This window comes from Acinetobacter sp. ANC 4654, assembly GCF_002135425.1.
In the GTDB taxonomy this organism is placed as follows: Bacteria; Pseudomonadota; Gammaproteobacteria; order Pseudomonadales; family Moraxellaceae; genus Acinetobacter; species Acinetobacter kyonggiensis.
Genome location: NZ_NEGL01000007.1, coordinates 1 through 230686, shown reverse-complemented (window position 1 = coordinate 230686; position 230686 = coordinate 1). Strand labels below are relative to the sequence as shown.

Below are 230686 nucleotides of genomic sequence, written 5' to 3'. Positions count from 1 at the left end.
TGCAGCAGCGGTGATTCGTGCATTGAATTTAAAACAAGTGGATCTACTCGGTTTTTCATTGGGTGGATTTCAGGCACAGGATTTAGTTCGCCGTCATCCCGAGTTGGTCAGAAAATTAATGCTTTTGGGTACAGGACCACGAGGTGGAAAGCCACGTGGTGATGATCCAGATGTACCTGTTTTAGTCTTGAAGCATGCCACCAGTGCTGTACCTTCTGAAGAGGACTTTCTGTTTTTATTCTTTGGCCGATCTGAAGCTGCTATTCAAGCAGGTCGTGAGTTTTGGCAACGTCGACATCAGCGTAAAGATCAGGATCAAGCGAGTTCAGTCGATGTGATGCAGGCTCAGATTGAAGCCAATATGCATTTTTTATCAAAGCTTGATGAACAAGATCCATTTGCACATTTACGTGAGATTAAACAGCCGACTTTTATTCTCAATGGTGTGGATGATGTGATGATTCCGACCATCAATGCCTATCAGATGGCACAGAATATTCCAAATGCACAGCTGTTTATTTATCCCGATGCTGGACATGGCGCACAGTTCCAATATCCAGAACGTTTCGTTAAGCATGCAATACAGTTTTTAGATGAGTAATCGATCAGAATTTCCTAAGTATCTTTATATATTGATGAACTGAGAGCTAAAATAATGAAATTTAAATTATTACTGTGGATGCTGACGAAGCTATTACAACGAGCTGTGAAAAATAATCCAAAATGTGCTGCTTACGTGAAAGATAAAAATGTCACATTTCAAATTCAAACGGCAAGTGGTGAAGGGCGTTATTTTGAAGTCAAAAACGGCAAGATAAAGTCTCATGCTGGACGAACCCAATCCCCAAGTTTTACCTTTATCTTTAAAACAGGTAGTAAGGGTTTTGCAGTGTTATCAGCTAAAGATAGTGTCAATACGTTTCTAACTGCTCTTAGAACAGAAGATCTTGTGATTACTGGAAACTTTGTTGATGTAATGTGGTTTCAAAGTTTAGTGGACTTTATTCAATCTCATTCTAAATCACCTTCAACTGTGTGAGCGAAGCGCATGACTCATTTGCAATTAAAAATGAATCAGCCTTTGACTTTACCGAACGGTGTGGTGATTCTAAATCGTTTGGCTATGCGACGCAGCGTACTCGAATAAAATCATGCGCCACTCGTTGAACCTATCAGCATAAAAAAGCACTCATATTGAGTGCTTTTTTAGCTTTATTCAGTTTTTTGGTGAATAGTTCGAGTGCCAATTTCGGCTCCCGTCACTTGATCAATCACGATAGGTTTAATTTCAGTCCCTTGCTCAGCATCAAGGAATATAGGCATTTTTTCAGGATTTTCAAACGGTTTATGCTTACGTCCCCAAGCTCCAATCACAAACAGAACTGGTAGAAAATCTTGACCAGCTTGAGTGAGTACATATTCTTCACGTGGAGGATGTTCTGAATATTGTCTTTTTTCAAGTAACCCTTCATCGACTAAAACAGATAAGCGTTTAGTTAGCATTGTGGGAGCAATGCCTAAGCTTTTACGAAATTGATCAAAACGTGTAAAACCAGCATGGGCATCACGCAAAATTAGCATACTCCAAGCATCACCAAGTACGGACAGGCTTCTTGCAATTGGACAGATTTCAAGGCTGGTATTTTTGCTCATAAGAATTAATAAATTTAAAAGTAACTACTAAATTGATAGTATCATATTTTGATATTCTAAACTATTATTTAGAGGTGAATTGAAGCAAGCAATAAAACTATCTGTATTAACCCCCCAATTAAAACGGACAGAAAAGAATGATAATTTAATTACAACTTCTTTGGATAACTTTGGGAGTTGTAGTTAAGTTGTATTTTTTATTTTCTGGAAAAAATAATACTTTAACCATTAAGTAATATTCTTAGACAAAGTTTTTTAAGAGATTGACAAAACTTACAATAATTAATTAGGGGATAATAGTGCGTATCGAAAAAGTTAGAGTAGAAGGATATAGGTTTATTGAAGATATTGAGATTGTATTAGAAAAAATTCGACTTTTAAATCCTATTATTTTTAGGGGGGATTACCATGTAATTGGAAAATTACTCAGTGAATTGTTTAAAACAGTGGCTACACCAACGGCTACAGAGGCTGATCAAGAGTTAGCGGCGAAGTTAAAGGAGCATGCATGACTTTGAACTCTTCAAAAGAAATCTACACTTAATTCCTAAAGATGCCTTTGTCTTGGCAGATAAAGGTTACCAAGGAATCTATGATATTTACGCAAACAGTTTAATTCGGCTTAAGGCAAAAAAGGGTGTAAATTAGATCCAATTTTGAAAAAATATAACCGTGAAATCAATAAAAGAAGAATAGGCGTAGAGCATGTGTTTGGTGTACTCAAGACCTTTAAAATACTTGCAGAACGATACCGAAATAGAGAAAAAAGGCTTGGTTTAAAATTCAATTTGATCGCTGGAATTTACAACATAGAACTGTCTAAAAAATAAAACCAACAAAAATATTTTTTTACATCAAGCTGGTTTGTTATGATCAGTAATTAATAGGTCTTTATTTATTTTAAATATATAACAGCATATGAAAAAGATTTTAATTCATAGTTCAAGTTTAGATCAGCCTACGCTATCTACATATACGCATTTGTCACAGAATGCCGAATCGACTTTGGAGTCCACACTTCAGGTTATGAACGAACTTGTGCGCTGGATGGTAAAATCTGGCATTGGCTATGTGGAGTTTTCTGCTGCTTTGCGTTCATTGTTTTATAATGAAGCAATTAAGGAACTTGAGTATTTAAATCAGAAAAAAACAGATTCATCGGTAAGTTTGCTGTCAGGATTAAACAGACGTGATGTAAGCGCTTTACGTGTAGAAAATGGTGGTGATCATCAGATTATTCCTGCTACTTATATGGATGTTTTATCAAGCAGTGTCCCTGCGCGTGTTGTTGCTTTATGGATACATCAAGATTTAAGCAATATTCTGCCGATTTCGGGAGAAGAAAACAGTTTTGAATATTTAGTTAAACAAATATCCACAGAAAAGCATCCCCGTTCAATTTTACTGGAATTAAAACGTATTGGTGTCATTGTAGAAGATGGTGAAAATGTCATATTACAAACCAACAGTTTTACACCTTCACCTGAAATGGATGAAATTAAACAGTTATTCACTGCGCATATTGTGAGCCATTTAGCAGCGGGAATTCATAATATTATTGAAAAAGATAATAAATTTTTAGAGCAAGCGCTTTTTGCCAATGAGTTAACCTCTGCATCGGTAGAACAATTGAAAAAGACCAGCATGAAATTATGGAATGAAATGTCAAAACAGGTTTTGGCTGAAGCGCTGGAATACTGCAAACAGGACGAAGGTCGTAAAGATGCGGTATTTAATTTTAGATTAGGGGTATTTCAGCATGATATACAGGAAAATAAATAAATACTTTATGAGGGTTGCACGATTATTGGGTCTTGATGAAAAAGATGCTTAACCTAAGAATAATAACAATATTATTTCCCATAAAAAGATTATTTGATAAAATGTCGAAAATGAACATTTCTTAATTTAATCTTATTTCTTTACTTCTACTAGTAAGTATCCCCATTCAGGTGAGATCAATGTTTGATAACCGTGCCTATGCTTTTATTTTTTGCATATTGTTTTTAACTGGATGTGGGGAAAATTTTACAGTTGGTGGCGTCAGTCTAGGGGGGTCTGGTACAGGTCTAGGAATTCCTGATAGTGGTCCGAAGGATGGTGTTGAAGATCCAAATGGTTGGGAATTTTATTTGAGCAATTCAATGATTAAGTTACAAGAATTCCCAACAGATCCAGATTGTGCAGGGGTGAGTCGTACGATTCAGTTTGAAAATACAAATACAGGAAAACTCATTCCTGAAGGTACTGATGTTATTTTTGCTGCAACTTCTACGATAAAACCAAATAATGCGGCTGTAAAAATTATTGTCCGTAATCTAACAGATAAACCAATTTTAGAGCATCTTCCTGCATGTACAGCGCCAATAAAATTGTTAGATCAAGATGGAAATGTGGTGGTTGGTCAAGGTGCAAATTTCAATTGTTCAGATAATGAAAGTGTTCATCTTTATGCCGCTGGGGAATGTAGAATTTTCCGTTATGAATTCAGTTTGCCGCAAAAAATTTCGACTTGGACGTTAAATTACAATACTCGATATACGGGTGTTGATAATGTTGAAATTAATCAATGCCCTTCTTTATCATTTGATATGAATGTTGACGAAAGGAAGAGTAATGGCATGATGGGTGAGGCACCTGTAATTATTTTTCCAGGTATGAGTAATCCTTCACCTTGTGATTCAATATTACCTTAATAAATTTTTAGAAAATTGATTTTGAAGACCTCTTTAAGGGGTCTTTTTTTTTGCCTGAAATTAAAAAAAATATGGCAGGTCACGAAGGAATAAGTTTTTTAAACGGAGTATGAAATATTTTGTTACTCATGTAAATGTGCAAATTGAACATTTATCTAATTTAAATGTTCAATTTGCACATTTATTTAGCCATAATAAAAAACAATAAGTCACGCTCTTTTATTGTTAAAGAGAAATACATCACTAAAAGGTATTGGAATGAATAAAATTTATAAAATTGTTTGGAATGCTTCTCTTGGGGCGTGGGTTGCTGTTTCTGAAATTGCAAAAGGTAAAACAAAAACAAACAGTGGTACTGTTGGTGATGTTGCAAGCAATCAAAAAAATGAAATAACATTAGAAAAAGCATTTAATTACAAAGCGCTGTTTGTAGCTGTATTTACTGTACTTGTGCCAGCTTTTAGCTTTGCTGCTGTAGGAAATAATTCAATAGATACACGTCTTTGTGCAGCAACAGCCGGATATAGTACTGGGGATATTGCAGTTGGATGTGGAAGTGACTCGAGCGGAACGAACTCGATTGCAATTGGTGGAAACGCGACGACTAAAGTGGCTACTGGTAGCACTCAAGGTGGTCAGAGTATTGCAATCGGTTATGATGCTCAAACTAAAGGTGATCAATCTGTTGGTGTAGGTGCGAATGTTAGGGCTTCTGGTAACTCATCTATTGCTATCGGTGGAGATGATTTAAATAAAGTTGCAGGGACAAGTAACAATACGGCTGCAGCTCAGACCTATAAAAGCTTAACTGGCGATAATTTAATTCGTGCTTATGATGGTGGTACAGGTGAGTCTAGTCAATATTTTGGAACTAGCTCGGCAGGGGATGGTTCTGTTGCAATTGGTGTTCAAGCTTCTGCTAAAGGCAGTCTAGCAACATCATTTGGTACACGTACTAAAGCCGATGGTGTGGCTTCAACAGCATTAGGGGTTGGTGCAACGTCAGATAAAGATGGTAGTGTGGCTTTAGGCGCTGGCAGTAAAACGGATGGTTCTGCAACAAAAGTACAAAGTGCCACTGTGAATGGTTTAGGTTTTACTGGATTTGTTGGCACAAGTGGCTTTGCTGGAACAGCATCTGATGCTGGTCGACAAGTTTCTGTTGGTAATATTGGTAATGAGCGCCAAATTAAAAACCTTGCGCCAGGTGCAATTTCGGCAATTTCGACCGATGCAATTAATGGCAGTCAAATTTATGCTGTAACCAATACTTTAATTGGTCAAATACAAACGACTAAATTTGCATCGCCTGTAGTTTATACGGATACTACTGGGAATAAACTCACTAAAGCAAGTGATGGAAAATGGTATCTTTCAACGGCTGTTGATGCTGGTGGTAATAAAATAGGTTCGCCAACAGAAGTTTTGGTAGCAAACGTTGCTACAAGATTACAAGATGCGAATGGTTCAACAACAACACCAATTAAGCTAACAAATGTGGCTGATGGTACAGTTGCTGCTAACTCAAAAGATGCTGTAAACGGTGGGCAATTAAAATCCGTTAGTGATGCACAAACTGCAACAGATGCATCAGCAGTGAAGTACGACAGTGCAGCGACGAAAGACAAAGTGACTTTAGGCGGAGCAACAGGCACAACCATCAGTAATGTTAAAGCAGGTGCAATCAACGCAGGCTCAACAGATGCAGTGAATGGCAGCCAACTCTATGCAACCAACCAAAACATTGCACAAAATACAGCCAATATCAGCACACTCAACACCACAGTGAGCAACCAGGGTACACAAATTACAGCTAATACCACAGACATTAGTACCTTAAAAGGCGGTTTCACCCTACAAACCAATGGTACAAATGCAGGTGCAATCAAAGCAGGTGATACCGTTGATATTGGTGTAGCAGACCCAGTCGATACTAACCTGACAGCAACGAAAATAGGTAAAAATATTGCATTTGCCTTAAATAAAGACCTGAACCTGACCAGTGTTATGACAGGCAATACCGTGATTAACAATGCAGGGCTTACTGCGGATAAAGTGACGGTAGGCAATGTTGTTATCGACAAGTCGACCAATAAAATCACAGGCATCGAAGCAGGTACCAACAGCAAAGATGCGGTGAACAAAGGTCAATTAGATACTTTGGCAGCCCAACAAACGGCAACAGATAGTGCGGCAGTGAAGTACGACAATGCGGCGACGAAAGACAAAGTGAGTTTAGGCGGGGCAACAGGCACAACCATCACTAATGTCAAAGCGGGTTCCTTAAATGCAACCTCAACAGATGCAGTGAATGGCAGCCAACTCTATGCAACCAACCAAAACGTTGCACAAAATACAGCCAATATCAGCACACTCAACACCATAGTGAGCAACCAAGGTACACAGATTACAGCTAATACCACAGACATTAGTACCTTAAAAGGTGGTTTCACCTTACAAACCAATGGTACAAATGCTGGCGCGATTAAAGCAGGCGATACCGTTGATATTGGTGTATCAGATCCTACTGATAGCAATCTTATAGCAACGAAGATAGGTAAAAATATTGCATTTGCCTTAAACAAAGACCTGAACCTGACCAGTGTTACTACAGGTAATACAGTCATTAACAATGCAGGGCTTACTGCGGATAAAGTGACGGTAGGCAATGTTGTTATCGACAAAACGACCAATAAAATCACAGGCATCGAAGCAGGTACCAACAGCAAAGATGCGGTGAACAAAGGTCAATTAGATACTTTGGCAGCCCAACAAACGGCAACAGATAGTGCGGCAGTGAAGTACGATAATGCAGCGACGAAAGACAAAGTGACTTTAGGTGGAGCAACAGGTACCACGATCACTAATGTCAAAGCGGGTTCCTTAAATGCAACCTCAACAGATGCAGTGAATGGCAGCCAACTCTATGCAGTCTCGAACAGTGTTAAGAATGCAATTGGCGGCAATACCAGCATAAATGCAGTAACAGGTGCCATCACCACCACCAACATTGGTGGAACAGGTGCGAACACGATTGATGGTGCAATTAACAATGTCAGCAATACAGCAAAAGCGGCTAAGACTGAAGTTAAAGAAGGCGACAATATTAAAGTCACTTCAGTGGCTGGAGTAGATGGTCAAAGCATTTACACCGTAGCGACAGCGAAAGATGTAAGCTTCGACAAAGTAATGGTGGGCAGTATTGTGCTGAACAAAGCCAATAACGACATTACTGGTTTGAGCAATAAGAGCTTATTGGCAGCGGACTTTGCGACACAAGGTCGCGCAGCGACTGAAGAACAGCTAAAAACCGTCAGTGATGCGCAAGGTAAGACAGACAAGTATGCGGTTAAATACGATGACAAAGCTGGTGTGCCAAACAAAGACAGCGTGACCTTTTCAGGTACAATTTCAAGCAGCGTAAAAGATTCAATCACAGGCAGGATCAACACCACCGGTGGTACGAGTCTAAGCAATGTAGCCAGTGCAGGTGATTACATCGATATTGCTAACGCAAGCAAAGGTGTAAACGCAGGTGACTTAAACAATGCTGTAATTGATGCAAAAACAGCAGTTACAAACACGGGTATCAAGTTCGGTAATGGTACAACTGCCAACCAATACAAGTTGGGTGAGACCATTCATGTTAAAGGTTCAACAGATGGCAGCATCACCAGTACAACTACAGCAGATGGTGTACAACTAAGCTTAGGCAATACAGTTAAAGTCGGCAGTGGTGCAACTCAGATTACCGTTGATGGCAGCACAGGTGAAATTAGTGGCTTAAGCAACAAGACATGGAATGCTTCAAGCATAACCAGTGGTCAAGCAGCGACAGAAGACCAGTTGAAACTTGTGAGTGATGCACAAACGGCAACAGATAGTGCGGCAGTGAAGTACGACAATGCGGCGACGAAAGACAAAGTGAGTTTAGGTGGGGCAACAGGCACAACCATCACTAATGTCAAAGCGGGTTCCTTAAATGCAACCTCAACAGATGCAGTGAATGGCAGCCAACTCTATGCAACCAACCAAAACGTTGCACAAAATACAGCCAATATCAGCACACTCAACACCACAGTGAGCAACCAAGGTACACAGATTACAGCTAATACCACAGACATTAGTACCTTAAAAGGTGGTTTCACCTTACAAACCAATGGTACGAATGCTGGCGCGATCAAAGCAGGTGACACTGTTGATATTGGTGTCGCAGATCCAGTGGATATTAACCTGACAGCCACCAAGACAGGAAATAAAGTTGCATTTGCATTAAACAAAGATTTGAACTTGAACAGTATTACGGCAAACCAGTTAGCTGTAGGTAATATCACAATTGATAAAGCAACCAATACGATTACTGGATTAAGTAATCATGATTTGAAAGCTGCTGATTTTGCAACGAAAGGTAGAGCTGCGACTGAAGAACAATTGAAGCAAGTGATTTCGAGCAACATCACCGAAGTTGTCGATGCTAGTGGAAATAAAGTCAATATTATTGATCAGGTTGTAAACACTAAGCTCGATAATACCAATCAAGATTCATTATTCTTAACGTATAACAAGCAAGGACAAGAAACCACAGATCGTTTGACGATTGGTCAAACTGTTCAGAAGATGAATACAGAAGGTACGAAGTTCTTCCATACCAATGCGGATACATCTAAAGGTGATTTAGGAACAACGAATGATTCAAGTGCAAGTGGTCTGAATTCTACTGCAATAGGTGTCAATGCAATTGTTGCTGCGGGTGCGGATAGCTCAGTCGCTTTAGGTCATAACGCTAAGGTTCAAGGCGCACAGTCAATTGCAATTGGTAATGGTGCTGAAGCATTAGGTACACAATCAATCAGTATTGGTACGGGGAACAAAGTTAAAGGCAATCATTCTGGCGCAATTGGTGATCCAACAATTGTGAATGGTAATAACAGTTATTCTGTCGGTAACAATAACCAAGTGCTTACAGATGACACTTTTGTACTTGGAAATAATGTCACTAAAACAGTTGCTGGTTCTGTTGTGTTAGGTAATGGCTCTGCTGCTACAACTGGTGCAGGCGTTATAGGTTATGCTTTGTCTACTGCAACAAATGCAGATAAGACAGCCATTAATAAAACAACTTCAACGACAGGTGCTGTTGCGGTTGGTGATGCAGCAAGCGGTATTTATCGTCAGATTACGGGTGTTGCAGCAGGTATTCAAGATGCTGATGCCGTAAACGTTGTACAGTTAAAAGCAGTTGGTAATCAAGTTGTTACAACCCAGAATTCACTTGTGAATAGTTTGGGTGGCAATGCTAAGGTCAATGCGAATGGAACCATTACTGGACCTACCTATAATGTTGCGAAAAGCACTCAAATTAATGTTGGTGATGCTTTAGATGCATTAGACAAAGCCATTGAATCTACAGCAGTAACCTCTAAAACAACAGTGACTAAAGGTCAAAATATTGTTGTGAACAAGAGCAAAAATGCTGATGGTTCAGATAATTATGAAATAGCAACTGTGAAAGATTTAACAGTTGATTCTGTTAAAGCTGGCAACACTGTTCTAAATAATGCTGGTATTACGATTGGTAATAATACTGTTGTATTAAATAACACAGGGTTAATTATTGCAGGTGGACCAAGTATCACGACTCAAGGTATTAATGCAGGTAATAAGCAAATTACCAATGTTGCTGCTGGTACAAACGCAACCGATGCTGTTAATAAAGGACAATTAGATTCGGCAATTAATAATGTGGCGAGTGATGTCACTCAGCTTTCTAACAATGCAGTGAAATATGACACTGCATCTAAAGACAAAATCACATTAGGCGGCACGAATGGAACCACAATTACCAATGTTAAAAATGGTGCTGTTGTTAAAGATTCAAAAGATGCAGTGAATGGCGGTCAATTGTGGAATGTTCAACAACAAGTGAACCAAAACACCAATGACATCCAAGGTATCCAAACCAGCATTGCCAATATTAACAATGGTAAGTCTGGTTTAGTGCAGCAACAAACGCCAAATGGTGACATTACTGTTGGTAAAGATGCGGGTGGTACAACACTTAATGTATCTGGTACTCAAGGTGATCGTGTTGTTACAGGCGTGAAAGATGGAGCAATTAATGCAACATCTAAAGATGCTGTAAATGGTTCTCAACTTAATGTAACAAACAATAAAGTGGCTGAATTCTTAGGTGGTGGGGCTGGCTATAACAACATTACCAATAGTTTTACCAACCCAACGTATAAGGTTGATGGCAAAGACTACAATAATGTAGGCGGTGCAGTCGATGCTTTAAATAAAGCAGATCAAGCCTTAGGAAACCGTATTACTAATCTCGGTGATCGTTTAGAACAAGCCTTTACTGAAACCAACCAACGTATTGATGGCATTGAGCAAAAAGCCAATGCAGGTATTGCGGCTGCTATGTCATTAGAAGCAGCCCCATTTGTTGCAGGCAAATATACCTATGCGGTAGGCGCAGCTTACCATGGCGGTGAAAATGCGGTTGGCGTAACTTTACGTAAAACGGCAGATAACGGACGCTGGTCATTAACGGGCGGGGTTGCAGCGGCATCACAAGGCGATCCAAGCGTGCGTATCGGTATCAGTGGCGTAATTGACTAAGGTGTGAGAAGTGGAGAAAAACATACACATTTTTTCTCCATACTGCAAAAATTCAAGAGTAATCAATATGAAAAAAGTTATTACAATCACACTTTCAGCAGTGCTTTTCGGGCTTGCGTTGCCAGTTTATGCAGCAACACCTGTCGCAGTTGAGCAGGAAGATGATGTCTATTTCCCTGCGATAGGAAAAAGCTACCTGAAACAAGTTAATCGCTATGAATACAGCAATGCTGCCCGTTTAGAAAAAGGGTTAAGTAAGGATCAGATTCGTCACTTGCTTGGTAATCCTCAGTTTAGTGAAGGTCTATTTGCGGTTAAAACATGGAATTATGTTTTAGATATTCGCGCTCCCAATAGCCAAGACTACAAGCGCTGTCAATTACGTATCGATTTTGATAAAAATCTTGTTGAGCGCCTGTCTTGGAAAGGTGAAGAATGTGAACACCTGATGCAGCGTGACATTTACGGGCAGCAATCTGCTGAAGCTCAACCAATCACATCAGCGGTGAGCTTGGCAAATATTTTGTTTGCATTTGATCGTTATGATGCAGATGCAATCGAGCAAGGCAAACAAGCTGTGGCACTCATAGCTCAGCAAATTAAAGATTCTGATTCTCATCATGCCGTTATTATTTCAGGTTTTACCGATCGTATTGGTAATTTGAATTATAACCAGAAATTATCAGCACAACGCGCAAATACAGTCGCGGATCTGTTGGTGCAGCAAGGCATTGATGTTAATCGTGTTCAGGTTAATGCCAATGGTTCAACCGAACAATATCAATATTGTGAAGGCAAATATTCTCGTGTGCTGGTGGAGTGTTTGCTACCAAACCGTCGCGTTAATGTAAGTTGGTAATGATTCTTTCTTCTAAACAAACGTTAGTGATGAGATAGATATTCGATAAGAGGGAAAGGATTTTCCCTTTTCCTCTTATTGCCCGATTTAAGGATCAAGAAAATGACTGAGTTTGCACAAGTTTTAATAAATATTGAACGCATTGATTATAAAAATATAAATTTCTTTTATTACTTAAATAGAATCATAGAAAGTGAAGACCGGTATTGTATTCTTAAAATCATGAGTAAGTTTATTGAATATACGAATTCTTATTATAATGATAAACATCATTTTTTTATACGAAACTTTCCCGAAGGAATGATAAACATTGTTTATCAAAAAAAATCGATTGAAAAATTAAAGAAAATTTATAGAGATTATGAGGAGAACCGTATTGAAAAAGATGAATTATGTGAAGAATTAAGTGATTGGATCTTAGCTGTACCAGCTCAAGCCTGAGCTGACAATTACTCAACTTTTTCTATTCAGTAAACTTTCAAATAACGGATGTCTACAGAGTATTTTCCCTTAATGAGGGCATTGAGTATTATACAATTTCAGCCACTTGTCTAAATTAATCGCTTCTTTAGATAAAGGAATGCGGTGCTCTTTTTTAGCTTTTATACGTTATTGGTTTTATTCTTACTTTGACTAAATATGATTAATGTTATGCGAATTCTTAATTTTAATTCACTGGCTTGGGTAAGTGCTTCAGCTAAACATACTTCAATATAAAAATTCAATTGAATGAGTCAAAACGCCGATCTATTAATCGAGATTTTTTATCGTTTGGGCTTTCTTTTTTCTTCACAGTACACGCGCATAGTCAGATTGGTCTCTAAGCGTTATTATAGCGCTCTTCATATTATTGGAATGTGCTATGAAAATCGTCGCAGATGAAAATCTGGCTTTTACTGAATATTTCTTTGCAGATTTTGGAGAAATTCAACAAGCGGCAGGGCGTACTTTAACCCAAGCAGATGTACAGGATGCAGACGCTTTGTTGGTACGTTCTGTGACGAAAGTAAATGCGCAGCTGATAGAAAATAGCTCAATTAAATTTGTCGGCAGTGCCACGATTGGTACAGATCATTTAGATATTGCAAGCTTAGAAAAACACCACATTGCATGGTCAAATGCGGCAGGGTGTAATGCCCAAGCGGTTGCTGAATATGTCATTACCGCACTGCTATATTTACAACCGAATTTAATTGAAAAAAATGAAAACTTTACTTTAGGGATTGTTGGCTTAGGAAATGTGGGTTCACGTTTAGCATTTATGGCTAAATTATTGGGTTGGAATGTGATTGGTTGTGATCCCTTTGTGAATTGTGAAACTATCCAGCAAGTGGAATTGGAAGAACTATTAAAAACGGCAGATGCTATTTCAATTCATGTTCCCTTAACCCAAACTGGGGAACATCCGACGTTTCATTTGATTAATACCGATGCGTTGGCACACATGAAGCCTGAAGCGATACTGATCAATTCAGCACGTGGCCCAGTGGTGGAAGAGTCCGCTTTGATTGCTGATCTTCAAAGCACCAAGCGTCAAGTGGTGTTAGACGTATTTGAACATGAACCTGAAATTTCAGCAGAATTACTCAATTTAATTGGTTTGGTCACCCCGCATATTGCGGGCTATAGCTTGGAAGGTAAGGCGCGTGGTACGCAAATGATTTACGATGCTTTCTGCACAACCTTTAACTTTTGTGCAAATAAGCAATTTGAAACGCAATTGCCTGTATGTGAAAAATATTTCCAAAATCAGGATTTAAAGCAAGCACTCAAACAACATCTGAGTCAAATTTATGATATTGCGCGAGATGACTCAAATTTACGGGCTTGTTTAAAAGAGGGTAAAGTCGATCAACAGGCTTTTGATTATTTACGTAAAACCTATCCATTACGTCGTGAATGGGCAGCACACGGAGGCCCTCAAGCATGAATATGGAAAACACTAAAATGGTAAATACTGAAATGGTCAATTATCAGCCCACCTGTGATATTAAAGCTTTAAAAGCACGTGCCAAAATGTATGCACAAATTCGTCAATTTTTTGCCGAACGTGATGTGCTAGAAGTAGAAACGCCAATCTTGTCTCAAGCGGGTGTAACCGATGTGCATTTAGCGTCGGTTCAGGCACAGCGTCATCTTGGTGGAAAGCAACACACCCATTATTTACAGACTTCACCTGAGTTTGCCATGAAACGCCTATTGGCGAGTGGTTGTGGTCCGATTTACCAAATCTGTAAAGTCTTTCGTGATGATGAACATGGTCGTAAACACAATAGTGAATTCACCATGTTGGAGTGGTATCGCCCAAATTTAAGCTTAAAAGAATTAATGTTTGAAGTTACTGATTTACTTAATGTGACTTTGGCACATCGTTTTGGTGAAGTTCGTCCAACCATTTTAAGTTATAAACATGCATTTATGGATCGTTTGGATCTCAATCCATTACAAGCCAGTTTAAAACAGTTAAAAGACTGCTGTAACCGTGTCGGTTTAAATCTGGATTTGGGTAATGACCGTTTGGGTTATATCGACTTGTTATTTTCACATATGGTTGAACCGAGTTTAGGTTTTGATACACCGGTATTTTTGACCGATTTTCCAGCTGAAATGGCATCTCTTGCCAAAGTCAGAACCGATGAAGATGGCGAGTCTGTTGCAGCACGTTTTGAGCTATATATTGAAGGCTTAGAATTGGCAAATGCCTATGATGAACTAATTGATGCTGCGGTGTTACGTTCTCGCTTTGAAGCGGATAATTTGGAGCGTCAAAAACTTGGTTTACATATCATGCCGATTGATGAATATTTATTGGCGGCATTGCCGAATATGACTGAATGTTCTGGCATCGCTTTAGGAATTGATCGTTTATTGATGATTGCTTCGCAGCAAATGAAGTTGGAAAAAGTGATTACTTTCCCTGCCGATGTTTCTTAAAAATATCGCTAAAAAATCTTATAAATCGATCCCTTGCGAAACAATTTTTCTCACCCTTTAAAAAAGTAGCGGGAAGTTCTTCGTTTTTTAAAGATGAACCGAACTGCTAGGCAAGGGAGGGATTAAAATAAAAAGCTTCTCATAAGAGAAGCTTTTTTTAAATCTAGACAATTAAAACAGTTTGCTGTGCTTTTAACGCTTCAATTGCTTTGATACGACGCTGAATGAGCATTTCACCAATATCGGGGCCTTGAATATCGGGGGGGAGATCCTGTGCTTTAATGCCACGAACAACCTCCATCGCATCGAGTACATATTGTGCTTGTGGATATTCACGGTTCTCTAAACCTAAACGACCCCGTGAATCACACTCACAAGCTTGAACATAGGCTTCAACACGTTCAGGACGACGTAATACATCTAAACGTTGTAATAAGCGCCATAAAGTGCCCGGTTTAAGGGTTAATGCTTGATGGCATTTTAAATGTTCTTTACATACCGCAATTGCAAGCTGCTTGGTATGGGTTGGTACTTTAAGTCGCTCACAAACTTCAGTGACAGGTGCTATGCCTCGTTCTTCATGCATGATATGGCGTGGTAATTCATCTGCTGGAGTAAGTGCTTTACCTAAATCATGCATTAAAACAGCAAAGCGTACTTCCAATGAATAATTGGCTTTACAGGCTTGTTGTAAAGACATCATGGTATGAATACCACAATCAATTTCTGGGTGATATTCAGGACGTTGTGGAACACCATACAGAGCATCTAATTCAGGAAAGAGGACTTTTAAAGCACCACAAGCACGCAAAGTTTCAAAATACTCATCGGCATGATTTTCCATCAAGGCACGGGAGGTTTCTTTCCAGACTCGTTCGGGTGTTAATGCTTCTAATTCGCCCGATTCTGCCAATTTCTGCATCAATGCTAAAGTTTCAGCTGCAATGCTAAATCCAAGTGATTTATAACGTGCTGCAAAACGTGCAATACGCAGTACACGTAAAGGATCTTCTACGAAAGCATCGGATACGTGGCGGAGCACCCGATCTGCTAAATCTTGTTGACCATTATAGGGATCATAAATATTGCCATCGTCATCCATGGCCATGGCATTAATGGTTAGGTCACGACGGATCAGATCTTCTTCAAGGGTTACACTGACATCAGTATGAAATTCAAAACCATGATAACCATGACCAGATTTGCGCTCAGTACGGGCTAATGCATATTCTTCTTTTGTTTTGGGATGTAGGAAAACAGGAAAATCTTTGCCTACAGGTTGATAGCCAAGCGCAATCAGTTGTTCAGGTGTAGCACCGACAACGACATAATCTTTTTCGTGATAGGGGTGACCGAGTAAGTGATCACGTACTGCACCGCCTACTAAATAAACTCGCATGAAAAAACCTCTATTCTTCAAGCAATCATGCTACAGAATAGAGGTTTTCTCAAGTAAAGAACCTTAGCTTTTTGCTAAAGATTCTTTTTTATTCAGCTTGCGCTTGTTGAATTTCAGCAACAGTCAATGCCGTCATATTCACCAAACGGCGCGTTGTCGCTGTTGGTGTAAGAATATGAACTGGTTTTGCTGCACCCAATAAAATAGGACCAATGGTCACATTATTACCTGATGTAGATTTCAATAAATTGAATGAAATATTGGCCGCATCAAGATTTGGCATAATCAGTAAATTTGCTGAACCTTTGAAACGTGAGTTCGGGAATGCAAAGTGACGAATGTTTTCATCGAGTGCTGCATCACCATGCATTTCGCCTTCAACTTCAAGATCAGGTGCAATTTTGCTTAAAATTTCAAAAACTTTACGCATTTTTTGTGCACTAGCATCTTGCTGATCACTACCGAAGCTTGAGTGAGAAAGCAAGGCAACACGTGGAGTCACACCAAAACGACGTACTTCTTCAGCCGCTAAAATGGTCATTTCAGCCAACTGTTCAGCCGTTGGGTTGGTATTGACATAAGTATCCGCAATGAACAAGTTACGATCTTGAAGCATTAACGCATTGAGGGTAAAGAATGTGCTACGACCTTCTTTTAAGCCAATTACATTTTTCACGAAATCTAAGTGAATATCATAGCTTGAATATGTACCACAAAGCATACCGTCTGCATGACCATGTTTCACTAACATTGCAGCAATCAGGGTAGAGCGGCGACGTGCTTCACGATGTGCATATTCAGGCGTTACCCCTTTACGCTGCATGATTTGGTAGTAATCATCTGCAAAAAATTCGTAATCTGGATTTTTCTCTTGATCTACAATTTCAATGTTAACGCCGTGTTCAAGACGCAAGCCCAATTTCTTGATGTTTGCTTCAACAACAGCAGTACGACCAACAAGAATTGGGAATGCTAAACCTTCATCCACCGCAATTTGAACTGCACGAAGCACACGAAGATCTTCACCTTCCGCATAAGCAATACGCTTCGGTGCTGTTTTTGCTTGGGCAAAGATCGGTTTCATCATAAATGCAGAGTTGTATACAAACTCAGATAATTTTTGACGATATACAGAGAAGTCTTCAATCGGACGAGTCGCGACACCAGAATCCATTGCAGCTTGAGCAACAGCAGGTGCAATTTCAAGAATTAAACGTTGATCAAGTGGACGTGGAATAAGGTAGTCACGACCAAAAGATGCAGATTTTTCACCATAAGATGCTGCATCTGCTTCAATGTGTGCCATACGTGCAATCGCATGTACACAGGCAATTTTCATTTCTTCATTAATGGTGGTTGCACCAACGTCTAAAGCACCACGGAAGATATAAGGGAAACAAAGTGCATTATTGACTTGGTTTGGATAATCCGAACGACCCGTTGCCATAATCACGTCATCACGAACTTCATGTGCATGTTCAGGCAGAATTTCAGGGTCTGGATTTGCCAAAGCAAAAATAATTGGATTTTCCGCCATCACTTTAACCATTTCTTTGGTTAAAATGCCTGCCGCAGAAAGTCCGAGGAACATATCTGCACCAGCAATCACATCTGCCAGTTGAGTGCCTTCAATGTCTTGAACATAGCGTTTTTTAGATTCATCAAGATTGTCACGTTTGGTTGTTAACAAACCACGTGAATCGGCAACGGTAATGTTTTCCTTGCTCGCACCTAAAGCACACAGCAAATCTAAACATGACAATGCAGCAGCACCTGCACCTGAAGCGACAATTTTAATCTCTTCAATTTTTTTGCCAGTCAGTTGTAAAGCATTCAGTAATGCTGAACCGACAATAATGGATGTGCCATGCTGATCATCATGGAACACAGGAATATTCATGCGTTCGCGAAGTTTTTTCTCAATATAGAAACACTCTGGTGCCTTGATATCTTCAAGGTTAATACCACCAAAAGTCGGTTCTAATGCGGCAACGATATCGACAATTTTATCTGGATCGTTTTCAGCAATTTCAAGGTCAAATACATCGACACCTGCGAATTTTTTAAACAGTACACCTTTACCTTCCATTACAGGTTTAGATGCTAATGGGCCAATGTTGCCTAGACCTAAAACAGCTGTACCATTTGTAATAACAGCAACTAAGTTCCCACGTGCGGTATAAAGTGCTGCTGTTGATGGGTCGCGTTCAATCTCTAAACATGGCGCTGCGACACCTGGAGAATAAGCAAGCGCTAGGTCATGTTGGTTGACCAGCTGTTTACTTGGTGTAACACTGATTTTCCCTGGTGTTGGGTGTTCGTGGTAGTACAAAGCTTGCTGTTTTAATGATTGATCGTCCATCTGTATCTCTATTGTTGCTTGAGTTGCCCAGCCCGAGCGGGTGGTGGTTTTTTGCTTACTTTAGTCGAATATAACATTTGTTACGACCTTAGCACAGTCGCGAATATACCTTTTTCCAGTAAACTTATACTTAGGTCGGTAGACTTATATTAAGCAGGTATAAGTCTACACTTGAGAAGGTATAAGCCTGTGTTGCTCTAAGAAGATTGTGGCTTCACTTTCGGGTAAAGGCTTTGAAAACAAGAAGCCTTGCGCAATGTCACATTTGAGATCTTGTAAGTACTCAAGTTGTTGCTTGGTTTCAATACCCTCAGCAACCACCATCATGCCCATGGCTTTGCCCATGGCAATCATGGCACTGACAATGGCCTCTTGTTTATTTTCGCCAATTTTAGAGATAAAGCTTCGATCTATTTTTAATATATCAATTGGAAAATCAGCAAGATAGGATAATGATGAGTAGCCAGTTCCAAAATCGTCGAGGGAGATGTTGATTTTACGTTCTTTGATTTCATCGAGTAGATTCTTAACTGTAATTGAGTTCTCAAGCAGCGATGATTCGGTAATTTCAAGCTCTAGACTTGACCCTGATATTTGGTAAGTTTGAATGGCATAATCAAGGTCTTCAAGCAACTGCCCACGTTGTAATTGTTGGGCAACCACATTGACCGATACACAGATATTATTAAAGCCTAAATCATTCCAGTGTCTAATTTGTTTAGCGGTTTGTTGTATAACAATTCGACCAATATCTGAGATTAAACTGGTTCGTTCTGCTAAAGGAATGAACGAATTGGGTGGAATAATCCCTTTGGTTGGATGGTTCCAGCGGACAAGGGCTTCAAAACCATAAATGTTTTGGTCGCTAAAATTAATTTTGGGTTGATAGTAAACAATTAATTCATTGTTGTTAATCGCAAGTCTTAAATCGCGTTCTAAATAAATGCCTTGTTCAAGTAAGGCTGTATTTTTGTTTGAATAATAACGAATGGTATTGCCACCTAAGTTTTTAGCTTCGGTTAATCCCTGTTCGGCACAATTATTCAGATAATCGAGTTGGCGACCATTTTCAGGATAAAAAGCAATGCCCATAGAGAGGGTAATAATATGTTCTTGATCAAAAATAGTGAAGGGGAGTGAAAATGCTTGACTGATCCTTTCACAGTGTTGTTGAATCGATGGTCGAATATGTGAAATTTCATAGACAATAGCAAAGTCATCACCATTTAAATGAGCCACAAATAAGGCTTCTGCATTGGTGAGTCGCAGTCTTTGCGCAACTTGGCGTAACAGCTCATCGCCACCACTATTGGATAAGAATTCATTTAATGGTCTAAAACGATCAATATTGAGACGGATCACAGCAAGCTGTTGAATTGAATCCTTTTGGCTCACCAGATATTGGTGCAATTGATAATTATAATAAAAACGATTCGGTAGGTCGGTGAGCGGGTCGTAATTTTCTAAATAGGAGAGACGCTGTTCTTGTAGTTTGCGTTCAGTTAAATCAGAAACAATACCAATATAGTGTGTTACACGATTTTGCTCATCGGTGATGGCATTAATGTGCATCCAAACGGTGAGTTCTTTACCCGAGAGAAACTTTTCATTCATTTCCCCATCATATTCACCTGTTTTAAGTAGTTGATTAATGATTAAATAATGATCATTTATTTGTTGAGATTTATGGTTTGCAGTAATATCAAATAAATGTTTGCCAATGATTTTTTCTTGTGAAAAATTGGTCAATTTTTCATAGAATGGATTGACGTCGATGTAACACAGTTGTTCATCAAGTATAAAAATCCCTTCCGAAGCTTGTTTTAGTACGCTGGCTGCAAGTTTTAAACGTTCTTGATCGGTGCGCTCTTGCTGAATATCACGACGAATACCGACCATACGTAAAGCTTTTTGATTGATCGGATCACGGCTAATGACTCTGCCAATATCATGAACCCATTTCCATTTTCCAAGACTATTTTGAATTCGATACGTGGCTTCATACAGATCTGATCGACCGCGTAAATGTTGTTTCATCGAAGATTTGAAATGTTCGACATCATCGGAATGAATAATATTTTGTAGCTGGTGCTGATGCTGTTTTAAAGGCTTTAATGTCTTTTGTTGTTTGGAATTGGTGATTAAAATTTCCCGATCTTTAATATTCCAATCCCAAGGTCGAAGTCCTGCAATTTCATGTGCTAACACCAGATTTTGTTGCTGATTTTCTAAATCGGTGTTCATTTTAGCAATATCGAAAGTACGTTCTTTGACTTTTTGTTCAAGCAGCTGATTGTTTAATTGTAATTGTAGTTCAATCTCTTTTGATTTGTTAATTTCAGTTTTTAATTGCTGACATAACTCATCTGTCCATAGGACCTGTTGCTCTGCATTTTTAACCAAACGGTTATTTTTGCAATAAAGCGATGAAATACGTTGGTGAATACGAGAGCTGGTATTTGCACAAAGTAAAATGACAATCAGGGCAAAATTGATCGTTAAATGGAATAAATAATTCGAGGTGTCAGCAGCAATAAATTGTGAAGCTAGATACGGTAAAATTGCTGGAATAAAGGCTAAGCAAAAATAATTGAGTCGTTGGGTTAAAAACGTTAACGCAAATGCTTGGCTCACAATCAGAAGTAAAGCAGATAACATTAATCCATGAACTTGGTTGAAATCATGGTTGTATTGCGGAAGATAGTAATAAATAAGAGCAATGCCAGCCCCGATACAGCTTCCTATCGCTAAAAATTGAAATTGAAGCCAACGATGTGCATGCTTTAATGAGAAATTACGGGGTTTAAAATAGATACTGGTAATCAGTAAACTTAAGCAATAAAACAGTGTCGTACTGATAAACCAAAGGTTTAAATAAAAGGATGGTTTGACAAAATAAAATTGATAAATACAATAAATATACAGGGATACAATCACAATACTGACGAGAAAAAATCGGCTAAGACGAATCGTATTGGTAATTTGTGCAGCACTCACATGCTTGTTGATATATTCGTCCTGAATATTTGACATAAAAGCAAAAACCTTATTTTTGTTTTGCGATAAATTAACCCATCAAAATTTACTAGCGTTTAAAAAAAAGCAAAACTTTTTTTAAATCTATATTTATCATTAGAATCAAGAGTAATAATGTTATTTAAAAAAATCAATCGAATTGCGACTATTTACCTAGAATAAGGTGAACTAAACAGTTAGGTTATAATTTAAAATAGATAAAGCAACAATCGGCGCAGTTTCAGTGCGTAAGACGCGATTGCCAATACACCAATTGATGAATCCTACTTTATTCGACCATTCAATTTCACTTTCACTTAAACCCCCTTCGGGGCCAATCAGCAGTGCAATATTTGGCGTTGCATTTTCAAGTACATTGATTTGCTCTTTATTTGGCGCAAGTACCAGTTTGGTGGTGGGTAATTCAGTTGCAAGCCAGTCGGCCAATGCAAGCGGTGCTAAAATTTCTGGAACGCGATTCATGCCACATTGTTCACATGCTGCAATGGCAATACCTTGCCAGTGGTCGATTTTTTTCTGGTCGCGATCATATTTTAAACGCATTTCGCAGCGTTCAGACGTTAAAAGTTGAATCTTGGAGACCCCTAATTCAACTGCTTTTTGAATGGCATAATCCATACGGTCACCTTTGCTCATCACTTGTCCGAGCAAGGTGCTAAAAGCAGGTGTGCGATCATCAGGGTTAAATGTGTCGACAGAAACACTTGCTGCTTTTTTTGAAATATCAACAAGTGTCACTTCATATTCGCCACCTTGTCCATTAAACAAAGTGGCACTTTCACCAACTTTTGCACGTAATACTTTCACCCAGTGGTGAAAAACGGTTTCCGTTAATTCAACATGCGTATCAACAGCTAAATCAGCTTCAATAAAAAAACGCGGCATGTGGTATTACTCTCAAAAATCGGTGAAAAGAAAAATTATGCTAAACCTAAGTCAAGCACAAGTTGACGATTAGGCTCAGTCTGGTTCATGGTGTAGAAGTGTAGACTGGGTGCACCACCTGCAATCAGGCGTTCACAGAGTTTCACCACGACTTCATGACCAAAGGCTTTAATGCTTGCGCTGTCATCACCATAAGTGGCCAATTGTTTACGAATCCAACGTGGGATTTCAGCACCCGTACCATCTGCGAAGCGAATTAGATTGCTGGCATTGGTAATCGGCATAATGCCGGGCGCTACAGGAAGGTCAATGCCTTCTTTTTGTAAGCGATCGACAAAGTAGAAATACGCATCTGGATTAAAGAAGAATTGAGTCAATGCTGAATTGGCACCTGCACGAGCTTTAGTGATAAAGTTTTGAATGTCTTGATCAAAGCTTTCGGCTTGTGGATGCATTTCAGGATAGGCTGCGACTTCAATATGGAAGTGATCACCAGAATGTTCACGAATGAATGCCACTAAATCGGAGGCATAAGGCAATTCACCTAGACCCACTTGACCTGAAGGTAAGTCGCCACGCAGTGCAACGATACGGTCAATGCCTTGTGATTTATACAAATCGAGCAATTCGGCAATACGTGCTTTGTCATCACCAATACAAGACAGGTGAGGGGCAACGGGTGTGCCTTTGCCATTGAAGTCGTTGATTGCCGCAAGTGTACGTTCACGCGTTGAACCACCAGCACCATAAGTGACCGAAAAGAACTCAGGATTAAGCAGTTGCAATTCTTGATGAACTACACGAAGTTTTTCTGCACCCACATCAGTTTTAGTCGGAAAAAATTCAAACGAAACTGGAATACGTTTGCTCATTTTTCAAATCCTTTTTTTTAATACTATTTTAATTGCTTTGACCTCTCCTAAATCCTCTGCTAAAAGGAGAGGACTAACCCTCCATTTAATACTAAAAGGATTTCCCTCTCCTGAGCGTGCTTTAAGCATTGCTTTAAAGTTCAGCGCAAGTGAGGGCTAGGGAGAGGTATTTATAAAAACTTAGTATTTATAAGAGTCAGATTTGAATGGACCTTCAACTGGAACGCGCAAGTAGTCTGCTTGTACTTGAGTGAGTTGAGTTAATACGCCACCAAAACCAGCAACCATTGCAGCAGCAACTTCTTCATCTAATTTCTTAGGAAGCAGTTCTACACGAATCGCAGCTTGTTTTTGATCTTCAGCAAGATCCGCAAATTTTTCAGCGAATAAGTGCATTTGACCCAATACTTGATTGGCAAAAGAACCGTCCATAATACGTGATGGGTGGCCTGTTGCATTACCAAGGTTGACCAAACGACCTTCTGAAAGAAGGATTAAGTAATCGTTGTCGTTTTCTGTACGATACACTTGGTGTACTTGAGGTTTAACTTCAACCCATTTGTAACCACGTAAATAGTTGGTATCAATTTCAGTATCAAAATGACCGATGTTACAAACCACAGCACCTGCTTTTAAAGTATCAAGCATTGCAGCGTCACACACGTGGTAGTTACCCGTAGTTGTTACGATCAAATCAGTATTTTGAAGAAGATCAGCATTTACGTCTTCTTTTTTACCCGTTTGAACGCCATTTTTGTATGGAGAAACAACTTCGTAACCGTCCATACATGCTTGCATTGCACAGATTGGATCGACTTCAGTAACACGTACAATCATGCCTTCTTGACGAAGTGATTGTGCAGAACCTTTACCTACGTCACCGTAACCAATCACAAGCGCACGACGACCAGACATTAACATGTCAGTACCGCGTTTGATGGCATCATTTAATGAGTGACGGCAACCGTATTTGTTGTCATTTTTAGATTTCGTCACTGAATCGTTTACGTTGATTGCAGGAACTTTTAAAGAGCCGTCTTTCCACATTTCTAAAAGACGTTGAACACCTGTCGTGGTTTCTTCAGTAATACCGTGGATTTTAGCAATCAGTTCAGGGTATTTTTCATGAACAACAGCAGTCAAGTCACCGCCATCATCTAAAATCATGTTGGCATCCCAAGGTTTGCCATTCACATTAATTTGTTGTTCAAGGCACCACATGTATTCTTCTTCTGTTTCGCCTTTCCAAGCAAATACAGGAACGCCAGATGCAGCAATTGCAGCAGCAGCATGGTCTTGAGTCGAGAAAATGTTACATGAAGTCCAACGAACTTCTGCGCCCAATTCAACTAGGGTTTCAATGAGAACCGCAGTTTGAATAGTCATGTGGATACAGCCGAGGATTTTTGCGCCAGCAAGTGGTTTTGCAGCAGCATAACGATGACGTAAACCCATCAATGCTGGCATTTCAGCTTCAGCAAGTTTGATTTCTTTACGGCCGTAATCAGCAAGTGAAATATCAGCAACTTTATAATCTGTAAATGAAGCAGTAACCGCGTTCATCAGGATCTCCTAGTTATTAAATAACAATAAAAATAGATTGGATCGTTATGTTCGCGGATGCCGTTGTTAATCAAAACCAGTGTTTTACAGAAGCTTTGACCGAATTGTCGAGCCTAGCGATTTCACATTACTGTTTTTGAAAATCAGCCTGTGAAAAAGTCGCAGCATCCCTCGACGAGTTGCATATTGTACTTGGAAATTGTTGTAGTTCCAATGTCGTTTTGCTTATTATCAACACAATCATCTTTTTTGAATTGTATTATGGCTTTGAATATCCCTGAATCTCTAATGAACCTTGAAGCCAATGGCGGTATTTATGCTGTATGGATGATGCTGCAACATTTAGGTATAGATGCTGATATTGAGCAACTTATAGATGTATGTGGCTACGAAGCAGAACATGGTACGGCAACCATTGGCTTAGCGGTGGGATTAAAAAAATTTGGTTTCAATGTTCAATTTTATACCGATGAAGACCCCGACCTTCAAGAACAAGAAAAATTGAGCTATGCCGAAGCGGAACAACTGAAACTTCCTGTTTTACCTGCAATTCATTATCAGCAAATCCAACATGAATTTGAGCAAAATAAATTTGTCATTGTCTATTATGATACTTTAGAAGAGGTCGGAAACCACTCTCTGGTTTATTCGATAGGTGAGCAGGAAATCTGCTTCTTTGATTCTTTTGAACCCATGTCTGCATCTGTCTTTGAACAACAGCGTCAAGCAGAGGGCATCTGCCGACAAGTCATTGTGATTGATGATTCAAACGCTCGCATGGATACAGAAAAATAAACATTAAAGAAGAAGTTGAAAATGAAAAAGATAATCGGAATATTGGCATTTATTTCAATGCAAATTGGTGCCAATGACAGTACGGGCTATGTCTCTACGGGTGGGGTGCAGTATCTGAAAAATAACAATATTCAAATGTACAGTGAAGATCTATTCATTAGTAAAAATCAGATTAAAGTGGATTATCAATTTAAAAATTTAACCCATAAAGACATCTCTGAAACGGTACTTTTTCCGCTTCCGCCGATAGAGAATTTTTTTGAATCAGATTTTGCGGATACCGAAAAATTGCTGAACAGCTTTAAGGTGCAGGTGAATGGTAAAAATATTCAGCCAGAAATGCATGTGAGAACATTTATTCAAAAAGATGAGCACTCAAAACCCATTGATGCAACCGAGCTATTTAAGCAATGTGGTTTTACGCAAACTGAAATGCTAAATCCGTGGAATCGAAAAACCTATGAATATGAAATATTTGAGAATAAATTAAGACACTGTTCAAATACACAGTTAAAAAAACTTTTGCCACAAAGTCAAAGTGAAGCCATTGTGTGGTCTTCTCAGGTGATTTACAGTTGGCAGCAAAGCTTTAAAGCCAATTCGCTGACGCGTGTACAACACCAATATGCGCCATTGGTCGGTGGTTCAGTATCTTTATATCCCGCAGAAGATGAAAAAGCGTATTGCATGGATGGTAATTTTAAAGCGGGTTTAAAGAAAGCCAAGTCACAGCATGCGCCTTATTCAGCTTTGGGCTATATTTTAAAAACGGGTGCCAATTGGGCCAAACCGATTGAGTACTTCAAGCTGACTATTGAACGTGATACAGATGAGTTAGTCTCTTTTTGCTGGGCTGGAAAGGTGACCAAAATAAGCCCAACACGCTTTCAAATGCTTGAAAAAAATTTTCTGCCAAAGCAGGATTTAGAGATTATTTTTGTTCATAAATTTTAAGCAATGCAGACCAAGAAGCCCATCATTCGATAGGCTTTTTGATTTAATTTATTCAGCAGCTTTGGCTTTTTCAGACCATTCATCTGCTTTTGCTTCATCAATCTCTACACCTAAACCATGTTCATAAATGCAGACTAAATCCCGCATCGCTTGGACTTCACCCAGTTCGGCTGCTTGTTTGACCAATTCAACCGATTTCGCAACATCTTTTTCAACTACATCACCACGACGGTAAAAATTCGATAACTCTAAAATTGCCGCAGGGTGTTTATGTTTACTGGCTTGTTCTAACCAGCGGTATGCATGTTTAAAATAGGTTTTTGCTTCTTCAGGATCTTCTTCTAACATATCTTTTGCATAGAAAGTATAACCTTCACCTAACCAGTACATAGCTTCAACATGACCTAATTGTGCGGCTTTAAGCGCCCATTCTTCAGCCAGTGCAACATGTTCTTCATTTTCACTTTGCATATAAATTTCAGCAAGTTCAAATTGTGCATCACGATTACCTGCCATGGCACGATTAAACAGTTCGGTAGAAATAGGGAGATCAGACATAACAAATCCAATGGACATAATGTGTATAGCGTAAATGGTCGGCGTAAAAAAACCAATCCATAGATTGGCTTTTTCAAGCTGTTATTTAATTTTGAAGGCTTAGATGATATAGGTTATGCAACTTACAATGGCAATCACAATACACGCCATCACCCATTGTTTCGCTTTATGTGCAAAGTAGCTTAAACATAAACCGACAAATAAAGCAGAGAAGGTTAGTGCGCCAACCCAATAACTGATCATATTGCTTAAGTTGCCATGAGTAATACAGATCACCAGAGCAATAATCAATAATACCCAACCTACAAGCGTTGCAAGTTTAGTTTTTGATGCTGTTAATTCACGACCAAAAATTTGCTTTTGATGTTTTGACATGCAACTTGCTAAAGCAAAGAATGCCACAGTACAGATTGACCAAATCAGGATGAAAAAAATCATACTTCAGGCTCCTGAGTCACTTTGGTTTTTTTAACGGGTAGACCTTTGTGATTTTTCACTTTCTGATAAGAATAGAAGAACAAGATTGCAAGTAGCCACATGGCTAAATCAAATGAAGCGATCATCCATTGCCCATTGGCTATACTGTTCCATAAGGCTTGACCACCTGTCATAAAGTTAATAACAGGTAACAGGGCAAATGCAAGCGTTGCAAAAGCAAGTAATTCTAACCACGCTTGACGGTGTGGACGAATCGCAGCATACATTAAACTGAGTAGCCAGATGATAAAGAAGCTGCGAATTTCCCAGTCTGAACGCATGGCCATTTCCGCAGGAATAACACGGTTGGCATAAAAATATCCAGCACAGGCAATCGGTAAACCAATAATCGCTGTAATATTGGTGACTTCGACAACACGATAACCAAAGGATTTATAGCCTTGTTTTTGTTGCTGCGGTGCACGTTTTACACACCATAATATTAGACCTGTTGCCACCATCAATGTGCCAACGATTCCTGAACAGAACAATAACCAACGTAGGGCTAAATCGACACCACGGGCTTCATGGAGTACGGTCACGACATTATAAATAGCCATCGGTACAGATGGATTTTTTAGACGTGAACTGTCATCTGTGATGTTTTGACCCGTCACAGCATTAAATTCTAAGCTGTCATAAATATTGCGATGGGCAACACTTTCCCCCAATAGGGCACGTAATTCAATTTTGCCTTGATTGGTATTTGGTGCAATGATCGTGATTGAACCTACAGGATTATCTTTCCACTTTTGTTGTGCAGTCGCCAAAATAGGAGCGATGTCTGCCAAAGGCGCGGGTTGAGCTTCAGGTTCCTGACGCTGTTGCCGTTTTTCACTACCTTCACCGTGTTGTTCCGTATTTTTGCCACGCGCTTGCGAATTGTTTTGACGATTAGTATTACGTCCCTCAGCACGTTCGTTCTTATTTTCTTTGTTTTCGACCAGTGCGCGACTTTGTTCTTGTAGGAATTGTCCTCGGTCTTCATAAATTTGGTTAATTCCCCAAGGCATGAGTGTAAATAGCAGCAGTAATAAGCCACTAAAAGTAATCATGATATGAAATGGTAGGGCAAGTACAGCAGTGGCATTGTGTGCATCTAACCAAGAGCGTTGTCCTTTGCCTGCACGGAAGGTAAAGAAGTCTTTAAAGATTTTTTTATGGGTAATCACACCGCTAATAATGGCAACCAGCATAAGTAGGGTTGCAATTCCAACCAGCCAACGTGTCCATAATCGTGGTAAGCCATACAGTTCAAAATGGAAACGATAGAGGAAACTACCACCACGAGTATCGCGTGCTTCAAGTACTTCACCTGTTGCACTATCTAAGGTGATTCGTTCACCGCCACGCCGTGCACGAGGATCTTCCCCAATTTTACGAATATTAAGTATGGTTGTATTTTGCCGTGCATTCGGCAGTTGAATATTCCAACTGCCAGCATTCGGATGGTTTTTTTGTAGATAATTGAGTGCTACTTGCGTTTGTTGAATTTGACTGCTCTGAGGTACAGATTGGTGTAATTCAGGTTTCATCCAAACCGTGATTTCATTTTGGAAAAAGCTTAAAGTACCGGTCAAAAATATTGCATACAACAACCAGCCAAGAATTAAACTGGCCCACGTATGTAACCATGACATGGACTGGCGAGGCCCTTCCTGTTTTGCATCTACGCGCATATTAGTTTCCTAAAAACTTATAAATAACAAATAAGAAGAGACTTGGAAGAACAATACCTAGACTGGCTTTTAGTGTCTTATTGACCATAAAAACCCAGATAAATGCACATGCCCAAAGTGTAAAAGCAACGAGAGTCGCACTCATTGCAGCACTACCACGAGATTCGGCAAAGTATTGTGCAATAACCACAGCACTTAAACTTGCCAGAACATAACCGCCTATCAGCGCTAGCATAAAACGATAGAAAATCATAAAACGGTAAGCGAGTAATAAAGACTTTTGCTGCGTTTTTTTAGCTGCTGAAGTGGCAAGGTGATTTGTTGCCAAAGCATCAAGTTGGGAACTATTCATCATTTTAAATTCAATTATGACTAAGCGTGATTATTTATAATGAAAATGATAACAATTATTATTAATGTTTAAAATGATTGATTTAACAAAATGCACGATTAAATAATATTTCTTTATCGCATTATTTATTTTAGAAGGGATGATGTGGCAAAAAATGGCAAACGAGATTGGTGCTAGATTTTTGCAGTTGTTAAACAAAAACAGCGACCGAAGTCGCTGTTTTTAGTCCAAAAGAGCTTAAGCTTCTTGTTGGATACCTGCAACCAACCAATCTTGGTTAGAACCAGCAGGTTTAGTGAAATGCCAAATTTCTGCAAAAGATTGCGGTAAGCTGTTTAAGTCTTCACTTACAGTACCCGTGAAGCGCACACTCACCACATATTGACCATTTTCATTTGTAGAATCTGTCACCATTGCATTCAGGTTAGAGAATTCCGCAACGTCTTGGTCTTGGTTTGCCATAATGTCGTTATACATCGACTGATACAGATCAGGTGTTAAATAACGTTGAATTTCAGCAATATTGCTTGCTGTGTTCATAGATTGAATATGGTTAAAGCGCTGACGAGCAACACGTAAGAATGCAGCAGGTTCAGTACCATCTGGTAATTGATTGCCATTGCTGGTCGAAGCACTACCAAAAGGCGAATGAGTTGCTGCGCCCGCAGAACCACCTACAGATTGACCAAAAATATTGCTATTGTCATTTGAAGTACGTGGTGCGGCAGTTTGTTGACCAAATGGTGCTGTATTTCCAGCATTGTTTGGTGCGTATGGGTTATTGGCGGCTAGTTTTTTTTTTGCTCCGAATTTACGGAACAAGAAAAATGCGACTGCTGCTGCAAGAAGAATCCAGATCCAGCCTGGAAGGCCACCTTTTTCTTCTTCTTGCTGTGTAGTCGCGTTAGCACTGCTTGCAGCTGGTTTATCATCCGCCATTGCATTGGCTGCAACTGCACCAATTGCAGCACCAGCAACACCAGCAGCAACCATTTTACCTACGCCAGAACCTGATTTTTGTTGGGTAGGTGCTGTTGTTGGTTGTGGGGCAGGAGTAGCTTGACGTGGCTGTTGGTAAGATTGGCTTGGAGCAGCAGAACGACTCATGCCATGGCTTTTACCACCACCTGCACGTTTTGCTTCAGCCATTGGTGTAACCACCAAAGCCGCCATTAAAATACCTGCCATCAAACTACGCTGTCGAACTTCCATCATTTTTTCCTAAATAAAAATAAATTATAGCCACACAGTTATGCAGTCATTTACACTGAATTTCAATATTAAATTGGTGTTTTTTTTACATAATCTTTCATCTGTTTAAGCTTAAGCCAATTCTTCTGCTAAGTTCATGGCTTCGGTTAATGCTTCATGTAAACGCGCCACTGAAATGATTTGTACATTTGCAATGGGTTTTTGAGGAGCATTACCTCTGGGTAAAATAATATATTTGAAACCATGTTTGATGGCTTCCTTTAATCGCTCTTGACCATTTGGCACAGGACGAATTTCACCAGAGAGTCCCACTTCACCAAAGACAGCCAGTTGTTGTGGTAAGGCTTTGCCGCGCAAACTTGAAGCACAGGCCAGTAACACCGCAAGGTCAGAACCGGTCTCGGTAATTTTTAAACCACCGACAACATTGACATAAACGTCTTGCCCTGAAGTTTGTACGCCACCGTGACGGTGCATGACGGCAAGCAGCATATTAAGTCGGTTTTGTTCTAAACCCAGTGCAACACGGCGCGGTTGTCCATGTGCATCATCCACCAAAGCTTGTACTTCAACCAAGAGTGGGCGTGTCCCTTCACGGCTAATCATGACGATAGAACCGGGAATGGCTTCATCATAACGACTTAGGAAAATGGCAGATGGATTAGCAACTTCTCGTAAGCCTTTATCGGTCATACCAAACACGCCTAACTCATTGACTGCACCAAAACGGTTTTTGACGGCACGAATCATTCGATACCGTGAGTCAGATTGACCTTCAAAATACAGCACACAATCGACCATATGTTCTAGAACACGTGGCCCAGCGAGAGCACCCTCTTTGGTCACATGCCCCACCAGAAACAGTGAAGTGCCACTATTTTTAGCAAAACGGGTCAACAGTGCGGCGGATTCACGAATTTGTGAAACGCCACCGGGCGCAGATTGTAGTGTTTCGGTATATAGCGTTTGAATCGAATCAAGAATGGCCACCGCAGGGCGGACTTGCGCTAAAACTTCACAAATTCGTTCTACACAGGTTTCCGCCATGACTTGAAGATGGTCTGTCGGTAACTCTAAACGATGGGCACGTAAAGCCACTTGTGAAAGCGATTCCTCACCAGTGACATACAGCGCTGAACTTTGTGCCGATGCCATGTGTGTGGCAGTTTGTAACAAAATGGTTGATTTACCAATGCCGGGATCACCACCAATCAGCACAACAGAACCTGTCACCAAACCACCGCCTAAAACACGGTCAAATTCAGCAATGCCTGTTGCTAAGCGGGTTTCATGTGAAACGGAAATTTTATTTAAGGTGGTAATGTTGGCGACTTGCCCTGCATAACCACCGCCCATTTTCGGTTGGGCACGATGAGTGACGGCAGGTTCTACACGGACTTCCGTTAAGCTATTCCATTCGCCACATTCCGAACATTGACCTGACCATTTGGGATGATCAGCACCGCATTGCTCACAACGGTAAACACTTTTTGCTTTAGCCATATTTTGTTTTTTAAATGCTGAAAATGAATAATCTGATAACAGCATACAGATGAATTTTACTGAATTGAATGCTTGCTAGAATTTGAGTCCATAAAAAAGCCACCTTGCAGGTGGCTTGCTGAACTTTTAAAATTAATACAATTCGCCTGACTTACGTTTTGCAATGAAATCTTTCGACTCTTTCGCAATCACTGTAGAGAGCAATAACAGTGCAATTAAGTTTGGAACAGCCATTAAGCCATTGAATGTGTCGGCAAAGAGCCAAACCAAGTCGAGCGTGGCGACGGTGCCAATAAATACTGTCGCAATATAAATAAGACGATAGATGAGTACGTACTTTTCTCCGAAAATATAAGTACAACATTTTTCACCGTAATAACACCAACCTAAAATAGTTGAGTAGGCAAAGAAAATAATACCGAGCGTTACCACCCAACCGCCGACACCCGGTAAGAGTTGATCAAAGACACGCGTTGTAAGTACAGCACCTGTTTCATTTCCAAAGGTGTTGCCTGCCATGATGAAACCCATCACCAAGACAATACCCGTAATACTACAAACAATAATGGTGTCAATAAAAGTTCCTGTCATTGAAACCAAACCCTGACGTGCTGGATGATCTGTTTTTGCCGCTGCTGCTGCAATCGGTGCAGAACCCATACCAGCTTCGTTAGAGAAGACACCACGTGCGACCCCGTAACGAATCACAGCACCAATTGCACCACCTGCAACCGCTTCGCCAGTAAATGCATCTTTAAAGATCAATTCCAGTGCAGGTATAACCAAATCAAGGTGGTTGAGAATAATGATTAAACCACCTGCAACATAGCCAACCGCCATGACAGGAACAATTACAGTTGCTGCTTTAGCAATGGATTTAATCCCGCCTAAAATCACCAAGGCAGAAAAAACGGTAATGATGATACCTGTGATCCACGTTTCAATACCCATGCTGTTTTGCACGGCAAGTGCAACAGTATTGGACTGTACTGAGCTGCCAATACCGAAAGAAGCCACGGTGCCAAAAAATGCAAAAATCAACGCCAGCCATTTCCATTTTAAGCCATGTTCGATGTAATACATTGGGCCACCAGACATCAGCCCATTTTCATTTTTAACGCGATATTTGACGGCCAGTACACCTTCACCATATTTGGTTGCCATACCAAATAAAGCGGTCATCCACATCCAAAAGACGGCGCCGGGCCCCCCTAGAACGCATGCTGTCGCAACACCCGCAATATTACCCGTACCAATGGTGGCGGAGAGTGCTGTCATAAGCGAGGCAAAATGTGAAATATCTCCTGGATGTGATTTAGCTTGAGGGTGCTTACCAAAAACCTGTTTGAAGGCCAGTGGCAGCATACGAAATTGCCAGAACATGAGACGGAATGTGAGAAATACACCGGTACCGACAATCAGTACCAACATGTACGGACCCCAGACCCATCCGCTGAGTGTTTCCATTATCGATTGTAAGTTTTGCATCATAGCTTCTTCTTATCGTCTAGAGTTTCGTGAATGGCTTATTTAGATTTATCAATGCTTAAGCAAGTGGTATGCCATATTTGTGACCTTCCTGATCATTTGTTATAACGCGACTAAGACATTTATTCCTTATGGTTGAAAAGCTTTTAATTTTTGTTACTGGGTGCTGGATTTGTTATGAAAGCATTTTGTTTTATTGTTATTTATTTTTTAGCTAAAGTTCAGCACTTTTACAAGCATTTAAAATGAATTATTTATGTTTATTTTTAAATCAATTTTTCATCATTTTTCTATATAAGAAAAATAAATTAACTTTGTTACTTAATTAGAAAATATAGATAGTTCACAGTTTTTTATTGTTTTCTATATTTTTTACGTTAATTTGTTGCGATAGACGTCGAAGATGAATGAAATAATGTCACATCAAAATACAAGTTCGACCACTGAAAATGCTGAACTGCAACGAAGTTTGTCTAATCGACATTTGCAATTGATTGCAATCGGTGGGGCAATTGGTACGGGATTATTCATGGGCTCGGGTAAAACCATCAGCCTAGCGGGTCCTTCAATTTTAATTATTTATATGATTATTGGTTTTATGGTGTTTTTTGTCATGCGTGCGCTTGGCGAATTATTGCTATCTAACTTGCAATACAAATCCTTTATTGATTCCAGTACCGATTTAATTGGACCTTGGGCAGGCTATTTTGTCGGCTGGACCTATTGGTTGTGTTGGATCACGATCGGTATTGCAGATCTTTCTGCGATTATTTATTACTTACAATTTTTTAATAATGGAATGCCTTTTAGCCCATCAGAAGGGGTCATGATCAGTGTTGCCGCGATTGTTTTCATCATGGGTTTAAACCTCGTGACTGTAAAACTGTTCGGTGAACTCGAGTTCTGGTTTGCTTTAATCAAGATTATTGCCATTGTGGTGCTGATAGGTGTCGGTTTATGGATGATCTTCACGGGTTTTACCTCAACAGCAGGTGAGGTTGCATCGTTTACGCATTTATGGTCGCATGGCGGTATATTCCCAACAGGCGTAACGGGCTTCCTTGCGGGTTTCCAAATTGCAATTTTTGCGTTTGTGGGTGTAGAGCTGATAGGTACAACAGCAGCTGAAACCAAAGATCCTGAACGTAATTTGCCAAAAGCGGTCAATTCTATTCCTATTCGTATCATCATTTTCTATGTGTTGGCATTGGTGATTGTTATGTCCGTGACGCCGTGGAATAAAATTGATCCAACGGTTAGTCCTTTTGTAAACTTGTTTAGTCAAGCGGGTATTGCAGCGGCAGCCATCATTATGAATTTGGTGGTGTTATCGTCAGTGATGTCATCCATGAACAGTGGTGTATTTTCAACCAGTCGTATGCTGTTTGGTTTATCTCGTGAAGAACAAGGGCCTAAAGCATTTGGACATTTAAATAAACGTGCTGTTCCAGCCAATGCCTTGTACTTCTCTGCGGTATGTTTGTTGTTAGGTGCTGCACTTCAGTACTTTGTACCGAATACCGTTGAAGCCTTTACTTTGGCAACCACGCTTTCAACAATCTTGTTCATCTGTGTATGGTTGATGATTATCTGGAGTTATATTGTTTATTATAAAACGCGTCCAGAACTCCATGCAAAATCAACCTTTAAATTACCGGGTGGCTTGTTTACCTGTTGGGTGGTCATCGTCTTCTTTATTGGCATGATTTACGTGTTGTCATTAGAAGCCGATACCATGAAAGCACTGATGGTCAGTCCAATTTGGTTCATTATCTTGATTGTTGGTTACTTTGGTTTCTATAAACCGAAACATAAATAAGCCCTTTGTTGGTGAAAAACGTCAGTTTGAAACTGGCGTTTTTTTTTAACACACGATAATCTCTAGCGTTTAGCACTTTGGTCACGGCTGTGATCGAGTTATACTTCTTTGAAAACATAGGATAGGTGGTCAGATGCGTCTTGTCATTTGCTACATCAGTTTATTGGCGACAGGTTTTGCCTTAGTCGGTTGTGGTCAATCTGGAGCTTTACAGTTACCAAATGATCAGAATTACGACAAGCGTTCCAAGTATTTGTTATATCCCAATGTCGATTCCAAAAAGCAGTTTGAACAGAATCAAAAATCTGAACAGAAAGAGCTTGCAACACCGAATACTGAGTCTAATCAGACTGCTACACCTTAACGCTTTCATAGAAAGGATACATTCATGAGTTTTACCCGCATTAATGGGGTTTTGCACGCAGAGCAATGTTCATTGCAACAACTTGCGCAGCAATTTGGCACGCCACTTTATGTTTATTCAAAAGCCACTTTTGAAAAGCATTATCTCGATATGGATCGTGCATTTAGCTTTATCGATCATCAAATTTGTTTTGCGGTAAAGTCGAACTCTAATATTGCGGTATTGAATGTACTGGCGAAGCTGGGTGCAGGTTTTGATATTGTGACTGGTGGTGAGCTTGCTCGTGTGCTAAAAGCAGGCGGTGAAGCCTCTAAAATTGTGTTCTCTGGTTTAGGTAAATCAGAAGCAGACATTAAAAAAGCTTTAGAAGTGGGCATTGCTTGCTTCAATGTTGAATCGTATTCAGAGCTGGATCGCATTCAAAAAGTTGCGGCTGAACTGGGGCAAAAAGCACCTGTTTCTTTACGTGTCAACCCAGATGTTGATGCGAAAACACATCCATACATTTCGACGGGCTTAAAAGAAAATAAATTTGGTATTCCATCGGACAGCGTATTTGAAACCTATCAATATGCAGCTTCATTATCGAATTTAGATGTGATTGGCATTGACTGTCATATTGGTTCGCAACTCACTGAAACTCAGCCTTTTGTCGACGCACTTGATCGTGTGATCATGATGATTGAGAAATTGAAAGAGCTAGGCATTGATCTTAAACACATCGACATCGGTGGTGGTTTAGGCGTGACCTATAAAGATGAAGTACCGCCAACCGTTACTGAATATGCCAATGCATTGAAACCCGCTTTAGAAAAATTGGGCTTAAAAGTGTATATGGAACCGGGACGTAGTATTTCTGCCAATGCAGGTGTATTGCTGACTAAAGTTGATTTACTTAAACCGACCAACCATCGTAATTTTGCCATTATTGATGCAGCCATGAATGATTTGATTCGTCCAGCGTTATATGAAGCATGGATGGATATTCAAGAAGTTACACCACGTACCGATATTGAAGCGAAAGAATGGGATGTGGTGGGTGCAATTTGTGAAACGGGCGATTTTTTGGGTAAAGAACGCCAGTTAGCAATTCAAGAAAATGATGTTCTTGCAGTCTTGGGTGCAGGGGCATACGGTTTTGTGATGAGTTCAAATTACAACAGCCGTGGTCGTGCGGCTGAAGTGATGGTCGATGGTGATCAAGCGCATTTAATTCGTGAACGTGAAACCATAGAATCATTATGGGATAAAGAACGCTTATTGCCTTAAGGAGTCATTCAAGATGTTTTTAGAATTTACTAAAATGCATGGCCTAGGCAATGACTTTATGGTGGTTGATCTGATCAGCCAGCGTGCTTACCTAGATACCATGACCATTCAGCGTTTAGCTGACCGTCATTTCGGGATTGGTTTTGACCAACTGCTGATTGTTGAACCACCTGATTTACCCAATGTCGATTTTAAATATCGTATTTTTAATGCGGATGGTTCTGAAGTTGAACAGTGTGGTAATGGCGTTCGTTGTTTTACACGCTTTGTGCATGAGCGCAAATTGACCACCAAAACCAAAATTAAAGTACAGACCAAAGCGGGGATTGTTGAACCTGAACTGGGTCAAAATGGTTGGGTTCGCGTCAATATGGGCTATCCAAAATTCTTACCGAACCAAATTCCATTCCTTGCGGATGAGCCTGAAAACCTATATAGCTTAGCTTTGGCCAATGATGAAAGTATTATCATTGATGTGGTGAATATGGGTAATCCGCATGCAGTGACGATTGTTCCTGATGTGTTGACTGCTGATGTTGCTGGAATGGGGCCACAAGTTGAATCGCATGAGCGTTTTCCGCAACGTGTTAATGCGGGCTTTATGCAAATTATGGATGAAACACATGCGCGCTTACGTGTATTTGAGCGTGGTGTAGGTGAAACTTTAGCGTGTGGTACAGGTGCTTGCGCAGCTGCAATTTCAGGTATGCGCCGTGGTCTACTAGGCAATGCTGTGGAAATTGAACTGGCTGGTGGTAAGCTACAAATTGAATGGCGTGAAGGCGATGTGGTTTGGATGACGGGTCCAACAGCAAATGTCTATGAAGGCCGTATCGATTTGAGTTATTACCAAGCATAAAAATGCATGGTTTGATTAAAAAGCACTGTCATCATGATGGTGCTTTTTTATTTGAGCATCTGGTTTATAGCATGATGAATGATGTACGTTAGAATGAAGCCAATAGCATGAAAAAGTTGCAACATAAATTTTCTATTTACGATTGAATTTTGAATAAAAACCGATTAAATACAGTGAGAAAAATGTGATTGATCCTGAAATGCAGAACTATTCTCCAGCTGATTTATTGGTGATGTGGCTTAAAGAACGAGAAATTCAAAATCAATCTAAACATACACTACAAGCATATGATCGTGATGTTTCCGATTTTTTAAATTTTTGTGCAGTGAAAAAGCTCAGTTTAATGAATGTGGAATCTACAGATTTACGTGAATTTTTAGCTCAAAAAGTAGAACGGCAACAACTCAGCTCCAGTAGTTTACAACGCTTATTATCTTCAATTCGGCAGTTTATGAAATGGGCAGAGCAGGGGCAATATTTGGCTTTTAATCCAGCCGATGATTTTCAGTTAAAGCGCCAGCCTAGACCTTTGCCAGGTATGGTGGATATTGAAACGATTAACCAAATTTTAGATCAGCCCAAACCTGAAAGTGAAGTACAGCAACAAATGTGGCTGCGTGATAAAGCCATTCTAGAATTGTTGTATTCCAGTGGTTTACGCTTGGCAGAAGTACAAGGTTTGCGTATTAAAGATATTGATTTTAATCGATTTCTTTTACGTATTATCGGTAAAGGCAATAAAACACGTGTGGTACCTTTTGGTTCAAAAGCCAAAGATGCAGTCATGCAATGGTTACAGATTTATCCTCTTTGGAATGGTGATTTTGTGCCTGAGGCCAATGTATTTATTACCCAAAAAGGCAATCCATTGGGTGCACGACAAATTGAAAATCGGGTGAAATTTCAGGCACAACGTGCAGGGGTAAATATCGATTTACATCCACATTTGCTAAGGCATTGTTTTGCCAGTCATATGTTGTCGAATAGTGGTGATTTACGTGCGGTGCAAGAAATGTTAGGGCATAGTAATTTAACCACCACGCAAATTTATACCCATGTCGATTTTGAGCAGTTGGCGAAAGTGTATGATCAGGCACATCCACGGGCACAAAAATCTTAATTTTATCCAAGCATATTTTTGCTATTCGCTTTTATTTTTTTCTTGATATTTCATCTGTATTTTTTGGAAATACTGTTGCAAAGTGTCGATGTTGGCTTGTGGATCTATTAAGGCGATATAGGTATCAGGACGAATGAGATAAACCGCATTTTCGAGTAAACCGACCTTTTTGCAGTTCGTATCCCAAACAAATTCGGATAAAGGCAAATTGTGCTGATGGCACCATGTTTGCAGCTCTGACCGTGCTGTGCCATAGACATGAATCTGCCAAAGCATTTGTTTTAGCGGTTCAAAATTATTGCTTTGTGCTTGTTGAATCCAAGGTAAACGATCACCTGCATGAATTTTGCCAGTTTTTCCTTGGCTGAGTGGACTGTGCCGATAATGGATGCCAAGCTGTGAAATGATGCGGAAAATGAAGTGACTCAGTGGCGCATTGTTGTAAATTTTAGGCAATAGATAGGGAGCAATTTTGGTTCTAATTCCAGCGGCTAAAGCACCTTCTGCGGTGATTATACTAAAAATTCGATCTGTGCTTTTTACCAGCTTTTCAGCAAATGCCCGCCGTTCAATTTGATAGCTCTCTAGCAGTTGTTCCGAGGCTTGATTTTTGATAACTGCGGCTAATTTCCAAGCCAGATTGATGGCATCACCAATACCCGTATTCATTCCTTGAGCACCTGCTGGACTATGCAAATGTGCAGCATCACCCACCAGAAAAACATTGCCGATGCGATAGTCTGAAACAATACGATGATGCACGCGATAGGTTGAGAACCAATTGACCTTTTGGATGGTCAGACCTAGGTCTTGAATAGCGGTATGGGCGACATCATCAAAGCTTAAGTTTTGCCCAGCTTGAATGCGATCCTCACGAATTAGCCCAATCAGGCGTGCTTGTCCAAGTTGCCCATAAGAAAACAATAAAACAAAATCTTCTCGATCTAAAGAAACATGCACACCACCATCGACAGCAGTTCCTTGTACGTTGACATCCGCAACATAGAAAAGTTTTGAATACGTTCCACCAGAAAATTTCAGTCCTAATAGATGTCGTATTGGTGACTTTCCACCATCACAGGCACCCAAAAAACGGGCAGAATAGTGTTCTAAACCCTGTGGACTACGAATTTCTGCACAAATATGGTCTGCATGGTGGGTGAAACTAATCAATTCACTGGAGCGTTCAACATAAACCCCAAATTTTTCTAAATGTCGGATCAGCAGTCGTTCATGTTGATCTTGTGGATAGATCAAAATAAAAGGATAGGGCGTGAGTGTTTCACCTTGTTCGATTAATTTTAAAACACCGCGCTTTTTTCCCAATGCCCATAAGTTGAGCTGTACATTGGGATAACCGGCTTGGATCACTTCCTCTGCCAAATCCATCTGTTGATATAATTCGAGCGTACGTGCATGAATCCCCAGCGCCCGTGAACTTTGACTGGGTTCTGTATTTTTATCAATAATTCGGACAGGAATTCCTTGTTTACTGAGCCAAAGTGCAAGTACTAGACCCGTCGGCCCTGCACCAACAATCAAAACATTATTTTTCATGTTATCTCCTATAAAGTGACTCTTGAAAATGACTCCCGAAAAGTGACTCCTTAAAGTGAGTAGGTGAACATTGTTCAATATTTGATCTGAAAGGGTGCTTTATTTTGTTGTTTATTTTCTTGTGAAGTTTTTGAAGGATTTTTTAGCATAATCCTTTCACATAGGCATATTTACAGCAAAATTGTAGAGTTTTTTGTTTTGATGAAAAAGACGTCAAGACTGTCAATTGTTATAAAACATGTAGGTTAGTTTGTATGTTTTTTATTGCGATTCATAAGATTGGAACAATATCTGCATATTCTTTAAAATGAAAATAGAAAACCGACTTGAGGTTGGGTGCAGTGAAAAAAGTTGCTTTATTATAGGATGGTCGTATTTTATTTTTGTAGAATAAAAATAATATAGCGAATTGAAAATGATGAATGCGTAGATGGAGGGTAACGGAAATGAAAAATATTGAACAAAAATATGCACAATTAACCGAAGCACAAAAAGAAATTTTTGCAGGTTATGGTTTAAGACAGGTCAAACATTTTGTGGAAATTAGTTTGCCAAATATCGAACCCTCTTTACCTGAAAATACGCATGTGCAAGGCATTAATGCCGAAGGTAAGGTTCAAGCGGTTAATTCTGAGAGTAAAGAAACTTATCTTTGGATTTCAGATCTACAATGGCAAAAACGTCCGATTACGATGGTTAATATTGATTTAAAAGAAGACTTTTTAGAAATCTGGAAAATATTTAATCTTCAAGCGTATGAGCTGATTGATTTAAGTCATATTCATCGTGATTTTTTAGAAAACCAGTTGGTTTAAATTGAGCTGCATTTATTTGATAAAGCACATGTTTTTGTAGTGGGCTACGATGATCTAATGCAGGATGATTAAAATAGTGTTGAAATTGCATTCCTAGGCGTTGCATTACGGCTTGGGATTTACTGTTTTGTTGTGCAGTAAATGCAACCACTTCATTTAAATGAAGTGAATCAAAAGCAAAATCTAAGCAAGCAATCGCGGCTTCGGTTGCAAAACCCTTGCCCCAAAATTTTTGCTCAAGTCGCCAGCCAATTTCAGTACAGGGTGAAAATGTAAATTGATCAGGTTGCTGATGTAAACCAATGAAACCGATAAACTTACCCGTTTGTTTTAACTCTACTGCCCAAAAACCCCAACCTTGAATGTCGATTAGGGTTTGAAACTTTTGTGCCAAGGCATCACTTTGTGGTTGCGTTAAGCAATGTGGAAAATAGCGCATTACTTCTGCATTGGAATTTAGCGCATAAAACGGCTTGAAATCAGAATCTTTCCATGACCTTAAAATTAAACGCGATGTCTCAAGCTGTCGATTCAACATAATGTCCTAAAGATCGTCCAGTGGAAGCTGAAAACTTTGTTTAATAATTTGACTGGGTAAATCCGTTTTCACACTGGTAATGCCATTTTTCTTGGTTAAATGTGCAGACTGAAATTTACGATAGCTTTCTAAATCTGGAACCACAACTTTCAGCATGGCATCAGACTCACCTAAAATAATATAACACTCCATCACTTGAGGCAGCTCTTTCATCGCCTCAATAAAGCAATCAATCGTTTCAGCATCTTGCCCAACCAACCAAATACGTGAAAATAAAATCAGTTGTAAACCAATTTTTTGCGGATCGACAATGGTGGTATAGCTTTGAATGACACCTGATTCTTCCAGTAATTTCACCCGTCGTAAACAAGAGGACGGTGATAGTCCAATTTCACGAGCCAAATCATTATTTTGCATACGGCCATTGATTTGCAATTCACGAATGATATTTTTATCTATACGATCAAGTTTTATTGAAATAGATTTAGATAATGGTTTCATAAATTAGAATATAATTCGAAAAATAATTCTAATTATAGAATATTTTGAAACCCTATTTCGTAACATTTATTCGATACTTATTTCCACTTTCAAAATATAGAAAGGGAAAAAGGAAATGTCTGTATTTTTACTTTTCGCCTTAACGGTAATCCCGCTTATTTTTACACCTGGACCAGATATGTTATTTATCTTGTCGCAAGTGATGGGTAAAGATGTGAAAGCCGGCATGATGGCAACCGTTGGGGTATGTTTAGGATATTTAGTCCATTCTGTTTTGGTGGCTTTAGGTATTGCAGCGATTATTGTGTCCTTTCCCATTCTGTTTGAAACTATTCGCTGGTTAGGGATCGCTTATCTTTTATTTTTAGCTTTGAGTTTAATTAAATCTGTCTTTAACACGCAGAAACTAGCCATTGAAAAGAAAAATACAGCCAAGCCGATTCAAAAAGGCTTCTTTACTGCTTTATTAAATCCAAAAGGCATGTTGATTTACTTTGCCATTTTACCGCAATTTATCGACAAAACAGGCAATACAATCAGTCAGGGCTTAATCCTTTCTTTTATCTTTATTGGTTTATGTTTTGTGGTGTACGGTGGTTTAAGTGTGATTTTTGCCAAAATTAGCCAAAATACACAGATTGATGAGCGTAAACAAAAATGGATTGATGGTGGTTCAGGCGGCTTATTAATGCTTGCTGCAACTTGGCTCATTATTCAATAGTCTTACGATGAAAAGCATGTCTAAATGGCATGCTTTTTTTATGCAGCACTTTATGTCACGTTGGATTTATACATTAAACGTCATTTGTTACATGTTTAACTTAAAGAAGTGACCAGTTTTACGACAAATATAGCAAAGTAATGAGATCAATCTGTCTTAAATGACAGGACATAACTTATACATTTGTGCAAGAAGGGTAAGTTGATTAAACTTAAAAATAATCCAAAATAAGGATCAAATCAGAACCTTTGATGAGCTTAATCAAATAAAAAAATAATAAAAATCAATGCTTAAAAATTAACTAAATATTGATGGAATTCAGATGAATAAAAAAAAATTAAAAAAACATGAACGCCTAGTTCAAGGAATTTGACGTATTTTTACGGCTGTTTCGATAATTGTGACTTGACCGAAATGCCATACACATTGCAAGATAGGGCACCTAAAAATTTTAACTGAAGAGTTATTATAACTTTTCTCAATTTTACTTTTGCTAAAACAGCCGAGGATTACATGAAGGCTCTTGTTGCTGTAAAACGTGTGGTTGATGCCAACGTCAAAGTTCGCGTAAAACCAGACAATAGTGGGGTAGACCTTACTAACGTTAAGATGTCGATCAACCCATTCTGTGAAATCGCAGTGGAAGAAGCGGTTCGCTTAAAAGAAAAAGGAACTGTTTCGGAAATCGTTGTGGTTTCTATTGGTCCTAAAGAAGCGCAAGAACAAATTCGTTCTTCTATGGCACTGGGTGCTGACCGCGGTATCTTGGTTGAAACGACGGATGAGATTGGTGCACTTGAAGTGGCTAAAATCTTAAAAGGCATTGTAGAACAAGAAAAACCAGAACTCATCCTTCTGGGTAAGCAAGCGATTGATGACGACTCGAATCAAGTCGGTCAGATGTTGGGTGCTTTACTGGGTGCTGGTCAAGGTACATTTGCTTCTGTTGTGACAGTAAATGGTGACAAAGTTCAAGTGACGCGTGAAGTAGACGGTGGTTTACAAACGGTTGAATTGAATACGCCTGCAATTATTACCACTGATTTACGTTTGAATGAGCCACGTTATGCTGCGCTTCCAAACATCATGAAAGCGCGTAAAAAACCGCTTGATGTGAAGTCACCTGCGGATTATGGCGTTTCAGCGACAACTAAACTTAAAACAGTTAAAGTTGAACCACCAGCAGAGCGTAAAGCTGGCGTACAAGTGAAATCTGTGGATGAGCTTGTAGAAAAATTGAAAAACGAAGCGAAAGTGATCTAATACAGAAGGATAAAATCATGAGTATTTTAGTTATCGCTGAGCACGACAATAAGACACTTAACGGTGCGACTTTAAACGTTGTTGCGGCAGCTCAAAAAATCGGTGGTGATATCACTGTATTGGTTGCGGGTTCAGGCGCTCAGGCTGTTGCTGAGCAAGCGGCTCAAGTTGCGGGTGTAAGCAAAGTACTACTTGCTGACAATGCGGCTTATGCAAACCAATTGGCTGAAAATGTAGCTGCTTTAGTTGCTGAGTTAGGCAAAGGTTATTCACATATCCTTGCGACGTCTACAACAACTGGTAAAAACATCCTTCCACGTGCGGCTGCACTGTTAGACGTGAGCATGATCTCTGACATCATTGCTGTTGAAAGCGCTAAAACTTTCAAACGTCCAATCTATGCAGGTAACGCGATTGCGACAGTTCAATCTGATGAAGCAATTGTGGTTGCAACTGTACGTGGTACGGCATTTGATCCTGTCGCTACAACAGGCGGTTCTGCTGCGGTTGAAGCTGTAAGCGACGTGCAAGATGCAGGCATCTCTAAGTTTGTTTCTGAAGAGATTGTTAAATCTGAACGTCCAGAATTAACAGCTGCACGTATTGTGGTTTCTGGTGGTCGTGGTGTGGGTTCAGGTGAGAACTATCACACTGTACTTGATCCATTGGCGGACAAACTGGGTGCGGCTCAAGGTGCATCACGTGCTGCGGTTGACGCTGGTTTTGTACCAAACGACATGCAAGTGGGTCAAACAGGTAAAATCGTTGCGCCTGACCTCTACATTGCTGTGGGTATTTCAGGTGCGATTCAGCATTTGGCAGGTATGAAAGATTCTAAAGTGATCGTTGCGATCAACAAAGATGAAGAAGCGCCAATTAATGCAGTTGCGGATTACTGGTTAGTGGGTGACTTGAACACTGTAGTTCCAGAATTGGTTTCTAAAATCTAATTTCTGAACTTGTGTTTGAATAAAAACGCTCCGAAAGGGGCGTTTTTTATGTTAAAAAATAAGAACAAATAAACTGGTGGATTGTAGATGAGTTATCGTTTTAAAACCTATTTTCTCATGTTAGCTCATTATAATCAGTGGGCAAACCAGAAGTTATTTTCTATTTTAACCACGCTAACAGAAGAACAATTAAATCAAGATTGCGGCGCCTATTTTAAATCCCTTATGCAAACGGCAAATCATCTACTGGTAGGCGATTTACTCTGGTTTGAACGTATTAAGGGTGCAGTAGCCTCCAATTACGCCTTAGATGAGATCCTTTATCCCCAGATCATGTCGTTGATACCTGCGAGGTTTGGGTATGATCAGCGTTTAATTGGCTTTCTCAATGAATATGATGAAGCTGCATTTAATGGGCTTATCACCTATATTCGTCGTGGGCAGACTTATACTGAACCATTAATCGAGATATTAGCGCATCTATTTAATCATCAAACTCATCATCGAGGACAGATGCATAGCATGGTTTTTCAACTGACAGGTAAATCGTTAGAGTTGGATTTAATTTTTTTCCAAAGAGAAAATGCCCATTTCTATAAATGATGGTTTTGAATTTACGCTGACTTTTTCTATTGGAAATGGCGTTATTTTAGATTAAAAAATAAGCGTTTATTCTGTTCGTCAAAAAGTAGAAAATTAGATTTTTAACTTGTTAATTCTAATAAACTTTTTATTGTGAAAAAATACTATTTTTCAGATTACTAAACTCCCTGTTAGTGAGCCTTTTATGCTATAATTTACGGCTGTATTTAGACTTTAGCTCAGCTTATTTTGGGTTAATTTTTGCAAGATTGATTATATAAAACGAGCGGTTCAATACTGTACTGTTTGTAATAAGGAGTATGCATGAGCGTATCGGAAATTAGACCGATTGCCATTGAGGATGAACTTAAAAGCTCATATCTCGATTATGCCATGAGTGTTATTGTATCTCGTGCATTACCAGACGTGAGAGACGGTTTAAAGCCTGTTCATCGTCGTGTGCTGTTCGCTATGCACGAATTGGGCAATGACTACAACAAAGCTTATAAAAAATCTGCGCGTGTAGTCGGTGACGTGATCGGTAAATATCACCCACATGGTGATTCTGCTGTTTATGAAACCATTGTACGTATGGCTCAAGATTTTAGCTTGCGTTATCAATTGGTCGATGGTCAAGGTAACTTTGGTTCTGTCGATGGTGATAGTGCAGCAGCAATGCGTTATACCGAAGTCCGTATGCGTAAATTGACTCATGAAATGTTGGCTGATTTAGAAAAAGATACAGTCGAATGGGAAGATAACTACGACGGTTCTGAGCGTATACCGCAAGTCATGCCGACCCGTATTCCAAATTTATTGATCAATGGCGTAACGGGTATTGCTGTGGGTATGGCGACCAATATGGCGCCGCACAACATGACCGAAGTCGTCAATGCTTGTTTGGCTTATGCAGATAACCCGAACATCAGCATTGAAGGGTTAATGCAGTATATCTCAGGGCCTGACTTCCCTACAGGCGGTATCATTTACGGTAAATCCGGTATTGTAGATGCCTACCGTACAGGTAAAGGTCGTTTACATATTCGTGGTAAGTACCACTTCGAAGAAGATCCGAAGAATGGTCGTATCACCATCGTCTTCACTGAAATTCCTTATCAAGTCAATAAAGCAAGAACGATCGAACGTATTGCTGAATTGGTGAAAGAGAAAAAACTTGAAGGTATTTCAGAACTGCGTGATGAGTCTGATAAAGACGGTATGCGTATTGCAATTGACTTGAAGCGTGGCGAAAACGCTGAAGTGATTGTTAATAACCTGTTCCAAAATACTCAGCTTGAAAATTCGTTCAGCATCAACATGGTTTGCCTAGACAATGGTCAGCCGAAGTTGATGAATTTAAAAGATATCATCGCGGCATTTATTCGTCACCGTCAAGAAGTCGTGACGCGTCGTACCATGTTTGAACTACGTAAAGCACGTGAACGTGGTCATATCTTGGAAGGTTTAACGGTTGCTTTAGCCAATATTGATGCGATTATTGAAACCATTAAAAGTTCTGCTAACCCAGCTGAAGCGCGTGAGCGTTTACAAGTCGGCGAGTGGGCTGCGGGTGGCGTGGTTGCATTACTGGAAAAAGCAGGTTCAGTTTCTGTACGTCCAGAAATTATTGATGGTGAAGATCTGTCTAAACCTTATGGTTTTGATGGTGGTATTTACCGTCTTTCACCTGCGCAAGTGGGTGCAATTTTAGAATTACGTTTACACCGTTTAACGGGTCTTGAACAAGACAAGTTACACGCAGAATATTCTGAAATTCTGGGTCAAATTGCTGAACTCACTGCTATTTTAAATGACTTTAATTTGTTGATGAATGTGATTCGTGAAGAACTCGCATTGATTTTGCAACAATATGGCGATGCACGTAAAACTGCGATTGTTGAGTCACGCATTGATTTCTCACGTGAAGATTTAATTCCTGAAGAACAAATGGTGCTTACCGTTTCGAAAACAGGTTATGCGAAAACGCAACCATTATCTGACTATGCTGCGCAGCGTCGTGGCGGTCGTGGTAAGTCTGCAACATCCATGAAAGAAGATGATTACATTCAACATCTGATTGTGACATCGAACCATGCAACGGTTCTTTGCTTTACCAACGTGGGTAAAGTGTATCGTTTGAAAGTCTATGACGTGCCACAAGCATCACGCGGTGCAAAAGGTCGCCCAATGGTGAACTTACTGCCTCTAGATGCCAATGAGACCATTACAGCAATTTTACCTGTGATTGATGCACCGAAGAAATTTAAAGATCGTTTGGTTGCTTTCCAAGCATTTGTAAAAGCCAATAAAGCTAAACTACAAGAAAATGAAGTGATTAATGGTCATTTTGTTGAACTTGAAGCGGCTTTAGCTGAACTTGAAGATGGTGCAGATGATTTATCTGATGCATTACGTGTTCAATTGAAACAGTTGGGTGTAGAACTTTCGGGTACTGATCTGGATGATGACATCATTGCTGACTTTGCCCAGCAAGCTGAAAGCGTACGTAAAAACTTCTATGTCTTTATGGCGACTGAGTTCGGTACGATTAAACGCGTTGAGCTTGAACAATTTAGTAATGTTCGTTCAAATGGTTTACGTGCGATTGAGTTAAACGAAGAAGATACCTTAATTGGTGTCGCGATTACCGATGGTGAGCAGCAAATTATGTTGTTCTCTAATGAAGGTAAGGCGATTCGTTTTGCTGAAACGGATGTACGTTCAATGGGCCGTTCTGCCAAAGGTGTACGCGGTATGCGTGTCACGATTGGTGCAGCACAAGTTGAAGATACCGAAGATACTGATGTAGAGTCTGATGATGAAGATGCTTCGGATTCAGTTTTAGTCAGCCGTATTGTATCGTTGGTCGTAGTACCTGAAACAGGTGAAGTACTGTGTGCTTCTGAACATGGTTACGGTAAACGTACTCCAGTCGGCGACTTCCCAACCAAAAAACGTGGTGGTAAGGGTGTTATTGCACTTAAGACTTCAGAACGTAATGGTGAGCTTGTCGGTGCAGTTGCGATTGATGCATCTAAAGAGTTGATGTTGATTTCTGATGGCGGTACTTTAGTGCGTACTCGTGCTTCTGAAGTTGCACAAACTGGTCGTAATGCGCAAGGTGTTCGTTTGATCCGTTTAGGTCAAGATGAAGTGCTTGTGGGTGTTGTTACTGTCGAAGCAGTTGAAGAAGAAGAATTTGTAGCAGCTGTTGAAGGTGAGGAAGTCGTAACTTCTGAAGCTTTGATTGATTCTGAAATTTTAATTGATGATGAAATGATTGCTGATGAATCTGGTAATGAATCAGATTTAAATGAGTCTGAAGAAGAGTAAGTTTTGGCGGTGATAAAAAGGACGCGTAAGCGTCCTTTTTATATTTTAGATAAAAATTAAATCAGAGTATTTTGTTATTCATTATGCATTTAATACTCGTTTAAAATTCTCATCATTACTACAATGTTCTAAACAATCTTTAAGAATTCCAACTGCACGATAAATGTGTTCAGGTTTATCTAAAAATACTTGTCCATTTGTTTGTACTTCGAGTCCTGCACGAAATAATTCAAGTTTTCGTTGATCATCAATTGGAACTGCAAATTGAATCGTTGGGCGTTTACGATTTACATCGTATCTAAATAACCAACGATTATTTTTGTTTTGAAAAAGAATGGAATAATAACTTTCAGTATCTTTAGCTGTTAATTCTGCTTCAGGGAATAATTCACTAACAATACGGTAAAGATCCTGTTCATCTTTCGTCGTCACAATTTTTTCATTGTCTGGGTGAATAATATCAACAGGTTGATGGTCTATTATTGGTTGTTCAATTTTAGTTGGTTGAGGTTCTATGGGTTGTGCAGTAATAATCGTAGGTGAAGATAGTCCTTTAACAACGGTATCGCTAATAGCTTGTTCGACTGCTTGTTTTACAAAAGGTTGTATGGTTTCCAGAAATTTCGTATTTAATTGACGCTGAATATGTGCTTGTTGTGCAACATAACGAACAAAGTCTAAATCAATTTCATTAATACTTTTCTTTATTACTGTTTTAAACTGCTGGATATATTGATTTTCTTCAGCAAAAAAACGTAATTTTTCGACATGGAAATTATCATGTTTAAATTCGGCTAATTGCACCAGTTCTTCAGCTTTATGTTTCATAAAATCCACTGTAAGAAATGGTTTTTCATCCATTACATTGGTATTGATTAAATCAGTAAAGAAACGCCATTCTTTACCATTGGTAATTGCTCCGATTGTAACGCCAAGACTGCTATTAAAATAACGGGATAATTGTGGGGCATGATTGGTCAGATTTGCATTATAAGGTTTTGCTTCAATGAACATAACAGGTTGCCCATTGCAATATAAAGCATAATCAACTCTTTCTGTGGCTTTGACCCCTGGAAAGTCAGCAGCAAATTCTGCTAATACTTTGGTTGGGTCGTAAGGGTTAAAACCTAGAATGTCTAAGAGTGGTAAAATTAAAGCTTGTTTTGTTGTTTCCTCAGTGGTGCAGTGTTCCCCAACACGTTTAACGTGTTCAATATGGCTTTGAAGTTTATTGATAAAATTATTCATATCTTTCCTATTTTGAGTTGTTGTTGATTATGATTTGATCAGTATTCACTTGTTTTCTTTATTTTTCAATTATTAAAATGATAAGTGAGATTGTTTGAAAAATAGACTTATTTTAAACCTCAGTAAAAATTTTACTAAGTTCAGCGCATAAAAAAAGGAAGCGGAAGCTTCCTTTTTTAATTTCATGAATTACGCAGCATCCTGCATTTTAATTTCATGATTTTTTTGCATTACAACAGCATAATTCTTTTGTTTTTCAGTATCGAATTGACCTTCCCATTTACTAATTACAAGAACAGCCAACGAGTTACCAATGACATTCAATGCAGTACGTGCCATATCTAAAATACGGTCAATACCTGCAATAAATGCAAGACCTTCAAGCGGAATACCCACACTACCCAATGTTGCTAACAACACCACAAAAGACACGCCCGGAACACCAGCAATACCTTTAGACGTAATCATTAAAGTTAACACTAAAATAATCTGTTGAGTCAGGCTTAAATCAATACCATAAAGCTGTGCAATAAAAATAGCTGCAATACTTTGATAAAGCGTAGAGCCATCTAAGTTAAATGAATAACCAATTGGAATCACAAAACTGGTAATAGATTTTGGAGCACCATAGGCTTCCATCTTTTCCATAATACGCGGTAAAACGGTTTCTGAACTCGCAGTTGAATACGCCAGAATCAGTTCATCTTTTAAAATTTTAATAAGTGCCCAAATGCTGAAACCACAGAATTTAGCAACTGCACCCAAAATGATAAAGGTGAAGAAGAAAATAGCGCCATACACTAAAAGTGCTAACTTCACTAATGGAAGTAGAGAACTAAAGCCAAAGTTTGCAACTGTTGCCGCAATCAGACCAAATACACCGAAAGGTGCAAAAAGCATGATCATATGCGTAACTTTGAACATGGTTTCAGAAATTGCCTGTAACACATTAATTAGAGGCTGTTTGGTTTCTTTAGCTAACGATCCTAAACCAACACCAAAGATCACTGAGAAGAAGATGATCGGCAACATGTGCCCATCGGTCAGTGCGCCAAAAATATTGGAAGGAATTAAAGATAAAATGGTATTAACCAGACCGTGAGCATGGCTACTCACTTCCTGTGTTGTTGCTTGGTATTTAGAGATATCGGTTTGCGTTAAACTCGACATATCAATGCCAGCACCCGGCTGGAATACATTGGCAGCAACAAGACCAACAATAATGGCAATGGTTGTAATGACTTCAAAATAAACAATGGTTTTGAAACCAAGTTTACCTAAATTTTGACCGTGACTTGTATTGGCAATACCTAAAATCAGCATTGAAACAACAAGTGGAATAACGATCATCTTAATTAAATTAATAAAAATTGCACCCAATGGGCTAAGTAAATTATTAATTAAAACTTCACGGTATTCGGGAGAGTAGTGTAAAAAAGAGCCTACAAGCACACCTAAAATGAGTGCAATTACGATTTGCCATGCAAGGCTAATCTTAATTTTCTTCATGTTAATCCCTTAAAATCAGATATTTAGTGAAAAAAAGCTGCAATAAAACTGTCGACTTCATAACGACACGTTAATGGGAGCATGGGAGTGAATAATAAATATATTCTGGGAGTACCGAAAAAACGCTATTCTGCATTGATAAATGCATAGAATCTAACGTTTTCTATGCAATACTTGTTCAATTGATCAAAAATATTCCAGTTTTCGTTGAATATCCGATCTATTTGTTAAGTTTTATTTATTAATATTATGATGTCTCTCATTAGAACATTATTTTTTATTGTTTTGTGTCAATCGGAAATATCCTAAAACCAATAATATAGCCCCAACAGTTGCCAAATAAATCATTTTTGGAATGACCAGATCCGTTGGTACACCCATTTGGTTGAGTTGAATAAACATTTGAATGCCTTGGGTGGACGGAAGTGCTTTACCTAGGAATTGCATCCATTCGGGCATGGCTGCATGTGACCATGCTGTGCCTGAAAGTAAAAAGAGTGGAATGGAAGTAAACACAATGACGTGTCCTGCGCGTTCTGGCATATCAAAAAATGAAGCAATGACCATTGTTAGCGCAATCACGCAACTGATAAAGATCGGCACCGCCAAAAGCATGCCCCAAAAATTTCCACCATGTGGATAATCATAAAGCCAGAAAGTAAAACCGAATAAATAAAAACAGCCTAAGCAACCAATGGTTGAAATGGCGCAGAATAGTCCGAAAAATTCAGTTTTTTTAGGTTGCCAATTGGATTGCCTATAGCCTGCAATGAGCATACTTAAGCCTAAAACAATGGTTTGATGAATAATTAATGGGGCAATTGCAGGGAAAACATAACTGCCATAACCAGATAGCGTATTAAATAAAGGGACTTGATGAATCGAAAGAGCAGGGCTGAAATGTGAAATATGGCCAAATTTTTCGGCTTGTTCAGCAATTACTTGTTCAATCGAGCTGGCTAAGCCTAAGCCAATTTGTTTGGTCTTGAGAAAATAAGCAGCACTTAAATATAAACCAACACCACCAACCTCACCACGATGGACACTATTGGATAAATTGTCAGGCAACAATAAAATACCGTCAGCTTGCTGGGTTTTAATCATCATTTGTGCTTCAGCAAAATTTCCTGTGACAGCTTTAATTTTTACATTCGGGCTTTTTGAAACTTCAGTAATAATGTTGGAAGTCAGTATGCTTTGTTCTTCATCCACAATCACAATAGGCAAAGATTCTGCATGCTGGGCTTTATAGGCCGTGGGGTAGAAAAAGCTATATAAAAATACTGATAAAACCAAGGTGGTAAAGATTGAGCTATTACGGGCAATATCTTTAAAAGTTTTGAAGTAAAAATGAAGGAATTCTTTCATGCTCGTTTTCATGAGTGAACTCCCTTTACATACTTTTTAAGAAAGAAATACGCTATTGCAAAATAAAATAGACAATAAACTGTCAAAACTGCAAGGGGTAAAAGTGACGCGGAGATTGGACTACCGATTACCCATTGTTCGGTCTGCAATTTTGCATATGGAGTATAAGGAAGAATATTGGCCCAAAATTGCGTAAACAGAGGGGCATTATTTAAAGGTAAAGTGACCCCAGCAAAACTTAAAGAGGAGCCACCATAAACGGCAATAAAACCGTACGATTTAGCTAAGTCGCGAGTTGCCAATACAACAGCGCTGCTAATCAAGGCATAAGCGCTGTAAAAGAAAAATTGTCCAATTAAGATCATCCATACATTGCCTGCAACAAACCAACCACGAATTTCAATGAGCCAGAACATCCAAGCCCAAGTCCAAGCAGTAAAAATAAGCACATAGACTAAAACTTTAGACAATAAGGCACTAACAATACTGTGCTGATTTAACCATTGTCCCGTGGTGTTAAATTTCAGCTCTTGTCCTACTGCAAAAGCCACACAACAACACAATAATAAATGCAGAATTGCAGGAATCATAAAGGGTTCTAAGTAAAACTCATAACTTAAACTTGGATTATATAAAGGCGAGATTTTGACATTGGGCGTTGGAATATCCAAATAAGGAAGGCTATTGGCTAAATAGTTTTGCCGAGTGAAATCAATGGTCGCTTCTAGGGTACTCAATAACATCGCAGATGAAATCGCATTGCCCACACTAAAATAACTTTGGTTAAAAGCAATGCTGATTTCAGCATCTTGAGCTTGAACCAGTCTCTGTTCCGCACCGGCAGGAATAGAAATATAGCCCCAAATTTGAGTTTGATTCAGCAGCTTTTCTACTTCATCGGGGCTTTGTGAAATCAGTGCAATTTTTAAAGTTGAATTATGACTGACATATTTTTCAATATTTCGACTCAGTTCGCTTTGGTCTTGGTCAATAATGGCAATCGGCAAATGCTCAGGCTTGCCCTGATAGAACATGCTGGAAAACAACACAATAATAAATAAAGGGGTAAGTGTGACTAAGCACAAGTCCCATTTATGTGTCAGTAAATAGCGCAGTTCGCGCAGCATGCCCGACCACATTATTGAGTCTCTTTAATTTTAAACAGAACGCTCATACCGACTTTTAAATCTGTGATTGGATGCACAGGTGCCAAATGAATTTTAAAGCTGCGAATGTCATAGCCTCCTGTCTGGCGCGTGGTTTTAATGGTGGCAAATTCACCTTCAGCATCAATCGTTTTAATTTTAAAAGTTGCTGTTTGGTTCAGCGCAGGAATAAAACCATCCATGCTTTTGGCTTTATAAATTTGTGCATATAAGTCTTCACGTACATTTACGCTTACCCATAAATCATCATCTTGAATAATACTGACTACAGGCACCCCCATAGCCACCAGTTCCGAGACTTTGCCGTAGGTTTTGGAGACTGTGCCGTCGATAGGAGAGCGCAGTTTGGTTTCCGCTGCTAAAGCATTGGCTTCGGCTACCGCTGCCTGAGCAATTTGAACTTGCGCATCGGCAGAAGATAGTTGTTGTGGTGTACTACCACGTTTGGCGCGTGCATATTGTTGATACGCTGCTTCCGTGAGTTGACTTGCAGATAATGCTGCGGCCTGCATTTCATCGCGTCGTTGGCGGGAAATTACGCCTTCTTTAAACAAGTTTGCACCACGTTGATAAGTGGTTTGAGCTAAGGCTTGTTGTGCTTTTAAACTTTGCCAATTGGCATAGAGCGTATCAATATTTTCCTGTTGTGAGCCTCGTTCAGCAGTCGATTGCAGTGCTAGGGCAGATTGTAAAGCGGCTAAAGCTTGCTGTTTTTTTGCATCGACCTCAGGGCTAAATAAACGGATCAATTCCTGATCTTTGCTGACTTTTTGTCCATCATGCACATAAATTTCCTCAATACGACTGGGTACTTTCGTACTGACATGAATGGTGTCGGCTTCAACTCGCCCTTGTAATTCAATTTCTTTGGGTTGATAGCTTTTCCATAAACCAAACGCAATTAAGCCTAAAAGTAAAATAAGCAGCATTAAACCAATTGCCTTTATAGCTGCTGATTTTTTCGGTTCGCTGTTTGAATCTGTTGCTGTTTGGGTTTGAGCCTTCTGCTGATTTTTGGCTTCCGTTTCTGCATCTGTTTGTTGTTCAATGGGTATTTCTTGCTTGTCTGTTTTGCTATTTTGCGTTGATGTCGCTGTAGAGTTTCCTTCCGATGAGGTGTTTTCTACATCTTGATCAGACTTGCTTTGATCTTGATTCATTTTATTCCCCATCAAAAATTAACGAAGGTGGTAAGTTTGAGTTTGATTGATATAACTTTGAAATTGGTCAATCGAGCCGTGACTTTGCAATAATGTTGCCAATGACATGACATATTTATAAGCATTCAGTGCCATTTCACTTTTTAAGCCAGTTAAGGCATTTTGTGCATCAATCACTTGTGTAGCTGTACCCATATCTTCTTTAAAAGACAGGGTTTGAATACGCAAATTTTCTTGCGCTGCTTGCATATTTTGTTGTAAAAGTTGATGACTTTGTTGTGCCGTCGTCACTTCACTATAGGAGATGTAAATAATATTCTCAATTTCCTGTTTGGTACGTTCTGTGATTAATTCAGAGGCATAGCGTTGTAATTCAGCGGCTTGAATATTTTTGTTTTTATCGACCCCTGAAAATAAATTATAGCGAGCGACCACACCGACAATCCAGTTTTGCTTGTCATCTAGACTGTACTCGCCAAAGGCAAAAAGATTGGGTTTTTTTGCCGCACTTTGCACTTTTACATTGGCATTGGCCAGTTGTGTATCCATCTGCATTTTACGAATGAGGGAAGATTGATCTTGATAGGTTTTGAGTAAACCATTTAAAGATTGGCTTTGCGTAGAATTGACAAATAACGGGGTGCTCAGCTCAGTAATTTGGCTGCTTTGTAAAAGATTATTCAGTTGAAATAAGCTCGATCTGAGATTGGCTTCAGTATTTTGCTCCAGACGTTGCGCATTATTTTTTGCCACTTCAAATTGCATCCGTTGACCTTTGCTAATAAAGCCCTGATTTTCCAGTTTGAGAGCATTGCTATAGTGTGTTTGCATGGCATTCAAATTGGAATGGCTTGAACCCAATAATTGCTTTTGCAGTTGCACATTAAAATAGGCTTGAATCAGTTCAAAGCGTTGTACATCTTGTTGTTGTTTACTGCTGAGTTGACTACGTTCGGCTTTAATATTCGCTACTTCTTTGGCGCTAGAAGTTAAACCACCAGTATAAAGCGGCATCAGGATCGACACCGTTGGACGCACAACTTGGTCTTCTAAAATCACATTGGCAGAATCTGGAAATAGACCAACACCACTATGAATGGTTTGATTGATACCTTCTTTTAAAGGATCAGAAATATTAGGTGGCAGGTTTTCTTGATTAATTCGGTCAGTAATTCCTTGAGATAAGGTTTGTTCCAAATTGTTTTTAAATGAATCTAAAGGAATATCGACTTCATTATGAAAGGCATAAGCCCTGACATTTAAATCGACACGCGGTAGACCTAAACCTTTGACTGCTTCTGCTTCTAATTTTGCCGCCTGTTGTAAGGCCTGATTGGCTTGTGTGCTATATGAATCGGTTAGTACAGATTGTTCCGCTTGCGCATAACTGATGCTTTGAGCAAGACTGATTGAACTTGACAAGATGGAAGACGAAAAAATTAAAATTTGTACAAGCGGTTTTTTAATCAAGATATCTCGCTTAAAACCTAAAAAGGGCGGTGAACGCTGTAACATCGAATAGACTCTCCACATCGTAATTTTAATTATAAAGCATCATTTAATGATGTGTTTTGATATCAGTGACTGCCTTGTGCGAGATGAATCAAGCGTGAAAAACATAAATTTATTGATTATATTGTAGCTAATCTCATACATTTAAATAAATATAAGATGAATTTACAAGTTAAACAGCCGAATAAATTTCCAGATGAATGTACGCTCAATCAAGCCATCGATCTTTTTTATCAGAAGAATGGTTTTGGGCCAATTGTTGGTGATCGTGAGCCTTTAACCGTAGGCGTGTATACCGGTTGTTTAATTGTCCCTATGCCAAACATCGGTGTACGTCATAAGTATTTAAAATACCATGATATTCATCATATCTTAACAGGTTATACCGTAGGGCGTATTGGTGAAGGGGAAGTCAGTGCATGGGAGCTTGGAACAGGATCAATGTTTAGCCACCCTATATTGGGCATCATGAATTTAATAGCACTGTCTACAGGATTTTTTTTAGAGCCTAAACGCATGTTACAAGCATATAAGTTGGGTTTAAAAAGTTCAAATAACTACGATTTAACAACCCGAATATGGTTAGATTCGCATGCTGACGAGATCACGATACGCGAGCTAGTGCAATTTAAACTTGCACATAAATCGAAGGTTTTTTTGCATTGGCTGCGTTGGATTGAATTTGCGGTGTATTTAAGTGCGGCAATTTTAATTCATGCAATTGTGGTTATTCCTGCTTTAATTTTACGCATAGTGAGTTATTTACTTGCTGGCGAGCCGTTCATTGAAATTATTAAACCTGTTAAGCGGTCAGATCTTTATTGAATTTTTGACTTTAAATGTCCGACAGCATTGAAATATTTTCAGGATAATTTACTGCAAGCACAAGCTATATGTGGTTAAATGCCATCATTTTATTGTGTTTCACTTTGAAAGGAAAAATCATGCGCGCGTACAATTTCTGTGCTGGTCCTGCTGCCTTACCGACTGCCGTTTTAGAAAAAGCTCAAGCTGAAATGCTCGATTGGCATGGCAAAGGTCTTTCGATCATGGAAATGAGTCATCGTAGTGATGACTATGTTGCTGTTGCAGAAAAAGCAGAAGCTGATTTGCGCAAATTGATGAACATTCCAGAGAACTACAAAGTATTGTTCTTACAAGGCGGTGCTTCACTTCAATTCTCTGCAATTCCTTTAAATTTATTGGGTAAAAATAATAAAGCAGATTATATCCATACGGGTATTTGGTCTGAAAAGGCGCTAAAAGAAGCACAACGCTATGGCGATATCAATGTCGTGGAAGCGGGTACCAGCATTAATGGTAAATTAGCAATTACCGATCAAAGCCAGTGGAATCTATCTGATAATGCCGCTTATGTGCATTATGCAGATAATGAAACCATCGGTGGTTTGCAATTTGCAGGTATTCCAGAGGTGAATGCACCTTTAGTGTCAGATTTATCTTCAAGCATTCTTTCAGCACCGCTTGACGTATCTAAATTTGGTTTAATTTATGCGGGTGCTCAAAAAAATATTGGGCCTGCTGGTTTAACTTTAGTCATTATTCGTGAAGACTTACTTGATCAAGCGAAACCAGAAATTCCAAGTATTTTGAAATATTCTGCACAAGCGAAGAATGATTCAATGGTCAATACACCATCGACTTATGCTTGGTACTTATCAGGTCTGGTTTTTGAATGGTTACTAGAAAATGGCGGTGTGGATGCCATGCATAAAGTCAACCTTGCAAAAGCAAACTTACTGTATGGCTATATCGATGCAAGTGATTTCTATGCCAACCCAATTGCTGTTCCAAACCGTTCAATTATGAATGTGCCGTTTACTTTGGCAAATGCTGATTTAGAGAAATTGTTCTTGAAAGAAGCAGAAGCAAACCATTTGCTTAACTTGGCAGGTCATCGTTCAGTTGGTGGTATGCGTGCCAGTATTTATAATGCGGTGCCTTTAGAAGGCGTTCAAGCATTGGTTAACTTTATGGATGACTTTGCAAAACGCAATGGTTAATCCCTGAAACTAAAAAGCCCATCAAATGATGGGCTTTTTGCTATTTATTGAAATGAGTTTGGTGAAAATAAGTCTAGTAAAATAAGGTCAGAGAATAAAGTGATGTAAAAGGTAGGCAGACATAAACATGCCTAATATAAAAAACAGACATGAAATTGAGTCTAACTGGAAACGTGTGCTGAGTTGATGTTCAACGTGTTGTATATTTTCTTCTTGTAAGATTTTCATGGGAAATTCTATTCCGATTTATTTATCGTTAATTCCTATTGCTCGTTTGTATTTTTAGCATAAAAAATTGATTAAATAAAGTACTAGATTAAAACACTTTAAGTGTTATCCAGTCTTGTGAATAAATTGAAACTTTAATGCTCACCCACAATAAGTGAAATGGATATAAAAAGCAGCTAAATATGCGTGTTGATTAGCATAATTGAGCTGCTTTTTATAAATTATTGTTTTTTAGCGTGAATATTGACTTGAATCCATAAGTTGCCACGAATGAATTGACCAATCTGAAAGTCTTTGTACGCTGCATTTTTGCTTGCAATACGAATCAGCGTTGCTTCTTGGTCTTCATCATGAATTAGGGCAACGTCATAAAGCGTATATTCTTGCTCCATAAAGCGCATTGCGGTTTTACCGACAATATTGCCTTGGAACCAAGCTTCATCTTCTTGCCCCATTTTTTCGCCATAAAGATAAGCCACCATTTTTGAAAAATCGACGGTTACTGGTTCTTTATCATCTTCCGATTTAGGTTCCCAAGCGTCAATTTGTTCTTGTAAATTGGCAGGTGCAACACCGTTATTGGCAGCTAAAATATCGTTTAAAGCACGGTGGTGTTTAATCGAAGCAGGATCATCAACCACCAATTGTTCATGGTTTGAAACAGCTTCAAGTTCATAAGCCCAAGCATTGAATTGAGCAAGATAGTTTTGATCTTTTTCATACTGCTCATGATTAACGCTATATAAGCTATCAAAAGCATAAACTACGGTATTTGCACCTAAATTAAGCTGTAAGACGGCCTGTGTATTTGATTTACAGGTGATAATACGCTCAATCGTGGCATTCACTTTATATGGACTTTCAAAACTTGGAAAGGCTGTTTTAACACATTGAGGTTTGTTGTTTTCAACCGCAATCACTTGAGTAATTTTTACAGCGGCTTTGTTGGGTCCTTGAATTAGCCATGTGGCTTCATCCATGTCCGATTCTTCTTTACACAAACCCATCGGCATCACAGGTGCATCTAGTGCTAAGCCAAGCCACTTAGGCACATCTGTACATGGATTATCCGTAAGTAAATTCCAATGTTCGACATGGCTGCCAAAGTTCTGATCTTCAATGGTGATAATTTCTGGTCTATTTTGATTTTTCATATTCACAATTGATGTTGGGTTGTATTTGTATATTAAATCGAGGGTTATTTTAAAATTTCAAGTCATCCAGACTAAATTTAACCATTAAAGTAAGTGAAATAGAGCAAATACCTTGAATTAACCGAACTTAGGCAGCAATCGTTCTACGCTAAAAAATGTTATTCCACTGAATTGAGCTAAAAGAGCCGAATGGATTAAGTGGATTTATCCATCATCTTGTCATATGGAATTTGCTAAACTAAGGGTTCATCTTTTTCTAGTTTTGGATGCTTTGTGCTGCCATTTAAACTTTGGGTCGATGCTGATGCATTGCCTAAAATTCTACGTGAAGTCATTCTTCGTGCTTCAGATCGCTATCAATTAGAAGTTACTTTTGTGGCCAACCAAAATGTCGGGATTACCCCTTCAGTACGGATTAACTCCATTCAAGTGATGAGTGGCGCGGATGCCGCAGATAAAGAAATCATCGAACGCATGAAAGAGCATGATATTGTGATGACACAAGACATTCCTTTAGCGGCACAGGTGATTGAAAAGGGCGGAATTGCGATTCATCCACGCGGTGAGGTTTATACCACAGCCAATGTCAAAGCCCGTTTGCATTTACGTGATTTTATGGATTCTTTACGCGGGGCAGGTGTAAACACGGGGGGGCCACCACCAATTTCTGAACGTGATAAACGTGAATTTTCCAGTTCACTCGATCAAACGATCCAAAAACAGAAACGTAAAACTGCACTTTAAGCCGAGTCCATTATGCCTTCTCAAGCCAATATCGTGTCAACTTATGCTTTGTTGGTGTTTATTTGGGCCACAACGCCATTGGCAATAGTGTGGAGCGTCTCTGATCTGCATTTATTCTGGGCTTTGGTGCTGCGGTTTTTTATCGCTTTACCGCTAGCTATTATGTTGTTGTTGATACTGAAAGTTAAATTTCCAACAGATCAAATATCTTGGCATAGTTATTTGGCGGGTTCATTTAGCTTAATGGGGTCTCAGATCTTTACTTATATTGCGACCAGTTATTTAAGTTCTGGGATGATTGCTTTGATGTTTGGTCTCGCCCCAATAATGGCTGGTCTGATTGGATATTTTGGCTTTAAACAGCGTTTAAGTCGTTTACAATGGTTGGGTATGGTGATTGCGGTGGCTGGATTGGCCATCATTTGCTTTGGCGGTGAAAATCAACATATCCATCCGATTGGGATCGGCTTGATGTTGATGAGCGTATTTACCTATGCGTTATCCATTTTCTGGGTCAAAAAAGTCAATGCAAATATTGAGCCTGTGGCTCAAGCAACAGGTTCGATTCTGGTCTCGACCATTGCAGCTATTTGTATTGTGCCCTTTATTTTGCAATATGCACCGACACATATTCCAGCTACAAAGTCTTTATTGGCGCTGATTTATACCGTGGTCATGGCATCACTGATTGCGATGTTCTGTTATTTTAAATTGGTACAAAATATTCAAGCGACGACTTTATCGTTAACCACCGTCATGACCCCGATGATTGCTTTATTGATTGGTGCTGTGCTCAATCATGAAGCATTGTCTGCAATGGTTTTTGTCGGGGCATTCATTCTGCTATTTGGTTTGTTTATTTATTTCTATCGCGACCTTAAGGCGAGTCGAACACTCGCCCAGAAGATTAAATTTAACCCTTAAAATTTTTAATCTTTATTTTTGCTTAGAGAGATACATTCGGCAAGCTTAACGCGATCCTGTGGATGTAAAGTGATGAAATAGGCTCCTGTACGAGATTTACCATTTTCTTCTGTACGGCTATAGACCACTTGCGCAGTTGCAGCAATATGAAAGAAATTTTCTGGATGGCTTAAGGTTACGTGAATGTAAGTGCCTTCTTGAATAAGACGATCATTAAAGAAGCTGAATCCTGTTTCTGAAAAATTGACATCTTCTGGTATTGGTAACATGGATTGTACAATTGTGTCGTACAACGAACCAGTAATAAGGTTTAATTTTTGGTTGAATAAGGATAAGATTCGAGCAATTTGTTGATCTCTTTCAGTTAATTGTTCTAATTCGTAGTTTAAGGCATGATCAAATTGATCTAATTCTGCGAGTAGTAGAAAATAACGTGGCAGCACAAAGTTAGGATCATAAGGGTCATTTAATGCGACATCATCAGAAATAATCTGATAATTAATTCGCAAGGCAGCATCTATACGTGACATCACACGTCGTTCCATGTTGCCACTTTGATGCTGTAAATTTTCCATAATTATTCCTCGGACTAGATGGTATGTTTAAACCAATCTCGCTGTATATAGGGTTGAGATATACCCGCGCACGGCGTAGTAACCACTTTATTTCTTTTATTGCGTTGGTTTCTATGATCGGTCTCACCTTAGGTGTGGCTGTACTCATTACAGTCTTATCTGTTATGAATGGTTTCGACCGAGAGTTGAAAAACCGTGTCTTAGGAATGATACCTCAAGCTACTGTTTCTTCAACGCAAATTTTAACAAATTGGCCAGAACTTGCAAAAAAAATTGAGCAACACGAGCATGTCAAAGGCGTAGCACCATTTACCCAATTACAAGGCATGCTGACCGCACAAGGGCAAGTGGCTGGAATTATGGTTTCAGGCATTGAACCTGAATATGAAAAGAAAGTTTCAATTATCCAAGATCATATGGTTGAAGGCAGTATAGACCGTTTGAAAAAAGGTGAGTTTGGCATTGTTTTAGGTAAACAAATGACGGATTCGCTTGGTTTGGGACTGAATGACAATATTACTTTAGTACTTCCTGAGGCAACACCGTCACCAGCAGGGGTAGTGCCACGTTTTAAACGCTTTAAAATTGTCGGTATTTTTAGTATTGGTGCAGAAGTGGATTCAATGATGGGCTATATTGCCTTGAATGATGCATCTACATTGTTACGTTTACCTGACGGTGCTCAAGGTGTTCGTTTAAAACTAGATGATATTTTCCTTGCACCACAAGTTGCCGATGACATTGTGAAAGACTTACCTTCGAATTTTTATGCATCGAATTGGACTTTTACCCACGGTAATTTGTTTAGTGCCATTCAGATGGAAAAAGCCATGGTGAGCTTGCTGCTATTTTTAATTGTTTTGGTAGCGGCATTTAATATTGTGTCATCGTTGGTCATGGTGGTGACGGATAAAAAATCAGACATTGCGATTTTGCGTACATTGGGTGCTTCGCCTTCAACCATTACCCGAATTTTTATGGTGCAAGGCACCATCATTGGCGTGATTGGTACAGTCTCAGGTGCTATTTTGGGAATTATTTTTGCCTCAAGCATTAGTGGTTTTATTGGTTGGATCAATACCGCATTTGGTTTGAACTTATTTGATGCCTATTTCATTAACTACTTACCGTCTTATTTACGTTGGCAAGATGTGGTGGTGATTGTTTGTTTATCTTTACTTTTAAGCTTCCTTGCAACGATTTATCCAGCATTCCGTGCTGCCAAAACTCAACCCGCAGAGGCTTTACGTTATGAGTAATATTGTCCTCGAAGCCAAAAACATTTCCAAAAGTTTTACCGATGGTAAAACCACGGTAGAAGTGATTAAGAACTTGTCTTTGCAAGTCAAAGCAGGGGAGTTTGTTTCGATTGTGGGTTCAAGTGGTTCAGGTAAAAGTACCTTGTTGCATGTGTTGGGCGGCTTAGATTGTCCAACAGAAGGACAAGTCTTTTTAAATGACAAGCGCTTTGATATTTTGGGTGAAGCTGAACGTGGTTATTTGCGTAATCAGCATTTGGGTTTTGTCTATCAATTCCACCATCTTTTGCCTGAATTTAGCGCTTTAGAAAATGTGGCGATGCCATTGATGTTGCGTGCAGGCACCAACTACAAACAATCTAAAGAACAAGCTGAATACTTATTGAATCGCGTAGGATTATCGCACCGCATGACGCATAAGCCCGGTGAGTTATCTGGTGGTGAGCGTCAACGTGTGGCTTTAGCACGTGCCTTGGTGACTAAACCTGAACTGATGTTGGCCGATGAACCGACGGGGAATTTAGATCGTAAAACGGCAGTGAAAATTTTTGAATTGCTCAGTGAATTACGTCGTGAGTTCAATATGGCCATGCTGATTGTGACGCATGATGAACAATTGGCTCAAGCGGGCGATTCTATTTTGCATATGCAAGATGGTGTGTGGATTGACAATTAGACACTGATCGATAAATTAAAAAAATGATTGAAGCTCACTGCGGTGGGCTTTAATATTGCGCAAAATTAAAAAACTATAAAAATAATGATGCAATTAATCTGTGTAGGCTGGGTCATTGGAATTGCCACGATGGGGAAAACCTTCCCAATCTTACAGTCGTTGCTTATTCCGAGTATTGTTCTTTTTATTCTCGTATTGTTGTTGAAATGGACAGTGTTAAAACATGTCCATTCATTGTATTTCAAATGTTTACAGCTCTGTATTGGCTTTAGTCTTGGCATGACGCTGGGCTATAGCTATGCCTATCATCAACTGAGTGATCGTTTGCAGTTTCGGGAACAGCAGGCAGAACAGGTTGAAGTGATTGTATATGTCAAAAATTTGAATGAATCGGGCGATCAATCCATACAACAAAAAACTCAGGTGTTGAATCGGCATGCTGAAGTTGTGCAATGGCAAGCATTTTTAAAAAATGAAATAGATTCCAAGCCTCAATTTGTACTTGAGCTAGGTCAATACTATCGCCTACAGGGCAACATACGACCTGCACATAGCTATGCAACGCAAGGTGTTTTTGACCAAGAGCAGTGGTATCTTCAGCAAAATATCATGTCGGGGTTTAAAGTTTCGGCAGTACAAAAACTGTCTGAGCAAGATATTCATGCCTTGGGTTATGGCCGTTATGTAAGGCAACAACATTCAGTTTTGAATCACATACAACTCTGGGTAGAGCAACAACGTCTTGCACTGCGTCATTTTATTGATCAACAACCAGTACGCAATAAAGGGCTAATTTTGGCTTTATTGACAGGTGATCAAAGTCTACTCCAGCCAGAAACTGAACAATTGTTCCAACGCTTTGGGATGAGTCATTTATTGGCAATATCTGGGCCGCATGTTCTTATTTTTGCTTTACTGCTGTGTTGGAGTTTGCATCAACTAATTTGTCGTTATTGTCCGCAAATTTATTTGAAATACCCCAAGCAATATTTGTTGATTTTACCTTTTTGCCTATGTGTGTTGTTGTACTGTGCTTTTGTCGGTTTTGAAATTCCTGCACTCAGAACGTTATTGACCTGTTTACTGATCAGTGCGTTTGTACTTTTAAAGCAAAAGATTCAACCCTTAAGTATTTTGCTGTTTAGTGCTTCAATTTTACTTATTTTTGATCCTTTTAGTATTTTATCGGCTGCTTTTTGGCTGTCTTATGGCGCGTGTTTTGTGTTGCTGCGGATTTACCAAACGGTGCAGCAGCAAAGTCATCTAGAGGAAATAAAGACCCAGACTCAGGCAATCAAAATCCAGCTGAAAATTTTAATCGAATCGCAGTGGAAAATATTTTTGGCTTTGTTGCCACTGATGCTGATGTTTTTTAAACAAATCGCATGGGTGACACCCTTGAGTAATCTGTTTGCCATTCCATGGATTGGTTTATTGATTGTGCCCTTAGATATTATTGCGGCATTGTGCTATTGCATGTTTGAACCTTTGGGCGGGTTAGTTTTTCAAATTAATGATCTGTGTATTTCTGGATTACTCATTTTTATCCAATTTTTAGATTGGATTTTTTCACCGACATTAAGACCGATTGCAATGAATACGTGGACATTACTCAGCTTATGTTTGGGCTTGGTGATTCTATTTTTGCCGCGTGGTGTGGTGCCAAAATTGTGGGCTATTTTGTGCTTTATTCCTTTGGTTGCGGTTGATGTGGATAAAAATGATTTTGAATTGACGGTGTTAGATGTGGGACAAGGGCAAGCGATTTTTATTCGTGATCAAGAACAGACTTTAATGATAGATATGGGTGGAAATTATGATGAAAGTAAGTTTAGTGTAGGTAAGCAAATTATTTTGCCATTTTTATCGGTGAATGGTGTTTCGCAATTGAATCAATTGATTTTGACGCATTTAGACCAAGATCATCGTGGGGGATATGAGTCGATTAAGCATGATTTCTCCATCAAAAAGGTCTATTCGAATGAACAGGTAGAAGTCGAAAAGAAGAGTCAGTTTGATTATTGTCGTCAAGGGCAACAGTGGCATTGGAGCGACCGCGTCAATATTACCGTGTTATCACCGAAACCTGAGCACTTGGCAAAGGCTAAATTTGAAAAAAATGAAATGTCTTGTGTGGTTTATTTACAGGTAAAAAATGTTCAACCTTATCAAAACTTTTTGTTAATGGGCGATGCAGGCTGGGAAACGGAATATCACATTTTACAGGCTTATCCCGATTTAAAAGTCGACGTTTTAGTTTTGGGGCATCATGGTAGTCGACATAGTTCAGCTTATCATTTTTTAAAGCAATTGAAGCCAAAATTAACAGTTGCTTCAGCGGGTTGGAATAACCGCTATGGACATCCAAGTGTGATTGTTGAATCTCGTTTAAAAGACTTAAACATTCCACTACTGACCACTATAGAACACGGCAGTATTCGTTTTTTTAAGCAGCAAAACATCATGTCTATCGCATTTGAACGAGACAGCCAGCGCTGGTTAAAGCACTAAATAATTTTAGTCTGCGCATCTTGGCGACGAATGTCCTCGACCAATTTAAGGGCTTCATCTGTATTTAAATGATAGAGATGATCTAAAGCTGGATTGGCTTTAAAGCGCTTATAACTCCAGTGATAATGTTCTGGATAACGATGAATTAAATTTTCAATGGCTGCTAAAATAACAGCCGTACCTTGATTGGGATTGCCTTGGTAAATGCGATCATCTATCGGTTCAATGTGCATATCAAAACCATGATGATCATTACGCATCGCATATAAAAATAAAGTTTTGGCTTTGGTTTTTTGAATCAGTTTGGCACTTAAATTACTGGTCGCAAGCGGTATGCCAAAATAAGGAACCATTTCCCCACCAAAATTAGGCGTGTGATCTGGCAAAATAACGGTCGTACCCCCTTGTTTTAAAGCTTTAAAAATTTGTCTGACCCCCGATTCATCGGTAGGAACGAGGTTTGCCTGCTCACGACTGCGCGCTTCACGTACGAACTGATTGGCGGATTCATTTTTGACAGGTTTATAGAGAATAGTCATTTGGGTAAATTGAGCCAGATAGGCATTCATAATTTCCCATGTGCCAAAGTGCGGCACAATCAGTACTAAACCTTCAGCTGCTGCAACAGCATCTTTGAGTAGCTGCTCCCCAGTAACGGAATGAATACGAGCAATATTTTTATGGTTATCTGCACCCCAAATGCTAAAAAACTCGAAATATGAGGTTAGCTCATTACGAATCGCTTGCGGAATAATCTTCTCATGTTGTTCAGTTGTTAATTCAGGTAACGCAATTTGAAGATTAAGACGAATCGTATCTGACGTTTTTGATATTTTGAGTAAATTCACTAGACCTGCTAAACTTCGAGCAATAAATCTAGAAATTTGAATGGGTTGTCTACTTATAAATTTAAGTAAATGATACGTCGTATTCGATGAAGTATGGTCAGTCATTGCCTATCGTCAATGTAGAAAAAGGGTCAAAAAGAAAAATATTATAGGTGAAAACAGATTGTTTAGGCAGATTTCTATGATTCAGTGTATATAATGAGTTCAATTTAACTCATCATTGGATTATTTTCCATGTCCGATTGGCCGCCAAAACCAGAAAATGACATTCAGAATACACAACATAATACGCAAAATATAACTGGCAAAGAATGGCATATTTTAGAGAAAGCCGTTTTAGCTTCGGTAGAAGAACAGCGCCGTGCGCGTCGTTGGGGAATCTTTTTTAAATGCCTTACCTTTGCTTATATCCTTTTTGTTTTAGTCGTGCTGGGTAAAAGTTGCAGTACCTCAACTACAGATCCTACAGCAACCACAAGTTCGCATATTGCGGTGGTTGATATTATTGGAACAATTGCTGCGGATAAACAAAGTGTAAATAGTGCCGATACGGTAAAAGCATTAAAGAAAGCTTTTGAAAGTAAACAAAGCCAAGCCGTGGTTTTAAATATTAACTCACCAGGTGGTTCACCAGTACAGTCTGATGAAATCTGGCAAGAAATTCAATATTTGAAAAAGGCTCATACTGGTAAAAAATTGTATGCCGTAATTGGCGATACAGGTGCTTCAGGGGCGTATTACATTGCATCTGCTGCAGATGAAATTATTGTTAATCCATCCAGTCTTGTTGGATCGATTGGTGTGATTATGCCGAACTACGGTGTGACGGGTTTAATGCAAAAACTAGGTGTTGAAGATCGGACGATGACTTCTGGTGAGAACAAGGCATTACTTTCAATGACTCAGCCTGTAGATAGTGCACAAAAAGCACATGTACAAGCTGTACTGGATAATGTGCATGATCATTTTATCAATGCAGTTAAACAAGGTCGCGGTAATAAGTTGAAATCACAAGATCCAGCAATTTTCTCAGGCTTGTTTTGGACAGGTGATCAAGCCGTGAAGTTGGGTATTGCAGATCGTACGGGTAGTTTAAATACGCTGAAACGTGAACTCAAAATTGATAAAGCCGTGAATTACACCATTGAATATAGTCCTTTTGATTCAGTACTTGGACGCATGGGAAGTTCGATTGGTCAGGGCTTTGCTAGCTCACTTTCACAGCAAGTCCAATCTGAACAAACGACAAAATTACAATGAAGCCACTAATTCATTTTGCGCACGCCAATGGCGTGCCATCTCAGGTTTATCAAAAGCTATTTGATTTACTGGGAGATGAATATGAGGTTATTTATGTGCCATTGCTTGGAACAGATAAGCGTTATCCCATTGATAATCATTGGGAGAGCTTAACCAACCAAGTGATTGACAGTATTGTCCGTCAAGCGAAGGGTAGACCTGTCATTGGTTTAGGTCACTCTTTAGGTTCAGTGCTGACCTTTCAAGCAGCATTGAAACGACCTGAATTGTTTGAGCAAGTGATTATGCTTGATCCACCGATGATTATGGGTAAAGACGGTTTTGCATTGCATGTTGCTAAACTGTTGAAGCTCAAAGCGGTGGATCGGATGTCACCTGCGGCATTGTCATTGCGTCGTCGTGATCATTGGGATAGTCGTGAGCAAGCAGCGGAATTGCTGCGCCCAAAAGGTTTTTATAAAGACTTTGATGCCGATTGTTTTCAAGCCTATATCGACTATGCTTTAACCGAAGACAAAGTTCGCGGTGGTGTTGAACTCACTATTCCAAAAATGGATGAAGTGAAAGTTTTTAGAACCAATCCATCACTGTGGTGGTTACCTCGGAAAAAAATTCATCTGCCAATCCACATGCTGGTTGCAGAGCAAAGTCCATTTTTACCGCGCCGTTTTCCACAGATGGTACAAAAGAAATTTGGGGTGCCTTTTAGCATTACCGCAGGTAGTCATATGTTCCCATTGGAGCATCCCGTTGAAGTTGTGAAATTGATTAAGCAGTTGATTCGGCAACAAGCTAAATAATTACGACAACCATAAAAAAACGCATCCTCGGATGCGTTTTTTAAATCTTTAAATCTACTAGAACTTGGCAAATTGCACAGGTTCAAGCATAACTTGACCACGATACAACACAACCTTTTCAGTATGCTGAATTGCACTTGTACAAATCCATTCCACCACTTGCGGGTAAATGACATGTTCAAGCACATGTACTCGGCTTGCCAATGAATCGGCATTATCATGCACATTCACTTTCAGCACACCTTGTGCTAAAGCTTGACCTGCATCCAGTTCTGCCGTTACATAGTGAACGGTACAACCGTGAAACACATCGCCCGTATTCAGTACGCGCTGATGGGTATGCATGCCTTTGTAGCTAGGCAATAGAGAAGGGTGGATATTCACCATTTTCCCTTCCCACGCTTGTACAAATTGAGCACTTAAAATACGCATAAAGCCGGCAAGAACCACTAAATCAACATCCCAAGCAAGCAATTGTTGATGCATTACATCATCAAATGCTTCACGGTTGGGATATTGTTTATGTTCAATTACCGCAGTGGCAATACCTGCTTTTTGAGCACGTTCTAAAGCATAGGCTTCAGGCTTGTTGGAAATGACCCCGACAATTTGCCCTGATAGATTGGCATCAATCAACGCTTGTAAGTTACTTCCACTGCCTGAAACAAGAACCGCAATTTTGATCATGCGAAACACATCATGCAAAGATTACGCGAATCTTTTCATCAGCACCGGCAACAGATTCAGCATTGTCGACAATGTGACCCATATTCCATGCTTTTTCGCCAAGGCTGGTCAATAATTCAACCGTTTTATCAGCATCTGCTGCATCAACTGCAATTACCATACCTACGCCACAGTTAAATGTGCGATACATTTCGTGCTGTTCAACACCGCCTTCACGTTGAAGAAGTTTGAACAGTTCTGGCCATTCCCATGAAGATTCATTAACAATAGCCTGAGCACCATTTGGAAGTACGCGAGGTAAGTTACCCGGTAAACCGCCGCCTGTAATGTGTGCCATTGCATGAACATCAATTTCTTTGCAAAGTTGAAGTAATGATTTAACGTAAATACGTGTCGGTTCCATTGCTACATCTGCAAGTGGGCGACCATCTACAATTTGGTTTAAATCAACATTTTTAACGTCTAAAATTTTACGCAGTAAAGAGTAACCGTTTGAGTGTGCACCGCTTGACGCGACACCAATCAATACATCACCAGATTTTACTTTGCTACCATCAATAATTTTGCTTTGCTCAACTACGCCTACGCAGAAACCTGCAAGGTCATAATCCTCACCTTCATACATACCCGGCATTTCAGCAGTTTCACCGCCAACCAATGCACAGCCTGCAAGTTCACAACCAGCACCAATACCTGTTACTACATTGGCAGCAACATCGACATTTAAGTGACCCGTCGCATAGTAGTCAAGGAAGAATAATGGTTCAGCACCACAGACCAGAAGGTCGTTTACACACATTGCAACCAAGTCTTGACCAATAGTGTCATGACGGTTCAAATTGAGTGCTAAACGTAATTTTGTACCAACACCATCTGTGCCAGATACGAGAACAGGTTCTTCATAACCTTTAGGGATTTTACAAAGAGCGCCGAAGCCGCCTAATCCGCCCATCACTTCAGGACGTGCAGTGCGCTTAGCGACTGATTTGATTCGGTCGACTAGTGCGTCTCCCGCTTCAATGTCGACACCCGCATCTTTATAGCTTAAACCAGTGTTTGGGGAAGTTGAGTTGCTCATATTGAAGTCTCCGCATTCGCGCCGCGATTATACCCGAATATACGAAACTCTTATGTTATTTATGCACCAAAATGCTATCTTTATTCAAATATTTTACTTTCTATAACGAATAAACCTAAAAAAGGCTCGAATCTATGGTTGATCGCACCTTACGTCGTATTTTTATACTCTCAGGGATTGCACTCATCCTCTGGGTTTTGTATTTGCTTAAGCCTGTGGTACTGCCTTTTATAGCCGCATTTTTAGTTGCTTATTTATTTAGTCCATTGGTGGATAAACTTCATAGAATAGGTTTGCCGCGCTGGTTATCTATTGGCATTGTTTTTATCGGTATTGGTGTCATTGTCACTTTGGCAATTTGGTATGTTGTTCCATTGGTTTGGCAACAGCTGATCTATGCGCGAGACAGTATTCCCGCAGGTATTCATTGGTTGAATTACACCTTTTTACCATGGGTATCGCAGACTTTTAATGTTGAAGCAATGGAAATTGATACTGAACAGATCTCCAAAGTTGTTATGGAATATATTCAGACCAATTATAGTGCCGATAGTATTCAGAGTGTGGTATTGCGTGTTGCACAATCAGGCTTAAACTTTATTCAAATTGGCGGTGTTGTTGTTTTAATTCCGATTATTGCCTTTTACTTCTTGCTGGATTGGGATCGTATGCTTGATAGTTTACGTCGCCTGATTCCTCGTCATTATGAAAAAATCACCTTAGGTATTGTGGGCGAATGTCATAATGTACTGGGCGCATTTGTAAAGGGGCAATTCTTAGTGATGTTCCTTTTAGGTGTGGTTTATGCTGTTGGTTTACAACTGATTGGTTTAGAAGTTGGCTTGATTATTGGGATGGTTGCAGGCTTGGCCAGTATTATTCCTTATTTAGGCTTTGGCGTGGGTATTATTGCCGCAGTGATTGCAACGCTTTTTCAGTTCGGAATTGATTGGACACATTTGGCACTGGTGATTATTGTCTTTATGATTGGGCAAGCCATTGAAGGTTACATCCTTCAACCCTTCCTATTGGGCGATAAAATTGGTTTATCACCCGTTGCTGTGGTTTTTGCAGTGTTAGCAGGGGCACAACTTGCAGGTTTCTTGGGGATGTTGATTGCCTTACCTGTTGCAGCTGTGATTGTGGTGTTACTTAGACATGCACGTGAGTCGTATGAAAAAAGCCGATTGTATGACTTATCTGCTGTGGTTATACAGGGTTCTTCATCCGGTACAATCAGTCTGCAAACAGAGCAAATAGAGGTCGATGTTGAAATTCAATCTGAAGCATTAAAAAGTCAGCAAGGTGCTGAAAAATCGAGTAAGATTGAACCATTAGACAATAAAGAACCCTAAGGTCAAAACACATATATGCGTCAACTGCAGCTAGATATAGAACCTCAACTCGATGCTCGAATCAGTGATTTTTCGGGTCCAAGTTGGGGGCATGTTATTGATGCAGTTCGACAGCTACATGCAGGTTTAATGAATCGTTTTTATGTGTATGGTGGCGCAGGTTCGGGTAAGAGCCACTTACTTTCTGCCATTTGTGATTCTTATTTAGATGTCGGTAAGTCTGCCATTCAAGTTTCATTACTTGAGTTGCTTGATGCGCCAACTGAAGCGATCACATCATTAGACCGCTATGACCTTGTTGCATTGGATGACATTGAAGCGATAAGTGGTGTTCCACATTGGCAAAAAGCAGTTTTTCATTTAATTAATTATAATAGTGAGGGTGGAGGGCAGTTGGTTTTCTCTTCCCGTATTGCACCTATAGAATTAAAACTTGAACTTCCAGATTTACAATCACGTTTAACCCAAGCTGTCAGTGTGAAAGTGCCAACGGGTAGTTTATATGCAGATCGCTATGCGCTCGTGACATCGGTATTAACACGTCGTGGCATTCATATTGATCAACAAGTTATAGACTATTTGCTTATGCAAGGACCGCATCAAACCTCTGTTTTACTACAAACCTTAGAGCAATTGATTCAGTTGCTAAAAGGTGAAAAAATTAAAATTAGTCATGCCAATTTAAGACAAATTTATGCCTTAATTGATGAATATCGGTAAACAATAAAAAATCTTGAGAAATTATTAAAGCTGTGACAAAGTACAGCAAAATAGTTCGATGTTGCAGGGAATTTGCAACTAAAGAATAAAAATATATAAAGAACACAAGGAGAAAGATATGCTCAAACGGAGCATAGGCATAGGCATGTTATGCGTTGCAGGACATGCTTATAGCGGCGAAATTAAAGTTACTACAATTGAGGATGTTTCTAAAGATGACACGGAGTGTTCTCTTCGTGAAGCCATTGAATATGTCAATAAAGACTTTGTGGATAGTGGTTATCAGGGCTGTGTGGGACGTATAAAAGACACGGACTCCACCATATTATTAGAGAGTAAATTAACCTATAAATTAAACACACACATTAAAATTTCAGCACAGCTCAATTTAAGGACACTTTATAACGATACAACAGGTTTTGATAAGCCTGCTGCTGGTATTAATAATGCCATGATAAAAATGTTAGGTCAGGACAATATTTTCGTTATCGATGATACAAAAAAAGAAGTCTTCGCAATAAAAATGACTGAATTGACACTTCAAGGATGTAATCAGTCTGTATGTGCCGACCAAGGTGGGTTGATTTATAACAATGAATTTTTGACTTTAGAATATGTAAAATTATCGGGTGGTAGCGCAAGACAAGGTGGTGCGATTTATAACTTTGCTGTGCCTGTGGGGCAAGATGCTAAAGAACGTAGTTTTGTAAATATTAAGTACAGTTTATTTGAAAAGAACACAGCAGCTGAAGGGGCTATTCTTTATAGTCAGGTTCCGCAATTTAGAATATCAAATTCTGTTTTCCGTGAAAATGAGACGACATTGGCGAAGGGTGCAAATATATCTTCTGCAGCATCTTTAGATGATGCTGCAATTGCTGCTTTCCCATTAATGACTTATGGTGTCATCAATAGTACTTTTTATAAAAATAAAGGTTTTATCATTAATGTCCGTGATGGCATTGGTTTAAATAATTTAACGGTTATTGGGAACTCGGCAGGCCTGCAATTTAATGCTCCCTTAAAAAAAGCATATCTTGCTAACAGCATTGTCTTAGGAAATCCATATCCTATGATAGAAGATAACAATTGTGATTTTAAGGCTGGGGATAATAGTTTTCTACAAAATAATCTTGTCACAGATAGCTGTAACTCTGGTGATAGCAACCATCCAAATGATATTTGGCAAGGGACTGAGCTTATTGCTGGTAATGATTTGGAAGGTAAATGTAAGACTTTAAGTGAAGATCCAAATGCGCTGTTGTGTCCTTATGTTCAATCGGATAGTGCTTTTTTAGGATATTTCCGACCCCGAATATTGATGAGTTATAAAACCTTATTTGAAAGCTTAATTGTTAACAAAGGTAAATTACAGCTTGATTCAACAGCAAAAATCGTGACTTGTGCAACATCTGATCAACGTGACAATATCCGAGATGACGATCAGCATACTTGTGATCGTGGGGCAATCGAAATTATTGTACCGAATACGAGTCTTGTTGGTCAGGATTTAATTCTTGGTGGCGTTGCCAAAATAAATATTGCTGACAAACTCGGAGATAGTGATTTAATTCCGAAAGAAGAATGTGAAGCACTAAAAGATAAATTGAATGAAAAAGCATTAGGTGAGTCATGGCAGGCTGGCTGTATGCAAGTGATACAAGTCAAGACCCCATCAAAAGGTAAGCTCACCATTGATGAAGCAGGAAATTTAGTCTATACCCCCCAAGGTTCGTGGGCGGGTGCAGATATTTTTAAAATTCGTTTAGTGACGTCAACCACTCGTTTTCATAAAACTAATCCATACCTTGAGATTAATGTACAAATTGTGCAGCAACCAAAAAATGATATGGAAAGCAGCAAAGTGAGTACATCAGGTGGGTCATTTGGATTCTTCAGTCTATTTACAATATTAGGTCTTGTTGGACTGCGCCGATATAAAAATAAGCAAGGATGATCGATGAAAAACTATAAAAAAGGATTTCTCTGTAGCATGATATTGTCTGCAATGTCATTAATGGCGGCAGAAGAAAAAACAATTTATGTTAATACTTTTGCTGATGAAAATGGTGATAATTTAAATAATTGCTCATTGAGAGAGGCAATACAAACGGCCAAAGATAATAAATCACATGGGGGGTGTAACGCAGGTAATACGGATAATGGTCAAAAAGATATCATTCAGCTTGAAGCGGGTGAATATATTTTAGAAAGTGAGTTAAAGCCAGAAACGGACGTTTTTATTTATGGTAAATTGCCAGCAGACTATTCAACTAAAAATGCTTTGACACATAGTTATCCAGCCCTTAAAGCGTTAAAAACCAGTATTAATGCAAATAATACTTCACGTATTTTTAATACTTCAGATACCAATGCAAATCTTAATCTGACTCATCTGATCTTAAAAAATGGTTATTCTGAAAAATTTGGTGGTGCACTCTTTGTTGGTGCATCATTAAATATGGTGAATAGTGCAATTTTAAATTCTGAATCCACCCAAGAAGGTGGAGCCATTTATTTTGTTGCGCATAATGGAGGCAAGGAAATTAATCTATCTCAAGTGCTTATACAGGGCAATAAAGCCAAAGAAGGTAGTGTTCTGGCTATGGATTGTGAGGCTAATCTGAAAGATACGAAAGCTGTTATTAATATTAGTAACAGCAGTATTGTGAAAAATCGATCAGCAAGCAGTTTAAGTATGATTGAGCTGTGTGGTAATCCAAATTTAAAGCTTATCGCAAATACAATTGCAAAGAACCAAGTCGACAGTACAAAGGGCAGTATTATTCGGGCAGTAGGTGATAATCATCGCTTGAATTCGAATTATGAATTCACTGCAGAAAGCAATACGATTGTGGAAAATGATGCTTATAGTACTTTTTATTATGATGATAATGGTGCAATTAACTTAAGTTTTAATCTTTTAGCATTTAATAAGGGTAAATCTTGTCGCTATGCTTTAAATAATGGCGATTTAACAGACACAAAACGGAAGATTACTGCGAGTCAAAATGCTTTTAGTTCAGAAGGGGTATGTGATTTACCGACGGCTTCAAATGCTGGAACGAATGATTCTAATAGCAATTTAAATTTAGGTGCTACGAATATATTCACTGTATTGTCACCTTATCAAGAAGCATCAGAATATAATCTATTTCTACCTTTGTACTATCCAAAAAACAATCAAAATGAATTTGATTTAGTTAATGTAAATAAGGAGGGGTGTAGTAAAACGGATCAACGAGGCATACAGCGCGTTACTAATGGTACGTTGCTGCTGAATCCAACCATGAAAAATACTTGTGACATTGGTTCGGTTGAACTGATGCGTTTAACTGCGGCAGATATTACCAACTTATTTAATGATTCATATGCAGAACGAATTGCTGACTATAAAAACGTAATTGATAAAATCAAAGCAGATATTAAAGACCCGAATCGTAAGGATCGCTTAATTCAAGATACAGAAGACTTAAAAATATTTGAAGACTTATTGAAATATACCACTGAAAATCAACAATACCGGGCGATTTATGTCGATCCATTTGCATTGGCATTGCCGAATGATGAAGAAGTGCCAAATAGTAATGGTGCGATGCAACCGAAAGCATTAAATATCGAAAATTATAATATTATCGTGCAAGAACGCGGTGAGTTGGTTGAAAAAAATGGTGGAAGTGAATTTGTGGGGAACCCAGATCCAAACTTTAAGTGTGTTTGGAATAGTGATTTGAAGCGAATTATGCTTTATCGCACAGATGGGAAATTGGCAGATTTAACAGGCCCTTCTTATTGTTCCTATACGATTCGCTCTAATCAAGTCACAGGTTTAGAATCGACTGGTGTTTTAAAAGCACAGTTTAAGAATATTGCACCAATTACCAAGTCGGATGAATACTCAATTACTCCAAGTTCAAACTCGGTACTGAGTATTAATCCATTGGAAAATGATAGCGATGATGGTGATGGACCTACGACAAAGTTGAATGCCCCTTATAAAGATGCATTTTATAAAAATGCAGCTGGCGTAGAGTTACCTATCCGACTTGAAAGCATTCCAGCAGGTTTAATTGTGACTGCCGACCATACTGGCCCCTGTCCTGGTAATGACATCCATTTTACGTGTTATGGTGGTCAGCTGCATATGCAAGCAAAGAATAATTTTAGTCCATTTGACTATGAGCTGAATTATAATATTTATGATGCAGAAGGTTTAATTTCAAAACAAGCAACAATTTCCTTGAAGAACACCGCACAAAACACCAGTTCTACTGCTTCTGGTGGAGGTAGTCTTGGTGTTTATAGTATTTTAGGTTTAATGGGGCTTGGCTTATATAGAGCACGAAGAAAAAAACAGTAAAGTTAAAATGCCTCATTCAATGAGGCATTTTTTATAAAAATCAAAAAAGTAACTGATCGCTGATTAGGATTGAAATTCAAGCCAATATTTTTATCAAAGAGTCCTATGCTTGAGCAGAGTTGAATCTAAAGATAATGGCCATCTTTTTGATCGTCATTATCTATGATTTAATGGCTGATAGATTGGGGTTGCAAATATTTATTAATGTATTCATCTCGAATAGCAGGTCTTTCTTCATGCGTTGCTTTTTGCATGCGTCGACCTAAGTCTTTACGTTCTTGGCTACTCATTTTTTGCCAAGTCTCACGCATTTTTTGCTTTTCTTGTTCGGGAAGTTGGGTAAACCAATCCATACGTTGATGCAAAGCTGAACCCTGTGCTTCAGGCAATTCCTTTAATGATTGGTAACGTTGAATAAGTGCCCGTTGTTCAGCGTCTGATAGCGTTTCCCATGTTTCTGTGACTTGAGTGTCCGCATCTTTAGAAAAAATCCAAAAACGTTCAAAACCCGCAAAACTGGTTTGTAAAAATCCGAGTGCACAAAAAGCAAATGCTAATCTTTTAGCTGCCATGTGGAACTTTATCCTCGCCTAAAACCATCAACATTTCCAAATCTTCAACCATTTGTGGTGAAAGTTTTGGAGTAACGACCACTTGATTTTGCGGTTTTTCAGCTATGTCAATAGAGTTTGGAAATATCACGAACCCTGTAATTGCAGCGGCAAGTGCAAAACCTGACATTTTCCAAAGTCCGTAACGAGAGGCTGCTCGGTCTTGAATTGTTTCAATGACCTGATTCATCACAACGGGTTTGTCTTTATGATGTTGTGCCAGTGCATCGAGTTTGGAAGTAACTTGTTTTAAGAAATCATCTTGTTTCATTCGGATGACCCTCCACCATATGGATTTAAATGTGCTAAAGAAGACCTAAGCCCTTGAATAGCACGGTGATAATGCGTTTTTACACTACCTTCACTGCATTCCATAATTTGCGCAGTGGTGTGTGTATCAAAACCTTCCCAAGCACGAAGCATGAAAGCTTGTTGCTGTCGAACAGGAAGCTTGGCAATCGCTTCTTGTATTTCTTCAGCCGTTACGGCTTGATCAAGAAAATCAAATGGACTAGGCATATTTTCATCAACGATATCATTCAGTTCTATATCGTCGTCATCTAAACTCACCTTTTTGAAAAAAGAAAAAGGTTGTGCTCGACGGACTTCTTTTCTGCGCCAGTCTTGTAGTTTATGGTTCAAAATGGTGTAAAACAGGGGATACCATTCATCAGTCGATTTCTCAGCATATGCTTTATGTAAGGAAATAAATGCTTCTTGCACTAAATCCATTGCGATGCCTTGTTGACCTTGAGTAGCACTTTCCATCATCACTAAAGCACGTCCAGTCACATCCTGCATAAAAATTTTCAGGCGTTGTTCAGCCGTACTCTTAAGAGTACTTAATTTTTCCGACTGAGACTGTTTTGGTGCTGAATCCATAGAGATGGAAAATCCTGTCATTGGATACCCACCATTATTTCCACATTCATACATATATAACGTTGGAAATAATGGTTTGGTTGACAAAAAACTTATTATTTTTCTAGCGTAATCTATTTTTAAACATCAATGAACGATGGTTAAAATAAAGTAACGAAAGAACAGGCTTATAAACGTTGACGAACCATTTCAAAGAAACAAATAGAACCTGCAACGGCAACATTCAATGATTCTTGTCCACCGGGCTGTGGAATAGAAACTGCTTCAGCATGCTTAAGTGCATAATTAGATACACCTTGACCTTCGTTGCCTAGAATCCAAACGCACTGTTTTCTCAAATTTTTTGAGTAAAGGCTTTCAGATTGGTGCGAACTGGTGACATATACAGGTATGGTAAATTTTTCTAAAAGGTCTTCTAGTGCAATATTTTCATAGGTTTGTAGGGAAAAATGCGCACCCATACCTGCACGAAGGACGCGTGGTGACCAAATAGATGCCGAACCTTTGGTGCATACAACTTGCTCAATCCCTGCGGCAGCAGCTGAACGTAGCAATGTTCCCACATTACCCGGATCTTGGATGTTGTCTAAAATGAGGGTGTCTTCTTTAAAATTCAAAGCTTCAGGTGAGCTTGGTAAGTCGACAATTGCCAAACACGCTAAAGATGTACCTAAAGTACTTAAATCTTTATATAAAGATTCACTGATAACAAAGACATAACCATCATAGAGTTCATTGATTTTCTCTAAATCAGGATGGCTCATTGCCACTTCAGTGGTGAAAATAGAATGAATTTTACGATTTTTTGCTAACCAAGCAAGGCTTAAATGTGTACCTTCAAGTACAGTTTGACGATTCTTTTTACGGAATGAGCTTTGTTCAATCAATCCACGTAGGTGTTTGATTTTTGGATTGTCTTTTGATTCAAGAAAAAAAGCTGGCATAGGAGAGTTATCCATGGAAGTAAGTGGATACACTCACTTCCATTTTTTAAATTAATGGTGGTAGCTGGTTGCTAATTCAACTTCGTTTTTAGAACCAATGATTACAGGCACACGTTGATGCATTTCAGTGGGTTGAATCTCAAGAATACGAACACGACCCGTCGTAGATGCACCACCGGCTTGTTCCATCAACATACTCATTGGGTTGGCTTCGTACATTAAACGCAGACGACCTGCTTTTTGCGGATCTTTAGTATCGTATGGATATAAGAAAATACCACTGCGGCAAAGAATACGGTGAATGTCACCAACCATACATGCGACCCAACGCATATTGAAATCTTTGCCACGTACTGCTGTTTTGCCATCTTGAAGTTCAGCAATATAGCGTTTTACCGGTTCTTCCCAATGACGTTGATTAGAGGCATTAATCGCATATTCTTGCGTGTTGGCAGCGACTTGCACATGTTCAGAAGTGAGCAGGAATTCTTGAGTTTCTGGATCAAAAGTAAAGAATACAACACCAGCGCCTACCGTTAGTGCCATCATGGTAGATGGACCATACAATACATAGCCAGCAGCCACTTGTTCTGTCCCAGCCTGCATAAAGTCTTCAGCTTGGGTCACTGCATTTTTTGCAGGAAGGATAGAAAAAATTGTGCCTACACACATATTGATGTCGATGTTGCTTGAACCATCCAGTGGATCGAACAATACAAGGAATTTACCATTTTCTTGCGCAGGCGTGAATTCATCCAGCTCTTCAGAAGCCAAGCCACCGACTTGTGGATGAGCTTTTAACGCATCAATTAAATAATCGTTTGAGATGACATCGAGTTTCTTTTGAGTTTCACCTTGTACATTTTCATGTTCTGCACTACCCAATACACCTGCTAAGGCACCTTTTTGCAATGCTTGATCAATTGTTTTACAAGTATTTGCAATTGTTTCAATTACTTGAGAAAGTTCTGGTGTTGCGTTCCCTGTTTTTTGTTCTAAGAATTGGGAAAGGGTGAGGTATGACATGCTAGGAAAGCTCCAACTAGAAAATGATAAAAAACTATCAAAAGAATATGCGGACTCATTTTAGATGAGAACGAGACAAAAGAACAATTAAACTCGACTATTTGTCGTGATTTTACCCTTGTAAGTTTTATGGAAAATGCTATGTTGATGTGAGCAGAGGTTATTTAAAAACAGGGATAGGAGCACGGTTATGACAACACAAAGGTTTGATGCGACTCCAACGCCAAATGAAGCGATGAATTTAGACGATATTTCTGCCGAGAAAGTAAAAGAAGCATGGAAGGATTACGAAGCTAAACCTGAATATAAAAAATTCAACAAGCATGATCTGATCGAATCTATGCAAAGCTCGCATGAAGAACCGGATACATCTGAAAAAGCTTAAATGCTAATCTAAATAATTAAGTAATAAGAAAGCGCTCAATTTGAGCGCTTTCTTATTCAAAGTCATTATTTTAATAAAGGTGGAACGGCTTCGTAGTTAAGTTCTACGCGGCGATTTTCTTTCCAAGCGTTTTCATCATGCCCTGCATTAATCGGCATTTCTTTACCATAGCTTACGGCTTCTAATTGGGTTGCTGCAACACCATTGGTGATTAAGAAGCTTTCTACCGCTTTGGCACGACGTTCACCCAAAGCCATGTTGTATTCACGTGTACCACGTTCATCGGTATGACCCGTTAAAGCCACTTTCGAATTTGCATTCGCTACCAGAAATTGTGCATGTGCTTGCAGTGTTTGGTAATCATCATTGGAAAGGTCACTGCTGTCATAGTCAAAATGCACCACACGTTTCGCTAAGAATGCTTTGTTTGCAGCAGTTACACCTTTTGAAGAAGCACCCGCTAAGTTTTGGGCATTGAGTGCAGCATCTTCACTTAAACCTTCGGTACTTACTGTACCCGCACTGTTCGGGTTTTGACCTGCTTGAATTTCAGCAGCAGGTTTACGGCTTGCACAACCTGTCATCACTAAGGTTGTTGCAAGAACAGGAAGGACCAATAATTTTACTAATTTCATTTTCATCTCCATGATCATCATTGCTTTAAATTAAATTGTTATTTAGGTGCCCAAGCTGGCTCACGAACTTCACCTTGTTCACTGGGTAAATTCATGCGGAAACGACCATCCAATGACATGATAGATAATAATCCACGATTACCTTCACGCGTTGCATACACCACCATTTGCCCATTTGGAGAGAAACTTGGTGATTCATCCAAACTGGTTGGAGTCAGAATGTTGGTAATCCCTGTATTGATGTCTTGAATGGCAACTTTGTAATTACTACCACTTGGACGATGAACCAGAGCGATTTTTTTACCATCGGCGCTTAAAGTACCCCGTGCATTAAATGCGCCACGGAAAGTCAGGCGCTTACTTGAATCATCAGCAAAATTATAGCGATAAATTTGTGCTGAACCACCGCGATCCGAGGTAAAAATAAAGGATTTACCATCTGGGGCATAACGTGCTTCAGTATCAATTGCACTATCGTTGGTCATACGCTGTAGTGTACGTGTCGTTAAGTTCATTTGATAGATTTCAGGATTGCCATGCAGTGATGCGGTAAACAACATGCTTTGACCATCTGGAGAGAAGCTAGGCGCACCATTTAAACCACGGAAGCTCGCGAGTTTTTCACGTTGTCCTGTCGCCAAATCTTGTACATAAATCGCGGGGCGCTTGGTTTCAAATGAAACATAAGCAATTTTTTTTGCGTCTGGTGTCCACGCAGGTGACAGAATTGGATCACGTGAGGTCAGAATAGTTTTGGGTTGTTCGCCATCGGTATCGGCAATTTGTAAAGTATAACGTTGTTCAGGTGTCGCTGGGTTGCGTAATACATAAGCAATACGACCACTAAAGTCACCAGCAATTCCTGTCAGTGCTTGATAAATGGCATCACTAATCATGTGTCCAGCTTGGCGAATACGTGAAGCTGGAACTGTAAGTAACTCATTGAGTAGATACTGTTGTTTTTCTACATCATAGAGTTGATAGTGAACTTCAAAGCTGCCATTTTCAGTTGTTTTGACTGTACCTGTGACTAAATAGGGAACACCTGCCGTTTTCCATGCCTCTGCATTTGGAGCATTCATACTTGCAGTTGCAGGTAAATTTTTTGAAGCACTTGAAAATTTACCAGAGCGGTTGAGGTCACTTTCGACAATCGGATAAATATTTTGGTCATTATTGAAGGGAATAATGGCAATTTTAGGTGCTGCTTCTGGTGCTTTAGCAATTTCTAAATGAAGTTGGGCATAAGATTGGGTGGCTAAAACTGGGCTTAATGCTGTCAAAATGGTGAGGCAAAGTAGATGTTTACGCGTCATTTCCATCATCCGCTACGTACTCTAAAAGATGTGAATTATTGTGAATTCGGTTGTGTCACATAATGGCATGATTTTAAATTATTAAAAGTACATCATTATGTCAAAACTGTTATAAGACTGTGAAAAATGAATGAAATTTTATCATCTTTGCTGAGCTTAAATTCAATGTTAAATAGCCACATCAAATTGAATTGATATGGCTGTTTTTTATTTCGCTGTAAAGCTAGAGGTAAATGTTCTAGCTTCACGTCGGGCATCTGGATCTGACGGCATTGGATAAGGTGCCGCCGCACGTACAGCGGCCTCTACACTGGCTTTCATATCTGGGTCACTTGAGTTCACAATAACAGATTGAACTGCACCACTGTCACTTAAAGTCACACGTGCAGTGGCTTTCTGACCTGATGAACTGTTTGGAATATCCCAAGCGCGTTTAACTTTATTTTCAAAATCACGCTTTGCAGTAGAAGCAATTTTCTTCGCTTCAGCTTTTTTAGTGGCAGCTTCTTCTGCGGCTTGTTTTGCAGCCGATGCTTTAGCTTCTTCAGCAGCATCGGCTTTGGCTTTATTTGCAGCATCGGCTTTTGCTTTATTTGCAGCATCGGCTTTGGCTTTATTCACAGCATCGGCTTTGGCTTTATTCGCAGCATCGGCTTTGGCTTTATTCGCAGCATCCGCTTTGGCTTTATTCGCAGCGTCAGCTTTGGCTTTATTGGCAGCGTCAGTTTTGGCTTTATTGGCAGCGTCAGTTTTGGCTTTATTTGCAGCGTCAGTTTTGGCTTTATTGGCAGCGTCAGTTTTGGCTTTATTCGCAGCGTCAGCTTTGGCTTTATTCGCAGCGTCGGCTCTGGCTTTGTTTGCAGCGTCGGCTTTGGCTTTGTTTGCAGCATCAGCTTTGGCTTTATTCGCAGCGTCAGTTTTGGCTTTATTTGCAGCATCGGCTTTGGCTTTGTTTGCAGCGTCAGCTCTAGCTTTTTCAGCAGCGTCAGTTTTGGCTTTATTTGCAGCATCGGCTTTGGCTTTATTTGCAGCGTCGGCTTGAGCTTTTTCAGCAGCGTCAGCCTTTGCTTTATTCGCAGCGTCAGCTTTGGCTTTGTTTGCTGCCTCGGCTTTGGCTTTGTTTGCAGCGTCAGCTCTGGCTTTATTCGCAGCGTCAGCTTTGGCTTTATTCGCAGCATCAGCCTTTGCTTTGTTTGCAGCATCAGCCTTTGCTTTGTTTGCAGCATCCGCTTTGGCTTTATTCGCAGCATCGGCTTTGGCTTTGTTTGCAGCGTCAGCCTTTGCTTTATTCGCAGCGTCAGCTTTGGCAGCAGCTTGTTGCTCTGCTTGACGTAATGCTTCTGCTTTGGCTTCTTGTACGGCTTTATTTGTATCAGGTTTTGGGGTTATAGGTGAGGGGGGGGCAACTGGAATAACAGGCGCTGGTTCAACACTTGGTTCCGCCGTTTGTTGCACTTGTTCTGCAACTTTTTCATGTGCTGTTTCTGCTGAATCTGTTTGTTCTAAAGGCACAGGTTCAGGTGGGATTAAATCTTCTGGTGTGATTAAAACCATTTTAATTTGTTTAGGGGGGGCTACAGGTTTACTCATGCCTAAAAAAAGTAAGCCAGTGATAGCCACCACATGGACCGCAACGGTAAATCCAAGCGCAATGGTTTTTTCTTTAGATGGTGGCTGTTTGAAATCTTTCATACTTTATTCTAAAGGCTGAGTGAGTAAGCTAACTTGTGTTAAACCCGCATCTTGTAGACTAGACATTAAAGCCATGACATCTCCATATGGGCGAGTGTTATGACCGTTAATGACGACATTTAGTTCTTTATTATCGTTTTTGGCTTGTATTTGAGCCTCAACTAAAATATTGGTCAGTTGAGTCAGATCAATGGGGCCATTTTTTTGGTTTTTATATTCCACATAATAAAGACCATCTTTATCCAAAGTGACGATGGTCGGTGCATCTTTAGATTCAATGGGATTACCATTGGCTTGGGGTAAATCCACTTTAATCCCACTGGTGATCATGGGTGCAGTGACCATAAAGATGACTAAAAGTACCAGCATCACGTCAATATACGGAACGACGTTCATCTCACTTTTTAGGGGTTTTTTGACACGCTCAAAGCGTCCAGAACGTTGAATTGCCATTAGTCATTTTCCTGTGTAGAACTCACAGTTTGACGTTGTAATAGCGCCACCATTTCTTCAGCAAACAATGCACGGTCTGAATAGACAGTTTCACCTTTGGCTGTGTAATGGTTAAATGCCAATACCGCAGGAATAGCAGCAAATAAACCAATGGCGGTTGCAATGAGTGCCTCAGCAATACCCGGAGCAACCGTTGCAAGTGTGACTTGATCAACATCTGCCAGACCAATAAAGGCATTCATGATGCCCCAAACCGTACCGAATAAACCGATATAGGGTGCAACAGAACCAATACTGGCCAATGCGCCTAAGCCTTGTTCAAGTCCACCTTGGTCACGACTTAAACCGACACGTAAAATACGTTCAGTACCGTCGATGGTTTGTTGAGTGGTTGCTTGAAATTTTTTGAGTTTAAAAAATTCACCAATGCCTTGGTAGAAAATATCTTCTAAACCAGTACGTTTAGAATTGAGTTGTGCGTTGTTGTATAGCGTATTGAGTTCAGCCCCAGACCAGAAGATTTTTTGAAAATGTTCATCATCCGTCTGGGCTTTTTTATAACTCATATGTAACTTGGCAATCAGATACCAACTGTATAAGGATGCCAGCAGCAGTACCAACATGACCAGTTGAACCACAGGGCTTGCTTGTAAAATAAGATCTGATATGTGTAAAGAAGATTCTAATTGAGTTGCCATAGTTACAATGTGCCAATAAATTTTTAGTCTTGTCCTAACTCTTTTAGAATTAGTTGACGGATTTCTTCAGGAAGCCGTGTTGGGCGCATGCCGTCTACACTGATACATGCCAATTCGACTTCACCAGATGCCAGCATGATTTCACCACGATAAATATTTTGTTGCAATACAAAAGATGTTGCTTTACATGAAACAACACTCGCTGTAACCGTAATCAGGTCATCCATAAGGATTGGACGTGAATATTTCACATTTATTTTGTGTACCACGAAGTGATAATCTTTTTGGTGCCAGTAATGTTCAACACCTGCTGCACGTAACCATTCAGTACGGGTACGCTCCATAAAGCGAATATGATTTGCATGATAGACAATGCCACCTGCATCAGTATCTTCAATGTATACACGAATTTGAAATTCGAATTTATTCGCCATGATCTTGTTCCATTTTGGGTTCGGTTTTATATTTTAAAGCCGTACTTTTAGGGAGGTTTTCATCTTTTAAAATGATGCTGCTTTCGCTAAGAGTCAAGCTCTGTATAGCGTGGAAGTTTAGCACTCTGAGCTTTTCCTCCAATGGCACAAGGTTTCAAATACAATTTGAAGCTATATAAAATTGTTGATGAACTAAGATACACTCTTGCTGTTCTGGGGGAGAACATGCAATGAATCGATATATAAAGTGGTTGGTCGCACTGGCAATAGGTTATGCGCTTTGGTCGTATTGGGCGGCACCTCATTCTGGCATTCAGGATTCAACTGATTATCAAGTGGTCGATGGTGTGCATCACAGTGATCAGTTTGTGATGACCAATTTGGCACCGTATGCAGGTGAGTTTCGAGTTTTGTCCAAAGAAAACTATAACTTGGGGCGTGAAGCGCAGCTTAGTCCTGTCGATTTTGCTTTAGGCTGGGATCGGATGGCAGATCCTGCGGTCTATAAGCAGCTGTCCATTCGACAGAGTAACCGTTGGTATTATTGGCGGTATGAAAATGCACCGCCTATTCCTGTCAATGAAATATCAAGTCAGAGTGCCAATACGCATTTAATTCCTGCAACTAAAGCGATTGCCAAACAACTGGCGCAAATTGATCAAGATAATTTGATTTATTTAAAAGGGCAGTTGGTTGAAGTGAAGGCTCAAGATGGATGGACATGGCGTAGTTCACTCAGCCGTGAAGATACGGGAAATGGTGCATGTGAGTTGATGCTGGTGGAAGAAGTTAGAGTGATTTCTAAGTTAGAATAAAATTCCCTCGCTATTTATTAAAGAAGAGTGTTAGGGGCAGTATTTTTGAGTCGTTAAATTTCAATCAATAAAATTTTAGAAGAAGATTCAGCTTTGAATTAATTCTTTTAGATAAGCTCGTAAAACGAGCTTATCTAAGTTTATTAATTTTTCGGCTCAGGTGGCGTCATACCAAACTGTAAATACGCCATATTGGTGGCAATACGCCCGCGTGCTGTACGCATCGCATAACCTTGCTGAATCAAATAGGGTTCAATAACATCTTCTAAGGTGCCTGAATCTTCCGCCATAGCCGCAGCTAAAGCTTCCACACCAGCAGGGCCACCGTCAAAACGCTCTAACAACATACTTAAATAACGACGGTCTAAAGTGTCTAAACCATCTTTATCGACATTCAGCATGTCCAATGCCCGTTGCGCCATATCTTGATTGACTTCGCCAGTCCCTTTGACTTGAGCATAGTCACGTACACGACGCAATAAACGATTGGCAATACGGGGCGTACCGCGTGCGCGACGAGCAATTTCTTTAGCGCCATCGGCAGTCATGGGAACATCCATTAAACTGGCTGAACGTGACACAATGTGAGTTAAGTCAGCAACCGAATAAAACTCTAAACGCTGCACAATACCAAAACGGTCACGTAGTGGAGAGGTCAGTAAACCTGCACGAGTGGTTGCCGCAACCAAAGTAAACGGGGGTAAATCCAGTTTAATGGAACGAGCACCGGGGCCTTCACCAATCATAATATCGAGTTGGTAGTCTTCCATTGCAGGGTAGAGAATTTCTTCAATCACAGGGGAAAGACGGTGGATTTCATCAATAAATAAAACATCACCTTCTTCAAGGTTGGTTAGCATGGCGGCCAAGTCACCAGCCCGTTCCAGTACTGGACCTGAAGTTGACTTTAAGTTACCACCCATTTCACGTGCAATAATATTGGCCAGTGTGGTTTTACCTAAACCGGGTGGGCCAAAAATTAAAGTATGGTCAAGTGCTTCACCACGACCACGTGCTGCGCCAATAAAGATTTCCATTTGCTCACGCACCACAGGTTGACCCACATAGTCATCAAGTGAAGTGGGGCGAATGGCACGATCAAAATGATCTTCAGGTTTTTCAGAACCACTGATTAAACGGTCTTGCATAATGATTTAGATTTACCTTTAGGGGCATCAATTGAGTCTGTGATGATTTATACAGCCTCAGATAAATATTTGAGTTTAGATACCATTGTGCTGGCATAACTTTACTTTTGACAGATGAGCAGTATACCGCGCAAGGTAACGAAACCCTTTTGTTAAACAGAGGACACGTCCTGTATCTCCTATTTAACTGGCGACATCCATGTCGCCATTCGTGTATCGAATTTCATGTAGTGTTAGATTTAAATTTTTTTATCTATTCATCGACTTTAACGCAGCACGGATAATATCACTGGCTTCAGTAAAATCTGCTTTTACCGCATTAATCAGTTTTTGCGCTTCGGCAGGTTTATAACCCAGTGATTGTAACGCAGCTTCTGCTTCGGCAACGGGTGAATTTGAGTTGAACTGAATTTGAGTTGTGGTCGAGTTTACAGCGGTTGAACCTGATGCAAGTGTTTTAAAGCGATCACGTAGTTCAATCATCAAACGTTCAGCGGTTTTTCTACCCACACCCGGAACTTTAATGAGTGTATTAATATCTTCATTTTCAACGGTATGAATTAGCAGGTCGATACTTAAAGTAGATAGAATGCCTAAAGCCATTTTAGGACCCACACCGTTTACTTTAAGGAGGGTACGGAAAATGGTTTTTTCTTGTGCATCTAAAAAACCATAAAGTAATTGCGCATCTTCACGTACGGTTAAATGCGTCCATAACGTGACTTTTTGCCCCTTTTGTAATTGGCAAAAGGTCGAAAGCGGGGTGTCCACTTCATAGCCAACGCCATTTACATTTAATAATACCGTTGGTGCTTCCAAAGCAAACACTTCACCAATGAGACATCCAATCATTTTGATTTTTTCACTTATCTATCGTTTGTTGCATAGTAGTGAGCATTTGCCATAAAGGCAAAATGCTCGGTCATTTTTTTGCTGAAATGATCAGCAAAAGTATTCAATGAAGCTGCATTATTTTAAATGCTTAGATTAAACCCGCTTTATTGCCTTGAAGTTCTTGTGACAAGTTATAGGCCTGATGATCGGAAAACTTCGATATAATATCCAGTACCTGCATAATGTTTTCATAATGATTGCTTTCAAAAGTCACACCTGCATGTTGTAGCATCGACATTAAGCGTTGTTCTTTGAAACTCAGGGTTTTGTGTGGTGTGGTTAGGGGAATAAAGGCATCCAAAATATTTTGCAAACTTTGATGGGCAATAATCTCTAACCCTGCTTTTTGTGGATGTTCAAAAATTTTATCGCGGGCTAAGTTCTTTGCCCGTTCAATCCCGCGTTCAATATCTTCAGAACAATATTGTAATAAGCTGCCTTTGAGCTGACCGGATAAAATTTCAAAGTGATGTTTAGCAAAGGCTGTGGTGACTTCATCGACCAGACGTTTCATTACACGACCCCGCAAAGCGGCAATTTTTTGTTGCCATGTTGTGTTAGGTAGCGAAAGTTCTGATGGTTTGCCATAGTCTGCAATCAAATCAAGAAAAATAGGCTCTACTTCTTCATAAGACAGCATATTTAAAATAATGCCATCTTCAAGGTCAATCAGGGCATAACAGATGTCATCTGCGGCTTCCAAAAGGTAAGTTAAAGGATGACGGCAGTAGTGGTATTCGCCCAGTTGAATTAAACCGAGTTGTTCCGCAATCTGTTTTAGAATGTCCTTTTCTGATTGATAACAGCCAAATTTTGCTCGCTGACTGGCAGGGCGATTGCCTTGAGATGCAATGGTTTTAGATAACCAAGGGTACTTTAAGTAAGCCCCTAATGTTGCGTAAGTCAGGCGCATACCGCCATCATTGGGATGATAATCAATTTTAGTCAGTAGACGTAAACCTTGTGCATTGCCTTCAAATTGGCGTACATCGGCTTGTTCTTCTGCTGTGAGTTTTTCTAGAAAGTTACCGTGCGAAGCATCATCGAACCATTCACGAATCGCATATTCACCAGCATGTCCAAAAGGTGGATTACCAATATCATGCGCGAGGCAAGCCGCTTGAATAATCGCGCCAACATCGGCAGGGGAAATCCATACCGGCAGTTGATCTTTGATTTTTTCAGCGGCCAACATGCCCAAAGAGCGACCAATACAGGACACTTCAAGCGAGTGGGTTAAGCGGGTATGAATACCATCGTGTTGTGTCAGCGGGTGAACTTGAGTTTTACGATTCAATTGTCGAAAACTTTGTGAAAAAATAATGCGGTCATAATCTTTATGAAATGGGCTACGTGCCTGTTCTGTACTTTGTTTTTTGCTACCAATACGAACTGTTGAAAGTAGTTCAAGCCAACGCATTTGAGTCATTTATCATTATTCAGTTATCGCTTATCAGCATCATGCCAAAAAACTAAAAAAAGCACTAGAGCAGGGCGACATGATTTGTCTTATATCTTGTCGTGTTTTTTGAAGATGCTTTTAATTCGCATTTATTTAGATTTTTATGTGGTTAGCAAAGCTAAAATTAAAAATAAATTTTAGCAGGTGTTGGATTCATGGATGTGGCATGGATGCCACACGTTTCCCATCACGACAAGGATGTCGTGTATGGGAAACAAAAGGTTTTTGTCTACTTTTGACCTCTCAAAAGTAGAGATACTGCCTACGAAAAGGCATAAAAACTGAATCAATCAAATGAGGCAGTGTTGATTTTTAAAAATCGAATATTGAACATTTTTTGATTTATACACGTTGTCTATTTACTAGAAATATGCGCTTCACAATGGCCCGAAGTATGTTAAATAATATTTAGAAACAAGATATTTGTGGATCGGATATAAGGAAAATTCAAAATTTTTAGCTGAAAATTAAAGTATTCTTAATAGATCTTGCTTGAATAGACGGCACATTCGTGAATTTCTATCTAGCTGATTTGGTCAATACGAAGTAGAATATGCGCTCTCTCTAAGTCACATTGGCGGTATGGTCCAAAAGACCTGCCCGTGGAGCCAAAATCAGCATGTTTATCGTGGCCGGTGCGCAAGCACACTCTTCTTTTAAGAAAACTCAACTCTTAAATCGTTTAACGTCAATGAGTTCTGTTCAATCAATTGAAAGTCAATGGATTTATCTGTTTGATCAAGCGCTCAACGAGCAGCAGCATCAATCTGCATTACAACTATTAAATGACGGTGCTTCTTTTGAAGTTCGCCAAGCCGAAAGTGATGAAATTCAAATTCTTGTCACACCGCGTTTAGGTACGATCTCTCCGTGGTCGTCTAAGGCAACGGATATTTTTGCCAACTGTAATACACCTGTACACCGCCTTGAACGCGGTGTTTTGTTTACTTTAAAAGGTGTTTCTGAAATATCTGCTGAAGTGAAACTTGCGTTACATGACCGCATGACCGAAAGCGTGTTCAATCAAATTGATGATGCTGCTGCATTATTTTCTGAAACTGAGCCAAAACCGCTCAATTCAATCGATATTTTAGGTCAAGGCAAAGAAGCATTGGTTAAAGCCAATTCTGAATTTGGTTTTGCACTTTCTGATGAAGAAGTTGATTATTTAACCGCAGCATTTACCAAAATGGGTCGTAACCCCCATGACATCGAACTCATGATGTTTGCACAAGCGAACTCAGAGCATTGTCGTCATAAAATTTTTGGTTCTGAATGGACCATTGATGGTGAAAAACAACCTTTATCATTGTTCCAAATGATTAAGAACACCTATAAAGAATCTCCTACAGATGTTTTGTCAGCATATAAAGACAACGCTTCTGTTATCGTGGGTTATGACACACAACGTTTTTATCCAAAACCAGATGAAAATGGTCACTACGTTTATAAATATAAGAGCCAAGCTGCTCACATTTTAATGAAAGTGGAAACCCATAACCATCCTACAGCAATTGCGCCATTTGCAGGTGCAGCGACGGGTTCGGGCGGTGAAATTCGTGACGAAGGTGCAACAGGTCGTGGTGGTAAACCTAAAGCAGGTTTAACGGCATTTACTACGTCTAACCTAAATATTCCGGGCTTTGAACAACCGTGGGAAGACAACTACGGTAAACCATCTCGTATGGCATCTCCGTTGCAAATTATGATTGAAGGTCCACTGGGTGGCGCTGCATTCAATAATGAATTTGGTCGTCCTGCGTTAAATGGTTACTTCCGTACTTTTGAACAAAATGTAAATGGTGACGTTAAAGGTTTCCACAAGCCGATTATGATCGCTGGTGGTTACGGTAACATTCGTCCTGACCATGTTGAAAAAGATGCAATCCAACCGGGTGACTTGCTCATCGTGTTGGGTGGCCCTGCAATGCTGATTGGTTTAGGTGGTGGTGCAGCATCTTCTGTAGACAGTGGTAAATTGGGTGAAAACCTAGATTTTGCTTCAGTACAACGTGAAAACCCAGAAATGGAACGCCGTTGCCAAGAAGTGATTGATACCTGCTGGCGCTTTGAAGATGCCAACCCAATCGTTTCTGTACATGACGTGGGTGCAGGTGGTGTTTCCAATGCAATGCCTGAGCTTGTGAATGATCACGAACTCGGTGCAGTGTTAAATCTTCGTAAGATTCCTTCATTAGAGTCGGGTATGTCTCCAATGGAGATCTGGTCAAACGAAGCGCAAGAACGTTATGTATTGGCAATTCGTCCAAGTTCTTTGGCATTATTTGAATCGATCTGTGCACGTGAACGTTGTCCGTTTGCTGTGTTGGGTGAAGCGACTGAAGCGCGTCACTTAACTGTTGAAGATCCATTGTTTGATAACAAAGCTGTGGATATGCCAATGCAAGTCATGCTGGGTGGTACACCTCGCATGAGCCGTTCTTTTGAATCAATTGAACGTCAAGGTGATGACTTTGATGCATCAAAAGTTGATTTGAAAGAAGCGATCTATCGTGTTCTTAAAAATCCAACGGTTGCGTCTAAATCGTTCCTGATTACCATTGGTGACCGTTCAATTACTGGTATGGTTGCACGTGACCAAATGGTGGGTCGTTGGCAAGTTCCTGTAGCAGATGCTGCGGTAACAACCACAAGTTTAGTGGGCTTCACGGGTGAAGCCATGGCAATGGGTGAACGTCCTCCTGTTGCATTGTTAAATCCTGCTGCGTCTGCACGTTTGGCTGTGGCTGAAGCAATATCTAACATTATGTGTGCCAACATCGAACAGATCAGCGACATTAAATTGTCTGCGAACTGGATGGCTGCTGCTGGTCAAACAGGTGAAGATCAAGCCTTGTTTGAAGGTGTTAAAGCCATTGGTATGGAAATGTGTCCTGCACTTGGAATTGCAATTCCAGTCGGTAAAGACTCATTGTCTATGCGTACCACGTGGAACGATGAAGGCATCGACAAATCAGTGACTTCACCAATGACCGGTGTGATCACCGCATTTGCACCAGTCGGTGATGTGCGTAAAACATTGACACCTGAATTGAAAAATGAAGATTCAGTATTGGTTCGTATCGACTTGTCTAAAGGTCAATTCCGCCTTGGTGGTTCGATCCTTGCGCAAGTGTATAAAGCGATTGGTTCAATCACACCAGATGTTGATAGCTTCGATGAGTTCAAAGCATTCTTTGCATTGGTTCAAGACTGGAACAACCGTGGTTTAATCAAGGCTTACCATGACATCGGTGATGGTGGTTTACTCGCAACTGTTGCAGAAATGATGTTTGCATCACGTTTGGGTGTAGCACTACAAGATCAATCTACAGACAGTTTATTTGCTGAAGAAATTGGTGCAGTACTTCAAATCAGCGCGTCTGATTGGGCATCACTTGAAGCAGAAGTTGCAGCATCGACATTGAAAGATGCAATTGCAGTAGTGGGTACAGTCAATACAACGGATACTTTAACGGTTAATGGTTTGAACTTAGACCGTGCTGATTTACAACAAGCATGGACTGAAGTATCGCATCAAATCCAACGCTTACGTGACAATGTTGAAACAGCAGATCAAGAATATAGCTTGATTGCCAACAAAAAACACAAAGGCATTATCGCATTACCAACATTTGACTTAAATGAACCTGTTGAAGCGCCGTATATCAATTCACGTCGTCCAAGTATGGCCATTTTACGTGAACAAGGTGTCAATGGTCATATCGAAATGGCAGCGGCATTCGACAAAGTGGGCTTCAATACTGTTGACGTTCACATGAGTGATTTGATTGCGGGTCGTGTTGATCTGGATGATTTTGAAGGTTTGGCAACGTGCGGTGGTTTCTCTTACGGTGACGTTATGGGTGCAGGGGGCGGTTGGGCGAAGTCTGTTCTATTTAACCCTAAACTTCGTGACCAATTTGAGAAATTCTTTAATCGCGATGGAACCTTCTCTTTAGGTGTGTGTAATGGTTGTCAAATGCTATCGCAATTGGCTCCACTTATTCCGGGTGCTGATAATTGGCCACGTTTCCACCGTAATACTTCAGAAATGTTTGAAGCGCGTGTGGCAAATATCCGTATTGAAAAATCAAACTCTGTTTTGTTAGAGGGTATGGAAGGTTCGATTTTACCAATCGCAATTGCGCATGGTGAAGGTCGTGTCGTTGCAAGTAGCGAGAACATTGCTGCTTTAAATGCAGGCAACCAAGTCAGCCTACGTTATGTAGATAGCTTCGGTAATGCAACACAGCACTATCCATTGAACCCGAATGGTTCACCAGAAGCGATTACAGGCGTAACGTCTACTGATGGTCGTGCAACAATTATGATGCCGCACCCTGAACGTAACTTCCGTGCAGTTCAGCATTCTTGGAAACCTGAAGAATGGACTGAAGATGGTGCATGGTTACGTATGTTCCGTAATGCACGTAAGTTTATTGGTTAATCTGAAGTAAATTCTTAAAGCCACCTTCGGGTGGCTTTTTTATTTTGTTGTATTTTTTTTCAAATTTTAAATTTTCCTGCTGGACTTGGTTTGGATTTTGCTTTTATATTGGAGTGGAATACGTTTTGTATGTTTTATGCGCAATGATGATGCAATATAAATCAAAAATGGTGAACCCAATATAAGTTCAGGATTGAATCTCGAAGTGAGGTGACACAATGCTAAAAACGATGACATATACGAGCGTTGATAAAACAGCGTTGCGTAAGAAAGGCTGGAAGCTATTTGTGGTGGTTGTGAGTTTGCAATTGATATTTCTGATTTTAGGTTATGCCTTACAGATGTAAAAGAAAAGCCACCGAAAGGTGGTTTTCTTTTGTGGTTTAATATTTGATTTAGCCTTATTTTTGATGCATCAAGAATATATTCTGCAAGGGAATAAAAATGCTTTGTTAGACTGATGGAGCATCCTTGCCCCACAGTCTAATGTTGCAGGGCATGTGATTTAATTTAGTCTTTGAAGATATTTTCGTAAAAATAGAAATAGTCATCATGAATTTTATAGTCATAAGGAGTAGCATTTTGAGCCTCCTCAAACCATGATCCTTCTGCTAATTTGTGAATAAATCCAAAGCTAATTAGATCCATATTGGGTAGAGGGATGCTTATGATGGACTGGGGAGAATTTATAGAATATTCAGCATATAACTTGCTGATAAGAGTTATTAAATGATTATTTAACTTAGTAATAATATATGTATATTTATCAAAATCTTGCTTAGGTATTTTTCCATCTTTGAATAGTAATGTGACACGACCAATCATTTTTGCTTGTTGTTTTAAATATGTCTGATCTAGAACTCCTAAAATTTCAAAGCCTAACTGAGTATTGTTTTTATCTTTAAAGAATTTCTCAATGAATCCTTGATTTATATTTTCAGCTTCTTGTATGAAGGCTAAAAGTTGTCTTTGCTCTTTTAATGTTCGGAATCTGGAGTAGGTTTCAATTGAACCCGTAATAAGGGAGGCAAAAGGAATAGACTTAATGGCATCTTCTAAAAATGTGTTTGCTGTTTTAAATAGAAATTCATCTGCTAAATTTTCAGTAGCCGTTAATACCAATTCACTTGCAAGTTTATTATTAGACATTGTTATGACCGATAATTATGATTGATTTGATATTAATCAAATGCTCAAAAAATAGAAATGCTTAAACTGATCTACTACGTTCCCGAATCCCATCTTGAATCCACTAAACTTGCCATTTTTGAAGCAGGGGCAGGTGGTATAGGTAATTATGAGCATTGTGCTTGGCAAGTTTTAGGTACAGGGCAATTTAAACCTGTAAAGGGCGCGAATCCGTTTATTGGTAAGTTAGATGTTTTAGAACAAGTTCCTGAATGGCGTGTCGAAACGATTGTTTCTGAAGATAAAGCACCTGCTGTCGCAAAAGCTTTGAAAGTAAGTCATCCGTATGAAGAGCCAGCTTTTGAGTTTATTCAAATGGTTGATGTTAAATACTAAAAAGTTCATGGCGGAGTCTTCTCGTTATGAATTTAAAGTAGGTTTTAACCTTCGGTTCGACCTACCTTGCGAAATATATTTCTCATTTCGGGAAAAGTAGGCAAAACCATTGTCATCAGCAAAACTCGGCAGAGTCCAACTTTTGATTAAATTGATCACAGAAACTTTACTTTTCCAATCTTGCGGTGTATACACCTCATGCCTCGAACAGTTGCTGATGACTTTACCGCGTATCGAATGGCTGTTATCGGCTTATTTTTATGAAATTTAAACCTTCTGAATAAACAGCTCACGGTTAAAACGGTATTGCGGAAAAAACACACCATCAACTGCACGTTCACCCGCAGCAATCACCATGACTGGGTATTGTTGGTTATTCAAGTTTAAAATTTTGCATACTAAAGGTTCATCAAAACCTTCCATCATACAACTGTCAAAACCATAAGCACGTAAAGCCAGTACAAGGTTTTCACAGGCTAAAGCTGTGGTTTTACTGGCCCAAAGTTTGGCATCTGCTGGATTGAATGCCGTTACAGGCAGTTGCTTGTCAAACTGACGTGCGACTTTGAAAGCCACTTTCTTAAAGTTACCAAGCGCATTGAAGTAACCCGTTTTATAGTTATAGGGAATAAAACGATAATACTTTTGTACCGTTGCAGGCGCTTCTGGGAAAGGAAACTCAGTAATGTTCATTTTTGCCATTTCATCCACACGGTCGGTACGTGCCACACAAACAATTAATTCCGAAGCCGTTTTTGCAGCCAATTGATTCAAACAGGCTTTGACCAATTGTTTTTTCTTCGCTGCCGATTGCACCACATAAAATGTCCACGGCTGTAAGTTGGAGGAATTTGGTGCAAGTAAAGCCAAGTCTAAGCAGTCATCTAACACTTCCGCAGGAATGGCTTTGTCGGTAAATTTACGTACCGAACGACGACTTGTAATGACCTTTTTAAAGTTTTCGACATCAATATCCTGCGGTGCAGGTTCGTAATAGCGTTTTTTTTCAGCGTTATTCTGAGACATAATGTTCGCCTAATATGAATGTATTGAAGAAAATGGAATGATTGAAAGTATAAAACCACTTAGCAATCTAAATCACTAAGTGGTTTTTAATTTTTAAGTGCTTAAATTTAGTTAAATTGAGCAAAGTCAGGTTTACGCTTTTGCATAAATGCAGCCACGGCTTCAGCCATTTCAGGTGAAGAAACGCGCTGCATAAAGATGACAGCTTCATCATCTACACAGTCTAAAATTTCTTGTAAATTATGTTTCATTAAAGCTTTGGTTTGCTTAATAGAAGCCAATGGTAGTGCTGCTAAAGTTTGTGCTTGTTTCAATGCATGCGCATAAACATCATCTTCAATGCTATTCACCAAACCTGCATTTAAGGCTTTTTCACTGTTAAATTTTTGTGCAGTGAACAGAAGCTCAGCAGCTTTGTGGTAGCCGGCTTGTTGAATGAGTAATTTGCTTGAAGCACCTTCAGGAGACAGACCCAGACTTACAAATGGGATTTGGAATAGGGCAGTGTTGTCGCTATAGACCAAATCGGCATGTAATAGAATCGTGACGCCAATACCAATCGCAACACCACGAACGGCACAAATTAAAGGTTTAGAGAATTTCGCAGCAGATTTTAATACGACAAAAGGCGGTGCATCACCTGCTTTACCTGCCAGTGGCGTTTGAATAAACTGCATGAAGTCCTGCATGTCATTACCGGCACTGAAATCGGCATCAGCACCACGTAAAATCACCACGCGAACTTCTTTATCTTGATCGGCTTCATCTAAGGCTTTGGCAATCCATAAATAAAGTTCGCCATATAAGGCATTTTTTGCTTTTGGTCGATTAATGGCTAAAGTCAGTACGCCATTTTCTAAATTCGCATCCAAATGTTCATGAGGTTGTTGAATACAACTAAGTGTCATCGTACTATCCTTGCTTTAAAACTTAATTTAATTTTATGGCGTTTATTATGTCGTAAATTGATTTGAGTGGCACAACTCATGAGTCATAAAAAATTTGATCCCTTATGAATTATACCTTTGATTATCTCGTTTTTATTGGTCGTTTTCAGCCTTTTCATTTGGCACATATGCAAACCATTAAAATTGCCTTGCAGCAAAGTCAGTGTGTACTTTTGGCACTGGGTTCAGCGCAAAATGAACGCAATATTAAAAATCCGTTCAGTGCAAATGAACGTGAACAAATGATTTTATCTAACTTTTCAGCAGCAGATCAACAGCGAATTAAGTTTGTGTATGTTATTGATGTTTATGATGATAAAAAATGGCAGAAATTGGTGACATCGCTTGTCGAAGATGCTGTTAATCTTGAAGATAAAGTCGGTTTAATTGGTCATTTTAAGGATGAATCTTCCTATTATCTTCAACTTTTTCCAGAATGGGAGATGGTTGAACTGGATAGTCTAAAAGATGCCATTTCAGCGACTCCACTGCGTGAAGCCTATTATCGTGGGGAAATAGTCGAATCTGCTTTCCCACTCGGAACCAGTGAGTTTTTACACAAATTTCAGCAGACAGCGACTTACCAACAATTGCAGCACAAATACCTGACACAAGATAAAAGCAATCTTGAATAAGCTAAGTTCTCGTTATCTCGAAAGTTGAAAATATGGCTTCGATCTAAAATTTGCATAACTCAATTAAAAATTGGGTTATTGATCAAATTGTTGGTTCATATAGTTGGGTGCTTTTTCTAAAATATCGTGAGTGAGTTGTTGTAAAGGCTTGGATTGTTGTTTCCAATGATGCCAATACAACTGAATATCCGTTTGTGCCTCTGGTAAAATTTCAACCCATTCGCCTGTAAGTAAGCGTTGCCCAATTTGATAATCAGGCACCATTCCAAAACCTAATCCATAAGCAATGGCTTCAACAAAGGCAGTTGAAGAGGGAATGTAGTGGTGCGGATAGTTGTCGATGTTCAAACCATAACGCGCCAAGATAATGTCGGTATGAATATGATCTTTATCATTATAAATGACGGCAGGTGCTATTTTTAAGGCATTACGATGTAAGCCTTGAGGGAACCACTGTCTTGTAAACTCAGGGGTTGCAACCATTCTATAGCGCATTGAGCCTAATCGGATGGCTAAGCAGCCTTTCATGGCATGTTGTTCAGTCGAAATACAAGCACTGACCAGACCCGCTTCTAACAAATGATGGGTATGCGCCTGATCATCTACTTTCAAATGCACCACAATTTTTTCGCGTAATAGTGTTTCTTGAACAGCACTGAACAGCCAAGTCGCCAAAGAATCATCATTTGTTGCAATATTGAGTTGATAAAAAGGGGACTCGTTGCTTTGTCCAGTTAAGTCTTGCAGCAGGTTTTGTTCGAGTCGTCGTGTATGTTGCAAGTAATGTAATAAAGACTGACCCGCTTGCGTCACGCGGCATGGACGTTCACGTACAATCAGCAAATGTCCTAAGGTTTTTTCAAGACTTTGCACGCGTAAAGTCACCGCAGATGCTGTAATACATAAGCGTTCCGCTGCTAAATCAAAGCTCCCCATTTCTGCGACGGCCAGAAAAGCATCACATTGTTTATTGTTCAGCATAACTTTTACTTCATTCTTTTCATTTGTAGTCATGACTATAAACTAAAAATAATTTAGTTAAATTGATATTTTCTTAATTATATTTAGTTTTATGTAAAAGCATCGATAATGCATTTCAGTCAAATGAGCATGGAAAAAGTGGATGCTACATACTTATCTACAAGGTTTTGCAATAGGTTTAAGTCTTATTGTCGCTATTGGCGCGCAAAATGCATTTGTACTAAAACAAGGTTTAAAGAAACAAGCCGTGTTCTGGGTTTGCTTTGTCTGTGCACTTTCCGATTCTATTCTAGTTGTGCTGGGGATCACGGGTTTTGCGACCATGATACAGGTTTATCCGGAGCTTGTTGGTTTTGCTAAATGGGCTGGAGCTGTATTTTTATTGTGGTATGGATTACAACATGCTAGGCAAGCCTTTAACTCGAATCAATCATTGCATGCTGGTTCGCAGAATGACATGCAATTGAGTAAAATTATTATGGTGTGTCTGGCTTTAACTTGGTTAAACCCACATGTCTATTTAGATACGGTGGTTTTAATTGGCTCTATTTCGACTCAATTTGAGCAAACCAAACTATATTTTGCTTTGGGAGTAATCACCGCTTCTTGGTTATTCTTTTTTAGTTTGGGTTATGGTGCTCGAGTGTTAATTCCGATCTTTGCAAATCCTCAAGCATGGAAAGTGTTAGATGTTGTTATTGCACTGACTATGTGGAGCATCGCAATTTCTTTAATGATGACTACCTAAATTTCTTTAATAATGACTACCTAAATGATGGCTACCTAAAGGCAAAAAAGCCCAAAACGAGTTTAGGCTTTTAGCTGCGATATTTAAATGGCTTGTAAAACTTTTAAATCTTGCAAGACTTGTTCTGCATGACCCGCTGCTTTGACTTTGCGGTATGCTTTGACCAGTTTGCCATTATGGAAAATGAAGGTTGAGCGCTCAATGCCCATCACTTTTTTACCATACATATTTTTTTCTTTAATGACATCAAAGTGTTTACAGAGAACTTCTTCTTTATCACTAATCAAATTAATGCTCAGCGATTGCTTTTCAGTGAAGTTTTGATGTGCTTTTACCGAATCACGTGAAATACCTATAATTGTGGTATTTAACGCTTCAAATTGATCTTTCAGAGCAGAAAAATCGACTGCTTGCGTCGTACAACCCGGCGTTGAATCTTTTGGATAAAAATACACAATCAGCCATTCTGATGGAAGGGTCGATAAGTTAACTTCGCCAGTGGTTGTCGGGAAGTCTTGGTTTGGCAATTGAATATTTTCAGTCATGCTTTAATCCTTGATTAAAATGAATTGCTTTCTAATTCGAGTGCTAAAAAGGCATAATTTTCATGATATAGAATATCACCTTTGCGTACGGCAATTGGTGCTGTAAATAAAGGCCCATCAATTACGGTGCTGTGAAATTCACCGCCTTCACCACAAGGATCAATGCCTCGATTTTCTAATTCTTGAATATAATCCAGAGTTAAAATTTTGCCTAAATCATCAACTTTCATGCCCAAGTTAAGATTAACAGTCACAATCATGGTCTTAAAACCAAGCTGAATGAATTCTTCAATCACTTCCCGATGTGGACGTTGCCAAAGTGGCATACAGAGTTTAAGCTCGGCTTGTTGAGTAATACGATCATGCCAACAACCATGTTCAGGCATATCTAAATCACCTGTGACTAAAACCTCTGCACCTTGCTGTTTGGCATTTGCTAACAATTTTAGAAATTCAGTCTCATAGTCATTCCAACTTGAAGATGCAGTAATGATGGGTAAATCTAAGGCATTGGCTTGTGCTTGAATGATATCCATGTTCATGGCATGCGAACGTGAACGTAGTCCTTGTTCTTCAAGCATCACAATTAAGCCAATAGCTTTACCGACCTGCATCGCGTGATACAAGGCGAGGGTGCTATCTTTGCCACCGCTATAAGATACGATGAATTTTTGTTGGGTGGCGTTGGTTTTCCATTGCTGTTGCATACATTATCCATAGCTAAAAAAGCCTGCAATAGCAGGCTTTTCGTGGTATTTAAATCAACTTATTTTTTAGCTTGAGCAGCCTGTGCAGCTTTCATTGCTTCTTCAGTTAAGCTTTTAAGCTTGCTGGTCAATTGTGGGCCAAAACACGTCTGTAGATCTTTATTTTGCTTTTGGACAAAAGCTAAAGTGGCAGGGCTTTTCTTTTGGTTAATGGTACTTTGGATTTCCCATTTTTGCGCATTGGTTAATTTACCGTCAGCTTCAACCGCACAAGTACAGTATTTACTGACTTCTGCCGCTGATAATTTTTTACTTTTACCGGTTTCATCTTTACAAACATTAATTAAAGCCGATTTTACATTGGTGCTTTTATATGCTTCTTGAAGTTTGTTTGCTTCAGCAGCATGAGAAGCAGTTGCCATCATTGCAACAGCAGAAACGAATGTAGAAAGAATAATGTTTGATTTCAAATTTTTCATAAACTGTACCTTGTTAAGACGGTATATAACGTGTTGGATCTGTGATACCTGCATCAACAAAACCTTGCTTACGTAAGCGGCAGCTATCACACTTGCCACAAGCACGCCCTAGGTCGTCTGCTTGGTAGCATGACACTGTTTGGCTATAGTCTACGCCATGTTCTATACCTAAGCGAATGATATTTGCTTTGGATAAATGTAACAAAGGTGTTTCAAATTTAAGAGGTTTTCCTTCCACGCCAACTTTAGTGGCAAGGCGTGCCATGGTTGCAAAAGCATCAATAAATTCAGGGCGACAGTCTGGATAGCCTGAATAATCAACGGCATTGATGCCAATGATAATTGCTTCTGCACCAAAAACTTCCGCGGCAGCGAGTGCGTAGGAAAGAAAAATGGTGTTACGTGCTGGAACATAAGTTACAGGAATACCCACTTGTTCCTGTTCAGGGATATCAATGCTTAAGTCTGTTAAAGCAGAGCCACCTAAGTTACCTAAATCAATATTAATGACACGATGCTCTACACCAGCGCGTTGGGTTAATGCACGAGCAGCATCAAGTTCAGTGGTCGAACGTTGACCATACATAAAGCTGATGGCAATACATTCATAACGTGCTTGCGCCCAAGCCAAACAAGTCGTTGAGTCTAAGCCGCCAGATAACAAAACTATGGCACGAGGGCGCATATTAAAATCTCCAAATAGATGTATTTAAGAACAGAACTAAATTAACGACCAGTTTCATCATTCCAAAGCAATTTGTGTAATTGCAATTGGAAGCGAACAGGGAGATGGTCTTCTAAAATCCATTGTGCTAAATCACGCGCAAGTTGCGGTAAACGAACATTACCTTTCTCAACGGCAAAGGCAGGAGAGAACCAAACAGTGCTCACTTTATCCACCAATTGATACTGCTCAACTTGCTGTTTTGACCATTCATAATCTTCGCGATTACAAATCACAAATTTGATTTGATCATGCTGAGTTAAATGATCCAAATTACTGAGTAAATTTCTTTTTTCTTCACCCGAGGTGGGTGTTTTTAAATCAAGCACTTTAGAAACACGCGGATCAACTTTAGAGACATCTAAAGCACCACTGGTTTCAAGAGACACTTCGCAGCCCAAATCGGTAAGGCGTGTCATTAAAGGAAGAGCATTGGGTTGAGCAAGCGGTTCACCGCCAGTCACACAGATATAAGGGGTTTTAAAATTGAGCGTTGTTTGAATAATCTGCTCTAAAGATTGACGCTCACCACCTTCAAAAGAATAGGTAGTATCACAATAAGTACAACGTAAAGGACAACCAGTTAAACGAATAAAAACTGTCGGTAAGCCCGCAGCATTCGCTTCACCTTGTAATGAATAGAAAATCTCCGTGATACGTAAACCCGCAGACGGATCAGAAACAGGAATAGTAGAAGATCGAAGAGTATTCATAACAAGAAATTACCACACCAAACAAATGAGAGAGTACAAAAAACAAAAATCTCTACGCTCATGTCTGACCGTAGAGATGAGGAGCGATCGCTCCGCACGACAATAAATAAAAAAATTATTCGTCGCGTAATAAATCGTTCAAGCTTGTTTTAGAACGTGTTTGCGCATCTACTTTTTTCACGATGATTGCAGCATATAAGCTGTAAGTACCGCATTTAGAAGGTAGGCTACCCGCAACAACAACCGAACCCGCAGGTACGCGACCATAATGAACTTCGCCAGTTGCGCGGTCATAAATTTTGGTTGATTGACCAATGAATACACCCATTGAAATCACTGAACCTTCTTCAACGATCACGCCTTCAACGATTTCAGAGCGTGCACCGATGAAACAGTTGTCTTCAATAATCGTTGGGTTTGCTTGTAATGGCTCAAGAACACCACCAATACCTACGCCACCCGATAAATGTACATTTTTACCAATTTGTGCACACGAACCGACAGTTGCCCATGTATCAACCATTGTACCTTCGTCAACGTAGGCACCAATGTTTACATAAGATGGCATCAATACCACATTTTTAGCTTGGAAGCTGCCTTTACGAGCAACAGCAGGCGGTACTACACGTACGCCAGCGGCTTGAAATTGTGCTTCAGTCCAGCCTTTAAATTTAGTGTCTACTTTGTCATAGAAACGAAGATCACCAGACTCGATTGGTTTGTTGTCGTTCAATTTGAAAGATAACAAAACTGCTTTTTTAAGCCATTGATGAACAATCCATTCACCATCGATTTTTTCAGCTACACGAAGTGTGCCGTTATCTAGGCCAGCAATAGCTTCTTCTACAGCGTTACGAATTTCTACAGCGCAATTTGCTGCTGTGAAATTTGCACGATCTTCAAAAGCTTGTTCAATGATTGTTGAAAGCTGAGACATGATCTTCCATTTCCAAAAAAATTTTCAAGATTTTACACTATATTGAGACAAGAATAGATGAAAAAGTCGCTTTAGATCGGAATTAATTATTAAAGGTGAATGGAGTGATATAAAAAAGGAAACACAGATTATTTAATGAACAATAAAAAATTAATAATCAAAAATGAATTGTATCAAAAAATAACAAAAAATCAGCAAAATTAGAATAAAAGTTAAGCGATTTTTATTTTATAGTCCAGATATAGAAAACATGATTAATGATGAAAATAACTTTTTAAGGAGATATAAAATGAAGACTTTACGCACCCTTCTTGCGGCAACTGTATTAACAGCTATTACAGGAACAGCGATGGCTGATGAGACAGTCGTAAAAGATGGTTATGCATTTGATCGAAATCAACTCGTGCCAACAGGTGTTCGTGCTGAAGTGGGCACAACGGGTTATGGTGGTGCTTTACTTTGGACTGCAAACCCCTATGTCGGTTTAGCATTGGGTTATAACGGTGGTGATATTTCTTGGTCTGATGATTTATCAATCAACGGTACGAAATATGATATGGAAATGGACAATAAGGTTGGCTATTTAAATGCTGAAGTTCGTCCTTGGGGTGCAAGTGGAAATCGTTGGGCACAAGGCGTATATATGGCTGCAGGTGTAGGTTATATTGATAATGACTATGATTTAACTAAACGTTCAAGTGATGGTACTATCAAAATCAATGGTACAAACTATTCATACAATGGTTCTGTAAATGGTAAGATGGAATATAAAAATGATATTGCTCCATATCTAGGTTTAGGTTTTGCTCCAAAAATCAATAAAAATTGGGGCGTATTTGGTGAAGTGGGGGCTTACTACACTGGTAACCCTACAGTTAATTTAGATAAAGATGGTACTTTTGTGAATGCCGCAGGTGGAAATGCTGATGCAGATTTACGTGCTGAAGAGCAAAAAATTGCCAATGATGACAAATATGCATGGATGCCAGTGGGTAAAGTGGGTGTAAGCTTCCACTGGTAATTTAAAATTTCATTCGATAAAAAAACGAGCTTCGGCTCGTTTTTTTATTTTAAAAAATCAGATATTTTACGTTAAAAACGATAACCCATTTTTATGCCATAAGCTAAGGCATGGTTATTGTTTACGGAAGATAGCGGTTTAAATAAACTGCCCGAACCATTTGGGTCTTGTTGAACTTTGGCTTTGTTTAATTTGAAGTATTTAACGCCACCTGCAATAAATAAATTAGAGTGAATCTGATAAAAACTGCCGATACCCAAACTATAAAAACCATTTGAAGGGTTCAGGGTTGAAGCTGGATTACCAATACCGCTATCACGTCCTATATCTATTGTGGATGTCCATTTATCGCTTAATACATGGGCAAGACCTAGCGTTGTTGCCCACTGGTTTTTTTGATAATCCACCAACATGACAGGGTTACTACCACTTGAACTGATTAAGGGTGAAGCAATGTTAAAATTTTGCCAATTGACCCAACGTAGCGAGCCATAAATTAAATTATGCGCTGTTACACCGGATTGAAACTCAAAGTTGACGGATTGAGGTGTCTCAATCATGGTGTTTTGATCTGAGCTTAAATTAAGCAGAGGTATTGTTGGTGTGGTGGTTGTTTGTTCATTAAATGGTTGTTTGTGTTGAATTTTAGCACGATACGTGAAGGAGGTTTTGAGTGCATATTCTGGAATCTGATAACTCATTCCTACGAGCCAACCATGAGCAGAATTTTTTTGAATGTCTCCATTATAGTCGATCAATAAACCCGATGATTGTCCCGAAATTTTTACCTGTGTGGTTAAGGTTTGATAGCTTAAACCTGCATAAAAATTCAAAAAAGGATTGGGTTGATAACCTAAAAGAGAGGTAAGATTTTTTGTGTCTAATTTAAATTGAGTCGCATTGATTAAATTGGAGGGACTGTTTGGAACAGGGTCTAAAGTGTAACTGACATTTGTACCAAAGGGCTGGTCGTAAATGAAACCAAAAGACCAATTGGGATGGAGTTGTAATTTTAAGCCCGCGTTAAAAAGCACATATTGTTGGACAAAACTTGGGGTAGAAATTTCTGTCAATATAGTGGGATCATTAGCTTCTGGTCGATAAATGTTGCCTGAAACATTGGCATCTACAATTGCGCTTGAAACCTCCAAGTAATTGTTGGGTTCTAAAAATGAAGCAATACTTTGGTTAGACGTTTCAAGGGCTGCGGAAAACACTTGTGTTGGCAAAAAAATGCACACACTTATACAAAGTGCCGTAGCTTTCATAGAGAGCCCCAAATGAAAGAATAAGTTTGCTTAGATCGTGGGTGTATCAAACTGAATGAAACACGTTGTCATTGAATATTTTTTATTCAGTGTTGATACTTTATGCTGTTTTGTTTGGTTCGAGCAAGTAGAGTTTTAACATTGTTCATACTAGTGGCTATTGATATTTGATCATATTAACTTCCTAAGCCCCCTAACCCAATAATAATATAAGCTAGAGTATAGCATTTTCATAATTCTACTTTAGCTTGTCATATCGAGTGGCTATAGCGAGAAGTAGATGGGGTTGGTGCTTGAATCTACTTACTCGCTATTTTTTGCACAGCCAATCTCAACAGGCCCTAATTTCAACAGGCTTTATTTATAGCCAATTTTAAATGCTGCTAAGAAGCGATTAGGTTGATTAGCATCAAAAGCCACGTGGTCGAGAGGGCTGGTTTGTGGGGCTTTTATAAAGGCATTATTTTTTAGTGTTGGGAATTGTGTTACTTGCATTTTCCCCTCATCAATTAAGGCTTGGGCTGCTTGTGTATAGATGTCTGGACGATAAGCTTGCTTAGCCGTTTCTAGATACCATTGATCGGTTTGGCTTGAGCTGATTTGACCCCAACGACGCATTTGGGTTAACCACCATACTGCATCTGAATAATAAGGGATGCCATACTGTCCAGCAAAGAAGGTGTGAAATGATTTTGCTGGACGAACATCGCCTGGTTCATACTCAAATACACCTGTCATACTATTGGCAATAATGTCTTTATCAACACGGATATAATTATCTTGAGCAATAATTCCTGTGGCTTCCTTACGGTTTGCATAGTTGTTTTCATCTAACCAATGCGAAGCTCGGATTAAAGCTTTAACTAATTTAAGGGTCGTGGTTGGGTTTTGTTGTGCAAATGTTTTGGTTAAACCAAATACTTTATCAGCACCATTTTCCCAAATGGCATCTGAAGTAATTACCGATACACCAAAGCCTTTTTTAACTGCTTTTTGATTCCATGGTTCACCTACGCTATAGCCTGAAGTTACACCTTCGACCATCGTTGATACCATCTCTGGTGGAGGAATAACGGTTAAATCTACATCAGAGCCAATGTGACCACTTGTATCATTGTGTGCAGGATCATATGTTCCTGGGTGAATTCCCCCCGCAGCAAGCCAATAGCGCAGCATATAATTATGTGTGCCTGTAGGAAAAGTCATGCCTAATTTAAACAATTTTTGTTGCTGTTTATATTGAGCAATAACAGGTCTTAAACTGCTGGCACTGATCGGATGTTTGGGTAAATTATGTTCCATCGGAACGTTTTTTTTCATTTCATTCCAAACATTGTTTGAAACAGTAATTGCAGCACCATTATAGGACAGCGTGAAAGGAGTAATGATTGGGGTTTTATTTGCTGATGGATCAATGAATGATGCTAAAGGCATTGCAGCGAGCATATGGGCTGCATCTAGTTCACCTTTTTCTACACGCTGGTAAAGCACGCCCCAACTAGATTGTGCTTCGAGTTTGACATTCAGACCTTCATCTTTAAAAAAGCCTTTTTCGACAGCGATGGCTAAAGGTGCCATGTCGGTCAATTTCACAAAGCCAATTGTGAGGGTCGTTTTTTCAATCGCTAAAGGGCTTGCGGCAGTTTCTGGATCAGATTCTTTTTGACAACTGGCCAGTAAAAAACTGAGTCCCACTAAATAGAGTATAAGAAAAACTTTGTTTAATAATATTTTTTTCATTAATTTACCGAATTCTATAGTGGATTGAACGTCCTCGAACAGCAAGATAGATGCCAAATGTGAGCTAAGGGTAGAAAAATTGAATGTCGAGTTCTTTATAGAATAGAAATAGAAAATGTTACTGGGAAAAGTGTATTTAATTGGCCCGTGCTTATTTGTAGGCTAAAAAAATTTAAATTTAGGATTATTTGATGATCTAAGTCTGTCAGGTTATGGAATAGACCTCGAACTTAATTTGGGCATTTTCAAATAATATGCACATTTTACGTTCGCTGAATATTTTTATGCGCGAAAGTTGAGCGCTAAGTTGTTTATAAATAAGGTGCTTTTACCTATAGAGGGCAAGAAAAAGTATAGCTTCAATCAATAATCTTAATTTATCTTTGAGATAGAGATCAAAATTACAGCTAAGAAGCATTGCTTCATAAAGCTTTCAACTTTGACCTAGATTGATCTGTCAGCAGGGGATGAGGCATAGCGAGAAATAGATTTGGTTTGGCGCTTAAATTTTACTTACGCGCTATTTTTTGCACAGTAAATGTCAATGACATTATGTTTGATAGAATTAATGCTGTACATGTTATTGATAAATAAAATTTTAAATGGAAGCGGTGAATTGAAGTTAAAAAAGGGATATTTTTATATCCCTTATGTTAAACAATAATCTGACTTTTAATCTTCTGGGTAAGCCACTCTTTTTAGGGCTTTAATATCCGCTTCTGGTGAGCAAAGTGAAATAAACTCATAACCATAACCGCGGAGTAAATGACCTTTACGGACTGCAATCCAAGTGGTATTGACTCCAAAAATATCCGTTGGGATTTGTTTTAAACGGTAATCACGTTCGGTATCGTAAGCCACATTGTTGACAATACCGACCCCCATGTTCAGTTCGACATAGGTTTTTATGACATCGGCATCCAATGCTGACATAACGATATCGACATCAATGCCCGCATCCTCAAAGGCTTTATCAATTTTTGAACGACCCGTAAAACCACCGTGGTAAGTAATAATCGGATAGTGAGCTAAATCTTCTAAAGTAATATCTGTTTTATTGGCGAGTGCATGGTTTTGTGGAACGATAATGCTGTGTTGCCACTGATAGTAAGGCACACTGGCAAGGTTATCTTCCGTGGTTAACGATTCAGTTGCAATGCCAATGTCAGCTTCGCCTTGAAGCAACATTTCAGTAATTTCAACTGGGCTGGCTTGTTGTAAAATGAGATGAACTTTTGGAAATTCTTTTTTAAATTGGTTCACAATGGGCGGTAACACATAGCGTGCTTGAGTATGTGTGGTGGCAATGGTCAGGGTGCCTTCATCGACACGGTTGAAGTCATCTGCAAGGCGTTTAATATTGTCTGCGTCCACCAACATCCGTTCAACAATCCCCAGTAAAGACTGACCCGGTTCAGTTAAACCCAATAGACGTTTACCTTTACGAATAAATAGCTGTACACCCAGCTCATCTTCTAAATCTTTAATATGTTTACTCACACCCGACTGTGATGTGTAAAGTGCTGCTGAAGCTTCCGTTAAATTAAAATTTTGTCTAACAGTTTCTCGAATAATTCTTAATTGTTGGAAATTCATAATGCTGTATACCTTAAAAATAGAATGGGGCTTTTTGCCCCATCAATGTGCAATTAAGCAACGTCATTGGCAAATAAATGTAACGCTGTTGGGCTTAACCACACCGTTTGATTCGGTTTAAATTGATGTAATTTTACTTCATCTGAATGAAGCGAAATTTCAATTAAATTACCTTGGCGATCTTGTAATTCGGCAAGCACTTTACCCGCAATCCAGATTTCACGTAAAAAAGTGGCTTGGATCGCATTTTCTTGCGGAGTCGCATGAATGTGCAGTTCGTTTGGACGGGCAAAGGCAATAATTTCACCTTGTGGCGCATCTTTTACTTGTGGCAACTGAAGACGATCTTCACCAATGTGAATAATGCCTTCTTGGTTTTGACCTTCAAAACGATTGGCTTGACCCAGAAAGTCGAAGACGAAAGGTGTTGCCGGTTTTTCATAGACTTCACGTGGTGAGCCAATTTGCTCCACATTGCCTTTGTTCATCACGATAATTTGATCCGCAACTTCTAAGGCTTCTTCTTGATCGTGTGTAACAAAAATTGAAGTAATATGTAATTCGTCATGCAAAGTACGTAACCAGCGACGCAGCTCTTTACGGACTTTAGCATCTAATGCACCAAAAGGTTCATCCAGCAATAGCACACGTGGTTCGACCGCGAGTGCTCGCGCCAAAGCAATACGTTGACGTTGCCCGCCAGATAACTGTGCAGGGAAACGGTCAGCCAAAAACCCCAATTGAACTAGATCCAGTAAACGTGTGACACGTTTTTTAATTTCGGCCTCAGAAGGACGAGTCGCGCGTGGACGGACACGTAAACCAAAAGCAATGTTTTCAAAAACAGTCATGTGACGGAAAAGTGCGTAATGTTGGAAGACAAAACCGACTTGACGTTCACGTACATGCACATCAGTAGCATCTTCGCCTTCAAGGATCACTTGACCGCCATCTGCTGATTCTAAACCGGCAATAATGCGCAGTAGCGTGGTTTTACCACAACCTGAAGGGCCCAGTAATGCAACCAATTGACCTTCTGGGAAATCCAGTGAAATGTTATTTAGTGCATGGAATGCACCAAAGTGTTTTTCAATATTTTTAACTTGAATACTCATGATGTCATTCCTTAAGAAACTGTTGCATCTTCATTACGTTTACTTTGATTTTCTTGGCGAATCTCAACCCATGCTTTTAAAATGAGCGTCACAATCGCGAGCAGAGCCAAGAGCGATGACACGGCAAATGCAGCACTAAAGGTATATTCGTTATAAAGGATTTCAACGTGTAAAGGTAGCGTATTGGTTTCGCCACGAATATGTCCAGAAACCACAGATACCGCACCGAACTCACCCATTGCACGTGCATTACACAGAATCACGCCGTAGATTAAACCCCATTTAATATTTGGTAGGGTCACTTTCCAGAACGTTTGCCAACCTGAAGCACCCAGTACAATCGCAGCTTCTTCTTCCTCTGTGCCTTGTGCTTCCATTAAAGGAATCAGTTCACGTGCAACAAAGGGCACAGTAATGAAAATGGTGGCGAGCACAATAGCAGGTGTTGCATACAGGACTTTAATATCATGATCCATCAGCCAGCCGCCAATCCAACCTTGAGAACCGAAAATTAATACGACCATCAAACCTGCTACAACTGGCGACACAGAGAACGGCATATCAATAATGGTGGTTAAAATAGATTTGCCACGGAAATTGAATTTAGCCACCGACCAAGCCGCTGCAACACCAAAGATCACATTGATGGGCACAGCAATTGCTGCCGTAATTAAGGTCAGTTTTACCGCAGACAAGGTATCTGGATGCACCAACGCTTGGAAGTAAACGCCAACACCTTGTTTAAAGGCTTCAACGAACACCAAAATCAAAGGTAAGATCAGGCAGCTCATAAAGAAAATCAGTGCAATGGTGATGAGCGTATAACGTACCCAAGTGGGTTCACGGGTCGCATCACGAGATTGCAGTTTTTCTGCTAAGGCATTGCTATTGGTCATTAAGCTCATGGTGCAGTTCTCCCTGTACGACGGCTTGCCCATGCTTGTAGCAAGTTAATTAGGAATAAAATAGCAAATGAAAGAACCAACATGACCACGGCAATGGTGGTTGCGCCTGCGTAATCATATTCTTCTAAACGAGAAATAATCATCAAGGGGGCAATTTCAGTTTCAAACGGTTGGTTACCCGCAATAAAAATAACCGAACCATATTCACCCACACCGCGCGCAAAGGCCAAAGCAAAACCGGTGAGTAATGCAGGAAATAAAATTGGCATAATGATTTTGGTCACAATTTGCAAACGGTTAGCACCCAATGCTGACGCAGCTTCTTCAAGTTCAGTTTCTAAATCGCTCAAAACAGGTTGTACAGTACGCACCACAAAGGGTAGACCAATAAAAATCAATGCCAATGTAATACCAATAGGCGTATATGCCACTTGAATGCCTAATGGTTCTAAGTACTGACCAATCCAACCTGTCGGTGCATATAAAGATGTGAGCGCAATACCTGCTACTGCTGTAGGTAGGGCAAAAGGTAAATCGACCAATGCATCAACAATACGTTTACCGGGGAAGGTATAACGTACCAAGCACCATGCCAGTAATAAGCCAAACACCACATTGATTAAGGCTGCAATAAGTGCAGCACTAAAACTTAACTGCAAAGATTTTAGGATACGTTCTGAACTGAGAATTTCCCATAGACCATCCCATCCAATGCCCAATGATTTAATAAACACGGCGGACAATGGAATAAGAACAATTAATGATAAATACGCTAGGGTAAAGCCTAAGGAAAGACCAAATCCTGGCAGCACTCGGGATCGCTGCGACATGACTACTCCTTAAAAGAGCGAACGCTGACCAATAAAGTCAGCGAAAATAAAAGTTTAATTGGCACAAGCATAATTTGCAGACTTTAAATTGCAAATTTAAAAAAGCACTTGCTCTCATCAGTAAAATTGATGTGCTGTAATACATTTTCTGAAATTAAGTAATCATAAATTTCAGGAAATGCACCAAAGCCAGAAGCAACATTAATATGTCCGACTTGACCTAAATTGATCGGATTGAGTTTCCATGCTTTGGCTAAGCATTTTGCATCTGCAAAATTTAACCAAGGATCATTTTCACTAATGATTAATGTGGTTGGGACGGCAAGTTTGAGTTGATGAAAATAGCGTTGATAATCTTGCTGGCTATCACGTGAAAAACCAGCTTCACCAAAACGTGCAGGATTAGCAGGCGCCACCAAAATCAAATTTTTAATTTTTTGATTTAATTCTGGATGCTGAGCCAGTGCTGCAACTGTGGTGAGACAGCCAAAACTATGTGCAACAATTTGAATATCATTTGGGATTGGGCGCACTGTATTTACAAATTCGCTAATCCAGTCTTGCAAGATGGGTTGATTCCAATCTTGCTGTTGTACACGTGAGCAAGACATGAGTTGTCGTTGTAACCAAGATTGCCAGTGGGCAGGTTCACTGCCTCCAACGCCTGGCACAATAACGGTATGAATCATGTCTTTGCTCCAATGAATAATGAATACTGTTGAATCAATAATGGCTTATTGCGTATTGTTTGCTTTTACAATTTGATCGAAAACGCCGCCAGTTTCGAAGTGTTTTTTCTGCACTTTGCTCCATCCACCAAATTCTTTATCAATCGTCACCAGTTTTAATGGCTTGAATGTGGTGCTGTATTTTTTCAACACCGCTGCATTACGTGGACGGTAATAATTTTTGGCTGCAATGTCTTGCCCCAGCGGTGAATACAAGAAATTTAAATAGGCTTTTGCCACATTGGCATTACCATCTTTCTGAACATTTTTTTCAACAATCGCCACTGGTGGCTCAGCTAAAATAGATAAAGAAGGCGTAATAATTTGGAATTTACCCGGTTGTTCGCGAACAGCTAAGTAAGCTTCGTTTTCCCAAGCCAGTAATACATCGCCAATACCACGTTCAGCAAAGGTTGTGGTTGAACCACGAGCACCTGAGTCCAAAACTTTAGTTTGTTTATAAATTTGACGCACAAAGTCATGTGCCTTTGCATCATTACCGCCCGGTTGGTGTTTAGCCCAAGCCCAAGCTGCTAAATAGTTCCAACGTGCACCGCCAGAAGTTTTTGGGTTTGGGGTCACAATTTCGACACCCGGTTTAACTAAATCGCCCCAATCTTTAATCTTTTTAGGGTTGTCTTTACGAACCAAAAAGACAATGGTTGATGTATATGGGGTTGAGTTTTGTGGGAATTTCTTTTGCCAATCTTTAGGCAGTAAATTGGTTTTTTCTGCAATCGCATCAATGTCTGCTGCTAAAGCCAGTGTGACAACGTCTGCATCTAAACCATCAATTACCGCACGCGCTTGTTTACCTGAACCACCATGAGACTGTTTGAAATTAAGCTCTTGTCCGGTCGATTTTTTCCAATATGCACCGAACTCTTTATTGAAGTTTTCATAAAGTTCACGGGTTGGATCATAGGACACGTTTAAGAAATCTTTGGCTACAACATTCAATGATGAAACAGAAAGAAGTGCAGCCACAATCCCAAGTTTTAATTTTGAAAAGTGCATGTGTTTTCCTCAGTAATTTTTAGATGTTTAGAATATGGGCTGAGAATAGCGTTATCTTTTATGCGTAAAAAATAATAAAAAACGAATTTTATATGAATAAAAGAGATATTAAACAGATTAAGCTGTTCTTAAACTAGGTCATCATTCATAGGATGTTTTGAAATGCTCAGTTTTAAGAATGCGCAGGAAATAAGCGAGGTCACATTATTGGATCGTGCTTTTCATTATGGTGATGGTTGTTTTAGTACAGCACGCATTAAGCATGGCAAAATTGAACTTGAACATTTGCATATGGCACGGTTAGGTTTAAGTTGTGAACGTCTGCTGTTACAAGCCGATTTAAAGTTGATTCAAAAAAGTTTAGTTTTACTGCAACAGCAATATTTAACAGTGAATGGCACGCTTAAAATTGTGATTAGTCGCGGTGATGGTCAGCGTGGTTATAGCTTGCCTGATCATCCTGCTGATGTATGGGTGTTTTTTTATCCCAAAGCCGTGGATGATTTTCAAGTTGAAAAAATTAAATCAGGTCTATTACAACAAGTTTTAGGTTTAACCATGCCAAGTTTGGTCGGTTTAAAAAGCCTGAATCGGTTGGAACAAGTTTTGTTAAAACATGAAGCGGATCAGAAAGGCTGGACTGAAGCACTGGTCACCGATGTACAAGGTTCGGTGGTTGAAGGCGTTAGCAGTAATTGCTTCATTCGTTTAAACAATACATGGATTACCCCAGAACTTCGTTATAATGGTGTGCATGGTGTGATGCGTGCCGAGATTTTATCTCGTATGCAGCAACAGGGAATTGCCTGCGAACAGCGCTTTATTGATCTGGAAGAAATTTCAAAATTTGAAAGTCTGTTTTTCTGTAATGCCTTAAGCCCAATGAAAGTCGTGACTGAATTTCAGCAGCGACCTTTGAATGTTCAAGCCTGTATTGAACTCTTTAATATCCTTCAATTGAATCAGATTCGTTAATATGTCCACCACAAAGCAAAAATCAAAAAAGAAAGCAGCAAAAGTATTTCCTTTGAAAGGCTTGGTTATTTTCATTGTCGGTCTTATTGCGCTGGCTTCAATCATCCTATGGTCAAGTTTATTTAAATCCTATCCCATTGAAGGCAAAAAACAGATGCTCGCGATTGGAGCAGGTGACACTTATTCAGGTTTTATTGATCGTTTAGCCAAAGAAGATAAAATCAGTTTTCCAATTATTCTCAAGCTTTATCAAAAAATTATGATCCATGACACCTTAAAAGCAGGTGTTTATGAAGTTCATGAAGGCATGTCAGTCCGTCAAGTCATGGACATGCTGTCGAATTCTGAAAATGCACAAATGAATCGTATTTTGGTGATTGAAGGCACGACGTTTAAACAGTTGCTTGAAAGCTTAAAAAAAGATGATTTAGTCACGAAAGAAGTTTTGAATCTTCCTCAAGATCAAATGCTGAAAGCCTTAAATATTCCGTTTAGCCATCCTGAAGGGTTGTTTGCGCCAGATACCTATTTCTTTGCCAAAGGTGAAACAGATAAAAAGATTTTGACTGATTTATATAACCGTCAAATGAAAGCATTGGATGCGGCATGGGCAAATCGTGCAACGGATTTGCCCTACAAAGATAAATATGAAGCCCTAATTATGGCTTCAATTATTGAAAAAGAAACCAGTCTTGATCGTGAGCTAGAACAAGTTTCTGGCGTGTTTGTGCGCCGTTTAAAAATGGGCATGCGTCTACAAACTGACCCTACCGTAATTTATGGTATGGGCGATGCCTATAACGGAAATATCACCCGTACAGATTTACGTACACCTACAGCCTATAATACCTATACCAATAATGGTTTACCGCCAACCCCAATTGCCTTGCCAAGTCAAAAAGCAATTGAAGCAGCCATGCATCCAGATGGTTCAAATAATATTTATTTTGTCGCAACGGGCAATGGCGGACATACATTTACGGCAAGTTTAGATGAGCATAATCGTGCAGTGCAGGATTACTTATCCGTTTTAAAATCGAAGAAGGAGTGATGGATGTTTATTAGTTTTGAAGGCACTGAAGGTGTCGGGAAAACCACACTCATTCGTAAAATTTATGAATATTTAGTGCAGCAAGGGCAAGCGGTGGTGTTGACGCGTGAGCCGGGCGGTACACCGATGGCAGAACAAATTCGTTCGCTGTTGTTGTCCGTCAATCATGATGAAAATATGTCCAATGATACTGAGCTGCTTTTAATGTATGCCGCCCGTGCACAGCATTTGCAACAAGTGATTGTGCCGGCTTTGCTGGCAGGGAAAACCGTGCTATGTGACCGTTTTACCGATGCTAGTTTTGCCTATCAATGTGCAGGTCGGGGCTTAAGCCGAGAAAAATTGAATGTGTTGAATCAAAACTTTGTTTCACATATGCCCAACGTTACTTTCTGGCTCGATGCACCGATTGAACTGGGTATGTCCCGTGCGCGGGAACGTGGTGCGTTAGATCGTTTTGAACAAGAAAAAGTCACTTTTTTTGAAAAAGTCAGAGCAGGTTATCAGGAATTATTTGAACAATCTCCTGAGCGTATGAAACGCCTAGATGCAACGCAAAGCCCTGAACAAGTCTTTGAACAGGCTGTGGCTTATCTGAAGTAGCTTGTTTTAGATTAAAAAAAGATCAAAAAATCAGTGCTTAAGGTAAATTATTCTTTTATATTCAGAGTCATCATGGATGAAGATGAACGTAAATGAAAAGTACCAAGGCAGAAATTATTTCTTTTTTACAAGCCGAATTTCCACAAAGTCTTGAAAAATGTGAAATAGAAACCGTGACTGAAAAAGGAGCATCCATTATTTATTATGTGGGTGCTGCCGATTTACGACCAGGCGGAACAGTGTCAGGACCGACGATGATGACTGCTGCCGATTATGCGCTTTATATTGCGATATTGGGTGAAATTGGCATTGTCGCTTTGGCGGTAACCACCAATTTATCCACTAATTTTTTAAAAAAACCATCAGCAGACCAAGATATTCGTGCGGTTTGTAAATTAATGAAAGTTGGTAAGGCACTGATAGTTGGTGATGTTTGGTTGTATTCTATCGATTCAGATGAGCCGATTGCGCATGTGGTGGGAACCTATTCTATACCGCCGCAGCGATAAATATCTTCTATATCGACTGAAAAAAGCCGAACAAAAATGTTCGGCTTTTTTATGGGTTTTACCAGCACTTAAATTTAAGTTTCTGCATTGACCAAGGGGGTTTCTGTTTGAAAGTTTGGTGGCAGTAATATGGTTTTACGTAGCTCAGAGGCAAGTTCAGGATAGTCTAAGGTAAAATGTAAACCACGTGACTCTTTGCGTTCCATGGCGCAGCGTACAATCATCTCAGACACCAAAACTAAATTACGTAGTTCAATCAAGTTTTTACTCACTTGATAGTCATGATAATACTCATTAATTTCTTGTTTAAGCATTTCAATACGGTGCAAAGCACGTTCTAAGCGCTTGGTGGTACGAACAATGCCGACATAGTTCCACATGGTCTGACGTAGTTCATCCCAGTTTTGCAAAATGACCACATCTTCATCGGGATTGGTGACTTGAGAATCATCCCAAGCAGGCACATTGGGTGAGACATAGTCAGTATTAAACTGGCTTTCAATATGTTTAGCCGCACTCATCCCATAGACAAAACACTCTAAAAGTGAGTTGCTTGCCATTCGGTTGGCGCCGTGTAAACCTGTATAAGAGGTTTCACCAATGGCATATAGTCCTTCAATGTCGGTCTGACTGTTCTTGTCGACCACCACGCCACCACAGGTATAGTGAGCGGCAGGAACGACAGGAATCATCTCTTTGGTGATATCAATGCCTAATTCTAATAAACGAGCATAAAGAGTCGGGAAGTGTTCTGTGACAAATTCAGCAGATTTATGCGTAATGTCGAGCCAGACATGACGAATCCCTAAACGTTTAATTTCATAGTCAATCGCGCGTGCCACAATATCGCGTGGAGCAAGTTCAGCGCGTTCGTCAAAACGCAGCATGAAGCGTTCACCATCTGGAAGGCGTAAATAGGCACCTTCACCGCGCATAGCTTCAGTAATCAGAAATGAACGTGCTTGAGGATGATAAAGGCACGTTGGATGAAACTGGTTAAATTCCATATTGGCAACACGGCACCCAGCTCGATATGCCATAGCAATACCGTCACCTGTGGCAATATCAGGATTTGAGGTATAGAGATAGGCTTTCATCGCCCCACCACAGGCCAAAGCAATTGAAGGCGCTAAGAAGGTGTGTATTTTTTCAGTTTTCTCATCTAGAACATATAAACCCAGTGCTCGATTCTTTACATCTTCTAAGCCCAGTTTTTGTGAGGTAATCAGATCAATCGCAATGTAGTTTTCAAAAATGGTAATATTTTTCTTTTCTTCAGCGCGTTGTACTAATGTGGTTGAAATAGCACGACCAGTTGCATCTGCTGCATGAATAATGCGGCGCTGTGAATGCCCACCTTCACGGGTTAAATGCAATTGTTCTTGTTCATCTAAGGTGAATTGCACGCCATGCTTTAACAGGAAATCAACCGAGGGTTTTCCGCCTTCTACCGTTTGTTTGACGGCTTCTAGTTCACATAGCTGTGCACCTGCGATCATGGTGTCATCAATGTGCTGTTCAATGGAGTCGGTTTCATCTAGAACCGCTGCCACACCGCCTTGCGCGTAAAATGTACTTGCATCTGTTAAAGCCGATTTTGCCAAAACTGCAATATTGAAATGATCCGGAAGTGACAAAGCCAGACTTAAACCTGCGCCGCCACTTCCCACAATGATCACATCAAAATGATGCGTTAAGTTTAAATTAGACATGTCCATCAGCTAATTTGAAAAAAAGTTTGCTAATGACAACGCTTTTTTGATCAAAAAACAAGAGCTAATATGCTAATGTATGATGAGAAAAAGCAATAAGCCAACACAATTTTAAGCAATCTTTAAGCTGTTGTTTATACAAATATAATCAAACATATTATTACTTAAGATAGACAATTTTTATGCTAAAAACTGTTTACAGATATTTATAACGCAATGGAGCGAATGCTTTACATGAAAAATCGCTATGTACAAAAAGGAATATATGCTGCTGTTTTTACAATGGTAGCAGTGCAAACACAAGCAGCATCTTCAGTCGACTTTTCTAATTTAGTTGAGCAAGTGAGTCCTGCTGTGGTCAGCGTAAATGTCGTTAAAAAAATGACACAGGAAGAATTATTACAGCAGCAAGTTCCTGAAATTCTGCGTCGTTTCTTTGGTAATCAAGTGGTTATTCCACAACCCAAAGCACCACAAGAAAAAACAGCGTATGGCAGTGCCTTCTTTATTAGCAAGGATGGTTATTTATTAACCAATCATCATGTGGTGGAAGATGCATCAAAAGTCACCATTATGTTGAGTGATCGTCGTGAAATTGATGCGACAGTGGTTGGTAGTGATGAACGTACAGATGTTGCGCTGCTTAAAGTAAAGGGTTCAAATTTTCCTGAATTACGGACTGGCAGTGTTGATCGACTTCGAGTCGGAGAACCTGTACTTGCCATTGGTTCGCCATTTGGTTTTGATTATTCTGCTTCTGCTGGCATTGTCAGTGCCAAAATGCGTAACATGATGGGTGAAACTTCCGTACCGTTTATTCAAACTGACGTTGCTTTGAATCCGGGGAATTCAGGTGGCCCATTGTTTAATCAAAATGGTGAAGTGGTTGGGGTCAATTCACGAATCTTTAGTGGGACTGGCGGATATATGGGCTTGTCTTTTTCCATTCCGATTGATGTGGCGATGGATGTCGCAGACCAATTGAAAAAGAATGGTAAGGTAACGCGTTCATACTTAGGTGTGATGCTGCAAGATATTGATCGGACTCTCGCTGAATCTTATAATTTACCAAAACCAGAAGGTTCATTGGTTACACAAGTAACGCCCAATTCACCCGCAGCTAAAGCTGGCTTTAAGTCAGGTGATGTGATCTTAAAATATAATGGTTCAGCAATTTCCAGAACATCTGATTTATTGAATTATTTAAATCGAACTTTGCCAAATCAAGTCATTCAGTTACACGTTCTACGTGATGATAAAATACGTAATATTTCAGCGACATTAACCACAGCTCCAGATGATACCCCTGCAAAAGCAGAACAAACAGCGCAACAAAAAGGGCCTGTTTTAGGGGTTACGATTCGTAATTTAACAGCCAATGAGCAATCACAGCTGGATGTTAAGGGCGGGATTTTGGTACAGGAAGTAAAGTTAGGGGGAATTGCTGCACAATCACGTATGGTTGCAGGTGATATCATCACGCAAATTAATAACAACACCATTCTCAATAGTGACGATTTTATTAAATCTGTTTCTGAATTGAAGAAAGGATCGATTGCACGTGTTTCGATTATTCGTCAAGATCAACGCGCAATGTTGGGCATGCGTATTGAATAACATCAATTTTCATAAATATCTCAATATTCTAAAAATCTCCTCTCTTGCGAAGCAATGCTTCTCATCTTTATTAAAGAGGGGGAGTATCATGGATCAGATAAGTATTTGAATTTTTGTAATTCCTCCCTTTTTCAAAGGGAGGTTGGGAGAGATTTTAGCTGATAAAAGATGATAATTTAATTTTAAAAATTGGTATAGCATCAATTGATGCAGCTTAAAAGCACTCTGAAAATGAGTGGTTTTTTTATATTTTGCAATTTTACTCTCTCTAAAAATTACGTAGACTGTTTTACCTTGAACGAAATTTTCCAAAGAGTAAGGATCGTAAAAATAGATGAGTACAGTTTTTGATTTAGAAATGACCGTTCAAGCAGAGCATATTGACCGTTTGGGGCATGTCAATAATGTCGTATATATGCAATGGATGCAGGAGGTTGCCACGGCACATATTGATTCATTGGGTTTGGGGCTTAAAGAATATCTTGAATTGAAGCATGCAATGGTGGCTGTGGAGCATCATGTACAATATCGTAAAGCAGCGTTTCAAGGCGAAACAATTATTTTAAGAACATGGTTGAATGAGATTAATGCACTGTATTCGTTCCGCCAATATGTTTTTTATCGCCCTCAAGATCAGGCTGTTTTATTTTCAGGACATACCAAATGGGCTTGCGTCGAAATTGCAACAGGTCGACCAAAAAGAATGTCACCGACTTTCACCCAAGCTTATCAAGCTTTGGCTGCGGATATTAACCCATTAGATTTCAGTCATATTGATTTGAAGAATGAGTAAGCAGTTCTATTTGAGTTCACTGGAAAAGCTTGGATTCAATAGATGTTATACGCTTCATCTATGCATACTTTGATGACGATAATTCGTGATAAACTTTTGTAGAAGAATCGGACTATTTTTAAAAGCTCTATGTATTTTTGACTATCTACTGCTTATACTGTGCGACATCTTCGGAATATCCTTTTTTGCACGTCATAAATACTGTGTTCATTTATAAGTATGTGATTGTGTGTTTTGATTTAGAGTAGTTTATGGCAGTTGCTAAAAAGTCAGTTAATATCAATAATATACGAAATTTTTCGATTATTGCGCATATCGATCATGGTAAATCGACGCTTGCCGATCGATTTATTCAAACCTGTGGTGGTCTGCAAGCTCGCGAAATGCAAGCTCAAGTCCTTGATTCTATGGATATTGAGCGTGAGCGTGGTATTACCATTAAAGCCGCTTCAGTTACGCTTTATTATACCCATCCCAATGGTGAAGAGTATCAACTGAACTTTATTGATACTCCAGGACACGTTGACTTCTCTTATGAAGTTTCGCGTTCATTGGCTGCGTGTGAAGGTGCATTACTTGTTGTTGATGCTGCACAGGGTGTAGAAGCGCAATCGGTTGCTAACTGCTATACTGCACTTGAACAAGGGCTGGAAGTTCTTCCTGTCTTGAACAAAATTGACTTACCTCAAGCTGAACCTGAACGTGTTATTCAAGAAATTGAAGATATTATCGGGATTGAAGCGACAGAAGCACCAACCTGTTCGGCAAAGACTGGTTTAGGTGTTGAAGGTGTTCTAGAAACACTCGTAAATGTCATTCCTGCACCAGTTGGCGATCGTGATGCACCTTTGCAAGCTTTGATTGTTGACTCTTGGTTCGATAACTATTTGGGCGTTGTCTCTTTGGTTCGTATCAAACATGGTCGTATCCGTAAGGGCGACAAAATGTTGGTTAAATCGACGGGTCAAACTCATATCGTCACTTCTGTGGGTATTTTTAATCCGAAACATACTGAAACAGGTGAGTTAGAAGCGGGTGAAGTTGGCTTCGTGATTGCGGGGATTAAAGATATTTTTGGTGCGCCAGTCGGTGATACCATGACATTGTCTACCACGCCAGATGTTGCCATTTTACCGGGTTTTAAAAAGGTTAAACCACAGGTTTATGCAGGTCTTTTCCCCATTGATGCTAGTGATTTCGAACCATTCCGTGAAGCATTACATAAACTACAAATTAATGACTCAGCTTTGTTCTTTGAACCAGAAAGCTCTGATGCTTTAGGTTTTGGTTTCCGTTGTGGCTTCTTAGGCATGCTACACATGGAAATCGTACAAGAGCGTTTAGAGCGTGAGTATGATTTAGACCTAATTTCATCTGCACCGACGGTGATTTATGAAGCTGTGATGAAAAATGGTAATACCATTTACATTGATAGCCCATCTAAAATGCCAGATGGTTCGACGGTTGAAGATTTACGTGAGCCAATTGCAGAATGTCATATTTTAGTGCCTCAAGAATACCTGGGTAACGTCATGACCTTATGTGTTGAGCGCCGTGGCATTCAAAAAGAAATGAAGTTCTTGGGTAAACAAGTGTCTTTGACTTTTGAAATTCCAATGGCCGAAGTGGTAATGGATTTCTTTGACCGTTTGAAATCATGTTCGCGTGGTTTTGCGTCACTAGATTATAGTTTTATACGTTTTGAAAGTTCGTCATTGGTCAAAGTCGATGTTCTGATCAATGGTGAAAAAGTAGATGCTTTGGCTATGATTTGTCATCGTAATGATGCACGTCACCGTGGTATTGCACTGGTGGAAAAGATGAAAGAGTTGATTCCACGTCAAATGTTTGATGTTGCTATTCAGGCTGCAATTGGCGCACAAATTATCGCGCGTTCTACAGTGAAAGCTATGCGTAAAAACGTATTGGCAAAATGTTATGGTGGTGACGTTTCACGTAAGAAGAAACTGTTGTCTAAACAAAAAGAAGGTAAGAAACGCATGAAGCAAGTGGGTAGTGTTGAAATCCCACAAGAAGCGTTCTTGGCTGTATTGAAAGTCGAAAGATAATAAGGTTGAGGATATAAACCCATGGATTTTGATTTTAATTTAATCCTTGTACCAGCGACATTAATTTTCTTTTTGGTGTGGTTGTTGGATAAGTTTGTTTTTAAGCAAAGACAAACTCTAGGCAAGGGTAATGAAAACTTCATTATCACATGGGCGTATGACTTTTGGCCGGTGTTGGCTGTTGTCCTGATCTTACGTTCATTTTTATATGAACCGTTTAACATCCCATCCGACTCTATGGTACCGACCTTAGAAACGGGTGATTTTATTTTGGTCAATAAATACCAATATGGTGTGCGTTTACCAATCGTGAATAAGAAAGTGATTGATGTCAGCGAGCCAGAGCGCGGGGATGTCATTGTATTTCGTTATCCACCGCAACCGACTATTAGCTACATTAAGCGTGTAGTGGGTTTACCAGGGGATCATATTGTTTATGATCACGGTCAGCTCACCATTAATGGTCAGAAAGTTGCTAAAGTTCCTGTTGAGTTTAGCCGCGAAAAAGATATTTTAGATACACCAACATCGATTTATCATAAAGAAACACTGGGTAAGCATACCTTTACAATGCGTGAGCTTGAGGGTGTGAATGTTGCACGCCAAGCGCCATTTATCAATTATCTTGAAAATGGTAAATACTCGGCTGAAAATGGTTTATATTGGGAAGTCAAAGTTCCAAAAGGTCATTACTTTGCGATGGGGGATAATCGTGATCAAAGTGCTGACAGTCGTTTTTGGGGCTTTGTACCAGAGGAAAACTTAACAGGTCGTGCATTCTATATTTGGATGCATAAAGAGCCTGGGTTTAAATTGCCGTCATTTGGTCGTAACGGTAAAATTGATTGAGCATGATTGGAAAAACAACAAATGCATAAAAATCAACAAGGTGCATCATATATTGGAGTTTTAATAGCAATTATTGGTTTTGCTTTTTTAGCAAAAATTGTGATTGCTGTTTGGGCACCCTATTGGGATGATCGAGTTATAGATGGTCAGATTACAGAGTTGCTGCAAAGTAGTCCAAAAGATATTTCACCTTCTGAATTTGAATCCAAGATAGCGCAGCGTTTAGATATGAATGGGATACGTGATATCAAGTTTAAAGATATTGCACAAGTCATGAATACTGATGGGCTACAAGTGAAAAAAGATTATGAGATAAGAAAGCCTTTCTTACTCAATATAGATTTAGTGTTAAAGTTCGAGAAAAGTTTTGATCAAAGGTCAGTCCAAACTAAGTGATATGCACTTAGTCAGCCGTATCGGTTATCAGTTCAAACAACCTGAATTATTGCAGCTTGCACTGACACATCGATCGGTTAGTCATAAATCTAACTATGAACGTCTAGAGTTTTTAGGTGATTCATTGTTGGGAATGATCATTGCCCATTATTTGTATCAAGCCTACCCTCATGAAAATGAAGGACGTTTAACGCGTATGCGTGCCACATTGGTTCGCCAAGAAGCATTAGGTAAAATTGCAAACGATTTGAAACTTGGCCCATGTTTGATCTTAAGCACAGGTGAGTTGAAATCGGGTGGACATCATCGAGAATCTATTCTTGCTGATACTGTAGAAGCGATTATTGGTGCAATTTATGTCGATTGTAATGATTTAAAAGTCCTGCAAGCGATTGTACTAAAATGGTATGTACCATATTTAGACCATATTGAGCCTACAGATCAACTCAAAGATCCTAAATCACGCTTACAAGAATATTTGCAAGCACGTAAAAAGCCACTTCCTGTTTACGATGTTGTTGATATTCAAGGTGATGCTCCCAATCAGCATTTCAAAGTGGAATGTATTATTGATGGCTTACCTGTATTGTATGGTGAAGGATCAAGTCGTCGCTTTGCTGAACAAGCAGTAGCGGCAGATATTTTAAAACAATTGGAGCAGTAGCTTAAATGACTACACATTCTGATCACAACGATGCTGATCACGAGCCGCAAAGCAACGGCAATGACCTAATTAATGATTTTTTTAGTTCACAAGGCACAACGATTCCGACAGATTTTAAAAGTGGATTTGTTGCCATTGTTGGACGACCAAACGTTGGTAAATCAACGTTGATGAATCATATTTTGGGTCAGAAACTTTCGATTACTTCACGTAAACCACAAACCACACGTCATAAAATTGTGGGGATTGATACACGTGAAAAATCTCAGGCTGTATTTGTTGATACACCAGGGATGCATAAAAAAGAAGTCCGTGCTATCAATAAAATGATGAACCGTGCAGCAAGTTCGGCATTGCGTGATGTCAACTTGGTATTGTTTGTTCTGGATGCTGATAAATGGACTCAAAATGATGAACTCGTTTTGGAAAAACTGAAGAATGCTGAAATGCCAGTAATTCTGGTCATCAATAAAATTGATACACTTGAAAATAAAAACCATGCATTACCGTTGATTCAAGAGCGCGCAAAATTAATGAATTTTGCCGAAATTGTTCCTGTTTCTGCACTTCGTGGTGCAAATTTAGATCATTTACGTGACACAATTGAGCGTTACTTGCCGTTCCAGCCACCTTTATATGCGCTAGATCAAATTACTGACCGTTCAGAGCGTTTCCTTGCTTCTGAAGTGATTCGTGAAAAAATCATGCGTCAATTGGGTGAGGAATTGCCGTATGATTTAACCGTGCAAATTGAGTCATTCAAGACTGAAGAAGCCACGATTAATGAAAAAACAGGTCGTCCAAAAGCAGCATGTACTTATATCGATGCGACTATTTTTGTGGATCGCCAAGGTCAAAAGGCCATTGTGATTGGTGAAAAAGGCGCGAAGCTGAAAAAAATCGGTATGGATGCGCGTGCTGATATGGAAAAAATGTTTGAACAAAAGATCATGCTGACACTTTGGGTAAAAGTGAAAGGCGGTTGGTCTGATGACGAACGTGCATTGAAAAGTTTAGGTTATAGCGATATCTAAATTTTATTCGGTAATTTTTTATAGGAAGAGTAATGATGAAAGTATTGGCAGTTATAGCATGTGTTTTATTTCTGCAAGGCTGTATTCATAAACTTGTTACTGTTCCTGTAAAAATTGCTTATAAAACCACGAAGGGGGTGGTGAAAGGCACTGCTGCTGTTGTGGGTGCTGTCATTCCAGATGGTGATGACGAAGATACCGATACAGACTCTAAAAAGAAAAAAGATTAGATTTTATTATTGATGCGCAATGAAATATTGCATGGCTATTTAATCCATCATCGTAAATATCGAGAACGAAGCCATATTGTGCATTTGTTTACCCAAGAGCATGGGCGTGTCGATGGTATTTTAAGACAAACCCCACCGCCACAATATCAACCGATTTGTTTGCAGGCATCGGGTAAGTCGGATCTTAAAAATTTTACCAAACTTGAAATTGTCAATCAGCCCGTTTTTTTCTTTGGTGATGCGTTTTTTTCTGGATTTTATTTGAATGAAGTCGTTCTTCGTTTATGTCCAGCCGAAGTAGAAATGCCGCAGACCTTTGTGCTTTATCATCAAACTTTACAACAATTACAATTGCTGGCACAGCATGAAAATCCCAATCTTTTTCTCAGACAAATTTTACGTCAGTTTGAACATGCGCTTTTAGAAGAGCTGGGTTATGCGCTCGACTTTACGACTGATGCTCAGCAACATGATATTCAAGCAGCACAACATTATTTATTTCAGCTCAATGATGGTTTTATTCCGACAACGCAGCAATCACGTGCAACCTTAACGGGGGAGCAAATTCTCTCAATGCGTGATTATGAAAAGGGTAGGGATTTTAACCGAGAGCAGTTACAATTGTTGGCTCAACTGTATCGGCAGATGATCACCTCTCTTTTGGGTGATCGACCGCTTAAAAGCCGGCAATTGTGGATTCAAAATACTCAATCCCAATCTTAATCTCAATTTTAATCATCGTTAGGTAACTGTTATGGCTGCATTGCTTGGTGTAAATATTGACCATGTGGCGACATTGCGACAAGCGCGCGGAACCACTTATCCAGACCCAGTGAATGCTGCGTTGATGTGTGAACAAGCAGGCGCAGAAGGAATTACCTTACATTTACGTGAAGACCGTCGTCATATTCAAGATGATGATGTCCGTCGTATGCGTCCATTATTGAAAACACATATGAATCTGGAAATGGCTGTGACCGCTGAAATGGTGGAATTTGCCAAAGAAATTAAACCGCAACATGTTTGCTTGGTTCCAGAAAAACGCCAAGAAGTCACCACAGAAGGCGGTTTGGATGTGTTGGGGCACTTTGAAGAAGTCAAAGCAGCGACACAAGCCTTAACGGCAATTGGTTGTGATGTATCTTTGTTTATTGATGCGGATATTGCGCAAATTGATGCGGCGATTGCTTGCGGTGCACCAACCATTGAATTGCATACAGGTGCTTATGCCGATGCAACAACAGCTGAAGCACAGCAACATGAACTTGAGCGTATTGTTCAAGGTGCAGAATATGCAGCAGCCAAAGGTTTGGTGGTGAATGCAGGTCATGGTTTAAACCTTGAAAATGTCACGCCTATTGCACAAATTCCGCAAATTCATGAACTCAATATTGGTCATTCTATTATTGCCGACGCTGTATTTGTGGGTTTAGCACAAGCAGTTCAACAAATGAAAGCTGTCATTAAAGCAGCAAGATAAGTTTTTAGAATTATGTCGTTAATAAATTATGATGATCTCATGAAGCCAGTTTTGGGCTTTTTGGGGTGTGAAACACCCAAAGTATGGCTCGATGAGGCGCTGAATAACTTAGAGTTACTCATGCAAGATCATGCCAATTGTGAAAAGAAAGCAGCAGGTACTGCCATGAACCTGATGTTTCGCTACACGTTTTTTACAGATTTACAGGTTAAATTGGCACAGCTCGTGCGTGAAGAAATGTTGCATTATGAGCAAGTGCTTGAATTGATGACCAAGCGTGGGCAGGAATGGCAATCGATTAGTGCAGGTCGTTATGCGGGTGGGCTACGTAAAGAAGTCCGTACTTATGAGCCTGAAGCTTTAATTGACATTATGATTATTGGCGCTTTTGTGGAAGCACGCTCATGCGAGCGTTTCTATGCGCTCGCACCGCTGGTAGATCAAGACTTAGGTAAATATTACCGCTATCTTCTCAAGTCTGAATCTCGTCACTTTGAGGATTATTTGGCATTGGCATTGGATGTTGCTCAAACGTCAAAGTTAAAAAATCCTAAAGAGGATATTCAGCAGCGTATTGCACACTTTCGTGAAGTTGAAAAAAATCTGATTTTAAGTCCAGATGATTTATTCCGCTTCCATAGTGGTGTGCCGAGTCAAGCGGCTTAATCTATGGTTGTTCAAAAAATCCTCTATTTGCATAGGGGATTTTTTTATGACCTGTATTTTGAATATTTAAGAATAAAAATGCCAACCTAAATGGATTAGATTGGCATTGGTAGATCCGCTTATTTTTTAATTTGTTATGAATTAAGCTTCGATGGTTTGTACGGCAATTTTTTTCGCAGGATCAGCTTTACGACGTACCGCTGGAACGGGTTCGCCATAATATTGACGATCAGCAAAGTAACTTGAACGAACCATAGGTGCAGCCCAAATATTTTTGAAACCGAGTTTTTGACCGTGTGCGGTATAGCGTTCAAATTCTTCAGGGGTTACAAAACGGTCAAGCGGTGCATGCTGTTTAGACGGTTGTAAATACTGACCGATGGTGATGTAGTCGACATCATGTGCGCGAAGGTCATCGAGCAGTGCCAGAACTTCTTCTTCAGTTTCACCTAGACCAACCATCAAACCACATTTTGTTGGAACATCAGGGCAGTATTCTTTAAACATTTTCAGTAAGGTCAGGGAATGTTGGTAATCCGAACCTGGACGCATTGCTTTATACAAACGTGGCACAGTTTCAATATTGTGGTTGAATACGTCTGGCGGACATTCAGTCATAATACGCAGTGCAATATCCATACGACCACGGAAATCTGGCACTAAAATTTCTAATAAGGTTGTTGGGCTGAGAGCACGTGCTTCTTGAATACAATCGACAAAATGTTGTGCACCGCCATCGAGTAAATCATCACGGTCTACCGAGGTAATGACTGCATATTTTAATTTAAGATTGGCAATGGTTTCAGCCATATGACGCGGTTCATCAGGGTCTAACTTGTTTGGACGACCATGTGCAACGTCACAGAATGGGCAACGACGGGTACAGATATCACCCATTATCATGAAGGTTGCTGTACCACCACCGAAACACTCAGGTAAGTTCGGACAAGCCGCTTCTTCACAAACGGTATGTAATTTTTGTGCGCGTAAAGTGGTTTTAATACGTTGAACTTCATCTGGAGCCGCCATTTTGACGCGAATCCAATCCGGTTTACGTGGCGTTTCAACCGTAGGTATAACTTTTACAGGTATACGAGCGACCTTTTCTGCGCCACGAAGCTTAACACCCTGTTCAGGTTTACGGTTTTCAGACATAGTCAACTTTTCCACTGTTTTAGACGGGGGAGATACTAAAAAAAGCACTTTTATTATAGCGAATTTGAGTCTAAATAGGGTGAAAACGGTATTCATTTAATAAATGTGGTTATCATGCAATATATGCTAGGTAAATACACCAAATGAGCTGTGTTTAAGTCATAATATACAGAAGATTGGCGACAGAATTGATTAAAGGAGCGTTGAATGCCACGTAAAAAAGAGGTCGTTAGCGGAACTTTCGTTAAATACGATGCGGTAGTTCTCGGTTCAGGCCCTGCTGGTGAAGGCGCGGCAATGAAACTTGCTAAATCAGGCAAGCGTGTTGCAATTATTGATATGCGTGAGCAGTTAGGTGGTAACTGTACGCATGTGGGTACTATTCCAAGTAAAGCATTGCGTCAAACAGTATCGAGCATTATCCGTTACCAACGTGATCCAATGTTCCAAAAAGTGGGCGACTGGAAACAGTTCACCATGAAGCAAGTATTACGCAATGCACATAAAGTGATTCAACAACAGGTTGATACACACTCACGTTTTTATGACCGAAATAAAATTAATATTTATCATGGCCGTGCATACATCCAAGATAAAAACACAGTACTAATTTTTAGTGATGATGGGATTAAAGAAACCATTATTTTTAAACAGTTGGTGATTGCGACAGGTTCGCGTCCATATCGTCCATCTGTACTTGATTTTAATCATCCACGTGTATTTGATTCGGACAAAATTTTGGACTTGGATTTTCCAATTCAAAAAATCATCATTTATGGTGCAGGTGTTATTGGTTGTGAATATGCATCGATCTTTATCGGACTGGATCATAAAGTCGATTTGATCAACACTCAACCTAAATTGTTAAGTTATCTTGATGATGAAATTTCAGATGCCTTGTCTTACCGTTTACGTGAACAAGGGGTGTTGATTCGTCACAACGAACAAATTGATCACCTTGAAACATTTGATGATCATGTGGTCATGTATTTACAAAGTGGTAAAAAAATTAAAGCCGATGCCATTTTATGGTGTAACGGTCGTTCGGGTAATACCGATGGTTTGGGGCTGGAAAATGTTGGTATTACGCCAAACAGCCGTGGTCAAATTACGGTGAATGATCAATACCAAACTGAAGTGGAAAATATTTACGCTGCGGGTGACGTAATTGGTTGGCCATCGCTTGCTTCTGCTGCTTATGACCAAGGTCGTTGCGCTGGTGCAAATATGAGTGGTGAAGAAGGCGTTAAACCTGTAACAGATATTCCGACGGGTATCTATACCATTCCAGAAATTTCTTCTATTGGTAAAACTGAACAACAATTGACTGAAGAAAAAATTCCTTATGAAGTCGGTCAAGCATCTTTTCGTCATTTGGCACGTGCACAAATTACGGGTGATACTGTCGGTGAATTGAAAATTTTATTCAACCGTGACACTTTGGAAATTCTAGGCGTGCATTGCTTTGGGAACAATGCTTCAGAGATTATTCACATTGGTCAAGCAGTGATGAATAGTGGTAACAACACAATTAAATATTTTGTTGAAACCACGTTCAATTATCCAACGATGGCAGAAGCGTACCGTGTCGCAACTTTAAATGGTATGAACCGTTTGTTCTAAGTCTGATTTAAGTCTTAAATTGAAAACCCGTAAGTGAATGCTTGCGGGTTTTTTATTGTCAGCCTGTATAAAAGATCAAGTTCGACATAGCCATTCAATAAACATTACTGCTTCGTCAGACAAATTTTTTCGAGGATCGATAATTGCATAATATTGAAAATGGGGTTTGGCGGTAATGTCAAACAGTTGAACCAGCGTCCCTTGATTAATTTGCTTTTTTACCAAAGATTCTCGTGCTAATGCGACCCCCCAGCTGTTTTGAGCGGCATGATAAAGTAATGATAAATCTTCAAAACGATGGCCTTGAGTTGGCTCTTTCCAGTCCAGATGGGCTTGAGTAAACCAAGATGACCAAGGTTCCAAATAACTCCTCAGAAAATCACAGTTTTCCAGATCTCGAGGCTGGCGAATATTTTTGCTTTTGACATAGTAGGGCGAAGCCACTGGAAAGATGGTATCTCTGCTGATCTGGCGGCTTTGCATACCCAGATATACACCGCTGCCATATCGAATATCGAAATCAACTTTGCTGATTTCATAGTCGAGCTGTGATTTTGCGATTTCAATCGCAATCTCAATATCCGGATGTTGATCCAGAAAATCTTTTAATCGTGGTAGCAAATAGATGTTGGCAAAGGTGGGTGGTGAAGAAATGGTAATGGTTTTTTTGTATCGGTTATGAGAATTAATTTTGTTCAGATTGTCTAAAGAAAGCAGGGCTTCTTTAACTGCCAAATAATAGGAAGCACCTGTAGCACTTAAATTCAGCTTACGTGTGGTGCGTTCGAATAAAATAGTATTGAGGAGTTTTTCTAGCGTTTTAATTCTGTGTGAAATAGTACTTCTGGTGACATTGAGTTCATCGGCAGCTTTGGAAAAAGAGGAATGCCTGACTACAGCTTCAAAAGCATAAATAAGATGCAGAGGAGGTATTCTTGCAGACATAGATTGTCCAATCTGATTCAACAATGTGTGTAGTAAATATCACAGATTGTCAAAAATAAAAAGACTATGATGAAAATCAATCAGGCATTTGATGTTTGATCACGCCAGCGAAAGGCATGGAATTTATGTCAAACAGTCAGCATTCAGAAAGGAAGCACACAATGACGAATCTATCTCATATTCTTCAATTACATCCCAATGATAATATTGCAATTGCAAAAATCCATTTAGCTCCACAGTCTATCGTTTCCGAACAGACGGTCACATTGGAAGAAATTCCAGCCGCGCATAAAGTTGCATTAGAAAATATTTTTCAGGGCGATGCCATTTTGCGTTATGGACAGATTATTGGCTTTGCGACTCAGGATATTAAAGCGGGAGAGCATGTGCATGTACACAATCTGGCGATGGCCGATTTTGACCGTGATTATGCCTTTGGTGAAAATGTAATTCCGGTGATTGCAGCACCTCAGTCGCGTACTTTTTTAGGCATAAAACGTGCGGATGGCCGTGTGGCGACACGAAATTATGTCGGCGTCATTAGTACGGTGAACTGTTCAGCCACAGTGGTTAAAAAAGTTGCTCAATATTTTGATCGTCCTGAAATGATGGACAAATATCCAAATGTAGATGGGGTCGTGGCACTTTCTCATAGTTTTGGCTGCTGTATTGACCATCATGGCGAAGGGCTTAAGCAGTTACGTCGCACCATTGCAGGCTATATGGAGCATCCTAATTTTGCTGCAGTTATTATTGTCGGTCTAGGGTGTGAAGCGAATCAATTGAAACCATTACTTCAATCTAAAAACGCTGAATATGCCAGCAAGATTCAATCACTGGTGATGCAGGAAGAAGGTGGTACGCAAAAAACAATTGATAAAGCCATTGCACTGGTAGACGAAATTTTGCCTGAAGCAAACCAGATCAGTCGTGAGCCACTGCCTTTGTCGCATTTGTGTGTAGCTTTACAGTGTGGTGGTTCTGACGGTTATTCAGGTATTACTGCCAACCCTGCGTTGGGTGTGGCAGTAGATCATTTGGTCGCTCATGGGGGGACTGCAATTTTATCTGAAACACCCGAAATTTACGGAGCAGAACATTTATTGACCCGTCGCGCGGTCAGTACTGAAATTGGACATAAACTGGTCGATTTGATTCATTCTTGGGAAGCCTATGCCGACCGTGAAAAGGGCAGTATTGATAATAATCCTACACCGGGTAACAAGGCAGGTGGATTAACCACGATTCTGGAAAAATCTCTGGGTGCTGTAGCCAAAAGCGGTTCAACGCCATTAAAAGGCGTATACCGTTATGCAGAAACGATTGATACCCACGGTCTAGTGTTTATGGATGCACCGGGTTATGACCCGATGGGTGCGACGGGTCAAATTGCAGGGGGAGCAAATCTGGTGGCTTTTACCACAGGGCGTGGTTCATGTTTTGGGGCTAAACCATCACCTTCGATCAAAATTGCGACCAATACGGCCATGTATGACCGCATGCTAGATGATATGGATATTAACTGTGGAAATATCATGGAAGGCACGTCCAGCGTAGCGGAAAAAGGGCAAGAAATCTTTGAAATGTTGATCCGTGTTGCATCGGGTGAACAAAGTAAGAGCGAAGCACTGGGGATTGGCGGTGAAGAATTTGTACCATGGATGATTGGTGCGCAAATGTAAAACGAAAATTGATCAATAAGAATTATGGTTTTGATCTGCACTACAGTCATATTTATCGATCTGCTTAAAAGTGAACAGAGATAGATTAGATTGTCTGAAATATATTCGGATTATTATTTCTAGATGAAAGCCATAACTATTCAGAATGGAAATTTGAGGGAGTTTTAAGAAATGGAAATAAAAAAATTTATAGATAAAGTTCCCGGTGGAATGATGTTGATTCCACTTTTATTAGGCGCAACAATTCATACCTTTGCTCCAGATACTGCGGAGTATTTCGGCTCATTTACCAAGGGTATTATTACAGGTGCAGTACCAATTTTAGGCGTTTGGACGTTTTGTCTGGGTGCCTCTATCAATGTCCGTGCAACTGGTACTGTCGTTAGAAAAGCAGGTGCAGTGATTGGTGCGAAATTACTGGTCGCATGGATTTTGGCACTCATTTTAGGTTCCTTGATGCAACCCAATGAAATGTTGAGCATGCCTCTGTTTGCTGGCTTTTCAATTCTTGCCATTGTTGTTGCATTTGATATGACCAATGCTGGTCTTTATTCTTCACTGACTTCTCAGTACGGAACAAAAGAAGAAGCCGCTGCGGGCGCATTAATCGGAATTGAATCCGGGCCTTTATTTACCATGTTAATTCTAGGTTCCGCTGGAGTGGCTTCTTTTCATCCTGCTGCACTGGTCGGCGTGGTATTACCATTTCTATTCGGCTTCCTTTTAGGAAATCTAGATGAAAAAATGAGGGATTTCTTTGCCCCAGCCGCTAAAGTTATGATTCCATTTTTTGGTTTTGCCTTAGGGAACAGTATTAATTTCAGTTTAATTTTAGAAACAGGATTACCGGGCATTATTCTTGGGGTAACTGTGGTATTGGTTTCGGCTATTTTCCTTATTCCAGCAGATATATTTCTGGCCAAAGGTAATGGAACTGCGGGAATAGCTGCCTCAAGTACCGCAGGCTCTGCAGCGGCAACTCCTATGTTGATTGCTCAGGTGGCTCCACAATTTGAAGCAGTAGCACCTGCAGCAACAATATTAATTGCGACCTGCGTCGTTATTTCAGCCATTATGGTGCCTATTTTAACGTCTATATGGGCGAAAAAATTTGCTCATAAAGTTGATCATTTTAGGGCTAAAAAAGTCCTTCAGGTGGACTGTCCTGAAGTTAGCGAAACATAGTCTTCTTATTGATTGATAAGACGATCTAGAAGATATTTCTGAAGCGTTAATTTCAGTTGGTTGCTTAGATAAAAGTTTATCGTACTACGGTATTAAATGCGATGAACCGTTTATTCTAAGTTTAATTTAAGTCTTAAATTGAAAACCCGTAAGTAAATGCTTGCGGGGTTTTTTATGAATTATAAAAATTAACTTATCCTGAGGTGAGTTATAACATTGGCTTTGTTTATCATCAGATCAGGGCATCTTGAGGTTAAGTTCTTTTTATTTTTCCCAAGATACCCATTCTGTAATGAAAGGAAAAGGCTTAGAAAGGTCGTCCACCAGCCAAACTAATGCGTTTTAATAAACGACGCTGATCTGAAGGGAATGGTCGTCGTGAATGAAGGGTGACTTGGTTATCCCAAAACACGATATCACCTTCCTCCCATTGATGTTCATAACGAAACTCAGGTTTGAGTAAGTGTTCACGTAGCTTTTGAATTAAAGCATTGCCAGCCTGATCTTCATAATTGACTAATTCTACTTCTGAGCGCGTATTGAGCCAAAGTGCTTTACGCCCAGATTCAGGGTGAGTGCGCACTAAGGGATGTGGATAAGCATGTCCAATAATCGGTTGATTTTTAAAACGATAATAAGGTGTGTCGCCATAACCACCCGTACCTTTATTGTTTTGTGAGCGGGTAAAAGGGTTGTAAGTAATCAGTTGTAATTGATCAATCTGGTTTTGAGTATTCTTGTCTAAAGCGTCATAAGCTTTAATGGTATTGAACCATGCGGTTTGTCCACCATCTTCGGGAAGTTCTATCGCGTAGAGTAACGAGCCGAAAGAGGGTTGCGGTGTCCATTGGTGATCTGCATGCGGTGAAAGTTCACCATGTCCCGTGTAATCGCCTTGGCCAACCGCATTCGATACAGGAATTACATCGGGTGGGGTGCCTGTATCAGACTGTGTTGCCAGTACAGGATTATCTGCACTTGGGCGAAAAATAGAGCCAAAATAACTGGCAAAGGCTAAGTATTGAAAATCATCTAAGCTTTGCTTTTTAAAAATTAAGATTAAATGCTCAGCAAGAGCTTGTTTTAGTCGATGAATCGTTTCACCTGCTTGAGCTTTACGCGCATCTAAGCCGAAAACCACTGCACCTAATGCTTTATCGTGGAGAGGGATAATCGTGATTTCTTCTGGATTTTGAAGTTGTTCTGCCTGATGCCAGCGAGGAGCATCATGAATGGCTTGTGATAGTTGGGTCAGGCTGGTCATTTTTTTCTCAAGTTATTTTACTGTGAAAAAAATTTAATCAAAAATGACGCAAACATAAAATCAAAAAAATTGCTAAGCTTATGAAATAATAAATAAAATATCTAAATAAATGATTTTAAGACTTTTAATATAAACAGCAAAATAAAGTCATTTTTTTGCTGTTTTAGCTGCTGATTTTGACGCATTAATGTGGGCAAAAAGCTTGATTGAAATAGACAAAGAGTTGCGGCGTTTTGAACCACAACAGAATGGCAAGGCTAAGTAATCCAATAACTGCTAGCGCAATGATGCTTTTTAAACCAAATAGAGAATCAGTCATGAATCACGGCCTCTTCATTGACAAAGAAATGTACCAGTACACCCAGTAAACTCAACGCGATTGAAAACATCCAAACCGCATTATAGTTGCCAGTCATATCATGATTGATACCACCTAGCCAACCACCAAAAAATGAACCGATTTGATGAGTAAAAAAGATTAGACCACTGAGCATGGAGAGGTATTTAACCCCAAACATATTGGCCACAATGCCATTGGTCAGCGGTACTGTAGACAACCATAATAAGCCCATGATGATACCAAAAGCATAAACTGTCCAAGCGCTCAAAGGCAACAGTAGAAACGTAATAATGGTAATGCCACGGAGACCATATAACCACATGAGTAGATGTGGCTTGGAGTATTTTCCACCGAGCCAACCCGCACTATATGTCCCGACAATATTAAACAAACCGACCAAGGCCAAAAAAATAGTACCTGTGGTTGCATTAAAACCATGATCAATTAAATAACCGGGTAAATGTATGCCAATGAAAACCACTTGGAAACCACAAACAAAAAAGCCTAATGCCAAGAACCAAAATGGCTGATGGTTTTTGACAATAACCAAGATCTGTTTAAAGCTTAAACTGGCTTTATTAATTTGAGCCGAGGTATGCGGAGCAACATACATTGGTGCTTTTAACATCCATGCCAATGGGATAATCAAGGCAATTAAAATTGAACTGACCACTAAGGCTGCTGACCAACCAATATTTTGTAACAGCAGTAAGGTAGAAGGCAGCATAATAAATTGCCCAAAAGAGCCTGCCGCACTGGCAATACCCATGGCAAGGCTACGTTTATCTGGGTGGGCTGCACGTCCAACGGCTGAAAGTAAAACAGGAAATGAGGTTGCAGATAACGCTAACCCTAGAATTAAACCGACACTTAAATTTAACAGTAAGCCTGTGGAGCTGAAGGCCATCAGCAATAAGCCTAAACTATATAAAGCACCGCCCACAGCAACGACAATTTTACTGCCATATTTGTCAGCAAATGCCCCTGTGATGGGTTGTACAGCGCCCCAAACTAAGTTCTGCATGGCAATGGCAAGACTAAAGACATTATGCCCCCAACCAAATTCATGACTCATTGGAACCAAATATAGACCAAAGGCATGACGTACACCCAGTGATAACGCCAGAATGAGCGCGCTTCCAATTAACATGTAAATGAGAGGTTTGGAAAAACGGGTATCTGACATAATTCATCCATGATGTAAATCTAGTGTCGCTATGTTATTAGATTATGAATAGGGAAGCGATTAAATAAAATTTAAACAAACGATAAAATTAAGTTATAAAAAGTTTGAGCCAGATAAGAAAGACGACTTGAAATCGTCTTTTAATCAATAAAAACTTAGAAGCGAATACCAACGCCTGCATAAACCAATAATGGGTTAATTTCAATATCGGCTTGAGATCGAATTAACTCACCATGGGTTGCATCTGTGACCGTAATTGTAGTTTCATTTTTCATGTGTGCATACGACACTGAACCAACTGCAAACCATTTATCATTAAAGTCATAAGTAAAACCAACAGTGGCGATAGGGGCGATCACATCGGTTGTTTCTAGGTCAACTTGAGGATTGGCTGTGCTCTTTTTCCCTTCTAAGGACGCTCCAGCATTGCCTTCTTTAATATTGGCAATCATGTGACCCGCCGCAATTAAGTCTTGTTCTATTTGTGGGTTAATTTCCAGCGCATTGAAGTATGCATATATGACGCCTAAGCCCACATAAGGACGGAATTTATTTACACCCGTTTTACCAAAGTGATATTGGAGTTCAAAGGCAGGTGTCCAAGCGCGTGCGGAAGCAGCAGGGCCATGTGCTTCTAAATCGGTAATAAAAATATTATTTTTAAGATCAATATTCAGAAACTCTAGAGGAAGCTTGCCAATTTGTGGCGTGGCAACTGCTGAAAAAGGAGCATAAATTTTTCCTTTCCCTTGTAAGTCAACTTTTGGTGGAATGCCTGCTTTAATTTCAAATGAAACATGATCGCTAAAGAAGTAATTGGTCATCATGCCCAATGTCGTAACCTCATCTGCTTCAAGTCCTGTTCCTTGAGCTTCCCAACTTGCTAAACCACTAATTTTAGAAGAGCCACTCAGTTCTGCGGTTAAATTGCCACCCGTAAAAAATCCCAAAAATTTTAAGGCGGCTGCAAGTCCTGCTTGGTCAACATTTGGATTTAGATTGTTTAATACGGTATCAACTTGAATGTCCCCATTTTGGGACACTTCACCATTCTTAACGGCGGTATTCACTTGGAAGGCTTGAGCTTTACCTTGCGGCATAACATGTAGCGCACCTACAGAAACTGAAAAGCGTTTAAAGCCATCACCATCTTTTAAGCTAAAATAAGGGGAATCGGCATGACTAATTACAGGTAAGGATGCAAGAGACGACATAATATAAAGTAACGATTTTTTCATTCAGGGACTCCATGTCCATTTTGTGTTTATAAGTTTTTTCTTTGATTTTTACGATTATATGAACGGAAAAAAAGTGAACAGTTATTGAAGAATATAAATATAGTTGTGTTCATGTAAAAAAATAGATTATTTGTTTCAATAGCATAGAAAATAATAATTTTATGTAACTGCATATTTTTAATTTTTGGTTAAATTGCCATAGGTTTAATGTTGAAATAATGATTGTTTTATTTATATATTTTTAACGTATTTTGAGGGCTGATATAGGTTGTTATCACAAGGTCAGAAAATCCGATTAAACCAATAATTCAGCCATGTTGGACTTTAGAGTAAAGCTAGGTCTAAACAATTTGACAATCCGATCTCGCACTTGAAGGCATTTTTCCGTACAATACGGCTCATAAATTATTGAGTGAATCACATGAGCACCCAAAATACTCCCAAGAAAAAACCATTGGTCAATTTGCCTTTTCCTGTTAAAAAAGAAAATGAGCAAAATCTTGATGAAGTGTTAGATGAAGTACGTCCCCGTCCGAAACGTTATGCGGATCGTACATGGATGCCACCTCGCGGTACACGCCGTTCGATGGGAAAGCGTTAAGCTTTCAAAGAAAAAGCCATGGTGTGACCATGGCTTTTTCTTTGAGTGTTTCGATGTGACCTGAATTTTAAAATATTATGAATGGTTTGTGCTTTGGTCGTTGTTGAGATAATAATTTCTTTTTTCTTGATACATGATCATATCAGCACGTTTTAGCATGTCTTCAACGCGTTCCCCATTTTTGTTGGTCGCATAGCCCGTAGATAAGCTAAGTGGTTGATGGGAGTAAAATTGATTATCGACAAATAACAGTTCTTGCAGACTTTGCAAACAATTTTGGAGTGCAGCTTCATCGGCACCAGGCAAAAGAACCACAAACTCATCTCCACCAATACGACATGCAGAATAAAGTGTTTGCTGAACCAGTTGGTTTAAGATATTGCCCATACGTTGTAATAAACTATCCCCAACATCATGTCCTAAACTGTCATTAAGTTCCTTTAGTCCATTCATATCCATGAAAATGCAGGACACAGGGCGGAGCATATTGCGCTCTAAGCGGTTTATTTCCGTTGTGTAAAAAGAGCGGTTATAGAGCTTGGTCAGCACATCGTGCTTACCTAAATATTCAAGATAGTTTTCAGCTTTTTTTCGAGAAGTAATATCGGTAAGTGCAACTTGAACCATTCCCCAGTCATCCAGATAATCTGGAAATACAGTAAATTGCAGCAACACATGACGGATACTGCCATCAAGTGCGTAATTGATGGCTTCCCGATGATGATGAATGTTACCATTCCAAAGCTCAATTAATTGTTCTCGAAAGGTTTTAATCATTTCTTGAGCAAAAACTTTGTGTATGTTTTTATATAAAGTATCTTTATTTGGCGCGCCAAATAGATCGAGTGTCGCTTGATTGACATCAATAATGACAATATCTTTAATACATTCATTGATAAAATCATTATGTACATCTAAAAAAGTCTTAAAGTCTTCAATTCCTAAAGCGCGCAGTTCATCTAATTTTGTTTTGATACGACTAAAATCTTCTACCCAGAGCGAGGTCGGTGAATACATGAAGCGTGCTTCTGCCAAATGGCGGCTTTTTTCTTCAAGACGACAGGCTTCAGTGTAGGGCGTGATATCTTCAGTGGTAATCAATAATAACGATAAATCATGTTCATGCCCTGGGAGTACGATCCCTTTGAGCTGAATATCAAGACGTTCACCCGTTAGGGTATAGTTCACCGCAGAATTGGAAAAATGCGTTTCACCATTCCACAAAGCCATCAGTTCTTTGATATGGCTTTTGGTCATGTCACCTTTAAACACCAAACTAAGATTTTGGGATAAATGTTCAAAGTCTTTGGCTTGATAGAGTTCAAGTGTCTTGGAGTTTACTTTTAATAATTTAATTTTTCTTGCACAGTCAAGAATACGAGATTCATCTTCTTGTAAAAAACTGAAAAGATCTTGGACACCCTGTTCACGCCAAATATTAAATTGTTTTTTTATGTCGCTATAGTCTTCAAGCCACATTGCAATTGGTGATAGTTCAAAAAAAGGCGAATCCAATATTTCCATTGAAGGAGCTCATCATTTTTAGATCAATTTAGGCGTTGAGTATAAAACGAAAAAAATATTTTTTTAAAAGAATGTGATAATTAAAATGTAATTTTTAACAATTGATGTGTTGGTCATTGAATCTTAAAAATCAATAAAAAAAGCCAATGTAAACATTGGCTCATATCGCTTGATGTTATGCCGCGATTATTTAGCGACTTTGTTTCCGTGCTTTATTTTCAGCTTTGGGTGCTGGGATTTCTCGTTCACCTTGCCAAACATCAATAAAATCTTTTTCGTTGATGTTGTAAAGTTCCAATAAAGCTAAAATCACCCCACCAAATAACATTGCACCTTCAGATTTACTTTGCCATTCGAAAATTTGACCGTTTAAGGTGTGCAAAATATCTGAAATTTCAAAAATGCGATCACGTCCATTACTGTCCGTTGGATACATTTGAGTATGTAAAATAATTCTTGCTGCACTTTTTTCGCTTTCTGATAAATCGAGTTGATTGATCACATCTTCATCAGCCGTTGAAAAAATCACAGCATCGGTAAATACCGTTCTTAAAAAATGGCGTGTCAGTTTTGGCAGTGCTCTTTCTACAAAAGGACGGAAGGAGCTTGGGAAAATGACATTATGTGAAATGCCTTTAAACATTGGTGCAATTTCTTCAGTTTTATAACCCGCAATGCCACAACCAATCGAGGTAATGAAATAGGTCATTTTGGGATGATTTTTAGTGTAAATCTTAAAATCATCAACATAGTGCTGAATCTGTGACAGTGGCATTTGCTGTAAATGTTCATTCATGGTCGGAATAGCATAGCTTTGACCTGACCAACCTCGACCCACGCCTTGCATGGCACCAAAGTGCACCAGAGCCGTATGTGCTGCACCATCTGCATGGTTTCCTGCCATATTGCTGCCGAAAACAAACACAGTGTCCTCAGGTAAGCTTTTTATAATATTTTCATCGTGATAGAGATATGACATAGGCGGATGCAATCGTGATGGTCTTTCTTCATGTTGCAATTGAAATGACAGATGGTCAAGCGAAAGATCAGCATTTTTAACATTAGCATAAACGATAGCGTATTTAGGGCGATACACGTCTGATTTTGCACTAAAAATAGAGCTAATATTTCAATTGAATTTATCTGGGTTGCATACAAATGGTTAACTGCAATATCAACTTGAATCCGTTCTCATGGCTTTGTTGAATGGGTTAAGTCGAGAAATATAAGGCGACTGATGTTGCATGTAGATTTTTAGCCCTCATACTATCAACGTTATGTCGTTGAAGATGGATACTATGCAGGATAGTCAGCAACCTTTTGAATTAGTGACCAGCTATCAACCCGCTGGGGATCAGCCACAAGCCATTGAAAAGTTAGTCAGTGGCATTGAAAAAGGCTATCACGATCAGTTGTTATTAGGGGTAACGGGGTCGGGGAAAACCTATACCATGGCCAATGTGATTTCCCAATTACAACGCCCAACGATTGTGATGGCGCATAATAAAACCTTGGCTGCGCAGCTTTATGGCGAATTTAAGTCCTTTTTCCCCAATAATGCGGTTGAATATTTTGTTAGTTATTATGACTACTATCAGCCTGAAGCCTATGTCCCATCGTCCGATACCTTTATTGAAAAAGATTCTGCAATTAATGATCACATCGATCAAATGCGCCTTTCAGCAACGCGGACTTTATTAGAACGTCGTGATGCCATTATTGTGGCATCCGTTTCTGCTATTTATGGTTTGGGTGATCCCAATGCCTATATGAGTATGTTGTTGCATATCGTACAGGGTGATCGAATTAGCCGTGACGACATTATTCGTCGTTTGGTCGAGATGCAATATACTCGCAATGAACTGGAATTCTTACGCGGTACGTATCGTATTCGTGGCGAAATTATTGATATTTTTCCTGCCGAATCAGATCAAAATGCCATTCGTATCGAACTGTTTGATGATGAAGTGGAGTCGATTCGTTGGTTTGATCCGTTGACTGGAAAACTGGTGCGTAAAGCGCCACGGGTGACAATTTATCCAAAAAGTCACTATGTCACACCGAAAGATAATTTACACCGTGCGATTGGCACCATTCGTGAGGAACTGAAAGAGCGATTGGCATTTTTTAAACAACACGACAAATTGCTTGAAGCGCAACGTATCGAACAACGTACCCGTTATGATTTAGAAATGATGCAGCAGTTAGGCTATACCAATGGGATTGAAAACTATTCCCGTCATTTATCGGGTCGTCCATCGGGTGAAGCACCGCCGACTTTATTTGATTATCTTCCTGACGATGCTTTACTGATTATTGATGAATCACATGTTACGGTTCCGCAAATTGGTGCCATGTATAAAGGTGACCGTTCGCGTAAAGAAAATTTGGTCAATTATGGTTTTCGTCTGCCCAGTGCCTTGGATAACCGTCCAATGCAATTTGAAGAGTGGGAGCGCATTATTCCAACGACCATTTATGTTAGTGCAACACCTGCAAAATATGAGTTGGAAAAATCAGAGCAAATTGCAGAGCAAGTGGTTCGTCCTACAGGTTTGATTGATCCTGAAATTGAAGTTCGTCCAGTACTGACGCAAGTCGATGATGTACTTTCAGAAATCAACCTGCGTAAAGATTTAGATGAACGTGTTTTAGTCACGACCTTGACCAAACGTATGGCAGAAGATTTAACCTCTTATTTAAAAGAATATGGGGTAAAAGTCGCTTATTTGCACTCAGATATTGATACGGTTGAGCGTGTGAAGATTATTCATGAATTACGCTCTGGTGTGCATGATGTTTTGGTGGGGATTAACTTATTGCGAGAAGGTCTAGATATGCCAGAAGTATCGTTAGTGGCTATTTTAGATGCAGATAAAGAAGGCTTTTTGCGTTCGGAGCGTTCACTCATTCAAACCATTGGTCGTGCTGCGCGTAATGTGAAAGGGAAGGCGATTTTGTATGGTGATCGAATAACTGACTCCATGCAAAAAGCGATTGATGAAACAGATCGTCGTCGTGCTAAACAAATTGAATTTAATCGAATTCATGGTATTACCCCACGCAGTACTAAACGTCAAAATAAAAAAGACATTGATACGGGTGAGGTACTAACAGATGATCAAATTGATGGCAAAGTTTCTGATCAAGCCCGTGCTTTAAGTGCCGATGAACGGCATATTTTGGCCGATCCTAAATTGCTGGCAAAACACATGTCTAAACTGGAAAAAGAGATGTTAAAAGCATCGAAAGAATTACAGTTTGAGCAAGCAGCACGATTGCGTGATGAAATTGTGCGTTTGAAAGCCCAAATGCTGACCTAGGTTGAAATCAAGATTTTATCTTCAAGAATCATTACATAACGCTACAGTGTGGCTGAAAAATACTCGTTATTTTAATGGATATTCATCATTAATAAGGGGCTGTTGATATTTCACAGATGCTTGCGACAGAGGACATTTTTAGACGATGCAAGGCTTGTTTTGCGAAGTTTAGTCATTCTAAATGAGAAAAATATAGCGCAGTAGCGGCAAAAATGTCCCTGTCCCGTAGGGTTATCACTAAAACTGCTCCAAACTTCGTTATGAAATTTGACAAGGGATTACCATTGTCTGCATTTCATGCCTTGTTTGCGTTGTTTTAGCGAATAACGCAATACATGGTTGAAATGTCAACAGACCCTAATATGATTTTCTTAATCAGGTATTTTTTATGGTTGCTAAAAATCTTCCAAAGGCAGGTTTTACACTTGCCAAAATTGCAGTGGGTGGGGTTGTGTTGATTGGTCTGGGTGCTGCAACACTGGCATATGCACAGACCAAACCATTGCAAACTGTAGACAAAGTTCAGTTAGACCGATATCTAGGGGTTTGGTATGAAATTGCACGTAAGCCGATGTACTTTGAAAATAAGTGCAATCGTGATGTTACAGCGACCTATACCTTAAATGAAAATGGTAATGTCATCGTAAACAACCGTTGTTTGAGTAAAGATGGGCAGTTACAGCAGTCGATTGGCGAAGCCTTCGTGCAAAATGCGCCTTTTAATACCAAGTTAAAAGTTAGTTTTTTACCTGAAGCAATTCGCTGGTTATCTGTAGCGCGCGGTGATTATTGGATTTTGAAAATAGATGATGATTATCAAACGGTACTGGTTGGTGAACCACGGCGTAAATATATGTGGGTATTGTCACGTTCAGCACAGCCAGATCAAGCGGTGGTCAATGAATATTTAGAATATGCAAAATCAGTCGGCTATAACTTGACTGATCTTATTCATACCAAGCAAACGCACAATACTCTTAAAATATTAAATTAAGAGGCTTTTGCATCAGTTGTTTGTGAATCAGTAGATGTAATTTGTAAAGCCTAAATAAAACCACGCTTATTTTAAAAAAGAAACCATGTACAGGTTTTTTTGAGTGCTGCAAGTGATCTTATAAAAAACCATGTTTCGGCATGGTTTTTTATTGAATAGTCAAATTGAAAGGTGAATGATCAAGTTTTATCAGAGTGAAATGTTTATAATATACATGACATAAATTTAGAGGTGAAGGATGTATAAAGGCGTAGCATTGTCTGTATTGGCATCTATCACTTTTGGTGTTCTGTATTTTTATACCCAGTTTTTAAAACCACTCGATAGTGAACAAACTTTTGCTTGGCGTATGTTAGCGACACTGCCATTCCTAACGTTATTTATGTGGTGGATCGGCGATTTAAAATATATCGCCGAAATTTTTAAACGTATTTTTAAGCAACCTGCTTTGTTTATTTGGTTGATCATCAGTTCAGTAATGTGTACCTCACAGCTTTGGCTGTTTTTATGGGGGCCAATGAATGGACGCGGTTTAGAAGTCTCATTAGGCTACTTTTTACTGCCCTTGGTGATGGTGCTGATAGGCTGTGTGATTTACAAAGAAAAGCTGTCCAAATGGCAATTTGCCGCAGTGCTATTTGCCTGCATGGGCGTTGGACATGAATTATGGCGTATCGGCAGTGTTGCATGGGAAACTGCTTATGTTGCTGTGGCTTATCCTATTTATTTCTTCTTAAGACGCGCTTTTAAAACGGATCATTTGGGTGGTTTCTGGTGGGATTTGTTTTTAATTCTACCTATTGCGATTTACCTAGCAACGGTTTACAGCGATTCATTTAACCTCATTGCACAGTTTCCACACTTAATTTTGGCGATCTTGGGTCTGGGCTTTTTAAGTGCATTTGGGCTTGGAAGTTACATGCTGGCGAGTCGTTATTTACCTTTTGTTATCTTTGGATTATTAAGCTATTTAGAGCCTATATTGCTTGCTTTTTCTTCCATTATTTTAGGTGAAAGAATTAAAGCAGCTGAATGGTTTACTTATATTCCAATCTGGTTTGCGGTGTTACTGCTGATTGTTGAAGGTTCGATTCATCTAGTCAAACAGCAGCAAAAGCAAAAAGCCTTGTCTAAAAATCTTAAAAATTACCAAGAGCGCTTAAAGTGATGGGTTTTATCTTTTGGGTGTTGCTTGATAAAACAACATCTGAGCTTAATTGAGCCTTTTTATCAGAAATAATTTTTTTTAGTGCTTTTGATATGAGAATCATGAAAATAATTACAACTATTTTTTCAATTTATAATGAATATGTAGGAAAATAGCCAAGTCTGGATCAGCTTTTGATTCAAACTTCTCGATAATTCCTTTACAATTGTCGGGTTTTGAAATTTATGCCTAGATATACAATTAATTAGAGGACGTATCTGTGAGCAAAGACACTATCATCGCCCTACATGCAGAGCACCAAGGTCGCTGGAAAAACCGTGAAGAAATCGCGGAGCATATGATTGCCTTAATTGGTCAGTTGTATCGTGAAAAAAATATCGTGACTTCTGTATTCGGTCGTTCTTTAGTTAACCGTTCAGTAATCCAAATTTTAAAAGCGCATCGCCGTACACGTGTTATGGACGTTGAGCTTTCAGTTGTTCATACTTTTCCAATTTTAGAAGCATTGGCTAAAGTTGAAAATATCGGTTCTGCTGAAATCGATTTAGGTAAACTAGCTGTTGAATTTAAAGAAAAAGGCGGCGATATCGACGCTTTTGTTGCGCAAGCAGTAGAATCGTTAAAAGGCAATGCTGAAACTGTTGAACCTAAAGATGTTGTTCTTTATGGTTTTGGTCGTATCGGTCGTATCCTTGCACGTTTAATCATTGGTCAATCAGGTCTTGGTCGTGGTTTAAACCTTAAAGCCATTGTGGTTCGTAAATCTTCAGATGGTGATTTAGAAAAACGTGCGTCTTTACTGCGTCGTGATTCAATTCATGGTCCATTTTCAGGAACGATTTCTGTAGATGAAGAAAATGAAGCGATCATTGCCAATGGTAACTTCATCAAAGTTATTTATGCATCTAGCCCAGCTGAAGTGGATTACACGGCTTATGGTATTAACAATGCGTTAGTCATTGATAATACGGGTAAATGGCGTGATGCTGAAGGTCTTGCTCAACACTTGAAATGCCCAGGCGTTGCTCGTGTGGTATTGACTGCGCCAAGTAAAGGCGAAATGAAAAATGTCGTTTATGGCGTAAACCATACTGATATTTTAGATGAAGACAAAATCATCTCTGCTGCAAGCTGCACTACCAATGCAATTACACCAGTATTAAAAGTGTTAGATGACAAATACAAAGTGATTAATGGTCACGTTGAAACTGTTCACTCTTTCACGAATGACCAAAATTTAATCGACAACTATCACAGTGCAGATCGCCGTGGTCGTGCTGCGACTTTGAACATGGTCATTACTGAAACTGGTGCTGCTAAAGCGGTTGCAAAAGCACTTCCTGCACTTAAAGGTAAGTTAACAGGTAACTCTGTACGTGTTCCTACGCCAAACGTATCACTGGCTATTCTTAACTTAACACTTGAGAAAGAAGTTGATCGTGAAGAAGTGAATGAATACATTCGTCAAATTTCAATCAATTCTAGCCTTCAAGGTCAAATTGGTTATACAAATTCGACTGAAGTTGTATCTTCTGACTTTATTGGTTCACGTACTGCGGGTGTATTTGATGCGCAAGCAACCATCACTTCAGGTACGCGCTTAACGGCTTATGTTTGGTATGACAATGAAGTTGGTTATAGCTGCCAAGTATTACGTATTGCTGAACAAATGTGTGGCGTGAACTACCGCAAAATTCCTGCTGAAAAAAATGCATAATTTGTAAAGCAGTCAAAAAGAGCCTCACATGAGGCTCTTTTTTTATATCTGATATTTAAGGATGGTTTTCTTTCTTGAAAAAGAAGAAGGGGAATTATGAATGTAAAAACTATGCTTTTAAAATCGCTGCAATTTGTTCTTTAATCGCTGTGGTTGGATGCCCAATCAGTTGTTCTAAGTCTTTACTGTCACTAAACATGGCACCTTTTTCAGTTTGTATATCTGCATCGACAATAATATCGACCAAGCCAACAGGTAAGCCAGCTTGTGTTAAAGCTTGAGTATAATCTTCAGCACTGAGGTTCTGATAAGTGATTTCTTTTCCTGAAACATCAGCAATATCAGCTGCTAAATCTGCCAATGTGAAGCTGGTTGAACCTGCAAGTTCATAGGTTTTATTTTCATGTCCAGATGTGGTTAGCACTTTTGCTGCGGCTTCGGCATAGTCGGCACGTGCCGCGGAACTAATTTTTCCTTCGCCTGCTGCACCATACAGCGTACCGACTTCAACGGTGTGAGTGACACCCGCTAAATAGTTTTCACTATACCAATTGTTACGTAAGAACGTGTACTGCAAGCCGCTGGCTTGAATGAGGCTTTCAGTTTCACAGTGCTCTTGTGCTAAACCAAGTGGTGAATGATCGGCATTGAGCAAACTAGTATAGACAATATAGGGAACACCTGCATGTTGAGCCGCATCAATGACCGCTTTATGCTGCGCTGTACGACGACCCACTTCATTGGCTGAAATAAGCAATAGTTTATCAATTCCAGATAATGCCGAAGCTAAAGTTACAGGTGTGTCATAATCAAAGAGACGCAGTTCAATTCCTTTTGCTTTTAAATTGGTAGCTTTGGATTTATTTCGAACCAATGCCACAATATTGGCAGCAGCGGTATTTTTTAACAGTGATTGAATAACCAATTGACCGAGCTGACCAGTTGCACCTGTGATTGCAATTTTCATTTGACTCACCTTTGATTTGTTTGTTTTGCATACTTTATGTTTTTATCTTAGTATACTAACTTACCTAATGTAAGTACGTACCTAAAAGTAAGTTTATTTCGGTTTGGAGAGAAATGATGAGTAACTATGCAACAAGTAATTTACTTGGACAAGTTTTATCCAATGAGTGTCCTTCACGTGAAATATTAGAACACTTAACCACCAAGTGGTCGGTATTGGTTTTGCGCTGTTTAAGCGATGGTATTCATCGTTTTAGTGAGTTAAGACAGCGTATAAATGGGGTCAGTGAAAAAATGTTGGCTCAAACTTTGAAGGTTTTAGAGAAAGATGGCTTTCTTATTCGTACTGTTTATCCTGTTGTGCCTCCAAAAGTGGAATATCAGTTGACTCTTTTAGGCTCACAAGCCGCAGAGAAGCTGAATCATTTGATTGGCTGGATTGAACGTAATTTGCCTGAAATTATGGAAAATAAACAGTGTGCTACGCCATCATTGTAAATATTTCTTGAGATAATCATGCCTGAGTTTTACGAAGATTTTTAAGATCCAAAGATCTTCTTGAATCCGATAAAAGTTAAAATGCGCATGACAAGAAGAACAAAAAAAACTTTATTTTATGAGCAGATTTGGAAAAAGGTTAAGTCGGATTGATCGCACAGCTAAAATCTATCATTGTGTTTCGGGTCTATAGCGTAAATTTAACCTGATTTTTAATTTTTACCTCGTCTTAAAATGATGGTGTAATTGAAGTATAGCCCAATAGAAAAATCAAAATTGGCGCGATCCATGTTGGGTCAGTGTGTATAGCAATACGCTGATGGTGTACTTTAAATTGGTCGCGATTTATTGAAATGAAGTCCGAAATATGGGCCAAGCCGTAGGGGATGGTCTGGGCATGACTAAAAATCATGTAATGCTGAATAATACTATTCGAGAAATTCTTTAAAATATGGCAGAATATGCGGTTTTAAAGTATTTAGAGGATTGGCAGTATGCGCTTTGTTGATGAAGCAGTCATTACCGTAGAGGCTGGCGACGGTGGCAATGGCGTAGCCAGTTTTCGCCGTGAAAAATTCGTACCATTTGGTGGTCCAGATGGTGGTGATGGTGGGCGTGGTGGCTGCATTTATGTTGAAGCAGACAATGACACCAGTACACTCGTAGATTATCGTTATACACGTAGATTCCGTGCGGAACGTGCTAAAAATGGTCGTGGTGCGAACTGTGCAGGCCGTGGCGGTGAAGACACTATATTAAAAGTTCCAGTAGGAACAACCATTGTCGATGTAGAGTCTGGTGATATCATCGGCGATTTAGTCGCTGATGGTCAACGCGTTATGGTTGCTGCGGGTGGTCAAGGTGGTTTGGGGAATACTCACTTTAAATCATCGACCAACCGTTCACCGCGTAAATGTACCCATGGTATTAAAGGTGAGTTCCGTGAAATTCGTTTAGAGCTTAAAGTTCTTGCTGATGTTGGCCTACTGGGTATGCCAAATGCAGGTAAATCGACCTTTATTCGTGCTGTATCGGCTGCGAAACCAAAAGTTGCAGATTATCCATTTACTACAATGGTGCCGAACTTAGGTGTGGTGGATGCCGATAGTCACCGTTCATTTGTAATGGCCGATATTCCAGGTCTGATTGAAGGTGCTTCTGAAGGCGCGGGTCTTGGTATTCGTTTCCTTAAGCATTTGGCACGTACCCGTATCTTGTTGCACATTATTGATGTTCAACCAATTGATGGTTCAGACCCAGCATATAACGCGAAAGCAATTGTGGAAGAATTGAAAAAATTCTCTCCAACTTTAGCGAAATTGCCAGTGGTCTTGGTGTTGAATAAAGTCGATCAACTTGATGAAGCAACTCGTGAAGAATGGTGTCAGCACATTCTTGATGAAATTCAATGGGAAGGTCCTGTATTCCAAACTTCTGGCTTGATGTCGGAAGGCACCAAAGATGTTGTGTATTACTTAATGGATGAAATCGAGCAACAACGCGAACGCGAAGTTGAAGATCCTGAATACGCTGCGGCAATGAAAGCATTCCGTGATCAGCTTGAAGCTGAAACACGTGAACAAACGATTGCTGCGAAAGAAGCTTATCGTGAAATGCGTCGTCAACAACGTCTTGAAGGTCTGTTGGGAGACGACGATGAAGATGATGAAGATGGCGATGATGGCGATATGGAAGTGTTTTACGTACGTTAAGCTCTGAAATACGAGTAACTGAGGACAAGATGATAGAAGTGGTGGATGGGCAACGTCAGCTCAAGGATTGCAAACGAATCGTTGTTAAAATCGGATCATCTTTACTCACAGCAAATGGGCAAGGTTTAGATATTGCAGCAATTTCGCATTGGGCGAAACAAATTGCAGATCTACACAATGCAGGACATGAGATTATTCTCGTGTCTTCAGGTGCTGTGGCTGAAGGTATGGTTCGAATGAAATTGACCAACCGACCCACTGATTTACCGAGTCTTCAGGCATGTGCTGCTATTGGGCAAATGGGCTTAATTCAAACATGGTCGAGCGTATTGGAAAACCATGCTATTCAAACGGCACAGGTTTTATTGACCCATGATGACTTAGCAGACCGTCGTCGTTATTTAAACTCTTGCGATGCTTTACAGCATTTAATTGATTGGCATGTGATTCCTGTCATTAATGAAAATGATACGGTGTCGACTGATGAAATTCGCTTTGGTGATAACGATACTTTAGCGGCGATGGTTGCAGGTCAAGTCCATGCCGATTTGCTTATTATCTTAACCGATCAGCAAGGCATGTTTGACTCCGACCCGCGTTCTAATCCGAATGCGAAGCTGTTCCATACGGTTCGCGCATTGGATGAAAGCTTATTTGATATGGCTGGCGGTGGTGGGAAATTTGGTCGTGGTGGTATGTTGACCAAAGTTCGTGCAGCACGTTTAGCCGCTAAATCAGGCTGTCCAACACTGATTGCGAGTGGTGAAAGTGCTCAAGTGCTTGCTCGCTTAATGTCTGGTGAATTGCTCGGAACATTGTTTATTACAGACAATGATCGTATGACTGCACATCAACAGTGGTTAGCAGCACATCTACAAACAGCCGGTCGTTTAGTCTTGGACGATGGTGCCGTAAAAGCGATTAAAGATAATCACCGTAGCTTATTACCAGTCGGAGTAAAAGCGGTGGAAGGACATTTTGATCGCGGTGATGTGGTTGAGTGCGTTGATAGTCAAGGTGGTCGTGTCGCAGTGGGTCGAGTCAACTTTAGTTCTCGTTCTGCTGAAATTGTGAAGGGTTTATCTTCAGATAAAGTTTATCAAGTTTTAGGTGAAGCCCGTTCTTTGGAAATGATTCATCGTAACCATATGGCGATTTACTAAAAATTTCGTTATAAAAAATCCCGCTTTCGAGCGGGATTTTTTATAGGAGCTGAAAATTATTTTATATAACCTTTTTCAATCAGTGGCTTAAACAGAAAATGATGTACTCTTAATACAAGCTGCATAATCAGTACTTTGTATCGATTCCATAAAGCTAAACCGAAATAATTTAATATAAATGCTAGGAAAAAAGCCCCAAGCATATCTAAAGGGAAGTGCACGCCCAAATAAACCCGAGACCATGCAACCAGCCATGCTATTACAATCAGGATTACACCAATCGAGCGTTTTGCAGAGAAAAAATATGCAAAGGCAATGCTACTGAAAATCAGCATATGGTCACTGGGAAAAGAGCCATTAGGTGAATGGTAAATGAGGGTACGCCCAACATCCATCATAAAAGGACGTGGATGATAAAAACTATGAGAAATAATTTGGCTGATCAGAAGTGCCGTACAGGTAAAAATAAAGGCTTTAATGATTTGTTTTTTAACTTGAAAATTCCCTCTTAGCCAGAAAAATGCAAAAAACATGACCATGATATAGAACAAATCATTGGCGATGAAAATTGCAAAATTAATCATCCAATCGCTAGCATGATTCGATGCATTAATCCATTCAAAAAGGCTAAGATTTAATTCGGTGAGAGACATAATAAAAATTGATGCAAAGAGAAAAATAACGGGTTAATTTAGCAGAATCACTTAATTAGGACATAAAAAAAGACCACAGATTTGTAGTCTTTTTGGGAGAACTGGCCTAAATGCTTATTTAAACTGAATTGTACCGTTTGCATTTACAGTTATTTTAGATTCGCCCGCAGCAACATCTTGCGCATCTGCTGCTTCAGCACCCGAAAATTTTGCCATACTCGCACGCATCATGATCGGTTGTGGGTAAGAGTTATTGGTATTTAAATTTAGATTAACGAGGTTATATCCTGATTTATTCCATGCTTGACTTAAGGTTAGGGCGCGTTGTTGGAAGTTTTTAGATGCCTCGACCATTAACTCATTTTCAACTTTTTTGCGTTGGGCATCAGAAACACTGAAATTAATGGATTGCGTTTGAAAATTTTGTTGCAGTTCACTGACCAATTGGCTCGCCGCTTTAAAGTCGGTACTTTCAATTTGAATTTCGGCACGACCACGCCATTCTTTGAGTTTACGGCTGTCGTTGTCATAAATTGGATAGGTGGTTTGAGAACCAGTTTCAACCTTCACTTGCGGATATTTCTTGGCTGAAGCCATGGCTTGATTCATTAATTGTGTAATTTGCACAGCAAGTTCAGCGGGCTGTTTATTGCTTTTTTCAATGTATAAAACAGCATGCATTTCATCATTCGAAATTTTACGTGCAGCTTCTGCTTGTATATTGACTAGATTATAATTGAGTTGCTCGTTTTGTTGAGCAAAAGCAGGTGTCGTTAAAGCAGATGCTAAAATTAAAGATGAGAGAGTTAAGTAACGCATTTTTTGACCTATTTTTTGTAAGTAGAATTGGAATCTAGATTGATGATCTTAAAGTGTGTTTATGTTGGATTTGAGCAGATTTTGTGGTGGCTTTGTAAAAACAGATAAAATTAACTAAATCGTATTGCTCAACATAACTAAAACAAAATTATATACTTACGATTTAATTTACATGAAATTTCACTGCATTATAATTTTTTTTCAATAAAAGCATAAAAAAATGAGGTTTTCTTTATCCTGTCACAATGTAAGATGAGAATTCAACTTATAGATTAGCTTGATTTTTTTTAATGAAATAGGACGGATAAAGTGCCGAAAGTTGTTTATTTTTCAGAAAAATTCGGTATCATCCGCCCTCTAGTTATGACAAACAAATTTAAGTCTAACTAGATTCTATAAAGCACCGAGTCAAAGGACCACAAGTCACCCGACTTATTTCTTTCAACCCATATCAGAGATGGTAATTCGATATGAGCGTTTCTTCTGTAAATCCTGCCCCTAATTCTACTAACGAATACTATTTGACTCGCCAAAGCCAAATGGAATCCAATGTTCGTAGCTATCCACGTAAATTACCGTTAGCGATAGCAAAAGCTTTAGGCTGCTGGGTTACTGATGTTGAAGGTACAGAGTACCTCGATTGTTTGGCTGGGGCAGGGACTTTGGCTTTAGGCCATAACCATCCTGCGGTTATTCAAAGTATTCAAGATACTTTAACGAGTGGTCTCCCATTACATACTTTAGATTTAACAACGCCTTTAAAAGATGCATTTACTGAAGCATTACTTGAACAATTACCTGGTGGTAAAAAAGAGTATTGTTTACAGTTCTGTGGTCCATCTGGTGCAGATGGTACAGAAGCAGCAATTAAATTAGCGAAGACGTATACTGGTCGTAGTTCAGTGATTAGCTTCTCAGGCGGCTATCATGGAATGACGCATGGCGCTTTAGCCATGACAGGTAACTTATCTGCGAAAAATTCGGTAAATGGCTTAATGCCAGGCGTACAGTTTATGCCATATCCGCATGAATACCGTTGCCCACTGGGTCTTGGCGGTGAAGCAGGTGTAGATGCCTTAACTTACTTCTTTGAAAACTTTATTGAAGACGTAGAAAGTGGTGTAACTAAACCTGCTGCCGTGATTCTTGAAGCAATTCAAGGTGAAGGTGGTGTGGTTACAGCACCAACCAAATGGTTGAAAAAAATCCGTGAAGTCACTGAAAAACACAACATTGTGTTGATTCTTGATGAAGTTCAAGCAGGTTTTGCCCGTTCAGGTAAAATGTTTGCCTTTGAACACGCAGGCATTGAACCTGATGTTGTGGTGATGTCAAAAGCAGTAGGTGGTAGCTTACCGCTTGCAGTTCTTGGTATTAAGCGCAAATTTGACGCTTGGCAACCTGCGGGTCACACAGGAACTTTCCGTGGTAACCAATTGGCGATGGGTACTGGTCTTGCAACAATTAACACCATTAAAGAGCAAAATCTTGCGCAAAATGCACAAGAACGTGGTGATTTTTTACAAGCTGAATTTAAAAAATTAGCCGTAGAATTCCCATGTATCGGTAACGTACGTGGCCGTGGCTTGATGTTGGGTGTTGAGATTGTAGACGAACGTCAAACAGCAGATCACATGGGTTCATTACCAGGTGATTCTCAATTGGCAGCTGCTATCCAGACAGCGTGTTTCGATAACAAATTGTTGTTAGAGAAAGGCGGTCGTAACGGTACTGTAATTCGTTTACTTTGCCCACTCATCATCACTCAAGCTGAATGTGAAGAAGTACTTGTTCGCTTTAAGAAAGCAATTGCTGAAGCACTAGTTGCAGTACGAGGCGCATAATGGTTGATTTTGCAGAACATCGTAAAGCATTACTTTGCAATGATGCTCAATCCATTGCTGACTACGAGTCAGCAATGGGTGAGGCGACTAAAGCAGTCGCAGCATGGTTGCACAATGATAAAATGTACACAGGCGGTAGCATTAAAGAGCTACGCAGTGCAATTGCGTTTAACCCTTCAAAAGAAGGTTTAGGTGTACATAAGTCGCTTGAACGCATGGTGGAGCTTTTCCTCAATAAAAGCTTGAAAGTACATCATCCGCATTCACTTGCACATTTGCATTGCCCAACGATGGTCACTAGCCAAATTGCGGAAGTGCTCATCAATGCAACCAACCAATCGATGGATTCATGGGATCAAAGCCCAGCGGGTTCATTGATGGAAGTTCAATTGATTGATTGGCTTCGTCAAAAGGTTGGTTATGGTGCAGGTCAAGCAGGTGTGTTTACTTCTGGTGGTACACAGTCTAATTTGATGGGTGTATTGTTGGCACGTGACTGGTGTATTGCGAAAAACTGGAAAGACGAAAACGGCAAGCCGTGGTCTGTTCAGCGTGATGGTATACCTGCGGATGCAATGCGTAACGTCAAAGTTATTTGTTCTGAAAATGCACATTTCTCTGTGCAAAAGAACATGGCAATGATGGGTATGGGTTTTCAATCGGTTGTGACTGTCCCTGTGAATGAAAATGCACAGATGGATATGGATGCCTTGGAAAAAACCATGGCTGATCTTCAAGCAGCGGGTAAAATCGTGGCCTGTGTGGTTGCGACGGCAGGTACAACTGATGCTGGCGCAATTGATCCATTGAAGAAAGTACGTGAAATCACCAACAAATATGGCGCGTGGATGCATATCGACGCAGCATGGGGTGGGGCACTCATTCTTTCGAATGACTACCGTGACATGTTAGATGGTATCGAATTGTCCGATTCTGTGACGCTCGATTTCCATAAGCATTATTTCCAAACCATTTCTTGTGGCGCGTTTTTGTTGAAAGACGAAGCGAACTACCGTTTCATGCATTATGAAGCTGAGTACTTAAATTCGGCTTATGATGAAGAACATGGTGTGCCAAATCTAGTGTCGAAATCACTACAAACGACGCGTCGTTTCGATGCGTTGAAATTGTGGATGACTGTTGAATCATTAGGCGAAGAGCTTTATGGTTCAATGATTGACCATGGTGTGGTTCTCACACGTCAAGTTGCTGATTATATCAATACAACTGATGGTTTAGAGATGTTGATTGATCCACAATTTGCTTCTGTATTGTTCCGTGTGATTCCTGAAGGTTATCCAACAGAATTGCTTGATACATTGAATCAAAACGTCGCAGATGAATTGTTTGCGCGCGGAGAAGCGAATATAGGTGTCACTAAAGTCGGTCAAGTTCAATCCTTGAAAATGACCACTTTAAGTCCAGTAGCGACTTTAGATAACGTGAAGAATTTGCTTAACCTTGTGTTAGCAGAAGCAGATCGTATCAAAGGGCCAATTCAAGCTGGTACTTATGTGACAGCAATTGATTAAGCACATGTAAGTTTCTTAAGTTAAAGAAAAAGCCAGTTTTATAACTGGCTTTTTTTATACACGTTAGGAGGTGTGATAAAAGCATAAAAATATTTTTTTCTGCACTTTGATCATTTCAATAGCATTCTCTAAAGTAAGCTGTTCATCATAAAATCTGCGTATAAAGACTTTCATTCACATGATTATTCATTAATTTTAAAAGTGTTAAATCAATCAATTTCACATGACCAGTGGATGGTAATATTGCTTTTTTTAATTGCTTTGATGGATGAGTTTTGTACTTAAGTCATTACTTTTATTCTGTATTAACTTGATTAAAAACAAGGTTAGTCACACTGCTAAAAATTTTAATGAGTAAAAATGAGGTCATAAATATTGCAGCATACATATTTATGGGTGTTGCATGCATTTATAAATATGTATTTTAAAATTAAGCTGCCAAGATTGGGTTGAATCCAATTTTGCGAAGTCATTTTCGATACATATTCGGGTGGTGATCTGTCAGAAAACATGCTTTTATAGCTTAATTTATAGTCAAATGTTCGGTGTGGTTTACAGTAAATAGGTGCAAACTATCATGTTCGCCAAGTCATCATAGCTAATATTGCATTGATCATGAGCTGTATAAAACATTGTAGGATGATCTTTTGTCATAAACATCCTCCTTGAGTCTGTCTCTCAATTTTTAAGTCAAAACAAAGTTTTATGTATTTTTATAAAGTGCGTGAATATGCTGAATAGCTGTATAAATTTACTTAAAATATACAGATCATTAAAGTGTCATAAAGCTGTAACTTCATTGTCATATTTTAAACTCAAAATGCAGAGATCGAAAAAGTACAAAACTTTATAAAAAAGTAGCGTGCTTCAAAATTGCATCTAATGAAGAGAGAAAAGAATGCGCTTAAATCACCTCGCACTTGCTTTAGCAGTTTCAGGAGCAGTTGTAGCAACAACAGCAAATGCAGCTCGTGACACAATCCAAATCGCTGGTTCTTCAACTGTTTTGCCATACTCAAGTATTGTTGCAGAAGAGTTTGGTAATACTTTCCCACAATTTAAGACACCTGTTGTTGGTTCTGGTGGTACATCTGGTGGTTTAAAGCAATTCTGTCAAGGCGTAGGTGATAACACGATCGACATCGCTAATGCATCTCGTAAAATTAAAGATACTGAATTAGCTGCATGTAAAAAAGCTGGTGTGAATCAAATTATTGAAGTAAAAGTCGGTTATGACGGTATTGTGTTTGCATCTAACTCAAAAAAAGCCGCGTATAAACTTCGTCCACAACATGTATTTGCAGCACTTGCAGCACAATTACCATCAAATGGTAAGTTAGTTGCAAACCCATACACGCATTGGAATCAAATTGACAAATCACTTCCGAATGAACCAATTACATTGGTCATTCCAGCTTCTAACCATGGTACGCGTGAAGTGTTCCAAGAAAAAATGGTTGAAGCGGGTTGTGAATCTTATGCATATTTCAAGAATTTAGACAAAGATGCTCAGAAAAAAGCATGTGCTACTTTCCGTAAAGATGGCAAAGTGATTGAAATTTCTGGTGACTATACTGAAACACTGGCACGTTTAAAAACTTCACCAAGTGCAGTGGGTGTATTTGGCTTAGGTTTTTATGATCAAAACCGTGACAAATTACGTGTAGCAACCGTAAACAATGTGGTGCCATCAGAAAAAACAATTCTAAATGGTTCTTACCCTGTATCACGTCCATTGTTCTTTTATGTGAAAGGTGAACACCTTAAATCAATCAAAGGTTTACAGCAGTATTCTGAATACTTCTTAAACAAAAAAGTTTCAGGTAAGGGTTCTAAATTAGAAAAAGCAGGTCTGATTTCAATGTCTGATAAAGAACGTGCAAAAGTTCTTGCAGATTTTAAAGCAGGCAAAGCGGTTAAGTAATTAGGATGAATAAGCTGATGTTAGGAGAATTCTTAGCATCGGCTTTTTTGCAAAATAAGGTTTTTTCAAAGCATGAAAATTGAAAAAATGCCGGAGAATACATGAATCTGCTACTCATAGGTGTGTTATTGGCATTGATTGCCGTAGCCTATCAAATCGGGTTATCTAAAAGCCGTAACCTAGCAGGTAAGGGAAATAATTCTGCGAAGTTGCACTCTCGTCCCGGATATTACGGTGCATTGGTTGCTTTATGGTGTGGTATCCCTGCTTTTTTAATTTTACTTGTTTGGAATTTGGTTGAAGCCAACGTTTTGCAATATTTAATTTTACAAAATGTTCCAACGAATATTACCGCAAATTTAGATGTCGCGGGTATAGATGTACTGATTGATCGGGTCAAAGCCATTGCTTCAGGTTTTGGTGTGAGTGACACACCCGCAGCTTATGAAGTTGCAGCAGCAGAGCATTTGGCTAAGTTCGAAAGAGTAAGTGAATTGGCAAAGTTTGCTGTCGTCATTTGTGCTGCAATGCTAGGTTTGGTTTGGGCGAAGAAACGGGTCAGTCAAAATTATCGCGCGCGTAATCAAGTTGAACGTACCATCAATGTTATTTTGATTTTATGTTCAGGGGTTGCAATTCTGACAACGATTGGCATTGTGATGTCAATGTTTAAGGAAGCGGTTCATTTTTTCAATTTTGTTTCTCCAGTTGATTTTTTCTTCGGAACAGAATGGAATCCTGGTTTTAGTACATCGGGTAATGCTGAAGGAAGTTATGGTTTATTGCCACTCATCTGGGGCACACTGATGGTCAGTGGTATAGCCTTACTGGTTGCCGTACCATTGGGTTTAATGATTGCGATTTACTTGGCAGAATATGCATCGCCAAAATTTAGATCTTGGGCAAAACCCGCCATTGAAGTGTTAGCGGGTATTCCAACCATCGTTTATGGTGTATTTGCACTGATGGTGATTGGACCCGCTTTAAAATTAATAGGTGAAGTGATTGGTATTGAAATTAATGTAACCAGTGCTTTAACAGCAGGTTTTGCAATGGGGATTATGATTATCCCATTTGTATCTTCACTTTCAGATGACATTATTACTCAAGTCCCACGTTCACTACGTGATGGTTCTTTAGGTTTAGGCGCGACAAAATCTGAAACGATTCGTCAAGTGGTACTGCCTGCTGCATTACCTGGGATTACAGGTGCATTTTTATTGGCTGTATCCCGTGCTGTCGGTGAAACCATGATTGTGGTGCTTGCGGCAGGAAATAGCCCATTACTGCATGTTAATCCTTTTGAGGCCGTATCGACCGTCACCGTAACGATTGTGAAGCAATTAACGGGTGATACAGATTTCGCAAGTCCTCAAGCCTTGGTGGCATTTGCACTCGGTTTGACCCTGTTTGTAATTACGCTGTGTCTTAATATTGTAGCACTCTATATTGTGCGTAAATATCGTGAGCAATACGAATGAGTACATCAAATACATCTCCAGCGGATCAAAATGTATTTGATCCTCGTGCAGCTGCGGCATTACGCGAAAAACGTAAAGCTAAAATTGCAAGTTCATTGTCAAAGCGTCATCGTAAAGAAAAAACATTTCGCTTTGTCGGTTTCTCTTCCGTGGTCATCGGACTGGCTTTTGTCGCTTTATTGTTTGGTAGTATTTTGTATAAAGGCCTTCCTGCATTTTGGCAAGCCAGTATGACGGTTCCTGTTTATTTTGATCCTACATTGATTGACACTGGCCCTAGACCAACTCAGAAAGTTGGCGAGTCTCCAGCACTCTACCAAGAGCGTTATGTAGAATGGCAAACTAAAATGGGGATGGTTGATTGGGATGCTTTGATTGCCAATGGTTTAATCACCAAAGATCCATCACTCGCCAATTATCGTGATGAATTAAGTAGTTTATATACCAGTTCAGAAGCTTATCGAATTCGAGATATGGTCTTTAAAGATCCGTCTTTAATTGGTGAAAAAGTTGAATTGAATTTATTAGCAGATGCCAATATTGATGTCTGGTTAGCGGGGAATATTGATCGCTCATTACCAGATGATCAGCAACAATTAAGCCCAGAAATCCGTCAGCTTTCTGATGATCTTGCTGCAAAAGGAATTATTCAGCGTACATTCAATACGCAACTCTTTACCAATCCAGACTCGCGTAGTTCACCTGCAACAGCGGGTTTGGCGGGTGCATTCGTGGGCTCATTGTTCATGATGCTGATCGTGATTTTTATCTCGATTCCATTGGGGGTGGCAAGTGCGATTTATCTAGAAGAATTTGCACCTAAAAATTTCATTACCGATATTATTGAAGTGAATATCAATAACCTTGCGGCTGTACCATCCATCGTCTTTGGTTTACTGGGTGCTGCAATCTTTATTGGTTGGATGCATTTACCTATTTCTGCACCGTTGGTGGGTGGCTTGGTTTTAAGCCTAATGACACTACCAACTGTGATTATTACGACTCGAGCTTCGTTAAAAGCAGTACCGCCATCTATTCGCCAAGCAGCTTTGGGAATTGGTGCATCACGAATCCAAACAGTTTTTCACCATGTTTTACCTTTGGCTTTGCCTGGAATCATGACGGGTTCTATTATTGGTGTCGCACATGCTTTAGGTGAAACCGCACCATTGTTATTGATTGGGATGAGTGCATTTGTTGCCAATATTCCCGTATCACCTTTAGATCAATCAACGGCTTTACCCGTCCAAGTTTATTTATGGCAGGGCAATGAATTACGTAACTTCTTTGAAGGACGTACTGCTGCTGCGATTATTGTCTTACTGGCGTTAATGGTAAGTTTAAATAGCCTTGCGATTTGGTTACGTAAGAAATTTGAAGTGCGCTGGTAGAGAGGGCAATATATGAATACTGTAACTGCATCAAAAACAAATTCCTTAGAACAGGACGAATCCGTGAATCAAGAACAGAAACAATTTATCTCTCCCGAAGTGGATAAAAAACGTCAAGGGACTTCATTTGTTTCTCAATTTGATACCCAAACTTCGGCAAAAAAAGACGCAAAAACGGCTAATGTGAAAATTAGTACTTCAGATGTACATGTATATTATGGTGAAGCAGAAGCAATCAAAGGGATTGATCTGAATATTTATGAAAATGAAGTGATTGCTTTTATTGGTCCATCAGGTTGTGGTAAATCGACTTTCTTGCGTACTTTAAACCGTATGAATGACACGATTGATTCGTGTCGTATAACCGGTAAAGTGATGTTAGATAATCAAAATATTTATGACCCAAACCTTGATGTGGTCTTACTGCGCGCACAAGTGGGGATGGTGTTCCAAAAACCAAACCCATTTCCGAAGTCCATTTTTGACAATGTCGCTTACGGTCCAAAGCTTCACGGTCTAGCGCGTGATAAATATGACCTTGAAGAAATTGTTGAAAACAGTTTGCATAAAGCGGGTCTTTGGAATGAAGTGAAAGATCGTTTAAATCAGCCGGGTACAGGTTTGTCTGGTGGTCAACAGCAGCGTTTATGTATTGCACGTACCATTGCGGTGAGTCCAGAAGTGATTCTAATGGATGAGCCGTGTTCTGCGCTTGATCCAATTGCAACGGCAAAAATTGAAGAGCTGATTTCAGAGCTTTCAACTCAGTACACTATTGCCATTGTGACTCACTCAATGCAACAAGCGGCACGTGTTTCTGACCGTACTGCTTACTTCCATTTAGGTGATTTAATTGAAGTGAATGCGACTGAAAAAGTCTTCACCCAGCCAGATCATCAATTAACAGAAGCCTATATTACAGGTCGTTTTGGTTAATCCAATGACTGCATAAAAAAGAGCCAAAAGGCTCTTTTTTATTTTTAATCAAAGATATATCGAGCTAAATTTATGGCTTTTAGAATTGCTTATTTATTTTATTTGGTTAAAATTCGCGCCATAAAAGAGGTTTTACAACGACTGAAACGCTTATAAGATTAGCAGGATAAAAAATCAGACGATTTGGATCAAAAATCATATTGAATTTTCAATGTTTTGGCCTCATGTTAAAGCTAACCGTAAATACAATTAGAGAAATTATTTTATATGTTATTCCATACCCCGAAATTACCTGCTGAAATTCGAATCAGTCATTTAAATGCACGTGTAAATGAACAACGTAAAAAAATTGCACAAACCACAGCATCTAAATTTGAGTTCTTGCAACTTACTCAACAGCTTTCAAAAGAAGCACGTTTACGTAAAAAGAATAATCAAAAAGTTTATGTCCTTGATTTTAAGGGGGATACAGCGGCATCTGCTGTAGAAAGTTTACGTGAAGAAATTACTTTAATTTTAGCAACTGCAAAAGTCGGACGTGATCGAGTGGTACTCCGCTTAGAAAGTCCGGGTGGTATGGTGCATGGCTATGGTCTAGCGGCTGCACAACTGGTACGTTTACGTGATGCTGGGTTTAACTTAACCATTTGTGTGGATAAAGTTGCAGCCAGCGGTGGTTATATGATGGCATGTATTGCGAACGAAATTGTTTCTGCGCCATTTGCAGTGGTCGGTTCAATTGGTGTGGTTGCACAAGTGCCGAACTTTAATCGTTTATTGAAAGAACATCATGTCGATTTTGAACTATATACCGCAGGTCAATTTAAACGTACAGTAACGATGTTTGGTGAAAATACGGCTGAAGGTAAAGCAAAATTTGAAGAAGAATTACAGCAAACGCATGAACTATTTAAGCACTTTGTTGAAAAGTACCGCCCGCAATTGAATGTTGAAAAAGTGGCTACAGGCGAGCATTGGTATGGTAAAGATGCACTTGAGTTAAACTTGGTGGATAAGCTACAAACCTCAGATGAATATTTGCTGAGTCTACTGGCACAACACGATGTTTATGTGATTGATACACGTCGTAAGCCAACTTTAGGTGAGAAGTTAGGCTTACAAGCAGCACAAATTGCAGATGGTTTAGTGCCTGCGGTTATGAATAAAATCATGGAAACTTTAGCAAATAGCAATTCAAGCTTAGTCCAAATGCGTGATCCGAAACTTTAATTCATTTAAGCTTTAGATTGCATTAAGCCAGTGGTAAAACCCTCCACTGGCTTTTTTATTTTATGCTGTATCTTGTTGATTTTTTATTAGAATAACCGCGCCAGAAATAATCGCGCCAATGGTTGCCAGCAACATATCTTGATGAGCATCCCAGATATCTCCTTGTTGTCCATTATAGTTCTCCGCATCTTCAGGAGATAAACCCATCGCAATCCACCATTCAATCCATTCATAGATGAGGCTGCTTGCCATGACAAATTGAATAATCAGTAGAAATAAAACCCGTGGTTTTAGGCTGGGAAGCCAGACTTGAAATAAGCGGTAGAAAAAAGGATACAGCAATACGCCATAAGCAATATGAACTAAACGGTCGTACATATTACGCGTCCAACCCATGTAGTGGTCTAAATCAAAATTGAATACTTCTTTGATCCATTCGTTGTAAGGCACATAAGAATATAAATAGTGTGCACCCACAATGTGAATCAGTAAAAAGCCAAGGTATAAAGTAAAGCTGTAAAAGCTTAGTCCAATTTTTTTAAAACAAATGAACAGGGCAATGAGCATCAATACTGTACCAATCTGATGCAGTATGTAAGAGGATAATTCGAGGGGTTGAATACTTGCAATAATAATCGCAATGGCTAAAAAACCTAAAAGAAGCCAGTGTTTTAAGCTGAATTGGTATTCAATCATCTTGTTATTTTCGACTATAAAGTATTGGAATTATAATGAAAAAGCGAAGCCGAAGCTTCGCTTTTTGCTACTAAAACTGAATTAGATTTTAGCAATTAAATCTTTAATTTGTTTGGCTTGTTCAGCAGCATTACCTGTATAAGTGGCAGGCGTCATTTCCGCTAAACGTGCACGATCCGCAGCAGGAACAACTGCAAGCTCATGACCATTCACGAAGTCCACCATCATTTCACGCGTCATGGCTTGACCACGAGTAAGGGCTTTTAATTTTTCGTATGGTTTTTCTACATTGTAACGACGCATAACCGTTTGAATTGGTTCAGCCAAGACTTCTTGAGCATGGTCTAAATCTTCAGCAATACGCGCAGCATTCAGCTCTAATTTACCAATACCTTTTAAGCACGCATCAAATGCAATTAAGCTTTGTGCAAAACCAACACCCATGTTACGAAGTACGGTCGAGTCAGTTAAGTCGCGCTGCCAGCGAGAAATAGGCAGTTTTTCACCCAAGTGAGCCAATACTGCATTGGCTAAACCTAAGTTACCTTCAGAGTTTTCAAAATCAATTGGGTTGACTTTATGCGGCATCGTTGAAGAACCAACTTCACCTTCTTTCAAACGTTGTTTGAAGAAACCTAAAGAGATATAGCCCCAAACGTCACGGTTAAAGTCGATCAAAATGGTGTTGAAGCGACGTAACGCATCAAAAAGTTCCGCCATGTAATCATGTGGTTCAATTTGCGTGGTGTACGGGTTAAATGCTAAACCTAAAGATTCAACAAATGCTTGTGAATGCGCAGGCCAGTTAATGTCTGGATAAGCTGAATAATGCGCATTGTAGTTACCTACAGCACCATTGATTTTACCTAGTAATTCAACATTGTTAAATTGCTTGATTTGGCGAGCAAGGCGGTAAGCCACGTTTGCCATTTCTTTACCCAATGTGGTTGGGCTTGCTGTTTGACCATGTGTACGAGACAACATCGCTTGTTCAGCATGTGTTTCAGCCAAAGTCGCAATTGCGTCGATAATGCTTTGCATAGAAGCAACAAGAACGTCACGACCATTTTTTAACATAAGGGCGTGAGACAAGTTGTTGATGTCTTCAGAAGTACATGCAAAGTGAATAAATTCACCAGCATCTTTCAATTCATCAATATGCGCAATTTTTTCTTTTAGGAAATATTCAACCGCTTTTACATCGTGGTTGGTGGTACGTTCAATCTCTTTAATGCGGTTTGCATCGTCTTCAGAGAAATTAGTCACGATTGCATCTAAAGCAGCATTGGTTGCTGCTGAGAAAGCTGGAACTTCAGTGATTTCAGGACGGTTTGCAAGCGCTTGTAACCAGCGCACTTCAACAGTCACACGAGCATGGATTAAACCAAACTCAGAGAGGAAAGGACGGAGAGCATCACATTTGCTCGCGTAGCGTCCATCTAATGGAGAAAGTGCGGTTAAAGCGTTCATATAGATTCCTTGAATTTTGGAATTAAACCGAAACGAAAGCACGTCACAGATCAGATTTAAACCACCTGATACTGTAAACGAGCAAGATCTTGAATATCTTGGAGCAGCTTACGCTTACTGAAAATCATGCCCCATGAACTGCCACCCAACTGACGCCATAAATGTGCCATTTGTAAGCCAGTAAAGAGGGAAGCGCGAATACGATTGGTGTGAGAAGCATCTTTGAAGGCTTCTGCATTGCCTTTCACCATAATGCGTGGATTAATTTGTCCCGCAGTTTCAATATAGGTCTGGGCAAGGTTAGCAATAATGCTGGGATGCAGATAATTATTGTCAAAGAAAGACAGTTGTTTCAGAATTTTCTGTTGAGATTGTTCAATAATCTCGACAAATTTAGGATTGCCATAGACTTTTTTTTCTAACTGCAATAGTGCCATGGCATAGCCCATCGGCAATTTGGTGTTAGAAAGTTTAGGTAAACGAGACTTAGGAGACGTATTAAATGGCTGTGTAATACTATTTTCTAGCGTTTTTAAGCCTAAAGAAAGATCGGCAAGTTGATTAAAAAAATACAGTGTTTGACAGGACTCATTGGCACTTGGGCGGATATTGAGGCTGGCTTTGATGAGTTTTTCAAAGTAGAAACCACCACTTTCACCCATACTTTGCTGCCCCGACATGGCAGTCATATGCGTCAGCTGTGTCGCTTGAAACACAGCTGCTAATGCCAAAGCTCTATTTTGGCGAACATTCAAAGTTTGAGGCTGTTGAAAGGGTAACTCAGCCATGCCTATCGCTTCCTTTTAAATAAAATCAGGTTTTGGCGCATTGGTATGATGAATCACACCGCCACCTAAACAAACTTCATCTGCGTAGAACACTACACTTTGTCCTGGAGTCACCGCACGTTGCGGTTCATCAAATTCAACTCGTACACCGTTGGGTGAATTCGGATCTTTAAATAAGACACAGGCTTGATCTGGTTGGCGATAACGCGTTTTAGCCGTACAACGGAAACCCGTTTCAGGAATCTCTTGTTCGCCAGCCACCCAGTCAATTGCTTCACTCCAAAGTATTGTACTTTGCATGAGTGGATGTTCATGACCTTGACCAATCACGAGGCGGTTGTTTTCAATATCTTTATAAAGCACAAACCATGCACCTTCAGATTCGCCTTTTAAGCCACCTAAACCGATGCCACCACGTTGACCGAGCGTATAGTACATTAAGCCGTGATGTTCACCAACCTCTTTACCCGTATCTAGTAGAATTTTTCCAGATTGTGCAGGTAAGTATTGTTTTAAAAAGTCATTAAAGCGACGTTCACCAATAAAACAAATGCCTGTTGAGTCTTTTTTCTTCGCTGTGGCTAAACCCAGTTCTTCAGCAATACGACGAACTTCAGGTTTTTCAATTTCACCGACAGGGAACAAGGTCTTATTAATTTCACGCCCATGTACCGCATGTAAGAAATAGGTTTGGTCTTTATTGTTGTCTACACCACGTAATAAAGGCGCATATTCATCACCTTTAGAATTGGTTTGGGTTTCACCGCGACGGCAATAATGACCTGTAGCAATAAAGTCTGCACCCAGATTCACTGCATGATCTAAAAATGCACGAAATTTAATTTCTTTATTACATAAAATGTCAGGGTTTGGGGTACGACCCGCAGCATATTCAGCCAAGAAGTGCTCAAATACACGATCCCAATATTCCATTGCAAAGTTAGCCGTATGCAGTTTGATGCCAATCTTGTCACAAACAGCTTGTGCATCGGCTAGGTCTTCCATTGCTGTACAATATTCCGTGCCATCATCTTCTTCCCAGTTTTTCATGAAAAGTCCTTCAACTTGATATCCTTGTTGAAGAAGAAGTGCTGCAGAAACAGAAGAATCTACACCACCAGACATACCGACGATGACACGTTGTTGCATAGGATTAGGCATCCAAATTTGAAATTAAAGGAGAGTTTTGGTGCTCATAAACGAGCGATAAAGGATATTTCTGACCAGATAAAGCATCTTTTACGGCTTTAGTCACCAAGGGACTACGTGCTCGTGCAGACTCAATAAGCTCATCTAAAGTCATCCATACCGCACCAACAATATCGGTATCGAGTTTTGCATCAGGATGATATTGAATATCATGTGCTAAAAAGCAAAAACGATAGTAAGTACGATCGGGGAACATTGGCGGTGTATAGGTGTATATACCGAGCAATGATTCAATTTCGACATCATAGCCCGTTTCTTCCATGGTCTCGCGAATAGCGGCTTGAATAAGCGTTTCACCACATTCAACATGACCCGCAGGCTGATTGAATACAGTATGTGTAACACCTTCAGTATGTTCTTCAACAAACAGGAATTTTCCGTCTTTTTCAACAACTGTGGCTACGGTAACGTGAGCTGTCCAAGAGGTCATAAAAAAGAACCATGGGAGTAAAGGGGTATTCTACAAAATTTAGGGCGTGGTGGCTATGTTGATTGTTTTTTTCTTTGAGCGTTTGAAATAGACGATAACTCATTATAAATGTTAGCTTATCAACTTTATGAATAATGGTTAAATAATAAGCGTGGAACGCGACTATTCACATAAAAAGCCCAATCGTTGAGGACAAGGCTTTTTACTGCATCACAATCGATTGATTTAAAAGAAAATAAAGGAGTAGTTTCGTATAAGGTGTATTATGTTAGTTTTAGAAAAACTGATTAATGGAGCTACTGTAGATTAGCTTCCATCATGCACTAAGATACCCTCACTACCTACCAGATAGTTACCAGTATCCTGAATAATTAATTGATATACAGACAATCGTAATATTTCTGATTCAAATATATTCCAATCAACACTACTTTGTAGAAATTTTTCTGTTTCAGGTGAGAAATTAAAATCTTCATCATCTACTTTGTGATGTATTAGTCCTTCAGATGATATATCAATATATTCATCATTCCCTGATAAGTGATAATCATCAGTAAAGGTGTTTGTTGATATGGCGAAAGTTTGACCAGACTTATTTTTTGATTGATAGATCATTTTATTCCACCAAAGACATAAATTTTTATCTGTCAGTGTGTATACATCAATCATAGAGTCGTCTATTTCATTTACAGCAAACCATTCACCGCTAGCAGATCTGACCCTTTGATTTTGAGAAGAAAAAAAATAATGAATTGTATGTTGTTGATTTCCTTTCGGATAAAGCATAGTACAACGGAAAATATCTTGTATGCTATTAAAGGTTTTTTCTACCCGTTTATAAACTCTTTCATTACCTTGCGATACATCAACACTTAAAACCTCATCACCTATTCTAATATCTTGGATCGGAACTAATCCTCGTTTTGTATGTACTAATGTACCCTCTGTAAACCCTGAACTATTGTTCATAACTTCCTCTTATTTATACTTTGAATAGATTTTTATTAGGTAGGGCATTTCTACTTGGGAATAACATAAAATGTTAGAACCCATTTAAGTATTATGTTTCATCATTCAATAGAAGTTCAACTTATGTACTTAAATGAATATTCATAACGATCAGTTAGTGGAATGACTATAATTCCCAGCTACCTTTACATAGTTTTGCGCCGAATAAGGTAAAAATTCCAGTTCTTTTTCTGTTAGTGGACGAACTTGTTGTACTGGGCTTCCAACATACAAATAACCACTTTTTAAGACTTTACGGGGTGGTACTAAACTGCCTGCGCCAATCATGACATCATCTTCAATAATCACATCATCTAAAACAATGGTATTGATGCCAATTAAAACGCGATTACCCACAGTACAACCATGTAAAGTCACATGATGACCAATGGTGACATCTTCGCCAATAATGAGCGGTGAACCATTGGGCTTAGCTGTATTTTTGTGGCTGACATGCAACATGGCATGGTCTTGTACATTAGAGTTTTTGCCGATTTTGATATAATTGACATCACCGCGAATGACGGCAAAAGGCCAAACTGAAACATTTTCAGCCAAACAGACTTCACCAATGATGACGGAAAGTTCATCGATACAACAAGTAGCATCAATTTTAGGATGATGATCTAAATAAGGGCGAATATTCTTTTTCATGATGAGCAGTCAATAATTGAAGGGCTACAGGAATTATAAAATAAAAAAGCACTCATACCGAAGTAGAAGTGCTTTAACTTTAGTTTAAGGCTGAATAAAATTATCAGGACTTAATTAAAATAAATTACTAAAGAATTGTTTGATATGGTCAAGCATTTTTGCAAAGAAACCTGCTTCTTCAACATCTTGAAGTGCAACAAGGGGTTTTTCTGAAATCACTTTACCATCTAGGCTAGCAACATATTTGCCAACCACTTGACCTTTTTTTAGCGGAGCCGTGAGTTTAGGTTGCACAACCAATTGCGTTTTGATGGCATTGGCTTGACCTTTCGGCAAGGTAACATTGAAGTTTTCAGCTAAGCCAATTTTTACTTCATTTTCTTTACCGTACCAAACTTTGGCTTTGGCTAAAACTTGATTGGCAGGTTGTACTTTTACAGTTTCAAAGTTTGCATAACCCCACGCTAAAATTTCACGGGTTTGTGATGCACGCTCATTCATGCTTGGCGCACCAAAAATCACTGAAATTAAACGCAGTGGGCCGCGTTTAGCTGAAGTGGTTAAACAGTAACCCGCTTCATCGGTGTGACCAGTTTTTAAACCATCTACACTTGGGTCGGTATAAAGCAAGGCATTACGATTACCTTGTTTAATGCCATTAAAAGAAAATTCTTTTTCAGAGTAAATTGGATAATATTTTGAACTGTCATGAATGATATGTTGCGCAAGGGTTGCCATATCTTTTGCAGTCGAGTAGTGACCTTCAGCCGGCATACCTGTTGAATTGATGAAGCTAGTATTTGTCATACCAATACGTTTTGCTTCTTCATTCATCATGTGAGCAAAAGTACCTTCATTACCCGCAATATGTTCTGCCATGGCTTTAGAAGCATCATTACCTGATTGGATGATAATCCCACGCAGCATTTCTAATGCTGTTGCAGTACCGTTAAGGGGTACGTACATACATGATTCCGTGCTACTACCACGACACCATGCAGATTCGTTCATACGAACTTTTTCATCTTCCGTGAGGTCGCCACTCAACAACTTTTGTTCGATGATATAACTGGTCATCATCTTGGTCATTGAAGCAGGTGCTAATTTTTCATTTTCATTTTTCGATGCGAGGATTTGCCCCGTCTCATAGTCCATCAAAACATAAGATTTATTATTGAGTTCTGGAGGTGCAGATAAGACAGTTGCTGCGTAAGTAAAACTTGGTAATAGTAATAATGCAGCAAGGGCGCTTTTGTGGGTCATTCGAGGTGATTCCAGTATCTTGATATAAGCACAAAGAGCTTAGCATTTTAGGATAAAGCCACACCGACTTCTACGGGGAAATCGGCTTATTTCAAAAGTATTGTAACCAATTTGTATCAATTACTGTATGTGGTCAATTCTTGGCAAATTTCTTTATTTTTAACATCACCTGCTTTTTTCGCATCCGACTTTGCTTCAGCTAAAATGCTTTTAAAGTTTTTCTGTTTGCTTAGCTTTTGCAGTGCATTTACGGGGTCTTGTTCTTGCGGTAAGTATTCTTGTGCAAGTTTTGCATAACCTTTTTTGAATTGATCATTTTCTTTGACTAAACTTGGGCAAACTTCGGATAAAACATAAATAGCAGCAAGTTCTTGTTGGGTGATTTTTTGAGTTGGGGTAACTTCAATATTTTCATCTTGTTGCGTAGCTGCATGGGTAACAGAAAAGGTCATGAGCGTAGTGGTCAAAAGACCTAAAGAAAGAGATTTGAACATAGATAATTTCATTGAAGCAGACCTAAATTATTTAAAAACAGAACAATATAAATAAGCTTAACTGTATTTTTATGAATTGTAAGTACACAAATGTATCGAAGCTGTTGAAAATTGCAGCCACAATGAAGGGGATTTTGCATCTAGTTTATGGATGAAAAATAGGGCATGAAAATGAATATTTCCGTGCCCTGATCACATACTTAAATATGGCAGATCGATTATTTAGAAATGCCTTATGTATTATGCTTCGTAATTTACTACATCATCACAAACTGATTTTTGTTCATCTTTACTGGTTTCTTTTGCTGCTTGACGCGCTTCATTTAGAATTGATTTATATTCAGTATCAGATTGAATTTTATCAAAATTCATAGACTTATCTGAATAATCTTGCAGATAAGATTGAATCAGTTGATGTGTGTTGTGATCAAATTTTGCATTTTTACCAATGATTGCAGGGCATACTTCAATCATGACTTGAGCTGAAGCAATATCTTCTTTAGCCATGGTATCTGCTTCAGCTGGTGTTAAACCCTCATTAGCTAAAACGGCTTGTGATAGTAGTGCTGCAATGCCTAAGCTCAGTAAGCTACGAAATGAAATCAATTTAATCATTTTTTAGTCACATATTTTGAATGGATGTCGGGCGTTAAATATATATAATTCTTTATATAATTCAATCAAATGTTCTTACCAGTCATTTTTAACCATTACGAGATTTTTTAAGTGAATATATTAATTGCCAACGATGATGGTGTTTTTGCTCCTGGTATTCAAGCGCTTGCGCATGCTTTAGCCCCACTGGGTCGTGTGGTTATTGTTGCACCTGAAAGTGAGCGTAGCGGTTTTTCCAGTGCTTTAACTTTAGATCGCCCATTACGTCCCATTCAAATTTCATCTGATGTTTGGGCTGTAAATGGAACGCCAGCAGATTGTGTGTACTTATCCATGAATGGTTTATTCGATTTTGAATTCGATCTGGTGGTCAGTGGAATTAATAGTGGTGCCAATTTAGGTGATGATGTTCTTTACTCTGGAACAGTGGGTGCTGCTTTTGAAGGTCGGTTAATGAAACAACCAGCCATTGCAGTCTCGATGGCAGGGCAAAATGTTCGTTCCTACGAGCATCCCAAAGATTATGCTACTGCTGCCCAATGGGTACATGATTTTATTGCCGCAGGTTTACCTGTGTTACCGCCACGTCATATTTTTAATGTGAATATTCCAGATGTAGCTGTATTACAAGGTGCAAAAATTACCTACCAAGGTCGACGTAGACAGTCAAAACCGATTACCAGCCATGTAGACCCACGTGGTCGTCAAGTCTATTGGATCGGTTTATCTGGTGAGGCCGTAGCTGATCCGCAAAAAGGCTTAACTGAAATAGAATCCGATTTTTTTGCAGTGGCAAATGGTTTTGTAAGTATCACGCCGATTCAAATGGATGCGACAAATTATGAGATTCTAAATACATTACAAGCACAGTTTTCCAAATAGGGCCAAGTAGTGTTATAACTTTGTGAAAATACAGGACTGAAATTATTTTTCACATACTTTTTTGCTAATCTTAGCGTAAATCAATAAATACATTTGTATGTAGAGAGGAAGATTAATGCACTTGGTGTCACAATATCGCTTATTTGCTGTGCCTTCAGCCTTGTTGAAAACCATAGTGTTGTCTACGGCTGTTATTTCCACTGTCATTTTGAGTGGTTGCGCTTCAAAACCACAAATTAATAATGTAACGCGTTATGCAACAGCACCAGACTATTATACCGTTCGATCTGGAGACACTTTAAGTGGGATTGCTGCACGTTATGGTTTGGGTTATGTCAGTGTTGCTGAAATGAATGATATCGCGTCACCGTATCGTATTTATGTGGGGCAATCTTTACGTTTAAAAGATTCGGGTTCACGCCGTAGCACAACGACACAGGCAGTGACACAAGCTGCACCGATTCAACGTCAAACTGTACAACTACCAACCACCTCAACTAAACCTGCTGCACCTGTGGCAGCGAATATCCCAACAGCGCCAGTATCATCCTCTAAAGTATCGGCTTTACGTTGGGTGAAACCAAGCAATGGCTCAGTCATCCAAAACTTTAATTTAGCCAATAATGTTAAAGGCATTCGTTATGCAGGGAATGTCGGTGATGCTATTTATGCAGCAGCCGATGGGCAAGTGGTTTATGCAGCAGATGGCTTGAAAGAATATGGTAATTTGATTTTGATTAAACATGTGAATGGTTATATTTCAGCCTATGCACATAACAGTAAAATGAATGTGAAAAGTGGTGATAATGTAACCGCAGGTCAAAAAATTGCAGAAATGGGAGCATCTGGTACAAGCCGTACAATGCTGGAATTTCAAGTGCGTTTAGATGGTAAGCCAATTGATCCAACTAGTGTTTTACCTATTAATTAAATAAATTAATACAATGCATGAATTTCACCGTATAATACAATGAGTTGCTTTTATCGTAAGGTAAAGCATCTCATAAGTTCAGAGGGAAATTTATGTTAGATCAACTTCGAGCAATGGGTGTATTTGCTTGTGTTGTAGAAAAAAATTCGTTCAGTGGTGCAGCCCGTGATTTAGGCATCACCACAAGCGCTGTTAGTCAGCAAATTCGTTCTTTAGAACAAGAGATGGAAGTTACACTTTTGCATCGTTCTACCAGAAAGTTGAGTTTGACTGAAGCGGGACAAGCTTTTTTCCACAGCTGCCAAGAAATGCTCGCTGCTGCAGAGCGCGGAAAAATACGAATCAATGAGCTGCGTGATGACCTGATTGGTGATTTACGTATTGCAACGACACCAGAACTGGCTGCAAATCATGTTATTCCAGCGTTGTCACATTGGATGTCGGCTCACCGTGGTTTAGCAGTTCATATAGAAGCAGATAATCAATATATTGACCTCATTGATGGTCGTATAGATATTGCATTGCGAATGAGTTCAAAAATTGAAGATAGTAATTTGCATATTGTGCCGCTTGCTCGTGTTGAGCAGGTTTTGGTTGCATCACCAAGTTATTTGAATCAATCAGCACCCATTTCACGTCCTGAAGATTTAAAAAATCATGACTTAATTCCAATTAATGTGATGAAAAATTATCAAAGTTTTTCATTTAAACATGGCATAACCAATGAAATTATTAGTTTAGACATGCGATCTCGGTTGACTTCAAATAATGTTTTGGTGGCCAAAGCATTGTGTCAACAGGGGCATGGTATTGCTCGAATTTTATATTTAGATGTGCAAAAAGATTTAATCAGTGGCGCTTTAGTTGAAGTGTTACCAGAGTGGAATTTACCCAGTTTTACTTTGTATGCCATTATTGCAAAATGTGAACAACAGCCAATGAAAATCCATCGTTGTCTAGAAGCATTAAAACAATATTTCTGCCAATTACCTGGTGGTAGAATCTATCAAGACGCTTCATAAAAGCAAATAAGTATTAAAAAAAGCCGCTATTAGCGGCTTTTCATATTTTTAGATTGCATATTTAACGATGTGAAAACTTAAGCTAAAAATGCTTTAATCATTTTCACAAGTCGTACAATGAGTTGATCTGCTTGTTCTTGAGTGATGTTTAAAGTTGGGAGCAGGCGAACAACGGAACCCGCAGTAACATTAATAATCAGATGATATTCATCGCGTGCAATATTCACCAACTCAGCACAGGCTTTTGGTAATTCAATACCAATCATTAAACCAAAACCACGTACTGTCACAGCTTGATCGACTAACTGTTGCTTAAGTTGGTCAACAATATAAGCACCCATTTTTGCAGCATTTTCAACCAGATTTTCTTTTTGAATCAGATCAATAACCGTATAAACAACACGTGAACCCAATGCAGTTCCGCTGTAGGTTGAACCATGATTACCCGCAGTGAGTACACCAACACCACGCCCTTGCGTCATCACTGCACCAATCGGAAAGCCGTTGCCTAGACCTTTGGCTGTGGTTAAAACATCTGGAACGATGTTGGTGTGTTGGTAAGCAAAGTATTTACCAGTACGACCATTACCTGTTTGAACTTCATCAAGCATCATTAACCAGTTGTGTTGGTTACACATTTGACGAATTTCATCTAGGTAGCTAAAGCCTTGAGGTGCTGTATTTACACCGCCTTCACCTTGAATAGGTTCAACAAAAATAGCCACAATATCTGGGTGATGAATGGCTGCTTCTTGAATGGCTTCCATATCACCAAACGGTACGCGAATAAAACCTTCAACTAATGGGCCAAAACCTTCTTGAACTTTTTTATTGCCCGTTGCAGAAAGGGTTGCCATAGTACGACCATGGAAAGAATGATCCGCAACAATAATTTTAGGATGAGCAATACCTTGCATAAAACCAAATTTACGTGCAATTTTAATTGCACCTTCATTGGATTCAGCACCACTGTTGGAGAAGAAAATTTCTTCCATTCCTGAGACTTCAGCAAGCTTTTGCGCCGCTGCAGTTTGCCATGGCACTTCAAATAAATTACTGGTGTGAATAAGTGTTGCAGCTTGATCAGCAATCGCTTCTGCAATAACAGGATGGGCATGACCGAGACCACACACAGCAATACCTGTGAGTGCATCAAAATATTCAGTGCCATCTTCTGTATAGAGATAAGAACCTCGACCGCGAACAAAGCTGATCGGTTGACGACCAAATACTGGCATCAAATGTGAAGGTTGATCAGGTTGCACGGGCGCAAGGGTAATGTTATTCATGACTAACTCTTATCTGTTAGGTGGAAAAATAAAAGTTTATATAAGCAAAATCTACCCAAGAATAAAAGCCTTATTAGAAATAAAAATGGAAATATTACTTTAGTCATACTGTTTTGCTAAGTTTTCGGTATAATGCGAGGCAGATGAGTTGAGGATTTATCAATGACTGAACAAGCACGCGATACTGAAGCGTTAATTCGTGACCAAATTGCTAAACATGCAGTACTTCTTTATATGAAAGGTACGCCGCAATTCCCACAATGTGGTTTTTCTGCACGTGCGGTAGAAGCACTCAGTCAAATTGGTCGTCCATTTGCTTATGTAAACATTTTGGAAAACCAAGACATTCGCGCAATGTTACCGCAAATCGCAAATTGGCCGACTTTTCCACAATTGTGGATCAATGGCGAATTAATCGGTGGTAGTGATATCATGCTGGATATGTTCCAAAAAGGTGAATTAAAATCTTTAGTAGAACAATATAGCCCAGCAGCTGAAGCTTAATTTCAGTTGTTGTAAAGCATAAAAAAAGCGCCTAGTGGCGCTTTTTTTATGGCTATTTTTTAAGAAGCAGATGACTTTACTTCTAGTGCAGCATCAACTGTGTTTTCAGATTCGACAGTTTCAGCAGGGGGCGGCTGTTTTTTAGCTTTTTCTTTGTTCTTTTTTTTGTTCTTTTTCTTTTTTTTGGCTTTTTTCGACTCTTCTTCAAACTCTGTACCATCTTCAATGGCTTGCCAATATTCAAGTTGTTCCATCACCGCAGCATAAATTGAATTTTTGCTATAACGACCTTTTTTATTTAAGGTGCCGACAGGGCGAGCCATTAAAATTTCTAAGGCTTGGTCAATTGTTTGAATGGCATGAATATGGAACTGACCTTTGTCCACTGCTTCAATTACATCATGGCGTAACATGAGATGTTGCATATTTTGGCGTGGAATAATGACCCCTTGTTTACCTGTTAAACCCTGAAGTTTACAAGCATCAAAAAAGCCTTCAATTTTCGCATTGACGCCACCAATTGGTTGAACTTGACCAAGTTGATTCATTGAGCCTGTAATGGCCCAAGATTGGTCGATGGGTAGTTGGCTAATCGCAGACAATAATGCAGAAAGTTCAGCCACCGTCGCACTGTCACCATCCACTTGACCATAGCTTTGTTCGAAGGCGAGGGCCGCAGAGAAATGTAAGGTTTGTTCACGACCAAAGTGTGCCTTTAAAAAGCTGGACATCAGTAACACGCCTTTGGCATGTAATGAGCCACCCAGCTCTACACTACGTTCAATATCAAGAATATCGCCACCACCTTGATAAACCGATGCTGTTAAACGTGAGGGTAAACCAAACTCAACATCTGCATAGTGAATCACTGAAAGCGCATTAATTTGACCAAGACGGTGTCCTCTGGTCTCAATCAACTGCGTACCACGAGACAAATCTTCCCAATATAATTCACGTAAATATCCTAAGCGGTATTTACGGTGATCGAGGGCGGTATTGATATGCTTATCTGAAACGGTTTTATCATCCGCTTTGAGTGCATGATGGTGTGCTTCACGAATCAAATCACCTAAAGTTAAAGCATGTAATGACAATGAACTTTGATCTTCAGCTTGACGACTAGAGTCGGTGAGCAATGCAGCTAAAGCAGAACGGTCGAAAGGCAAGAGTTTGTCTGATTGCACATAGTCGGCAATCAATTGCATATAAGCCTGCTCATTGGTGTCATTACGTTGTAATGTATCTGTAAAGTCAGCACGAATTTTAAATACGCTGCCGAGTTCGGGTTCAACTTCTAAAATTTCATAATAAACTTCAGGTTCTGCAAGTAAAACCACTTTTAAATTCAATGGAATAGATTGTGGTTCAATTGAAATGCTACCGGTTAAAGTTAGCATGTGTTCCAGTGAAGATAATTTGAGCTGCCCAGATTTTAAAGCACGTTTTAAACCTTGCCATGCATACGGCTGTTCAAGCAGTTGCTCAGCTTCGAGCATTAAAAAGCCACCATTGGCTTTATGTAATGTCCCCGGGCGAATGAGGGTGAAATCTGTGGTGATCGTACCATTTTGAGTTAATTGTTCCACATGACCCAGTAAATTGTAGTGGGTTGGGAAGTCTTCAAAAATAACTGGTGCGCCAGAGTTGGGTTTGTGCGAAACAATAATATTGGCTTGATAACGTGCAGGAACACGACTGAATACCCCTGGGGTAAAGTCATCTTCTTCTTGTTCAAGTACGATTTCGACATTATTAATAATGTCTTCAGCATAATATTTTAAATAGTCTTTTAAGCCTTCGACTTCACCGAATTTATTTAAAATTTGTTCAATACGTGGCATCACCACTTGTTTTGCAATATCACGATTTAAAATTTGTACTTTATCGCGTGCATCATCTTCTAAATCACCTAAATGTAAACCTAAGCGTTCCAGTTTTTTGTCCATGTAACGCATGTTGGTTGAAATTTCAGCACGTTCTTTGCTATTTAATGCGTTAATTTCCTCAGTGGTCATTTCTTCAGGTGAATCATTAACGAAATGTACTGGAACAAAACAATGTTCTTCATTACGCGTAATTAATTTTAAATCAAGCGCTTCACCTTCTTTGGTCAGTTCAATGAGCGCGATTTGTTGCTCATCCCCAGTGTGTTGGCGAATAAGTTCGATTCGATTGTGATAAATTTCAGCAGTAAAACGACGTTCTAATTGTTTTAAGATGGTTTTCCATGCTTGGTGCAGCATGGTTTGAAATTTTGCTGCTTGTCCTGAAGGAAGCTCGAGAGCAATTGGCTGACGGGGAAGTTTAAAGTTATAAACATAGACCCAATCATTTGGCGTAGGCATGGTTTTGGCGTGTTGTTGTAATAAACGCTTAACCATGGTGCGTTTACCTAAACCAGCAGTCCCTACAGCAAAAATATTATAGCCTGAATAAGGTAATGCAATCCCTGCTTCTACAGAGGCGCGTGCACGATCTTGCCCCAGAAAGTTATTGAGTGGCTTTAGGCGGCGCGTTGACGCAGGAATTTTTTCAAAATTAGGAATATGCGTCAGTTGTTCAGATTTTAGTTGGGTTTTTTCTAAGGTGCTTTGTATTTCGGCTTGTTCAAATGCTGAGATTAAAATGCTTTGGCTTGGTTGTTCATTGTTGCTAATAATATTGGTAGATAAAGAAGCGTTCATTTGCTCGAGTCTTTGGGTCACTGTGAAATCCAAAACGAAATATTGCGATAGAGGTTTAAAGGTATACAGGTTTGTTTGAAAAATTCAAGCAGACATGGTGCTTTAATCGATAAAATAAAATAATGATTTCGTAAATGTTATTGAAACCTAGCGCATTACGCGTTTGAATAGCGACATTGAGTTTTTCAGAACATAATAAATCAATGACAACACACTCTACTGGATGGAAATCAGCCTTTACTGCATTTCTAGATCGCCGTGCGCTTATTATGCTGTTTTTGGGTTTTTCAGCAGGTATTCCAATATTACTGATTTTTTCGAGTTTATCTTTATGGCTTGGAGAAGCAGGAATTGATAAAAGTGCCGTCACATTTTTTAGCTGGGCTGCACTAGGTTATTCCTTTAAATTTGTCTGGGCACCGTTAATCGATGAATTGCCTGTACCTATACTGACCAAAATCTTAGGGCGACGTCGCGCATGGTTGCTCATTGCTCAAGTGCTGATTATCTGTGCCATTTGTATCATGGCATTTTCCAATCCTGCATTAGGTCAAAGTTATTTGTATCAAATGGCAGTAGGTGCGGTGTTGCTCGGTTTTTCTGCTGCGACACAAGATATCGTCATTGATGCTTACCGTATTGAACTGGCTGAAACACAAATGCAGACGGTACTTGCCTCGACTTATAATGCAGGCTACCGCATTGGGATGATTGTGGCGGGTGCAGGGGCGTTATTTCTGGCCGCGTCTTTAGGGACTGCGAAAGGTAACTATATCTATAGTGCATGGAAAATTACCTATTTAGCCATGGCTGCGGTCATGTTGGTGGGTATTATCACTACATTGGTGATTCGTGAGCCACAAGTTAATCGTATCTATAAAGACTATAAACGTACCGATTATTATCGTTTGGTTGCAGTCTTTTTTGTGGCTGTAATTAGTTTTGTACTGAGCTATATTTTCTCTGGTACTTTAACTGAAGCACTGAAATCACAATTTGAAATTTCAGATTCTTTGTTACTTTTTTGCTTTGAAGCATTACGTTTTATTGGTTCTGCTGTTGTTGCATTATTGATGGGTTCATTGCTGGTAAAAATGGGCGCTGTAAATAAGCAAATGGCATTTGAAACTTGGGTTAACCCGATTGCAGATTTCTTTAAGCGTTATGGCGTTAAACTGGCATTGGTGTTGTTGTTATTGATTGGTTTTTACCGCATTTCTGACATTATTGCGGGAGTGATTTCAAATGTGTTCTATCAAGACCTGAACTTTACCAAAGAGCAAATTGCCGAAGCCGTTAAAATTTATGGGGTGATTTTTAGTTTGGTGGGTGGCTTTTTAGGTGGCTTACTTGCACAGCGCATGAACATTATGAAGTTGATGTTTGTCGGTGCTGTATTGGCCAGCTCAACCAATCTTATTTTTATTGGGTTGGTAAAATCAGGGCAGCAACTCAATGATGTGAATGTCACAATTGGTCAACATCGTTATCATGTACAGTCTGATGAAGTTGGATATTGGAAATTAAAAGTACCAAGTCAGGTGTTGGCGCAAGCAAATGAAGTACAGGTCACTGCACAATATCAGGGTGCTTCGCAAAATCCAGCAGTCACCACTTTGCCTTATTTAAAGCTTGCTGATCAACAATCCAGTATGCAAATTTTGCCTGTGACCAGCGACAACACCATTACCTTGCATGAACGAAATAATAGTTTAGTGGTTCGTGGTCAATATTTTGGACCGACATTATCTGAATCGCAAAAAATTATCTTAAAATTAGATGATCAAAATTTTGATGCCAATCTAGATAAAACAGGTGTATTTAGTGCGGCAATTCCAGCCGATACTTTGGTGAATTCTGCTTCAAAGCAACTCGTCGCAAAAGTTGTTGAAAATAATAAAAGCCTTGTCAGCACTCAGCACAACTATACTGCCAACATGCACTTAACCACCGCTAAAGATTTAGATCTTAATATTGATCCTTTGGCTGCGGTGAACCCTCAGTCTGCCGATGACGTTGAAATTACAGGCAAGGTGATTAAACCTTATAGTTCTTTGTGGTTATATTTCGCTATCATTGTTGATAATTTGGCTTCAGGACTGGCAGGTGCGGCATTTATTGCCTTTTTATCCAGTTTAACCAGTGTGTCATTTACAGCCGTGCAATATGCCATTTTTAGCTCACTCATGACCTTAACCCCTAAGATTTTAGGCGGGTATTCGGGTACTATAGTGAGCAATATTGGTTATCCGAATTTCTTCCTCATGACTGCCTTAATTGGTATTCCAATTTTAGTTTTAGTGGTGTGGGTAGCGAAGTTATTAGGTGAACATCAAAATGCAAATATTAAATAAGGATGAATAAGATGCGTATGCTGCATACCATGTTACGTGTAGGCAATTTAGAACAATCTTTAGCGTTCTATACTGAAGTACTCGGTATGACTTTGCTTCGTAAGCGTGATTATGAAGAAGGTCGTTTCACTTTGGCTTTTGTTGGTTATGGTGATGAAGAAAATCATACGGTACTAGAGCTTACGCATAACTGGGATACGACAAGCTATGAGTTAGGCAATGCCTATGGTCATATTGCCATTGCGGTGGATGATGCTTATCAAGCTTGCGAAGAAATTAAAGCACGCGGTGGTAAAGTGGTACGTGAAGCAGGGCCAATGAAAGGTGGTATCACGGTTATTGCTTTTGTTGAAGATCCAGACGGCTACAAGATTGAGTTAATTCAGCAAGATGTAAATGCTCGAAATAACTAATGAAAAAAGTGATATAGATAAACTAAATATTCAACATTGAATTGAAAAACTAGCTTTATTTATCCAGCCCAGTAAGATGAAACTTTACCACTAGGTAAACTCACTTATTGGGCTTTTTTATCTTTAAATAATTACAGGAAGTAGCAATGTTAAAACTATTGGCATTGGATCGCTTTACCATTTTACTTATTGTGATGGTGATCTTGGCAACGATTGTTCCAGTATCTGGTTTGGCTGCAAATATCTTTAGCGTCATCACTTCGGGTGCAATTGCGATTTTATTTTTTTTACATGGTGCAAAAATTTCCAGAGAGGCGCTTGTCGATGGTGTGATGCATTGGAAGTTTCATCTTGTAGTTTTTGCTTTTACCTTTGCATTATTTCCAGTTTTAGGTCTGATGGCTAAGCCAGTTTTATTGCCGATTTTGGGGCAGGAATTATACTGGGGCTTTTTATTTATGTGCTTTTTGCCATCGACCGTACAATCTTCTATCGCTTTTACTTCTGTTGCGAAAGGCAATGTTGCCAGTGCAGTATGCAGTGCGTCATTTTCTAATCTGATCGGAATGTTTATAACGCCAATATTGGTGAGTTTCTTTATTTTAGGTCAGTCTCAACAAGGCTTTGACCCAACCTCATCCATTATTAAAATTACTTTATTGTTATTGGTACCTTTTGTCTTAGGGCAGCTATTGCGTCCTTATGTTTATCCGCATATGTTGAAAACACCCAGCTTGGTCAAATTTTTCGATCAAAGCACCATTTTGATGGTGGTCTATGGTGCTTTTAGTGGGGCAGTGGTTGCTGGACTATGGACAATTGTCAGTTGGCAAACCCTATTGATTTTGACTTTGGTTTGTTCAATATTCTTAACTCTGATTATGTTGTTGGCGTTTTATATTCCCAAATGGTTGGGCTTTAATAAAGCAGATCAAATTGCGATCTTCTTTTGTAGTTCTAAAAAAACGCTAGCCAGTGGTGTACCGATGGCACAGATTTTATTTATCGGGCAGCCTTTAGGGATGATTGTTTTACCGATTATGATCTTTCATCAAATTCAGTTAATGGTTTGTGGTGTGATCGCGAATTATTGGTCGAAACAAAATACAGATGAATAATTGAATAATGAAAAACTCAAGTTCTTAAGCTTGGGTTTTGTATGAATCTAGATTTAGTCGATCAATTTGCGTATATTTTATTAAATTAAATACTTAAAAGAATATTTCTATGAGATTAATAAAATTTATTTTCATTTCTTTACTTTGTTATTGCAATGTTAGCTTTGCTGAGGAGAATTTAACAATTGAAACAAATCGAGATATTTTTGAAAAAATGCCATTAATTTCTCTACAACCAATGTTAAATTTTTGTAGGGAAAAACAACCGCAACTGAATGTTGAATTGGACAAAGCGTATTTAGTTGCGAAACTCAAGTTGGTCAATGCTGCAAAGAATGTAAAATATAATGGGATTAGCCCTTTACAACAAAAAGAGATTGATCAACCTGTTGATGCCACTTTCAAACACGAATTGCAAAAAATGCTTGAGATCATGTCGATATCGATCAAAAAAATTGATGCTGAAAAATATTGTCCTTCTCTTATTGATCGATTAAATAATTTTGATCAAGCTGAATTTCAACGTACTGTAGAAATGCAATATAGTCATTATATAGAAAGAGCAATGTAGAAGAAGAAAGCTTTAAGCCAAGAATGATCTATTTATTAATAAATCTATTTCAGTTATAATCACGCCCACTTGTTGTGCTTAGCTCTGACGGTATCCGTCTCGGTGGGCCAAAAGAATGGTCTGTTGTGGTGTTGATCTCGCTTTTCTTTGGATAAGCTTTTTCCTCTAATAATGAGAGTGATCAATTGCGATGACAGCATAAGCCTTTCTTAACTTAGGAGTAGTCGACCATGCGCGCCGATATCCACCCAAAATATGAAAAATTAGTTGCTACCTGTTCATGTGGTAACGTAATCGAAACTCGTTCAGCGATTGGTAAAGAAACTCTTTATCTAGACGTATGTTCTGCATGCCACCCATTCTATACTGGTAAACAGAAGAATGTTGATCAAGGTGGTCGTATCGACAAGTTCAAACAACGTTTTTCTGGTATGTCACGTTCTATCAAACGTCCTGACTAATACTGTTAGATGTAAAAAAAACGGGCATTTTGCCCGTTTTTTTTACATCTAAAATTTATATTCTAGAAAAAATGTACAAGACCTATTGGTCTTGTACATCAATAAGATGATCTAATTTTTTCTGGAAATAGTCGCCTTGAATAAAGCGAGCATCGACATTCCACGCATTTGCAAAAAGTGTCATGTCATTTAAATTACGCAGCATAATTTCAACGGGTTTAATTTCATGGAACGTTTTGATTTTTTCTTGTAATTCTTGTGTGGATTGTTCGGAATGTAGCATTTTGGTTAGACTGTGATGTAATGTTAAGCCGTTGATATCGAGTTGACGTGCAGCAGATTCACTATAAATACTGTTACCAAAGTCTCTTAATGATATTTCAGCACCAAATTGGCGTAATTGCGCGATATGTTTTTGTGCATCAGGTATGTTCTGAGTCAGGTCTTCTTCTGAAAATTGTAAAATAAGCGGGTGAGTTAATTTACTGCGAACAATTGTAATTAATTTGGAGATAAATTCAGGGAAAGTACGATCAAGTAATAAAACTGCTTTATTTAAATTTACAATCAGTTTTGCTTCAGGATATTGAGTAATGAAATTATGCAGTTGTTTACATGATTCAACTAAAATCCAGCGATCCAATTTAATTGATAATTCAGCATCTTCTGCCAATTCTCTTAAACTGGATAGATCTTTCCATGTATTCTCAAAAATGAAGCCACTCGTTACTTCATAGGTGTATAAATTACTGTCTTGTTTATCATACAACTGTTGATATTTAAGATGAATTTCGCCTCGGTCTAAACTGTGTTGTAAAGCGCGAATGAGTGCAGATTCAGGTACGGCATCTACGGACTTGATTTCCTGATGCTGTAGTTCAATTGTCGGGGTGTCTATACGTGTTTCTAATTCGAGCTGTGGTGTAGGCTCATTTTTAGGTAAAACAGTGCTGTAAGCTAAATTAATAAATTGTTCGAAGTGATTTTCATCACGTATTTCACTATCTAAAACTGAATAACCAATTCTAAGATTGAGTGGATAAGTGGATTGATTGATGGTTAATAATTGTGGCTTAGTGAGTGAGTTTAAGCCAATGAGTTTAGATTCTAATTTTGCTTTGGATTCTGCTTGGAATAAACCAATAAAAACACCAGTAGCAATTTGAAATAATGGAGCATGAGTTTGATCTTTTAAAAACTCATTGATCTGACTGAAATAATTTTTTGAAGTGATCCAATCACCTTGAAAAATAATTTCAGGGCATGATGCTAAAGAGAAGAGCACCAAGGCATTAATATTAGAGGGTTGTTTGGTGATTGCCCGATTGATCAACTGATATGTATTTGGCTTTTGTGTATTTTTCTCAGTTGTACGGTTAGTTACATTGGTTGATTCTGAATTTTCAATATCAATGGTAATTTGTAATGCATCTTCATCCGTAGAAGGTAAAAATTCGATTTTAAGCGGATTTGGAATAGCAACGTGATTATTTAAGGTAGTGATATCAAAACGACCGAAATCGAATTGACCTTGGGTAATTTTTTTAAACCGCAACTTAAAGTCATTTAATTCTTTCGGTTGTAAAAGGTCAAGTAAGGGAAGACCAACAATATCCTCCTCATTTTTTATTCTAAATAGAGCTAAATATTCAGCATTGGCTTGAATATGAATGCCTTCTTGAATCAGTGCAATGGCTTTATTGCTATCTTGCGCTAAAGATTGAGCTTGGGTTTGTGCTGACTCTAACTCACTCATTAAATGTTGTTGCGTTAGAAGGAGGCGGCTCAATGAAAGGGCGCGGAGTAAACCAATGTAGAAACGATCTAGATAATCTAGATTTAAAATGTCGTAAACACCTTTACGAATATAACTCGCATATTGATCTGCCTGATAATTATCGGGTTTTAGCAGAATAATCGGTAAGTTAGGTTGTTTTGATAATTGGATTAAGCTTAAGGCTTGTTCATATTTTAAGTCATATGCGCGACCAAAAATGACCAGATCCCAATTTTGATGTAATTGTTTCTCAAAATTTTGTAAATCATCAAGCAATGTTGCCTGTACGATATGTTCGTTCGATATTAAAAGATCACGAATCTGATTAAAACGTATTTGATTATCATCGATAATGAGTAAACGCGTCTCGGTACGTTTTAACTTTTTAGACAATAATGGATTTCTCACTTCAATGCTTCCCATAAATCGTGATTCTTGATTTCATTCATTTGTTTATTGATAAAGTTTTTAACTAGAATTTCTTGTTGATCATTGAGTAACTCAAACTCAAATCGGATAAAACTTTGTGTAATTAGCTGTGCTTTGGTGAGATAAATTTTGAGTTCTTCTTTTCCTAATCGTAAGTGAATGGTTTGTTTTTCTCTAAATAGGTGTGAGCCTGAGACAATTAAGCTGGTCGAAATATTATCCAGTTGAGCTGTTTGAACAATCAATGCAGGTTGATAATTGTTGTTATGACGCTCAGTTTTGACCATGACTGAACAGGGGAATAAATCTTGCGCTAATACTTCAAGACCAAGCTCTAAACTTTTTTCTGTCGACTGTTTAATCCAACGAATTACACCACCGCGCCAAGGGCTATTGGTGCTTTCCTGAATAAGAATAAATTCACCTGTTTTTAAATTCGTAGGTGTAATACCTGTCCATTTAATTCTGTAACCATTTACACTAATATCAAGAACGTCAGCAGAATAAATTTGTTTAGCTTCTCGATCGAGGGTTTTAGCGGTTGTGATTTCAGCAGGAATATTAGAATTCATTGAATTAATAAATGTGCTTTCATTTTGGAATTGATAATTATTTTCTAAATCCAAAGTTTCGTGAAAATTTTTGCCTTTCGAGAGATAAAAGTGTGCAACGGCAAGACTAAAACATATTTGTAATTGCGCAGAATATTCGTAACGTTCATAGCGACGTTCGGTATTGGTTGTCAGTAAATTGTGAATATGAAAATGTAGTGCAGGGGTTAAGAAGAGCTTTTCATTACGCGATAAATATCCCGTTTTTTTCGATTGAGTTTCAGATAAATGATCAAGTAAACTCTGGGTCGAAATATAGATGGTCGGTTTATATAAACTGGATTGATCCGTATTGAAAACAGGCGGATGATCTTTGTTGATGTCGATAATATAACGTGAAAGCGTCGTTTCTTTAGATAAGATGTGAACCAGTTTTGCCCAATCAAAGCTACACAAGTATAGACCTTGCATTTCAGAAGGGCGAATTTGATGCGTGTTGAAGATATCGAGCAAAATAAGCTGTGAGTAAGCCTGAGTAATGGTTTGTAATTGGTGTTGAGTATCTAAAATCTGATTGATGTTCGTTTGATAAAAATTGTTTTTAATCGCACATTCAAGCAGTTGGTGCGCGACTAACCATTGCCCAAATAAAGGTGTGCTATAGAGCAAATGTTGCTGATAAAGTAACAATGACAGTTGTTGCAATGCGTAATAGGTCGAAACCATTCTTGCAGTTTGTAAACTTTTCTTTTGATTAAAGGCAAACAATGAAAATTTTTGCAAACTTAATTGTGTATTACATCTCTTTGAAATATCAATATAAATTTTTGCGAAATGGCTGCGTAATAACATCGCCAATTCAATAATTTGATCATTACGATCAGAGGTGATAAGACTTTGATTGAAAAAATGTTTTTCCAAGCTAATCAATACATTATCAATGGTTGGATGGAGAATTTGAATTAAATCAAAACGAAGCATTTCTGGGCATTTAAGTTCTGAAATTTCGAGTAACGCGTTGAAAAGTTCTTTGGAAGAATTCCCGAGTTGTAGAATGGATAAATTAGCTACCCATTCTTGCAGACCTTTTGCATTAGATGGACAAAAGCTCAGTTTTTCCAACTTTAACTCTGTTGGAGTTTGGAAGATATCTGAAGTACTCATAAGCATCGTTATTATTTAACTCAAAAAGTTGAAACCCCAAAAAGCGGTGTTTTGTTTTTTTCGCCCGCTATTTCCCTAACGAGTTTAGGAACCAAATATCCTGGAAGGTTCTCTAAAACATCTTTATATATAAGATTAATCTCTTTAGGACTTAAGTCAAAATGATGCGCGCCTTTTACTTTATCTAATACATGTAAATAATATGGCATTACACCTGCATCAAACAAACGATAACTTAAATCGACTAAAACTTGTGCAGAATTATTGATTCCCTTTAATAAAACTGCTTGGTTGAGCACGGTAATTTGCTGTTGAACTAATAGCGAAAGCCTAGCGCAAGTCAAATCATCAAGCTCAGCTGCGTGATTTGAGTGTACCACTAGAATAATCCGTAGCCTACTGTTTTTTAATAGAGAAACAAGCTCTTCATCGACACGGTTGGGGATTACGATAGGAACTCGTGAATGAATTCTCAAAAATTTAATTTGCGGTAAAGACTCTAAACGATCAATCCACAGTTTTAGTTTTCGATTTGAGAGCGTAAGTGGATCTCCACCACTAAAAATGACTTCATTGATATCGGGTTGGCTTTCAATATAATTTTTAATGTTTAGCCAATCTTCATTTTTAGGTAGATTTTCTTGATAAGGAAAATGACGACGAAAACAATAGCGACAGTGAACTGCACAAGCACCCGTTAAGGTGAGTAAAAAGCGAGATTTATATTTGTGTAATACACCTGGCTGTTGATTGGCTTGTTCTTCACCTAATGGGTCTGTCACAAAGTCAGGGTGGTCTTCGAGTTCTAAATGATGAGGCAATACTTGCAGTAAAAGGGGGTCGAGTGGATCACCAACGGTCATTTTTCCGACAAATGCACGGGGAACACGTAATTTAAACTGTTCAGAAGCAAGGATTGCCCCTGATAATAATTGCTCAGGACAGAGCTTAAGCACCTCAAGTAACTCTAAAGGGTCTGTAATAAGGTCACTGAGTTGAGATTGCCAGTTTTGCTCTTGATACAAATAGTTTATCATGCCGCATGTAAAAAATGATGCTAGTCTAGCATTAATAGATTTAAGTTAGTAAGTTTGGAGTGAGCCTTTCATGGCCAATTATTCGACAAATGATTTTAAAGCTGGCCTAAAGGTCATGCTTGATGGTAACCCATGTTCAATCATGGAAAATGAATATGTGAAACCTGGTAAAGGTCAAGCATTCAACCGTGTGAAATTGCGTAATCTTAAAACGGGTAAAGTTTTAGAAAAAACATTCAAATCCAATGAAACACTGGAAGGTGCAGACATTGTAGAAGTTGAAATGGATTACCTTTATAACGATGGTGAACTCTGGAACTTTATGGATCCAGTAAGCTTCGAACAAATCACAGCTGACAAAACTGCGATGGGCGATGCTGCTAAATGGTTGAAAGACGATTCAAACGAAAAATGTACCATTATGTTGTTCAATGGTATTCCATTGACAGTAAGTGCACCGAATTTTGTGGTCTTGAAAATTGTTGAAACTGATCCAGGTGTACGTGGTGATACTTCTGGCGGTGGCGGTAAGCCTGCTAAACTCGAAACTGGTGCAGTTGTTCGTGTACCATTATTCGTACAGCAAGAAGAAAGCGTTCGTGTAGATACTCGTACAGGCGATTATTTAGAGCGTGCATAATGGTTTAAAAATAGACTATTATCGAAAGGGATGATGAAAATCGTCCCTTTTTTTATGCCAGAACTATAAATGAAAAATAAAATATAAGGAGTGCCATCACAAAAGAACAAACAGCAGTAAGCCAGACAATAAAAATGAACGCTGATTTATGCAGAATAGATGAGGGATTGACATGGAAACGACTCAACAGAAGTTATCAATAACTTCAAAAATAGTATGGATTTTAGTCGCAGTTTTAGGTGCAGTATCATTTGGAACGCTTGCACTGAGCAGAGGTGAGCATGTAAATGCTGTTTGGCTGGTTTTAGCAGCCATCTGTATATATAGCATTGCTTATCGTTTCTATAGTTTATTTATTGCGAATAAAGTTTTTGAACTCAATGCTCGACGTTTAACACCAGCACATCGTTTAGCTGATGGTCTGGATTATGTGCCTACCAATAAATATGTCTTGTTTGGACATCACTTCGCAGCGATTGCTGGTGCAGGGCCTTTAGTCGGTCCTATTCTGGCTGCACAGATGGGTTATTTGCCAGGAACGATTTGGTTGTTGGTTGGTGTCGTTCTTGCGGGTGCTGTGCAAGACTTTTTGGTGTTGTTTATTTCGACCCGTCGTGATGGGCGTTCATTAGGTGAAATGGCGAAGCAAGAACTTGGTTCCTTTGCTGGAATTATCGTTATGCTTGGTGCATTAGGCGTGATGATTATTATTCTTGCTGTATTAGCACTGGTGGTTGTAAAAGCACTCGCACATAGTCCTTGGGGCGTGTTTAGTATTGCGGCAACCATTCCCATTGCATTGTTCATGGGCGTATACATGCGTTATATCCGTCCAGGAAAAATTGCCGAGGTTTCGCTCATTGGCTTTGTGTTGATGATGGCGGGGATTGTTTATGGTGGGAATATTGCAGCCGATCCTTATTGGGGGCCTTTGTTTACGCTCACTGGGACGCAATTGACATGGTGTTTGATTGGTTACGGTTTTATTGCTTCAGTCTTACCTGTGTGGTTATTGCTTGCGCCACGTGATTACTTATCTACATTCTTGAAAATTGGTGTGATTGCAGGTCTAGCGGTGGGCATTATGGTGGCATTACCAGAAATGAAAATGCCTGCTGTAACGCATTTTATTGATGGTACTGGCCCTGTCTTTGCCGGATCTATGTTCCCATTCTTATTCATTACGATTGCGTGTGGTGCAATTTCTGGTTTCCATGCGTTGGTTTCGTCAGGAACTACACCTAAACTGGTCAATAACGAAGTGGATATTCGTATGATTGGTTATGGGGGGATGTTGGTGGAATCTTTTGTTGCTGTCATGGCGATGATTTGTGCCACTATTTTAGAACCAGGTGTTTATTTTGCAATTAATGCCCCTGCGGCAGTCTTGGGTACAACGGTTGAAAGTGCTGCTGAAGCTGTCCGTACTTTAGGTTTTGTGGTAACTCCTGAAGCCTTGACCCTACTTGCTCAAGAAGTGGGTGAAAGTACAATTTTATCACGTACAGGTGGTGCACCAACATTTGCGATTGGGATGGCACATATTATTACGGAAATTTTTAATAACCGTTCAATGATGGCATTCTGGTATCACTTTGCGATTTTATTCGAAGCATTATTTATTTTAACTGCAGTCGATGCAGGTACACGTGCTTGCCGTTTCATGGTTCAAGATACGGTGGGTATTGTAATTCCGTCACTTAAAAACTCACATAATTTTTGGGGTAATATGATTGGTACGGCTGTTGCTGTCGCGGGATGGGGCTTCTTTGTTTATCAAGGTGTGATTGACCCACTTGGTGGTATTAACAGTTTGTGGCCTCTCTTTGGTATTGGTAACCAAATGCTTGCTGCAATGGCACTTATTTTGGGTACGGTTATCCTATTTAAAATGAAGAAAGAAAAATATGTTTGGATCACGATTATTCCCACCATTTTCTTATTTATTACCTGTATGACGGCAGGCTGGCAAAAAATCTTCCATGAGAATCCAAAAATTGGTTTCTTGGCTCAAGCGAACCGATTCTCTGATGCGATTGCGCGTAATGAAATTTTAAAACCAGCCAAAGACATCACCGAAATGCAAACCATTGTCTTTTCTAATCAAATCAATGCGGTACTTTGCGGTTTCTTTATGATCGTGGCAATTGTAATGTTGTTTGCTGCAATTGGTGTGATTCGTCGTGCATTGGCAGATCCTAATCCAAGTGTGCGTGAGTCAGAAGCCATTTACAGTGATGAAATTCCAGTAGGAGAGGTGAAATGAGTCTAAAAGATCAAATTCGCCAAAAACTGGCTTTGGGCAAAATGATTAAATTTACTGTGCTTGCGCAGCCCAAGAAATTATTAATGTTAAATGGTATTAAAACCATTCAAATTATTTGGCAGCGTCTACAGCAAAGTTTTCGCTTGATGGTGGGCGTGCCTGATTATCAGACTTATTTAGAGCATATGAAAAAGAATCATGCTGATTTAGTGCCCATGGATGCCAAAACATTTTATCGTTACTGTGTGGATGCACGGTATCCAAGTGCGAATGGTGGATTAAAGAAATGTCCTTGTTAGTTTCGAACAAGTGTTTGTCAGAAATCTTTTGATTTCTTTGGAAAAATAAAAAAACGGTGTATGTTACTCATGCACCGTTTTTTTATTGGGGATAAGAGTGTGATTTGGGGGACGAATAAAGTTCAAAAACAAGAGCTCACGCATGAACAGCGAGAACTGAATCATAAAGTTGCATCTTATGCTTTAAAGGTTGAAACATTTTTAACTCAAATTAATCGCATTATTTTAGATAAAGAAAACCAAACTAAATTGGCTTTGAGTTGTTTGTTGGCAGGCGGACACGTGTTGTTTGAAGATTTGCCTGGGCTGGGGAAAACGACATTGTCGAGTGCCTTATCACATCTTGCAGGGCTGAAATTTCAGCGTATTCAGTTTACCAATGACATGCTGGCAAGCGATGTGATTGGTGTAAACATGTTTAATCAAAAAGAACATCAGTTTGCGTTTAAACAAGGTCCCATTTTTACCCAAATATTATTGGCCGATGAAATTAACCGTTGTAGTCCAAAAACGCAAAGTGCTTTACTTGAAGCGATGGAAGAGGGCTTAGTGACTGTGGATGGCGTGCGTTATCCATTACCCCAACCTTTTTGGGTCATTGCCACGCAAAACCCATTGTTTCAAAGTGGGACTTATACGTTGCCAGAGTCGCAGCTCGATCGCTTTTTAATGCGCTTGTCACTTGGCTATCCCTCACGTTCAGCAGAAAAACTACTCTTACAACAAAATTCACGCTATGCCTTAATTGCAACGCTAAAGCATGTGTTTAACGAGCAAGAAATTTTAGCGATGCAACAATTGGTTAATCAGGTACATATTGCCGATGCTGTGTTGGAATATATGCTCAATCTTGCTGAAGAAACCCGTAAAAAACAGCATGGATTATCGACCCGAGGTTTATTGGCTTTGAAAAAAGCCGCACAAGCCTTTGCTTTTATTCAGCAACGTAGTTTTGTGACGCCAGATGATGTGCAAGCGGTGTTTGTTGCTGTGGTTGCTCATCGTATTGGCTTGAGTGAAGCTGAAACAGTGCAGTTGATGCAGCAAGTAAATATTAGCTAAAGGAAGATCAATTTGAGCAATCCTTGGCAAAAATGGTTAGCGGCACGTTTTCAATTTGAAAAAGTAAAACATCTCTCGCAAAAAGACATTCTGATTTTTATCTATCAACAAGGTTATCTGTATTTGGTATTGATTTTAATTACTTTTATTGCAGGAGTGAATTATGCCAACAACTTGATTTTGGGCTTTTGCTTTTTGATTAGTGCCATTTTATGTATTAGCTTTTATTTAACGTTTAAACAATTACATGATTTAGGCGTTGAAGTCTCTATTGCTGAAATAGGACAGGTTGGCAAGAGTGTTGAATTGCAATTACATTTTCAACAAGCGCAAAAGCACTCCCGTTATTTATGGATTAAAACCGATCAGCATTTAGAAAAAGTTCTGATTTCAGAACTCCAGCATAAAATCACGCTTTCTTTTTTGCCTGAAAAAAGAGGGAAATTTCACTATCCAACTTTACAAATTTATTCAGTTTATCCCTTTGGATTGGTTCGGGCATGGACTTATTTTTATTTAAAAGAGTCTGCATGGATTGCACCCAAAGCTGCATTTTATAGTGCTGAAAATAAACAGCAGAAGCATAATTTTGAACCAGATATGGATGAGTTTCGTGAATTACGTAATTTCCAGTTGGGGGATGCGTTACAAGCGGTGTCATGGAAGCAAGCTGCACGTGGGCAAGGTTTATATATCAAAGTGTTTGAACAGCATAGTGATCAAAGCAATATTGAAATTCATTATGCCAATATGCCCAGCACAGAACATGAAGAAAAGCTAAATTTAATGATGGGATTGATTGAACAATGTGAGCAGATGCAATGTGATTATGCCGTGTATTTACCACAAGCTGAATTACCTGTAGGCATTGGCGAAAATCAGTTAAGACAAGCAAAAAAACTTTTGGCACAGGCTTAAATTATGATCCATGCTGATATTAGAATTTCAATTTTAATCACAATGGTCTTGGTCTTTATTGCACAGGTATTTTTTAATCCTGTTTTATTAAGTGCTATTTTTGCGCTGATTTTGCTTTGTTTATTTTTTAGTTTAAAAGATCAGAACAAAGCGGTCGCTAAGATGTGGACATTTGTATTGACCATTTTAGCTTTAGTCACGATTTATTTTAGTTATAAAAGTTTTATTGGTATTGAAGCGGGGGTTGCTGTTTTATCAACCTTTTTGTTTGCAAAGGCTTTAGAAACCAAGAATAAGCGTGATGTTATTGTTTTATTTAATTTTGCTTTGTTTGTTAGTGCAAGTTCCTTTTTATATAGCCAATCTATCTGGATGGCGCTGATAATTGTGCTGTGTTTATTAAGTTGCTTAATTGGACTTTATCGCCTACAAACCACTGAATTTAAGTCATTACAACATCAATCGGCAGCATTAAAAACTGATGCAAAACATGTGGCTAGATTCTTAGTTTTGGCTTTGCCTTTTTTTATTTTACTGTTTGTATTTTTTCCACGCTTACCGCCACTTTGGCATATTCCAATTCCAGAACAAAATAGTGTCACGGGGATGAGTGATACCATGTCATCCGGTGATATTGCTAAGCTGTCACAATCAACGAGTTTGGCTTTTCGAATTATTGGGAATATGGATAAACTTCCATCACGCAATGAACTGTATTGGCGTGCGATGGTTCTAGATCAATATGATGGAAAAACATGGACCAGCAGTTTTATCAATCAACAACCTGTTTTAGAAAATAAGTTCTCTGGGAAATCGAAACGTGGTTTTGATTATCAATACTTGGCTGCTGATGCACGAGTGATGTGGGTGATGGGATTGGAAAAGTCAATTCCACTTGAAACAGAGTACCAATTAAAACAGGATTGGAGTATTACGCCGGTTCGTCAAATTTTGCGTAATCAACCTGTTAAATTGCATTGGTTGGGTAATACTGAGTTACCAGAGTCAGCATTATTTAAATCGAATATATTGAAAAAAATGAATACCCAAATGCCAGAAGCATTGGATGAAAAATCACGTCAATTTGCATTAGAAATGTTTAAACAAAGTGGTCAGCAACCCGATCAATATGTGCGCAATATTTTGCAATGGTATAAGGAAAAAGGCTTTGTATATACATTGTCACCCGGTTTATTAGGGGGCAATCGCATTGACGAATTTTTATTTCAATCTCGACAAGGCTTTTGTGAGCATTATGCTTCGAGTTTTACCATGTTGATGCGTTATGTTGGAATTCCTGCACGAGTTGTCATTGGTTATCAAGGTGGGCAGCTTGCACCTGATCAAGCGAGTTGGGAAGTTCGTCAGCTTGATGCACATGCATGGACAGAAGTACAATTGAATGGAAAATGGCAACGAATTGATCCCACAGCGATGATTGCTCCGCAACGGATTGATGGGGGCATGCAAAATTATATTGAAAATGATCGTAGTGTTTTAGGAAATAAAGAACAAAAATGGAAATATCAACGATTTACTATGCTGAAAAATTTACATATTTTGAGTGACTATGCAAGTTATCAATGGCAAAGTAAAGTCGTAGGATATACTGCTGAAAAGCAGCAAAGCTGGTTGTCAAAATTAGGTTTGAATTCTGCTTATGCCAGTGCACTGGTCTTGCTATCAAGTATTGTGGCAGTAATTATTCTTTATTTTATTTGGATTTATTATCGTAACAGACAGTATGTTTCTGCATATGAGCAAGCGATTCAACAATTTTCTAAGCAATTGCAGCAAAATTTACGTAAGCAACCCGCTGAAACTTTTTATATGTGGATGCATCGTTTGGCAGAATGGGTTGAAAAAGATCAACAACCGATCTTTATACAAACAGCGCAATATTATCAACAGCAACGGTTTTCATGTGAATTTAATGATCAACAAGCGATCAAATTTAAAGAAATGCTTAAAACTTGTGCATATGTTTTAAAAAATAATAGAAAGCCCTTGTCTTAAAAAATAAAAATGAATATGATTCACAGCACTTAGGTGTATAGCTCAGTTGGTTAGAGCGCTACGTTGACATCGTAGAGGTCAGCAGTTCGAGTCTGCTTATACCTACCAAAATTCGTTGATTAATCAACACAATAAAGCCCACTCATTGTAGTGGGCTTTTTGTTAGGGGTATTTTAGGGCTATTTTCGGGGAATTAAATAGTTTTCTAATGTGGATAAGCATTAATTTAAATTAAAAAGGCTACTCTTTTTGGGTCCATATTCTTTTCAATTTTTAATAAACTGTTATTTAATTGAATAGAATAATTTTGAGTCATTTGAAATGAGCAGAAGTATATTTTTAAAAAAAACGTATCATTCTAATTATCGAGGTAAAGTATCTGTTGAGGATGCTCTTAAACATCAAACATATCTTGATGATATGAAAAAAGATGCTGTTTTTTATTGTGTAGATCACATAGAAAGTTCAATGATTCCGCATAGTATGCTTCATAAAATAATTCAAAAGTTAAAAACGAAGCAGAACGATAGTTTAACTTTGCTAGAAAGAGCTTATTTAGTTCGCCAAAATCTTAATGCTTTATATAATTTGGTTGAAGGTAAAATTTCTTTTAATCAATATAAGAAAGAAGTTGTTAATGACAGAATAAAGCATAAAGAACACTTAGAAGCAGAAAGATTACGTCTGGAAAAAGTCAGAGAGTTAGAACTTATTGAGTTAAAGAAACAACAAGAAAAACTAGCTCAGGAAAGAAAAATCAGAGAACAGGCTGAACTTGAACGTAGAAAAAAATTGGAGTCTGACCCTAAATATATTGAAAGGCAAAAAGAAAAAAATCTAATAAAAAAATATGATATTTATTCATATGATATTTTAAGTAAGCATAGATCAAAATTAGTTAATATATTGAAATTATTAGATAATAATCAGAGACTATCGGAACAAGATGCTATTTGGTTAAATTCAGAAGGACGAGGGTTTTTTATAGATGAAGTTAAGATTAAATATCATCGTGTAGAAGCTGATTTTTACATCAATGAATATAAGACAACAAAATTACATTGGCATGCTATTAATGCCTCTAGTCAATTAAGAAAAGCTAAAGCAAGTAAAGAGGCTGAAAATTTTTTAGAAAATACTGAAATTTCATTAAATAAAAATAAAAAGTTATTGTCAGCATATTTCACTACATTAGGGGGAGCTAAAAGAGATATTAGAAAAGTCGATACGGCAATAGAATGTGGTGTAAAAGCTCATGCAAATAACTCGCAAGACTATAGACCATGTACTCTATTGGGGGCTATATACATGGAAAACCATAAATATACTCTTGGGCATGATTGGTATAGCAAAGCACGTGATCGAGGTGCACCAGAAAAATCTATAAATGCTGATCTTAAAAGCATTCTTTCAAAGTTAGATAAATCAAAACGCATTGAAATGATTGCGAGCCTATTGAAAAAAGATCCATATCTTTATGGTTGGTTAAAAAGTGAGGCTAAGTAGTCTCAACCTCATTTTGAAAATAGCCTTTAAAAGTAATATTTTATCTGTAGCTGATTTTCTCAGGTTTAGGTGCTTCATGACCTTCAATATAATGATCAGTCATTTTCACAGTTGCATGACCTGCTAATGCTTGTGCATATTTTTTCCCATATTGTTGGGTAATGTTATATAAACCAAGTGCACGTAAATCGTGAAGAGATGGTCGCTGCTTTGGTTCAAGATCATCATATACACCAGCCAAGTCTCGATACTTTTTAAACTGTTTTGTTAGGTGATCTTCAGTCACGGCAAATGGATGTAATTTAGCTGCACGAGTTTGTTCATTAATTCTATCTGGTCGAGTGGATATTAAATATGGACAGCGAAGTTGCATAGAATGCTCAACACACTTCAAAACAGTTTCTCTTAACTCTGGATGCATATCGACTTCAATGAAAATCGGCTTGTCATAGTTTAAAGATTTGTGCTGTAAAACAGTCATAGTATTGTCTTTGATATTAATTGCCGATCTTTCCATAACAACTAGATCGGCACGCCGTTGCACAGAATGAAGTGCTAAATCTATTGCAAGGCACAGCCAAGCAGGTGAAACGGATTTAATCTTTTCAATAGCTTCGTTTGAATGACGTAATTTAACTTTTTCAGGGCGAATAGGCTTTAATGTCTTTTCAACAATATTTTCATTTGCCCATTCATGCGCCGTAAAATATTTCCAAATATCTATTAGCAATGAACGATGTTTTTCAGCTTGATAATCAGTCTGATTATTTAAATAAACCGCTATCATATTAAGCGTGATTTCATTGCACGCGGTATTGGCCCACATTTCCCTATATTTATCTAAATTCGCATTAATGATTTCCATGGTGGAATTCGCATATTTCTTTTTAGATAGTCGGTTCTTAATAAACTCATTAAGACCTTGTTCAAAATTTGGAATTTGAGTATCTGGTCTTTTAGCATTATTAAGAATTCTCGAAACAATGTCAGGGTTTCTATCGAGTGCAGAATTTAAGGCTTGTGCAGCCTTAACTGCCTCTGATTTATCTTTGCCTAGAGATTTCCTTTGCCCATTTGGTAGCACATAACGGTAATAAACCTGACCATTAGATTTTTTATCCGTTTCTACATGTGGTGGTAAATCCAAGTTACCTACTTTGCGTGCTCGAGGCGACATATTAGATCTCCGACAAAATCTTATCTGCAATCGCATTGCCAGTTAAAGGGGGAGATGGCAAATCAATTTTTGGTGTTTCACTAGAATAGAAAAGCGGAGCACCCCAATTTGTGCACTCAACATACCAATGCGTACCAATCTTTTTACCGCTTAGCCAGCCACGTTTTATATGGCTAATTAAAGTTTCACGGCATGGTCGAGATTCTTCATCCTCCCAATAGCGCTTTGAAAAGACAGTGAGCTTGATACGTTGAATATTATTTTTCACTTTAAGGCGCCTCCCGCAAACTTTGAATCACATCAAATGGCAATTTCACATCAACACTTGCTTCATCATTTCGAGCAATGTAGTCATTAACAATGTGATAAAGCTGCTCGGTTTCTTCACTGTTAAATTGAGAGCCAGTTTTTCCAATTACACGGGCAGATAATGACTCACGAATATCTTTTACTAATTCAAGATTGATCATTGGCTGGCTCCTGAATTTCATATTCACCATTCGCCCAACCATCTTCGTAATCAACATCTGGCATGCCTATTTGCTTGGCAACATGCTTAACATCACTGAAATTCAAATTGTTTGCGGCCCAATCATAAATTTCGTAGTCATTTTCATCAAAAAGAGGAACGGTATCTTCTTCAAGGCTTTCTTCTAGAAGAACCCCGTCTTTTTCCGCAAAATATTTAGCACGGTGTTCGGCAATAAATCGAACAGGAACAGCCCATTTGCTGTTGTCTTCCATTTCTATAACATAGTTTTTATCAAGAATGCTCATGACTTTGCTCCTGTGCTTCTTCACGTTGCTCTGCGATACATTCTTCTAAATGCTTAATGCATTCGGATTTAGAGTTAAAAGGCCCTTGCCAACAATCATTGAAATGAATATCCCATTCAATCAAACCATGACGTTCTTCAATACGGTCAATCTGGACGCGACCATAAAAAGGAACATCATGAGCAAACCAATGTTCGTTATCGTCTGTACCAAATTCAATTTTAGAGTTTTGGGCGACAGTTTCAGTTTTATAGACATCTTCAGCATGTTTGATTAGTGCTGAAACTGGCGTATTCTTCATGAACCATGTTTGACCAATCATGCAGTCATTTTTTAGCACCGCTTGAGCTTTGACACTCATTCGAGCTTCACGTTCTGCAACCTCAATACCTGCTTGAAAAAACCCTAACTGATCAGCTATAGATGAATCTTCATAATCATTGTTTTCATCTTTTGATAAAAGTGCTTCATCGAAATCAGGATTTGCTAAAAGGATTTCTTCAAATAACTCAATTTCTTTCTGAATTTCCATCACGCCACCTAAACCTTTAATTCGCCACGTTGCTGTTTTAGAACTTCAATCAATTTATCCGCAGTAAAATTAATTGATTTTTTAGCGCCAGCAGTAGGAAAAAACTGAGCATATTGGCTCATCCCAAGCCACATGATTGAAAAGGCAAATAACTTCGCTGATTCAGCGTCTTGTACTTTCATTTGTTGCAGCATTGGCAAGATAACTATTTTGAAAACTTGTTCAGCAATTTGGTCAGAAGTGCCTTCAAATTCATTCATGCTGATTTCAATTTTTTGCTCTTTAGTTCCCATCACGCCACCTTTAGCATTTTTAGAGATTGGCCTTTCAATGACGCAATCATTGATTTACCAAGTCGAAGATATTGTTTTAGAAAAATTGAATAGCGTTTCTGTGCCGCTTCGTTCATTTTTCCAGTGCTATAAATTTCAATAGTTGGCTTATTTGTTTTACTAAACCGAATCAAAGCCGAGTGCTTAATTAGTTTTGGGTGGTAACCATCATTTAACAGCCAGTTTTCAAATGCGATGGCTAGTTTGAAATGAATGAATTTGGTCCCTTTGGGTTCAATGTCTAAGAGCTTCATTGGCGATCCACTGCTTTGTATTCAGCCTGACGAGCAAGCGATTGTTCTTCTTGCAGTTGTATTTCTTTTTCAGAGCTGCGCTGATAAATGTAAGACAAAGCCAAAACAGTTATAACGACCAGAAGGAATGCGCAAAAGTTAGCGAAGATGTTTGCAGTCTTGCCGTACATTTCTTCGTATGTTGGCTCTTGTTGAAGAATTGGAGTCGTTTGACTCTGTGGGTGGGTTTGATTCATACTTAATCCGTAAGCTTGCAAGTGTTTACAAATAGCCCTGATATCCGTCTAAAGTAATCAGGGCTTTTTTAATGTCTAAGCGAAATTACCGCCTGATAGGTCGGCAACGAATTGGGGTGCATCGGTTTGTTTTGACATGATCTCTTCCCGTATCTGGTTATGATGTGTACGAGAATAATAGTAAACACAGTGTTTACTATAGTCAACACAATTATTAAACATTATGTTGATTATTTTTATTTATTTTTACAAATTAAAAGCAAAAAAAAGACCACACAGTGTGTAGTCAATTCATTTTGTTTACTTTTAAGTATTATGGAAGTGGATTTTGTACGTTAAACGCATATGCCACCACACAAAATTCTTGGTCAATCATTTCTTGGGCTGTTAATACTTCTTCAGGATATTCTTCTTTGTTTTCACTTACGATTCGAACGCCACCCATGGGCATTTTATATAAATATTTGAACTTAAATAAGCCGCCATGATTAATCGCATAAATTTTACCGTCAACAATATTCGTTTGACCTAAATCGACATATACCGTAGCACCATTATTAATTACAGACTTCATAGAGTCGCCATGTGCTGTTAATGCATAAGCATTTTCTGGTGAAACACCGTAACTTCTAAGAGTGGCCTTTCCTAATCTAAGCTTTCTAGCTGGCTGTCCAACGATTTGCGGCAAAGTTCCAACCCCACAAGAAACTAAAAAGTCTTTATAGAACGGAACTTCTATTTCGTCATCATCTACGTTAGTCGAAGAATCCCACTCAATAACTTTCGATGCATTAAGTGAATCTGGTTGCTCCTTACCGTTCAATATCCAGTTGGTGGATATACCAAAAGCTGCTGAAGCTTTAATAGCCCCAGCTTTGGAGACTCCACGTTTTTTCCAATTGGTTATTGTTTGTGGTGACTCATCTAAAGCTCTAGCTAATTCCTCTTGGGAAATATTACCAGCAGCCTCCAGTAGACGTTCTAAAGATTCAGCTTTATTCATTTTTTTAAATACCCATTGTTTTTCTGATTATCAACAAAAGTAAACACTTTGTGTTAAACAATAAATTTGACATAAATACACATTGTGTTTACTATTCAATAAACATAGTGTTTAGTTGGTTTTAGTCATGTCCGTATCCAAAGACAAAGAAATCATCTTAAAACTAGGTGGTTCCACCAAAGTTGCGGAGCTTCTTGGCTTTAAGAACAAACAGCGTGTTCAGAATTGGATGGTCCGAGGAATTCCAGCTTCAATCAAACTTGAATATCCGCATTTATTTCTGAATCCAAATATCCACAAAAACAATGAAAGTGCAGCATAGGTGAATTTATGAGTCTCGAAAAGAAATCTACACATGTTCGTTTGTCTCCGGAAATCCATGAACGAGCTAAAACACTTGCTTCATTAAAAGGGAAAGATGTTGCCTCTTACTTGGCGTTTCTGATTGAAAAGGAAATCGTTGGTGAGTGGCATGTTCTTAATTTACAAGCAAAATCGTTTGAGCGCTTGGGATTAACTGGGTTAATACGGGATCTTAGTACTGAGGTCTGGGATTCAGAGGGATCGGAAGGGATTCACATTAATTCAGATAAAGAAAAAGCCTGATTTCTGAGATCAGGCTTTTTAATTCAATTTCGATCGGAAAAAAGAAATGAACATAGCAGTTAGTTTATCAAATTTTCAAGGTTTATCAAAGCCTTTGGGTACAGATTCAGAGGTTTTTATGGGTGGGTATACAAAAAAACCAAACTTCATTATTGACTCAGGGCTTATGGCTGAACTTAACGGTAATGAATACAAAGTTTTAGATTTCTTAATGCGTATGGCTTATGGGTTCGGTAGTAATACGTGTTGTGTAAGTGGCAGCCTCATCCGTAAAAAAACTGGTATCAGCAAGGAAGAAACCTTTTCTCGCGCCGTGCGTAAATTAGAGCAGCTTAAATTGATCAGTGTGGCTCGTGGTACAGGTACAACAAATGTTTATACATTGACGTTAAACCACCACCGCCAAATGGTAGTACCACCTATAAACGGTAGTACCCCCGATCATGGAGGGTATACCACCCCCGATAATGGGGATAAAACTACCCCCGATCATGGGGGGACTGTTAAAGATATATTTAAAGAAAACTTTAAAGAAAAGATATTTGTGCAAAACGCACAAGTCCAAGCAAAACAGGATCAAGTTCTTGTTGAGCAAAAATTAGAATCTGATCGTCTTGAAAAACAAAAAGCGGAACAGGAAGCGAAAGCCAACTTTAAAGCCAAGGCAAAAGCAAAAGCGGAATCAGAATCTCAACTTCTGAAAAACTTTGAATTGTTCTGGTCTGTATATCCAAAAAAGAAATCAAAAAAAACCGCATTTGAAAAATTCAAACGCATCGATTTCAAAAAGACTTCGTTTGAATCAATCATGTCTTCACTTGAAAAACAAAAGCAGTCAGATGATTGGACCAAGAACGGCGGTCAATACGTACCAATGCCACAGGCTTGGATTTTCAATGAGCGTTGGACAGATGAGATTCAAGCACCTGTTCAACAGCAGCACCACACTGACGTAAACGCATACTGGACTGACCAACTGCAAGCGCAAGAGCCAGTAACTGATTTTGTACCAACACTGGTACTTGGTGAGGAGTTCAACTGAGATGACTGCAATGTTTAAATTAGAGAATTCAACAGCGATTTGCCCGACTCATCAAGTGAATATGGTTGTGATCGTTGGTAATACGATTTGTCCACAATGTGCTACTGAAGATGTGCATAACGCAAAATTAGATGAAGCGAATGCACAGTCTGAAAAATGGATCAGCACTCGCACAAAACAGGCTTTTTTCCCGCGCCGTCATGCTGAATGCACTTTGAAAAGTTATGTGGTGAAAACACCGGGTCAGCAAATTGCACTTGAAGCATGTGTGACGTTTTCAAAAGATTTGGAATTAGGTCTGAATAAAAATTTGATGCTGGTGGGAAGTACCGGAACAGGCAAAACGCATTTGGTTTGTGGTATTGGCCGATATTTATTGAAATCTAAAAAAAGTGTTCGCTATATCACCAGTGCTGAAATCGCTGAAAAGATAATGGGCAGCTGGAGTCGCAAAGACCAAACAGAACAATCAGTAATTGATGAATTTGCTTCCTATGATTTGCTGATCGTTGATGAGGTGGGTTTACATGATTCAAGCGTTAGTGCTGATGGCAAAGCTAAAAGCATGAATGATATGAAGCGCGAAGCTGTACATAAATTGCTTTACAAGCGTTATGACGATATGAAAAGCACAATTTTGGTGTCTAACTTTGATGCATCGTCACTGAAAAAATGGATGGGGGATCGTCTTTGGTCTCGTTTTCACGATAACGGATCACGATTGGTTGAATGTATTTGGGCTGATGCTCGTACAGGTGGTGCAGCATGAATGAAATTCTTCAGCAGCGTATATCAGCAGTGCAAGTGGGTAAGAACATCACTCATGCACAAATCATGGCTAAGCAAAATTTACGTGAGCAATTGGAACGTGATTTGGAAGAGTTCTTAGCAAGTGGATCTGAAGTCGAAGTACTACCTAGGGGATTCTCTAATTTTCGTGATGGGCTTATACCGCAAAGCAAGGGCAGACCAGCAACGAGTGAAGAAGATCGAATTGCACGTGAAAAGGCAATTGAGGTTAAAAACCAAGAAATCAGAGAGTACAAGGCTGCGGCTATTGCACAACGCAAAGTTAAGGCAAAGCAAAAGCATGATGCTCAGATTAAAGAGCAAATTACTGTGCTAGGTCGGTTTGAATCTAAGTGCGTAAACAAGGATGATTTTAAGCGTCTTGCTGAAATGGCAGGTTATCGCGTACGCCATTTTCGTGATGCTGCAAAAGGGCATTCTAAATTGGGTGATGATAAATGGGCGTTGGTTAAAAAGTTGATTAGTAATTTTAAGTTTGAGGCGGCAGCGTGAAATTAACCAAAGCTCAACGTGAGCAACTCAAGAATAAATTTGGTGGCCACTGTGCTTACTGTGGTTGTGAGTTGGGTGATAAGTGGCATGCAGATCATATCGAATCTGTTGATCGTGTGATGGTGGATTGTGAGAAGCGTGGAATCAAAACCACAAACCAAATGCACAAACCGCATTTAGATACCATCGAAAACATGAACCCGGCATGTGTGCCATGCAACCTAAATAAATCTTCAATGTCTATTGAGGGTTGGCGAGGTGTTTTGGGTGGTTATCGCAAGGCTCTGATTCGTGATTCACATACGTTTCGTCATTCATTGCGTTTTGGTTTGGTTGCATTCACTGACAAACCAGTGATGTTTTTCTTTGAAATGTACCAGCAAGGAACACCTGAAGCTATTTTGGAGGCGCAAGCCCTGCGAGGTGAGCATGCCAATAGCTAACAAACCAAAATACGATTGGGCGAATGTGCCGGCTCATATTAATTGGATTGCTACATATGAATATGGGGATGTGGCTTGGGGTTATGTAAACAAGCCGTGCAGAAAACCAAATACGGGTATTTGGCATGAATCTGGTGGTGAGTGGCGGCATCGTATCTGGTTAGCTCCATACAAAGGACATTGGACACAATCTTTGGAAAAACGTCCGTTGCGAGGTGAATCTTAGTGAAAATCCTCATCGGTATCGATACTGGTGTTAATACTGGCTTCGCCGTGGCATTCGATCATGGCGAAGGTGGTGTTCTTCAAGAAGTGGAAAGTCTCAGTATTACTCAAGCCATGCAAGGCGTTCTTAAATATGAAGATGAATATGATATTAAGGACGTAACGCTTTATATCGAAGATGCACGTAAACGTACTTGGTTTACTGGTGGTCGTGAAAAGTCCCAAGGGGTTGGGTCGGTTAAACGTGATGCACAAATTTGGGAAGACTGGTGTAAGGAGCAGGACATTCATTTTAAGTTGATTCACCCAGCAGCAAATGCAACAAAAAAGAAAGCAGCAGATTTTAAGCGTATGACTGGCTGGACTGGTCGCACGAATGAGCATGCACGTGATGCAGCTATGTTGGTATTTAAAAGATATTGGAAGACTTAAGGGGATTATTGATGGGTGTAATTGTAGAAGTAAAACCAACAGTTCGTATGATGCAAAATGAATTGGCGCAGTGGGGTAAGTGGGCGCGGCATGCTTCCTATAATCCAAGTGAATTGACTTATACATCGCATACATATGGATTGATGCGTTTAAAAGAAGGGGTGAAGTCATCAGGTGTTCAAGTGGTGCTTGATGATGATGCTTTGATTGCTATTGATCATTTGGTGACGCAATTGAAGTTTTCACGGCCTGATTTGTTTCAGTGGATTGAGTTTCACTATTTGAAAGGTATTCCTATTGCTGTATTAGCAAATCAAACCAAGATTGCACGATATAAAATTGATGGGTATTTATTGGCAGCAGAAAGTTGGTTAGATTGCCGCTTAGAAGAAATAATAAAAATTAACAATTGTTAATATAGGTGGAGTGAAGTTTTTAGCAGGATAAATTTTCATCTCCTAAGTGTATTTATAATTTTATGATCTTTGATATATATTTAATTTATTAAAGTGCGACAATATCTAGCGCATGATTTTGGTAAAGAAGTAGCCTTTTAATATTAGGTGTGTTAAGGAAAATTATTGACGATGGATTGATTAATGAGTATAGTTTGACCACAAGCCCTTGAATTTATGCGATTCTTGTAAATCGCAGTATGTCAAGGTTTTTTGTCAGAATTATTTGTTTGCATACCATTAGGTATTGCATTATTCATTGATAGATTCACTTCTATTAGACCTCATCTCTTAGAGAATAAAGGTAGTGCATAATATGAGCACAAAAGAAATTACATTTATAAATCTTATTGAGTCATGTCAGAGCCTTAGTAATGGTAATGTTGTGTCTTACACCCCTACAACTCAATCTAGCCGTGCATTTTCTGCTTCAAATGCACGTGGTGAAGCTGCATTTCGTACGCGCACACAGGTGAGAAAAGGTGCGATCTCTATCGCAAGATTAATGTGTGCTAGCACTAACTAATACAAAATTTTAGTTTGATGAGGGAGGCTTATAGCCTCCCTTCTATTTAATGGGGTGTGGTTTGCTTTACAATCAAACTTTTGAACAAGATATTTTGAATATCTTGGAACATATTGATGGTTTTAGTAGTGAAATAGGGGTTAGTAAGACACCTGTAGATACGCAAAAGCTTGTGCAGGCTTGTAAAAGCATAAGGGAGAATTTTCCCTGTATTGATGGGATAGAAAATGCAAGTGTCTTTAAAAAGGCAGCAGTTTTTGTAGCATGTTTCGTTGAGATTGCTCCAATTGATTTAGATGCATTTTCAAGCTCAAAACTAGCAGATAAAATCAAAAGTAAAAATCCAAATGCAATCATTGCTTTAGGTATTGCTTTTAGATATTTAAGCTTGGCTAGGGTTTATAGACCTCAAGAAACGACATTAGTAATCAAGAATGGTATAAAATTGTCTATGCATTCTTATTGCGACTTTTTAGATATGCTTTCACAAGATATTAATTTAAAAAGCCACTTTATGGTTTTATCGTTGCTTTTTGAGCAAGTTATTTATAAAACACATAAGAATATGCAATATGAATTATTAGATTTTGCTGAAGAATCAGAAGAAGATGTTGAGGGTGCTTTATATTCCAGTACGCAAGATGATATTCCTCCTGAGTGGGATGACTATACTGAAATGTGGAAACATCCTTCAAAAAAAGAACATATGGTATAGTCCATGTACCATTAAGTGATAACTCATAGTTTATGTGAGCCATTAATAAGTATTTGCATTGTATACAGTAACATGGCATATTTGTGTTATTGTCGCTGTAGTTGCATTAAATCGACTACATAAAAATTAAAGCTCATCGAAAGGTGGGCTTTTTTGTTGTCTGTAAAAAGGCAACCTATTCCTATTGGAGTGCCGACCAGTAGAACATGCCTTCGAGTAAAAAACATAGACTAGGGATTGGCACCCTGACCTTAAAGAGAATGAAAGCAAGTAAAGCAGACCGTGCATGTTAGGTTTGTGTGATTGTGAGTAGCGGTAGATCAGTTGCCGAGCTGATTAATATCGAATCTATAGGCAGGGTGTGGCAGATCACCACATCCTTTTTTTAAGCGCCATTAGCTCAGCTGGATAGAGCATCCGCCTTCTAAGCGGATGGTCACAGGTTCAAGTCCTGTATGGCGCACCAAATTTTAATTAGGTCGAATTCGCCATAATTAAAAAGTAACAATCATTAGTTATTCTATATAAGAAATAGTATTGGATATGCTAATGGAACGATTACCAAAGCTTCATGAGTTATCAAGAGAGGCGCTAGAAGAGCATTGTGCTGTGCTTCAAGTTGCGTGCGATATACTTACAGATGAAAATGAACAATTGGGCAAAGCATCTCAAGAATTATTACTGATAGCAAAACAAAACGGTGATATGGCTGAAAATTATCAGCGAATGTTTAATGAATTATTTGAAGTTATAAAAACCCAATATGACGCTAACTTTACAGTTGAGGATATTCCAAAGCTGCCAAGTTAGTTTTATGTAGCAACGAAAGCTCGGTTATTGATCGGGCTTTTTATTTGTTCTAAACAATAGGTTAAGCACAACTAATAATTTGATTTATTTAGCATTATTTTAATGTTTGGTACATTTTGCCAGTGTAAGTCTATTGCTATATAAATGATAATGATAATCAGAAACTAGCTGTGGTTTCTGACCCTCCAAGGTCTTTAGTTATAGTCCACACCCAACTACTACTGGATGTGGGCTTTTTTTTACATAAATTTTAAAAGGCTCGAATTCGAACCCTTTAAAATTGCGTATTTGCACCATATAAAATTATTGATTGAATCATCCAGAAATACGGGATAGTTCATCTAATGATAATCCCTTTCATATCCCGTGATTGAGATTAAGGAGAAAGCCATGCTCTATTTTTTACGTAAATTATTTTGCATCCATGCTTATGAGTTTGATTACGACCATGAACATGGCTATACACAAGAATGCCGTAAATGCGGTAAAGATGATTAAAATTTGCCGAACGTATTACGGCATATAAAAGCCCCTCGCATTCTAGATGTTGAGGGGTTTTCTTTTCTTATTGGTGGTGTTTATGGATGTGATAGAGGCACGGCGCAATCTTAAGCGCTATCAAACAAACGTATCAGCATTACAGCAGATATATCCTCAAGACTTATCTGTTGATGAGCTAAATACAATCACGGTCATCATTAAGAAACAGAACCGACTAATCAACAATATTGAAGAGTCACTTCAAGAATGTAAGCGCCGTTGAGTAATTGTTATGGCATGTACAAGTTGTGAGGCAAGACGTGAGTGGATCAAACAACAAGCAGAACGAGCAAAGCAACGCATGCAACTGTGTATGCAGCGGCTTACTGGTAAAGCTGATCGAACAGAACAATCAGCTAATAAATCAAAACAATCAACTGATTCAGATCAATAACGAACAGAATGCACAGCTCAATGAGTTGTTGATTCAATTGACTGAAGATGATGATGAGCTTGAGTCTGGTTATTTGGTTGGGTAAATATGTTCCATAGTTCAAATGATGGTAAAGGCCTTCGATATATATATGTGAATGGAAATCGCATTGAGTGCGTCAAGTGGGCTAATAAAGAGCAGGGTCTAGTTTGCTTTATGCCGCATCGTCGTTTAACCAAGAAAGACAGACGTAAAGGCAAGATATACACCCGCTTACTTCGTGGCAATGTGACAGTGGAGTTTATTAAAAATGAAGCTTCAACGACTTCAACCAAGGCTACAAGTTGTTAAGCCAGCACAATTAGAACCTAAAAAGAATTGGGGTTCGGGTCGTGGTGGTAGACCATGGCGACGATTGAAAGACAAGATACATCTACGTGATCAATACACATGTCAGTGCTGTGGATTGGTCACAATACAATTAGAACTTGATCATATTGTTAATGTTGCTCAAGGTGGAACGGATGATGAATCCAATCTTCAATCGTTATGTGTTGAGTGCCATAAGAAGAAGACACAGAAGGAATCAAAAGGAATGGTTCTATAAGATTACAAGAGGTCTCTTCTTAAATCTAAATAAGAATTTCCATTGACGCAACAGAGGACATTCAACTGGAGTGTAATCTTTCATGATGTTTAAAAACTCATCATCAAATCCAGCTTCTTTAAATAGCTTCAGTTTATTGTTAAATGAGTTTTGACCAAAATGATTTCTAGTGGCTTCAGATCCATATGCTGGTAACCATTCATAGAACTCTAAAAGAGTCTTAACCCTTTGATTTTTCTTCATTCCATCTTTTAGAGTACTTTCGAACTCTTGATAGTGATTAAGGAGAATAGCTTGAATCCAATCGCCGTTAAAAAAATTATGGCCTTCAAATTTCCCAGTCTCGAAACTGCCTTCTATTGTTTGGTTGTTGTGTGAGCCCTTAAAGCTTGTGGCTGGAAGCATAATTGTAAAGCTAGTATCCATCTGAGTTTTATAAAGTATTAATAGTGATGAAATATTAGCATTAAGTTTGTTTTCGGCAAGGGAGGGGGAGGTAAAAAGTTCAAAATCATTTGGCCTCGGACACCACCCGCTATCTCATTTATAAAAAAATTTCCCTTTTCAGCAAAAGTTAACTTTTCGCCATAAAAGTTAACTTTTAAGTGACTTTGAAATCACTGTGATGCTTTCTCTTAAAGGGTTTGATCTTATTTTTAAACATTCTAAAAAGTTAACTTTCTCAGATAAAAGTTAACTTTTCATATTGGGGAGCAGTAATGGCTTTAACAGCAAAAGGTAAAGCATTTGCTCAAGCTGTTGCTGATGGCATGAGTAACAAAGATGCAGCAATATCAGCAGGATATAGTGAAAAAACAGCAGCCCAACAAGGTTCGAAACTTTCTAAAAACCCTGAAATTATCGCTTATATCGAAAAGTTAACTTCTGCTAAAAAGTTAACTCCAAAAAGTAAAAAGTTAACTCCGCAGGATGAGCAGTTAAATTCTGAAAAACCACGACAAAGCAATCTGGTACAGGTTGTGAAAGTTGAAAAAATAGAATCGGGTCCTGAACAGGCACATGGTCAATTTGTTGGCCGTGATGAAATTGCTATAGGTTCACACGAAGACCCACTTGAATACTTAAAGTCTGTCTGGATGGACAAAGAGAAAGATGAAGAATTAAGGGTTGCATGTGCAAAAGCCGCCTTGCCTTATGTGCATGGCAAAGTTGCAGATAAGGGGAAAAAACAAACTAAGGCTGAAGAAGCTCAAGCAGCTGCTAAAGGTGGTGGTAAGTTTGGTACGCTAGGCTCTCAATTAAGAAGTTAAAAATTATGTCAGTAATGCAATCAAAGGTTGAGATATTTATTCAAAAGGCCACAAGTGTTCATGCAGATACATATGATTATTCTCAAGTTTCTCTAAATACAGTAAACGACACTATATCGATTATCTGTCAAAAGCATGGGGTTTTCCTGCAAAGAGCAACTAATCACTTGCAAGGCCGTGGTTGTAGAAAGTGCAGTGTTGAAAAAGTAAGTGCAGCCAACCGAACAACCTTTGATGATTTTGTTGAAAAAGCAAATTTAGTACATAGTGGTTTTTATTCTTATCCAAAACAATATATAAAGAGGTTGGATGATAGAGTTAGAATTCTATGCCCTAAACATGGTGAATTTTTTCAGATTGGAAATGGACATTTACAGGGCAGACAATGCATAAAGTGTGCTAACAGAGAGACATTAACAACGGAGATATTCACCCAAAAAGCGAAAATAGTACATGGTGAGGCTTACGGCTATGATCTTGTTGAGTACAAAAATAATTTGAGCAATGTGGATATAAAATGCCCTATTCATGGTGTGTTTAAACAGGCTGCAAATCATCATCTTGAAGGGCATGGGTGTAAACAGTGTTCACTTCAAAACACCCAAAGACGATCTATTTATAAGCAAGTATGCAAGGGTAAATCTAGTTTATACATAATCAAATGTAATGATTTAGAAGAAAGTTTCTACAAAATTGGCATTACCAAGCATAAGCTAAAAAAACGATTTAACCCTTCAAATATGCCATACAAATTTGACGTTATTGGTATCGTTAAAGAAGAAGCTGGCTTGATTTGGGATTTAGAGAAAAGGCTGCACCATATATGTAGGGATTTTAAATACTCTCCTAAAAAGAGATTTAGTGGTTCAAGGCATGAATGTTTTAAAAGCCTGCCAAAAGAAGTGTTTAAGTTGGTCGAAAATCTAACAAAACCTCCACAACCACAATTAATCATTTAGCACCTTCGGGTGCTTTTTTTATGGTTGTTACTATGAGCAACATTAATTGGTCTACAGCTCGCCCAGACTGGGAGGAGTGTATCGTTGCAAAACAATCGCTCATGCCATGTGATCCACTATTCCCAGAAGTGGCACGAATCGCATTAAGAATTTTTAATGAATTGATTTTGGTTGATGTGATGGATAGCCCAAAAATGGGTGAAGTCACATTGCCGTGGGTGCTGGATTTTGTTGCAGCTATTTTTGGTGCTTACGATCCAGTAGAAAAGAAGCGCTTAATCCGTGAATTCTTCTTACTTATTTCCAAGAAAAATACTAAATCTACGATTGCTGCGGGAATAATGATGGTAGCTCTGATCTTAAATGATCGACTATCAGCTGAATTAATTATTCTTGCACCAACCAAAGAAGTTGCTGACAACTCATTTAATCCAATTCGTGACTTCATTGCAGCAGATCCTGAGCTTCAGGAAATGTTTAACGTATCTGAGCATACAAAAACAGTTACCAATTTAGGCACTAATGCCACATTGAAAGTCATTGCTGCGGAAAGCAATGCGGCAGCAGGTAAAAAGGCATCAATTATTTTGATTGATGAGGTTTGGCTTTTTGGTAAACGCGCCAATGCTGAATCAATGTTTCGAGAAGCAAAAGGTGGTTTGGCATCACGACCTGAAGGTTGTGTAATTTATCTGTCTACCATGTCTGATGAAGTGCCATGCGGTGTATTTAAGCAACTTTTGGATTATGCGCGTGATGTTCGTGATGGAATAAAAATAGATAAAGGATTTCTGCCTTTAATTTATGAATTTCCAAAATGGATGATTGAGGCAGGTGAACATCTAAAGACTGAAAATTTTTACATTACAAACCCAAATTTGGGTGCCTCAGTTGATGTTGATTATCTGATTTCTGAGTTCAATAAAGTTCGGGATGCTGGTGAAGAATCATTAAGAGACTTCTTGGCCAAGCATTTAAATGTCGAAATCGGCATGAACCTTCGGGCAAACCGTTGGGCAGGTGCTGAATATTGGCTACAGCAGTCTAAAAGTTTCACTTTATCCAAGTTGATTGAGCAATCTGATGTGATTACTGCGGGTATTGATGGTGGTGGTCTTGATGATTTACTCGGATTTGCTGTACTAGGTCGGCATGCAAAGAGCCGCAAATGGTGGCTTTGGAATCATGCATGGTGTTTAAGAATTGCGTTAGAACGCCGTAAAGAGAATGCACCCAAGTATTTAGACTTTGAAAAAGAAGAAAGCCTAACCATTGTGGACACAGTAGGGCCTGATATTACTCAGCTTGCCCAATTTGCTAAGCAAGTTTATGACTCTGGCAAGCTCGATAAGATTGGTCTAGATCCTTTGGGGCTTGGCGGTCTTTTAGATGGCTTGCTTGCTGTTGGTATTCCACAAGAACAAATGATTGCTGTTGCTCAGGGCTACAAGTTAGCAGGGTACATTCAAACGACTGAGCGAAAGTTAGCAGAAGGTAATTTATACCATGCAGGTCAAGACCTAATGACTTGGTGTGCTGGTAATGCTCGGGTTGTTATGAAAGGCAACGGCATGATGATTTCTAAACAGGAATCAGGCACAGCCAAGATTGATCCTCTGATTGCGGCATTTAACGCCGTGGCATTAATGAGTATGAATCCTGAGCCTAAAAACTATGACATTGACGGATACTTAGAGGACATCGTGATAGCATGAGCGACTTACAAGAACAGGGTGTATGGTCCCGATTCTGGTCACGATTGACCGGAAAAACCCAATTACATAAAGGTGATGAATCTATTCCATTCGATTCTTATGCATCACCAGGTGGCTCGGTGGTAACGCCAGAAACTTCATTGAAATTATCGGCAGTGTGGGCTTGTGTACGTCTAAGATCTGAAACAATCTCAACGTTACCTTTACACTTGTATGATTCCAATAAAAAGATTGCGAAAGATCATGGTCTTTATCGAATTTTGCACGATTCCCCTAATGCTGATATGTGTGCAAGTGAGTTTTGGCAAGTGCAGTCTGCATGCTTGGATTTATGGGGCAATGCGTACAATCTAATTACTCGTTTCAGCAATGGTGAGGTTATTTCTCTAGAGCCTTTATTCCCGAACTTAATGACGAAAAAACGGAATAAAGAGGGTGATATTGAATACCATTACACTGAGAACAATAAAACCATAATTTATAGTGATGAGGAGATTCTTCACTTTAAGGGTTTCACTTTAGATGGACTTATTGGTTTGTCTCCAATCCAGTTTTTTGCACAAACTATTGGTATGCAGTTTGATGCTAATGGTCAGGCACAAGATTGGTTTAAAAATGGTTTGAAAGTTGGTGGTTTTCTAGAAACAGGCGAAAAAACGCTTACTGATGATCAGCGAAAAAAATTAAGAAGTGGCTTGGCTGAATTTAGTAAGACCGAAAATGCTGGTAAGTTTATGACCCTTGAGGCGGGAATGAAAGTTTCCTCAGCAAGTAATATTCGCATTAATCCTATTGATGCACAGCTTCTTGAAAGCCGATATTTCGGAATTGAAGAAATCTGCCGCGCTTATGGTGTTCCACCTCAATTGATTGGGCATACAAGCAAGGCAAGCTCTTGGGCATCAAGTCTTGAACAAACCAATCAAGGTTTCTTAACTTACTCACTTAACCCTCAGTTAGTACGATATGAGCAAACTATCGCTCGAAAGTTGCTATTAACCCAAGACAAATACAAATTTCGTCCGAAATTTTCGGTTGATGGATTGCTTCGCGCTGATGTAGCAAAACGATCAGAGTATTACGTCAAGATGACTCAAAACGGAATTATGACTAGAAACGAGGCGCGTGATCTTGAGGATTGGGCCGCATCGGATGATCCTGCTGCAGATCAATTAACGGTTCAGATGCAAATGGTCCCAATAGGAAACCAAGGAAAACCAGATGAATAGAAAAAGTTTCAATTTAGAAATTAAAGCCGTCAATGAAGACGGTTTTTTTTCGGGCTACGGTGCTGTTTTTGGGAATATTGACTGGTACAACGATGTAATTTTACCAGGTGCATTTCAGAACACTTTAATGAAATGGAGTGGCAAGGGAAAGCTTCCACCTGTCCTTTGGAATCACAGCATAAATGAGCCAATCGGTGTTTATACAAAAATTGTTGAAGATGAAAAAGGTTTGTATGTCGAAGGCAAATTATTGGTCAACGATGTTCCAAAAGCCAAATCAACACATGCACTTCTTAAAGCCGGCGCAATTGATGGTTTAAGTATTGGCTATAGAACCATAAAGTCCAGCTACAACGAAAATACAGATATTCGGGAACTTATTGAGCTTGATCTCACAGAAGTCTCCATCGTTACAGAACCTGCAAATGAGCTGAGTTTAGTTACATCTGTTAAATCCAAATTAGAAGGTGGTGAGTTGCCATCCTTACCTGAATTCGAAAAGTTCCTGAGAGAGTCAGGCTTTTCAAAATCGCAATCAGTTGCTATCGCTGGCAAAGGTTTGCGACATCTTTTGAGCGAGTCAGAGGATGAAAAAGTTAAAGCGAAATCAATTTCAAATGCTCTTAATATTTTAAAAGGAAATCAGAATGACTGATCAAAACCTAGAACAACTCGCTCAAGAGTTTAAAAAGCAAGTTGATGATGTGAAAGCCATTGCTACTGAATACAAAGGTAAAATGGAACACAACGACAAAATTACAGCCGAAGCAAAAGCCCAAGCGGATGATGCTTTAACCAAGCTGAATGAAACCAAAGCTCAGTTGCAAGAATTAGCGCAAAAAATGGCACGTCGTCCTAATGATGATGAGCCAAAGGCTCAATCAATGGGTACTGAATTTGTTGGAACTGCTGAATATAAATCTGCACTTGAAGCAGAATTTAAAGGGGTTTCACGTGTTGAGCTTAAAAACACCATTGGCACTGATACTGTTGCTGGCAACATTCAAGCAACTAATTTAGGTTTAATTCTGCCTAATCAGCAGCGTTTAACCATTCGTGATTTATTGGCTGGCGGTAAAATGTCAGGCAATACCCTTGAATACGTTCAAGAGCTAGGCTTTACAAATAATGCTGCACCAGTTGCAGAGGGTGCCGCAAAACCTGAGTCTGATATCACTTTTGAAGATAAAGATGCAAAAGCAATTGTAATTGCGCATTTTACGAAAGTTACTACTCAGATGCTTAGTGATGCTCCAGCACTTGAAGCATATATCAACAATCGCCTGCGTCACGGCTTAGACATAAAAGTTGAACAGCAAATTCTTAAAGGTGATGGCACATCAGGCAATATGCTTGGTTTATTACCACAAGCAACTGCATATGCTGCGCCCGCAGCTGCACCGGCTAATTTGAATATGTTTGATGTGCTGCGCTTTGCAATGCTTCAGGTTGTTTTGGCAGATGACTATGCGAATGGTCACGTACTTAACCCGATTGACTGGGCGTTAATGGAAACCACTAAAGATGAAAATGGTCGCTACTTAATTGGTGATCCACAATCTAAAGCCATTCCGACTCTATGGGGCTTACCAGTTGTTCAGACCCAAGCAATTGATATGGGCAAATTCTTAACTGGCGCCTTCAACTCTGCGGCTCAATATTTCGAGCGCTGGGGTGCAATGGTGCAATTAGGGCAGGTGAATGATGACTTCACCAAAAACAAACGTACCATTCTTGCTGAAACTCGTGGTGCTTTGGCGGTATATCGTCCTGAATCACTAATTTATGGTTCTTATCCTGTAGTAGGACCTTAATTCGATTTGAATAGGCAGGAAATTACCCTGCCTATTCGGAGGTATTTAGCATGAAAAAATACAAAGTTTTAAGAACGCGCTATGGTGACAAAAATTACAAAGCAGGTAATGTCTACAATCAGAAAGGCTAAATAAGAATGATTGATCTCCCGAAAGCTAAGCTGCACTGTCGTATAGATCACGATGAAGAAGATACTTTGATACAAGGATATATTGATGCTGCTGATTTACAAGTCGAAGCAAATCTGGACCGCAAAGTTATCGCAACCGAGGCTGAGCGGGCAAGTGAAAATGATTTGGTTGATAACAAAGCTCTTGATGTAGCGCGTCTTCTTTTTGTTGGTCACCTCTATGCAAATAGAGAGGCCACAACCCAAGCAACAATTGAATTGCCATTAGGTTATTGGGCTTTAATCCAGCCATACCGAAATATGGGGGTATAAATGCAATCAGGAAAATTACCCCACCGCATCACCATTGAACACCAGATAGAAGGCGATCAAGACCAAAACACTGGTTATGTTCCTATTGTTTGGACTGAGTTCACCAAAATTTGGGGAAAACTCGAAGCCTTATCCACAAAAGATCAACTTCAAGCTCAAGCCATCAATTCAAATATGGCAGGTCGTTGTCGGATTCGATATAGCAGTAAAGCAGCTCAAATTGATTCAACGATGCGAGTTCTGTTTCGTGGCAAGTATTGGAAAATTGATGGTGATCCAATTCCAGATAATCAAAGTGGGCTTGAATGGCTCACTCTGAATTTAAGTGAAGGTGAATCTTCATGGCAGTCGAATTAAATATTGAAGGTATGGATCAGTTAAAACGCAAACTTGATCAGCTTTCAAATCCTAAAAAAGCCAAGCAAATAGCACGTAAAGCAGGTCGGCAAGCAATGAATCTTGTACGTGATGCTGCACGTACAAATGCCAAAGCAATTGATGACCCAGAAACACGCGAAAAGATTCATAAAAACATTGTGGTTCAAGGTGGTAAAAGCCGAAATTCCAATGACATTGTTATTCGTGTCGGCATCAAAGGTGGTGCGGGTCAAAATCAGCACTCTGTTAGTACTGCTGGTTTAAGTGGTGGTGACACGAGGTACTGGAGGCATATCGAATTTGGGCAATCAAATGTTCCCGCTGTGCCATTTATGCGCCCATCCTTGTCTCAAAATATTAATAGCGTCACTACCAAGTTTGTTCAGGTTTTTGATGCTGAAATTACACAAGCATTGAGTGGGGTAACATGACAGCACCTATTTTTCAATTACTGAATGCCAGTGATGAGGTTAAATCTTTTTTGCAAACAGGCAAAAACTTGCGAGCGTATGAATTTGGCTTGGCGCCTGATCAGCCAGTACTACCATATTTGGTTTGGCAGGATATTTCAGGAGATCCGCAGAATAATTTGGATAGTCCTGCAAATACTGATCATGTAACGATTCAAATTGATATTTATACATTAAATCCAGTTGATTTGACCAGTATTCGAAATAAGGTCCGAACAGCTTTGGAGGTTGGGTATGCATGCACAATTACTAATTTACGAGGTAATAGCCGCGAACCAATCACAAAGCTCTATAGAACAGGTTTTGATTCCAACTGGTTTGTAGATCGACCTTAGACTTTTAGCTTGGGGTCTGTTGAAGAGATTCCTCATAAGTTACTATTAAAGTTCATTTCAAAAGCTAAATTATAAACTATGAACAATATTGAAGAAATTTATCAAGAATTGGGAAGTCTCTATCAAACCTACATAAGTGATAATAATGGAGAATATCCGACTGCACTTTATATCAAGCATGATATCTTAACTGCACTTTTAAAGAGCAACCAAAATCCTGTTGAAGTAAATAAGCCTACGCTTGGTCGTCCTTGGTATAAAGGTGTCCTCATATATGTAGTTCGCCGTGAAGATACAACCTTTAAATATGGTTTTTATGATCAAGAGTATGTTGAGATTAAAAGAGGTAACCCGAATTTTAGAGTAACCAAACTAGACATCTCAACAGTTGAATTTGATTATGAATATCCAAGTCCTGTAGCAAAAGTTTTAGATATTCCAGATGCTGTTCTTAATCCAAGCCCTATTCTTGAGTACAATTAACAAAATATTATTTCAAAAAAGCGCCATATAGGCGCTTTTTTGTTGCCTAGAATTATTAACCGCCACCTTTGGGTGGTTTTTTTATGCCTAAAAATTGAGGAGTAGCTACTCATGGCGAAAAAAGGCGTTTTATCAAATGGTACGGCAGTATGGATTGTCCATGGCACAGTACCCACACTTACAAAGATGGGATGTATTAAAGCCTTGGTTCTTGGTGATGATAGTGCCGCTGAGGTGGATACAACATGTCTTGAAGAGACTGATACGAAAACCTCGGATTATGGCCTAACAACACCAGGTGAGGGATCTATCTCAATTGATACAGATCCTAAAAATCTATCACATATGACTTTGCTGCAATTGGCATCCACAAAAGAAAAAGTTCATGTGTATGTCGGCTGGTCAGATGGTGTTTCAGAGCCAGTTTTAACAGGCAGTGATGTCGAACTTCCTGAAACCCGCACATGGTCGCATTTTGAAGCGATTGTACGCAAAGGGTCGCCAGTGTTTGCAACGGATGCTTTGGTGAATCACACAATCCCTATGAAGCGTCAAACCGAAGTAACTGAAGAATTTAAGGTGGCTCCATAATGAAGAAATTAAATACTTCTGCATTGCTTGCATTATCCAGCACAGCTTTATCAAGTTTGGTTCTAAAGTCTCCAAAATTCATTATCAATGATGAACCAATGGAAGCAGATGTGCTAATCAAGCCTCTCAGTTACGATGAAGTTACACGGATGTTTGAAGGCGATGATGCCCAGAAAATCACAGTTGCTGATGTGGTTAAAAAGCGCGTGCTATTAACACTATTCAACGCTGACACTAAGGAGCCTTTGTTTTCAGATATTGAAGCAGTTGGTCAAACCCATCCAGCTATTCTTAATGCACTTCATGATTCATCTGATGAAGTGAATGATTTTTTGGGAAAGAACAAGTTGAAGTTGAAGGACATGAACTCTGGTGCGAACTTGTCCTCAACGGAATCGGTGGAAGAACCATCGCCCAAGCGAAAAAGAAAATAACCTCAAGTGAACTTCGGGTGTGGAATGCGTACCGTAAAAAATATGGATCTTTAAATATTGGGCGCCGTATAGAGCAGAGTGTCGGGAATCTATATTCTCTCTATTTTAATGGGAAGGTTGATGAGGATAAAAGAGTTGATGCACGAATCTTTATGCCTCATGAAGAAGTTCCAGAAACAACTTTTGAAGAAGAAAGAATGAAAGCTATCAAGAAGAAATCAGGTTAGCTTGGTTTCTTTTTATCCAGTAAATTAGTATCTTGTCTTGAATAACAAATATTTGGGGTAGGTTGTGGCGATTAAGCCTTGTGAAGAATGTGGTGGACCAGTAAGCGATAAAGCGGAAAGTTGCCCAATGTGTGAAGTAAAAAAAACCAATAAGAATTCAATAATTTCATGGGTATTTGTCGTTATTTTAATATTTGGAGGTGGGTGGTGGTTTATAAATATACTAAGCTCTGGAGCGATTTCAGGTAAAGCAGAACCAGCCCCACAGATAATGAATCAAGGTAAGGTCGAAGAAAGTTGGATTTATAAGAATGCTAAAGATGAAATGAGAGGTCAGGAAGCAAAATTTGCAACCACCGTTAGTACTAACAGTGTGGACTTTGATTTTCCTTACAATGGTGGTTCAAAATTAATTTTAACATTGCGTAAAAGTGGAAATGAGACAGATGTAATGGTTACGGTGTCTAAGGGGCAAATTCTTTGTGGAATCAGAGGTTGTGAAACTGCTTTTAAATTTGATACTGGTGCAGTACAAACAATCACAATGACTGAGCCTGATAATCATGCTTCAGACGTTTTATTTGTTATGCACGATAAAACTGAAGACAAAATTATAAACCATTTAAAAACGAGTAAAAAATTAATAATTGAAGTGCCATTTTATCAAGAGGGTAAAAAGAAATTTACATTTGATGTGAGTAGCTTGAAATGGGATTAGTTATTTAGAATTTAAAAAGCGAAGCGTCCGAAAGGGCGCTTTTTTATTGCCTGAGGTTTTGTATGAGCACCAAACTTGGAACATTAACATTAGACTTGATTGCTAAGATTGGCAATTTTACAGGCCCAATACGTGATGCTGAAAGACAAACAGAGTCTAGTTTTGCAAATATGCGAAATCACGTGAATAATTACGGTGCAGTAGCGATTGCGAGTGCGGCAGCTGTTGGTGCAGGCATTTTTGCAATGGCTAGTGAATATGCAAATGCTGCTAATGAATTAGAAACTTTCGCTTTTATTTCAAAAACAACAACTCAAGAATTTCAAGGTTATGCTGTTGGTGCTCAAACTATGGGTATCGAGATGGAAACACTCGCAGCCCAATTCAAAGATTTTAATGAAAAACTTGGTGAATTTGTAACTTTAGGGTCAGGTGGTGCGGTTGATTTCTTTGAGAAGATTGCAATTAAAACTGAAGGATCAGCAGAAGGTGCAAGAAAATTAGCGCTTGAAATGCAAAATTTGTCAGGACCAAAAGCACTTCAACTTTATGTTGATAAGATGGAAGAGGCAGGTGTTACACAACAGCAAATGTCTTTTTATCTTGAAAGCATGGCATCCGATACAACCAACCTTATTCCACTTTTAAAAGATGGTGGTAAAGGGTTTGAATATTGGGCTGATGCAGCAGAGCGCGCAGGTGTAATTATAGATGAATCAGGTATTCAAAAAGCAGCAGAGCTTAAAGTTCAAATAAAATTACTTGAATTGCAAGTTGAGGGAGCAAAAAATCAGTTTATTCAAGGCTTAATGCCTGCGCTTGTTTCTGTTGGTGATGGTATGTCTAGTGCATCACACGAAACAAACTTAATGTCTGAAGCAGGTCAAACCCTTGGCGAGGTATTTAAAGGGGTGGCTGCAACTGGTATGGGGGTGTATGCGGTAGTTAAAATGCTTTCTAATGCGATTGCGGGCTTGTCATTTGATGCAATAGCAGCGCATAAAAATGTAAATTTAGCTGCTGATAGTGGCAGTTTTGCTGATAAATTGCCTGGAATAAAGCTAGCTAAAACATTAATTTATGGTGCAACTATTTCAAAAGCACCTAATAGTGGTGTGTCTATGGCGGCACAAGATAATGCTAAAGTCGCTGATGATGTTGCAAATTCGATTAATAGAATTTACAACGATTCTGTCAATAAATCTATTTCAGCAATGGCTAAGATTCAAAGCAGTCAAGCAGGGGTAATTAGTGGCTCAGATGAATGGGTCAAGAAACAAAATGAAGCTGCTAAAGCCACTAAAGCAAACACAAAGGCTAATTCTGATTTAAATAAAATTTTAGAAGATCGCAAGCGTATTCTTTATGAATATTCACCTGCGCAAGATCAATTGAAGATGGATCTTGATGAGGAAATTAAGCGACTTAATAAATCTGGAATGCAAGACTACGTTCCGATTGCTAAGGCACGTTATGTAGAAGAAAAAAAGCTTGCAGAAATGCAATTCGGTTGGGAAATTTCAGAGCATCGATACACTGAAATGCAGAAGCTCAACTTATCGTTTGGTATAAAGCGTCAAGAAATATTTGCTGATACAAAACTCACCAAAGATCAACAAATAGCAAAATTGCAATCACTACGTGAGCAATTTACTCAAGAGCAATCAGCTCTTAAAACAGCCAAGGCTAAGGAGCTTCTTCAGACAAAACAGCTTTGGATGACTGCGGCTGATTATGCACAAGAATATTACGCTTTAATCCGTGAAGAGATCCTAAACACTGCTTCTTATTCACCTGAAATGAAAGATGCCCGAATTAAAGAAGCAAATTTTAATCAAGGATTAGATCAAAACGCTGAACGTGAAAATGTATGGGGTGATTACAAATCCATGATGGGTTTGGATGATTCGCCGTATCAGCAAGATATAGATTTGCTTGCTGAAGCACGTGCGCAAATGCTGATTACTGAGGAACAATATCAGCAGCAGCGTTTAGGATTGCAAATGTCTTATGGCTCGCAGTATGGAGCTGACTTTGCTGGCATGATGATGGGTTTGGTTGATTCTTCAAGTACAGCGTACGCCGTACTAGGTGGAATCCAGAAAGGTGCTGCCTTATTCTCAACCGCTATGAATAGTTATGCTGCTATTTCTGCGGCATGGGCATCAGCGCCGTTTCCATACAATCTACCAGCTGTTGGTATGGCAACTATGGAAACTGGATTATTGCAAGCTGCGGTATCAGCACTTAGTCCTGTTGGTTTTGCTGATGGTGGTTTCACTGGTTACGGTGGTAAATATGAAGTGGGTGGTATTGTTCATAAAGGTGAGGGTGTCTTAACGCAAGAAGAAATTGCCGCGCTTGGTGGACCAGCTGGATTCTATGCTTTACGTGAATCTATTAAAAATGGTTTTGCGGATGGTGGTTTGGTTTTGGATGCGCCTAAGGTTTTAAACCCAAGCCAAAACAAAGACCTTACTAACTATTTGAGCCAAGCACAGTCAAATAACAATCAAGCTGCTAACGTCAACCTTAACCCCAACTTCGTGATTGTAGATGAACGTCAGAGCCTAGGTGATTACCTATATGGATCAGATGGAAAGAAAGCATTTGTGAAATTTTTTAAGCAGAATCGTAGAGAGTTAGGATTTGCATAAGCCCACTTCGGTGGGTTTTTCTTTTATCAATTTTAGGAATTTAAAAGTGAAAATATTGATTGCTTTAGGTGTCGGCATTGCGCTTGGGTTTGCTTTTAAAAAGTCCGAGAAAATCAAAGGGCCTAATTTTGTAATTGTCGATGATCGTGAAAATTTAAGTGAGTACTTCTGCGATCCCGAGAGTCAAAAGGCTTTTAAGAAGTTCTTTGAACAGAATGGTGCAAACTTAGGCGTATAACCAAAATTTGAGGACAAAATGAAAATACAAACATCACAGTTTGGCGAGGTCCATGTATTAACAAATTGCCCTCTATTGAATTCAACTGAGCGTTTGGAATGGATGACTGAAGTTCATGAATCGCACGACGGCAGTGAGGAGCGCTACCCGCTTCGCGATACACCTCGCCAGATCCTAAGTTTTAACTATGTGCAAATGCGTAAAGAAATGGGCGATATGTTTCACATGCTGTCTGCCAATTTGCGTAAGCAATGGGGCATTCCACTGCGGCAAGTGAAACGAGTCATTCCAGATATTGTCGATGACGATTACATCATTCTCAATACAGCAGACACCATAGCCGACCTTCGAGTCGGTTTTGCTTTTCTTGCGAGTCGTGAAGGTAGTCAGGTTGTTGAGATTACGGAAATCGGGCGTTACATCATTGTACAAGAAGAAATTCGAGATCCTGATACTGACGAGGTGATTCAAGAACTTGAAACTGAATATCAAGATGGCTTTCGACTGGCTGCAAATATCATTGCAACCAATGCCGTGATCTATCCTTTGCGGATCTGCATTATTGATGGTGATGCTTCAACCAATGCGGGCGGCTTCTGGTCAAACGCATCGATGGTTTTTCGTGTACTTGCCGAGGATTTACCAGAGCATGCCGGTGATATTCCAGCGCAGTATAAAAGCAATGATATTTATTTCAAACCTTTGTTGCTCGATGGTGACTCTATCGAAATCACGATGAGTCAGCATCAAAACATTGTTGATAATAGCGTGGGTGGCTTTCAATCCTATACCCATCATGCCAGAGCAAAGCAGTCCAAGCCGTTTAAATCATTGATTAGAGGTTGGGATGAATTTCAAGAATTTAGACGATTCTTGTTTCGTTGTGGTGGTCGTTACCGTCCATTTTGGTTGCCGTTATATGAGCGGCATCTCAATATTTTAAACACTGGATACATCACCACCAGCTTAAGCACAAATACCAAATATCTGGTTGAAGCAAACAGAAATTACCTTGCAGTCAAACGCAAAAATGGCACATGGACAGCGCATGAAATTACCGCAAAAACAGGTGGTTCATTGACGGTTTCACCCGCAATTAACGTCCAGCGCAATGACATTCAAACCATCTGCTACATGGGTCTTTACCGTTTTGATGCAGATCAGATCGAATTTCAATTTTTGGGTGCCGGTATTTCACAAGTCACGATCCCAATTTTGGAGTTAGAAAGCTAATGGATATACGTGTAGAGCTTTATCAGTTCAAACATGGTGATAAGGCTTGGTATTTCACCAATCACCGGAAAGATGTCATGCACGACGGCATTACATATAAATCAGTGCGCGGCTTAGATCGTGATTCAATTGAAGATGCAGATATTGATAAGTGTGAAATTGAAGTGATTTTCCCTCAGTCGTATGCACTTAAAAATGATGCTGGTGATGACTTCACAAGTATATTTCTAAACAGAATTTATTTTGAGTCAGTTTATTTGACTGTGCTTGAGCTTGAAAAAAATGAAACACTGGTTTTGTTTATTGGTCGTGTGACTCAGCCCAAGTTTGATGATAGTGCAAACACGATGACTTTGGTTTGCTCAACCGGTGAATCATATTTAAACCGAACGATTTTGGTTCGTAAGTTTCAAAAGACTTGTCCAAATTCGATCTATGACCGTTGGTGTGGATTGAAATTTGAAGACTGGGCTTTTAATGTCACGGTAACTGCAATCAATGGTTTAACGATTACATTCACAGTCAATCCCACGCAAGTGAAAGATGAAGAAGGCAATCTTGTATTTGAGCAAGTACCTGTTCTTGATGAGCTTGGACAGCCGACGTATACAGATGGTGATCCTGTGATGGAAACCAAGACATATGCACCCGGTTATCTTAATCGTGGTTTGTTTAAAAAACTCGGTGTTTTCACATTCATTGTTGGAAATACAGCAAATTCAGTCAGTCTGTATCGAGAGCATTCAGGTCTAAAAGTGGGTGATGTGATTCAGCTCGCACCAGGTTGTGACCAATCGTTAAAAACTTGCCATGAAAAATTTAAAAATTCTGCTCGATATGGTGGGCATCCATACATGCCGGGAGAAAATCCAGTCATGAGCCAATTGATTAAATAAGGAGTGCTATATGGTTATTGCACCGTGGTTAATATGGGCAATGCTGGCGCTTACGGCCGCAACAGCAATTTATACCTATGTTTCAATGCGTAAAATGCAGAAGAAAAACAGGCAGTCAGCCAATCAGTTGGACGGAACAATTGCAGATGAAGGTAC

The 230686-nt window shown here is 39.2% G+C and carries 226 protein-coding genes and 2 tRNA genes (1 of these 228 cut by a window edge); 131 read left to right on the top strand and 97 right to left on the bottom strand.

The genetic code is table 11. The annotated features are described in order from the left end of the window. Both B9T24_RS12675 and B9T24_RS12670 read left to right on the top strand, forming a co-directional pair. On the top strand, positions 1-601 hold the 3' portion of the coding sequence (locus B9T24_RS12675; protein ID WP_086166101.1) for an alpha/beta fold hydrolase. 263 nt of this gene lie to the left of the window's left edge; 601 of the gene's 864 nt are visible here — the last part of the coding sequence; the start codon falls outside the window, past its left edge; it ends in the stop codon at positions 599-601. A 51-nt stretch (positions 602-652) separates the two neighbouring features. Beyond that, positions 653-1039, top strand: coding sequence for a helicase (locus tag B9T24_RS12670; protein ID WP_086166100.1), 387 nt, complete (start codon positions 653-655; stop codon positions 1037-1039). A 173-nt stretch (positions 1040-1212) separates the two neighbouring features. On the opposite strand, the gene B9T24_RS12665 is transcribed toward B9T24_RS12670, so the two are convergent. Then, positions 1213-1653, bottom strand: coding sequence for a winged helix-turn-helix transcriptional regulator (locus B9T24_RS12665; RefSeq protein WP_086166099.1), 441 nt, complete (start codon positions 1651-1653; stop codon positions 1213-1215). Positions 1654-1952: 299 nt separating this feature from the next. On the opposite strand from B9T24_RS12665, the gene B9T24_RS16930 reads away from it, so the two are divergent. The 9 genes from B9T24_RS16930 (at position 1953) to epmA (ending at position 14766) form a co-directional block, all read left to right on the top strand. Further along, the gene (locus B9T24_RS16930) at positions 1953-2165 is read left to right on the top strand and encodes a hypothetical protein (protein ID WP_171264896.1); all 213 of its coding nucleotides are present in this window, start codon (positions 1953-1955) and stop codon (positions 2163-2165) included. A 144-nt stretch (positions 2166-2309) separates the two neighbouring features. Beyond that, a complete protein-coding gene (locus B9T24_RS17140) occupies positions 2310-2483 on the top strand; it encodes a transposase (RefSeq protein WP_228145717.1) in 174 nt (57 codons plus the stop codon). An 88-nt stretch (positions 2484-2571) separates the two neighbouring features. Continuing rightward, on the top strand, positions 2572-3435 hold the full coding sequence (locus B9T24_RS12655; protein ID WP_086166098.1) for a DUF6502 family protein: 864 nt from the start codon (positions 2572-2574) through the stop codon (positions 3433-3435). Positions 3436-3614: 179 nt separating this feature from the next. Next, on the top strand, positions 3615-4349 hold the full coding sequence (locus B9T24_RS12650) for a hypothetical protein (RefSeq protein ID WP_086166097.1): 735 nt from the start codon (positions 3615-3617) through the stop codon (positions 4347-4349). 258 nt (positions 4350-4607) lie between these two features. Further along, positions 4608-10973 (top strand): ESPR-type extended signal peptide-containing protein, encoded by a 6366-nt coding sequence (locus tag B9T24_RS17135; protein ID WP_228145716.1) that lies wholly within the window; start codon positions 4608-4610, stop codon positions 10971-10973. Positions 10974-11040: 67 nt separating this feature from the next. Next, positions 11041-11832, top strand: a complete 792-nt coding sequence (gene tpgA, locus B9T24_RS12635; RefSeq protein ID WP_086166096.1) for a trimeric autotransporter adhesin/peptidogylcan-associated protein TpgA — start codon at positions 11041-11043, stop codon at positions 11830-11832. A 102-nt stretch (positions 11833-11934) separates the two neighbouring features. After that, positions 11935-12273 (top strand): hypothetical protein, encoded by a 339-nt coding sequence (locus B9T24_RS12630; RefSeq protein WP_086166095.1) that lies wholly within the window; start codon positions 11935-11937, stop codon positions 12271-12273. A 421-nt stretch (positions 12274-12694) separates the two neighbouring features. Next, entirely contained in the window at positions 12695-13762 is a 1068-nt protein-coding gene (locus tag B9T24_RS12625) for a 4-phosphoerythronate dehydrogenase (RefSeq protein ID WP_086166094.1), read from the top strand. A 32-nt stretch (positions 13763-13794) separates the two neighbouring features. Beyond that, positions 13795-14766, top strand: coding sequence for an EF-P lysine aminoacylase EpmA (gene epmA, locus B9T24_RS12620; RefSeq protein WP_171264906.1), 972 nt, complete (start codon positions 13795-13797; stop codon positions 14764-14766). Positions 14767-14929: 163 nt separating this feature from the next. Here epmA and B9T24_RS12615 read toward each other — a convergent pair whose 3' ends face one another. The 6 genes from B9T24_RS12615 to ahcY all read right to left on the bottom strand — a co-directional run bounded on the left by B9T24_RS12615 (position 14930) and on the right by ahcY (position 24883). Further along, complete coding sequence (locus B9T24_RS12615) at positions 14930-16165, bottom strand: multifunctional CCA addition/repair protein (protein ID WP_086166093.1); 1236 nt, start codon at positions 16163-16165, stop codon at positions 14930-14932. A gap of 88 nt (positions 16166-16253) precedes the next feature. Further along, a complete protein-coding gene (locus tag B9T24_RS12610; protein WP_086166092.1) occupies positions 16254-18527 on the bottom strand; it encodes an NADP-dependent malic enzyme in 2274 nt (757 codons plus the stop codon). A 165-nt stretch (positions 18528-18692) separates the two neighbouring features. Beyond that, a complete protein-coding gene (locus tag B9T24_RS12605) occupies positions 18693-21560 on the bottom strand; it encodes an EAL domain-containing protein (RefSeq protein ID WP_086166091.1) in 2868 nt (955 codons plus the stop codon). A gap of 171 nt (positions 21561-21731) precedes the next feature. Continuing rightward, positions 21732-22448 carry a 16S rRNA (uracil(1498)-N(3))-methyltransferase gene (locus tag B9T24_RS12600; protein WP_086166090.1) on the bottom strand — a complete coding sequence of 239 codons (717 nt, stop codon included), beginning with the start codon at positions 22446-22448 and terminating at the stop codon, positions 21732-21734. A 35-nt stretch (positions 22449-22483) separates the two neighbouring features. Further along, positions 22484-23320: a methylenetetrahydrofolate reductase [NAD(P)H] gene (gene metF, locus B9T24_RS12595; protein WP_086166089.1), complete on the bottom strand. Its 837-nt coding sequence runs from the start codon at positions 23318-23320 to the stop codon at positions 22484-22486. A gap of 180 nt (positions 23321-23500) precedes the next feature. After that, on the bottom strand, positions 23501-24883 hold the full coding sequence (ahcY, locus tag B9T24_RS12590; RefSeq protein ID WP_086166088.1) for an adenosylhomocysteinase: 1383 nt from the start codon (positions 24881-24883) through the stop codon (positions 23501-23503). A gap of 261 nt (positions 24884-25144) precedes the next feature. Here ahcY and B9T24_RS12585 point away from each other — a divergent pair, with 261 nt between their 5' ends. Continuing rightward, entirely contained in the window at positions 25145-25678 is a 534-nt protein-coding gene (locus B9T24_RS12585; RefSeq protein WP_086166087.1) for a cysteine peptidase family C39 domain-containing protein, read from the top strand. A gap of 21 nt (positions 25679-25699) precedes the next feature. Beyond that, on the top strand, positions 25700-26632 hold the full coding sequence (locus B9T24_RS12580) for a DUF4424 family protein (RefSeq protein WP_086166086.1): 933 nt from the start codon (positions 25700-25702) through the stop codon (positions 26630-26632). Between the two features lie 48 nt (positions 26633-26680). Here the strand turns inward: B9T24_RS12580 and B9T24_RS12575 are convergent, their stop codons facing one another. From B9T24_RS12575 to B9T24_RS12545, 7 genes are all read right to left on the bottom strand, one after another. After that, positions 26681-27190 carry a tetratricopeptide repeat protein gene (locus tag B9T24_RS12575; protein WP_086166085.1) on the bottom strand — a complete coding sequence of 170 codons (510 nt, stop codon included), beginning with the start codon at positions 27188-27190 and terminating at the stop codon, positions 26681-26683. Positions 27191-27289: 99 nt separating this feature from the next. Further along, positions 27290-27628 (bottom strand): DUF3325 domain-containing protein, encoded by a 339-nt coding sequence (locus tag B9T24_RS12570; protein ID WP_086166084.1) that lies wholly within the window; start codon positions 27626-27628, stop codon positions 27290-27292. Further along, positions 27625-29346: a PepSY-associated TM helix domain-containing protein gene (locus B9T24_RS12565; protein ID WP_086166083.1), complete on the bottom strand. Its 1722-nt coding sequence runs from the start codon at positions 29344-29346 to the stop codon at positions 27625-27627. The genes B9T24_RS12570 and B9T24_RS12565 overlap by 4 nt, the downstream gene beginning before the upstream one ends. Position 29347: 1 nt before the next feature. Continuing rightward, on the bottom strand, positions 29348-29701 hold the full coding sequence (locus B9T24_RS12560; RefSeq protein WP_086166082.1) for a hypothetical protein: 354 nt from the start codon (positions 29699-29701) through the stop codon (positions 29348-29350). 234 nt (positions 29702-29935) lie between these two features. Next, on the bottom strand, positions 29936-30910 hold the full coding sequence (locus B9T24_RS12555) for a Tim44 domain-containing protein (protein WP_086166081.1): 975 nt from the start codon (positions 30908-30910) through the stop codon (positions 29936-29938). Positions 30911-31021: 111 nt separating this feature from the next. Further along, complete coding sequence (gene radA / locus B9T24_RS12550; protein ID WP_086166119.1) at positions 31022-32413, bottom strand: DNA repair protein RadA; 1392 nt, start codon at positions 32411-32413, stop codon at positions 31022-31024. Positions 32414-32545: 132 nt separating this feature from the next. Further along, positions 32546-33901 (bottom strand): alanine/glycine:cation symporter family protein, encoded by a 1356-nt coding sequence (locus tag B9T24_RS12545; RefSeq protein ID WP_086166118.1) that lies wholly within the window; start codon positions 33899-33901, stop codon positions 32546-32548. A 415-nt stretch (positions 33902-34316) separates the two neighbouring features. On the opposite strand from B9T24_RS12545, the gene B9T24_RS12540 reads away from it, so the two are divergent. The 5 genes from B9T24_RS12540 to B9T24_RS12520 all read left to right on the top strand — a co-directional run bounded on the left by B9T24_RS12540 (position 34317) and on the right by B9T24_RS12520 (position 39332). Then, entirely contained in the window at positions 34317-35720 is a 1404-nt protein-coding gene (locus tag B9T24_RS12540) for an amino acid permease (RefSeq protein WP_086166080.1), read from the top strand. Positions 35721-35853: 133 nt separating this feature from the next. Then, positions 35854-36084 carry an LPS translocon maturation chaperone LptM gene (gene lptM / locus B9T24_RS12535; protein WP_086166079.1) on the top strand — a complete coding sequence of 77 codons (231 nt, stop codon included), beginning with the start codon at positions 35854-35856 and terminating at the stop codon, positions 36082-36084. 24 nt (positions 36085-36108) lie between these two features. After that, complete coding sequence (gene lysA / locus B9T24_RS12530) at positions 36109-37353, top strand: diaminopimelate decarboxylase (protein ID WP_086166078.1); 1245 nt, start codon at positions 36109-36111, stop codon at positions 37351-37353. Positions 37354-37366: 13 nt separating this feature from the next. Then, the gene (dapF, locus tag B9T24_RS12525; protein ID WP_086166077.1) at positions 37367-38212 is read left to right on the top strand and encodes a diaminopimelate epimerase; all 846 of its coding nucleotides are present in this window, start codon (positions 37367-37369) and stop codon (positions 38210-38212) included. A gap of 199 nt (positions 38213-38411) precedes the next feature. Then, positions 38412-39332: a tyrosine recombinase XerC gene (locus tag B9T24_RS12520; protein ID WP_086166076.1), complete on the top strand. Its 921-nt coding sequence runs from the start codon at positions 38412-38414 to the stop codon at positions 39330-39332. A 21-nt stretch (positions 39333-39353) separates the two neighbouring features. Here the strand turns inward: B9T24_RS12520 and B9T24_RS12515 are convergent, their stop codons facing one another. Continuing rightward, entirely contained in the window at positions 39354-40889 is a 1536-nt protein-coding gene (locus B9T24_RS12515) for an FAD-dependent oxidoreductase (RefSeq protein ID WP_086166075.1), read from the bottom strand. Between the two features lie 446 nt (positions 40890-41335). Between B9T24_RS12515 and B9T24_RS12510 the strand changes: the two genes are divergently transcribed. Next, positions 41336-41704: a hypothetical protein gene (locus B9T24_RS12510; protein WP_416224362.1), complete on the top strand. Its 369-nt coding sequence runs from the start codon at positions 41336-41338 to the stop codon at positions 41702-41704. Here the strand turns inward: B9T24_RS12510 and B9T24_RS12505 are convergent. Further along, on the bottom strand, positions 41631-42242 hold the full coding sequence (locus B9T24_RS12505) for a GNAT family N-acetyltransferase (protein WP_086166073.1): 612 nt from the start codon (positions 42240-42242) through the stop codon (positions 41631-41633). The genes B9T24_RS12510 and B9T24_RS12505 overlap by 74 nt on opposite strands. A gap of 6 nt (positions 42243-42248) precedes the next feature. Next, positions 42249-42743 (bottom strand): Lrp/AsnC family transcriptional regulator, encoded by a 495-nt coding sequence (locus B9T24_RS12500; RefSeq protein ID WP_074947442.1) that lies wholly within the window; start codon positions 42741-42743, stop codon positions 42249-42251. A 115-nt stretch (positions 42744-42858) separates the two neighbouring features. Here B9T24_RS12500 and B9T24_RS12495 point away from each other — a divergent pair, with 115 nt between their 5' ends. The 5 genes from B9T24_RS12495 (at position 42859) to gyrA (ending at position 49592) form a co-directional block, all read left to right on the top strand. Then, the gene (locus B9T24_RS12495; protein WP_086166072.1) at positions 42859-43464 is read left to right on the top strand and encodes a LysE family translocator; all 606 of its coding nucleotides are present in this window, start codon (positions 42859-42861) and stop codon (positions 43462-43464) included. A 513-nt stretch (positions 43465-43977) separates the two neighbouring features. Further along, complete coding sequence (locus B9T24_RS12490; RefSeq protein ID WP_086166071.1) at positions 43978-44727, top strand: electron transfer flavoprotein subunit beta/FixA family protein; 750 nt, start codon at positions 43978-43980, stop codon at positions 44725-44727. Positions 44728-44744: 17 nt separating this feature from the next. Next, entirely contained in the window at positions 44745-45677 is a 933-nt protein-coding gene (locus B9T24_RS12485) for an FAD-binding protein (protein WP_086166070.1), read from the top strand. A gap of 87 nt (positions 45678-45764) precedes the next feature. Next, positions 45765-46280: a DinB family protein gene (locus B9T24_RS12480; protein WP_086166069.1), complete on the top strand. Its 516-nt coding sequence runs from the start codon at positions 45765-45767 to the stop codon at positions 46278-46280. A 303-nt stretch (positions 46281-46583) separates the two neighbouring features. Then, positions 46584-49592, top strand: coding sequence for a DNA gyrase subunit A (gyrA, locus tag B9T24_RS12475; protein WP_086166068.1), 3009 nt, complete (start codon positions 46584-46586; stop codon positions 49590-49592). An 81-nt stretch (positions 49593-49673) separates the two neighbouring features. On the opposite strand, the gene B9T24_RS12470 is transcribed toward gyrA, so the two are convergent. From B9T24_RS12470 to B9T24_RS12445, 6 genes are all read right to left on the bottom strand, one after another. Continuing rightward, the gene (locus B9T24_RS12470; protein ID WP_086166067.1) at positions 49674-50840 is read right to left on the bottom strand and encodes a type I restriction endonuclease; all 1167 of its coding nucleotides are present in this window, start codon (positions 50838-50840) and stop codon (positions 49674-49676) included. Between the two features lie 189 nt (positions 50841-51029). Then, a complete protein-coding gene (gene gltP / locus B9T24_RS12465) occupies positions 51030-52349 on the bottom strand; it encodes a glutamate/aspartate:proton symporter GltP (protein ID WP_086166066.1) in 1320 nt (439 codons plus the stop codon). Positions 52350-52619: 270 nt separating this feature from the next. After that, on the bottom strand, positions 52620-53717 hold the full coding sequence (locus tag B9T24_RS12460; protein ID WP_086166117.1) for an ABC transporter permease: 1098 nt from the start codon (positions 53715-53717) through the stop codon (positions 52620-52622). 8 nt (positions 53718-53725) lie between these two features. After that, complete coding sequence (locus B9T24_RS12455) at positions 53726-54856, bottom strand: ABC transporter permease (protein WP_086166065.1); 1131 nt, start codon at positions 54854-54856, stop codon at positions 53726-53728. Then, positions 54856-56043: an HlyD family secretion protein gene (locus B9T24_RS12450; protein WP_143223749.1), complete on the bottom strand. Its 1188-nt coding sequence runs from the start codon at positions 56041-56043 to the stop codon at positions 54856-54858. Before B9T24_RS12450 ends, B9T24_RS12455 begins: the two co-directional genes overlap by 1 nt. 18 nt (positions 56044-56061) lie before the next feature. After that, the gene (locus tag B9T24_RS12445) at positions 56062-57558 is read right to left on the bottom strand and encodes a TolC family protein (protein ID WP_228145715.1); all 1497 of its coding nucleotides are present in this window, start codon (positions 57556-57558) and stop codon (positions 56062-56064) included. Positions 57559-57714: 156 nt separating this feature from the next. Here B9T24_RS12445 and B9T24_RS12440 point away from each other — a divergent pair, with 156 nt between their 5' ends. After that, complete coding sequence (locus tag B9T24_RS12440; protein WP_086166064.1) at positions 57715-58380, top strand: hypothetical protein; 666 nt, start codon at positions 57715-57717, stop codon at positions 58378-58380. 119 nt (positions 58381-58499) lie between these two features. Further along, entirely contained in the window at positions 58500-59579 is a 1080-nt protein-coding gene (serC, locus tag B9T24_RS12435) for a 3-phosphoserine/phosphohydroxythreonine transaminase (RefSeq protein WP_086166114.1), read from the top strand. 449 nt (positions 59580-60028) lie between these two features. Here the strand turns inward: serC and B9T24_RS12430 are convergent, their stop codons facing one another. Beyond that, the gene (locus B9T24_RS12430) at positions 60029-60961 is read right to left on the bottom strand and encodes a hypothetical protein (protein ID WP_086166063.1); all 933 of its coding nucleotides are present in this window, start codon (positions 60959-60961) and stop codon (positions 60029-60031) included. Positions 60962-61234: 273 nt separating this feature from the next. Between B9T24_RS12430 and B9T24_RS12425 the strand changes: the two genes are divergently transcribed. Beyond that, a complete protein-coding gene (locus B9T24_RS12425; RefSeq protein ID WP_004648315.1) occupies positions 61235-61705 on the top strand; it encodes a YaiI/YqxD family protein in 471 nt (156 codons plus the stop codon). A 12-nt stretch (positions 61706-61717) separates the two neighbouring features. Next, the gene (locus tag B9T24_RS12420) at positions 61718-62629 is read left to right on the top strand and encodes a DMT family transporter (protein WP_086166062.1); all 912 of its coding nucleotides are present in this window, start codon (positions 61718-61720) and stop codon (positions 62627-62629) included. 5 nt (positions 62630-62634) lie between these two features. Here the strand turns inward: B9T24_RS12420 and B9T24_RS12415 are convergent, their stop codons facing one another. Then, complete coding sequence (locus B9T24_RS12415) at positions 62635-63204, bottom strand: PilZ domain-containing protein (protein ID WP_086166061.1); 570 nt, start codon at positions 63202-63204, stop codon at positions 62635-62637. 23 nt (positions 63205-63227) lie between these two features. Here B9T24_RS12415 and B9T24_RS12410 point away from each other — a divergent pair, with 23 nt between their 5' ends. From B9T24_RS12410 to B9T24_RS12400, 3 genes are all read left to right on the top strand, one after another. Continuing rightward, positions 63228-64463 (top strand): lipoprotein-releasing ABC transporter permease subunit, encoded by a 1236-nt coding sequence (locus B9T24_RS12410; RefSeq protein WP_004648319.1) that lies wholly within the window; start codon positions 63228-63230, stop codon positions 64461-64463. Continuing rightward, positions 64456-65139: a lipoprotein-releasing ABC transporter ATP-binding protein LolD gene (lolD, locus tag B9T24_RS12405; protein ID WP_086166060.1), complete on the top strand. Its 684-nt coding sequence runs from the start codon at positions 64456-64458 to the stop codon at positions 65137-65139. The genes B9T24_RS12410 and lolD overlap by 8 nt, the downstream gene beginning before the upstream one ends. Positions 65140-65223: 84 nt before the next feature. Further along, on the top strand, positions 65224-67650 hold the full coding sequence (locus tag B9T24_RS12400) for a DNA internalization-related competence protein ComEC/Rec2 (RefSeq protein ID WP_086166059.1): 2427 nt from the start codon (positions 65224-65226) through the stop codon (positions 67648-67650). On the opposite strand, the gene B9T24_RS12395 is transcribed toward B9T24_RS12400, so the two are convergent. Next, complete coding sequence (locus B9T24_RS12395) at positions 67647-68603, bottom strand: lysophospholipid acyltransferase family protein (RefSeq protein ID WP_086166058.1); 957 nt, start codon at positions 68601-68603, stop codon at positions 67647-67649. The genes B9T24_RS12400 and B9T24_RS12395 overlap by 4 nt on opposite strands. Positions 68604-68732: 129 nt before the next feature. On the opposite strand from B9T24_RS12395, the gene sppA reads away from it, so the two are divergent. After that, positions 68733-69758: a signal peptide peptidase SppA gene (gene sppA / locus B9T24_RS12390; protein ID WP_086166057.1), complete on the top strand. Its 1026-nt coding sequence runs from the start codon at positions 68733-68735 to the stop codon at positions 69756-69758. Next, positions 69755-70558 (top strand): alpha/beta fold hydrolase, encoded by an 804-nt coding sequence (locus tag B9T24_RS12385; RefSeq protein WP_086166056.1) that lies wholly within the window; start codon positions 69755-69757, stop codon positions 70556-70558. Before sppA ends, B9T24_RS12385 begins: the two co-directional genes overlap by 4 nt. A gap of 57 nt (positions 70559-70615) precedes the next feature. Here B9T24_RS12385 and purN read toward each other — a convergent pair whose 3' ends face one another. Continuing rightward, on the bottom strand, positions 70616-71245 hold the full coding sequence (gene purN, locus B9T24_RS12380; protein ID WP_086166055.1) for a phosphoribosylglycinamide formyltransferase: 630 nt from the start codon (positions 71243-71245) through the stop codon (positions 70616-70618). Between the two features lie 10 nt (positions 71246-71255). Continuing rightward, on the bottom strand, positions 71256-72323 hold the full coding sequence (purM, locus tag B9T24_RS12375) for a phosphoribosylformylglycinamidine cyclo-ligase (protein ID WP_086166054.1): 1068 nt from the start codon (positions 72321-72323) through the stop codon (positions 71256-71258). Positions 72324-72457: 134 nt separating this feature from the next. On the opposite strand from purM, the gene cxpE reads away from it, so the two are divergent. The 4 genes from cxpE (at position 72458) to B9T24_RS12355 (ending at position 78758) form a co-directional block, all read left to right on the top strand. Then, a complete protein-coding gene (gene cxpE / locus B9T24_RS12370) occupies positions 72458-73678 on the top strand; it encodes a chloramphenicol efflux transporter CxpE (RefSeq protein ID WP_086166053.1) in 1221 nt (406 codons plus the stop codon). Between the two features lie 15 nt (positions 73679-73693). Beyond that, positions 73694-74398 carry a DnaA regulatory inactivator Hda gene (gene hda, locus B9T24_RS12365; RefSeq protein WP_086166052.1) on the top strand — a complete coding sequence of 235 codons (705 nt, stop codon included), beginning with the start codon at positions 73694-73696 and terminating at the stop codon, positions 74396-74398. 118 nt (positions 74399-74516) lie between these two features. Next, complete coding sequence (rbtA, locus tag B9T24_RS12360; protein WP_086166051.1) at positions 74517-76355, top strand: rhombotarget A; 1839 nt, start codon at positions 74517-74519, stop codon at positions 76353-76355. A 3-nt stretch (positions 76356-76358) separates the two neighbouring features. Then, the gene (locus B9T24_RS12355; RefSeq protein ID WP_086166050.1) at positions 76359-78758 is read left to right on the top strand and encodes a CSLREA domain-containing protein; all 2400 of its coding nucleotides are present in this window, start codon (positions 76359-76361) and stop codon (positions 78756-78758) included. Between the two features lie 167 nt (positions 78759-78925). On the opposite strand, the gene B9T24_RS12350 is transcribed toward B9T24_RS12355, so the two are convergent. From B9T24_RS12350 to B9T24_RS12330, 5 genes are all read right to left on the bottom strand, one after another. Beyond that, positions 78926-79330, bottom strand: a complete 405-nt coding sequence (locus B9T24_RS12350; protein ID WP_004648331.1) for a DUF3106 domain-containing protein — start codon at positions 79328-79330, stop codon at positions 78926-78928. After that, positions 79320-79640 (bottom strand): hypothetical protein, encoded by a 321-nt coding sequence (locus B9T24_RS12345; protein WP_086166049.1) that lies wholly within the window; start codon positions 79638-79640, stop codon positions 79320-79322. Before B9T24_RS12345 ends, B9T24_RS12350 begins: the two co-directional genes overlap by 11 nt. Continuing rightward, positions 79637-80251: an RNA polymerase sigma factor gene (locus tag B9T24_RS12340; RefSeq protein ID WP_086166048.1), complete on the bottom strand. Its 615-nt coding sequence runs from the start codon at positions 80249-80251 to the stop codon at positions 79637-79639. The genes B9T24_RS12345 and B9T24_RS12340 overlap by 4 nt, the downstream gene beginning before the upstream one ends. A 167-nt stretch (positions 80252-80418) precedes the next feature. Continuing rightward, a complete protein-coding gene (locus B9T24_RS12335) occupies positions 80419-81195 on the bottom strand; it encodes a TrmH family RNA methyltransferase (RefSeq protein ID WP_086166047.1) in 777 nt (258 codons plus the stop codon). 51 nt (positions 81196-81246) lie between these two features. Further along, positions 81247-82221 carry a class 1 fructose-bisphosphatase gene (locus B9T24_RS12330; protein ID WP_086166046.1) on the bottom strand — a complete coding sequence of 325 codons (975 nt, stop codon included), beginning with the start codon at positions 82219-82221 and terminating at the stop codon, positions 81247-81249. Between the two features lie 190 nt (positions 82222-82411). Here B9T24_RS12330 and B9T24_RS12325 point away from each other — a divergent pair, with 190 nt between their 5' ends. Continuing rightward, positions 82412-82606, top strand: coding sequence for an NF038105 family protein (locus tag B9T24_RS12325; RefSeq protein WP_086166045.1), 195 nt, complete (start codon positions 82412-82414; stop codon positions 82604-82606). Between the two features lie 65 nt (positions 82607-82671). Here B9T24_RS12325 and pal read toward each other — a convergent pair whose 3' ends face one another. The 6 genes from pal to ybgC all read right to left on the bottom strand — a co-directional run bounded on the left by pal (position 82672) and on the right by ybgC (position 87834). Next, positions 82672-83241: a peptidoglycan-associated lipoprotein Pal gene (gene pal / locus B9T24_RS12320; RefSeq protein WP_004648339.1), complete on the bottom strand. Its 570-nt coding sequence runs from the start codon at positions 83239-83241 to the stop codon at positions 82672-82674. Positions 83242-83279: 38 nt separating this feature from the next. Next, complete coding sequence (gene tolB / locus B9T24_RS12315; RefSeq protein ID WP_171264904.1) at positions 83280-84563, bottom strand: Tol-Pal system beta propeller repeat protein TolB; 1284 nt, start codon at positions 84561-84563, stop codon at positions 83280-83282. 201 nt (positions 84564-84764) lie between these two features. Next, positions 84765-86249, bottom strand: a complete 1485-nt coding sequence (tolA, locus tag B9T24_RS12310; protein WP_086166043.1) for a cell envelope integrity protein TolA — start codon at positions 86247-86249, stop codon at positions 84765-84767. 3 nt (positions 86250-86252) lie between these two features. Further along, on the bottom strand, positions 86253-86702 hold the full coding sequence (gene tolR, locus B9T24_RS12305; protein WP_086166042.1) for a protein TolR: 450 nt from the start codon (positions 86700-86702) through the stop codon (positions 86253-86255). After that, the gene (gene tolQ, locus B9T24_RS12300; RefSeq protein ID WP_086166041.1) at positions 86702-87400 is read right to left on the bottom strand and encodes a protein TolQ; all 699 of its coding nucleotides are present in this window, start codon (positions 87398-87400) and stop codon (positions 86702-86704) included. Before tolQ ends, tolR begins: the two co-directional genes overlap by 1 nt. A gap of 23 nt (positions 87401-87423) precedes the next feature. Then, a complete protein-coding gene (ybgC, locus tag B9T24_RS12295; protein ID WP_004648345.1) occupies positions 87424-87834 on the bottom strand; it encodes a tol-pal system-associated acyl-CoA thioesterase in 411 nt (136 codons plus the stop codon). Positions 87835-88064: 230 nt separating this feature from the next. On the opposite strand from ybgC, the gene B9T24_RS12290 reads away from it, so the two are divergent. Next, a complete protein-coding gene (locus B9T24_RS12290) occupies positions 88065-88649 on the top strand; it encodes a hypothetical protein (protein ID WP_086166040.1) in 585 nt (194 codons plus the stop codon). A 143-nt stretch (positions 88650-88792) separates the two neighbouring features. On the opposite strand, the gene ruvB is transcribed toward B9T24_RS12290, so the two are convergent. The 3 genes from ruvB to B9T24_RS12275 all read right to left on the bottom strand — a co-directional run bounded on the left by ruvB (position 88793) and on the right by B9T24_RS12275 (position 92120). Then, positions 88793-89797 carry a Holliday junction branch migration DNA helicase RuvB gene (ruvB, locus tag B9T24_RS12285; protein ID WP_086166039.1) on the bottom strand — a complete coding sequence of 335 codons (1005 nt, stop codon included), beginning with the start codon at positions 89795-89797 and terminating at the stop codon, positions 88793-88795. A 249-nt stretch (positions 89798-90046) separates the two neighbouring features. After that, positions 90047-90649 (bottom strand): Holliday junction branch migration protein RuvA, encoded by a 603-nt coding sequence (gene ruvA, locus B9T24_RS12280; protein WP_004648348.1) that lies wholly within the window; start codon positions 90647-90649, stop codon positions 90047-90049. Between the two features lie 130 nt (positions 90650-90779). After that, positions 90780-92120, bottom strand: a complete 1341-nt coding sequence (locus tag B9T24_RS12275; protein WP_086166038.1) for a deoxyguanosinetriphosphate triphosphohydrolase — start codon at positions 92118-92120, stop codon at positions 90780-90782. 652 nt (positions 92121-92772) lie between these two features. On the opposite strand from B9T24_RS12275, the gene purL reads away from it, so the two are divergent. Beyond that, positions 92773-96603: a phosphoribosylformylglycinamidine synthase gene (purL, locus tag B9T24_RS12270; protein ID WP_086166037.1), complete on the top strand. Its 3831-nt coding sequence runs from the start codon at positions 92773-92775 to the stop codon at positions 96601-96603. A 230-nt stretch (positions 96604-96833) separates the two neighbouring features. Beyond that, positions 96834-96950, top strand: a complete 117-nt coding sequence (locus tag B9T24_RS17315; protein WP_265103317.1) for a KGW motif small protein — start codon at positions 96834-96836, stop codon at positions 96948-96950. A 163-nt stretch (positions 96951-97113) separates the two neighbouring features. Here the strand turns inward: B9T24_RS17315 and B9T24_RS12265 are convergent, their stop codons facing one another. Further along, on the bottom strand, positions 97114-97752 hold the full coding sequence (locus tag B9T24_RS12265) for a hypothetical protein (protein ID WP_086166036.1): 639 nt from the start codon (positions 97750-97752) through the stop codon (positions 97114-97116). Positions 97753-97809: 57 nt separating this feature from the next. Between B9T24_RS12265 and B9T24_RS12260 the strand changes: the two genes are divergently transcribed. Continuing rightward, the gene (locus tag B9T24_RS12260) at positions 97810-98127 is read left to right on the top strand and encodes an NGG1p interacting factor NIF3 (RefSeq protein ID WP_086166035.1); all 318 of its coding nucleotides are present in this window, start codon (positions 97810-97812) and stop codon (positions 98125-98127) included. Between the two features lie 267 nt (positions 98128-98394). On the opposite strand, the gene B9T24_RS12255 is transcribed toward B9T24_RS12260, so the two are convergent. Both B9T24_RS12255 and B9T24_RS12250 read right to left on the bottom strand, forming a co-directional pair. After that, positions 98395-99153 carry a nitroreductase family protein gene (locus tag B9T24_RS12255; RefSeq protein ID WP_086166034.1) on the bottom strand — a complete coding sequence of 253 codons (759 nt, stop codon included), beginning with the start codon at positions 99151-99153 and terminating at the stop codon, positions 98395-98397. A gap of 107 nt (positions 99154-99260) precedes the next feature. Continuing rightward, on the bottom strand, positions 99261-100061 hold the full coding sequence (locus B9T24_RS12250; protein WP_086166033.1) for an enoyl-CoA hydratase: 801 nt from the start codon (positions 100059-100061) through the stop codon (positions 99261-99263). Between the two features lie 104 nt (positions 100062-100165). Between B9T24_RS12250 and B9T24_RS12245 the strand changes: the two genes are divergently transcribed. Continuing rightward, positions 100166-100735 (top strand): nicotinate-nicotinamide nucleotide adenylyltransferase, encoded by a 570-nt coding sequence (locus B9T24_RS12245; RefSeq protein WP_086166032.1) that lies wholly within the window; start codon positions 100166-100168, stop codon positions 100733-100735. Positions 100736-100810: 75 nt separating this feature from the next. Here the strand turns inward: B9T24_RS12245 and B9T24_RS12240 are convergent, their stop codons facing one another. Further along, complete coding sequence (locus tag B9T24_RS12240) at positions 100811-101716, bottom strand: LysR family transcriptional regulator ArgP (RefSeq protein ID WP_086166031.1); 906 nt, start codon at positions 101714-101716, stop codon at positions 100811-100813. A 142-nt stretch (positions 101717-101858) separates the two neighbouring features. Here B9T24_RS12240 and B9T24_RS12235 point away from each other — a divergent pair, with 142 nt between their 5' ends. Then, on the top strand, positions 101859-102464 hold the full coding sequence (locus B9T24_RS12235) for a LysE/ArgO family amino acid transporter (protein WP_086166030.1): 606 nt from the start codon (positions 101859-101861) through the stop codon (positions 102462-102464). Between the two features lie 83 nt (positions 102465-102547). Here the strand turns inward: B9T24_RS12235 and B9T24_RS12230 are convergent, their stop codons facing one another. The 6 genes from B9T24_RS12230 to dapD all read right to left on the bottom strand — a co-directional run bounded on the left by B9T24_RS12230 (position 102548) and on the right by dapD (position 106569). Further along, the gene (locus tag B9T24_RS12230) at positions 102548-103009 is read right to left on the bottom strand and encodes a peroxiredoxin (protein WP_086166029.1); all 462 of its coding nucleotides are present in this window, start codon (positions 103007-103009) and stop codon (positions 102548-102550) included. Positions 103010-103023: 14 nt separating this feature from the next. After that, positions 103024-103716, bottom strand: a complete 693-nt coding sequence (locus tag B9T24_RS12225; RefSeq protein WP_086166028.1) for a diphthine--ammonia ligase — start codon at positions 103714-103716, stop codon at positions 103024-103026. Positions 103717-103775: 59 nt separating this feature from the next. Further along, a complete protein-coding gene (locus B9T24_RS12220; RefSeq protein ID WP_004648362.1) occupies positions 103776-104195 on the bottom strand; it encodes a hypothetical protein in 420 nt (139 codons plus the stop codon). 13 nt (positions 104196-104208) lie between these two features. Then, positions 104209-104880, bottom strand: coding sequence for a 7-cyano-7-deazaguanine synthase QueC (queC, locus tag B9T24_RS12215; RefSeq protein ID WP_086166027.1), 672 nt, complete (start codon positions 104878-104880; stop codon positions 104209-104211). 41 nt (positions 104881-104921) lie between these two features. Further along, positions 104922-105632, bottom strand: a complete 711-nt coding sequence (gene queE, locus B9T24_RS12210; RefSeq protein WP_086166026.1) for a 7-carboxy-7-deazaguanine synthase QueE — start codon at positions 105630-105632, stop codon at positions 104922-104924. Positions 105633-105747: 115 nt separating this feature from the next. Next, a complete protein-coding gene (dapD, locus tag B9T24_RS12205; protein ID WP_086166025.1) occupies positions 105748-106569 on the bottom strand; it encodes a 2,3,4,5-tetrahydropyridine-2,6-dicarboxylate N-succinyltransferase in 822 nt (273 codons plus the stop codon). A 289-nt stretch (positions 106570-106858) separates the two neighbouring features. Between dapD and carO the strand changes: the two genes are divergently transcribed. Continuing rightward, complete coding sequence (carO, locus tag B9T24_RS12200) at positions 106859-107590, top strand: ornithine uptake porin CarO (protein ID WP_086166024.1); 732 nt, start codon at positions 106859-106861, stop codon at positions 107588-107590. Between the two features lie 71 nt (positions 107591-107661). Here carO and B9T24_RS12195 read toward each other — a convergent pair whose 3' ends face one another. The 8 genes from B9T24_RS12195 to B9T24_RS12160 form a co-directional block, all read right to left on the bottom strand. After that, positions 107662-108819: an outer membrane protein transport protein gene (locus B9T24_RS12195; RefSeq protein WP_171264901.1), complete on the bottom strand. Its 1158-nt coding sequence runs from the start codon at positions 108817-108819 to the stop codon at positions 107662-107664. Between the two features lie 396 nt (positions 108820-109215). Beyond that, on the bottom strand, positions 109216-110598 hold the full coding sequence (locus B9T24_RS12190; protein WP_086166022.1) for a CmpA/NrtA family ABC transporter substrate-binding protein: 1383 nt from the start codon (positions 110596-110598) through the stop codon (positions 109216-109218). Between the two features lie 672 nt (positions 110599-111270). Beyond that, entirely contained in the window at positions 111271-112194 is a 924-nt protein-coding gene (locus tag B9T24_RS12185) for a CysB family HTH-type transcriptional regulator (RefSeq protein ID WP_086166021.1), read from the bottom strand. 53 nt (positions 112195-112247) lie between these two features. Further along, complete coding sequence (locus tag B9T24_RS12180) at positions 112248-113309, bottom strand: sulfate/molybdate ABC transporter ATP-binding protein (protein WP_086166020.1); 1062 nt, start codon at positions 113307-113309, stop codon at positions 112248-112250. 11 nt (positions 113310-113320) lie between these two features. Then, the gene (gene cysW, locus B9T24_RS12175; protein ID WP_086166019.1) at positions 113321-114214 is read right to left on the bottom strand and encodes a sulfate ABC transporter permease subunit CysW; all 894 of its coding nucleotides are present in this window, start codon (positions 114212-114214) and stop codon (positions 113321-113323) included. After that, positions 114211-115044 (bottom strand): sulfate ABC transporter permease subunit CysT, encoded by an 834-nt coding sequence (gene cysT / locus B9T24_RS12170; RefSeq protein ID WP_086166018.1) that lies wholly within the window; start codon positions 115042-115044, stop codon positions 114211-114213. Before cysT ends, cysW begins: the two co-directional genes overlap by 4 nt. Positions 115045-115127: 83 nt before the next feature. Next, the gene (locus B9T24_RS12165; protein ID WP_086166017.1) at positions 115128-115733 is read right to left on the bottom strand and encodes an alpha/beta hydrolase; all 606 of its coding nucleotides are present in this window, start codon (positions 115731-115733) and stop codon (positions 115128-115130) included. A gap of 45 nt (positions 115734-115778) precedes the next feature. Continuing rightward, a complete protein-coding gene (locus B9T24_RS12160; protein ID WP_086166016.1) occupies positions 115779-116789 on the bottom strand; it encodes a sulfate ABC transporter substrate-binding protein in 1011 nt (336 codons plus the stop codon). Positions 116790-116951: 162 nt separating this feature from the next. Between B9T24_RS12160 and pabC the strand changes: the two genes are divergently transcribed. The 4 genes from pabC (at position 116952) to B9T24_RS12140 (ending at position 119927) form a co-directional block, all read left to right on the top strand. After that, positions 116952-117764: an aminodeoxychorismate lyase gene (gene pabC, locus B9T24_RS12155; protein ID WP_086166015.1), complete on the top strand. Its 813-nt coding sequence runs from the start codon at positions 116952-116954 to the stop codon at positions 117762-117764. 1 nt (position 117765) lies between these two features. After that, a complete protein-coding gene (gene mltG / locus B9T24_RS12150) occupies positions 117766-118815 on the top strand; it encodes an endolytic transglycosylase MltG (protein ID WP_086166014.1) in 1050 nt (349 codons plus the stop codon). A gap of 3 nt (positions 118816-118818) precedes the next feature. Further along, positions 118819-119418, top strand: a complete 600-nt coding sequence (tmk, locus tag B9T24_RS12145; protein ID WP_086166013.1) for a dTMP kinase — start codon at positions 118819-118821, stop codon at positions 119416-119418. Positions 119419-119510: 92 nt separating this feature from the next. Further along, positions 119511-119927 carry a PaaI family thioesterase gene (locus B9T24_RS12140; protein WP_086166012.1) on the top strand — a complete coding sequence of 139 codons (417 nt, stop codon included), beginning with the start codon at positions 119511-119513 and terminating at the stop codon, positions 119925-119927. Positions 119928-120001: 74 nt separating this feature from the next. Here the strand turns inward: B9T24_RS12140 and nadB are convergent, their stop codons facing one another. Continuing rightward, positions 120002-121645, bottom strand: a complete 1644-nt coding sequence (gene nadB / locus B9T24_RS12135; RefSeq protein ID WP_171264900.1) for an L-aspartate oxidase — start codon at positions 121643-121645, stop codon at positions 120002-120004. Between the two features lie 228 nt (positions 121646-121873). On the opposite strand from nadB, the gene B9T24_RS12130 reads away from it, so the two are divergent. From B9T24_RS12130 to B9T24_RS12080, 11 genes are all read left to right on the top strand, one after another. Then, complete coding sequence (locus tag B9T24_RS12130) at positions 121874-123256, top strand: Do family serine endopeptidase (protein ID WP_086166010.1); 1383 nt, start codon at positions 121874-121876, stop codon at positions 123254-123256. A 334-nt stretch (positions 123257-123590) separates the two neighbouring features. After that, on the top strand, positions 123591-124049 hold the full coding sequence (locus B9T24_RS12125; RefSeq protein WP_086166009.1) for an acyl-CoA thioesterase: 459 nt from the start codon (positions 123591-123593) through the stop codon (positions 124047-124049). A 251-nt stretch (positions 124050-124300) separates the two neighbouring features. Next, positions 124301-126118, top strand: a complete 1818-nt coding sequence (lepA, locus tag B9T24_RS12120) for a translation elongation factor 4 (RefSeq protein WP_086166008.1) — start codon at positions 124301-124303, stop codon at positions 126116-126118. A gap of 21 nt (positions 126119-126139) precedes the next feature. Further along, positions 126140-126967, top strand: a complete 828-nt coding sequence (gene lepB, locus B9T24_RS12115) for a signal peptidase I (RefSeq protein ID WP_086166007.1) — start codon at positions 126140-126142, stop codon at positions 126965-126967. A 21-nt stretch (positions 126968-126988) separates the two neighbouring features. Then, positions 126989-127363, top strand: coding sequence for a DUF4845 domain-containing protein (locus B9T24_RS12110; RefSeq protein WP_086166006.1), 375 nt, complete (start codon positions 126989-126991; stop codon positions 127361-127363). Beyond that, complete coding sequence (rnc, locus tag B9T24_RS12105) at positions 127335-128027, top strand: ribonuclease III (RefSeq protein ID WP_004648388.1); 693 nt, start codon at positions 127335-127337, stop codon at positions 128025-128027. Before B9T24_RS12110 ends, rnc begins: the two co-directional genes overlap by 29 nt. Positions 128028-128032: 5 nt before the next feature. Then, positions 128033-129061 (top strand): GTPase Era, encoded by a 1029-nt coding sequence (era, locus tag B9T24_RS12100; protein ID WP_004648389.1) that lies wholly within the window; start codon positions 128033-128035, stop codon positions 129059-129061. Positions 129062-129093: 32 nt separating this feature from the next. Next, positions 129094-129291 (top strand): NF038104 family lipoprotein, encoded by a 198-nt coding sequence (locus B9T24_RS12095; RefSeq protein ID WP_074946321.1) that lies wholly within the window; start codon positions 129094-129096, stop codon positions 129289-129291. A gap of 9 nt (positions 129292-129300) precedes the next feature. Beyond that, a complete protein-coding gene (gene recO / locus B9T24_RS12090) occupies positions 129301-130014 on the top strand; it encodes a DNA repair protein RecO (protein ID WP_213032952.1) in 714 nt (237 codons plus the stop codon). 31 nt (positions 130015-130045) lie between these two features. Continuing rightward, positions 130046-130771, top strand: a complete 726-nt coding sequence (gene pdxJ / locus B9T24_RS12085; protein ID WP_086166004.1) for a pyridoxine 5'-phosphate synthase — start codon at positions 130046-130048, stop codon at positions 130769-130771. 12 nt (positions 130772-130783) lie between these two features. After that, on the top strand, positions 130784-131437 hold the full coding sequence (locus B9T24_RS12080; RefSeq protein WP_086166003.1) for a tRNA-(ms[2]io[6]A)-hydroxylase: 654 nt from the start codon (positions 130784-130786) through the stop codon (positions 131435-131437). Positions 131438-131578: 141 nt separating this feature from the next. On the opposite strand, the gene lipA is transcribed toward B9T24_RS12080, so the two are convergent. Next, positions 131579-132592, bottom strand: a complete 1014-nt coding sequence (gene lipA, locus B9T24_RS12075) for a lipoyl synthase (RefSeq protein ID WP_086166002.1) — start codon at positions 132590-132592, stop codon at positions 131579-131581. A 207-nt stretch (positions 132593-132799) separates the two neighbouring features. On the opposite strand from lipA, the gene sthA reads away from it, so the two are divergent. Beyond that, positions 132800-134215 carry a Si-specific NAD(P)(+) transhydrogenase gene (sthA, locus tag B9T24_RS12070; protein ID WP_074946312.1) on the top strand — a complete coding sequence of 472 codons (1416 nt, stop codon included), beginning with the start codon at positions 132800-132802 and terminating at the stop codon, positions 134213-134215. 75 nt (positions 134216-134290) lie between these two features. Here sthA and B9T24_RS12065 read toward each other — a convergent pair whose 3' ends face one another. Beyond that, a complete protein-coding gene (locus B9T24_RS12065) occupies positions 134291-135160 on the bottom strand; it encodes a LysR substrate-binding domain-containing protein (protein WP_086166001.1) in 870 nt (289 codons plus the stop codon). A gap of 161 nt (positions 135161-135321) precedes the next feature. On the opposite strand from B9T24_RS12065, the gene B9T24_RS12060 reads away from it, so the two are divergent. Continuing rightward, on the top strand, positions 135322-136842 hold the full coding sequence (locus tag B9T24_RS12060) for a UxaA family hydrolase (RefSeq protein WP_086166000.1): 1521 nt from the start codon (positions 135322-135324) through the stop codon (positions 136840-136842). A 171-nt stretch (positions 136843-137013) separates the two neighbouring features. Beyond that, entirely contained in the window at positions 137014-138027 is a 1014-nt protein-coding gene (locus B9T24_RS12055; protein WP_086165999.1) for a 2-keto-3-deoxygluconate permease, read from the top strand. A gap of 307 nt (positions 138028-138334) precedes the next feature. Here the strand turns inward: B9T24_RS12055 and B9T24_RS12050 are convergent, their stop codons facing one another. The 4 genes from B9T24_RS12050 to B9T24_RS12040 form a co-directional block, all read right to left on the bottom strand. Then, on the bottom strand, positions 138335-139291 hold the full coding sequence (locus tag B9T24_RS12050) for a TauD/TfdA dioxygenase family protein (RefSeq protein WP_086165998.1): 957 nt from the start codon (positions 139289-139291) through the stop codon (positions 138335-138337). A 184-nt stretch (positions 139292-139475) separates the two neighbouring features. Continuing rightward, the gene (locus B9T24_RS17310) at positions 139476-139610 is read right to left on the bottom strand and encodes a hypothetical protein (protein WP_265733463.1); all 135 of its coding nucleotides are present in this window, start codon (positions 139608-139610) and stop codon (positions 139476-139478) included. Further along, a complete protein-coding gene (locus tag B9T24_RS12045) occupies positions 139603-140817 on the bottom strand; it encodes an MFS transporter (RefSeq protein ID WP_086165997.1) in 1215 nt (404 codons plus the stop codon). Before B9T24_RS12045 ends, B9T24_RS17310 begins: the two co-directional genes overlap by 8 nt. A gap of 155 nt (positions 140818-140972) precedes the next feature. Then, complete coding sequence (locus B9T24_RS12040; protein ID WP_086165996.1) at positions 140973-142055, bottom strand: OmpW/AlkL family protein; 1083 nt, start codon at positions 142053-142055, stop codon at positions 140973-140975. A gap of 421 nt (positions 142056-142476) precedes the next feature. Between B9T24_RS12040 and B9T24_RS12035 the strand changes: the two genes are divergently transcribed. After that, on the top strand, positions 142477-142656 hold the full coding sequence (locus B9T24_RS12035) for a hypothetical protein (protein WP_086165995.1): 180 nt from the start codon (positions 142477-142479) through the stop codon (positions 142654-142656). Positions 142657-142731: 75 nt separating this feature from the next. Here the strand turns inward: B9T24_RS12035 and B9T24_RS12030 are convergent, their stop codons facing one another. Together B9T24_RS12030 and B9T24_RS12025 are read right to left on the bottom strand one after the other, a co-directional pair. After that, positions 142732-144180: a sensor domain-containing diguanylate cyclase gene (locus B9T24_RS12030; protein WP_086165994.1), complete on the bottom strand. Its 1449-nt coding sequence runs from the start codon at positions 144178-144180 to the stop codon at positions 142732-142734. Positions 144181-144370: 190 nt separating this feature from the next. Beyond that, on the bottom strand, positions 144371-145159 hold the full coding sequence (locus B9T24_RS12025) for a hypothetical protein (protein ID WP_086165993.1): 789 nt from the start codon (positions 145157-145159) through the stop codon (positions 144371-144373). A 319-nt stretch (positions 145160-145478) separates the two neighbouring features. Between B9T24_RS12025 and uvrB the strand changes: the two genes are divergently transcribed. From uvrB to B9T24_RS12005, 4 genes are all read left to right on the top strand, one after another. Further along, positions 145479-147503, top strand: coding sequence for an excinuclease ABC subunit UvrB (gene uvrB / locus B9T24_RS12020; RefSeq protein ID WP_086165992.1), 2025 nt, complete (start codon positions 145479-145481; stop codon positions 147501-147503). Positions 147504-147891: 388 nt separating this feature from the next. After that, the gene (locus tag B9T24_RS12015; protein ID WP_086165991.1) at positions 147892-148497 is read left to right on the top strand and encodes a lipocalin family protein; all 606 of its coding nucleotides are present in this window, start codon (positions 147892-147894) and stop codon (positions 148495-148497) included. A 238-nt stretch (positions 148498-148735) separates the two neighbouring features. Continuing rightward, positions 148736-149665: an EamA family transporter RarD gene (rarD, locus tag B9T24_RS12010; protein WP_086165990.1), complete on the top strand. Its 930-nt coding sequence runs from the start codon at positions 148736-148738 to the stop codon at positions 149663-149665. 259 nt (positions 149666-149924) lie between these two features. Beyond that, positions 149925-151382: a glyceraldehyde-3-phosphate dehydrogenase gene (locus B9T24_RS12005; protein ID WP_086165989.1), complete on the top strand. Its 1458-nt coding sequence runs from the start codon at positions 149925-149927 to the stop codon at positions 151380-151382. 109 nt (positions 151383-151491) lie between these two features. On the opposite strand, the gene B9T24_RS12000 is transcribed toward B9T24_RS12005, so the two are convergent. Continuing rightward, a complete protein-coding gene (locus B9T24_RS12000; protein WP_086165988.1) occupies positions 151492-152349 on the bottom strand; it encodes an SDR family oxidoreductase in 858 nt (285 codons plus the stop codon). A gap of 116 nt (positions 152350-152465) precedes the next feature. Here B9T24_RS12000 and B9T24_RS11995 point away from each other — a divergent pair, with 116 nt between their 5' ends. The 3 genes from B9T24_RS11995 (at position 152466) to proB (ending at position 155721) form a co-directional block, all read left to right on the top strand. Further along, a complete protein-coding gene (locus tag B9T24_RS11995) occupies positions 152466-152846 on the top strand; it encodes a winged helix-turn-helix transcriptional regulator (RefSeq protein WP_086165987.1) in 381 nt (126 codons plus the stop codon). Positions 152847-153340: 494 nt separating this feature from the next. Then, positions 153341-154558 (top strand): Obg family GTPase CgtA, encoded by a 1218-nt coding sequence (gene cgtA, locus B9T24_RS11990; protein WP_086165986.1) that lies wholly within the window; start codon positions 153341-153343, stop codon positions 154556-154558. A gap of 29 nt (positions 154559-154587) precedes the next feature. Next, positions 154588-155721, top strand: coding sequence for a glutamate 5-kinase (proB, locus tag B9T24_RS11985; RefSeq protein ID WP_086165985.1), 1134 nt, complete (start codon positions 154588-154590; stop codon positions 155719-155721). Between the two features lie 56 nt (positions 155722-155777). Here the strand turns inward: proB and B9T24_RS11980 are convergent, their stop codons facing one another. Further along, positions 155778-156374, bottom strand: a complete 597-nt coding sequence (locus B9T24_RS11980) for a phosphatase PAP2 family protein (RefSeq protein WP_086165984.1) — start codon at positions 156372-156374, stop codon at positions 155778-155780. A gap of 114 nt (positions 156375-156488) precedes the next feature. Beyond that, positions 156489-157193, bottom strand: coding sequence for an SIMPL domain-containing protein (locus B9T24_RS11975; RefSeq protein ID WP_086165983.1), 705 nt, complete (start codon positions 157191-157193; stop codon positions 156489-156491). Positions 157194-157663: 470 nt separating this feature from the next. On the opposite strand from B9T24_RS11975, the gene B9T24_RS11970 reads away from it, so the two are divergent. From B9T24_RS11970 to sohB, 7 genes are all read left to right on the top strand, one after another. Continuing rightward, positions 157664-159037, top strand: a complete 1374-nt coding sequence (locus tag B9T24_RS11970) for a diaminobutyrate--2-oxoglutarate transaminase (RefSeq protein WP_004648420.1) — start codon at positions 157664-157666, stop codon at positions 159035-159037. Then, positions 159037-160569, top strand: a complete 1533-nt coding sequence (locus B9T24_RS11965; RefSeq protein ID WP_086165982.1) for a pyridoxal phosphate-dependent decarboxylase family protein — start codon at positions 159037-159039, stop codon at positions 160567-160569. Before B9T24_RS11970 ends, B9T24_RS11965 begins: the two co-directional genes overlap by 1 nt. A gap of 898 nt (positions 160570-161467) precedes the next feature. Next, entirely contained in the window at positions 161468-162493 is a 1026-nt protein-coding gene (locus B9T24_RS11960; RefSeq protein WP_086165981.1) for a substrate-binding domain-containing protein, read from the top strand. A gap of 101 nt (positions 162494-162594) precedes the next feature. Then, positions 162595-163974: a phosphate ABC transporter permease subunit PstC gene (gene pstC / locus B9T24_RS11955; RefSeq protein WP_086165980.1), complete on the top strand. Its 1380-nt coding sequence runs from the start codon at positions 162595-162597 to the stop codon at positions 163972-163974. Then, on the top strand, positions 163971-165365 hold the full coding sequence (gene pstA / locus B9T24_RS11950; protein WP_086165979.1) for a phosphate ABC transporter permease PstA: 1395 nt from the start codon (positions 163971-163973) through the stop codon (positions 165363-165365). Before pstC ends, pstA begins: the two co-directional genes overlap by 4 nt. A gap of 12 nt (positions 165366-165377) precedes the next feature. Next, on the top strand, positions 165378-166301 hold the full coding sequence (gene pstB, locus B9T24_RS11945; protein WP_086165978.1) for a phosphate ABC transporter ATP-binding protein PstB: 924 nt from the start codon (positions 165378-165380) through the stop codon (positions 166299-166301). Positions 166302-166568: 267 nt separating this feature from the next. Then, complete coding sequence (sohB, locus tag B9T24_RS11940; RefSeq protein ID WP_086165977.1) at positions 166569-167531, top strand: protease SohB; 963 nt, start codon at positions 166569-166571, stop codon at positions 167529-167531. A 60-nt stretch (positions 167532-167591) separates the two neighbouring features. Here sohB and B9T24_RS11935 read toward each other — a convergent pair whose 3' ends face one another. From B9T24_RS11935 to B9T24_RS11890, 10 genes are all read right to left on the bottom strand, one after another. Further along, positions 167592-168227: a DUF2238 domain-containing protein gene (locus B9T24_RS11935; protein WP_086165976.1), complete on the bottom strand. Its 636-nt coding sequence runs from the start codon at positions 168225-168227 to the stop codon at positions 167592-167594. An 81-nt stretch (positions 168228-168308) separates the two neighbouring features. Further along, positions 168309-169697, bottom strand: a complete 1389-nt coding sequence (gene purB, locus B9T24_RS11930; RefSeq protein ID WP_086165975.1) for an adenylosuccinate lyase — start codon at positions 169695-169697, stop codon at positions 168309-168311. Between the two features lie 56 nt (positions 169698-169753). Next, on the bottom strand, positions 169754-170485 hold the full coding sequence (gene hflD / locus B9T24_RS11925; RefSeq protein ID WP_086165974.1) for a high frequency lysogenization protein HflD: 732 nt from the start codon (positions 170483-170485) through the stop codon (positions 169754-169756). A gap of 15 nt (positions 170486-170500) precedes the next feature. After that, positions 170501-171634, bottom strand: coding sequence for a tRNA 2-thiouridine(34) synthase MnmA (gene mnmA / locus B9T24_RS11920; protein ID WP_086166113.1), 1134 nt, complete (start codon positions 171632-171634; stop codon positions 170501-170503). A 4-nt stretch (positions 171635-171638) separates the two neighbouring features. Then, entirely contained in the window at positions 171639-172124 is a 486-nt protein-coding gene (locus B9T24_RS11915) for an NUDIX hydrolase (protein ID WP_086165973.1), read from the bottom strand. A gap of 306 nt (positions 172125-172430) precedes the next feature. Beyond that, positions 172431-173093, bottom strand: a complete 663-nt coding sequence (locus tag B9T24_RS11910; protein WP_086165972.1) for a hypothetical protein — start codon at positions 173091-173093, stop codon at positions 172431-172433. Between the two features lie 150 nt (positions 173094-173243). Further along, positions 173244-173786 carry a gamma carbonic anhydrase family protein gene (locus B9T24_RS11905; RefSeq protein WP_086165971.1) on the bottom strand — a complete coding sequence of 181 codons (543 nt, stop codon included), beginning with the start codon at positions 173784-173786 and terminating at the stop codon, positions 173244-173246. 114 nt (positions 173787-173900) lie between these two features. After that, entirely contained in the window at positions 173901-175049 is a 1149-nt protein-coding gene (gene dacC / locus B9T24_RS11900; RefSeq protein WP_086165970.1) for a D-alanyl-D-alanine carboxypeptidase PBP5/6, read from the bottom strand. 116 nt (positions 175050-175165) lie between these two features. Then, complete coding sequence (locus B9T24_RS11895; RefSeq protein WP_086165969.1) at positions 175166-175555, bottom strand: MCR_0457 family protein; 390 nt, start codon at positions 175553-175555, stop codon at positions 175166-175168. A gap of 228 nt (positions 175556-175783) precedes the next feature. Beyond that, entirely contained in the window at positions 175784-176158 is a 375-nt protein-coding gene (locus B9T24_RS11890) for an MCR_0457 family protein (protein WP_086165968.1), read from the bottom strand. A gap of 111 nt (positions 176159-176269) precedes the next feature. Between B9T24_RS11890 and surE the strand changes: the two genes are divergently transcribed. The 3 genes from surE to B9T24_RS11875 all read left to right on the top strand — a co-directional run bounded on the left by surE (position 176270) and on the right by B9T24_RS11875 (position 178993). Beyond that, positions 176270-177040: a 5'/3'-nucleotidase SurE gene (gene surE, locus B9T24_RS11885; RefSeq protein ID WP_086165967.1), complete on the top strand. Its 771-nt coding sequence runs from the start codon at positions 176270-176272 to the stop codon at positions 177038-177040. Between the two features lie 115 nt (positions 177041-177155). Next, a complete protein-coding gene (locus B9T24_RS11880) occupies positions 177156-177971 on the top strand; it encodes a peptidoglycan DD-metalloendopeptidase family protein (protein ID WP_086165966.1) in 816 nt (271 codons plus the stop codon). Positions 177972-178063: 92 nt separating this feature from the next. Continuing rightward, on the top strand, positions 178064-178993 hold the full coding sequence (locus tag B9T24_RS11875; RefSeq protein WP_086165965.1) for a LysR family transcriptional regulator: 930 nt from the start codon (positions 178064-178066) through the stop codon (positions 178991-178993). Positions 178994-179070: 77 nt separating this feature from the next. On the opposite strand, the gene B9T24_RS11870 is transcribed toward B9T24_RS11875, so the two are convergent. Then, positions 179071-180282 carry an aspartate aminotransferase family protein gene (locus B9T24_RS11870; RefSeq protein ID WP_086165964.1) on the bottom strand — a complete coding sequence of 404 codons (1212 nt, stop codon included), beginning with the start codon at positions 180280-180282 and terminating at the stop codon, positions 179071-179073. Positions 180283-180444: 162 nt separating this feature from the next. Between B9T24_RS11870 and grxD the strand changes: the two genes are divergently transcribed. Beyond that, a complete protein-coding gene (gene grxD / locus B9T24_RS11865) occupies positions 180445-180786 on the top strand; it encodes a Grx4 family monothiol glutaredoxin (protein ID WP_004648446.1) in 342 nt (113 codons plus the stop codon). Between the two features lie 59 nt (positions 180787-180845). Here the strand turns inward: grxD and B9T24_RS11860 are convergent, their stop codons facing one another. Continuing rightward, positions 180846-183491: a Lon protease family protein gene (locus tag B9T24_RS11860; RefSeq protein WP_086165963.1), complete on the bottom strand. Its 2646-nt coding sequence runs from the start codon at positions 183489-183491 to the stop codon at positions 180846-180848. A gap of 182 nt (positions 183492-183673) precedes the next feature. Here B9T24_RS11860 and B9T24_RS11855 point away from each other — a divergent pair, with 182 nt between their 5' ends. From B9T24_RS11855 to rpmE, 5 genes are all read left to right on the top strand, one after another. Further along, entirely contained in the window at positions 183674-185824 is a 2151-nt protein-coding gene (locus tag B9T24_RS11855) for an AmpG family muropeptide MFS transporter (protein ID WP_086165962.1), read from the top strand. An 11-nt stretch (positions 185825-185835) separates the two neighbouring features. Beyond that, positions 185836-186237 (top strand): lactoylglutathione lyase, encoded by a 402-nt coding sequence (gene gloA / locus B9T24_RS11850; protein WP_074947186.1) that lies wholly within the window; start codon positions 185836-185838, stop codon positions 186235-186237. A 146-nt stretch (positions 186238-186383) separates the two neighbouring features. Beyond that, positions 186384-187355 carry a bile acid:sodium symporter family protein gene (locus B9T24_RS11845; protein ID WP_086165961.1) on the top strand — a complete coding sequence of 324 codons (972 nt, stop codon included), beginning with the start codon at positions 186384-186386 and terminating at the stop codon, positions 187353-187355. 109 nt (positions 187356-187464) lie between these two features. Then, positions 187465-187926 carry a hypothetical protein gene (locus B9T24_RS11840; RefSeq protein ID WP_086165960.1) on the top strand — a complete coding sequence of 154 codons (462 nt, stop codon included), beginning with the start codon at positions 187465-187467 and terminating at the stop codon, positions 187924-187926. A gap of 230 nt (positions 187927-188156) precedes the next feature. Next, positions 188157-188387 (top strand): 50S ribosomal protein L31, encoded by a 231-nt coding sequence (gene rpmE, locus B9T24_RS11835; RefSeq protein WP_086165959.1) that lies wholly within the window; start codon positions 188157-188159, stop codon positions 188385-188387. 82 nt (positions 188388-188469) lie between these two features. Here rpmE and B9T24_RS11830 read toward each other — a convergent pair whose 3' ends face one another. Genes B9T24_RS11830 through epmB form a run of 3 tightly spaced genes read right to left on the bottom strand, consistent with a single transcriptional unit; the run spans position 188470 to position 193345 of the window. After that, positions 188470-190587: an EAL domain-containing protein gene (locus tag B9T24_RS11830; protein WP_086165958.1), complete on the bottom strand. Its 2118-nt coding sequence runs from the start codon at positions 190585-190587 to the stop codon at positions 188470-188472. Continuing rightward, positions 190569-192314 carry a GTPase gene (locus tag B9T24_RS11825; RefSeq protein WP_086165957.1) on the bottom strand — a complete coding sequence of 582 codons (1746 nt, stop codon included), beginning with the start codon at positions 192312-192314 and terminating at the stop codon, positions 190569-190571. Before B9T24_RS11825 ends, B9T24_RS11830 begins: the two co-directional genes overlap by 19 nt. Before the next feature lie 14 nt (positions 192315-192328). Beyond that, positions 192329-193345 (bottom strand): EF-P beta-lysylation protein EpmB, encoded by a 1017-nt coding sequence (gene epmB / locus B9T24_RS11820; protein WP_086165956.1) that lies wholly within the window; start codon positions 193343-193345, stop codon positions 192329-192331. 70 nt (positions 193346-193415) lie between these two features. Between epmB and efp the strand changes: the two genes are divergently transcribed. The 8 genes from efp to B9T24_RS11780 all read left to right on the top strand — a co-directional run bounded on the left by efp (position 193416) and on the right by B9T24_RS11780 (position 202052). Continuing rightward, positions 193416-193985 carry an elongation factor P gene (efp, locus tag B9T24_RS11815; RefSeq protein ID WP_004648456.1) on the top strand — a complete coding sequence of 190 codons (570 nt, stop codon included), beginning with the start codon at positions 193416-193418 and terminating at the stop codon, positions 193983-193985. A gap of 172 nt (positions 193986-194157) precedes the next feature. Next, the gene (locus B9T24_RS11810) at positions 194158-196251 is read left to right on the top strand and encodes a carbon starvation CstA family protein (RefSeq protein ID WP_086165955.1); all 2094 of its coding nucleotides are present in this window, start codon (positions 194158-194160) and stop codon (positions 196249-196251) included. Continuing rightward, the gene (locus tag B9T24_RS11805) at positions 196248-196550 is read left to right on the top strand and encodes a YbdD/YjiX family protein (protein WP_143223748.1); all 303 of its coding nucleotides are present in this window, start codon (positions 196248-196250) and stop codon (positions 196548-196550) included. Before B9T24_RS11810 ends, B9T24_RS11805 begins: the two co-directional genes overlap by 4 nt. Positions 196551-196619: 69 nt before the next feature. Further along, positions 196620-197612, top strand: coding sequence for an AAA family ATPase (locus B9T24_RS11800; protein WP_416224361.1), 993 nt, complete (start codon positions 196620-196622; stop codon positions 197610-197612). Between the two features lie 12 nt (positions 197613-197624). Next, positions 197625-198530, top strand: a complete 906-nt coding sequence (locus B9T24_RS11795; RefSeq protein ID WP_086165954.1) for a DUF58 domain-containing protein — start codon at positions 197625-197627, stop codon at positions 198528-198530. A 3-nt stretch (positions 198531-198533) separates the two neighbouring features. Continuing rightward, complete coding sequence (locus tag B9T24_RS11790; protein ID WP_086165953.1) at positions 198534-200546, top strand: transglutaminaseTgpA domain-containing protein; 2013 nt, start codon at positions 198534-198536, stop codon at positions 200544-200546. A gap of 31 nt (positions 200547-200577) precedes the next feature. Next, positions 200578-200654, top strand: a tRNA-Val gene (locus B9T24_RS11785). Positions 200655-200867: 213 nt separating this feature from the next. After that, the gene (locus B9T24_RS11780; RefSeq protein ID WP_086165952.1) at positions 200868-202052 is read left to right on the top strand and encodes a hypothetical protein; all 1185 of its coding nucleotides are present in this window, start codon (positions 200868-200870) and stop codon (positions 202050-202052) included. Positions 202053-202092: 40 nt separating this feature from the next. On the opposite strand, the gene B9T24_RS11775 is transcribed toward B9T24_RS11780, so the two are convergent. The 9 genes from B9T24_RS11775 to B9T24_RS11735 form a co-directional block, all read right to left on the bottom strand. Next, a complete protein-coding gene (locus B9T24_RS11775) occupies positions 202093-203229 on the bottom strand; it encodes a phage integrase Arm DNA-binding domain-containing protein (RefSeq protein WP_086165951.1) in 1137 nt (378 codons plus the stop codon). A gap of 1 nt (position 203230) precedes the next feature. Continuing rightward, positions 203231-203497: a hypothetical protein gene (locus tag B9T24_RS11770; RefSeq protein WP_086165950.1), complete on the bottom strand. Its 267-nt coding sequence runs from the start codon at positions 203495-203497 to the stop codon at positions 203231-203233. Position 203498: 1 nt separating this feature from the next. Beyond that, positions 203499-203699, bottom strand: coding sequence for a hypothetical protein (locus B9T24_RS11765; RefSeq protein ID WP_086165949.1), 201 nt, complete (start codon positions 203697-203699; stop codon positions 203499-203501). Next, complete coding sequence (locus B9T24_RS11760) at positions 203686-204006, bottom strand: hypothetical protein (protein WP_086165948.1); 321 nt, start codon at positions 204004-204006, stop codon at positions 203686-203688. The genes B9T24_RS11765 and B9T24_RS11760 overlap by 14 nt, the downstream gene beginning before the upstream one ends. Continuing rightward, entirely contained in the window at positions 203993-204538 is a 546-nt protein-coding gene (locus B9T24_RS17130) for a hypothetical protein (protein WP_228145713.1), read from the bottom strand. Before B9T24_RS17130 ends, B9T24_RS11760 begins: the two co-directional genes overlap by 14 nt. 8 nt (positions 204539-204546) lie before the next feature. After that, positions 204547-204798, bottom strand: coding sequence for a hypothetical protein (locus B9T24_RS11750; RefSeq protein ID WP_228145712.1), 252 nt, complete (start codon positions 204796-204798; stop codon positions 204547-204549). 32 nt (positions 204799-204830) lie between these two features. Then, complete coding sequence (locus B9T24_RS11745) at positions 204831-205124, bottom strand: hypothetical protein (RefSeq protein ID WP_086165946.1); 294 nt, start codon at positions 205122-205124, stop codon at positions 204831-204833. Then, a complete protein-coding gene (locus B9T24_RS11740; protein ID WP_086165945.1) occupies positions 205121-205360 on the bottom strand; it encodes a hypothetical protein in 240 nt (79 codons plus the stop codon). The genes B9T24_RS11745 and B9T24_RS11740 overlap by 4 nt, the downstream gene beginning before the upstream one ends. A gap of 313 nt (positions 205361-205673) precedes the next feature. After that, complete coding sequence (locus B9T24_RS11735) at positions 205674-206363, bottom strand: LexA family transcriptional regulator (protein ID WP_086165944.1); 690 nt, start codon at positions 206361-206363, stop codon at positions 205674-205676. 127 nt (positions 206364-206490) lie between these two features. On the opposite strand from B9T24_RS11735, the gene B9T24_RS11730 reads away from it, so the two are divergent. From B9T24_RS11730 to B9T24_RS11655, 17 genes are all read left to right on the top strand, one after another. Then, the gene (locus tag B9T24_RS11730; protein ID WP_086165943.1) at positions 206491-206685 is read left to right on the top strand and encodes a hypothetical protein; all 195 of its coding nucleotides are present in this window, start codon (positions 206491-206493) and stop codon (positions 206683-206685) included. 8 nt (positions 206686-206693) lie between these two features. Continuing rightward, positions 206694-206969 carry a hypothetical protein gene (locus tag B9T24_RS11725; RefSeq protein WP_086165942.1) on the top strand — a complete coding sequence of 92 codons (276 nt, stop codon included), beginning with the start codon at positions 206694-206696 and terminating at the stop codon, positions 206967-206969. 46 nt (positions 206970-207015) lie between these two features. Then, complete coding sequence (locus B9T24_RS11720; RefSeq protein ID WP_086165941.1) at positions 207016-208011, top strand: replication protein; 996 nt, start codon at positions 207016-207018, stop codon at positions 208009-208011. Between the two features lies 1 nt (position 208012). After that, a complete protein-coding gene (locus tag B9T24_RS11715) occupies positions 208013-208780 on the top strand; it encodes an ATP-binding protein (protein ID WP_086165940.1) in 768 nt (255 codons plus the stop codon). Next, positions 208777-209313, top strand: a complete 537-nt coding sequence (locus B9T24_RS11710) for a hypothetical protein (RefSeq protein ID WP_086165939.1) — start codon at positions 208777-208779, stop codon at positions 209311-209313. Before B9T24_RS11715 ends, B9T24_RS11710 begins: the two co-directional genes overlap by 4 nt. After that, on the top strand, positions 209310-209756 hold the full coding sequence (locus tag B9T24_RS11705) for an HNH endonuclease (RefSeq protein ID WP_086165938.1): 447 nt from the start codon (positions 209310-209312) through the stop codon (positions 209754-209756). The genes B9T24_RS11710 and B9T24_RS11705 overlap by 4 nt, the downstream gene beginning before the upstream one ends. Then, positions 209743-209982, top strand: coding sequence for a hypothetical protein (locus tag B9T24_RS11700; RefSeq protein ID WP_086165937.1), 240 nt, complete (start codon positions 209743-209745; stop codon positions 209980-209982). Before B9T24_RS11705 ends, B9T24_RS11700 begins: the two co-directional genes overlap by 14 nt. Beyond that, a complete protein-coding gene (locus tag B9T24_RS11695) occupies positions 209982-210413 on the top strand; it encodes a hypothetical protein (protein WP_171264898.1) in 432 nt (143 codons plus the stop codon). Before B9T24_RS11700 ends, B9T24_RS11695 begins: the two co-directional genes overlap by 1 nt. Positions 210414-210424: 11 nt before the next feature. Then, the gene (locus B9T24_RS11690; RefSeq protein WP_086165935.1) at positions 210425-210829 is read left to right on the top strand and encodes an antiterminator Q family protein; all 405 of its coding nucleotides are present in this window, start codon (positions 210425-210427) and stop codon (positions 210827-210829) included. A 424-nt stretch (positions 210830-211253) separates the two neighbouring features. After that, positions 211254-211394 carry a hypothetical protein gene (locus B9T24_RS16925; protein WP_171264897.1) on the top strand — a complete coding sequence of 47 codons (141 nt, stop codon included), beginning with the start codon at positions 211254-211256 and terminating at the stop codon, positions 211392-211394. Between the two features lie 61 nt (positions 211395-211455). Next, a complete protein-coding gene (locus B9T24_RS11685) occupies positions 211456-212109 on the top strand; it encodes a hypothetical protein (protein WP_143223747.1) in 654 nt (217 codons plus the stop codon). A gap of 389 nt (positions 212110-212498) precedes the next feature. Beyond that, a tRNA-Arg gene (locus B9T24_RS11680) sits at positions 212499-212575 on the top strand. An 83-nt stretch (positions 212576-212658) separates the two neighbouring features. Continuing rightward, positions 212659-212919 carry a hypothetical protein gene (locus B9T24_RS11675; RefSeq protein ID WP_086165933.1) on the top strand — a complete coding sequence of 87 codons (261 nt, stop codon included), beginning with the start codon at positions 212659-212661 and terminating at the stop codon, positions 212917-212919. Between the two features lie 580 nt (positions 212920-213499). After that, a complete protein-coding gene (locus tag B9T24_RS11670; RefSeq protein ID WP_086165932.1) occupies positions 213500-213682 on the top strand; it encodes a hypothetical protein in 183 nt (60 codons plus the stop codon). A gap of 37 nt (positions 213683-213719) precedes the next feature. After that, complete coding sequence (locus B9T24_RS11665) at positions 213720-213938, top strand: hypothetical protein (protein ID WP_086166110.1); 219 nt, start codon at positions 213720-213722, stop codon at positions 213936-213938. A gap of 110 nt (positions 213939-214048) precedes the next feature. Continuing rightward, the gene (locus B9T24_RS17305) at positions 214049-214183 is read left to right on the top strand and encodes a hypothetical protein (protein WP_265733464.1); all 135 of its coding nucleotides are present in this window, start codon (positions 214049-214051) and stop codon (positions 214181-214183) included. Continuing rightward, complete coding sequence (locus B9T24_RS11655; RefSeq protein ID WP_086165930.1) at positions 214143-214439, top strand: HNH endonuclease; 297 nt, start codon at positions 214143-214145, stop codon at positions 214437-214439. Before B9T24_RS17305 ends, B9T24_RS11655 begins: the two co-directional genes overlap by 41 nt. On the opposite strand, the gene B9T24_RS11650 is transcribed toward B9T24_RS11655, so the two are convergent. Next, positions 214434-214844 carry a hypothetical protein gene (locus B9T24_RS11650; RefSeq protein ID WP_228145711.1) on the bottom strand — a complete coding sequence of 137 codons (411 nt, stop codon included), beginning with the start codon at positions 214842-214844 and terminating at the stop codon, positions 214434-214436. The genes B9T24_RS11655 and B9T24_RS11650 overlap by 6 nt on opposite strands. A 314-nt stretch (positions 214845-215158) precedes the next feature. Here B9T24_RS11650 and B9T24_RS11645 point away from each other — a divergent pair, with 314 nt between their 5' ends. The 19 genes from B9T24_RS11645 to B9T24_RS11555 all read left to right on the top strand — a co-directional run bounded on the left by B9T24_RS11645 (position 215159) and on the right by B9T24_RS11555 (position 230530). Further along, positions 215159-215710 carry a terminase small subunit gene (locus B9T24_RS11645; RefSeq protein WP_086165928.1) on the top strand — a complete coding sequence of 184 codons (552 nt, stop codon included), beginning with the start codon at positions 215159-215161 and terminating at the stop codon, positions 215708-215710. A 5-nt stretch (positions 215711-215715) separates the two neighbouring features. Then, a complete protein-coding gene (locus tag B9T24_RS11640; RefSeq protein ID WP_086165927.1) occupies positions 215716-216669 on the top strand; it encodes a GIY-YIG nuclease family protein in 954 nt (317 codons plus the stop codon). Positions 216670-216701: 32 nt separating this feature from the next. Then, the gene (locus tag B9T24_RS11635; RefSeq protein ID WP_086165926.1) at positions 216702-218384 is read left to right on the top strand and encodes a terminase large subunit; all 1683 of its coding nucleotides are present in this window, start codon (positions 216702-216704) and stop codon (positions 218382-218384) included. Continuing rightward, complete coding sequence (locus B9T24_RS11630) at positions 218381-219613, top strand: phage portal protein (protein ID WP_086165925.1); 1233 nt, start codon at positions 218381-218383, stop codon at positions 219611-219613. Before B9T24_RS11635 ends, B9T24_RS11630 begins: the two co-directional genes overlap by 4 nt. Beyond that, the gene (locus tag B9T24_RS11625) at positions 219606-220268 is read left to right on the top strand and encodes an HK97 family phage prohead protease (RefSeq protein ID WP_086165924.1); all 663 of its coding nucleotides are present in this window, start codon (positions 219606-219608) and stop codon (positions 220266-220268) included. Before B9T24_RS11630 ends, B9T24_RS11625 begins: the two co-directional genes overlap by 8 nt. Beyond that, positions 220261-221427 carry a phage major capsid protein gene (locus tag B9T24_RS11620; RefSeq protein ID WP_086165923.1) on the top strand — a complete coding sequence of 389 codons (1167 nt, stop codon included), beginning with the start codon at positions 220261-220263 and terminating at the stop codon, positions 221425-221427. Before B9T24_RS11625 ends, B9T24_RS11620 begins: the two co-directional genes overlap by 8 nt. A 137-nt stretch (positions 221428-221564) precedes the next feature. Next, a complete protein-coding gene (locus tag B9T24_RS11615) occupies positions 221565-221870 on the top strand; it encodes a head-tail connector protein (protein WP_086165922.1) in 306 nt (101 codons plus the stop codon). Continuing rightward, entirely contained in the window at positions 221871-222227 is a 357-nt protein-coding gene (locus tag B9T24_RS11610; protein WP_086165921.1) for a phage head closure protein, read from the top strand. After that, positions 222212-222679 carry an HK97-gp10 family putative phage morphogenesis protein gene (locus B9T24_RS11605; RefSeq protein WP_086165920.1) on the top strand — a complete coding sequence of 156 codons (468 nt, stop codon included), beginning with the start codon at positions 222212-222214 and terminating at the stop codon, positions 222677-222679. The genes B9T24_RS11610 and B9T24_RS11605 overlap by 16 nt, the downstream gene beginning before the upstream one ends. Continuing rightward, a complete protein-coding gene (locus B9T24_RS11600; RefSeq protein ID WP_086165919.1) occupies positions 222676-223053 on the top strand; it encodes a DUF3168 domain-containing protein in 378 nt (125 codons plus the stop codon). The genes B9T24_RS11605 and B9T24_RS11600 overlap by 4 nt, the downstream gene beginning before the upstream one ends. Positions 223054-223131: 78 nt before the next feature. Next, on the top strand, positions 223132-223536 hold the full coding sequence (locus tag B9T24_RS11595; RefSeq protein WP_086165918.1) for a hypothetical protein: 405 nt from the start codon (positions 223132-223134) through the stop codon (positions 223534-223536). 111 nt (positions 223537-223647) lie between these two features. Continuing rightward, entirely contained in the window at positions 223648-224127 is a 480-nt protein-coding gene (locus tag B9T24_RS11590) for a phage tail tube protein (RefSeq protein ID WP_086165917.1), read from the top strand. Further along, entirely contained in the window at positions 224127-224561 is a 435-nt protein-coding gene (locus B9T24_RS11585) for a hypothetical protein (protein WP_086165916.1), read from the top strand. The genes B9T24_RS11590 and B9T24_RS11585 overlap by 1 nt, the downstream gene beginning before the upstream one ends. Positions 224562-224578: 17 nt before the next feature. Continuing rightward, a complete protein-coding gene (locus B9T24_RS11580; protein WP_228145710.1) occupies positions 224579-224788 on the top strand; it encodes a hypothetical protein in 210 nt (69 codons plus the stop codon). 64 nt (positions 224789-224852) lie between these two features. Further along, positions 224853-225506 (top strand): hypothetical protein, encoded by a 654-nt coding sequence (locus B9T24_RS11575; protein WP_228145709.1) that lies wholly within the window; start codon positions 224853-224855, stop codon positions 225504-225506. A gap of 62 nt (positions 225507-225568) precedes the next feature. Beyond that, the gene (locus tag B9T24_RS11570) at positions 225569-228163 is read left to right on the top strand and encodes a phage tail tape measure protein (RefSeq protein WP_086165914.1); all 2595 of its coding nucleotides are present in this window, start codon (positions 225569-225571) and stop codon (positions 228161-228163) included. Between the two features lie 46 nt (positions 228164-228209). Then, complete coding sequence (locus B9T24_RS11565) at positions 228210-228401, top strand: hypothetical protein (RefSeq protein WP_086165913.1); 192 nt, start codon at positions 228210-228212, stop codon at positions 228399-228401. Between the two features lie 18 nt (positions 228402-228419). Further along, positions 228420-229634, top strand: a complete 1215-nt coding sequence (locus B9T24_RS11560) for a hypothetical protein (RefSeq protein WP_086165912.1) — start codon at positions 228420-228422, stop codon at positions 229632-229634. After that, positions 229634-230530, top strand: coding sequence for a phage BR0599 family protein (locus tag B9T24_RS11555; RefSeq protein WP_086165911.1), 897 nt, complete (start codon positions 229634-229636; stop codon positions 230528-230530). The genes B9T24_RS11560 and B9T24_RS11555 overlap by 1 nt, the downstream gene beginning before the upstream one ends. Positions 230531-230686 lie beyond the last annotated feature (156 nt).

What these genes read in the sequence shown, in the direction of transcription:
- B9T24_RS12665 (WP_086166099.1), bottom strand. Translation starts at nt 1,653, where the DNA reads ATGAGCAAAAATACCAGCCTTGAAATCTGTCCAATTGCAAGAAGCCTG.
- B9T24_RS12655 (WP_086166098.1), top strand. Translation starts at nt 2,572, where the DNA reads ATGAAAAAGATTTTAATTCATAGTTCAAGTTTAGATCAGCCTACGCTA.
- B9T24_RS12650 (WP_086166097.1), top strand. Translation starts at nt 3,615, where the DNA reads ATGTTTGATAACCGTGCCTATGCTTTTATTTTTTGCATATTGTTTTTA.
- B9T24_RS17135 (WP_228145716.1), top strand. Translation starts at nt 4,608, where the DNA reads ATGAATAAAATTTATAAAATTGTTTGGAATGCTTCTCTTGGGGCGTGG.
- tpgA (WP_086166096.1), top strand. Translation starts at nt 11,041, where the DNA reads ATGAAAAAAGTTATTACAATCACACTTTCAGCAGTGCTTTTCGGGCTT.
- B9T24_RS12630 (WP_086166095.1), top strand. Translation starts at nt 11,935, where the DNA reads ATGACTGAGTTTGCACAAGTTTTAATAAATATTGAACGCATTGATTAT.
- B9T24_RS12625 (WP_086166094.1), top strand. Translation starts at nt 12,695, where the DNA reads ATGAAAATCGTCGCAGATGAAAATCTGGCTTTTACTGAATATTTCTTT.
- epmA (WP_171264906.1), top strand. Translation starts at nt 13,795, where the DNA reads ATGGTCAATTATCAGCCCACCTGTGATATTAAAGCTTTAAAAGCACGT.
- B9T24_RS12615 (WP_086166093.1), bottom strand. Translation starts at nt 16,165, where the DNA reads ATGCGAGTTTATTTAGTAGGCGGTGCAGTACGTGATCACTTACTCGGT.
- B9T24_RS12610 (WP_086166092.1), bottom strand. Translation starts at nt 18,527, where the DNA reads ATGGACGATCAATCATTAAAACAGCAAGCTTTGTACTACCACGAACAC.
- B9T24_RS12605 (WP_086166091.1), bottom strand. Translation starts at nt 21,560, where the DNA reads ATGTCAAATATTCAGGACGAATATATCAACAAGCATGTGAGTGCTGCA.
- B9T24_RS12600 (WP_086166090.1), bottom strand. Translation starts at nt 22,448, where the DNA reads ATGCCGCGTTTTTTTATTGAAGCTGATTTAGCTGTTGATACGCATGTT.
- metF (WP_086166089.1), bottom strand. Translation starts at nt 23,320, where the DNA reads ATGAGCAAACGTATTCCAGTTTCGTTTGAATTTTTTCCGACTAAAACT.
- ahcY (WP_086166088.1), bottom strand. Translation starts at nt 24,883, where the DNA reads ATGAACGCGGTTACTGCTTCATTTACAGATTATAAAGTTGCTGATATT.
- B9T24_RS12585 (WP_086166087.1), top strand. Translation starts at nt 25,145, where the DNA reads ATGGCTTTGAATATCCCTGAATCTCTAATGAACCTTGAAGCCAATGGC.
- B9T24_RS12580 (WP_086166086.1), top strand. Translation starts at nt 25,700, where the DNA reads ATGAAAAAGATAATCGGAATATTGGCATTTATTTCAATGCAAATTGGT.
- B9T24_RS12575 (WP_086166085.1), bottom strand. Translation starts at nt 27,190, where the DNA reads ATGTCTGATCTCCCTATTTCTACCGAACTGTTTAATCGTGCCATGGCA.
- B9T24_RS12570 (WP_086166084.1), bottom strand. Translation starts at nt 27,628, where the DNA reads ATGATTTTTTTCATCCTGATTTGGTCAATCTGTACTGTGGCATTCTTT.
- B9T24_RS12565 (WP_086166083.1), bottom strand. Translation starts at nt 29,346, where the DNA reads ATGCGCGTAGATGCAAAACAGGAAGGGCCTCGCCAGTCCATGTCATGG.
- B9T24_RS12560 (WP_086166082.1), bottom strand. Translation starts at nt 29,701, where the DNA reads ATGATGAATAGTTCCCAACTTGATGCTTTGGCAACAAATCACCTTGCC.
- B9T24_RS12555 (WP_086166081.1), bottom strand. Translation starts at nt 30,910, where the DNA reads ATGGAAGTTCGACAGCGTAGTTTGATGGCAGGTATTTTAATGGCGGCT.
- radA (WP_086166119.1), bottom strand. Translation starts at nt 32,413, where the DNA reads ATGGCTAAAGCAAAAAGTGTTTACCGTTGTGAGCAATGCGGTGCTGAT.
- B9T24_RS12545 (WP_086166118.1), bottom strand. Translation starts at nt 33,901, where the DNA reads ATGCAAAACTTACAATCGATAATGGAAACACTCAGCGGATGGGTCTGG.
- B9T24_RS12540 (WP_086166080.1), top strand. Translation starts at nt 34,317, where the DNA reads ATGTCACATCAAAATACAAGTTCGACCACTGAAAATGCTGAACTGCAA.
- lptM (WP_086166079.1), top strand. Translation starts at nt 35,854, where the DNA reads ATGCGTCTTGTCATTTGCTACATCAGTTTATTGGCGACAGGTTTTGCC.
- lysA (WP_086166078.1), top strand. Translation starts at nt 36,109, where the DNA reads ATGAGTTTTACCCGCATTAATGGGGTTTTGCACGCAGAGCAATGTTCA.
- dapF (WP_086166077.1), top strand. Translation starts at nt 37,367, where the DNA reads ATGTTTTTAGAATTTACTAAAATGCATGGCCTAGGCAATGACTTTATG.
- B9T24_RS12520 (WP_086166076.1), top strand. Translation starts at nt 38,412, where the DNA reads ATGCAGAACTATTCTCCAGCTGATTTATTGGTGATGTGGCTTAAAGAA.
- B9T24_RS12515 (WP_086166075.1), bottom strand. Translation starts at nt 40,889, where the DNA reads ATGAAAAATAATGTTTTGATTGTTGGTGCAGGGCCGACGGGTCTAGTA.
- B9T24_RS12510 (WP_416224362.1), top strand. Translation starts at nt 41,336, where the DNA reads ATGAAAAATATTGAACAAAAATATGCACAATTAACCGAAGCACAAAAA.
- B9T24_RS12505 (WP_086166073.1), bottom strand. Translation starts at nt 42,242, where the DNA reads ATGTTGAATCGACAGCTTGAGACATCGCGTTTAATTTTAAGGTCATGG.
- B9T24_RS12500 (WP_074947442.1), bottom strand. Translation starts at nt 42,743, where the DNA reads ATGAAACCATTATCTAAATCTATTTCAATAAAACTTGATCGTATAGAT.
- B9T24_RS12495 (WP_086166072.1), top strand. Translation starts at nt 42,859, where the DNA reads ATGTCTGTATTTTTACTTTTCGCCTTAACGGTAATCCCGCTTATTTTT.
- B9T24_RS12490 (WP_086166071.1), top strand. Translation starts at nt 43,978, where the DNA reads ATGAAGGCTCTTGTTGCTGTAAAACGTGTGGTTGATGCCAACGTCAAA.
- B9T24_RS12485 (WP_086166070.1), top strand. Translation starts at nt 44,745, where the DNA reads ATGAGTATTTTAGTTATCGCTGAGCACGACAATAAGACACTTAACGGT.
- B9T24_RS12480 (WP_086166069.1), top strand. Translation starts at nt 45,765, where the DNA reads ATGAGTTATCGTTTTAAAACCTATTTTCTCATGTTAGCTCATTATAAT.
- gyrA (WP_086166068.1), top strand. Translation starts at nt 46,584, where the DNA reads ATGAGCGTATCGGAAATTAGACCGATTGCCATTGAGGATGAACTTAAA.
- B9T24_RS12470 (WP_086166067.1), bottom strand. Translation starts at nt 50,840, where the DNA reads ATGAATAATTTTATCAATAAACTTCAAAGCCATATTGAACACGTTAAA.
- gltP (WP_086166066.1), bottom strand. Translation starts at nt 52,349, where the DNA reads ATGAAGAAAATTAAGATTAGCCTTGCATGGCAAATCGTAATTGCACTC.
- B9T24_RS12460 (WP_086166117.1), bottom strand. Translation starts at nt 53,717, where the DNA reads ATGAAAGAATTCCTTCATTTTTACTTCAAAACTTTTAAAGATATTGCC.
- B9T24_RS12455 (WP_086166065.1), bottom strand. Translation starts at nt 54,856, where the DNA reads ATGTGGTCGGGCATGCTGCGCGAACTGCGCTATTTACTGACACATAAA.
- B9T24_RS12450 (WP_143223749.1), bottom strand. Translation starts at nt 56,043, where the DNA reads ATGAATCAAGATCAAAGCAAGTCTGATCAAGATGTAGAAAACACCTCA.
- B9T24_RS12445 (WP_228145715.1), bottom strand. Translation starts at nt 57,558, where the DNA reads ATGTTACAGCGTTCACCGCCCTTTTTAGGTTTTAAGCGAGATATCTTG.
- B9T24_RS12440 (WP_086166064.1), top strand. Translation starts at nt 57,715, where the DNA reads ATGAATTTACAAGTTAAACAGCCGAATAAATTTCCAGATGAATGTACG.
- serC (WP_086166114.1), top strand. Translation starts at nt 58,500, where the DNA reads ATGCGCGCGTACAATTTCTGTGCTGGTCCTGCTGCCTTACCGACTGCC.
- B9T24_RS12430 (WP_086166063.1), bottom strand. Translation starts at nt 60,961, where the DNA reads ATGAAAAATCAAAATAGACCAGAAATTATCACCATTGAAGATCAGAAC.
- B9T24_RS12420 (WP_086166062.1), top strand. Translation starts at nt 61,718, where the DNA reads ATGCCTTCTCAAGCCAATATCGTGTCAACTTATGCTTTGTTGGTGTTT.
- B9T24_RS12415 (WP_086166061.1), bottom strand. Translation starts at nt 63,204, where the DNA reads ATGGAAAATTTACAGCATCAAAGTGGCAACATGGAACGACGTGTGATG.
- B9T24_RS12410 (WP_004648319.1), top strand. Translation starts at nt 63,228, where the DNA reads ATGTTTAAACCAATCTCGCTGTATATAGGGTTGAGATATACCCGCGCA.
- lolD (WP_086166060.1), top strand. Translation starts at nt 64,456, where the DNA reads ATGAGTAATATTGTCCTCGAAGCCAAAAACATTTCCAAAAGTTTTACC.
- B9T24_RS12400 (WP_086166059.1), top strand. Translation starts at nt 65,224, where the DNA reads ATGATGCAATTAATCTGTGTAGGCTGGGTCATTGGAATTGCCACGATG.
- B9T24_RS12395 (WP_086166058.1), bottom strand. Translation starts at nt 68,603, where the DNA reads ATGACTGACCATACTTCATCGAATACGACGTATCATTTACTTAAATTT.
- sppA (WP_086166057.1), top strand. Translation starts at nt 68,733, where the DNA reads ATGTCCGATTGGCCGCCAAAACCAGAAAATGACATTCAGAATACACAA.
- B9T24_RS12385 (WP_086166056.1), top strand. Translation starts at nt 69,755, where the DNA reads ATGAAGCCACTAATTCATTTTGCGCACGCCAATGGCGTGCCATCTCAG.
- purN (WP_086166055.1), bottom strand. Translation starts at nt 71,245, where the DNA reads ATGATCAAAATTGCGGTTCTTGTTTCAGGCAGTGGAAGTAACTTACAA.
- purM (WP_086166054.1), bottom strand. Translation starts at nt 72,323, where the DNA reads ATGAGCAACTCAACTTCCCCAAACACTGGTTTAAGCTATAAAGATGCG.
- cxpE (WP_086166053.1), top strand. Translation starts at nt 72,458, where the DNA reads ATGGTTGATCGCACCTTACGTCGTATTTTTATACTCTCAGGGATTGCA.
- hda (WP_086166052.1), top strand. Translation starts at nt 73,694, where the DNA reads ATGCGTCAACTGCAGCTAGATATAGAACCTCAACTCGATGCTCGAATC.
- rbtA (WP_086166051.1), top strand. Translation starts at nt 74,517, where the DNA reads ATGCTCAAACGGAGCATAGGCATAGGCATGTTATGCGTTGCAGGACAT.
- B9T24_RS12355 (WP_086166050.1), top strand. Translation starts at nt 76,359, where the DNA reads ATGAAAAACTATAAAAAAGGATTTCTCTGTAGCATGATATTGTCTGCA.
- B9T24_RS12350 (WP_004648331.1), bottom strand. Translation starts at nt 79,330, where the DNA reads ATGGCAGCTAAAAGATTAGCATTTGCTTTTTGTGCACTCGGATTTTTA.
- B9T24_RS12345 (WP_086166049.1), bottom strand. Translation starts at nt 79,640, where the DNA reads ATGAAACAAGATGATTTCTTAAAACAAGTTACTTCCAAACTCGATGCA.
- B9T24_RS12340 (WP_086166048.1), bottom strand. Translation starts at nt 80,251, where the DNA reads ATGGATTCAGCACCAAAACAGTCTCAGTCGGAAAAATTAAGTACTCTT.
- B9T24_RS12335 (WP_086166047.1), bottom strand. Translation starts at nt 81,195, where the DNA reads ATGCCAGCTTTTTTTCTTGAATCAAAAGACAATCCAAAAATCAAACAC.
- B9T24_RS12330 (WP_086166046.1), bottom strand. Translation starts at nt 82,221, where the DNA reads ATGTCATACCTCACCCTTTCCCAATTCTTAGAACAAAAAACAGGGAAC.
- B9T24_RS12325 (WP_086166045.1), top strand. Translation starts at nt 82,412, where the DNA reads ATGACAACACAAAGGTTTGATGCGACTCCAACGCCAAATGAAGCGATG.
- pal (WP_004648339.1), bottom strand. Translation starts at nt 83,241, where the DNA reads ATGAAATTAGTAAAATTATTGGTCCTTCCTGTTCTTGCAACAACCTTA.
- tolB (WP_171264904.1), bottom strand. Translation starts at nt 84,563, where the DNA reads ATGGAAATGACGCGTAAACATCTACTTTGCCTCACCATTTTGACAGCA.
- tolA (WP_086166043.1), bottom strand. Translation starts at nt 86,249, where the DNA reads ATGAAAGATTTCAAACAGCCACCATCTAAAGAAAAAACCATTGCGCTT.
- tolR (WP_086166042.1), bottom strand. Translation starts at nt 86,702, where the DNA reads ATGGCAATTCAACGTTCTGGACGCTTTGAGCGTGTCAAAAAACCCCTA.
- tolQ (WP_086166041.1), bottom strand. Translation starts at nt 87,400, where the DNA reads ATGGCAACTCAATTAGAATCTTCTTTACACATATCAGATCTTATTTTA.
- ybgC (WP_004648345.1), bottom strand. Translation starts at nt 87,834, where the DNA reads ATGGCGAATAAATTCGAATTTCAAATTCGTGTATACATTGAAGATACT.
- B9T24_RS12290 (WP_086166040.1), top strand. Translation starts at nt 88,065, where the DNA reads ATGAATCGATATATAAAGTGGTTGGTCGCACTGGCAATAGGTTATGCG.
- ruvB (WP_086166039.1), bottom strand. Translation starts at nt 89,797, where the DNA reads ATGCAAGACCGTTTAATCAGTGGTTCTGAAAAACCTGAAGATCATTTT.
- ruvA (WP_004648348.1), bottom strand. Translation starts at nt 90,649, where the DNA reads ATGATTGGATGTCTCATTGGTGAAGTGTTTGCTTTGGAAGCACCAACG.
- B9T24_RS12275 (WP_086166038.1), bottom strand. Translation starts at nt 92,120, where the DNA reads ATGACTCAAATGCGTTGGCTTGAACTACTTTCAACAGTTCGTATTGGT.
- purL (WP_086166037.1), top strand. Translation starts at nt 92,773, where the DNA reads ATGTTTATCGTGGCCGGTGCGCAAGCACACTCTTCTTTTAAGAAAACT.
- B9T24_RS17315 (WP_265103317.1), top strand. Translation starts at nt 96,834, where the DNA reads ATGACATATACGAGCGTTGATAAAACAGCGTTGCGTAAGAAAGGCTGG.
- B9T24_RS12265 (WP_086166036.1), bottom strand. Translation starts at nt 97,752, where the DNA reads ATGTCTAATAATAAACTTGCAAGTGAATTGGTATTAACGGCTACTGAA.
- B9T24_RS12260 (WP_086166035.1), top strand. Translation starts at nt 97,810, where the DNA reads ATGCTTAAACTGATCTACTACGTTCCCGAATCCCATCTTGAATCCACT.
- B9T24_RS12255 (WP_086166034.1), bottom strand. Translation starts at nt 99,153, where the DNA reads ATGTCTCAGAATAACGCTGAAAAAAAACGCTATTACGAACCTGCACCG.
- B9T24_RS12250 (WP_086166033.1), bottom strand. Translation starts at nt 100,061, where the DNA reads ATGACACTTAGTTGTATTCAACAACCTCATGAACATTTGGATGCGAAT.
- B9T24_RS12245 (WP_086166032.1), top strand. Translation starts at nt 100,166, where the DNA reads ATGAATTATACCTTTGATTATCTCGTTTTTATTGGTCGTTTTCAGCCT.
- B9T24_RS12240 (WP_086166031.1), bottom strand. Translation starts at nt 101,716, where the DNA reads ATGCTGAACAATAAACAATGTGATGCTTTTCTGGCCGTCGCAGAAATG.
- B9T24_RS12235 (WP_086166030.1), top strand. Translation starts at nt 101,859, where the DNA reads ATGCTACATACTTATCTACAAGGTTTTGCAATAGGTTTAAGTCTTATT.
- B9T24_RS12230 (WP_086166029.1), bottom strand. Translation starts at nt 103,009, where the DNA reads ATGACTGAAAATATTCAATTGCCAAACCAAGACTTCCCGACAACCACT.
- B9T24_RS12225 (WP_086166028.1), bottom strand. Translation starts at nt 103,716, where the DNA reads ATGCAACAGCAATGGAAAACCAACGCCACCCAACAAAAATTCATCGTA.
- B9T24_RS12220 (WP_004648362.1), bottom strand. Translation starts at nt 104,195, where the DNA reads ATGAAAAATTTGAAATCAAACATTATTCTTTCTACATTCGTTTCTGCT.
- queC (WP_086166027.1), bottom strand. Translation starts at nt 104,880, where the DNA reads ATGCGCCCTCGTGCCATAGTTTTGTTATCTGGCGGCTTAGACTCAACG.
- queE (WP_086166026.1), bottom strand. Translation starts at nt 105,632, where the DNA reads ATGAATACTCTTCGATCTTCTACTATTCCTGTTTCTGATCCGTCTGCG.
- dapD (WP_086166025.1), bottom strand. Translation starts at nt 106,569, where the DNA reads ATGTCTCAGCTTTCAACAATCATTGAACAAGCTTTTGAAGATCGTGCA.
- carO (WP_086166024.1), top strand. Translation starts at nt 106,859, where the DNA reads ATGAAGACTTTACGCACCCTTCTTGCGGCAACTGTATTAACAGCTATT.
- B9T24_RS12190 (WP_086166022.1), bottom strand. Translation starts at nt 110,598, where the DNA reads ATGAAAAAAATATTATTAAACAAAGTTTTTCTTATACTCTATTTAGTG.
- B9T24_RS12185 (WP_086166021.1), bottom strand. Translation starts at nt 112,194, where the DNA reads ATGAATTTCCAACAATTAAGAATTATTCGAGAAACTGTTAGACAAAAT.
- B9T24_RS12180 (WP_086166020.1), bottom strand. Translation starts at nt 113,309, where the DNA reads ATGAGTATTCAAGTTAAAAATATTGAAAAACACTTTGGTGCATTCCAT.
- cysW (WP_086166019.1), bottom strand. Translation starts at nt 114,214, where the DNA reads ATGAGCTTAATGACCAATAGCAATGCCTTAGCAGAAAAACTGCAATCT.
- cysT (WP_086166018.1), bottom strand. Translation starts at nt 115,044, where the DNA reads ATGTCGCAGCGATCCCGAGTGCTGCCAGGATTTGGTCTTTCCTTAGGC.
- B9T24_RS12165 (WP_086166017.1), bottom strand. Translation starts at nt 115,733, where the DNA reads ATGATTCATACCGTTATTGTGCCAGGCGTTGGAGGCAGTGAACCTGCC.
- B9T24_RS12160 (WP_086166016.1), bottom strand. Translation starts at nt 116,789, where the DNA reads ATGCACTTTTCAAAATTAAAACTTGGGATTGTGGCTGCACTTCTTTCT.
- pabC (WP_086166015.1), top strand. Translation starts at nt 116,952, where the DNA reads ATGCTCAGTTTTAAGAATGCGCAGGAAATAAGCGAGGTCACATTATTG.
- mltG (WP_086166014.1), top strand. Translation starts at nt 117,766, where the DNA reads ATGTCCACCACAAAGCAAAAATCAAAAAAGAAAGCAGCAAAAGTATTT.
- tmk (WP_086166013.1), top strand. Translation starts at nt 118,819, where the DNA reads ATGTTTATTAGTTTTGAAGGCACTGAAGGTGTCGGGAAAACCACACTC.
- B9T24_RS12140 (WP_086166012.1), top strand. Translation starts at nt 119,511, where the DNA reads ATGAAAAGTACCAAGGCAGAAATTATTTCTTTTTTACAAGCCGAATTT.
- nadB (WP_171264900.1), bottom strand. Translation starts at nt 121,645, where the DNA reads ATGGACATGTCTAATTTAAACTTAACGCATCATTTTGATGTGATCATT.
- B9T24_RS12130 (WP_086166010.1), top strand. Translation starts at nt 121,874, where the DNA reads ATGAAAAATCGCTATGTACAAAAAGGAATATATGCTGCTGTTTTTACA.
- B9T24_RS12125 (WP_086166009.1), top strand. Translation starts at nt 123,591, where the DNA reads ATGAGTACAGTTTTTGATTTAGAAATGACCGTTCAAGCAGAGCATATT.
- lepA (WP_086166008.1), top strand. Translation starts at nt 124,301, where the DNA reads ATGGCAGTTGCTAAAAAGTCAGTTAATATCAATAATATACGAAATTTT.
- lepB (WP_086166007.1), top strand. Translation starts at nt 126,140, where the DNA reads ATGGATTTTGATTTTAATTTAATCCTTGTACCAGCGACATTAATTTTC.
- B9T24_RS12110 (WP_086166006.1), top strand. Translation starts at nt 126,989, where the DNA reads ATGCATAAAAATCAACAAGGTGCATCATATATTGGAGTTTTAATAGCA.
- era (WP_004648389.1), top strand. Translation starts at nt 128,033, where the DNA reads ATGACTACACATTCTGATCACAACGATGCTGATCACGAGCCGCAAAGC.
- B9T24_RS12095 (WP_074946321.1), top strand. Translation starts at nt 129,094, where the DNA reads ATGATGAAAGTATTGGCAGTTATAGCATGTGTTTTATTTCTGCAAGGC.
- pdxJ (WP_086166004.1), top strand. Translation starts at nt 130,046, where the DNA reads ATGGCTGCATTGCTTGGTGTAAATATTGACCATGTGGCGACATTGCGA.
- B9T24_RS12080 (WP_086166003.1), top strand. Translation starts at nt 130,784, where the DNA reads ATGTCGTTAATAAATTATGATGATCTCATGAAGCCAGTTTTGGGCTTT.
- lipA (WP_086166002.1), bottom strand. Translation starts at nt 132,592, where the DNA reads ATGTCTGAAAACCGTAAACCTGAACAGGGTGTTAAGCTTCGTGGCGCA.
- sthA (WP_074946312.1), top strand. Translation starts at nt 132,800, where the DNA reads ATGCCACGTAAAAAAGAGGTCGTTAGCGGAACTTTCGTTAAATACGAT.
- B9T24_RS12065 (WP_086166001.1), bottom strand. Translation starts at nt 135,160, where the DNA reads ATGTCTGCAAGAATACCTCCTCTGCATCTTATTTATGCTTTTGAAGCT.
- B9T24_RS12060 (WP_086166000.1), top strand. Translation starts at nt 135,322, where the DNA reads ATGACGAATCTATCTCATATTCTTCAATTACATCCCAATGATAATATT.
- B9T24_RS12055 (WP_086165999.1), top strand. Translation starts at nt 137,014, where the DNA reads ATGGAAATAAAAAAATTTATAGATAAAGTTCCCGGTGGAATGATGTTG.
- B9T24_RS12050 (WP_086165998.1), bottom strand. Translation starts at nt 139,291, where the DNA reads ATGACCAGCCTGACCCAACTATCACAAGCCATTCATGATGCTCCTCGC.
- B9T24_RS17310 (WP_265733463.1), bottom strand. Translation starts at nt 139,610, where the DNA reads ATGACTGATTCTCTATTTGGTTTAAAAAGCATCATTGCGCTAGCAGTT.
- B9T24_RS12045 (WP_086165997.1), bottom strand. Translation starts at nt 140,817, where the DNA reads ATGTCAGATACCCGTTTTTCCAAACCTCTCATTTACATGTTAATTGGA.
- B9T24_RS12040 (WP_086165996.1), bottom strand. Translation starts at nt 142,055, where the DNA reads ATGAAAAAATCGTTACTTTATATTATGTCGTCTCTTGCATCCTTACCT.
- B9T24_RS12035 (WP_086165995.1), top strand. Translation starts at nt 142,477, where the DNA reads ATGAGCACCCAAAATACTCCCAAGAAAAAACCATTGGTCAATTTGCCT.
- B9T24_RS12030 (WP_086165994.1), bottom strand. Translation starts at nt 144,180, where the DNA reads ATGGAAATATTGGATTCGCCTTTTTTTGAACTATCACCAATTGCAATG.
- B9T24_RS12025 (WP_086165993.1), bottom strand. Translation starts at nt 145,159, where the DNA reads ATGTCATATCTCTATCACGATGAAAATATTATAAAAAGCTTACCTGAG.
- uvrB (WP_086165992.1), top strand. Translation starts at nt 145,479, where the DNA reads ATGCAGGATAGTCAGCAACCTTTTGAATTAGTGACCAGCTATCAACCC.
- B9T24_RS12015 (WP_086165991.1), top strand. Translation starts at nt 147,892, where the DNA reads ATGGTTGCTAAAAATCTTCCAAAGGCAGGTTTTACACTTGCCAAAATT.
- rarD (WP_086165990.1), top strand. Translation starts at nt 148,736, where the DNA reads ATGTATAAAGGCGTAGCATTGTCTGTATTGGCATCTATCACTTTTGGT.
- B9T24_RS12000 (WP_086165988.1), bottom strand. Translation starts at nt 152,349, where the DNA reads ATGAAAATTGCAATCACAGGTGCAACTGGTCAGCTCGGTCAATTGGTT.
- B9T24_RS11995 (WP_086165987.1), top strand. Translation starts at nt 152,466, where the DNA reads ATGAGTAACTATGCAACAAGTAATTTACTTGGACAAGTTTTATCCAAT.
- cgtA (WP_086165986.1), top strand. Translation starts at nt 153,341, where the DNA reads ATGCGCTTTGTTGATGAAGCAGTCATTACCGTAGAGGCTGGCGACGGT.
- proB (WP_086165985.1), top strand. Translation starts at nt 154,588, where the DNA reads ATGATAGAAGTGGTGGATGGGCAACGTCAGCTCAAGGATTGCAAACGA.
- B9T24_RS11980 (WP_086165984.1), bottom strand. Translation starts at nt 156,374, where the DNA reads ATGTCTCTCACCGAATTAAATCTTAGCCTTTTTGAATGGATTAATGCA.
- B9T24_RS11975 (WP_086165983.1), bottom strand. Translation starts at nt 157,193, where the DNA reads ATGCGTTACTTAACTCTCTCATCTTTAATTTTAGCATCTGCTTTAACG.
- B9T24_RS11970 (WP_004648420.1), top strand. Translation starts at nt 157,664, where the DNA reads ATGAGCGTTTCTTCTGTAAATCCTGCCCCTAATTCTACTAACGAATAC.
- B9T24_RS11965 (WP_086165982.1), top strand. Translation starts at nt 159,037, where the DNA reads ATGGTTGATTTTGCAGAACATCGTAAAGCATTACTTTGCAATGATGCT.
- B9T24_RS11960 (WP_086165981.1), top strand. Translation starts at nt 161,468, where the DNA reads ATGCGCTTAAATCACCTCGCACTTGCTTTAGCAGTTTCAGGAGCAGTT.
- pstC (WP_086165980.1), top strand. Translation starts at nt 162,595, where the DNA reads ATGAATCTGCTACTCATAGGTGTGTTATTGGCATTGATTGCCGTAGCC.
- pstA (WP_086165979.1), top strand. Translation starts at nt 163,971, where the DNA reads ATGAGTACATCAAATACATCTCCAGCGGATCAAAATGTATTTGATCCT.
- pstB (WP_086165978.1), top strand. Translation starts at nt 165,378, where the DNA reads ATGAATACTGTAACTGCATCAAAAACAAATTCCTTAGAACAGGACGAA.
- sohB (WP_086165977.1), top strand. Translation starts at nt 166,569, where the DNA reads ATGTTATTCCATACCCCGAAATTACCTGCTGAAATTCGAATCAGTCAT.
- B9T24_RS11935 (WP_086165976.1), bottom strand. Translation starts at nt 168,227, where the DNA reads ATGATTGAATACCAATTCAGCTTAAAACACTGGCTTCTTTTAGGTTTT.
- purB (WP_086165975.1), bottom strand. Translation starts at nt 169,697, where the DNA reads ATGAACGCTTTAACCGCACTTTCTCCATTAGATGGACGCTACGCGAGC.
- hflD (WP_086165974.1), bottom strand. Translation starts at nt 170,485, where the DNA reads ATGGCTGAGTTACCCTTTCAACAGCCTCAAACTTTGAATGTTCGCCAA.
- mnmA (WP_086166113.1), bottom strand. Translation starts at nt 171,634, where the DNA reads ATGCAACAACGTGTCATCGTCGGTATGTCTGGTGGTGTAGATTCTTCT.
- B9T24_RS11915 (WP_086165973.1), bottom strand. Translation starts at nt 172,124, where the DNA reads ATGACCTCTTGGACAGCTCACGTTACCGTAGCCACAGTTGTTGAAAAA.
- B9T24_RS11910 (WP_086165972.1), bottom strand. Translation starts at nt 173,093, where the DNA reads ATGAACAATAGTTCAGGGTTTACAGAGGGTACATTAGTACATACAAAA.
- B9T24_RS11905 (WP_086165971.1), bottom strand. Translation starts at nt 173,786, where the DNA reads ATGAAAAAGAATATTCGCCCTTATTTAGATCATCATCCTAAAATTGAT.
- dacC (WP_086165970.1), bottom strand. Translation starts at nt 175,049, where the DNA reads ATGACCCACAAAAGCGCCCTTGCTGCATTATTACTATTACCAAGTTTT.
- B9T24_RS11895 (WP_086165969.1), bottom strand. Translation starts at nt 175,555, where the DNA reads ATGAAATTATCTATGTTCAAATCTCTTTCTTTAGGTCTTTTGACCACT.
- B9T24_RS11890 (WP_086165968.1), bottom strand. Translation starts at nt 176,158, where the DNA reads ATGATTAAATTGATTTCATTTCGTAGCTTACTGAGCTTAGGCATTGCA.
- B9T24_RS11880 (WP_086165966.1), top strand. Translation starts at nt 177,156, where the DNA reads ATGCACTTGGTGTCACAATATCGCTTATTTGCTGTGCCTTCAGCCTTG.
- B9T24_RS11875 (WP_086165965.1), top strand. Translation starts at nt 178,064, where the DNA reads ATGTTAGATCAACTTCGAGCAATGGGTGTATTTGCTTGTGTTGTAGAA.
- B9T24_RS11870 (WP_086165964.1), bottom strand. Translation starts at nt 180,282, where the DNA reads ATGAATAACATTACCCTTGCGCCCGTGCAACCTGATCAACCTTCACAT.
- grxD (WP_004648446.1), top strand. Translation starts at nt 180,445, where the DNA reads ATGACTGAACAAGCACGCGATACTGAAGCGTTAATTCGTGACCAAATT.
- B9T24_RS11855 (WP_086165962.1), top strand. Translation starts at nt 183,674, where the DNA reads ATGACAACACACTCTACTGGATGGAAATCAGCCTTTACTGCATTTCTA.
- gloA (WP_074947186.1), top strand. Translation starts at nt 185,836, where the DNA reads ATGCGTATGCTGCATACCATGTTACGTGTAGGCAATTTAGAACAATCT.
- B9T24_RS11845 (WP_086165961.1), top strand. Translation starts at nt 186,384, where the DNA reads ATGTTAAAACTATTGGCATTGGATCGCTTTACCATTTTACTTATTGTG.
- B9T24_RS11840 (WP_086165960.1), top strand. Translation starts at nt 187,465, where the DNA reads ATGAGATTAATAAAATTTATTTTCATTTCTTTACTTTGTTATTGCAAT.
- rpmE (WP_086165959.1), top strand. Translation starts at nt 188,157, where the DNA reads ATGCGCGCCGATATCCACCCAAAATATGAAAAATTAGTTGCTACCTGT.
- B9T24_RS11830 (WP_086165958.1), bottom strand. Translation starts at nt 190,587, where the DNA reads ATGGGAAGCATTGAAGTGAGAAATCCATTATTGTCTAAAAAGTTAAAA.
- B9T24_RS11825 (WP_086165957.1), bottom strand. Translation starts at nt 192,314, where the DNA reads ATGCTTATGAGTACTTCAGATATCTTCCAAACTCCAACAGAGTTAAAG.
- epmB (WP_086165956.1), bottom strand. Translation starts at nt 193,345, where the DNA reads ATGATAAACTATTTGTATCAAGAGCAAAACTGGCAATCTCAACTCAGT.
- efp (WP_004648456.1), top strand. Translation starts at nt 193,416, where the DNA reads ATGGCCAATTATTCGACAAATGATTTTAAAGCTGGCCTAAAGGTCATG.
- B9T24_RS11810 (WP_086165955.1), top strand. Translation starts at nt 194,158, where the DNA reads ATGGAAACGACTCAACAGAAGTTATCAATAACTTCAAAAATAGTATGG.
- B9T24_RS11805 (WP_143223748.1), top strand. Translation starts at nt 196,248, where the DNA reads ATGAGTCTAAAAGATCAAATTCGCCAAAAACTGGCTTTGGGCAAAATG.
- B9T24_RS11800 (WP_416224361.1), top strand. Translation starts at nt 196,620, where the DNA reads ATGCACCGTTTTTTTATTGGGGATAAGAGTGTGATTTGGGGGACGAAT.
- B9T24_RS11790 (WP_086165953.1), top strand. Translation starts at nt 198,534, where the DNA reads ATGATCCATGCTGATATTAGAATTTCAATTTTAATCACAATGGTCTTG.
- B9T24_RS11780 (WP_086165952.1), top strand. Translation starts at nt 200,868, where the DNA reads ATGAGCAGAAGTATATTTTTAAAAAAAACGTATCATTCTAATTATCGA.
- B9T24_RS11775 (WP_086165951.1), bottom strand. Translation starts at nt 203,229, where the DNA reads ATGTCGCCTCGAGCACGCAAAGTAGGTAACTTGGATTTACCACCACAT.
- B9T24_RS11765 (WP_086165949.1), bottom strand. Translation starts at nt 203,699, where the DNA reads ATGATCAATCTTGAATTAGTAAAAGATATTCGTGAGTCATTATCTGCC.
- B9T24_RS11760 (WP_086165948.1), bottom strand. Translation starts at nt 204,006, where the DNA reads ATGAGCATTCTTGATAAAAACTATGTTATAGAAATGGAAGACAACAGC.
- B9T24_RS17130 (WP_228145713.1), bottom strand. Translation starts at nt 204,538, where the DNA reads ATGGAAATTCAGAAAGAAATTGAGTTATTTGAAGAAATCCTTTTAGCA.
- B9T24_RS11750 (WP_228145712.1), bottom strand. Translation starts at nt 204,798, where the DNA reads ATGAATGAATTTGAAGGCACTTCTGACCAAATTGCTGAACAAGTTTTC.
- B9T24_RS11745 (WP_086165946.1), bottom strand. Translation starts at nt 205,124, where the DNA reads ATGAAGCTCTTAGACATTGAACCCAAAGGGACCAAATTCATTCATTTC.
- B9T24_RS11740 (WP_086165945.1), bottom strand. Translation starts at nt 205,360, where the DNA reads ATGAATCAAACCCACCCACAGAGTCAAACGACTCCAATTCTTCAACAA.
- B9T24_RS11735 (WP_086165944.1), bottom strand. Translation starts at nt 206,363, where the DNA reads ATGAATAAAGCTGAATCTTTAGAACGTCTACTGGAGGCTGCTGGTAAT.
- B9T24_RS11730 (WP_086165943.1), top strand. Translation starts at nt 206,491, where the DNA reads ATGTCCGTATCCAAAGACAAAGAAATCATCTTAAAACTAGGTGGTTCC.
- B9T24_RS11725 (WP_086165942.1), top strand. Translation starts at nt 206,694, where the DNA reads ATGAGTCTCGAAAAGAAATCTACACATGTTCGTTTGTCTCCGGAAATC.
- B9T24_RS11720 (WP_086165941.1), top strand. Translation starts at nt 207,016, where the DNA reads ATGAACATAGCAGTTAGTTTATCAAATTTTCAAGGTTTATCAAAGCCT.
- B9T24_RS11715 (WP_086165940.1), top strand. Translation starts at nt 208,013, where the DNA reads ATGACTGCAATGTTTAAATTAGAGAATTCAACAGCGATTTGCCCGACT.
- B9T24_RS11710 (WP_086165939.1), top strand. Translation starts at nt 208,777, where the DNA reads ATGAATGAAATTCTTCAGCAGCGTATATCAGCAGTGCAAGTGGGTAAG.
- B9T24_RS11700 (WP_086165937.1), top strand. Translation starts at nt 209,743, where the DNA reads ATGCCAATAGCTAACAAACCAAAATACGATTGGGCGAATGTGCCGGCT.
- B9T24_RS11690 (WP_086165935.1), top strand. Translation starts at nt 210,425, where the DNA reads ATGGGTGTAATTGTAGAAGTAAAACCAACAGTTCGTATGATGCAAAAT.
- B9T24_RS11675 (WP_086165933.1), top strand. Translation starts at nt 212,659, where the DNA reads ATGGAACGATTACCAAAGCTTCATGAGTTATCAAGAGAGGCGCTAGAA.
- B9T24_RS11670 (WP_086165932.1), top strand. Translation starts at nt 213,500, where the DNA reads ATGGATGTGATAGAGGCACGGCGCAATCTTAAGCGCTATCAAACAAAC.
- B9T24_RS17305 (WP_265733464.1), top strand. Translation starts at nt 214,049, where the DNA reads ATGCCGCATCGTCGTTTAACCAAGAAAGACAGACGTAAAGGCAAGATA.
- B9T24_RS11655 (WP_086165930.1), top strand. Translation starts at nt 214,143, where the DNA reads ATGAAGCTTCAACGACTTCAACCAAGGCTACAAGTTGTTAAGCCAGCA.
- B9T24_RS11650 (WP_228145711.1), bottom strand. Translation starts at nt 214,844, where the DNA reads ATGCTTCCAGCCACAAGCTTTAAGGGCTCACACAACAACCAAACAATA.
- B9T24_RS11645 (WP_086165928.1), top strand. Translation starts at nt 215,159, where the DNA reads ATGGCTTTAACAGCAAAAGGTAAAGCATTTGCTCAAGCTGTTGCTGAT.
- B9T24_RS11640 (WP_086165927.1), top strand. Translation starts at nt 215,716, where the DNA reads ATGTCAGTAATGCAATCAAAGGTTGAGATATTTATTCAAAAGGCCACA.
- B9T24_RS11635 (WP_086165926.1), top strand. Translation starts at nt 216,702, where the DNA reads ATGAGCAACATTAATTGGTCTACAGCTCGCCCAGACTGGGAGGAGTGT.
- B9T24_RS11630 (WP_086165925.1), top strand. Translation starts at nt 218,381, where the DNA reads ATGAGCGACTTACAAGAACAGGGTGTATGGTCCCGATTCTGGTCACGA.
- B9T24_RS11625 (WP_086165924.1), top strand. Translation starts at nt 219,606, where the DNA reads ATGAATAGAAAAAGTTTCAATTTAGAAATTAAAGCCGTCAATGAAGAC.
- B9T24_RS11620 (WP_086165923.1), top strand. Translation starts at nt 220,261, where the DNA reads ATGACTGATCAAAACCTAGAACAACTCGCTCAAGAGTTTAAAAAGCAA.
- B9T24_RS11615 (WP_086165922.1), top strand. Translation starts at nt 221,565, where the DNA reads ATGATTGATCTCCCGAAAGCTAAGCTGCACTGTCGTATAGATCACGAT.
- B9T24_RS11610 (WP_086165921.1), top strand. Translation starts at nt 221,871, where the DNA reads ATGCAATCAGGAAAATTACCCCACCGCATCACCATTGAACACCAGATA.
- B9T24_RS11605 (WP_086165920.1), top strand. Translation starts at nt 222,212, where the DNA reads ATGGCAGTCGAATTAAATATTGAAGGTATGGATCAGTTAAAACGCAAA.
- B9T24_RS11600 (WP_086165919.1), top strand. Translation starts at nt 222,676, where the DNA reads ATGACAGCACCTATTTTTCAATTACTGAATGCCAGTGATGAGGTTAAA.
- B9T24_RS11595 (WP_086165918.1), top strand. Translation starts at nt 223,132, where the DNA reads ATGAACAATATTGAAGAAATTTATCAAGAATTGGGAAGTCTCTATCAA.
- B9T24_RS11590 (WP_086165917.1), top strand. Translation starts at nt 223,648, where the DNA reads ATGGCGAAAAAAGGCGTTTTATCAAATGGTACGGCAGTATGGATTGTC.
- B9T24_RS11585 (WP_086165916.1), top strand. Translation starts at nt 224,127, where the DNA reads ATGAAGAAATTAAATACTTCTGCATTGCTTGCATTATCCAGCACAGCT.
- B9T24_RS11570 (WP_086165914.1), top strand. Translation starts at nt 225,569, where the DNA reads ATGAGCACCAAACTTGGAACATTAACATTAGACTTGATTGCTAAGATT.
- B9T24_RS11560 (WP_086165912.1), top strand. Translation starts at nt 228,420, where the DNA reads ATGAAAATACAAACATCACAGTTTGGCGAGGTCCATGTATTAACAAAT.
- B9T24_RS11555 (WP_086165911.1), top strand. Translation starts at nt 229,634, where the DNA reads ATGGATATACGTGTAGAGCTTTATCAGTTCAAACATGGTGATAAGGCT.